We start from the raw sequence: 222,349 nt of genomic DNA, 5'->3' as shown, positions 1-222,349 counted from the left end.
GAAGCTGCGGGCGAGACGTTTGGCGGCAGTTTCAGGAGATTTCAGGAGGCGATGAAGCGCCCGGACGCGGGCGAGCAATCTGGCCGTGGAGACCAGGCCGGCACGCGCACAACCATTGCGTGCAATTTCTGGAAACGGATCTGATAGGTTGAGCTGTTGTGAGGCTGGCCGGAGGGTGAGATGATACTCCACCGCGCCGGGAAATACGACTATCTCCACGCCGTCCGGCAAATCTGGCGAGGGCGCGCGTTGTTTCGGCGGTGCAAAGACAACATGCAGGCCGAGCGCCATCATGGCGATCAATCGTCGGACAATTTGCTCGATCAGTTTCAACCGGCCATTGGCCCGGGCGCGCCGCGTGCGCGGCATGTGTACGGGCCGCAAATGCAGATTGTCCCGCGCGATCACATCGAGCAGCGCGTGCTCTACCAGCCCAAGCCCCATGGCGATGAAGGAGGAATCCTTGCACATGCCACCAAGTGTGGAAGCAGGACGTCTCAGACGGATAAGGCGCGGAACTGCGTGCTGGGATCTGCCCGGTTATGCGATGCCTGAAAGGCCTGCTTCGGCGAGTTCCAGCTGCATGAACTCCCGCCATCTGGCGCCGACCCGCAACATGTCCGCCGTCTTTGCATGGAGGATTGCGGGCGAGAGGTCGAGCGGGGTGTCGCGCTGGGCCGCTACGCGATGATCCCAGAAGGGATGGAAGATTGCCATGTCGCGGCACGTGGACCATGCCCTGATCAGGTGCGTACCATCATCCTGCGGTGCCAGGTCCGGCAGGTCTTCATGATGGGCTGGCGGTACGGCGGCGGTCGCTGTGTTTCCGGAGATTTTGCCAGCGATGGCGCCGCCGAGGCCACGGCCAGTGAAGTCGGCATGGTCGATCCCTGCAGATTTCAGGCCGAGCTGAATGTAGGTGGCGAGCGTGTCCAGGCTGATCGTTCCACCTTCAGGCAGATCGAATGAGCCGCCATGATGGGGCAGGTCAATCACCCAGACCGGGCGGTCCTTTGCCAGCCCCGCGGCCTGTCCCAGCATTTGCTCGCCGGATTGCCCCGCAGCATGCAGCAGGACCAGGGGCGGCTGACTGCCACCGCCAAGGCGGTAGGCGTGAAGCTGGCCGAAATCCGTGCACAGATAGGTTCGGCGGAGATCTGTCGACGGGTCAGGTTTGACCAGCGAACCTGCGTTTGTAGACGGAAGGGCCTGCGTCGCGATTTGTTGTTTCAGGGCGTCTGCCTGAACACCGTAGCGCGCATCGAGACCAGCGCCAGCATAATGGACGGTGATGCATTCAGGCAGGCCCATGTTTATGAGGTCGTCCGCAATGTTTTTTACCGGGCTTCCTTCCCAGCGGGTCATGATGGAGGGGACATTCAGCCCATCAAGATGCGCTCGTTTCTCGGAGTGGAGCGCAGCCTTGTAGGCTTTGGCGTAATCTTTCCCCGCGAGCAGGTATCGCAGGAATATTGCATGCGTCATGTCAGCCGGCGCAAGGTCCAGCCCCAGGCGTTCGGCCGGATCATCCGAGTTCCACGGGAAAGAGAAGAACAATTGGCGACACATGTCCCAATAGGTCAGCAGGTGGCCGCCATCCCGGCGCGGCGTAACATCCGCGAAATAGCCACTGTCGATCAGACGCGTCGCCATTTCATCGGAGATGTGGCCGTTGGAATCCAGCATCACGAATCTGGCGCGATCCGGATAGAGTTTGCCGAGTTCTGCCGCGAACTGCGCACCCGTGGCAGCGCCGTAGACAAAGTATCGGTCAAAGCCGAGTGCCGTCATCGCGTCATTGAGCACGATGGCGTAGTCGGAAACTGTGGGCGTTTCCAGCGCGACCGCATCCGACCAGCCATAGCCGGGCGTATCCATCGCGATACAGGTGCAAAGCGGGGAGAAGGCGTTGAGGGCGGCGCCCATCGCCCCGGAATGCTGCGGCGAAGGGTGCAGGACGAGCAAGGGCGGGCCGGAGCCTTCGGCGCGGAAGTGAATCTGGCGCCCATTGGGCAGGGTTACATATCCACAATTCGCCATGCACGCGTCTCCGATCTCGCTCGAATTCATATTGTTATATGAATATATCAATTGAGCAGGAATGGCGACACGGAATTTTGGCGGGCTTTATGTACGGCGATGCCCGTGATTGGGGCCCAGTGACCGGGGCCCTTATGGCACCAGCTCATAATCCTCCAGCTTCACCTCCGCGACGGCGTCGGCGTAGGCGCGGGTGTGGCCGCTCCAGTTCTGGGTGATCTTGCCGGTGCCGGTCTTGTACCAGCTGTTGCAGGCCGGGTCGGCCCAGACCGTCTTGCCGAGCTTTTCCTGAAGGTCAGCATTGTAGGCGGCCTGTGCGGCTTCGGTCGGCACAAGCGCGGCGGCGCCTTTTTCGTCGAGCGCCTGCAGCGCCTTGAGCGTGTATTCCACCTGACGCTCCAGCATGAAGGTGATGGAGTTGTGGCCGAGATTGGTGTTTGGGCCGTAGAGGACAAAGAAGTTCGGGAAGCCCGTCACGGTGATGCCGAGATAGGCTTCGGGGCCGTCTTCCCAAGCGTCGGTGATCGACTGGCCATCGCGGCCGATGACATCGACCGACCAGCGCCAGCCTGTGGTCTCGAATCCGGTGGCGAACGCCAGCACGTCGTATTCGTGGGTCTTTCCGTCCACGGTTTTGATGCCGTCCGGCACGATCTCTGCGATGTGATCCGTGATCAGGTCGACATTCGACTGCATCAGTGTGGTGAAGTAGTCGTCCGAGATCAGGATGCGGCGGCAGCCGACGGGATAATCCGGCGTCAGTTTCTTGCGCATCTCTTCATCCGGCACTTGCTCGTGCAAATGATCCGTGGCGAGGCGCGTAAAGTGCGCCCGGCCTTCCGGTGTCCATTCAAAGGCCTGCCAGAAGACATAGTCCGCATTCTCATAGATCAGCTTGCGGTTCATTTCTGCGAATTCGATCGCCTTGTCCGGTATGGTGAACATCAGCGCCATTTCCTCTGGCGAGATGAAGCGGTCATTGCGTGGGATGACCCAGTTGGGCGAGCGCTGGAAGACCCCGACATTGGCGCAGGTTTTCGCGACTTCGGGGATGATCTGCACGGCGCTGGCGGCTGAGCCGATAATGCCGATCCGCTTGTCATCAAGTTCAACCGAATGATCCCATTCGGCAGAATGCATGATGGCGCCCTTGAAATTGTCCTTGCCGGGAATATCCGGCCAGAAGGGGCGGTTCAACTGGCCCAGCGCGCCGATCACCGCGTCAGCGGTCAGCGTTTCACCCTTGGAGGTGGTGATGGTCCACATCTTCGTCGCTTCATCCCAGACAGCCTTTTCTGCGGCCTCGTTCAGGCGGAGGTTCGGGCGCAGCTGGTAGCGGTCCGTGATCTCTTCGGCATAGGCCTGGATTTCAGGCTGTTGCGGATACACGCGGGTCCAGTTCATCGACTGGGCGAATGACAGCTGGTAGGCCGCCACGGGCACATCGCAGGCGCAGCCCGGATAGGTGTTTTGCGCCCAGGTGCCGCCGACACGGCCCGCCTGTTCCAGTATTGTGAAGTCGTAGCCGGCTTCCTGCAGCTTGATGGCGGCGGTCAGCCCGCCAAGGCCAGCGCCGATAATGACAATGTGCTTGTCCGGCATGCGTGTTTCCTCCCATTATTTTTATGGGAGGAAGAGTGTCACGACGCCTGCGTTTCACAAGGGGTTCCGCAGCGGGAGGGCTTAATTCCCGAATGCGTAGGTGGCGCGCAGCCCGATATTGTCGATGCCCTGATTGCGGCCATTGCCGAGGATCTGACCGTGGCTGAGGTGCTCGTAGAGCAGCTCCGCCCCCCAGGTCTCGTTGATCTCGTAATGAAGGCCGAATGTCGTGCGGAACAAGTCTCGCGAGCCGAAGAGGACGTGTTCTTCGGTGAACGCGTCGCCGCGCGGGTCGCCTTGAGGGAAGGGGCTGGCCAGTTCGCCATCATGGATGACATAGCCGACGCTCGGCTCGAAGGCCCATTTGTCGGCAAAATCGAACGACCAGTGCAGGCCGAACCCGCCGAAGCTCGTGTCACCCTGCGTGTTCAGGCTGCCCATCACATAGGGCTTCGGGCTCCAGATCAGGTCGAGAAAGTCAGGAGAGGCGAAGAGGAGCTCGGCGCTGATGTTCTGGCCGGGCTCCTTGTTCGCATTGTCGCAATCGAGGATGCAGATATTCTCCTGCATGACGCCGAAACGCGCTTCACTGAGAATGTCGGCGCTAGCGGCACCTGAAGCAAGAATGGACGAGCAAAGCAGGAGCGAGACGGCGCGTTTCATATGTTAATCCTATGTAATTTTCCCCAATGAAGGGAGCGAACGCCGCGCCGTCAACTCCGTTCCGTCAGGCTGCGCCGCGAACCCAGCGCAGGGTGGCATTTGCGACACGCTCGCCAAACAGCTCGGCTGTCTTCAGGTCTGAGGCGTCGGGGCCTTCCTCAGCGGACAGGTCAGTCATCGCCTGGGTAGCAAGGCCATTATAGAAGCCGGCACGGTTCAGGGCGCCGGCGAAGTCGTGTCCGGAGGCGTTGAATCCTGATTTCAAACCGAAATTCACCCAGACCATGCCATGCTGGGCGGCGATGGTGGAGAATTGGTTCAGCGTGCTGGATTTGTCACCTGCGAGCGAACCGGAATTGGTGAAACCAGCAGCAATCTTGTCTTTCCAGGCGTCGGTGAACCATGCCTTGGAAGTGGCATCGAGGAATTGTTTCATCTGGGCAGAGGCCGAGCCCATATAGGTCGGCGCACCGAAAATGATGCCATCTGCGGCGTTCAGCTCATTCCAGGGGCCTGATTCGGGGGAGGCGAGATCTTCGGCTTTGTAGAGCGTGACCTCCGCACCGGTGCTGGCAGCGCCTTTCCGGACGTGTTCGGCGACCTTGGCTGTATGGCCGTAGCCTGAATGACAAACGATGGCGATCTTGGCCATTTGAGAACTCCTTTGCGTGTTGAAAGGAGCAGATAGGGCGGGCCGATCCGCCGATCAGCCCGCCCTTGAAGCATAGTATCTATGCGCTGCGCGTATGAAACGCGCCGCTCTGGCTTAGAATGTCAGCGCTTTCGCATAACGAACTTGCGGCAGCGCATCGAGCTTCTCGATCATGTCGGTTGGCGGAACAGCGTCTACTCCGACGAGCGCGATCGCTTCTTCTCCAGCAGCTGTGCGGCCGAGATGGAAAGTGGCGATGTTGATGTTGGCTTCGCCCAGCATCTGGCCCAGCGCACCGATGAAGCCCGGCGTGTCCAGATTGTTGATGTAGAGCATGACCGGCGAGAAGTCGCCTTCCAGCGCCATGCCCTTCACTTCGACGATGCGCGGCTGTCCGGCGATGATCGTGCCGGCCAGTGTCCGCCAGCCGCCTTCGGGGGCGTTCTTGGTCGCTTTGGTTTTCACCTTGATGCGGATCAGGCTGTCATAGACCGGGCTGTCCTCAGTCTTCGTTTCGGTCAGCTTGACGCCGCTATCGGCCAGTATGGCCGGGGCGGAGACCATGTTCACATCGCCGCGGGAGGCACGCAGCAGACCTGCGAGCAGGGCGGCCGTCAGCGGCTTGCGGTTCAGGTCAGCCACTTCGCCTTCATACTCGATGACGACTTCGTCATAGCCGAAGTCAGAGATCTGACCGGCGAAGCTGCCAATTTTTTCGGCCAGCGTTGCGAACGGCTTGATGCGCGGGGCTTCCTCAGCGGTGATGGACGGCATGTTCAGCGCATTCGTGACCGCGCCGGAAAGCAGATAGTCGGCCATTTGCTCCGCCACCTGAAGGGCGACGTTTTCCTGTGCTTCAGTCGTCGCCGCGCCAAGGTGCGGCGTAGCGATGAAGTTTGGCGTGCCAAACAGGGCGTGCTCTTTCGCCGGTTCCTCGGCGAATACGTCGAAGGCTGCAGCAGAGATATGGCCGCTTTCCAGCAAATCTTTCACCGCGAGCTCGTCGACCAGGCCGCCCCGAGCACAATTGACGAGGATGACGCCCATCTTGGTTTTCTCAAGCGCCTCTCGGGACAGGACATTGCGGGTTTGATCTGTAAGCGGAACGTGCAGCGTGATGACATCTGCGCGGGCGAGCAATTCTTCAAGCTCGACCTTTTCAACGCCCAGTTCAACGGCGCGCTCTTCCGTCAGGAACGGGTCATATGCGGCCACTTTCATCTTCAGGCCAATGGCGCGCTCGGCAACGCGGCTGCCGATATTGCCGCAACCGATCAGACCAAGTGTCTTGTAGGAAACTTCCGTTCCCATGAAGTCTTTCTTCGGCCATTCGCCAGCTTGTGTGCGAGCATTGGCGGCCGGGATCTGGCGGGCTGCAGCAAACATCATGGCGATGGCGTGTTCTGCCGTCGTGATGGCGTTGCCGAATGGCGTGTTCATGACCACCACGCCTTTGGCGGTGGCGGCTTTGATGTCGATATTGTCGACACCAATTCCGGCGCGGCCAATGACTTTCAGATTGTCAGCGGCGGCAATGACGTCTGCATCCGGTTTACAGGCAGAACGAACGGCAAGGCCGTCATATTGTGGAATGATCTCGATCAGCTCTTCTTTTGAAAGGCCAACCTTGATGTCGGTTTCGATTCCGCGCGCCTTGAAAATATCGACGGCGGCGGGGCTGAGTTTGTCAGCGATCAGGACTTTGGTCATGTGTCTGTCTCTTCATGAGCATTGAGGGCTGCGTCCCCCATCCTCAGCAGGGCCGAGGATGAGAGAGGGCAGGAAAAGCAAGTCTGGACGTGGCCTTACAGTGCCGCGACTTCTTGAGCGAAGGCCCAGTCGAGCCACGGTGTCAGCTTGGCGACGTCGGATGGCTCAACAGAGCCGCCACACCAGATGCGCAGTCCCGGAGGGGCCTTGGCGTAACCGGCAGCGTCATAGCATGCGTTCTCAGCTTCGAGCCGTTTCATCATCGCCTTGACGAAGGCACGCTGGCCCGCTTCGTCCAGACCGGCAACGCGCGAATCCGTGATTGTCAGTGTAACGCCTGTGTTCGAACGAAGATCCGCATCCGGACAGAGGAAATCGATCCAGTCGGTTTTCGCGACCCAGTCCGTCAGATGGGCAAGGCTCTCATCGGAGCGAGCCTTCATGCCCGTCCAGCCACCAAGGCTCTCGCACCAGTCGAGCGCCTGAAGATAGTCTTCCACGCATAGCATGGAGGGCGTGTTGATTGTTGCGCCCTGGAACAGGTCTTCGTTCAACTTTCCGCCCTTGGTCATGCGGAAGATTTTCGGCAGCGGGCGGTCTGGCGTGTAGGTTTCCAGACGGCGGACGGCGTTCGGTGACAGGATCAACATCCCGTGAGCTGCTTCACCGCCCAGGCATTTCTGCCAGGAATAGGTGATGACATCGAGCTTTTCCCATTCGATGTCCTGTGCAAAGGCAGCAGAGGTCGCGTCGCATATCACGACACGGTCCGGGTTTGGCTTGATCCAGTCGGCATTGCGCACGCGCACGCCGGACGTGGTGCCGTTCCATGTGAAGATGATGTCGGCATCGTCGCGTGCCTTTTCGAAAGGCGGCAACTCGCCGTAATCGCCGATATAGGTGTTGCAGTCAGCAAGCTTCAATTGCTTGGTCGCGTCGGTAACCCAGTCCTGGCCAAAGCTTTCCCAGGCGAACACGTCCACAGGCTTTGCGCCCAGCATGGACCACATGCACATCTCGACCGCGCCCGTATCGGACGCCGGCACGATGGCCACGCGATAATCATCCGGAATGCCCAGAATGCTTTTCGTGCGATCGATCGCGGCTTTCAGCTTCTTCTTCGCATCGGCAGAGCGGTGCGAACGGCCCAAGGCGGCGGTTTCAAGATTTTGAAGGGAAAATCCGGGGCGCTTTGCGGTCGGTCCGGAAGAAAAATGCGGGCATGCTGGCAGCACGCCGGGTTTGGCGACATCGGTCATCTGTTTTACTCCTATCCTCACAGATAGGCTGAGCGCCGTTGGGGGCGCCTGGCCCGCCGCGTCTGTCTCACATTTCCTTGGCGGGCGCAAATGACAATATTGCGTCGTGTGCAGGTCGGTGGTTCAGTAGAGCGCATGACCCTGACCATTCAGCCATTGTCGGGCACTCTCGGCGCCGAAATCTTCGGGGCAGACCTTCTCAGCGGCCTGTCGAATGCCGAGTTCGATGAGATCCATCAGGCGTTTCTCGATCACAAGGTGATCGTTTTGCGCGGCCAGAACGGGCTGACGCCGGACCAGCAGAAGGATTTCGCGCGGCGGTTCGGCACGCTGAATATACACCCGTATGTGAAGGGCATGGACGGCCATCCGGAGCTGCTGGAAATCATCAAGGAACCGGACGAGAAAACCAATTTCGGCGGCGGCTGGCATTCCGACATGAGCTTTCTGGAGGAGCCTGCCCTTGGCTCTGTGCTGCACGCCATCGAAGTGCCGCCCTATGGTGGGGACACGCTGTTTGCTGACCAACAGGCCGCCTACGACCGCCTGTCTGACGGGTTGAAGAAGACGCTGGAGGGCATGACGGCCATCCATACGGCCAGCAAGGAATACGGCGCCGATGGCTATTCGGCGGCGGTGCGCCAGTCGATGGACGCGAAATCAGCGCCCGATGCGCCGGAATTCGAACATCCTGTGATCCGCACCCATCCGCAAACTGGCCGCAAGGGGCTGTTCGTCAATCCGGCCTTCACGCTGCGTTTTGCTGGCTGGAGCCGGAAAGAGAGCCGCCCTTTGCTGACCTATCTGTTCGACCTGTCGCGCGAGGAGCGCAATACATGCCGCGTGCGCTGGCAGGCGGGCGATGTGACCATGTGGGACAATCGCTGTGTCTGGCACTACGCGCTGAATGATTATCACGGCCATCGTCGGCATATGCGCCGCGCCACGGTCAATGGCGATCGGCCCCGCTAGGCGAGGTTGCGGAGCACGCCCCAGGCGATCAGCGCCTGACCCCCATAATAGAGAAACCAGAGCGCGATGGAGGGCAGGGCGCGTTTCGGTGCATCTGCTGGTCTGACAAACAATTGAAACGACAGGATCACATCTGACGCGATGAACATGAGCGCGCCCAGAAGCACGGGAAGATAGGTGGGGTCTAGCCGGAGTGCCGCTGCGCCCATCATCAGGATGATCGCGCCGTATCCGATCACCGGAAAGCGCATGTCTTTCGTTACCCACGGCGCGAGCCAGCGGATAAAGACGACGCCGCAGGCGATGAGGCCAATCTGTGCGGCGAGGATCAAGAGCGTCCGATCTGCCTGTGGCAGGGCCCAGAACAGCACAATATAGGCGACATGCGCCGCGAAGAATGCAGCCATGCCGGGCAGCAGGAATTTGTCGTTCTCATCAGCCTCAAGGAAGAAATCGCCAAGAGAGCTCAAAGCCAGCCCAGCCACCAGCAGGACCGGGCCGCCAAGCAAATATGCCCACAGCGCGAGCAGGGCGGTAGAGCCGGTTTTCACAATCAGTTTGAGCAGGCTGTGCGGACGCCAGCAGAACGCGACGCCGTACAGGACGCCGAGAGCGATCGATGCGAGCAGGACGCCGGTTGAGAGTGTCACTGGATCAGTCTTCGCGACTGACTGGTTCGGGCATGCGCAGCAGGCGGCGCGCCATTCCGCGATGCACGTCCTTCACATGCATGCCCACAATGCCGAGCGCTGTGGCGAGCACGGTTGCGTCGTCCGTAAAGCCAAGCCCGGCCAGGAAATCCGGCATCAGATCGATTGGCATCACGAAATAGGCCGCCGCCGCAAACAGAACGCCTTTTGCCTTGAGTGGCGTGTCCGGATCGCGCGCTGCGAAATAGGCTGCCGCTAGGTCATCCGCAAACGGTATCTTTCCGGCGACTTTCAGCAATTTCGGTACGAGGCCTTTCGCGCCGCGCTCCATACGCTCCACCGATTGCGGCGTGAACCTGCCATCGGCGTCCTGCACCATGTTTATTATTTCCGCTGCGTCAGACATTGCGAACTCCTGTCAGCACTATAGACCAGTAGTGTATCAACAAAAACAAGGGAGGGCAGCAGCCCATGGAACTGAACTCTAACATCTCTGCAGTCATCACCGGCGGTGCGTCTGGTCTCGGCGCAGCGACAGCCCGCAAACTGGCCGCACAAGGCGTCAAAGTTGCCCTGTTCGACCTGAACGAAGAAAAAGGTGAAGCTCTCGCCAGCGAGCTTGGCGGCGTTTTCTGCAAAGTGAACGTCACCGATGAGGCGTCTGTTGATGCCGGCTTTGAAAAGGCTCGCGCGGCAAACGGCCAGGAGCGTATCCTTGTGAACTGCGCGGGCACCGGCAACGCGATCAAGACCGCCAGCCGCAACAAGGAAACCGGCGAGATCAAGCATTTCCCGCTCGATAAGTTTGACCTGATTATCCAGATCAATCTGGTAGGTACCTTCCGTTGCATCGCCAAATCTGCCGCTGGCATGATGACACTGGACCCGATCGAAGGTGAGCGCGGCGCGATTGTGAACACCGCATCTGTCGCGGCTGAAGACGGACAGATGGGTCAGGCTGCTTACTCTGCCTCCAAGGGCGGCGTGGTTGGCATGACTCTGCCGATTGCACGTGACCTGTCGCGTGAACTGATCCGTGTGAACACGATCCTGCCGGGCATCTTCGACACGCCGCTGATGCAGGGCGCACCGGACAATGTGAAACAGGCGCTGGCCGCTTCCGTGCCGAACCCGGCCCGTCTTGGTAATCCGGACGAGTATGCCTCGCTCGCCTGCGAAATGATCAAGAACGGCTACTTCAACGGTGAAGACGTCCGCCTCGACGGCGCGATCCGCATGTCGCCGCGCTGATCGGCCAAAGCCTTTCAGGAACGCTTCAAGGCCCGCTCCCGAAAAGGGGCGGGCCTTTTTAATGGAAGCGGGCCGCGAGGAAGACAGGGAGCCCGGCTCCCGGTCGTCCCCGTTACTGTCCCTTGCGTTGTTTCACGCCTTCCTCATCAGCAATCGCACGATCTTCTTCATCGAAGATGATTTCCGCTTCTTCTCCCTTGCCATAGGCCCGCGACTTCTTCGCGAGCGCAGACATGGACTCTCTCATTGAGCCCTGTCCGACGGCCATGGTCTTGGATGCAGATACGCCGACGGCCTCTGCATCATCGAACCGGGCGAATTCTGCGCCCAGGAAAACGACTTCCCAACCCTTGGCCTCGGCGCGATCGAGCGCAGCTTTTGCGCCATCCTTGGTCAGTTCACGGGAAGAATTCTCAAGGCCATCGGTCATGATGACGATCACGGCCTTTTCAGGATTGTCTGCCTCGGCTCGGGAGACGATGCGTCCGATGGCATCGAACAGGGGGGTCATGCCGCGTGGATTGGCTTCGTCGTTTGTGACGTTAGTCCAGTTTTCTGCCGTCACCTTGTCGCGCAGCACGTCAAACTGCATGCCATCCTGATAGTCGAATATGGCGAGCGTGACATCTGTCTTGATGTCATCGCCTTCGATCTCTCCCTCGTCGGCTTCGCCAACGCTGGCGGCGTAGGCGTTTACAGAAGTGAGCGCTTCATCCCAGATGCTGCTCATGGAGCCGGTTCGGTCCAGCAGGATGTAGGAATGCACCGCCCTCGGATCATCTTCGGGTTCCGGTGCGGGTATCTTGGCGGAAGCCTGTCCCATCAAGGAGATGGCGGCTGCGCCAGCGGCGAGCGTGGTGATGAGCTTTTTCATGCGTGCGTCCCTTCCCAGTAATCAACGATCTGGCCACCCGGCCTGATGTAGATCAATGTCTGGGCGAAATCAGGCACACATGTGGCATTAACGCGTTGTTAGGAAGGTAATCGGGTGCGAATGATGGTCCGCACCCGGTTAATATGACTGACTGTTCATTTTCAGCAGCCAGCGTCTCCCGATGTTGATAGGATTGATCAGGCGAATTGTGGCGCGATCTTCAGATTTCGCACCCAGCCGATCTTTTCCATAGCGAGCAGGATGGTGCCGTTATAATCGACAATCCGGTTCCACAGGCCGCGGCGCGGGCGGTGCAGCGCACTGACCGGCTGGTCGTGGTGATGATCGTGGAAGGCTTCCCCGCCGGTGAGCAACCCGATGACGTGATCAGCCCAGAGCGGAGTCTTCAGGTGGCCGAGCACATTGATGCCATAAACGGTGGCGTGGAACTGAATGGCGCGACCGATCACGACCGAGGCATGGATCAGCGCGGTCAGCAGGAGCGAGCCACCGGCGGCCCATACGACGAGATAGATCGCCGCCGGGATGACGAGGTGCACCACCAGGCTGATCTCATTATAGAAGCGGTCCATCCAGACGACGGCTGGCTGGTTCTTCAACCACATGGCCAGCGGGCGCTGTGTGTCCTTCTTGTCGCGCCACAGGATCCAGCCAACCCACGCCCAGCGCTTGGACTCGAAGGGGTTGTGCGGGTCGCCCGGCTTGTCGGAGAAGCGGTGATGCTGCGAGTGATAATTCACCCAATCCTTCACATTGCCCTGCATGGCGATCACGAGATTGATCATGGTGACAATCTGGCCCGGCATGGCCAGTTCGCCGGCCCGGTGCTGCAGGATGCGGTGAAGCGGCCCGATGCCAGCATTACAGACAAAGATCGACGCGCCGATTACGGCAACGGCCAATGGAATGTACCACCAATGGAAGGTCAGCTGCGTCAGGGCGAGGCCCAGCACGATCATGGTGATGAACAGGGCCAAGCCAAGCGCGGGATAACCGAAGGCCGAGAAAAAGCTCGCATAATTGAAATTTTTCCATGTCTTTGGAATGGCGAGCGAGCGGGGCAGCGTCATTGAGTTCCTCCAGTGAACCCGCCTGAGGCGGGCCGTGTTTTATAGAAGTGTCCGGCAATGCGGATTGCCAAAGACTTAAGGTCACGGGGCCACCCTCGTAAAGGTGTAACAACATCGCTGGCGCAAACGTTATCGATACGTGTGGTGTGGGGGTGACGAACCGGCCTCGGATTGGCTAGAACACGTGGGGAACATGTGCCGGGAACCTGTAGGAGGCGCTGCATGGCGGACGATCGTCGCCAATTTGACTTGCAACGGCTCCGGGAACTCGGGCTCGATCTTGATTCCAGTCAGGATGAGGCAGAGGTAAAAAGCACATGCCGCCTGACGCAGGATTGCATCGAGGCAGGAGACAACAGCCTGACCCTCAACCAGGTCAGTGAGCAATTCAGTTGCAGCAATTGTGGCGCGTCGGGTTCGTTCCGGGAATTGGTTCGCGCGCTTGAGACGGGAGAGCCCGCTTCTTCGCCCGTGGTTCGGGACATTGTTGATACAGATTATTCTGTCGCCCCTATCCGCGCCACCCGCGCAGTCGTGAAGACCGAGCCCAGAGTGGTGCATTTGGGGGAGGGGCAGCGTGTCCGATCACAGGGCGAGATACGACGAGAGGCCAAAGCGGCGCGCAAGGCAGCGCGGCAGGGGCGCCACACCGGCGAGAAGATCATCATCACTTTACTGGCGCTTGTGTTTCTTGGCGCTGGTCTGGCTGCGGCTGGGCTGTCGGGCTTTGCGAACTATCAGGCCTTTTCCAGCTCGGTCGCCGACCCATTGCAGTCTGGCGTCTGGGGCTGGACCGGTGTGATTGCCGCGGTCATCTCCTTTGGCGGATTTACCTTCTTCTATTGGCACTCTGCCAATGGCCGGATGAAGGAAGGCATTCGTGCCCTTCTGTTCGCCCTGGCGGGGGGCGGCACGTCCATCGTCGGCACGCAAATGTATATTGCTGCCAATAATCGCGCAGCCGAAGCCGAATTGGTACAGGCTGGATCAAATCGGGACGTGCTGGAAATGCAGATCACCGATTGGCGGCGACAATTGGAGGGGATTCCCCCTGAGACGCGCTCGGTTGAGGGGCTGGAGGCATATCTGGCGGAAGTTGAACGCGTGGGGCGTACGCATCAGAAACCCTATCGTGATGCGCAGAACGAACTTGGCCTTGCCCGTCGCCGCGATGACCTGCAGGCGCGGATTGATGCAGCCAATGCAGAATTGCTTGGCACAGGCAGCGGCGACATCCTTGTTGAGGCCCAAACGCGCACCTCCATTCCGGGCTGGTTCTTCGCATTGATGCTGGAGCTTTTTTCCAGTCAGGGCACGTCAATCGGGCTGGTTGCCCTGCTGATACTGTACGGGCGCAACCACGTTAACGCGGCAGCTGATAGCGTTAACTCATAATCGCAACAAAAATTCGAACGATTTTGGATCTGATGCATAGAGTCGGTGAAGCAACGCTCTGGTGCTTCTCCATCTGAACTAAGTCGGCACAGAATGTGCCGGCTTTTTTCGTGCTTCCTACAATATTTACTACAATTCTGGCCCGCGTCTTGCGGATGCTCTCCTGTCCAGCTGAATGACTGACAAGCGGCGGAGTATTCCGGAGGGATACTGTCACCGCGCGACCAGCCATCGACGCTGAAAGAGTCTGGTTACCTTATGCTCCATAATGCGGGCAGAGAGTTGTTGTATGAATCTGTTCTTCCGGTTCCTCCGCATATTCCTACCGGCGTTCTTCACGAAGAAGCGCACTGGGCTGATGGATGTGCACACGATCCGGTCTTCGGTCTGGATCGGGGACCAGGATCCGCTCGGTCACATGACCAATTCGCGCTATTCGTCTTTCACTGATCTTGGCACAATGAACTATATGGGCCGGACCGGTGCGCTGATGACGTATCGAAAGCGAGGCTGGAGCCCGATCGTCCAGCATGAATCCATCACATTCTATCGAATGATGAAGTTTCCGCAGAAATTCGAACTGACAACGCAACTCGTCGGGTGGGAGGATTGCTATATCTGCTTCCGTCACCGGTTTCACAGCAAGGGAAAGCTGATTGCGGAAAGTCGCATGGTGGCGCGCCTTGTCGGTCGGCGGCGACAAAAAGTGACAACGGATATGGCGCTGGAGGCGATGGGGCTGGACCTGACGAGCCCGCCGCTCAGCCAGCGTTATCTTGATGCGATTGCAGATTTGCAGGCCAAAGACCGCGAGCGGGACGCAGAACAAGCTTCCAAGCAGGACTAACGGTCAAATTCGAACGCATGTGGCAGAAGGTCTGCCATCTTCCATTCCTTGAGTATGGCTCCGTCGGCCGATACCGCGGATACGACACAATCAGATGTGCACAATTCAGCGATACGCTGACGACAGCCGCCGCATGGTGACAGATCACCATCTCCGCCAACGATCAGCACATGCGAACAGGTCTTTCCACCAGCTGCGATCATCGCACCCAGCGCCACCGCCTCGGCGCAGGTGCCGAGCGGATAGGCAGCATTCTCCATGTTGCATCCCGCAAAAATCCGTCCCTGATCATCCAGTACGGCTGCACCGACCTTGAACCGGGAATAAGGCGCATGCGCGTTCTCGCGTGCCGCAATAGCCGCCGATTTCATTCTGTCTTTCAGGGGGATTTGAGCGTCAGTCACGGAACAATCCTCTGGCCAAGGGCAGGCTTCATGCTTAGGCATTGTCGTCTGTTTTGTCACTCGATAGCCTGTGTTGCGGAGCCTGATGTCCACTCTTCCCCTGATAATTGACTGCGATCCCGGCGTGGATGATGCCGTCATGTTGATGATGGCGCTGGCCAGCCCTGCGCTGGATGTGCGGGCCATCACAACGGTCGCTGGTAATGTTCCGCTGCATCTGACCAGCCGGAATGCACGGATGATGTGCGATCTGATGGGACGCGAGGACGTACCTGTCTTTGCCGGATGCCCGAGGCCCATACTGCGACTGCCTGTAACGGCTGAGGATTTTCACGGCGAGAGCGGCATAGCGGGTCTCGACCCATTCGAACCGGAAACCCCTCTTGGTTCGTCTCATGCCGTCAACGCCCTGATCAGCACTCTTCGGGCGGCCGGGCCGAATGAAATTTCGATCATCATCACCGGGCCGATGACCAATGTGGCGACAGCGCTGGTCATGGCGCCTGACATCGCGCACCATATCCGGCAATTGGTGATCATGGGCGGTGCAGACAGTGAGGGCGGCAACATCACGCCCTTTGCGGAGTTCAACGTCTTTGCCGATCCGCATGCGGCGGAAATCGTACTGAGCAGCGGTGTGCCCGCGATACTGCTTCCTCTGGATGCTACCCATCAGGTGCGCGCGCATGATCAGTATGTAGATCGCCTGCGGGACATACCAGGCGAACGACCAAAGATCATGGTGCGTCTTCTGGAAGCGGCGAACGTTCTGGAAGAGAAGTGGAAGGGTAAGCGCACGCCGATGCATGATCCGTCTACAATTGGCTTTATGCTGGCCCCCGAACTTTTCAGTGGCTATCGCGCCAAGGTTTCGGTCGAGACCGAAGTGGGGGAGCAGTTTGGTCAGACACGGCCTCGGAAGATGGAGTCGGGGCCGCACACCTGGATCAGCCACGCGGATGCGGATGGCTTCTTTGACCTTCTCGTCAGTTTGATGGAGCGTGTATGATAACCGTCGTCGGATCGATCAATCTTGACATCGTTGCGACCGGCTCCGCGCTGCCTCGACCGGGAGAAACGGTGACCGGCGCAAAGCTCGCCCGCCATCCCGGCGGGAAAGGCGCAAACCAGGCTTTGGCCGCGCGCCGCCTCGGCGCGAATGTGCAGCTTGTCGGCGCAGTCGGCGCAGATGATATGGCCGATGAAGCTTTGAAACTCCTGCAGTCAGGCGGAGTAGACCTGTCCAACGTTCAGCACGTGAATGGTGAGACGACAGGTGTGGCTTTGATTGCGGTGTCTCGCGATGGCGAAAACCAGATTGTTGTTTGCCCCGGTGCAAATGATGTGCTTCGTCCGGACGATGTCGCGCAAATACCCATCGAACATATGATGGGTGTGCTGGAGGTTCGCGCGGAAACTCTGCTCGCAGCAGCTCGAAGGGCGACAGGCTTTGTTAGCCTGAACCTTGCGCCTGCCATGCACGTGCCGGACGCTTTACTCGCGGAGGCTGACCTGATCAGCGTGAACGAAACCGAAGCTGCGTTCTACGGCGATGCCTTGCACAAGCTTGATGCCTATATCGCGATCTCACTTGGCGGAGATGGCGCGGCTCTCTGGCGCGGTGGACAGGAAATCGCGCGAGTTGCTGCGCCAAAAGTGACGGTCGTCGATACGGTCGGGGCAGGCGACACGTTTACCGCTGCGTTGACGGTTGCAATGATTGAAGGAAAATCTCCTGAAGCCGCGCTTGCTTTTGCGGTGGCGGCTGGCGCGGTGGCATGTACCCGCCCCGGAGCCCAGCCAAGCCTACCAAAGCGCGCAGAGCTTCAGCCCTATCTCTGAAGAGATAGAAGGCATGGCGCGTCACGTGGTTGACGTATCTCGGCGCTAGGGCTTTCTGGTGTCCTGTTTCCGATCTGGAGGTATTCCCATGTTTCGCACAATCGCGCTCGCTTGTTCTCTCGCCGCATTGGCTCTGCCGGCGTCGGCGTGGGGAAAAACCGGTCATCGGATTGTGGGTGAAGTTGCCACGGAATACCTTAGCGAGCCGGCCGCGCAGGCTGTTGAGGATATTCTGGGACCGGAGGGGCTCGCCGAGGCTTCTGACTGGGCGGATTACATGCGCTCCCATCCAGACGCTTTCTGGCGATCTGAAGCTAATCCCTGGCACTATGTGACGATACCCGAGGGGATGCGCTATACAGAGACGACCCCGCCAGAGGCTGGGGATGCGATTACGGCGCTCACCAAATTCCGGGCGATCGCGATGGATGAGGGTGCAAGTCTGGAAGACCGTCAACTTGCGCTGCGCTTCATTGTGCACCTTGTCGGTGATTTGCAGCAGCCTCTTCATGCTGGAAATGGCAAGGACCGGGGCGGCAACTGGGTCGACGTCGTCTTCTTTGAAGAGATGTCCAATCTCCATGAAGTCTGGGATGAGAAGCTGATCCAGTATGAAGAATTGTCTTATTCGGAATGGGCGAATTGGCTGATCCAGAAGATCACACCGGCAGATCTCGGTGAATGGGGGAAAGCGACCCCTGCGCAATGGGCCGATGAAAGCGCTGCTATTCGCGACACGATTTATCCGGAGTCGGAAATCCTGTCTTATGACTACGCTTATATGGCGCGGCCGATCCTCAACGAGCAGATGAGCAAAGGCGGAGTGCGCTTGGCGGCCTATCTGAATGGGATGTTCGATCCTGCGCCGACTGACGCATCAGGCACAAACTAGGGTCAGGCGCTGGCGCGCAGGATGCGGCGGCGTTGGACACTGGATGGAATGTTGAGGCTTTCGCGATACTTTGCGACCGTCCGGCGGGCAATATCGACACCATAGCCCGTCAGGATTTCGACGATCTGATCATCCGAGAGCACATTGTCGGGTGTTTCATTATCGATCAGGGTCTTGATCCGGTGACGGACAGCCTCAGCGGAGTGCGCTTCACCTCCGCCTGTTGCCGGGATTGCTGCTGAGAAAAAGTATTTCAATTCAAACAGACCGCGCGGTGTGGACATGTATTTGTTCGTGGTCACGCGGCTGACGGTCGATTCATGCATTTCAATGGCATCAGCGACTTGCTTCAAGTTCAGCGGGCGCAAATGTGCGACACCGTGTGCAAAGAAGGCGTCCTGCTGGCGTACGATTTCGCTGGCCACTTTCAGAATGGTCCGGGCGCGCTGGTCCAGAGACTTGATCAGCCATGTGGCGGACGCGGCGCATTCGGAGATAAATTCCTTCTCCTTCTCGCGCATCGGCAGAGCCGTGACTTCGGCATAATATGCCTTGTCCATCAGGACACGGGGCAGATTCTCAGAATTCAGTTCGACCGCAAACATCCCATTCGGTAGTTCCCGGACGAAGACGTCTGGTGTCACAGCAACGGAGGCATCGCTGGCAAAGCTGGAGCCTGGCTTGGGTGACAATTGGCGCAGCTCGCTCATCATGTCGAGCAGGTCTTCCTTGTCGACACCACAGATATCGGCAAGGCCTTTCAGATCGTGCTTCGCAACCAGCTGAAGGTTTTGAACCATCGCTTCCATGGCGGGGTCGTAGCGGCCGAGCTCTTTCAGCTGCAGGCCGAGGCATTCCGGAATGGAGCGGGCCATCACACCAGTCGGGTCAAAGCCCTGGCAGACCGACAGCACAGCTTCGACATTGGCCGTGTCGGCACCAAGTGCGACAGCGACTTCCTCGATATCTGCGCGCAGGTAACCCGTGTCGTCGGTTTCGTCGATCAGGCGCGACGCAATCAGGCGGTCTGCCGCCGACAGGGGCGCGAGATTCAGCTGGGTATGAAGATGTTCGTGCAGGGAAACGTCTGAGCTCAGATTGGCTGTATAGTCGAAGTCTTCGCTGGAGCCGCCGCCACCAACGCCAGACCAGTCTGCCTTGGCAGATGGCCCGCTGGAGCCAGCGGGCGTCGCAGTGTCTGAGCCCGTGCCGGGTTCATAGACATCCTCGCCCGGCGCATCCAATTGATCTCGCGCAGCACCGAGACCAGAAGATTCATCGAGCGACAATTGCTCCCGGTTGTCTGATTGCGCGCGTTCGGAATCGCCGGACGAATCCTCCTCACCCTTGTTCAGAAGCGGGTTGCGCTCGATCTCGGCTTCAACGAACTCGGTAAGTTCCTGATTGGAAAGTTGCAGCAGCTTGATCGCCTGCTGGAGTTGCGGCGTCATTACCAGGGACTGGCCCTGGCGCATGTCGAGTGACTGTTTCATTCCTAAGCCCGCGCCTTTCCTCAAGCGGCGAACTGTTCACCCAGATAGACCCGTCTGACCTCTTCATTCGTGAGCACGTCTTGTGGCGTACCGTCGAAGAGGACTTCACCTTCATACATAACATAGGCCTTGTCGACGATCTGTAGCGTTTCGCGCACCTGGTGGTCCGTGATCAGGACCCCGAGGCCGCGTTGCTTCAGGTAGCGGACAAGTTCGGAAATGTCGGAAATGGCGAGTGGGTCGATACCGGTGAACGGTTCATCCAGTAGCATGAAGCTCGGACGAGAGGCGAGTGCACGGGCGATCTCTACGCGACGACGTTCGCCCCCGGAGAGGGAGGTTGCCGCCTGGCCACGTAGATGTTCCACATGCAATTCGCTGAGCAGGCTATCGACTTGTGCCATTCGTTTCGCGCGGTCCTTTTCGACAAGTTCCGCAACGGCCATGACGTTTTCTTCCACGGTCATGCCCCTGAAAATGGAGGCTTCCTGTGGAAGATAGCCCACGCCGAGGCGTGCGCGCTGGTACATGGGCAGGCGGGTCACGTCTTCGCCGTCAATCGAAATTGATCCGGAATCCGCGCCTATGAGGCCCATAATCATGTAAAAGCAGGTCGTTTTGCCGGCCCCATTGGGTCCAAGCAGGCCGACAATTTCACCCCGTTGAAGGCTTAGAGATACGTCCCGCACAACCTGTCGCTTGCCAAAAGACTTGGCAATATTGCTTACGACAAGGCCTTCGGCCGGATCCGCCATCTCTGTTCACTTCCCTCAATCTACTGGTGTTTGCCAACCCGGAGGATGGCTTATCCCGACATACTTAAGATCGGCTTCACGCTTGCGCTAAAATTTGTTCAGTTCGCCGTTTGATTGTCGGGCTCAAGGACCATTCGCGTGCGTCCGTCGCCGCCATCCAGTGTGGTGCGCCGATTGCCGATTTCCACACGCAGCACTGCGCCTTCGGCAACGTCACGCTCACGCATCAGGGCCACATTACCGGTCATCGTGATGACGTCACTGGCCGCATCATAGACGCCGCGGTCGCCTTTCGCTTTCATGTCTGCCGTGATGTAGAAGACGTTACCTTCCGCGATCATGGTCTGAACCTGACCAAAACCGCCGCCAACTGTTGATGACTGCGTTGCACCGGCAGGTCGCTCAGCGAAAATCATCGTAACCGTGTCAGCTCTCAGGCGGGCATCGCCCTGCTGGATATCGACATTGCCAATCAGCAATACCTTGCGTTCCAGTTCCAGGCTCTCTGTGCGCTCGGAATTGATATAGATCGGGCCGCCTTCGGACGAGATCTGCGCGAAAGCCGGCATGGCAAACGCTATCAGAGCCGTCAGCGTTACGAGAAGCTTATTCATCAGAGCCATCGGCCTCACCTTCAGTCGTCTCAGGTTCCGACGGTTCTTCGGTCGTCGGATAGAGCACCGTTTTCACATTGCCTTTACAGATGACGCGGTTGCCATCTTCCAGAACTTCATACGAGTCACAGCTGATATCGCCAAGGGGGCCTCTGCCTTGCAGGGGAGAAAGCCCTTCAATTCGCCCCTCGTTTACGAAGACGCGCGCCCCTGAAGTCATGAAGGTGAAGCCGTTCGAGTCGAGAATGCGAACGTCCTCATACAGTTCGAGAATCCCGGCATCGCGATCATACATTCCGGAGGGTGCGCGGATTTCACTGCCGGTCTCGTCATGCATTACAGGATTGACCAGATCGACGAGCATTTCCGTCGCTTGGCGACGCCTTGCTGCGTCTGCGACGATCTGGAAACTCTGCCCTACGGAGTCACGGCCGGAAAAGCGCGGGTTCACCATGGTAACGGCTTGGCCTTGGGAAACCTGAACGGGCGTCGCATCCTTCGCAATCGCGCTGCGCACAATGTAACCGAGAAACAGGCCGATCGCGACAGCTGCACACGTGGAAAAGCCGAGCCGCAACAGGCGAACGCCCTGAGATCGTTTTCGCGCCTGGGCAAGCGTCAGCTGGCGCCGGGGCGCCCATAATGATGCCGGGTCGTGATGCTTGACGGCGTCCATGAAAACTAAATGGCCTGCTGGAATGAGTGGGTAAAACGTTTAGCGGCCCAACCTTGGAAACAAAAGCGGCGAAGGCATGACGGTTTCGTTAGCTGTGTGCGAAGATGTCCACATCGTCCCAACCAGACAGGTCCAGCGTCGCGCGAATTGGCAGGAACGCAAAGCAGGCTTCCGCCAGCTCCAGTCGCCCCTCGCGCTTCAGCATCGCTTCAAGGCCGTCCTTGATCTTGTGCAGGTAGAGAACGTCAGATGCGGCGTACTGCAACTGGGCGTCTGTCAGCTCGGCTGAGCCCCAGTCAGAGCTCTGCTGTGCCTTGGACATGTCCGCCCCGGCGATTTCGCGGGCGACATCTTTCAAGCCGTGGCGATCTGTGTAGGTGCGCGCCAGCTTGGAAGCGATCTTGGTGCACCAGATCGGCGCGCAATCAATGCCCATCCAGCGCTTCATCATCGCAACGTCAAACCGGGCAAAATGGAACAGTTTCAAAACGTTCGGGTCGGTTAGAACCTGTTTCAGGTTCGGGCAGTCATAATCCCGGTCGAGTTGGACGAGATGCGCTGTGCCGTCACCGGAGGAGAGTTGCACGAGTGTGAGATTGTCGCGAAGCAGGTTGAGGCCCATCGCCTCTGTGTCGACTGCCACAACCGGGCCAAAGTCGAGACCAGCGGGCAGGTCGCCCTTGTGAAGTGTAATGCCGTTCATGGCGAGGCTGTAGCACTTCAGGCGTTAAGGGCAAGTGTCTCGCGACCCCGCCTGGTCAGTCCCGTGTTTTCTTCAGGGCCACCACGGCGGCGTCCAGCGCGTTCAGGAAGCGTGAACGGTCTGCTTTGGAGAAAGGCGCCGGGCCCCTCTGGATGCCATCCCCGAGACCAGCGCGCAAATCGGCATGAATGGCACGCACAGCGACGGCGCTACCGATTGAGGCGTCGGTAAATGCCTTGCCATTGGGCGCAAGTACGCGTGCACCGGCTTTCAGAGCCCGGTCAGCCAGCAGGATGTCTGCCGTGATGACGATAGTGCCGGGTCCTGCGGCTTCGGCGATCCAGTCGTCTGCTGCGTCGAATCCGTCCGACACGATCTTGCGGCTGATCAGGCGGTGCTCCGGAATGCGAATGTAAGAATTGGCGACGATTAGGACCGGCATTTCATGCCGAAGGGCAACCTTGTAGGTTTCTTCCTTCACGGGGCAGGCGTCGGCATCGACAAGAATTTGCAAGAGTCTCGCTCTCCGAAGTGCGATCGCTGACGCAAGGCAAGGTCTTGCGAGCCTCGCGTTTCCTGCGTCTTGTAGCGGCAAAATGGAGGAAGTCATATGGCAGCTGCACCCGTAAAAACCCGCATCACCGACATGCTGGGTATCGAGAAACCGATTATTCAGGCTGCAATGGGCTGGATCGCCCGCGCACCGCTTTCGTCGGCGTTTTCGAATGCCGGCGGCATGGGCATTATCGAGACCTCGTCTGGAGAACTGGACGTGATCCGCGACGAAATTCTCAAGATGAAAGATCTGACCGACAAGCCATTCGGCGTAAACGTCGCGCAAGCCTTTGTGCGCGACGCGAATATTGTCGATTTCATCATCGATCAGGGGATTAAGTTCGTCACAACGTCTGCGGGCGACCCGATGAAGTACACATCCATGCTGAAAGAGGCCGGTCTGACCGTGTTCCACGTGGTGCCATCGCTGCAGGGGGCTTTGCGCGCGATTGAGGCCGGCGTGGACGGCTTGATTGTTGAAGGCGGGGAAGGGGGAGGCTTCAAGAACCCCAAGGATGTTGCGTCGATGGTCCTCATTCCGCTCGTTTGCGAGCATGTGAACGTGCCTGTTGTGGCGGCTGGGGGTATTACGGATGGTCGCAGCATGGCCGCAGCTTTCGCCCTTGGCGCCGAAGGCGTGTTGATGGGCACCCGCATTCTGTCTTCCGAGGAAAGCCCGGTGCATCAGAATTGGAAGGACGCCATTTTTGCGGCTGACGCCACCGATACGGTCTTTCTGAACCGGTCTGGTCCTGGTCCAGCTCTGCGCGCCCTGCGTACGGAGCGTACGGAACGCATTCTGAATGAGGGTGTGGAGAATATATTTGGAGAGTTTGCGGGCACGCAGAAAGTCTATTTCGGAGGGGACCTCGAAGCCGGGATCGCCCTGACTGGACAGGTTGCCGGACGGATCACGGGGGCAAAGCCTGTCGCTCAAATTCTGGACGAGACGATTATGGAATATTATAACGTCGTTGCGCGGCTCCCAAAATAGTCTCAAGCCATCTGGTTTTTGCCCGAAATTATCGCTAAACGACAATTCTTCACCTGAGAGGACCAAATGACCAGAAAATCATTGCTCGTAGGCAGCGCTGCAGCGCTTGCTCTTGTCGTAACGGCCTGTGGCGAGAAGCCCGATGCTGCGAATGCGGAGGCTGCTGCCGAGGCGCCTGCTGAAGAAGCGAACTTGCCTGAGATCTCCGTGAGTGACGCGGAACTCGAGGGCAATCCGTTCCGTCAGGAGTGGGATACGCCCTATGGCGTGCCGCCTTTCGCAGAGATTGAAGATGCGCATTATATGCCGGCCACCAAGAAAGCCATTCTGGAGCTGCGCGCCGACATTGATGCCATCGTCAGCAATCCAGAGGAACCTGACTTCGAGAATACGATTGTCGCTCTTGATACGGCTGGTGCGTCCCTGAACCGCGTTCTGGGGGTCTTCTCAAACATCACAAACACAGACACGAACGACACGCTGAGCGAGCTTGAAGCTGAAATCTGGCCGATGCTGACGCGCGAAACAGATGCGATCAGTTTCAATGATGCGCTCTTCACCCGCGTGAAGGCTGTCTATGATCAGCGTGATCGTCTGGGGCTCGATGAGCAGGATGCACGCCTTCTGGAACTGACGCATCGTGAGTTCGTGCGCAACGGCGCAGCGCTTTCTCCCGAGGTGAAAGCTGAGGTTGCTGCGATCAATGAAGAACTCTCCGGCCTGACGACCAAGTTCGGCCGCAACCTGCTCCTGTCTACCAAGGCATTCAAGATCGAGATCACGGATGAGGCCGACCTTGCCGGCTTGTCTGATGACTTCAAAAGTGCCCTCAAAGTCGACGGTGAGGACAAATGGATTCTGACAGTTGACCGGTCAGTCTACGAGACCTTCATGACGCAGAGCGAGAACCGTGAACTGCGCGAAAAGATGTTCGATGGTTATCGCCTGCGCGCATCTGAAGGCGAGTACGATAATGGTCCGCTCGCCATCAAGATCGCCCAGCTTCGTGCCAAGCGTGCCGAGCTCATGGGTTATAAGTCTCACGCCCACTACCAGCTTGAGCCCCGCATGGCGAAGACGCCGAAAGGTGCAGAGGAGTTCCTGCTGAAAGTTTGGGAGCCAGGGCTGGAGCGTGCAAAGGAAGAGCGCGCAGCCATGCAGGAAATGGTTGGCGACGAGTTTCAGATCGCCGGGCATGACTGGTGGCACTATGCCGAAAAGGTCCGCCAGGATTTGTACGCGTTCGACGACAATGCGCTCAAGCCATACTTTGAACTCGGCGCGGTGCGTCAAGGTGCGTTTGATGTGGCTTCCCGCCTCTTCGATATCACGCTTGAGCCGGTGGAGGTGGACGGCTGGAACCCCGTTGTTACGGCGTATGATGTGAAGGATGCGAACACCGGCGAGCATCTTGGCCTGTTCATGATGGATATGTACGCCCGCGATTCAAAGCGTGGTGGCGCGTGGATGAGTTCATATCGCAACACATCCAACATCAATGGCGACAATATCCGTCCGATCATCACGAATAATTTGAACCTGATTACGCCTGCTGAGGGTGAGCCGACATTGATGCGGTTTGATGAGGTGGAGACTCTGTTCCATGAGTTTGGGCACGGCCTGCACGGCCTGCTGACGCAGATCCGCTATTCCACCTTCTCCGGTGTGGATGGCCCACGCGACTATACCGAGTTCCCGGCCCAGATTCTGGAGCATTGGGCGGGCGCACCGGAAGTGCTTGCCGAATACGCCAATCACTACGAAACCGGCGAGCCTATCCCGATGGAGCTCATCGACAAGATGAATGCGGCCGCAACCTTCAATCAGGGCTTCAAGACGACCGAATTTATCGCGGCATCTCTGCTGGACCTGCGCTGGCACATGCTGACCTCGGAAGAGGCGGCCGAAATTACCGACGCGCGCGAGTTCGAACGCAAGGTCCTGGAAGAATACGGCCTGCTGCCCGAGATCGAGCCACGTTATCGCAGCCAGTATTTCAGCCATATTTTCGCAGGCGGCTATTCTGCCGGCTATTATGCGTATCTCTGGTCCGAGATCCTGGATGCAGACGGCTTCACGGCGTTCCGTGAGACGGGCGACATTTATGATCCGGAACTGGCGGCTCGCCTGAAGAAGTGGGTCTATGAGGCGGGTGGCTTGCGCGAAGCGGATGAGCTTTATCGCAATTTCCGCGGGTCCGACCCGACCATTGAGCCGCTGCTCAAGCTGCGCGGGTTCGCAGAGCAGCCGAGCGAAGGCTGATCTCCTTCAATTCAACTGAAAAGCCCACCGGATACGTTCCGGCGGGCTTTTTCGTGTTGGTTGCTTGCTGAAAGGTCAGATCAGGCGGATTGTTCGGCCGCTTCACGGCATACGATCGCCTTTACCTCATCTTCGGTCTTGGCTTCTCTCAGGGCGTCGCGGATGGCGCTCTGACGGAAGGTGCGGCTGACCTGGGCCAAAGCCCGCAAATGGTCAGCGCCAGACGATTTGGGGGCCAGCAGCATGAAGACCAGATCGCACGGTCGGTCATCAATGGCTTCAAAGTCCACGCCTTGAACAAGCCGTAAATAGCCGCCGATAGGCGCTTCGATGCCATCCAGTCGCGCATGTGGAATGGCAACGCCTTCACCGACGCCGGTCGATCCGAGGCGTTCGCGCTCCATCACGGCATCCTCGATTTCACGAAGGCCAAGGCCGGTCGCAGCCGCCAGCGCTTCAGCGAGAGCGTGAATGGCTTGCTTGCGGCTCTTTGCCTCGAGCGAAGGGATAATCACCCCGTTTTCAAGCAGGGACGTCAAATCTGTCGCCATGAAGTTACTTTCCGTCTTCCGGATTAGTTCCTCGGGACGTTCGCAGGATCCACCCATCCAATGTGACCGTCTGGTCGGCGGTAGACCATATTAAGCCCGTCATGGCCAGCATTTCTGAACATGAGTGCCGGGACTTCCTGCAGTTCGAGCTGCATAACGGCCTCAGATACGCTCATTGTCCGAATTGTGTGCGACGTTTCTGCGACGGTCAGGGGCGTGTCATCTGCCTCTTCTGCGAGTTCTTCTTCATGCGCATCTTGGCCATTTGCACGGAATACGGATTCCGGGACCAATTCGCTCGGCATGGGGGCTGAATTTCCAGAATGGTGGTCTTTCAGGCGACGTTTGTAGCGGCGAACCCGCTTTTCCATCTTGTCGAGGCTGTTTTCCAGAGCCGCGTAGGGGTCTTCAGCCTTGCCCGTTGATTGAAGGATGATTCCGGATGGTAGGTGCACATTGCAGTCCACTTCAACAAATGGGCCCTGCTGCGATACGAATACGCGCGCGTCACCACTTCGGTTGAAATATTTACTGACTGCCGCCTCAAGTCCGTCTTCTATTCGGCTCCGCAGAGCTTCTCCGAGATCCATATGCTTGCCAGTAATCTGTATCTGCACGGGCGGTCTCCTTTGTTTTTTCAGGGTTCAAGTATGGCGCAGAATTGCGACCGAGGCGAATCCAATTCCTCATCTGGATGACTTGGGAGCGGCTTTGGCCTGCCTCAAGAGCCCGGGCGCGAAATTGGGGCAATGCGTTGATAGCGTCTGTTGACCTGAAGCATTGCCTGCAGTTTCGCGGGTTCGCATTCTCATCCAAAATACAGCCAAGAGAGTTTTAAGTTTCTTCGATTTGTTTGGCGGTAACTTGATCTATACTTTCAGTGACGCAGTCTAGTTAAGTTCCATTCATCGAGGACTACCCCTAGCGTATGGCGACCGACGACCCGGAAAAAATGCCTGGTTCCGACCGAACGCTCGCTGAGCGGGAAGCCATGTATAGAAGCGCCTTTGAGCAGGCGAGTGTGGGCATTGCGCATGTCGGTCCGCAAGGGGAGTGGCTCAACGTCAATCGCCGTGTTTCGGAAATCGTGGGCTATTCGCCTTCCGAGCTTTTGACGATCACCTTTCAAGACATCACGCATCCCGATGATCTCGATCTCGACGTAAATCTCCTGAATGAAGTGCTCGATGGCACAAGAGACGGGTATCGGATCGACAAACGCTACTTTCACAAGACGGGGCGCATTGTATGGGTCACGCTGTCTGTCAGTTGCGTGCGGAAAGCGTCCGGCGAAGTCGACTACTTCATCTCCGTTCTGCAGGATATTACGGAGAAGAAACGCATTGGACAGGCATTGCTGGATAGCGAAATCCGCTTCCGGGCCGTTCAGGAAACCAGCCCTGACGGGTTCATGATTTTCCATAGTCTCAGATCGACCGATGGTGAGATCGAGGATTTTGTGTGGGAGTTTATCAATCCCGCCGCAGAGCAACTCACGGGGCGCGTCAGTCAGGCCCTGATTGGCAAACGTTTGACCAAAGAGATGCCGGAAGTCAGCACTTATGGACTGTTTGAAGTGTTCTGCAATACCGTTCAGACTGGTGCGCCTTGGCGACGTGAGGTTTATTATCCGGGGCGGGATCGTCGACGATGGTTCAATTTCACGGTCGCGCGGGTGGGTGATGGCTTTGCGGTGTCATTTCAGGATGTCACGGCGCGAAAGAATGCAGAGCTTCAACTGCAGGCCAGTCAAAAGCGCCTTCGGACAATTCTCAACGGGGTGATGGCTATCATCGGGTTGGCGAAACCCGATGGCAAATTGCTCGAGGTGAATGAAACGACCCTGCGCCTGACAGGCGTACGGGAAGATGAAATGTTGGGGCACCGAATCTGGAACCATCCCGCCTGGTGTCAGACGTCGGAATCGCAAGATCAATTGGTCAAGGCATTCGAGGAAGCCAAGGTCGGAAAACGCATGCGCTTTGATACAGAGATTCGCGGATCTGGCGGGCAGTCAATTCCGGTTGACATGCAGCTCTCCCCGATCTTCGACGAGTTCGAGCAGGTAACGGAAATCGTTCTGTCCGCTGTGGATATATCCGAACGCAAACGGTCTGAAGCGCACCGTGAAATGCTTTTGAGCGAGCTCAACCACAGGGTAAAGAATTCCCTGGCCACAATTCAGGCAATCGCTGCCCATACGGTGCGCGAGGCGACTGATTTGGAGGGGTTCCGTCGCGCCTTCACCGGGCGCCTCCGTGCTATCGCGGCCAGTCACGATTTGCTGGTTTCTTCAACTCGCGAGTCTGCGGACATTTCCCGACTTATTCGAGAGCAGATAATGGGATATGCTCCCGAGGAAGCTAGCCGGCTTGAACTGTCAGGTCCGCCATTGGTGCTTGGCCCGCAAGGTGCGCATGCGTTTGGCCTGATCCTGCATGAGCTGGCAACCAACGCGTCGAAATATGGTGCGTTCTCGAACGAGCGTGGCTGCCTCAGGATTGGTTGGCGTCTGGAGGGGGAAGATGTCGTTGTGGAGTGGCTGGAAAGGGGCGGGCCAACCGTTGTGCCCCCAACGCGAAGAGGGTTCGGCAGCGCGTTGATAGAGCAAAGTTTGTCGCACTCCCTTGGGGGACGTTCAAAATTGGATTTCAATCCAGAAGGGTTGAAGGCGGAATTTCAGTTTCCGGTTCGGAAATAGGAGGATTGGGTGGGGGACAAACCAAACATACTTCTGGTCGAGGACGATTTTTTGATCGCCTACGATATGAAGTTGCAATTGGAAGAGGCGGCATTCGTTGTTGTCGGGACAGTTAGTAGTGCGGAGGACGCGCTTGCATTGCTGGAAGATACCTTGGTTTGCGCTGCTGTGCTGGACATGGACCTTGGGGGCGTATCGTCATTCCCAATTGCACATCGCCTGAACGAAATGCGGATCCCATTCCTGTTCGTGTCAGGCAATGATGGGGGTGAGTTGCCCGGTGATCTGGTGGGCAGCCCGATAATGACCAAACCTGTCAACTATCCTCGTTTGATCAGTGTGCTTAGAGAATTGCTAGGCGCGCAAAGTTCTTGACTACTGCGGGTCACATACCGCGTACTGGCCCCTTGATAGGAGTTTCACCTTCTGTTGCGGCCGGCTTACCAGCATTGCGTCCGTAGTCGTGCTTTTTAAGTAGTCCGCGAAACTGGTGATATGTTAAGCCGAGCATTTCCGAGGCTTTGCCCTGATGGCCTTGTGACAGGCTGAGGGCTTCATCTATCAGGCGCATTTCAAATGCGGAGACCTGTGCCGTGAAGTTTGCAGCGACTGTCTCTGGGGCCTGAGGGCCGGCGGCAGGAGTGACTGCTGCGCTTGCTTTCCCGGACTTTCCAGCGCCCTTCGGTCGCCAAGGGGAGGCAAATGGATCCAGCGCGGACGGGTCGAACAAGACAGGTTCGTCCGGCGCCAGCAACATCGCTCTGTGCGCAAGTCGCTGTGCGAAGTTTCGCAATTCACGCACGTTTCCCGGCCAATCATGCGCTTCGATGGCGGCAATAGTGGATGGCGCAAAGCCGGGAAAGTCCTGCGCCATCTCAATCGCCATCCTGCGAGCAAAATGATCTGCCAGCAGGCTGGCATCGCCTGGGCGCGCCCGCAGCGGCGGCAGGGTGATGACGTCGAAAGCGAGCCGGTCCAGCAAGTCTGCGCGGAACTCGCCTGCCTCGACCATCGCGGGGAGGTCGGCGTTCGTCGCTGCTACGATACGTACATCAGTGGTGAGCACTTTGGAGCCGCCAACGCGCTGGAACTCTCCATACTCTACGATGCGCAGCAGTTTTTCCTGTACCTGATTACTTGCTGTGGCGATCTCGTCCAGAAAGATCGTGCCGCCATCGGCAAGCTCAAATCGGCCACGGCGCATCTCTGTTGCGCCAGTGAAGGCTCCGCGCTCGTGCCCGAACAATTCAGAATCCAGAAGCGTTTCTGAGAGCGCGGCGCAGTTCACTTTGACGAACGGGCCGTCCCAGCGACGGGAAAGGAAATGAAGGCGCTCGCCTATCAGTTCTTTGCCCGTGCCGCGTTCGCCAATGACGAGAATGGGTCTGTCCAGCGGGGCGACGCGGGAAACGTGCTCTTGCGCACTAAGCCAAGCGGGTGCCTGACCCAGTAATTGGATATTCTGACCGATCATGGGGTTGGATTAGCTAAAAAAGAGATCTAAATCCACAAGAAATTTGGCGAATTTAACCAAATTTTGTGCGAGTCATATGGCGAGATCGAGAAAAAATCCAACAATAACAGCGATGTGTAAAATTAATTCTGAGTTGGCACGCTCCTTGAAATGAGTGAAGGGCTCAGAGCGACAGGGCGTTGCTCACACTCAAGAAGGACAAAACGAAAATGGACGATCGCTACAACACTACGGAAGCCCGCTCGGATGCTGGCCGTTTCGGTCGGTGGCTTGCGACACGCCCCGCGGAAAGCTGGATGTTTTTCGTGATCGGCGTCTTCTTCGGCGGCTTGTTCTTCTAATTCCCCTCCAGACACGAAAGGACACCAAAATGGGTTTGTTTTCCCGACTCGGTGACATCATCAATTCCAACATCAATGCGATGCTCGACAGCGCAGAAAATCCGGAAAAGATTGCCCGGCTGATCATCCAGGAAATGGAAGATACGCTGGTTGAGGTTCGCACCGCTGCGGCACGTGCGATGGCTGACAAGAAAGAAATGGAACGCGAGATCTCGCATTTCTCCGCTACCCGCGACGAGTGGGCGGCAAAGGCTGAGCTGGCCATCGACAAGGGACGTGAAGATCTGGCCCGAGGCGCTTTGGTTGCAAAGCAAAAGGCCGAAGGTGAAATTGACCGCCGCAAGGTGGCCATGGACGCCGCTGAAGAAGCTTTCGAAAAGCGTCAGGACGATCTGGCCAAACTTCAGGCCAAGCTGGACGAAGCCAAGGCAAAGCATCGTGCCCTGATGATGCGCCGTGAGGCCGCGGAACAACGCATCCGCATCCGCAGCCAGGTCTATGATGGCAAAGTGGATGATGCGCTTGCCCGCTACAACAACATCGAACGCAAGGTCGATGAGATGGAAGCCTACGCTGACACCATCAAAGGCCGCGAGCCGAGCCTCGAAGCTGAGTTTGCTGCGCTGGAGCGTGACGAAAGCGTCGAGAAGGAACTTGAGGCTCTCAAGGCCAAGCGTGCCAAGTCTTCAGCGAAGTCTTCGAGCAAGAAATCGGAGGAATAGTCGATGTTGTTTTCGCTCGCCTGCCTCGTTGGCTTCATGACGCTTGTTTGTGCACCTGGCCTGATCGCTCAGGCCCGTGCTGAGCGCCGCGCAACCACGGAAGAGGCCGCCTGATGGACGAAATTCTCATCCCCATCGTAGCGATTGTTGCGCTTTTCATCGTCTTTCCCGGTATGATTTTCCACTACATTACTCTGTGGCGGAAGCAGAAAACCCTGATGCCGGACGATGAGCGCATGATGGAGGATCTCTGGCGTTCGGCCCGCGCGATGGAGCGCCGGATCGAGACGCTGGAATCCCTCCTTGAACAGAGCGAGGCGGACAGCCCCCGCCGCCCGCCGCGCTCTTCCCGCCCCACTTTTGACGACTAAGGACCAATCCTATGACCCGCCATTCCCGCCCGTATCGCGACACTGAGCCCGGTGAAGACCGGTACGGATCTCCCAACCCAAAGCGTTATTATCGCTCGCGCCGTGACAAGGTGATCGCCGGTGTCTGCGGCGGCCTGGCTGAACGTTTCGGCTGGGAGCCAATTCTCGTTCGCCTACTCGCTATTCTGGCTTTTTTCTTCATTGCAGGGCCGATCGCGATTATCGCTTACATCGTTGTCTGGATGATCACACCACGGACACCGTTGGGTGGTCGTTCCATCTCACCGGAAGAAGACGCTTTCTGGCGCAGTGTGAATGACCGCCCAAGAGCCACGTTCGGTACGCTGAAATATACTTTCATGGATCTCGACGAACGCCTGCGGGATATCGAACGCAAAGTCACATCTGACGAGTGGCGCTTGCGGAAGGAATTCCGAGATCTGGAGCGCGGCAACTAAGACCACGCCCATAACCCCAACTCTCCGACAAGAAGGACCGGAAAAATGCGTAAGGGGACGCTACTGACAAACAACTGGCTGCTTGGAGGCATTTCTGTCCTCATCTTGATGATGACATTGTTTGTTTCCAGCCTGCATGGTGACACGGCTCTGGAGTTCGGCGGGCTTCAGATGACCTTCGCGCCGCACGAGGAGGGGGGTGTTCGCCTGAGCATCGCCCGCTCTTTCGGCCAGTCAGATTTCACCGCGCTTTAAGGCGCGCAGGATAAGGCGCGAGGGGCTGATGGCTTCCAGCGCCGAAACCTCGGCAGCAACTGGTCCGCCCAGGCACATGGCTGCGAGAATTCGTCCCGCCCAGGGACCCCAGGTAAACCCTCGCGCGCCAAAGCCATTCACCAAGAATATTCCCGGCAAAAGAGGTGCATCTGCTTCGGCGGCGCGCCCTGTTCTCAATCCGGAAAAGGCTTCAAGCATCGCTTCAAGGTTTGGTACGGCGCCGATCAGGGGCAGACGGTCGGCGGTAGTGGCGCGAATTGCTGCTCGTGATGTGACCTGATGGTCTTTCGCGTCGCGTCGCCACCACGGGGAGAGCTTTTTTAGGGCTTCAGCATTATCTTCTCGCGCCGTGTCGCTTGTTGTCGCGTCGGCATCCTGCGGAATTTTTTCGAACGTCGCGCCCCATAAGCGCTCATCGTTCAGGGCTAGGGCGTAGTGTCCGCTGGCCAGAGCATCTGCCTCAACGCGTGCTGCGCCGGTTGCAAACTCTACCTGGCCCAGCCTGCCTTCCAGTTTCAGCCAGTCGAACTGCTGAATGGCGGACATGGCATTGGCCATGATGATTCCATCAAAGGTCTCGCCATTTACGGTCCGGTTGCGGAGGTCGATGTTCACGGTCCCGATCGGTACCCGGACACCTCCGAGAAGGCTCGCGACAATTTTCTGCGGCTCAAGAATCATTGCGCGTTTGTGCAGAAGACCGCCGCCTGAAATGGCCTCGAGGTCTTCCAGCGGCAGAGGTGGGTCAGCGAGCAGTTTGGCAAAGCGGCTCAATTCTGCCGTGTCTTTCGGCATCTGACGAACACTGGTTTCATGCGCGCCATCCATACCTGAATAAGTTTGCCGAGCGGCAAGATAGGCGTCGATCAAAAGGCGCGCCTGAACCGTGTCGCCGGCATCAAGGCGCGGCATCAGCAAGGCGAGAGGGTTGCCACTTGCGCCGCTGGCGATGCCTGCTGGATCAAAGACGGTGACATTCGCTCCACGCACGGACAGCGCATGCGCCGCGCTGGCGCCAGCAATTCCAGCGCCGAGAATGGCGATTCTTTTCGCGGTCGAAGCGCTTCCACGAAGTCCGTATACATCTTGAGCCGGGGTGGGGGCATTGAGTAGCGTGGCTTCCAGCCGTTCTCTCTTTCGCCCATGCCCTTGTGCCTTGGCGACATTGAAGCCCGCATCCGCCAGTCCGCGGCGAACGGCGCCTGCCACGGTGAATGTTCCGATGACTGCGCCCGGTTTTGAGCGCGCAGCGATCAGGCCATAGAGGTCTGATGACCACATCGCTTCATTTTTGGCTGGACTGAACCCGTCGAGAAACCAGGCGTCCGCCTGAAATCGACTTTGCGGCAGCGTGTCATGAATATCGCCCAGATGCAGCGTGAGTGTTATGCCCAGATCTTGCCAGACTTCATGATGCACACGGCGGATGGGCCCGGGCCACGCCGCAAGCAGGCGATCTGCATAAGGCTTCAGTTCCGGCCATATGTTCAACGCTCTGGCAGCGTCGTCGCGGGTGAGTGGGAACCCCTCAAAGCTGACAAAATGAAGCCAGGCATCCGGATGTGGGCGGTTTGCCTGCCACAATTCGCACAGGGCCAGGAAGTTCAGTCCGGTCCCAAAGCCTGTTTCGGCTATTGTGAACTCGTCCCGGCCGGTCCAGGCCTCTGGCAGGCCGCATCCCTTCAGGAACACAGCCCGCGTTTCTGCCAGACCGTCGCCAGCCGTGAAGTAAACGTCACCTGCTTCCCGCGCGACGGGTGTGCCATCGTCTTTCCAGTCGATAGTGGGGTGGGTCAGCAGGCGGGTCATTGCACAGCAGGTAGCCGGGCAGGGGGCGTTTGAACAGACCTCGCGCGCGTCGTGCAACCTGTAGAGGATTTAATCGGATCGCTCTGCCTTCACGTGCGTTGATTGGATGACCGCACTGACGCGGCCGAACACAACCCACGAAGGAGATTGAAATGGACAAGGAGCATGTCAAAGGCGCCGCAAAGAAAGCCGAAGGCGAAATCAAGGAAACTGTCGGCGAGATGACAGATAACAAGAAAATGCAGGCCGAAGGTAAAATGGACAAAGCCGAAGGCGAAGTCCGCGACACCGCAGGCGACGTAAAGGATGCCACGACAAAATAGACTGGCATTCCCTGAACTGAGAAAGCCGCTCCGAGAGGGGCGGCTTTTCCTTGCGTACCGGCTATGTGCACGCCACATAGGGGTCAAAGCAGAAGGTGAACGGGATGACCGAGATCAAGATCACGCGAGAGGACGGAAAGTCCGGAGGACGTTATGTTGCCGTCGTGAACGGTCATGAGGCCGAAATGACCTATTCCAGAGCAGGCACAGAGCGGATCATTATTGATCATACCGGCGTCCCAAGAGAGTTGGGTGGGCTTGGTGTCGGGGTGGCATTGGTCAAACAAGCGGTTGAGGATGCCCGGCGCGATGGAATCAAGATCATTCCACTCTGCCCCTTCGCGAAGGCTCAAATTCAGAAACACCCTGAATGGCAGGACATTCTTGCATGAGTGTGATTACCCACGACGAGAACCATATGCGCTACAGCCACTACGAGGACGGGCTGGAAGCCTATCTGACCTATGAGCGTCCGCGCACAGGTCATCGACATATCACGCATACGATCGTGCCCGGCGAATTGGGTGGCAAAGGACTTGGCAAGCGTCTGGTGACGGCTGCGATGGAAGATATCATTGCGGCGGGTGAAACGGTTTCATCATCCTGCTGGTTTGCCACCGCCTTGATCGAGAAAACGCCCGAATGGGCAGCGCTCCGCGTATGACGCAGCCTTTCTGGCAGACAAAAACCCTCGCCGAAATGTCGTCGGAAGAGTGGGAGTCCCTCTGCGATGGCTGCGGAAAGTGCTGCTTATTGAAACTGGAAGACGAAGACACCGGTGAGATAGCGTATACCCGTCTGCACTGTCGCCTTTTTGATGGTGAGACTTGCCGGTGCGCGGACTATCAGAACCGGAAGAAAATCGTCGAAGACTGCGTGATCCTGACCCCGCAAAAGGTCGAGGAGATCCGCTGGATGCCGCAGACGTGCGCCTACCGGCTTATTCATGAAGGCAGGGATTTGCCGGAGTGGCACCATCTGGTCTGCGGGGATCGCGAGCGCATCCACGCTGAAGGTCATTCCATCCGGGGGCGCACGATTTCCGAAGACACGGTTTTCGAAGAAGACACTGAAGACTGGATTGTCGACTGGGAAGGCAATGAGCCCTAGACGCCCACAACTTCGCTGTTCGTCGCTTCCGCTTTGAGCCATTTGATGAAATTGCGCACATCCGGGGTCAGGTGACGCCCTTTCGGGTATACAATCCAATAGCCGAAATCGATCAGGTGCGAGCCGTCCGCAAACGGTGCAACCAGGCGCCCTGAAGCAAGGTCTGCCGCGGCGATGGCGCGTTTTGCGAGCGCGACCCCGCGCCCGGCGGCTGCGGCTTCGATCACAAGGATTGCCTGATTGAAGCGCGGCCCTCGACTTCCATCCACGTCTGTTACATTGCGCGCGCGCAGCCAACTTGCCCAATCCGGGCAGGAGGGATCATTTTCGTTGCTTTCATCATGGATCAGCGTGTGATGGCGCAAATCGGACGGCTTGCGGATGGCGTCAGGGCCGTCCAGCAGGGCGGGGGAGCAAACTGGCAGGACCGTCTCGTCCATCAGTTTTTCTGATTTCAGCCCGTCATAATTTCCGCGACCGTAGCGAATGGCAAAATCGGCATCGGCAGTGGTGAAATCAGTCAGCCCCATATCTGCGCTGATCCAGGCTTCCACGTCTTCATGGTCCCGGTGAAACCCATCAAGACGCGGGGCCAGCCATTTGGCGGCGAAGGAAGGTGCCGAGGAAACCATGACCCGGCCTTTTCGCGCAGGCGCCTGCATGATGCGGCCAGCTTCAGAAATTCTCTCAAATGCGTCGCGCACAAGGGGCAGGCTTGCCTGAGCGGCATCTGTCAGCAAAACTGAACGGCCGGTTCGTTTGAACAGTGGCGTTCCGGCGTATTCCTCCAACTGCCTTATCTGTTGTGAAATGGCGCCGGGCGTGACATTCAGTTCCTCGGCAGCCTGCGTGAAAGACAGGCGCCGCGCGGCAGCTTCAAAGGCTCTCAGCGCATTCAGGGGAGGCAGTCGGTCGGTTGGATCTGACATGGATAGTTTCTCTAAAGGATCGCTGTAGGGGTTCATGGTTGCGTCCGCCGCGTCAAGAGCCATTTTGACATTCGACTGATCAGCTAACCTAAATGAGGTCCGCCCGCATGCGCCAGTTCCCGGCTTTCTTCAACATGGATGACGCGCGCGTCGTCGTGTTTGGCGGCGGAGAAGAAGCGCGCCGCAAGGTGCGCCTGCTCGCAAAGACGCCAGCGCAAATCACTGTAATTATTGGCAAAGATATCGATCCAGGTTTCGCCGAGGAATTTGCGGGGCGTATCACGATCGCGCCTCAGAGCGAGGCTGGCCCGGCACTGGATATTGCCCGCTTTGCGATTGTCGCCTGCCGCATCGACGAAAATACAGAACGATCGATCACATGGGCGCGCCAATATGGGGTGCCTCTGAACGTCGTCGACCGCCCTGAATTGTGCGATTTTACCGTTCCGTCCATTCTGGACCGGGGTGAGATTGTCGCGGCTGTTGCTTCCGGTGGATCTGCTCCTGTGCTCGCAAAATCAGTGCGCGCCAAGCTCGAAGGCCTGCTGCCGGCACGGATCGGTGATCTGGCTGAACTGGCGGGTCGGATGCGAGACGAAGTGAAGGAGAGATTGCCCAATGCTGGCGAGCGCCGGCAGTTCTGGGAATCTGTGCTGAATGGCAAGGCCGCTGAGCTTGCCTATGCGGGAGAAATTGAGGCTGCTGAGCAGGCTATGCGAGACGCACTCAATGGTCGTCGCGCACAGGGCGTGGTGCATTTGGTCGGGGCCGGTCCGGGTGATCCGGAATTGCTGACATTGAAAGCGCTACGCCTGCTTCAGGAGGCCGATATCGTCTACTTTGACCGGCTGGTGAGTGACGAGATTCTTACTCTGATCCGCCGGGATGCGGACCGTGTGCCGGTTGGCAAGAGCAAGGGCGATCACTCCGTACCCCAAGAAGAAATTCACGAGATGCTGATCCGCTCTGCGCGTGATGGCAAGCGTGTCGTTCGCCTCAAAGGCGGTGATCCATTCATTTTCGGTCGCGGCGGCGAGGAAATGGAAGCTGTCCTGGCCGCGGGTGTTGAGGCGTTTGTCGTGCCAGGCATTTCGTCTGCGCTTGGCTGCGCAGCGCAGGCGGGCGTGCCGCTTACCCATCGCGATCATGCGCAGAGCCTGACCTTCGTGACCGGACACGCAAAGTCTGGCGGTGTGCCAGACCTCGACTGGGAATCTCTCGCCAAACCGAACCAGACCGTGACAGTCTTCATGGGCGTTGGTACAGCCGCCGCGATCACAGACAAGCTGATCGAAGCCGGGCGCGCGCCTGACACGCCTGTTGCTGTCATCGAGAATGGCACGCGACGCGATGAGATTCAGGTTTTTGGAATTCTGGCGGAATTGCCGGACCTCATCACAGATAACGGCATCAAGGGGCCGGCCCTGCTGATCATTGGCAAAGTGGCAGGTTTGCCATTCGCCAGCGGCACAATCGCTCAGGCTAATCCGGTCCAGCAGGAGACTTTCGCATGACATCCGTCCGCCCGAAACTTAAGCCAGAGACACCGAAGGCAGTAACCGCTTGGGAAACGGCCACAGGTGAAAATGTCTGGATGACCGCCGATGGGGGCTGGACCAAGGATCCAGCCCAGATCGGAGCGTTCACAGGTGAGGAGGCCGAAGCCCGCCTTGCTGATGCGCAAGGCCAGGAAGGGCAGGTTACCGACCCTTACTTCATGGAAGTCACGGAAACCGGTGGTATTACAGGCCGGGAAACGTTGCGCGAGACCATTCGTGCGACCGGGCCGACCGTTGCATACGGGGACGCTGGCTGATGCCAAATCGCGAGATTACGCGTTTGACCCTTTACGGAGACTCCATCTCCGGCAATTGCATGAAGCCGAAATGGACGGCCGACTTGCTGGGCATTGCTTATGACTGGGTTGAGGTAGACATTCTTCAAGGCGGTACGCGCACGGAAGACTTTTTGTCTGTGAACCCGGCCGGTCAGGTGCCATTGGCGCGCTGGCCGGATGGCCGCGCTTTGCCGCAGTCCAACTCCATCATGCTTTACCTCGCCGAAGACGCTGGCAGCGAGTTGGTACCTGCGGACTCATTCAAGAAAGCACAGATGATGAGCTGGCTGTTCTGGGAGCAGTATTCGCATGAGACAGCGATTGCCGTGCGACGATTCCAGAAACACTATCTCAAGACACCTGAGGACCAGATCGATCCGCAGCTCATGGCCAGAGGGCGACGCGCCCTCGGAGTGATGGAGCTGCAACTGACTTATACGGACTGGTTGGTCGGTGATGCGATGACACTCGCAGATATCGCGCTGGTCGCCTATACGCGCGTCGCGCATGAAGGCGGCTTTGACCTGAGTGAATTTCCCTCCGTCGAACGATGGGTCAGCCGCACAGAAGCGGCGCTTAATATCCCGCATGCAAAAGAGGCTGCGTAATGTATCGTTATGATGAATTTGATGCTCGGATCGTGTCCGAGCGTGTCGCGCAATTCCGGGGGCAGGTGGAACGCCGCCTGGCTGGAACGCTGCTCGAAGATGAATTCAAACCGCTGCGCTTGCAGAATGGAGTGTATCTCCAGCTACATGCCTATATGCTGCGTGTTGCCATTCCCTATGGCCAGTTGAGCGGTCGTCAGCTGCGCCAGCTCGCAGTTGTCGCGCGGGACTATGACCGTGGTTATGGCCACTTCACGACCCGTCAAAACATTCAGTTCAACTGGGTTGCCCTGAAAGATATTCCCGATGTGCTGGCGAAGCTCGCGGAAGTAGAGATGCACGCAATTCAGACCTCGGGGAATTGCATCCGCAACGTGACGTCTGACCATTTTGCGGGAGCGACAAAAGATGAGTTGATGGACCCACGTCCGTGGTGCGAGATCATCCGCCAATGGAGCACATTTCATCCGGAATTCGCTTTCCTGCCACGGAAATTCAAGATTGCGGTCACGGCCGCCGAGCATGACCGGGCCGCGATCCGCGTGCACGATATTGGCCTGCACATTCGCAAACGCGGCGACGTTGTCGGGTTTGAAGTGCATGTCGGTGGCGGGCAGGGGCGTACGCCACATCTGGCGACGCTCGTGAACGAATTCGTGCCTGAAGCCGAACTGCTCGACTATCTCGAAGCAATCATGCGCGTGTACAACCGCTTCGGTCGCCGGGACAACAAGTACAAGGCGCGCATCAAGATCCTGGTGAGTGAGCTGGGTGAAGGCGAGTTCCGCCGCCTGGTGGAAGAAGAGTATGCGGCGCAACGCCCGCAGGAGAAAATCGATCTTCCGCAGGCGGAGATTGATCGGATTCACGCCTATTTCGCGCCTCCGGCCCTGGCTGAAAAACCTGCAACGTCTGATGCATTCGAGGCGCTCAAGGCCGAAAATCCGGAGTTTGCGCGCTGGGCGCGCGTGAACTTGCATCCGCACAAAACCGATGGTTACGCGTCTGTTACGGTGAGCCTGAAGCCGGTCGGCGGTCTTGCCGGGGACGCGACGGATGCGCAGATGATGACGGTCGCGCATCTGGCTGAGACCTATGCGTATGATGATATTCGCGTTAGTCACGCCCAGAACCTCGTCCTTCCGCATGTGGCGCTGGATGACCTGCCGGATGTGTACCGCGAGCTGAAAGCGGCTGGCCTTCACACCGCCAATGAGAGCCTGATTACGGACATGATCGTCTGCCCCGGCCTCGACTATTGCAACCTTGCCAATGCCCGGTCCATTCCGGTTGGTCAGGCTGTCCAGCAAGTCTTCGCTGATCCTGATTATCAGGAGGATATTGGCCGCCTGCACATCAATATTTCCGGCTGTATCAACGCTTGTGGTCACCACCATATCGGCCATATCGGCATTCTGGGCGTCGATAAGAAAGGTGAGGAATTCTATCAGATCACCTTCGGCGGCCGCGCCGATGAGAAGGCCGCGATCGGCTCGATTGCCGGGCCGGGCCTGAAAGCCGATGATGTTCCGAACGCGCTGAAACGCGTCGTGGATACCTATCGCGACCTGCGCTCCGACAAGAGCGAATTGTTTATCGAGACGTTGGCCCGCCTCGGCCATGATCCCTTCAAGGAGGCGCTTTATGCCGCTGATTAAAAACGGCACGGAGATCGACGATATCTGGGCTTATGTGCCCGATGAGGGAGAGCTGTCCCCTGGCGGATGTATTACAGTTTCGCTGGCACGTTTTCGCAGCGAGACGGACGTGCTGCTTGCACGAAATACCGATATCGGCGTGCGTCTGGAGCCGGGCGATGATCCTCATGAGTTGGAGGAGCATCTGGAGCGTCTCCAGCTGATCGAGATCAGTTTTCCTAAATATACCGACGGGCGTGGATACTCGCAGGCGCAGCTACTACGCCGTCGCTTCGGATATACTGGAGAGCTGCGCGCCGTCGGCCACGTCCTGCGGGATCAGATATTCTATATGAACCGTTCAGGCTTTGATGCTTACGAGACCGACCGCGCTGACCTACATGAAGTGCTGAACGCATTGAATGAGTATTCCGAGGTCTACCAGCCCGCAGCGGGTGAGCGGACGCCGGTCTACCGGAAGAGACACGAAAGCTGACCCTTATGCCTTATGGCGACAGCCTGACCCGCAAGAACGAGACGTCGGACGCCCGGCTCGCGCGCTTGAATGCCGAGCTGCGGGATGCGTCCGCGCAGACGATCTTGCGCGTTGCCATGATCCGTGAATGGCGCGATGGCTTGACCTATGTGTCCAGCTTTGGCGCGGAAAGCGTGGCCATGCTGGCGCTGATCGCTGAAGTGAAGCCGGATCTGCCGATCATCTTTCTTGAGACAGGTATGCATTTCCCGCAAACGCTGGACTACAAGGACGAGCTGATCGAAAAGCTGGGCCTTACGGGCGTGCGCGAAATTCCGCCGAGCGAGACAGAGCGCAAGGTGCTCGATCCGAAAGGCATGCTCTGGAAGACTGATCCTGATGCGTGCTGCGCCCTGCGCAAGGTTCGCCCGCTGGAGCCTGCTCTGGAAGGCTTTGATGCATGGATCACCGGCCGCAAACGCTTCCACGGCGGCGCCCGGATGAGCATGCCGGTCTTCGAGTTTGCAAATGGTCGCTACAAGGTGAACCCGCTGGCAAACTGGACGCCTGAAGATGTTGAGCTGCTCATCAAGCAGCGCAACTTGCCGCGTCATCCGTTGGTGGCGCAGGGCTATCCGTCCATCGGCTGCTGGCCGTGCACGAAGCCGTCTGACAATCCTGACGATCCCCGCGCTGGACGCTGGGCTGGTCAGGAAAAGACCGAATGTGGCCTCCATGTCGACAAGACAGAGCGCCCGCGGGTTTTCTAGACGGCTGCAGTGAACACATGTGACAAAGCGATCGCTCCGGCGGTCGCCACGTTCACACTGTCAAAGCCTTCTGACATCGGGATACGCACCGCCCGGCAGGCTGCGATCACTTCGTCTGGCAGGCCGGGGCCTTCTGCGCCTAGCAGGATCGCAAGCCTTGCCGGAACGGGCAGGGAGGTGAGCGATGCCGCGTCCGTGCGGGGCGTCATCGCCCAGACTTCATAGCCCGCCGCTTTCGCCGCGTTCACCATGTCCAGGCCCGTCCCGCCTTGGGCATAGGGCAGCCAGAGTGTGCTGCCGGACGAAACGCGGATGGCCTTGCGATAGAGCGGGTCGCAGCATTGCGCGTCCATCAGCACGGCAGAAGCGCCAAAAGCAGTAGCGTTGCGAAAGCAGGCGCCAATATTGTCATGGTTTGACAGGTCCGACAGCAGCAGGAGAGTCGAGGCTGCCGACACGCCGCTCTCCAAAAACGCGGCCGGGTCCGGAATTTCCCCTTTCAGCCCACAGGCCAGCACGCCGCGATGCATCGGGAAGCCAGTCACCTTGTCCATCACACTCTGAGGCGCCGTATAAACCGGCACGTCTGCTGGAACCCGCGCCAATAGTTCCGCCAGTGGCTCGATACGGCTATCGGTAATGAAGATGCTTTCCAGCGCGAACCGGCCCCGTCGTACCGCAGTTTCGAGTGTCACTTTGCCTTCTATAATGAAGCGTGCGCCGTGACCTGAGGTCAGATCCTTTTCCCGGATTGATGTGTACGCTGCAAGTCTAGGGTCGCCTTCATGATCGATTGGGATGGGGGGCATGTTTCAGACGGGCCTTGGACAGGGAGAAGACTGGAGGGTTTTGGGGCGATGTGCGGGAGGATTGACTGCTTGTCAAAATGCTAACCGGCATGTCGCCTTCCTGCCGTAGGTGCTTCAGAGCAAGAAATTCCCCAAGCAGGAGAAAAAATTCAATCTCCGCTATTGAGAGCGCAATCATAAATAGATAGAAGACGGGCTGTTATTCGATTCTGCCGGCTGGGATGGGGGCAGGGATGAGTGTGATGATGAAGTCGTTGATCGTGCTGTGGGAGCATCGTTTTGCGCTCACATTGATTGTGCTGGCGATGGCATTCCTGACGATTACTGCGGGGCGGCAGTTGCAGCGTTACGGAGATTACAAGGAGGTGGTGCGTCGCCAGGGCGATCAGAACGCGCAATTGGTGAATTGGGCCATAAGTGGAGAGCGCCCCGTTCTCCTGGATCAATTGCCGGCATCGGATGCCGACAGGTTCGTGCGGCTGAATACGGCAGAGATGACATTTGCCGTGTCCGATCCTGTCTGCCATCCTCATAGACCGCGGTCGTTCATCGGCTCGCGGCCTCATCCAACCATGTGCCCTCATACATTGCATGCGGGAGAGGAGACGAACCCGTCGGACTATGTATGTGAGACGGCTGTAAGCTGGTCACCAAGAGACCAGAAAAAAGCGGTCCCCGAAAAGGAGACCGCCTGTTTGGTTACAATCTGGACGCCGGAAAAGCAGGGCTACAAATCAGTAAAAGCAACGATGTTCTGGCCTGCGCACCTGTCCTCCGGAACCGATGCGGCAGCCGAGTCCGCTCGTTTAGAGGGCGTAAAGTCAGCTTCCGCAGATCACTAGCAGGGCAGTTTATGCTGTGCCGGCCGCAGACGCTGATGCCAGCCCCTGTTCTTTCGCCATGCGTTTCATGGCCTTCTGCAACTTCTCAAACGCACGCACCTCGATCTGACGAATACGTTCGCGGGATACGTTGTAAACTTCCGACAATTCCTCAAGTGTTTTCGGCTCTTCCGAAAGACGACGCTCGGTTAGAATGTGGCGTTCGCGCTCATTCAGGTCTTCCATGGCGGACGTTAGCAATTCCATCCGTGCATTGAATTCCTGTTTGTCTGCGAACTCTTCAGCCTGGCCCTGATCATCGTCAGCCAGCCAATCCTGCCATTCCATATCGCCATCCGTGCCCATCGGCACGTTCAGGGACGCATCTGAACCGGACATCCGCCCGTTCATCGAGTAGACCTCATTCTCGGTCACGTTCAGCTTCTCGGCGATCAGCTTGGCCTGTTCCGGCTTCAGGTCGCCCTCGTCAAGCGCCTGCATCTCGCCTTTCAGGCGACGCAGGTTGAAGAATAGTTTCTTCTGTGCGGCAGTTGTGCCCAGTTTTACCAGACTCCAGCTACGCAAAATGTATTCCTGGATCGCGGCACGGATCCACCACATGGCGTATGTTGCAAGGCGGAACCCCTTATCAGGGTCGAATTTCTTCACGGCCTGCATCAGGCCGACATTCCCTTCGGAGATAACTTCGGCCATCGGCAGGCCATATCCGCGATAGCCCATCGCGATCTTCGCGACGAGGCGCAGGTGAGAGGTCACCATCTTTTCGGCTGCTTGCGTGTCTTCCTGCTCACGCCATTGACGCGCAAGCATGAATTCCTCGTTCTTCTCAAGCATCGGAAATTTGCGGATTTCCGTGAGGTAGCGGCTCAGGCCCTGTTCAGGGCTGAGGGTCATGCTCGTACTGGCGGCAATCTTGTTTGCCATAGTCAAATCTCCTCCTTTGCAGACCAACCCCGCGTCGCGGCGATCGTTCCGGCATTCAGGTGTATTGGGTGTTTAGCCCTGCTTTGCAGCGGCGTCGTCCCGTATTGTCCGCATGAATGTCATCGCGGATTAACATAAATAAGAAGGCCTTCCCGGAATTTGAAGGCTTTTTTGGTGGCGGGCTGTCTCTCGAATTGTTGTCTGCAATCTTCCACTCAAAATTGGGGAACCGCATCGCAATCCGAAAGGTTCTTTGAGCAATAACAACTCAGGAACACACCCATGAATACCACATTCAAGGATAGACAGGAAGCGACTGTCACGCCGACCGAGGCGTTTCGGAAATTCGTGAAGTCTGACGAGTTTCCTTGTATTGGCGCGAAGTCCGCCATGGTCCGGGATCAATTGATGATTGCGGAGTTCGGGGAGATCGACTCCGCAGCCGGTGATATCAAGTTGCGACTGGCGCTGGAGACATTCATCGACCAGCTCGATTTCGACTCCCCGGTCGTTCAGTCGTTTGTCGCGATATTCACCGGGCCAAACGATTTGCTGGAAGATGAATTCGAGCACGCGTTGTGGAACCGTCTCCAATCCCTGCATAACCTTGATGTGGTGGATGGCAGGGGATGGGCGGAGAACGCCGACAGGGACCCTCAGTCTGCGCATTTTTCCATGGGGTTGCTTGGAGAGGCCTTCTTTGTGATAGGCCTGCACCCGAATGCTTCGCGGCCCGCGCGACGATTTCGGTATCCAACCCTCGTCTTCAACTCGCATGAGCAGTTTGAGCGGCTTCGCCAGGACGGCCGGTTCGAGAAAATGAAACAGATCATTCGGGCGCGTGACGAAGCTCTTGCCGGGTCCGTCAATCCGATGCTGGCCGACTTCGGCAGTGGATCGGAAGCCGCGCAATATTCCGGTCGCGAAGTCGGACCAGACTGGAAATGCCCATTCACGCCCCAGGAGCCCATCAAATGATCCAGCGCATTCCCCCGAAATCCGGCGTAGCCTTCATCCTCCGCAAAGGCCAGCGCCTGACCGTGACAGATCCGGAAGGCGAGCAGGTCAGTGATCTGGTCGCCTACAATCTCGATGACCGAAAGGAAGTCATCTCTTCCGGGCGTTCGCTGGACTATGCCGGGCGCATGTTCCTTACCACTGGTGACGTGCTGTACTCAAACCGTAGTCGTGACATGCTGAAGATCGTAAAGGACGAGGTCGGGCGACATGACTTCACGCTTACGCCATGTTCGAAGGACACATTTCGCAAGCTCTACAATGAGGCAGATCCGCAAGGCGGATGTCAGGAAAACCTGGAAGCTGCTCTGTCTGAATACGGTATTGGGCCAGACGATATCCCCATTGCGTTCAATATCTTCATGCATGTGGCGATGGACCCCGACACCGGAAAGATCAGTGTGCTGCCACCCTTGAGCAAGGCGGGGCAATCGATCGTTCTCGAAGCCTGCATGGATTTGATAATCGGCATGACCAGCTGTTCTGCCGGCGAGTCCAACAATTTTGTTTACAAGCCCATAGACTATCAAATCGGTTCGGGTGTGGTCTGATGGATATTTCGGCAATCTTCTATGATGGTTGGAAAGACCTGGTAAGGATCGTTCTGGCGGCGCCCGCCATCTATTTCACCATTATTGTGTTTATTCGATTGGCGGGGAAACGGTCCACGTCCCAGATGAATAATTTCGATTGGGTCGTCACCGTGGCGCTCGGGTCTATTGCTGGTGCGGGTATCACCAGTAACTCGGTGACAGTATTTGAAGCATTGCTGGCCATCGCGACTTTGCTCACCATACAATGGGCGTTAACTTTCATGATCGCGCGCTCAATCGGTGTCGAAAAGCTGGTCAAATCCAGCCCACGGCTTCTGGTGTATCGGGGCAATTATCTGGACGACAATATTCTCGACGAGCGACTTACCCGATCCGAGATACTCTCTGCCCTGAGAGAACATGGATTAACGCAAGTGGAGCAAGCCGAAACGGTTGTGCTTGAAACCGACGCATCATTCAGCGTTATTGCTCGTGACGCCGGGAAGGTCTCTGCAGATGTCCTGCGCAGATCGGTTGTCGGGGTGCCAACGTCGGACACGCGCTGAGTGCGGTGTCTGTCACAATAAATTCACATAAAACAATGCGTTGTAACCTGCTGTAAACATTGTTGGTTACCAAGTTTTCAGAATGTCCTGTTAGTACGATACCCAGAGTGCCTTGGGTGGGGCAAATGGGTTTGTTATGAAGTTTCGCTCCACGTCCTGGAAGCATTTTCCGCCTTTGTCGGTGGATGACAGCTTTGGTGCGCTGTCAGCTTTTTTCGTTAGTAATCCTGAGGCCACGCTGTGTCCGGTTGTTGACCGGCGCGGTCGACCGAACGGGTTTGTTTCCCTTCAGGCGTTTCAGCGCATCATATCCAATCCCTACGGGTACGCACTGAATCAGAAGAGGGGGTTGGCCGCGATTCTGGACCGAAACCCGCTTGTCCTGGAACTCAACGATGACACGGCATCGGTTTTCAGCAGTATTCGAGACAAGTCAGATCTCCTGACGAACGGGTTGATCCTCGTGCATGATGACGGTGTATATGCAGGGTGCCTGAATGCGTTGGGCGTCTTTCATGCGCTCACCGAAATACATGCCAACATGCTCTCTGATCTCAAGGCAGAGATAGTAGAGCGCGAACGCGCCGAGCAAACGGTTCGCCAACTGGCCGATACGGATCCTCTGACCCGCATCCTGAACCGTCGTGCCTTCATTCGTGAAGTCGAGGCACTGATCCATGCACAACAGCCTTTCACCTGCGCGTTGGTCGATCTGGACCGTTTCAAGCCACTGAACGACCGGTATGGCCACGCAGTTGGCGATCATGTGCTGAAAGAGCTGGCGCGGAGGCTGTCCGAGGCTGAGGGGTGCCGACTGGCCTGCCGCCTGGGCGGAGACGAGTTTGCATTTGTTATATGTGATGCCGATGCCTCCGAGATTGCAGCGCGAGCGCAGAGTGCAATTGTTTCTCCTATCGAGACCGATCTGGGGCTGGTCTCGGTCGGTGCCTCAATTGGCCTTGCGTCCTATCCCGATGACGCTGTTGATGAAGTCAATCTGATGTATGCCGCCGACAAGGCAATGATCCGTATAAAGTCTGAAGGGGGTGGGATCGCTGTCTTCGACAGGCGTATGGATTTGTCAGACATGGACGCGCAGGAGTTTGACAAAACAATCATCAGCGCCGTGAAGGACAACCGCTTCCAGCCGGCGGTCCAGCCCATCCTTGATCTCCGGTCCCATTCCGTGGCCGGATACGAAGTCCTGGCACGCTGGCCAAATAGTGGCTTGAAGCGGCAACCGTCACCGAAGCAGTTCATGCCTCCGGTGGAGCGTCTCGGGCTGATTGACAGCTTCTTCTGGTCGATGCTGAATCAGGCTTTACGGTGGCTGCCCGATGGCCGGAGCTTCCTGTCCTTCAACGTGTCGCCCTCGCAGCTCACCTCACTGGAGTTCTCGGACCTCTTCCTCAACGCGCTACGACGTCACAAGGTCGAGCCGTCCCGCATTGAACTTGAAATTACCGAGAACGTCCTTTTCCGGAATATCGATACCAGCAAGCAGGTGCTCGGAAAGATTGTCGATGCCGGTGTGTCATTGGCTCTGGATGATTTTGGCACGGGATACTCGTCTCTTTCCTTGCTGGAAGAATTGCCGTTCAAGAAAGTGAAGCTCGACAAGAGCCTGCTAGGCAAGAAGAGTGATTCCGGTGTCCTGCCGAAGGTCCTGACAGGCAGCCTGAAGATGTGCCGGGAAATGAATCTGATCAGCTGCGCCGAAGGCGTCGAGACAAGTTGGCAGCTTGAGCAGTTGGCCGCACGCAAATGCGATCTGGTTCAGGGGTTTCTGATTGGTCGTGCCGTATTGTGCAAGGAATTGACGTCGCCATCGGTGATTACACAGGCGTCCTGACAGGCTTCAGCCATCCGTTTCAACGGGCATCATATATGGGGCGTTGAAAGGCGAGGTATCCAGCTCTCCGCTGGTTCTATTCCGCCTCGATCTCAATTCGTTCTTCGGCCAGGTAATCCGTTGATCGCATTTCATGAAGTCGGCTGACGGTGCGTTCGAATTCAAAGCTGCCGTCGCCTTCGGGGTAGAGTTCTTCCGGTTCAGCGGCGGCGCTGGCCACGAGTTTGACCTTCGCCTCGTAAAACGCATCAATGAGCGACACGAACCGGGCTGCCTCATTGCGGTTTTCTGGTCCGAGCGTCGGAATGCCGGATAGAATGACGGTGTTGAAATTTGCAGCAATGGCAAGATAGTCCCGCGACCCAAGCGGACGGGCGCAAAGCTCCTCGAACGTGAACCGCGCAACGCCGGCAGCTTCGCGGTGGACCTCCAATTTGCGGCCCTTGACCGTCAGCACACAATGCTGCGGCTCAGCGCCCAGGGTCAGCCGGTCCCAGGCCTGATCCAGAGCCCTCTCGGATTCTCCGCCCAGAGGCGCGTACCAGACCGGCGCCTCAATCAGGCGGTCCAGTCGATAGTCTCGTTCGGAGGCCAGTTCCATCACGTCGCAATTGGCCTTCAGGTGCTCAATGAAGGGCAGGAAGAGGGGACGGTTGATGCCATCCTTGTAGAGATCGTTGGGGTGACGGTTTGATGTTGCAACGACGGTGACATGGCGCTCGAAGAGGGCCTCGAACAACCGGGCAAGCACCATGGCGTCAGCAATCTGGGTTACCTGGAACTCATCGAAACAGAGCAGGTTCGCCTCGGAGGCGATCTGTTTCGCCACTGGCGCGATCGGGTCGTCGCCAGCTCCCTTCACACGCCACTCGGACCGCTTGCGTTCATCTTCGGAAAGCTTGCGCCATGCATCCAGCCGGTCATGAACTTCGGCCATGAACTCATGGAAGTGAACCCGGCGGCGGGCTTCGACCGGTGCATGCTCGAAGAACAGATCCATCAGCATGGATTTGCCGCGCCCTACGCCGCCCCACATGTACAGGCCCGTTACGGTCTCCGCCTTTGAAAACCACCCACCGGTCTTCCGGTTCGCCAGTCGATGGGCAAGATCATCCAGCACAGCGGCGGCTTCGGCCTGCACCGGGTCCGGCATCAATTGTCCGTCACTGATCCGCGCCTCGTAGCGCTCAATCACATAGCCCATTCAGAGACGCCCATGCAGGAGTGGAAACTTGCCCGGCACCGTCCAGACGGCTTCAGGCTGCTGGTGAAACTTATACAGTCAACTCGATTATTGGAAATGCGTTCCGCTGAGAGAGTATGGCAGTGCGTCACCGTGCTGGCCGCTGGGTGGTTAGCCCAGTCTTTCTGCCACTTGTGTGATCAGGCGAGACCAGGATCCCGGAACCAGCAGGAAAGTCAGTGCAGCCCCGGCCAGCGCGCCGCCCAAATGCGCGCCGTGCGCAATCATCGTGTTCGGACGGCGGGACAGGAAGAAACTGACGGAGATGAACAAGGCGGCGGCCACGATTGCCCACATCGGAATGATGAAGAACAGGCCGAGCAATGCGAAAGGGGCGAGCACGCTGAACGACAGGATGACGCCAGACGTCGCGCCCGACGCTCCAACGGCGCGATAGTCCGGCTGGTCCTTCTTGTCGAAATACTCCCACAAGTTTCCGCCAAGCAGCGAGCCCCCATAGATGATCAGGAATGTCGTCGCGCCGAGGCTGCGCTCCAGCACGCGGCCAAATTCCCACAGAACGTACATGTTGATCAGCAGGTGAGTCAGGTTCACGTGCAGAAAGGCTGACGTCACGAACCGCCACCATTGCCGCCCGTCCCGGATCGGGGCGATCCAGAAGCTGTTGTCAGTGAAGAAGTCGCGATTTGAGAGGCCGATCAGGCTGACCAGCACATTTGCCACGATCAGGCTAATCGTTACCGGGAATTCCATCATCGTCTGGCTGCTCTCCTGTTATGCCGCCAGCAAAAAGCCGCCCGGACGTGTCCAAGCGGCTTAGCAAGGGGAAGGGGCGCTTCGCAAGCGCCCGACAGATTTAGGCGGCGCGGACGGCGGCGGTCTCGGCGGCTGGCATCAGGTCCATCAGGAAGTCTTCGAAGGCATCCGGGCGCTGGATGAAACGGTTGAAGGGCAGGTTGGCCTTGAAGATCGCCTCGGGATGGATGTTTGCGCCGCAGCGAAGCGCGGACTCGACGGCCTGGTCACGCACATCCATGGAGGACACGACAGCGATCCGGTATTTGCCCATATTGGCCACACGAGCGATCGTCATGTCAGGGTCGAAGGAGTCTGGCAGGCCAAGGTCAAGCACGACAAGATCAAAGCGTTCAAGGCGAAGGCGGGACTCTGCGAGCATCAGGGTTGGCGCCATGACGAGGTCGATCTGGACACGAGAACGAGCTGCCTTGTCCGCAGCAATTGCCAGCATGTCTCGAACTGGCTCGTGATCTTCAACCCAAAGAACTTTCATCTACTCGTATCCCGATTAATTTGCCCGCGAAGGAAAGGCTTAAGCCAACCCCCCTGTTGCGTTCACAATGGCACGTGGCTCTTACGTCTTGGTAAAGCGAAACTTTCCGAAGTGTTTATTTTTCAACAGAGTGCGGTAGTTGAGCGGTAAGCTTCCCGCCTCCGTCTCATGCGTTTCACGCTTTCAGGGAATCGCCCGAACCCCTATGTATCTAAAGGGAGATTGGAGTGGCCGTGACACCATGAGTGACGAGAGCCTGACAGCGAAAACACCCGCCTTGCGGGCGTCTGCGTTTCTGGACGCAGAAAAAAATAATGACCAGCATATCGTTGATACGTTGATCGAGGAGCGCTGCCCGCAACTCCGCTCAAGCTGGAGCTGGCCGCTTGTCCGCCCCGTGCTTTACAAGATGCTGGGGTACAGTCGCGCGCGCGAGATGGCGGATACGATCATGCAGCTCAATGGTCGGGACTCATTCGATCATCTGTCAGCGCAGCTCGATTTCTCGCTCGACATTGAGGGGCTGGAGCGTCTGCCTGAATCCGGGCGTGTCATTATCGCGGCCAATCATCCAACCGGTCTGGCCGATGGGGTGGCCGTGTGGGATTTGCTCAAACAGATCCGTCAGGACATCATCTTCTTCGCAAATGCAGATGCCATCCGGGTCAATCCGCGCTTCCAGGATGTCATCATCCCGGTGGAGTGGGTCGCGGAAAAGCGCACCCCGGCCAAGACACGCGAGACCCTGAAGCGGGCGGGGCAAGCATTCTCCGAGGAGAAGTGTGTGGTGATCTTTCCGTCAGGCCGTCTGGCGAAGAAGGAGGATGGCCGACTCGTCGAGAAGGAGTGGTTTTCCACCGTGGTCGGGCTCGCCCGCAAGCAGAACGCACCGATCCTGCCGCTCAATCTCGATGCGTGGAATTCCTGGCTGTTCTACTTATTCAGCGAGCTGAATGGCGAATTGCGTGACATAACCCTGTTCCACGAATTGCTGAACAAGCGCGGCGCCAATGTACGGATGACATTCGGCCAGATGATTCAGCCGGATCAATTACAGGGCGACGTGAACGAGTTGACCGAGAAACTGAAACACCATGTTGCCTACGATCTCGGGCGCGACAACACTGCTGTGTTCCGGCCTTAGCCGTGTGTGGTCGCTTTTTCCGTCATGGGGTTTCGTGGGAGGAATACCACAACGCGCTGAACCTGATCCATCCAAATGGCATTCAGCCGCCAGAGCCGGCCTACAATATCGCGCCCACACAATATGCCCCCATCATACGCATGGCCCCGGAAGGGGAGGATGTTCCCCGCCATGCGATCCAGATGGCACCAGCCATGTGGGGGCTTGTACCCAGCTGGTGGAAGAAACCACTCAGTGAAAAGAAATTTTCCACCTTCAATGCGCGCAGCGAAGGGTTGGAAGCTTCCAACACATTTCGTGGCCCGTTCCGGCATCATCGCTGCCTGATTCCGGCGAGCGGCTTTTACGAATGGACGGGGCCAAAAGGTAAGAAACAACCTTATGCAATCGGGCTGCGCAATCGTCGCTGGTTCTGTTTTGCCGGATTGTGGGACCGGGCCATGATCGACGGATCGGAGATCGATACATTCACAATCCTGACGACAAAGCCAAATGACCTCATGGCAGGGCTGCACACGCGAATGCCGGTGATCCTGCATCCGTCAGACTATCGGACATGGCTGGACGCGGACAATCGCAAGGTCGAGCATCTCTACGAACCATTCCCGACGGCGGACATGCACGCATGGCCGGTCAATCCGGCAGTCGGCAATGTCCGCAATCAGGGGCCGCAACTGATCGAAGAGGCCTAGTTCTTCTTCCAGGCCACCTGATACAGGTCGAGTCGTCGATCCTTCAAATTCTGCACCGCACCCGACTGGCGCGCGGTCAGCAGGTCGGAAATCGACAGATCTGCCAACGCAATCGTTTCGGTGTTTGGCGCAGTGTCTGCCGCCACGCCGTCGCGCGAGAACGGGAAGTCAGATGGTGTCAGGATGCAGCTCTCCGCATAATGAATATCCATGTTCTCGACGTTTGGCAGATTGCCGACGACGCCCGACATGGTGACATAGCACTGGTTCTCGACGGCCCGCGCCTGACAGCAATACCGTACACGCATATAGCCGCGGCGTTCGTCCGTGCAGAAAGGCACGAACAACATCAGCGCGCCCTGGTCGACCAGGTGACGCGCAATTTCGGGAAACTCGCTGTCATAGCAGATCATCACGCCGATTGGGCCGCAGTCTGTCTGGATGACGGAATTGCCGCGTCCGCCCTGGATGTTCCACCAATGGCGTTCCGACGGGGTGGGGTGCAACTTCTGTTGAGTGTGAACGGATCCATCGCGCAGGAAGACATGCGCCACATTCAGGATCTCGCCGTTCTCCATCTGGCTCGGATGGGTGCCGCCGATAATGTTGATATTGTAGGAGACAGCCAGCTTTTCCATGAATTCAACAAAGCGCGGCGTGTATTCCGATATCTGAGCGATGGCGTCGATGGGCCCCAGCGGGCGTTCAGCAAGCGACAGCAATTGCAACGTCACCATTTCCGGGAACACGACGAAATCGCTCTTGTAGTCGGACGCGATGTCCACCCAGTATTCCAATTGGCTTTCGAACTCGTCGATGGAGGTGATGCGGCGCATCTGCCATTGCACGGTCGCGATACGGACGCTTTCGGGCAGCGATGTGTCGCCAAAACTCGTATTGGTCTGGATCTTCTCCTGCGCCAGCGGGTTCTCCCAGAACATGTGCGTGGCATGTCCCATGGAATCCGTGTCTTCCGGCAAATAGTGGCGCAACACGCCGAGCGGCTCGTATCCCTGGTTCAGCTGGAAGGTGATGACCGGATCGCGCAGTTTGGACTCCCGCACGGCCTTCACATAGTCTTCCGGTCTGGGATACTGCTTCGCCTTGCGCGCATAGCCGGGCATGCGGCCAGCGAAGACAATACCTTTCAGCTCCAGCCACTGACACAATTCGCGGCGTGCCTTGTAGAAGCGCTGGCCAATGCGCAGGCGGCGATAGTTAGGGTCGACCGCCACATCCATGCCGTAGAGCACATCCCCTTCAGGATCATGCCGCGCAGCATAGCCGCCGCCGGTGATCTGCATCCAGGTGTGTGGCCCGAAGGCGTGCTCGGAGGCGATCATGAAGGTCGCGCAATGGCCGACAATCGTGCCTTCATACTCGGCTACGAACTGGCCGTCGGGAAAACGGTTGATTTGCGCCATGAGGTGGTCGCGGGAATACTCCTCGCCCTCCCCATAGACTTTTGCGGAAAGGGCCTGCAGGCCCGGAATGTCATCCGGCGTCGCATTGCGGATGATCAGCTTGGCTTTGCTATTGCTCATGGCGAAGAAATGCCTCTGGAGGGATATGGTTCAATGCGGCAGGCGCAGGCTGGCCCTGAGGCCGCCAAGGGGGCTGTCGCTGAGGCGGAGGTCACCGCCATGTGCGCGCGCCGTATCCCGGGCGAGTGTCAGGCCGAGCCCTGTGCCCGGCGTGTTCTGGGTTCGGGCCTCGTCCAGCCGCATGAACGGCCTGAAAGCGTCCTCCCGGCGCTCTGGCGGTATGCCCGGTCCATTGTCGTCGACATGTATATCAGCCGCATGCGGACCGTCCACAAGTGTGATCTGCACATCGGTGGCAAATTTCATGGCGTTCGAGATCAGATTGCTGACCGCCCGCTTGATGGCGAGCGGGCGTCCATTGACTGCAATCTCTTCCGGACCCTTCACAATGATATGCGGTCCAAAGCCAGCGGCGGCCTCCCGCACCAGCTCGGACAAGTCGAGATCGCTTGCCTCGTCGCCTTCCTCGCCGCGCGCGAAGGTCAGGTATTCGTCCAGCATCATCGACATGTCATCGAGGTCCGAGCGCGCCGCCCTGATGTCGTCAGTCTCCTCCATCATGGCGAGGGCCAGTTTCAACCGGGTGAGGGGGGTGCGCAAATCATGACTGACGCCCGCCAGCATCGCCGTGCGTTGTTCGGTAAAAGCGGTCAGACGGTTCTTCATGTCGATTACGGCGCGCGCCGCTTCGCGCACTTCATTGGCCCCCGAAGGCCGGAAGTCGGGAGCGTCGCGCCCCCGGCCAAACGCGCGCGCGGCTTTCGACAGGCGCAGGATGGACCGGACCTGCTGGTTCAGGAACGCAATCGCCAGCGCGATCATGAACAGGGAGAACAGGATCACCCAGACAATGAAGATGTGTGCATTGGCGACGAATACGCGCTTTCGCTCGACAATGATCTCCACAGTGCGCGGCCCGGACGCGAAACGCAGGTGCAGCATGGAGTCTCGTGGATTGAGCGCCGTCTCCACCGGCACGCCCAGCCGCGTCTCCAGTTCATTGTCCAGCGTGCTGCTATAGGCAAACCGGTCCAGATAGCTGGATGATGCCAGCGCTTGTTCCGGACTTCTGCAGGTAAAGGTCAGGTCCAGCCGTTCATCAATGGTGCGATGAACCGAAGGCGAGTCTTCGCGGCGATCACAATAGGCCTGGATCAGGCTGGCATCCCGCGCGATAGACTGGGCCAGCTTGCGGTTCACCTCGGCAATGTGGCTATCGTAATAATACCAGGTCATCAGTGACAGGATCAGCACGACAGGCGTAATGACCATCAGCATGCTGCGGGCATACAAACCGCGCGGTGTGATATCCCTCAGGCGAAACATCATCTCAGTCCGGCATCAGGCGATACCCGATACCGCGCACAGTCTGCAAATGTATCGGTTCGCGGGGATTGGGTTCGATCTTCCGGCGCAGGCGCGTGACCTGAACATCGACAGAGCGTTCCATGCCGGCGGAGGTCAGCGAGGCCAATTGTTCGCGGCTGACGGGTTCGCCGGGGCTGCCGGCCAGCACCGTCAACAATTGCAGTTCGGCTTCCGTCAGCCGGATACGCTTGTCGCCTTCCTTCAGTTCGCCGCGCTCTGCATTGAAGATCAGGCCTGACATTTCGACCTCGGCAGGGGGCTCTGCCTTGTGGGAGCGGCGCAGGATGGCTGCACAGCGCAGGGATAGTTCCTCGGGTTCAAAGGGTTTGGCCAGATAATCATCGGCGCCATGCTTCAGTCCTTCGATCCGGCTGGAGGCCTCGCCCTTCGCGGTCAGCAGCATGACCGGAGTCTCGCGATTGCGACCTTCGCGCATGGATTTCAACAGGGAGAGGCCATCTTCGCCCGGCATCATGATGTCCAGCACCGCAAGATCGAATTCCATCGCGTCCATCATCTTGCGCGCGCCGGCAGCGTCAGGCGCAGATGTCACGCGGTAGCCTTCACGCGTCAGGTAGCGCTTCAACAGATCGCGAATCCGGTCGTCATCATCGACAACGAGAATATGGGCGACATCTTGAGTCATCGTGTGAGCGAATCCAGAACCTTGCGAGCACCTTCAACCGCATCCGGACCTGCGGCGCGATAGGCCAGTCGCAGTCGTTCGCGCAACACAATGGTGATCTGCGTGGTCAGCGTGGTGCCGACGTCCGACAGGGTGAGCGTCCGGCGGCGCTTGTCGCTGGCTTGTTCTCGCTCGCGTTCGATCAGTCCGCGCTTGTCGAGTTCGCCAATGATACGGGCGAAAGTCGGCACCGTCATGCTCAGGGAGTCCCGCAAATCGCCCACCGTCTGGCCGGGCGTGTAGCGTATAGCCATGAGAATTTGCAGCTCTGGCTTGCTCAGCCCAGCCTTGTGTCGCGCCTCTTCTGCGGCTCTCATCAATTCCGCACTGCCGGCCAGCAAGAGTCCCACGCCGCGGTCAAGCTCCTGATCCATAAGGAAAAGGCGCGGATCGAACGGTCTATTCAGGTTGACGTCAGGGGCCATGTTCTGAAATGAACGCAAAAAATGCTATAAGTGCAAGCGAGGAGCGCTGAACTATTATGTCTGCATATGACGATCGCGACGGTTATATCTGGATGGATGGCGAATTCGTGCCGTGGCGGGACACGAAAGTTCATGTGCTGACCCACGCCCTGCACTACGCCTCTTCGGTATTTGAAGGCGAGCGCGCCTATGGCGGCAAGATCTTCCGCTCCCTCGACCATTCCAAACGTCTTCACAATTCCGCTGAGATCATGGGGTTCGAAATCCCGTTCTCGGTTGAACAGCTGGAGCAGGCCAAAACCGAAGCGCTGGCGAAATCCGGTCTGGAAAGCGCCTATGTCCGCGCTGTTGCCTGGCGCGGGTCTGAAATGATGGGCGTTTCGGCTCAGAACAACACGATTCATCTGGCGGTCGCCGTCTGGCATTGGGGCGATTACTTTGCGGACAAGATGAAAGGTATTCGTCTGACGCACGCCAAATGGCGTCGCCCGGCGCCGGAAACCGCGCCATGCCACGCAAAGGCTGCGGGCCTCTACATGATCTGCACCCTGTCCAAGCACGCCGCTGAGCGTGATGGCTACGCCGACGCCCTCATGCTGGACTATCGCGGGCAGATTGCCGAAGCGACCGGCGCGAACATCTTCTTCGTCCGCGACGGCGCCCTGCATACACCGACACCCGATTGCTTCCTGAACGGCCTGACCCGTCAGACGACGATCAAGCTGGCGAAGGAACGCGGTATTGAAGTGATCGAACGGGCCATCTTCCCGGACGAGCTATCGACCTTCAGCGAATGCTTCATCACGGGCAGCGCAGCGGAAATCACGCCTGTCGCAGAGATCGGCGAGCATGTGTTCAAACCCGGCCAGATCTCCGAGACTCTGGTCAATGATTATACAGCCCTGGTGAACGGCAAGCTGGAGCTGGCGCTATAAGGGCGCCAGCGCAAGCTGTACGAAAAGTAACTGAGGCCCTGAAGGCCTGGCTGGTAGGGCTTTCCCCCATGGGGGGAGCCTGGAAACAATTCGCACGGGAACGACTGCCCTATGTGGCGGGATCATTGGGTCTCAATGGCCTGATGCTGTTCCTGTTCGCGCTTGCCTTCGGACATAAACTGCCACCCGCGCCGCCGCCTGAAGTTTTTGAGGTGGACATCGTCGAGTTGCCGATAATACTCCCGCCAGAGCCAGAGCCAGAGCCAGAGCCAGAGCCAGAGCCAGAGCCAGAGCCAGAGCCAGAGCCAGAGCCAGAGCCCGAATTACCGCCGACTCCGGAACCTGAACCCGTCATCGAGCCGGTTGAGATTCCCGAACCTGAACCGGAGCCGATTCCGCTGCCGGATCCGGAACCATTGCCGCAAATCGAGCAGGTTTCCGATGAGCCGTTGCCGCCTGTCGAAACGCCAACGGAAATCGTGATTGAGGATCCAGTCCCGGAGCCCGAACCTCTCCCCATCGCGGTGGAGGAGGAGCCTTTGCCGGAGCCAAGCCCCGGACTTCCGGTAGAAGAGGCGCCGGAAGAGCCTGCCTTGCCAGAAATCGAGGAGTTGCCAGAAGACCTTCCCGACACGCTCGAAACGCCGGTCGATGATGCGGAACCGGACCTGGAGACCGAGCCCCTTCCGGATGAGCTGCCCGAACTGCCGCCGGAAATGCCGGTGGAGGATCTGCCGGAGACGCTTCCCGAGGAGGAGCCCGAAGATCTCTCAGAAGAACAGCCGATCCCCGTCGAGCCGGAGTCCGACCCGCCTGAAGAAGACCTGCCCATCGCACCGGAGCCGGAGATGGAACCGGCCCCAGAACCGGAGCCTGATCCCGAACCTCCTGTGGCGCCAGTTGAGGAGCCTGTCGAGGATGCGCCGCCGGAAGAACTGGAACCTGAAATTGAACCAGAGCCGGCCCCCGCCGAGGAGGCTCCGCCCGAGGTCGACCTGCCGGATGTTGAGTCGCCTGAGCCGGACCCCGAGGAGGCGATCATCCTGCCGGAGCCTGCGCCGGAGGCAGCCCCGACGCCTGCACCAGCCGACGACATATTGCAGACAATCGCGCCACCCGTGCGACAACCGGCGACAAGTGCGCGACCTTTCGCGACACCGCGCGACACGGGGCGACGGCCTGCGCCAAGCATTCCCGGCATAGAATTCGCCCTGCCACCCCCGGCAACGGGGGGCGGAGGCGGGGCCCTCAGCGCCCTGATGTGTCATAAACTGACGGAAGAACAACGCATTAAGGCGAAGTGCGACCTTGAGGCGACCCGCGAGGCTTATCAGGATGCCGCCAATGCCGGGCTAGACCGCGACGAGCAGAACCGCCTCGACGGCGCCTACGACACCCAGCTCCGCTCAACCCTCCCCAACGACACCGCCTTTGAAAGCTTCCTGAAGCGCAATGACGGCGTTCAGAAGTACATGCTGGACGGGATAGACAACACAATCTTCATGGATCGCAAGCCCGAGTCTGAACGCCAGCATGACCAATTGATGCGCGGCGACAAGATGGATTGGGAAGACGAGGTCTTTGACGCCCACAATGACAAGGAATAGGGCCTGAAGGTCTATCGGCTTGACTCAGATGTGCGACTCCGCCAACGGCTGAATTCATGAAGAAAGTTACCGTCTCTGTCCGCCCGCTGGCTCATTTTGAAGGGCTGGAATTGCCCACTTATGAAACGGTCGGATCGGCCGGAATGGATGTGCGCGCAGCCGTGCCGGAAGATGACCCGATCCTGTTGCAGGCGGGTGAGCGGGCCATGATCCCGACCGGCCTGTCAGTCGCCATTCCGCAGGGCTACGAGATCCAGGTGCGCCCCCGTTCAGGGCTAGCCGCCAAGCATGGCCTGACCTGCCTGAACACGCCTGGTACGATCGACAGCGACTATCGCGGCGAGATCAAGGTGATCCTCATAAACCTCGGCCAGTCTGCCTTCACCATCAATCGCGGGGAACGGATTGCCCAATTGGTGCTTGCCCCTGTAACGCAGTTGGCGTGGGAAGAGGTGGACGCGCTTGACGAAACCGAGCGCGGCGAAGGCGGCTTTGGGTCAACTGGCAAATAAATCCGGTTTCTTCTTGAACAAGCATTCATCGCTCCTTACATATTGAATATCGATAAGTTCAGGAGAGCGGTGCATCCGGCGAATTGCGGATCCATCCAATAAACGGGGGAGCTCCAAACGACTGGCTTTCGACAAGATTGCTGAGTCAGAAAAGGAGCCCAAACCGTGTCATTCTTCGCTTTTATCCTGTTTGTCCTCGTGATCATCATGGTCGCCCGGTCGGGGCGCTCGAACGCGCCACAGGCACGTGCGGAAGATGATCGCATTGGTGAACTGGCCGAACGGGTCAGGACGCTGGAGGCCATCATTCTTGACCGCGACCGTCGCCTGCGCCGTGAGATTGACGGTTTGAGGTAAAGGAGGGGCACCAGCGGGAGAAGATATCTCCTGTACGGCCTGCCCAATGCTTAGTATTCAAAAGACATTTAGAGGAGTGCCCCAATGGACCCGATCTTGATGGTCGTTCTTATTGTGCTGATTTCGGTCGGTGCCGGTGTGGTGAACAATTACCTGAAACTGAAGGCAAATTCGGCGTCAGACACTGCGTCAGATGCTGATTTTCAGAAGGTTCTGGGCGAGGTCGACCGCCTGAAAGAGCGTGTGCGCGTCCTGGAAAAGATCGTGACCGATCAGGAGCGTCAGTTGTCAGAGGAAATCCGGAAACTGGCCTAGTTTCCGCCGCCGCCAGGAATGCGCATCTTGCGGCGTTGGGCTGCAATCTGAGCTTGCGTCTTCTTGGTGGGCGAGCTGCCGAGATCGGAGCGGAGCAAGACCCTGCGCTGACGGCGTTCGTTGATGGCTTGCATGGTGCTCGCCCTTTCGATTCGTTTCTGAATGCTCATCACACGGAAACAATGCGTCAGCTTTATGATCGTTTCGTTAACGCCGCATTAGGGGATTGGATTACGATCAGGCCTTCATGCAGACGGTCAAAGCAACTGGTCTTCAGCTGTCGCGAACTTGGCCAGCAGGTAAGCGTCCGTATCCTCAATCGTGTCGAGTTTTCCGAACGCGAAGGCGTCGCGATCAAGGACCAGGTCCCGAGGGCGCAGTTCCCGGCTGATAGATAATCCATCCAGTGAGCGTGCGCGGGAAAACGCGACATAGGCCTGCCCATGCGCAAACATGCCGGAGTCGAAATCAATGAACACCTTGTCCAGTGTCAGGCCCTGCGCCTTGTGGATGGTAACGGCATAGGCGAGCCGAAGCGGCATTTGTTTGAAGGTGCCGACAACTTCACGTTTCACCTTCTTGGTTTCGGGGTCCAGTTCGTAGCGGTATTTCTCCCACGCGGTGGGCTCGATCTCATAGACATGATCATCGATTTCCACGATGACGCGGCTGCCGGAAAAGCCCGCGACCGTTGCCAGCGTACCGTTTACCCAGCGCCCTTCGGGATCATTCTTGATCAGCATGACCCGCGCGCCTTCCTTTAGTTCCAGGTCGGCTTCGGTCGGGAAGGCCTTTTCTTCGAATTGTCCCTGCACATCGGCTTCAAAGATTTGAGAGCGTGTGTTCAGACCCTCCAACCTCGCTTGGTTGATGCGGTAGGCATTGGCGTTGTTCGGCGTCAGCACGACATGGGTTTCGGATGCCTCGACAGCAGATTTCGAACTGACGAGACCGCGCAGAACCGCCGCATCATTCGGGGTGACGCGGCCCGTGCGCAACGCGCCGAGGAGAGCCAGGAAGCGGGGTTCGGCCTGCCGGAAGACATGTTTCAACGCCAGTAGCGAAAATTCGGCGTCCTTGAAGGCCGGGGCGTTGAAGAAATAGCTACCGCCATAGCGCTCCCGCAGAATTGGTGTTTCTTGGCCGGAAACAACCGGAGGCAATTGGTGAAGATCGCCCGACAGGATCATGCGCACGCCACCAAACGGGCGCTTAGAGGCGCGGTTCAGCTTCAGGCTCTTGTCTATGGCGTCCAGCATGTCCGAGCGAACCATCGAGATCTCGTCAATGATCATCGTGTCGATCGCTTTCACTAGCCGGGTTGAGCGCAGGCGTTTGATGTCAGTCGGTTCGATCAGGCGTGGCGGGAACTTGAAAAACGAATGGATGGTCTGCCCGCCAGCGTTCATCGCAGCCACACCGGTCGGGGCCAGAACGATGGCCTTTTCGCCAGCGCCAGCCAGAAACTTGCGAAGCATTGTGGTCTTGCCCGTTCCGGCCCGGCCAGTGAGGAACAGGTTGCCTTGGGCGCCCGTGCCGGAGGCGACCCATTTGGCGGGCGCAGCATAAATGGAGTCAGGAGTGTTCTCGGTGGTCACGTTTCTGGCTTAACGGCGTTTTACAGGGAAGGCGAGGGCAAGCGCTGCCGGGAAAGGAAAAGCCCCCGAAGAATGACTTCGGGGGCTTCCTGTCAGCCATAAAGGTGCGTGCCGGGCTTAGCCAGCGATACGGCGGACATAATCATACGCGCCCTTGCGGCTCTCACGCTTGCGCGCGGGCTGGAACGCCACTTTCGCATGCTCAGAGCAGTATGGGCCGCAGTCCGCCTTGCGGCCGCAGAAGGCGAATTTCGGATCCGCAGGATCACCGATGGGCCATTTGCACATGGAATCCCGCAGCGTGAGGATGGAGGCTGGCTCGCCATCGGCCTGTTGCAGCGGCGGCAGGGGAGCCATGACTTCGGTGCGTTCAGCAGCGGGACGCACTTCCGGCGTCTCCGGTGCGGCCGGCGCTGCCACCTTGACGCTGCCGTCTGGCAACACGCGTGGTTTTGGACGGGCCAGGCGCGGCGGACGTTTGACGGGGCGCGACGGTGTTGCGCGACCCGACAGGCCCAGACGGTGGACTTTGCCGATCACCGCATTTCGGGTGACGCCCCCCAATTGTTTGGCAATCTGAGAGGCTGAATGGCCCTCTGCCCAGAGTTTCTTCAGCACGCTTACCCGTTCTTCGGTCCAGGACATGGTTGGTCTCTCCCAGCTCGGATCAGGATCGTTAACACTTTCGATCCATCAGCCCCAATATATTGAGATGGCTTAGTACGCGCCATCCGCTCAGCACCTAGATATCGTATCAGGAGCGTAACGAAACACAACATGCTGAGAAGGCTTTCCACAGGCTTTCTACATCTTGTGGTTAACTGCGTCAGCCTGTGGACAAAGTTTGTGCATCGAAATTTGCGTGCTTTTTCCGAGTCTTGCCCCTCGCAGACTCAGGCAAAGACGCCTAAATACCGCGCATGACAGATACTGCGACCGAACAGACTTCCGCCCGCCGCCAGGTTCGCCAATATGGCCAGTTCAACGGTTTGGGCCTGTGGACCCTGTTCAAGCGTGAGATTGGCCGCTTTCTGAAAGTGTGGATGCAAACCGTGTTTGCGCCTGTCGTGACCACGCTTTTGTTCATGACCGTGTTCAAGCTGGCGTTCGGTGACCGCGGTCGACTGATGGGTGACTTTGAAGGGCTCAACTACATTGAGTTCCTCGCGCCGGGCCTGATCGTCATGGCGATCCTTCAGAATGCCTTTCAGAATACGAGTTCCAGTCTGGTGCAGGCGAAGTTCAATTCCACCTATGTCGACTTCCTGATGCCGCCATTGTCGCCGATGGAACTGACCATCGGATTCATCGGTGGCTCGGTTGTGCGCGGCCTTCTGGTGGCCCTGATCTCGGCCATCGGCATCCAGTTGAGCGGACTGGCCGACCTAACCGTCGTTCATGTCTGGCCGATCCTCTGGTTCAGCATCACATCCGCGATTGCCCTCGGCGCGCTGGGCGCCATTGGAGGCATCTGGGCCGACAAATTCGATCATCTGTCCGCCGTGACGAATTTCGTGATCGTCCCGCTCACCTTTCTGTCGGGCACCTTTTACGACATCAAGGTGATGTCCGAGCCATTCTACACGATGGCGCTGCTGGACCCCTTCTTCTACATGATTGACGGGTTCCGTTATGGTTTCCTCGGGGTTGCCAACAGCTCTGTCATTGTGGGGGTCTGGGTAACCGGATTGTTGGCGCTCGCTGGCATCCTCGCTGTCTGGCTCATGTTCCGGTCGGGGTACAAGCTCAAGGCATAGCGACTCCCCTCAGGCGGGAGCGGCATTGACGCTCCACTTCTGCCCCCCTTGAATAAAGCCAAAATTGGCTGGGGCCAGAAATGGAGACCATAATGGGTAATGGAAAAATCCTCGCAGGGGCCGCCTTGTCGGCCATGATGCTGGCAGGTTGCCAGATGATACCGGCGGAGCAGACCGTCGCGCAGTATTGCGCGGATCCTGACAAGGCCACTGAGGCCGTCTGCAAGCTGAAGCTGGAAATCGACGGAAACACGACCGCGCTTGCCGATACGGACATGCGCCTCTCACAGGCCCGTTCAATGGCCGATAATGCGACCGAGGCCGCTGCGCGTGCGCAGGCCAGCGCTGATGCCGCACAGGCGCAGGCTGATGCAGCACTCGCAATGGCAGAGGAAGCCAACAGCAAGGAAGTGCAGTGCGAGACGCGCACCATCCAGAATTCTGACACGGGTTCATGCCGGCCGGGCTATGCGCTGACCAGCTGTACGCAGACGCGCTACACCTACCGGGCAGGGGGCATGTCCATCCTGCGTGAGATCAATGACGAGCAGTGCCGGTTCAATAGCCGTGTGCTCGAGATGCAGGTGCGTTGCTGTGCTGTGTCCGGCTCAGCCCCTGAGCCGGAAGATACGCTGGTCGAGAACGAAATTCCGCCGCAGCCACCTCAGCCAGAAGCGCCAAAAGAGCCTGTGCCGGTTAGCCCATAGTCGGCGCGACAGCCTGAAAATGATGACGCCGCCAAGACCTGTCTCGGCGGCGTCGCTGTTTGGCGCGCTATGTCGCGCATTGTCACTGATCGTCACATAGTGTCGCCGGATGTCGCTATTCGTCGTCCTGCAGGAAGTAGAAGTCGCCACCCGTGGTGCCATCGGTATAGACCGGTCGCTGTTTCTGACCCGTGCGGGCAGCCACCGCATCCTGGACCCGTTTGAAGACGACGTTTGCCGGGTCATCGAGCGTGCTGATCAAATTGGCAAGTTCTTCGGAATAGATGCCGTCATCGGCCGCCGTTTTGCCGGGTTCCGTGGCGAATGCCTGGAAGACGCCGGATGCCCAGCCGACCGGACTGTAGGCGCGCATCAGGCCGCGGCTCTGATCATCCATGACTGTCCGGCAGGCATCGAAGACGATGAAGGAAGTCGGCGCAACAGTTGTCGATACGCGGTTGAAGATCTGTTCGAAGCTGACGCCGAAGTCACGAATATCCTCCGGCGAGGCGCCCGGAATGTCGGTGGGCAGGATGAAGTTCGTGCCCTCAACATTCACGCCATGGCCGGAATAGTAGAAGAAGGTGACCGGGTAGGCACCGGCATCCTTGCGGGCTTTCGCCATGCGCCCGAGAAGGCTGAGCGCGCGCACCGTTTGTCGCTGGCCAAGGTCTTCGCATTGCAGGACCGAGAAGCCGACATCCGTCAGCGCGGCGGTGATGCGGTCGCCATCCTGATGCGTCACGCTGAGGCGACTGACGGGAGGCGAATAGGCGAGATTGCTGAGCACCATGGCCTGCCGGTCGGGGTTCGGCCCGTTGATCCATGTGCAGCCAGCGATTTCCGTATCCGGCAGCAAGCCGCTCGCAGCGTTTGCGATTTCTGCCGCGCTCATCGCGGACGCATCGCTTGCCCCCGTCGGCGGGGCAGACAATGTGCTGGTCAGGGGCGCAACCGGATCGTTGTCGCTTTCAACGGATCTGTGCGCGCTGATGCTCGCATCCGGATCGGGGCCAGGGTCGGCGAGAAGCGTATCCAGCGAGACGACCTTGATTGACAGCGGAATGGTCTTCACGGCCTTGGCCATCTTCTGGCCATTCACCTCAACCTGCTGGGACACTGTGAAAGTGAGGTCTGGCGAGCCTTCCTGAGTGGGAACGACTTTCCATTGCCAGAGTGTTGGCTCGCCCGGAATGAGCGGCTGTTCCTCCGGCGTTGTCGCTGTCAGGTCATATCCGTCGCCGACGATGGATGCCATCATCACGCCACTGGCGCGCACCGTATCGAATTCCAGCGACAGTGCGTCCTGTGCGCTGTCCGGCGCGAGACCTGTGCCCATGATGGAGCGCAGGGATTCATCAATCTCTGCCTCGCTCGTGTCGCGCTGGATCGGCTGAATGGCCACTTCGAGGAAATAGGGCTGGCCCAGCACCATCTGCTCTGGTGCGTGATGGGCGATCCGGCCACTGTCAAACGCATTCGCGGACTCGGCGGCCAGTTCCGAATAGCGATAGTCCCATTCCGGGCAATTCATGACGAATGCAGAATCGTCGATTTGGATGGTCTCGCTCCAGAAACAGAGCTGCTTGTCCATCAGTCCGGCTTCGAAGCCTTCGCCGGCAAGGTCCTTGGCCAATGCGTCCAGCGTCTCCGTTAAATCGCCCTGGATGCGATGGGTTGCCTGTTCGAACTCGCCGGAGCCGCCCTTGTCACATGTGATCAACAGGGTGCGCGGCGCAGAGATTTCCGCCTGGCATATTTCGACATTCTCAGCACCGGCGGCCGTCTCGAGGTCGCTCAGATCGCCGCCTTCGGCCAGTGCGTCGAGCCATTCCAGCATGTCCGGGTCGTCGGCATGCAGCTCGCGCAGTTCGTCGATATCTGTCTCGCTGCCAAACTCCAGCGCGAGGCCTGGCTCTTCTTCAACCGAAGTCTCGCTGCGAACCGGATCAGGTTGATCCCGGCCGGGTCGGACAGGGGTGCCGAGATTTGGGCTGGAGCCGGGGGCGGTCGCGCGGGGAGGTTCGGGCTGCACCGGGACGGGCGCAGGGGCGGGCGGAGGCAAGGGCGCAGGCTCCTGATCGATCGGGGCGGGCTCAGGCGCTTCCACCGCTGGTTCGGGTGGCGCGCCGGCCGGCTCGTCCATTGCATCATATTCGGCGCTACAGGCGGCGAGGAGCGCGGCCAGCACCATTGTGCCAAGGCCTGTCATGAATGAGTTGATCCGCATCACCATCCCCTTGGTTCCTGTGGTTAACAGGAAGTTACACGGGATTGGATTGCCTGCCAATTGAATGCGGGTTCAACCGGGCGGCGCAGAGGTCGGGCGGGGCGATCAGGCGGGCGTCAGCTGGAACCGGTACAGCATGGGATAATGATCTGATCCGCAGGGGCGCAGGCGGTGTATGCCCAGCAATCTGAAATCATCCGTGACAAAGGCATGGTCCAGCGGCCAGGCCAGAAACGGGTTCTGCGCGCCATAGGAATTGTAGAGCCCGCGTCCGCGTTTCGGATCGCATAGGCCGGCATGTTGCTTGAACTCCTTTACCATCCAGGACCAGCCGACCTCGTTGAAGTCCCCGATCACCATGGCGGGGCGGTGTTGCTCGCGCAGTTCATCGGCGACGATCATCAGCTCGTCATCAAGGTGTTGCGTATCGTCGCGCGGGCGGGGCGGGCGCGGGTGGATGCAATAGAGGCGCACTTCGCGGCCGTCCAAATCCATGTCCACGGTCAGGGAGGGGACATGATCCTGACAGAAATACCGTTCCTGCACTTCGCTGACGGGATAGCGCGAATAGAAGAGGAGGCCGTTATGGGCTTCCTTGTCGAGAAGGTATGTATGGGGATAATCAGCCTCCAGCGGGGAGAGGGCCTCTCGCCAGCGGGCATTGGTTTCCGACAGGAAGAGAACATCGGCCTCACTGTCACGAATGCGGGCCAGCACGGCGGTATGGTCTTCATTCTCCTGCAGCACATTGATCAGCAGCACCGAGAGCGGCGTGCCCGGCATGCCCGGCCTGGCGCGGCGCAGTTCGCGTTTGCGACCGGGCAGGTATGGCCAGATATCCAGTGCACAGATGACCAGCGCAACCGCATAGGTCATCAACAGGGTGGCATTGCCGATTTCGCCTGCCGGATAGAGCGCCAGATAGAGCAACAGTGCGGCGAGCAGGATGAGGCAGGTTTGCAGGCGGCCATAAATCCAGACGCGCATCCACCAGATTTCGGTGCGCAGCTTTGGCGCGATGGCGGCAAACAGGCCCCACACGCCGATCAACACAAAGACAGGTTCGATCAGGGCGAGCATGGGTGGGGGCCTTTCCGGGCGGCGTGTGACGGGGTGTGTTGCCCTATCTACGCGTGAGACCGGAAGTGAGTTGCGTGCCCGCCGCACGATCCGGGGGCAGATCACGCAGGTGTGATCTGTATTCCCGCCAGCACAAATATCCGGACTGGCTCTCACCATCCGGGCATCTCGTGTTTTCGGCCCCTCACGGAACCGACAGCGCGGCGGGCGCCGTGGCGCTCCGCCTGATGATTTGTAGATGGCTACGGAGTGGAGCGTTACCGCCCGCCGCGCCGGACAGGCTGCGGAGGAATAGAAATCGCACAGCGATTGCCCGGAGCAGGCCCAAGCGCAAGCGCCGGGCTGGACGAGGCCTGTCTCGGGAAATCGTGCGACTGGCACGATTCCTGATCCTCGACAGCCCAACTTGCCTTCGCAAGCTCACCCTGGCCTGACCTGCCTAGGGCCGTGCAGGACCGTACACCTCCCACAAGACCCATCCTGTCCCTGACCCCATAACCAGAACGGCACCTGATCCGGCTTCTGTGAGGGCAGGAGGTGAATATGGGGTGGGAGGCTATCAGACGGATTCCCTCGTTCCGAACATACCTGCGGAGGCAGGTATCCATCTCCAATTGTGGCCTCATGCGCGTGGGGACAGGTTCCGTGATAGGCCCCTGCCTGCGCAGGGGCCTGCGGGAGGAGAGGGCAAACCCTTATTCCCAAACACCGCCTCCCCGGCGCATGCCGGGGTCTCCCGTCGTTAGGGCGCAGAGCCCGCGCCCGTGCTTCGACCCCGGCCTTCACCGGGGCAGGCCCCGCTCAGCATGAGCGCTCCGGACATGCAGCAAAGCACAGACTCATCCTGAGCGAAGTCGAAGGATGAAGCGGGAGAGCGCGCCCCCCCCACAGGGTGGACCCACGCTTCGCGGTACCCACCAACAGGCCCCGTCGCGCGCCCGACCGGTGGGTATCGGCTCGGCCTCAACCCATTCTACGCTTGCTTGTTTGTCAGTCCGAAATTTGAATTTTCTCGTTCAGAAGTGGTCCCATCCGTAAGCGGTAAATCGCTTGTTCCAAGTGTACTCTATTGATTGAACGAACAATAAGCTTCTTTTCGGCGACAGGGCGTCCAAAAAGGCAAACATTCGGTATGGTCTGTGATCGTATACGAGACTGCATTTGCGGAAACGACCGCGTGGGCAAACCCCATAATGTTTCAAAAACTGGGGCACCGGCTCGCAGAGAGCTAAAGTATGAGGGAAAAAGTATCCCATCATAACCCGCATTCAATGCTGATCGGGCAAGAGTGCGTGTGATCTCATACGAATAGTTCCCAGCTCTGAAAATATAGTGCAGCGCTATATCCAGACTCTCGAATGGGTTTACGTCATTTTCTGGAATGTGCGTGAGATCTAAAAGCTTGAGAGGCTGAACTGGATCGAGTGTGGCGACATATATAAGGTCATCGACAGCTGTTCTGCTCTCGTGGATACATGTTTCCAAGTCTGGTGAACCGTATAAAACGGCTAGTCCCTTCGATTCAAATCGTCCATTAGTGATGATGTGAGAGGGGGGGCTGTCAAACTGTTCCGGCTTTGTAAGCTCACTTGGATTGGTTCGTACACGAAAGAAAATGTCACCCGGCTGAGATACATGTGTTGGATAGCTTTGTAAAATGTCATGAATTACAGCAGGGCGCTCCCTCTTTTTTCTCAAGCACTGCAAAGGGGTGGTTTCTCCCAACATCCATAGATTTGGACCATATTCAAAAAAACCAACTCCCAGGATATCCTCAAATACCCGAGCGTCTTCGCCAATGACGCCGCTAAGAGTCGACGTCGTCTTTTGGTGCTCGTTAAAAACGACTATCGGAGCAGCACCATAGTCTACTCTTTGTACGGATCCCAAGATATAAAATCGATATGCAAGAATCTTGCAGTCTTTGATGGTCAGGCGGTGACCGTCTTGGGCTTTGCAATTCGGACAAGGTTGGGAAAGCTGACTGGAAAATTTTTCGGCTTCAATTCGGAGCCCTACATCTGAAAAGCAAGCTGAACATATTCCAGAGTCTTGTTCTTCAGTTTCTTCCTTGCTGAAAAATGGGTACATGGGTTCAAAAACTTGAACCATTCTGGCCATTCTATCAGCATCGAATTTGCCAGTGCTCTTTGAATCTTTATTTTTCAAATTTTTGGCTCTCGCTCACAGCCCCAGCTCCTCTTCCCGCAACCGCTTCACTTCATCCCTCAGACGCGCGGCCTCCTCGAATTCCAGGTTCGCGGCGGCTTCGCGCATTTGTTTTTCGAGGTCCGCGAGGACGGCTTTGAGGTTGTGGCCGGATTCACCCGCAAGTGGCAAGGCTTTTGTTTCCGCGACGCCGCGCGTCTTGCCCTTCGTCTTGTCCTTGCCGCGGCCGCGCGCGCGGGGCGTGTCGGATTTTTCGCCGAGTTCGCCGAGAATGTCGGCGACAGCGCGTTTGATCGTGGTCGGCGTGATGCCGTGTTCCTCATTATAGGCGACCTGTTTGGCGCGGCGGCGTTCGGTCTCGTCCATCGCGCGCTGCATGCTGCCCGTCACCTTGTCGGCATAGAGCACGACGCGCGCATCGGCATTCCGCGCGGCGCGGCCAATGGTCTGCACCAGGCTCGTCTCTGAGCGGAGGAAGCCCTCCTTGTCCGCATCGAGAATGCCGACAAAGCCACATTCGGGAATGTCGAGCCCCTCGCGCAGGAGGTTGATGCCGACCAGAACATCAAACTCGCCAAGACGCAGATCCCGGATGATCTCGATCCGCTCGATCGTGTCGATGTCGGAATGCATGTAGCGCACTTTCACGCCATGCTCGTTGAGGAAGTCGGTCAGGTCTTCCGCCATCTTTTTCGTCAGGGTCGTGATCAGGCTGCGATAGCCCTTGGCGGCGACATCCTTGACCTCTGCCATGACATCATCGACCTGGTTGGCGCCATCCTTCGAGACGGGGCGCACCTCGACCGGCGGGTCGATCAGGCCGGTCGGGCGGATCACCTGTTCCGTGAACACACCGCCTGTGCGGTCTAGCTCCCACGGGCCGGGCGTGGCCGAGACATGCACCGTCTGCGGGCGCATCGCGTCCCATTCCTCGAATTTCAGGGGGCGGTTGTCCATGCAGGAGGGGAGGCGGAAGCCATATTCGGCCAGTGTGGATTTGCGGCTGAAGTCGCCTTTGTACATGGCGCCGATCTGCGGCACGGTCTGGTGGCTCTCATCAGTGAAGACGAGGGCATTGTCCGGCAGGTATTCGAACATGGTGGGCGGCGGGTCGCCCGGCTTGCGCCCGGTGAGGTAGCGGGAATAATTCTCGATGCCGTTGCAGCTGCCCGTGGCGGCGAGCATTTCGAGATCATATTGCGTGCGCTGCTGGATGCGCTGGGCCTCCAGTAATTTGCCATGCTTTTCGAAATGGTCGATCGTCTGCTTCAGCTCTGCCTTGATCTTCTCGATCGCCTGGTTGAGCGTCGGGCGCGGCGTAACATAGTGGCTGTTCGCATAGATCTTGATTGCGGGCAGCTTCTGCATGGTGCGGCCGGTGAGGGGGTCGAACTCGGTGATGCTCTCCAACTCGTCGCCGAAGAAGGAGAGCTTCCAGGCGCGGTCCTCGAAGTGGGCCGGGTAGATGTCGACCACGTCGCCCTTCACGCGGAATGTGCCGCGTACGAAGTTCATGTCGTTGCGCGTATACTGGTTGGCGACGAGCTGTTCGGCCACGGTGCGCGGGTCAATGCGCTGGCCTTCTTCCAGTTTGAACGTCATCGAGGTGTAGGTCTCGACCGAGCCGATGCCGTAGATGCACGAGACGGACGCCACGATGATCACGTCGTCGCGCTCCAGGATGGCGCGGGTGGCGGAGTGGCGCATCCGGTCGATGGCCTCGTTGATGGAGGATTCCTTCTCGATATAGAGGTCAGAGCGCGGCACATAGGCCTCGGGCTGGTAATAGTCGTAATAGGAGACGAAATACTCGACCGAGTTTTCGGGAAAGAAGGATTTGAACTCGCCATAGAGCTGGGCGGCGAGAGTCTTGTTCGGCGCGAGGATCAGCGCCGGGCGCTGGGTCGCCTCGATGATCTTGGCCATGGTGAAGGTCTTGCCCGTGCCCGTCGCGCCGAGCAGCACCTGGTCGCGCTCGCCTGCGCCGATGCCCTCGACGAGTTCGGGGATCGCGGTGCGCTGGTCGCCCGCCGGCTCGTAATCGGAATGCACCTTGAAGCGCTTGCCGCCCTCCAGCTTGACCCAGTCCCGGTCAGGCCGGTGCGGGGTCCAGTTGTCAGACGGCAGGGCGCCCGCGGCATCGCGCGCGAACCCATCAAGCGAAAACACGCTGGGCGCGTCAGACACGCCTTTCGGGGGAGGGGGAGGAGCCATGCCGCCAGATATGGGGCGAGCGAGGGGAGGTGTCTAGGGTGTTCTTGCTTTGTTTGACATGGTGTTGGAATCAGTGCGAATTAATTTTAAATCAAAGATTTACGGGGAAAAGTGATGCCGGATAAAAAAACGATATTTGTTGCTTTTGCAATCGAAGACGAAAGAAGCCGCGATTTGTTGAAGGGTCAGGCTTTGAACACGGAATCGCCTTTTGAATACATCGATATGTCAGTAAAGAAGGCGTACGATGCGAATTGGAAAAGCAAAGTTAGAACACGTATTAAGAGGTCAGACGGGGTTATCGCACTAGTTAGCAAAAATTCGCTGACCTCCAGCGGGCAAAAATGGGAAATTCAATGCGCTAAGGAGGAAAGGGTGCCGATCCGTGGTGTCTGGATCTACAAGGACGACAGAACAAATTTGGTCGGTGTGAATACAGTGGTGTGGACTTGGGAGAATATCCGAGCGTTCATTGACTCACTATAGTCTGTGGGAGGCATGAGATGCGCAGAGCCCTTGTTGTTGGTATTGACTACTACAAAGCAGTAGACCCCCTGTATGGTTGTGTGAATGATGCGTATGCTGTGAAATCGGTATTAGAGAGAAATGGCGACTCTACGAAAAACTTCGACGTCCGATTGATCACCGCGACAGGGGCAAATGCTGGAATTTCTAGAACTGGCCTTCGAACAGCCATCGAATCCTTATTTGCCGACGATTCCGAAATCGCATTGCTCTATTTTTCCGGTCACGGTCATATAGAATAAACCGGCGGGTATTTGTGCGCTAGCGACGTTCAGTCTGGCGATGATGGTGTCGCGGTCAGCGATATTCTAGCATTTGCAAATGCCTCTTCAGCGCGAAACAAACTAATAGTACTAGATTGTTGTCACGCAGGTGTTGCTGGTCAAAGACAAGGAGCGGCGCATATTTCCGAACTTTCCGAAGGGATGACGATCCTCACGGCGTCCACAGCCGATCAATATGCAATGGAAGAAAATGGTTCTGGAGTTTTCACAACCCTGTTAGTGGATGCGTTGGAAGGAGCTGCAGCAAATCTGCTTGGCGATATTACCCCTGGTAGTATCTATGCCCACATTGATCAGTCACTAGGTGCTTGGGCCCAACGACCGGTTTTTAAGACAAATGTTAGAAGTTTTGTTTCTTTGAGGACTGTACAGCCCCCCATTTCATTAGAAGAGCTGCAAAAGCTTCCTGCATTATTCGAAGATGTCGGGAGTGAGTTTCCGCTTGATCCTAGTTTTGAGCCGGAGGGAGAGTGCCCAAATCCCGAAAACACCGCTGTTTTTGCGACATTGCAGAAGTACAATCGCGTAAATTTGGTGGTGCCAGTTGACGCTCCGCATATGTGGCATGCGGCGATGCAGTCGAAGTCGTGCAAGTTGACAGTTCTTGGTGAGCATTATTGGAAGCTGGCGAAAAGTGGCCGACTGTGAATTTCGTTGTTTCCACTCTGAGAGTGTAGGATAGCCACCATGCCCGCCCTCACCCAATCCCGTATCGAGACTGTCCGTCGTCATATGGCGTTGGAGGTCACGCATGATTGGGATGCGGTGATCGCGACGTTTGAGCATCCGCGATATGAGATGCATGGGGGCGGGCAGGTGTTTGACGGGGCGGATGCCGTGCGTCGCTATTTCGAGCTGTCGCGCACGCCCTTCCCGGACCAGGACAATGAAATCATCTCGATTGCCGCCGATGAGGCGGCCGACACGGTGTTGGTCGAATTCTGGTTAACCGGCACGCATACCGGCCCATTGAGGGTGGGGGACCGGGTGATCCCGCCAACCGGGCACAACTTCAGGGTGCGGATGGCGGCCTCGTTCGAGTTCGCCCCTGGCAGCGACAAGATAATTTGCGAAAGACCCTATTTTGATCAGGGCGCAGTTCTACGTGGGCTAAAGCTTGCATAAGTAACTATGCCCTGTACACATTCGTTAAGGGCTGGAAACCACTATAACGTCAAGCGTTGGACTCTGATGACCGACTTCGCAAATTTCGACCCTGACTTCGGTCGGGGCCTTCCTGAATTGCCACACAACGATGTTGTGCAGGAAAACGTATCCGCCTGGATCGTTCTGGACGACTACACACAGGCCCGCAGCGTGCAGGTGCGCGATATCTGCGCAAAGGGCGCGTGGCTGCAAGTCGGGGGGTGGGGCAACCTTCCCGACACGTTTTACCTGCTCGTGAAAACCACGCCGGGCGATGCAAGCTTCCGCGTGGAGTGCGATCAGCACTGGCGTCAGGATGAGGTGGTGGGCGTGAAGTTTCGCCGCCCCCTGTCGCCGGCATTGCTGGCCGGAGTGGTGCGGCAACAGCCGGAAGACCTGTAGCAGGACAGGCGAGGGCTGCACCCTGCGAGGCGGCGCTTATGCGCCGTCTTTCTTGGCCTTTTCCTTCTTGCGCAATTCCCGCATGAGATCTTCCAAACGCTGTGATGGCGGGGCTTTCAGGCTGTCTTCAAAGGATTTTCTCAGCGCTTCGCGCAGAATATCGTCCGAGCGCGAACGGCCCGTGCCATCACTATCGAAGTGGCGATTTCTCTTCGTCAGGATGAGTCTCTTCCCCGAGTTTCTTGCGCTCCCCCAAAGGGATACCCTACGCCAGATGAAGCTCAGCTGACTAGAAAGTTTTCAAAGCTTTGTCGATGCGGGTTTGCGGATTTTTTTTCCAGCTCTCGCAATTGTTATGCTCGACGGCTGAAGGCGGTCTCTCGTTGCAAGCGCACTGGCGCGCATGCGGTCGCGCGAGGGGCCTCGAGGTTCAGATTCGGTAAGCTTTGTGTTCTGTTTTGGTTACTACAGAACACGTACTTTCCAGAATTGCGATTCAACTGTCAGGGGACGGTTAAAGTAGAGGTTCCCCTAACACGCGAGTTGAAACGTTCGGACACAAAGCGTGAATGATGTTCCATATGCCCGGGGCTGGAAAATTTTGCATCAAATTTGACCGATCCATTCAACGGGATTTCCACCTCAGTGTGTCAGAACGGGGCGTAACGATACGGGACGAACCTGTTCCGCTTTGTGTCAGACAGTGAATTTCACGGACCGACGAGCAGGTCGGGACGGGGGCATGGAAGGGTAGTATTTGCTATGGCAAAGACGGTTTTGGTAATTGATGACGATCCAACCCAGCGGCGGCTTTTACAAGCAGCAGTTGAAAAGGCCGGCTTCGCGTGTCGCACGGCTCCGGACGGTGAGGCGGGGCTTGCGCTCGCGTCGGATCCGAAGGACGGCATTGATGTGGTCCTGCTGGACCTGACCATGCCGGGCCTGTCGGGCATGGACACGCTGGAGCGTCTTTCGGCCAAACGGTCGGACCTGCCGGTGATCATGCTGACCGCCACGAGCGGGATCGACACGATTGTCCAATCCATGCGTCGCGGTGCGGTCGATTTCATCGTGAAGCCCGCCAACCCCGAACGCGTCGTTGTCTCGATCCAGAATGCGCTGAAGCTGCAAACCTTGTCGGGGGAGGTCAAGCGCCTGTCCCGCAAGGCAGAAGGCGGCATGAGCTTTGACGACATGATCGCCAGCGCGGCGCCGATGCGTCAGGTGGTTCGCCTGGCTGAACGCGCGGCGAGCTCTGAGATTCCGGTCCTGATCCTGGGGGAAAGCGGTGTGGGTAAGGAAGTCGTTGCCCGCTGTATCCAGGGCGCGTCCGGCCGGGCCGGAAAGCCCTTCGTGACGGTGAACTGCGGCGCCATTCCGGAAAACCTGGTTGAGTCGATCCTGTTCGGCCACGAGAAGGGGGCCTTTACCGGGGCTGTGTCAAAGTCGCTCGGCAAGTTTGTCGAGGCCGATGGCGGCACGCTGTTCCTGGACGAAGTCGGGGAGCTGCCGCTGGATGCGCAGGTCAAACTGCTCCGTGCCCTGCAGGAAGGGGAGGTGGACGCTGTTGGCTCGCGCCGCCCGACCAAGGTGGACGTGCGGATCATCTCGGCCACGAACCGAGATCTGTCGCAGCAAGTGTCCGAAGGCACGTTCCGCGAAGACCTGTTCTATCGCCTCAATGTGTACCCGATCGACATGCCGGCGCTGCGCGAACGCCGCGATGACATTCCGGCGCTGGTCGATCATTTCGTCAGCCGCTTCAATGCCAGCGAAGGCGCAAAGGTGTCCGGCGTTGCCGACGACACGATGAAGATGCTTTATGCCTATGACTGGCCGGGTAACGTCCGCCAGCTGGAAAATGCAGTCTTCCGTGCAGTGGTGCTGTGTGATGGCGATCAGCTGCGCCCGCAGGATTTCCCGCAGATCTCCGGCCAGATGCCGGATGTGTCCATGTTGCCGCAAACGCCTGCCGGCGTCATGCCAGCGGCTGCCGATACGGTGCCCCAGACCGGCGGTAATGGTCCGGTTGCCATTCAGGATGAGGTCGGAGAGATTCGTGCGTTGAATGATATCGAGCGCGATATCCTTCAGTATGCGATTGATTTCTATGAGGGGCATATGAGCGAGGTGTCACGTCGCCTGGGCATCGGGCGCTCAACGCTCTACCGCAAGGTGCGTGAGTATGATCTCGACGTGCGGGACGAGCGCAAGGCAAGCTAGGCCAAGGTGCAAAGGGAGTTTCCGGCCAAGACCGGACGGAAAGCCTCGCCACATCGGCGGGGCTTTTTAGTTGGGGGTTGGCATCGCATAGGACATGGTCACATCGCAGCGTTCATAGCGGTGGCCAAAGCGGAGCATGATTTCCGCGTCATGCCGAAAGCCGTACTTCTCATACAGGCGGATGGCCGCCTCGCATTTTGAATTGGTCAGCAGGAACAGGTCCTGCACCTTCATTTCGCGGGCGCGTTTCAGGATCTGGCGCATCAGGAAGTCTCCGGCGCGACGACCCCGCGCGGAACTCAGGACGCCCATCTTGGTCAGTTCCACGCCGCCATCTTCCATAGGCATCAAGGCGCAGGTGCCAATGATGCCCAACTCGGGGTCGCGGACGAAGAGAATCGTACCGCCCTTGTCGATCACTTTCGCGCGCGGATTTTCGATCATGGCGATGTCTTCGGCCTCCAGCCGGAACATCTCTTCCACCCATTCGCGCGAGATCCGGTCGAAATGCGGGGCGAGGTCATCCGTGAACTCCAGGATTTCCAGCCCAGCGGGGTTGGCGACATGCTCGATCCGGGCAGAGAGCGGATGCTCGGCAAGGCGCGATTCCACGAGGCTGATTTCGGCAAGCAGGTCATGGTCCGGAAACGCGCAGAGCTGCTGCGCGGCGTCGCGTACAGCGGGCCAGAAGCTGGCGCGCATTTCGGCGACGAGCGCCTGACCAGCGGGTGTAAGGAATATTTCCTTCTGGCGATTGTCGCCCTCAACGGCTCGCGTATCGGTCAGGCCCATGCCCTGCAGGGCATTGTGAATGCGCGTGATGGCGGGCTGGCTGACGCCGGTGGCCTCCACTGCGGCGGACACGCTGAGCGGCCCGCTCGCCTCCAGTGCGGCGATCAGGGGAAAATGCGTAGTCTGGATCGGATAGGCGCGATTGCCGAACACGCTGACCGCTTCGGCCTGTAGCCGGTCGGCGAGGCGTTTCAATCGGCTGGCCAGACCCAGATAGCCAACCTGTTCCAGAATATCTTGCGACATCGAGTTAATCCATAATCGGTTATATAACGCGTTATCTAATAGCCCCCGTGCCAGGAGGCGTCAATCCTTACGCCGTGACGAAAACTGGGGCAGGGGACTAATGGTGCGTGGCGGCTTTCACGATTTCGCCGATCTTCCGGGCGTCGGCCTCTCGGGGACTGCCGGTGCGCCAGGCGATGCCGATCTGTCGCCCAACAACAGGGTTCACGAATTCCCTGAGCGCCACGTCTGGCCCGATATTCAGGCCATTGTTGGTCGCCAGCTTTGGCAGCAATGATACGCCGAGGCCGCCCGCAATCATGTTGACGAGGGTGCCGAGCGATGTTGCCGCAACCTGTTCGGTCGAGTTGCCCGTCTTCATGCGGCAGATGGACAGCGCATGGTCGCGCAGACAGTGCCCGTCTTCCAGCAGCAGCATGTTCTCGCCAGACAGGTCTTCAGGCGACAGTGCGTTCTTGTGTGCCAAAGGGTGAGAGGCGGGCGCGGCAAACAGGAACTCATCGTCGAATAGCGGCAGCATTTCGATTCCCGGCACGTCCCAAGGCAGGGCGATCAGGGCCGCATCCAGCGTGCGGGTCCGTAATTGGTCGATCAGGCGCGGGGTCTTCTCTTCGTGCAGGTACAGTTTCAGGGCGGGGAATTGCTCGCTGAGGGCCCGCACCGCTGCGGGCAGCACGAAAGGCGCAATCGTCGGGATGGCGCCGAGATGGAAGGGGCCTGTCAGCAAGGCGCCAGCGCTCTGAACGGATTGCACGAGGGAATGCGCGTCATTGATCAGAGCATTGGCGCGTGAAACGGCGAGTTCACCTGCATGGGTCAGCTTCGCGCCGCGAGGTTCGCGTTCGGCCAGTTTCACGCCGAGCAGGTCTTCCAATTCCTTGATGCCAGCCGACAGGGTAGGCTGCGTCACATGGCACGCTTCAGCGGCTCTGGAGAAGGATCCGGTCTCTCCAAGGGCCACTAGATACTGCAGTTGGCGGAGTGTGGGTATAATCATAGATTCCATCTATACCGGGAATGGAAATTATCAATTTTTCTTTTTGCCGCATCTGCGTAAAGGCAGCCCAACCGGGCCCACCGTCCCGGCAGCAAAAAATCTTACCCAGGAGAATCACTATGCTTGGCATTGGCGAAAAGCTTCCCGAGTTCACTGTCACCGGCGTAAAGCCGAAATTCATGCAGCATGAGCAGAACGGCGAGAGCGCGTTCGAGCCGATCACGCAGGATTCCTTTGAAGGCAAGTGGAAGGTCATCTTCTTCTACCCGAAAGACTTCACTTTCGTTTGCCCGACTGAAATTGCTGAATTTGCCCGTCTGGCTGGCGACTTCGAAGACCGCGACGCGGTTGTGCTCGGCGGTTCGACTGACAACGAGTTCGTGAAGCTGGCATGGCGCCGCGACCACGCAGACCTCGCAGAACTGCCAATCTGGCAATTCGCTGATACGCGCGGCGAGCTGGTTGACGGTCTGGGCGTGCGCGAGCCGTCTGAAGGCGTTGCCTATCGTGCGACCTTCGTTGTCGACCCACACAACGTCATCCAGCACGTTTACGTCACCAATCTGAACGTCGGCCGCAGCCCGGCAGACACGCTTCGCGTGCTTGACGCCCTGCAAACTGACGAGCTGTGCCCATGTAACCGCCCGGTCGGCGGAGAAACTTTGGAACCAGCTGCCTAGTTCGCGCATATAATGAGCGCACGCTGATACTCCCGGGAAGATGCTCCTCTCCCTCCCCCACCCCTAGGAGCGTCTTCCCATCAGCGTGACGCATGGCCCGGCAGGCCCATCGTCCACCCAGTTCCACGGACGTTGGCACTCCCCTCCCACCCAGCCTTACAGGCTTGTCGGGCCACTTCGCTCCCGTCACATCGAAATCTAATTACTGATCCCGGAAGGATGAGGATTCATGTCTATCGAGTCCCTGAAATCTTCGCTGCCTGACTATGCGAAGGACCTTAAGCTCAATCTCGGTTCGTTGATGAACGAGCAATTGCTGAGCGACCAACAGAAATATGGCTGCTTCCTGGCCTGCGCCCATGCCGTGGGCGAGCCGCAGACGCTGACCGCGCTGCGGGCCGAAGCGGAAGAGAAGCTGAGCCCCGAGGCGATCAAGGCAGCCAAGGCGGCCAGCGCCATCATGGGCATGAACAATGTCTATTACCGCTCGATCCACCTGATCAGCGCACCGACCTACAAAACCCTGCCAGCCAAGCTGCGGATGAATGTGATCGGCGCGCCGGGCATCGAGAAGGCAGACTTCGAGCTCTATTCGCTGGGCGTGTCGGCCGTGAATGGCTGTGGCATGTGTCTCGACGCGCACGAGGCCGAGTTGCGCAAGCATGGCTTGTCGGCGGAACAGGTGCAGGCAGGCATCCGTATCGGCGCGGTGGTAAATGCCGTGGCGCGCGTTCTGGCTGCAGAAGCTGTTACAGCGACCGCGCCAGCCTGATCTCAGTCAGGACGCTTTTGCTGATTACTTGAAGGCCTCGAAGCATTGCTTCGGGGCTTTTTCAATGAGGGCAAGCATTGCGTGAGTGAAAAGAGGTCGGTCTGCCCGATATCAGGTCGCTTGCGAAACGAACTGTGGAATTCATCAAAAAATGACATATCCGGCGTGATCAGGCCTGGCGGACCGGGCAGGGGGCTTCAGGAACCTGATTCACAACGGAAATTTTCGCAAAGCCCATACTGGCCCATCCGCAGGTTCTGATTTGTTCTGCTAATATTTGTTATTTGTTCCTGCGTTTAAGGCGTGTGGATACTTCGATTCATCCACAGCGCCCATTGAGGCCCATACTGTCCCATGATACTCCACGTTAATACATGGTTTACCCATGTGGGGTTGAGGCATTTCAAGACAGGGTTAGCGGGTGTTTGTTTCCACCTATGAAAGCGCAATTGATGCTAAAGGACGGGTGTCCATACCCGCACCCTTTCGCGCGGCGTTGGGTGGCGGAAATCGTATCTTCCTGTGGTCGGCACTGGATGGTTCAGGCTGTCTCGAAGGCGGCGGTGAAGCCCTGATGGCGATGTATCGCGCCACGCTGACGCGCCTTGCGCCCCACTCCCCTGCACGCAAGGCCCTGGTTACCCGCATCATCGCCGGATCGGCTGACCTCAAGATGGATGACACCGGCCGGATCAAGCTAACAGATGAACTGATCAAGGCGGCTGGCCTCGACGGCCGCGTGAAGTTCGCCGGCAATATGGACAGTTTCCAGATCTGGAATCCGGATCGCCATGCCGAGCACTTCGATGCGATGGCTGCCGAGGCCGCCAAGGAAGACACGCTTGAGGCGTTGGGCCAGGCCTATTCCGAAGTGCTGATGCAGCAAGCAAATGGCGGCGCAGCATTGAAGCTTGTTGATGGGGGAGAGGGCTGATGGCGTCAGATTCCCCAGCACTCCCTGCAGCGGACACTGGCCACAAGCCGGTCATGCTGGATGAAGTGGTCGAATGGCTCGCGCCGCGCGATGGTGACGTGATCATTGATGGCACATTCGGTGGCGGCGGTTACAGCCGCGCCATCCTGACCGCCGCGAATTGCACCCTGCTGGCGATTGATCGGGATGAAGACGCCATTGCCCGCGCCAAGGCGCTTCAGGTGGAAACGGAACGACTCGTTCCGCTACCCGGATGCTTCGGTGACATGGATGAACTGGCCGAGGCGGCAGGTCATGAGGCTGTCGACGGCGTGGTGCTGGACATTGGCGTGTCCAGTTTCCAGATCGACCAGGCTGAGCGCGGATTTTCCTTCATGAAACATGGTCCGCTGGATATGCGCATGGGGGCAATCGGCCCAAGCGCCGCGGACGTGGTCAATCAGATGGCTGAGCGGGATCTCGCCAACATCATTTTCCGTCTGGGCGAGGAAAAGCAGTCCCGCCGCATTGCGCGGGCCATTGTTGCGCGCCGCGCCGACGCGCCATTCGAGACAACAACGGAACTGGCTGAAACGGTCGAGATCGCTGTGGGCGGGCGCAAGGGCGCGCGCATCCACCCGGCGACGCTGACCTTCCAGGCGATCCGCATGTATGTGAATGACGAGCTGGGCGAGCTGGCCCGCGCGCTGCACGCTGCAGAGCGGATTCTGCGCCCCGGTGGGCGGCTGGTGATTGTCACCTTCCATTCGCTGGAAGACCGCCTCGTCAAGCAATGGCTGAAGAACCGTGCCGGCAAGGCGGGCGGCGGGTCGCGTCACATGCCGGTCGCTGAGCAGGGGCCGGGGGCGACCTTCGATCTCCCGGTTTCAAAGGCGATCCTGCCCGGTGCTAACGAAGTTGAAGGCAATCCGCGCGCACGGTCTGCCAAGTTGCGGGCCGCGATCCGGACCAGCGCGCCTGCCATTGAGGATGAAGCCAGCGACGGCATGAATTTGCCGCCCATCTCGGATCTGGAGGACGCCCTATGAGTCGCCGCGCATTCCTGTTTGGACTGGTCGTGATCGGCCTGCTGATTGTCAGCCTCTATCGGGCAAAATACGGCGCGAAGGATACCGCCGCTGAATTGATGGCCATTGAAGCCCAGATCGAAGCCGCAGAATCCGAAAAGGCGCTGCTTGAGACGGAGCTGTCTCATATGAGCCGTCGCGAATGGATTGAAGAATACGCCCGCACCGAGCTGGGCATGGCTCCGCCGAAGCCGGAGCAGATGGCCTCCGAGGGCGATCTCGACGCGCTGGTGGGCGAGCCGAACAGCCTGGCTGTGAAGACCCCTGAACCCGATCTGGACGGGGAGGCGCCCGAGTGAGCGAAGCCTCCCGGAACCGGACACGGCTGGCTGGTCTTGCGATCGGCGCGCTGTTTGTCGTTCTGGCTGGAAAGGCCGGCTATCTCTCGCTTGCGGGCGAGAAGACCCCTGCGCGCGGCGAAGGCCTGAAATCCGAGCGTGTGGTGCGCGCAGATATAGTGGACCGAAATGGTGAGCTGCTGGCGACATCTGTTAGCGCCTATTCGCTGGTCGCCAATCCGAAACTGATCTGGGACGGGGCTGAAGTCGCTGAGGCCCTGGCGACTGTGTTGCCGGACCTGGACGTCGAGGACATGACGCGCCGCCTATCCGATCAGAGCCGGGAGTTTGTCTGGGTAGAGCGCGGCCTGACCCCGCGCCGCCGACAGGCCGTATTCGATCTGGGCCTTGAGGGCCTGCGCTTCGAAGAAGAGAGCCGTCGGGCCTATCCGCGCGGTACGCTGGCTGGTCAGGTGCTCGGGTATACGAACATCGATGGCGTTGGTGCAGGCGGCATCGAGTACAGCCAGGACGAGCGCCTCGCCGCTGGAGGTGAGCCGATCCGTCTGACCATCGACAATGGTGTGCAGGCCGCGGTGGAAGCAGAACTGGCAATATCTGCCGTTGAGCACGAGGCCGAAGGCGGTGCGGCGATCCTGATGGATGCGCAGACTGGCGAAATCCGCGCGATGGCCAGCTGGCCACCCTTTGATCCAAACCGGTCCATCGACATTTCCATGACTGACCCTTCCCGCCTGAACCGGGCAACGGGCGCCGTCTATGAGCTGGGCTCGATATTCAAGCCGTTCACCGTCGCCGCCGCGCTCGAAGCGGGCGTGATCCATCCCAAGGAGATGTTTGACGTACGCAAGCCGCTCGAAATCCGGGGGTACACGATCGAGGATGATCACCCGCTCTATGGCGATGCGGATGTCACGCACATCATTTCCAAAAGCTCGAACATTGGCACGGTGCGGATCAATGAGAAGCTCGGTCCGCGCCGCCAGCAGGATTTCCTGCGCCGTGCTGGCCTGATGGAACGGGCAGCCATCGAACTATCCGGCAGCTCCGCGCCCATCCTGCCGGAACGGTTTGATGATCTCTATTCCGCAACCGTGTCCTATGGGCACGGCATTGCCGTATCGCCCATGGCGTTCCTTGCGGCCTTCTCGTCCTTTGCAAATGGTGGAGAGCGGGTTCAGCCGACCCTGCTCATGGATCCTGCGCGTGAGCGGCCTGAACCGGTAAGGGTCATGTCAGCCCTCACGGCAGACATGGTGAACGTGATGATGCGCGAAGCGGTGGTCACCGGCACTGGCAAGAATGCCGAAGTCGCGGGCTATCGCGTCGCCGGAAAGACTGGCACCGCCGAGAAGCCGATCGATGGCGGATATGATGATGACCGCAATGTCACGAGCTTTGCGGCAGTCTTTCCCTATGATCGCCCCCAATATGCCCTGATCGTCACCCTGGATGATCCGAAGGCCGGATCGGAGATCGGCGCGACGGCGGCGTTCAATGCGGCTCCGGCAGCGGGACGGATGATCGAGCGTGTAGCCCCGCTTCTCGGGTTGGCCCCACGCTTCGAGGACATCCGCCCGGCTGGCGCAGCCCTCCGCTCCGGCGAGGAGAAGAGGAGTTCCTTGTGACCAGTTTGAAAGACCTGTTCCCGCTCATCGAGCAGGGCGATATCGAGATCAAAGGCATGACGGCAGACAGCCGCCGTGTCGCGCCGGGCTATCTGTTTGCTGCGCTGAAGGGCACTGTGTCGGATGGGCGGGACTACATTCCGCAAGCAGTCGAAAAAGGCGCGGTGGCAGTCCTGTCCGAGGGCGGTGTGGATGTCACGGGCGCAGCGCACGTCATTGCAGACGAACCACGCCGGGCCCTGGCGCTGGCGGCGAAGCGGTTTCATGCCGCGCAGCCAAAGACGATTGCCGCCGTGACGGGAACGAATGGAAAGTCGTCCACGGTCGATTTTTGTCGCCAGATCTGGGCCAATGCAGGGCTGTCTGCTGCCTCGATGGGCACGCTCGGGGCCATCGGCCCGAAGGGCAAGATTGATGTTGGCCACACAACACCAGACCCGGTGACCATTCACGAGACCTTGCACGAACTGGTCGGGCAGGGGGTGAGCCATTGCGCGATGGAGGCCTCCAGTCACGGCCTGGAACAGCACCGCCTGGATGGCGTGGACTTGTCGGCAGTGGCGTTCCTGAACTTCACGCAGGACCACCTCGATTATCATGCGACGATGGAGGAATATCTCGACGCGAAGCTGCGCCTGTTCCGTGATTTTGGCGGTCAGGGTATGCCGGCCATTGTCAATGCTGACAGTGACCATCGTGACGTGTTCGAAAAGGCCGCGACAGATCATGGCCTTCAGGTCGTGTCGTTTGGCTGGCGCGGGGAAGACCTCTGGATTGACGAGATCATGCCGCGCGCAACCGGACAGGTGTTGAACCTGTTCTGGCGCGATGTGGAATGGAAGCCATTTGAGCTGCCCCTTATTGGAGAATTCCAGGCGCTCAACGCGCTCGCGGCGGCGGCAATCTGCCTCTCGCTCGGCATGGAGCCGGAGCAAGTGGTCGACGGGCTGATGAAACTTAAGCCCGTAAAAGGCCGGTTGGAACTCGTCGGCAAGACCGAGGCAGGCGCGGGCGTGTTCGTGGATTATGCTCACACGCCGGATGGGCTTGACGTATTGCTGCGGGCTGTTCGTCCGCACACGGCCGGGCGCCTGAAAGTGATTTTCGGCTGCGGCGGGGACCGGGATGCGAAGAAACGTCCGCTCATGGGCGAGATCGCCGCGCGCCAGGCCGATGATGTGATCGTCACGGATGACAATCCCCGCTCCGAAGACCCGGACCAGATCCGGCATGCCATTCTCGAAGCCGCGCCGGACGCGCGCGAGATGGGGGATCGCGGCGAAGCGATCCGCACAGTGATCGCAGAACTGCAAAAGGGCGACACGCTTGTCATCGCTGGCAAGGGGCACGAAACCGGCCAGATCATTGGCGCGGACGTGATCCCGTTCTCTGATCAGGAAACGGCGCTCGACGCCCTGAAGGGAGTTGCCGGATGACTGCGCCGCTCTGGACCTCCTCAGATATTGCGCTCGTGACGGGTGGCGCTGCCACAGATCCCTTCGCGGTGACCGGCTCTGTGTCGATCGACACGCGCAGCCTGCAGCCGGGCGATTTGTTCGTTGCCCTGACGGACCAGCGCGATGGCCATGATTTTGTCGAAGCGGCGTTTGCCGCCGGGGCGGCGGGCGCACTTGTTTCGCGCCGGGTCGGTTTGGGGCCGCAAGTCGTGGTCGAGGATGTGCTTGCCGCGTTGGAGCAGATGGGTGTGGCCGCGCGGGTACGCTGCGGCGCACACCGCACAGCGGTAACGGGCTCGGCAGGCAAGACCAGCGTCAAGGAAATGCTGGCGCAGATCTATCGCGCCTTCGGCCCGGCGCACTGGAATGTCAAAAGTTTCAACAATCACTGGGGTGTGCCGCTGACGCTGGCGCGCATGCCGGAAGAAACCACCCGCGCTGTCTTCGAGATCGGCATGTCGACGCCGGGCGAGATTGCGCCGCGTAGTCAGATGGTTCGTCCGCAAACCGGCATTGTCACCTGCATTGCCGGGGCGCATCTTGAGGGGCTTGGATCGCTCAGCGCCGTGGCGCATGAGAAGGCCGACATCTTCAGCGGGCTTGAAGCTGGCGGTACGTTTATCCTGCCCGCAGATGATGAATTCTTCGAATACCTGGCCGGGCGCGCGCGGCGCTTTTGCCCGACCGGAAATCTCGAAAGCTTTGGCCGAAGCGCCGAGGCCACGGCCCGCGTCGTTGGCTATGAGACCGATGGCAATGAAAGCCGCATCCAGTTGGACATCGTCGGCAAGCCGGTTCTGGTCACCATCAATGCTGTTGGCGAGCATTGGGCGATGAACGCTGCCGCAGCCGTGTTGGCGGCCAGCCAGTCCGGGCTGGCGGTCGAGGATTGCGCAGAGGCGCTGACAGGGTACACGCCGCCTCCGGGACGGGGCACGGCGGAACAGATTGCCCTGCCACAAGGCGGCGCGATCACGCTGATCGACGATGCCTATAATGCCAATCCGGCCAGCATGCGCGCATCGCTGTCTGCCCTCTTGCGGCGCAGTGGCGGACGACGCCTCATTGCGCTCGGCGAGATGCTGGAAATCGGTGATACATCGGATGCGGAGCATGCAGGCCTGGCGGATCCGGTGGCAGATACCGGGCCAGCTGCCATATTCCTGTCAGGCGACAAAATGACTCATCTGGCGGACTCACTTCCGCCCCAGTTCGAGCCGATCTGGGCACGCAATTGGGAAGAGCTGTGGAATCCTCTGCAAAATACACTCCGAGATGGAGATGTGCTCTTGATCAAGGGCTCGAATGCGTCCGGGATGGCGAAACTAGCTGACCGACTTCGCCAATGGAGCGAGTCGGCAACGGGTAAGATGGAAGGCGGGGCAGAAAGCACCGCGAAGGTTGGGTGATGCTGTATGAGTGGCTGGCCGCAGACAGCGGTATATTCAATGTTCTGAACTATATCACCTTCCGCTCGGGAGCCGCTGTGGTGACGGCTTTCCTGGTGACGGTGATGTTCGGCGATGCGATGATCAACTTCCTCCGTGCCCGGCAGGGTAAGGGGCAGCCGATCCGCGACTTGTCACTGGAAGCCCAGCTCTCGAAGCAGGGCACGCCAACCATGGGCGGCTTCCTGATCTGGTTCGGCCTGGTCATTGGTGTATTGCTCTGGGGCAATCTGAAAAATCCGTACATCTGGGTCACCCTGTTCGTGACCCTGTCTTATGCCTTCCTCGGCTTCCTCGACGATTTCGCCAAGGTTTCCAAACAGACCGATGCGGGCGTCTCGGCCAAGCTGCGCCTGCTGGTCGGCTTCGGAATTGCGGCGCTGGCCTGTGCCTTCATCATGGGCCTGCACGGCGCACACACACCGGCAGGCCATGCCGAATGGGGGCCGCTGAACGATCTGGCAAAGACCATCGCCAACCTCGCGCCGAAAACGAGCGTTGAGCCCGCTGACCCGGCCTTTGCAGGCGGCGTGGCCGTGCCCTTTGTGAATGACTATTTCTTCCCGCTTGGCGCCTTCTTCATTCTTTTCGGAATGATCGTTGTGGTCGGCAGCGCGAACGCGGTGAACTTCACCGATGGGCTCGACGGCCTCGCCATCGTGCCGATGAGCTTTGCCGCCGCGTCCTATGCGCTGATCGCCTACCTGACGGGTAACTTCGTGTTCGCCGATTATCTCGGCATCCAGTTCACGCCCGGCACGGGAGAGCTGGCCGTTCTGCTTGGCGCCATGATTGGCGCGGGCATGGGCTTTCTCTGGTACAATGCCTACCCGGCCAAGGTCTTCATGGGCGATACCGGCTCGCTGGGCCTCGGCGGCATGCTGGGCGTCGTGGCGGTTGCAGCCAAGCATGAGTTTGCGCTGGTCATCATCGGTGGCCTGTTCGTGCTCGAAGCCTTGTCGGTGATGATGCAGGTCGGCTGGTTCAAGATCACGCGGAAACTGACCGGCGAAGGCAAGCGCATCTTCCTGATGGCGCCGCTGCACCACCATTTTCAGAAAAAGAACTGGCCAGAGACGCGCGTCGTCGCCCGGTTCTGGATCCTGTCCGTCCTGTTCGCCCTCGCGGGCCTCGCAACCCTGAAGCTGAGGTAAGTGGAGACTTATGATTCCGATTACTGAATATGCGGGGAGAGATGTTGCAGTGTTCGGCCTTGGCCGGACAGGCCTCTCGGCTGCCAAGGCTCTGAAGGCTGGCGGCGCGCGTGTTCATGCCTGGGATGATAATGAAGAGACCCGCGCCAAGGCAGAGGCCGCCGGCCTGACCTTGTCGGACATCAACAAACGCGACTGGCAGACCTTCGCGGCGCTCGTGCTGTCGCCGGGCGTGCCCTACAAATTTCCTCAACCACACCGCATCGTGCGCATGGCGGAAATGACCAATGTGCCAATTGTCGGTGACATGGAGTTGTTCGCCCGCGCCGTGCAGGCATTGCCGGAACGCGGCCGCCCGAAGATTGTCGGCATCACCGGCACGAATGGCAAATCGACCACGACGGCGCTGATCGGACATATCCTGAAGCAGGCAGGCCGGGATGTGCGCATCGGCGGAAACATCGGCACCGGCGTCCTGGACCTGGCGCCCCTGCATGCCAATGCGGTCTATGTGCTGGAGCTGTCGTCTTACCAGCTGGATCTGGTGAAGAGCCTGCATTGCGACGTGGCCGTCCTGATGAACATCACACCGGACCATCTGGATCGTCATGGCGGCATGGAAGGCTACCAGGCCGCGAAGATGCGCATTTTCCAGAACCAGACAGAACGCGATGTCGCTGTTATCGGGTTTGACGATGTGATTACCCAGTCCATCGCCATCGGTCTGTCGGCAAATGGCCCGGCGCGGGTCCTGCAGGCCTCGTCCACCTATGCGCTTGGCCGAGGCGTCAGCGCCGTGGACGGACGGCTTTACGATAGTTGCAACGGGCAGGCCCAGTACATTGGCAATCTGCGCGACTGCATGGCCCTGCCCGGACGCCACAACCATCAGAACGCTGCGGCGGCCTATGCGGCTTGCCGGTCGCTTGGCCTGGACCAGCAGGCGATCATGGACGGCCTGCGCACCTTCCCTGGTCTTGCGCATCGTCTGGAAATGGTCGGCGAGATCGATGGCGTGAAATTCGTCAACGACTCCAAGGCAACCAATGCCGAGGCAGCCGAGCAGGCGTTGAAGGCCTACAAGAATGCCTACTGGATCGCTGGCGGCGTGCCCAAGGCCGAAGGCATCAAGCCGCTCGCGCCCTTGTTCCCGAACATTACGAAAGCCTATCTGATCGGTGAGGCCGAGGAGCCATTCTCTGCCACGCTGAGAGGGCAGGTCGCTGTTCAGTCCTGTGGCTCGCTCGAAAAAGCAGTCGCGGCTGCATTTAAGGATGCAAAAGCGGTCGGAGACGAAAATCCGGTCATTCTTCTTTCACCTGCCTGTGCGAGTTTCGACCAGTTCCGCGATTTTGAACATCGCGGAGATGTGTTCCGGAGCATCGTTCAGTCCATGATGCCGCAGGAGATAAAGGAGTTGGCTTGACCTACGTATCGTCCACCCCACTGCTCGCACGCTCGGATATGTCCTGGCTGACCGAGTGGCGGCGGACGCTCGATTGGGGCCTGCTCGGCGGCGCATTTTTTCTCATGGCAATTGGATTGCTCCTGTCGCTCGCGGCCGGGCCATCGGCGGCGACGCGCATTGGCTATGACGATCCCTATTTCTTTGTTCTGAGGCAGGTCTGTTTTGTCGGGCTGGGCGCGATCATCATGGTTGCGGTCAGTATGCTGGACCGCGCCTGGGCCCGGCGGTTTGCCACATTCGTATTCGTCGCCAGTCTCGCCTTGATGTTCTTCATCCTGCTCTACGGCCATGAAGCCAAAGGCGCGCAGCGCTGGCTGCGCATTGCCGGCTTTTCGCTCCAGCCGAGCGAGATGGTGAAGCCGGCCCTGATCGTTCTGGGTGGCTGGCTATTGGCGCAACGTGAACAGTATCCGGATGGTCCCTGGGCTGTAACGGCTTTCCTGTTCTATGCGGTCACGCTCGGGCTCTTGCTGTTGCAGCCGGATGTCGGCCAGTCGGCTCTTTTGACGGCGGCCTTCGTGGTGACTTTCTTCGTCAGCGGGCTTCCGTGGAAATGGGCGGCCGGGTTCGCCATCGGTGGCTTGGGGCTTGCGACGTCCCTTTACGCCTTGCTGCCGCATGTGCGGTATCGGGTGAACAGTTTCATCGATCCCAGCTCCGCAGACACCTACCAGATCGACCGGGCTGCAGAGGCGATTGGCCGGGGGGGCCTGTTTGGCGTCGGTCCGGGGGAAGGCCAGGTGAAGATCCATCTGCCGGACGCGCACACGGATTTTATCTTCGCGGTCATGGCCGAGGAATTCGGTCTTGTGGCTGCACTCGTGCTGATGGCCATTTTCGTGCTGCTGATCCTGAGAGGCTTCCGCGCCAGCTCTCGTCTGCACGATGGGTATGCACGGGCGGCAAGTGCCGGACTCTTCACGCTATTTGGCCTTCAGGCTGCCATAAACATCGCGGTAAATCTGGCTCTGATACCGCCAAAGGGCATGACACTGCCTTTTGTGTCCTATGGCGGCTCGTCCATGATCGGGACGGGATTGACACTGGGCCTTGCGCTGGCACTTGTGCGCGGACAAGGTACGCGCACAAGGGGCCGGTATGGCTGACACGAAAGACAAGCTCGTCATCATCGCAGCAGGGGGAACCGGGGGGCACATGTTCCCCGCACGCGCCTTTGCGGACGAGATGCGCGCGCGCGGCTGGCGGATCGGCCTGATCTCTGACAAGCGCGGCGCGAAATATGCCAAGGACTTCCCGGCAGACTGGTTGGAGCAGGTGCAGGCCGCCTCTCCGAACTTCCGCAAGCCCTGGACGCTGCCGAAGGCGGCCATGAAGATCAATGCAGGCATTAATCGCGCCAAGAAACTGATGTTCGAGTCGCGTCCGATGCTGGTGGCAGGGTTTGGCGGGTATCCGGCCTTTCCAGCACTTGCAGCGGCGCGGCGGATGAATGTGCCGATCATTATTCACGAACAGAACGCTGTTCTGGGCCGGGTGAACCGGCGCTTTGCGCGGCAGGCCAAACTGGTGGCAAGCGGGTTCGAGCGGCTGGACAAGCTGCCATCCTGGAGTGCGCATCTGGCGGTCGGTAATCCGGTACGAGAAGCCATTCTCGCGCGGCGCGATGATCCGTTCCCGTCTACGGACGACAAGCTGACCATTTTGATCACTGGCGGCAGTCAGGGATCAAAGATCATTGGCGAGACAATTCCGGCGGCGATTGTTGATCATATCCCGCCACCGTTGCAATCGCGCCTGCGCGTGATCCAGCAGGTTCGCAAGGAGCAGTACGCGTTTGTCGACAATATGTATCGCCGCGCGAAGATCGAGGCGGAATTGTCGCCATTCTTTTCCGATATGCCGGAGAAGCTGTCGCAAGCGCATCTCGTCATTGCACGGTCCGGCGCGGGGACGGTGTCGGAGATCGCGGCGGTAGGTCGGCCCAGTATCCTGATCCCGCTGGCCATTGCCATGGATGACCACCAGGCCGCCAATGCCGAGGCGCTGACAGAGATTGGCGCGGCAGACATGGTGCTGGAAACCAATCTCTATCCGCAATTGCTGGGCGGGCTGATCACAGCGCGTTTGCAGGATACGGACGAACTGAAACAACGTGCAGCCAAGGCGAAAGCGTCTGCAAAGATAAATGCGGCCAAGGAACTTGCCGACATGGCAGAGCGGGTGGCGGAGCTTTAGGCCACCCGAGGGGCGCAGGCGTGCGTCCTGTGCATCTTAGCGTCGCGCAGCCATTCCCAACCGAAAGCGGTGTCGGAATCGCCATGCTCGCGGCGATGCGCAAGGCGCTCCATCGCTTCTTCCAAGGTTGGCTGGTGGCCTTCCGGCACCCACCACATCACGAAATGCATATCCCGCATCATCTCGAACCATTCAGTCCGGCGCTCATAGAATTTGCGGTGAATGGTGCCCCAGACGAAGGTTTCGAGGCTTTTGACGTCTTCCCAGACGGTCAGGTTGGCGACGAACTGCGGGTCGTCGCCGATTTTCGCCTCGGTGTTGCCCTGGCCGGGCTCGCCTGAACCTTCCATCATCCAGACGAAACCCGGCATGGATTTGCCGATCCCGTTGACGAGGTCGAGATTGTCCATGAACTCCTTGACGCGTGGATCATCAGTCGGGGCGGCGAGGCGGCCGACATTCAGCTGGGCCAGATGCATGTTCATGGTTGAGGCTCCCAAACCGTTGAAGCACCCGAATCGCGCCTCATTCCAGTCATGTTGGGACTGCATCTTCAGGGTTCAAGAATATCGCCGGCAGGTTTCATGAATGCGTCGTGCAGAAGCAGCGCTTGCTTCCCGCTCCCGCGTCACGGTATCGCTAGGCGTTCCCGCTTTCTTATCTGGACGATCACGCATGACCTCTCCCACTCCTTTTGACCTTGGCCCGGCGCATATTGTTGGCATCGGCGGCATTGGCATGTCCGGCATTGCGGATGTGATGATCACGATGGGCTATGAGGTTCAGGGTTCGGATATTCGTGAATCCGACAATATCCAGCGTCTGAGAGAGCGCGGCGCAAAGATCTTCATTGGCCACAAGGCCGAAAATGTGAAGGGTGCCGGAACCGTCATCATCTCCACGGCGATCAAATCCGGAAATCCCGAAGTGGACGCCGCCCGCGCTGCCGGCATTCCGGTTGTGCGCCGTGCCAATATGCTGGCAGAGATCACGCGCCTGAAATACACGGTCTGCATCGCCGGAACGCATGGCAAGACGACGACGACCAGCATGGTCGCGGCGCTGCTGGATGGTGCGAACATCGACCCGACCGTCATCAATGGCGGCATCATCCATGCCTATGGCTCGAACTACAAGGCGGGCGAGAGCGACTGGATGGTGGTCGAAAGCGACGAAAGCGATGGAACCTTCGCCAAGCTGCACCCGACCTGCGCCGTGGTCACGAATATCGACCCGGAACATATGGACCATTACGGCAGCATGGAAAAATTGCGCGAGGCGTTTGATACCTTCGTCGAGAACTTGCCTTTCTACGGATTTGCCGTCCTGTGTACGGACCACCCGGAAGTGCAGGGGCTGGCCGCGCGGGTGACAGACCGCCGGCGCATCACTTATGGCTTCAACCGCCAGGCGGATGTACGGGCCATCAATTTGAACACCGACCTGTCCGGCGCGCATTTCGATGTCGCCCTGCGTCGTCCGGGCTCGGCACAGCCACGCATGATTGAAGGGCTGACCCTGCCGATGGCGGGCGAGCACAATGTGCAGAACGCCCTGGCAGCTGTGGCCGTGGCACTGGAGCTGGGTGCGACTGATGAACAGATCCGCACTTCGATGGGCCAGTTCGGCGGGGTAAAGCGCCGCTTCACCCAGGTCGGCGAATGGACGCCCGTCGAGGGCCAGCCACCTGTGCGCATCATCGACGATTACGGGCACCACCCGGTCGAGATCTCAGCCGTGCTGAAGGCCGCGCGCGCGATGCAAGGGCAGGGCCAGCTGATCGCCGTGTGCCAGCCGCACCGCTATACGCGCCTGCGCGACCTGTTCGAGGATTTCTCGCGCTGCTTTGACCAGGCCGACCATGTTCTGGTCGCGCCGGTCTATGAGGCGGGTGAAAGCCCGATCGAAGGCTTTGACCATGAAACGCTGGTCACCAGCATTGCACGCAATGGGCATCGCGGCGCTGCGACGATCGAATCTCTCGACGCGCTGCCGGCAGTGCTGAAGGGTGTGGCAGAGCCCGGCGCAATGGTGGTTTGTCTCGGCGCAGGCGACATCACCAAGTATGCTGCAGACCTCGCAGAAAAGCTGTCAGGCTGACGCAGCGACAGCCGCAAAACCGCTTTCCCTTCCCGCTCGAATGTGCACGCTAGGCGACAGATGCCGGGAAACGGCACTTGGGAGGACAATTCATGACCGAGACATCCATTTCGCCGGGGCAGGATGAGGAAGCTGCAATTGTGGCAGCACAAGGCACCCACACGGCAGGGGAAGGTGGAGCGCTCGGAAAGACCGGATTTGCCTGGGCCTGGTTCGAATGGGCGCGCAACCCGTACTACATCCTGATCATCATCTATGTGTTCGCGCCATATTTTGCGCGAGACATTATCGGCGCGGACATTATGGCCAGTGGCGAGCTGGACGGCATGGACCCTGAGACCGCGCGGCAAGTGGCCGGAGCGAAGGGGCAGGCGGTCGTCGCGTCCCTGTCAAAATGGGCTGGCGCCATTGCAGCGCTGACGGCGCCCTTCCTCGGCGCGGCATTTGACCGGGGATTGCGGCGAAAGCCCTTGCTGGTCCTGTTCCTGGGCACGTTGTCTGTGCTCAGCTTCCTGCTTTGGTGGGCGGTGCCCGGCGAGGCGGGCTTCTCCACGGGCACGGTCATCGCCATCCTGATTGCCGCTTATGTGACCTATACGTTCAGTGAAGTGACCCACAATTCCATGTTGCCGGATGCGGCGCGGCCCTCTGCGTTGCCAGCGGTGTCAGGGTTGGGCCTGGCGCTGGGCAATGCAGCGGCGGCGCTGTTGTTCGTGGCGGTCATCGGCATGTTCGCCCTGCCTGACATGTTAGGCTGGCCGTTCGCTGAACCGCTGTTCGGGATCGACACATCAAAGTATGAGCATTTCCGCATCGCCGGTCCGATCTGCGCCGTGTGGCTGGCCGTGATGATCATTCCTTTCTTCCTGTATTCCAAGGATACGGGCGTGAAGGGGACACCTTTCTTCCCATCGGTGAAGCAGGGGGCCTTGGGCGTCATCCGAACTGTGCGAAAGGCCGCGCAGTATCGTGAAGCGTTCAAATTCCTGATTGCGCGCACGATCTATGCTGACGGCATGTTTGCATTGCTGGCATTGGCGGCCGTGTATGTCAGCCTGTTCCTCGGTTGGGGGATTGTCGAGCTCACCGTCTACGCCATCTGGGCGTCTATATGGGCGGCAGTTGGCGGGGTGGCCGGCGGATGGTTCGACTCGAAGCTCGGCCCGAAGAATGCGCTTCTGATGGAGTTGATGGCCATCGTGATCATCTTGCTTTTCGGCCTGTCCGTGACGCGCGACTCCATCCTGTTCGGCCTGATTGAAAACCGCGAGCTGTGGAACGCTCCAGTCTTTTCCAGCCTGTCGGACGTGACGTATCTCCTGAATGGCGCCCTGATCGGTGTGTTTGCCACGGCGAACATCTCGTCCAGCCGCTCCATGCTGGTGCACATTGCGCCAACGCATATGCGGGGGGAGTTCTTCGGTCTCTACGCGATTGCCGGAACGGTCACAGTCTGGATCGGACCCTTGCTGATCGAACTGTTTACGACCTGGTCAAACAGCCAGCGTGTTGGCATGTCCGCCATTGGCTTGCTGTTCTTCCTGGGCTTTGCCGTGCTGACGACAGTGCGCGTGGGCAAGGCACCCGCGGATTGATGAACCCGGGGGCTAGCTGGTCGGCCCGAACGAGTCGCCACCGCCATCCGTGACGCGCGCGATCTCGTTCACACGACGCGGGCGCAGATAGAATTTGTCATCAATCGTCACATCAGATTTGAGGATGCCGCCAATCTGGCTTTTGTAAGTGTAGACCACTTCCGCCATGATGACTGACCCAGGAGAGGATACGATACCGTCCGGTACCGTCACCCGATCACCCTTTGCATAGGCGGGCATCAGATAGGAATCCGACCAGTCTACGCGCGTCCGGCCATCGCCATTGTCAACGATACTGGTGATGCGCATCGTGGCTTTTTCCGCGTCGTAGGGTTGCATCATCACGACGGCTGCTGCGAACATCTCTTCCATATCGTCATCGGTCACCGTGGCGAGACGTGCCGTTAGATCTCCCAGTCCAGCCGTGGTGGATGTAACGCGGCGGTCCACACGCATCAGCAGGCTGAGCTCGACCGCGCCGAGATAGATCAGCAGCAAAAGTGGCGCGATCAGCGCGAATTCGACAGCGGACACGCCTTCTTGATTGTAGCGGATACCGCGTACGCCGCGCCATTTGAGACGGGGGTTAAGCCGGGAGAGAAGTGTTTTTCTCGACATCGTGATCAATCTCCAAAGGGCTCGTTGCGGAAGACCGCATTGGCCTGAAGCAGGTGGCGGTTGTTTGGAAGCGTGGACAGCGGCGCAGATACCCACGGCGTCATCAATTTCCATTCGTACATCACACGCACGGCGACTACGTCATTGGCCGCACCCGGATCGTATTTGAAGTCGCTGTCATCGATCTCACCATCCCCATCGAGTGGGGAGGTAAGGTCTGCCGCGCTGAAATTGTCCAGCGACCTGACGTCAATGTAGAGTCGTTCGTCGCACTCCAGCATGTTGTAGAAGTTCGAACAGACCTCATTGCGGAATTCGATTATTGTGAACCGGTTGTCTTGCGCCTGACCCGTACGGATCTTCCGGGCCGCTTCGCCCAGCGCGTGTTCCAAAACGGTGGACAGGATGAAAACCATGCAGACTTCCATCAAACCGAAGATGAGAAAGAAGAAGGGAGCGGCCACAATGGCAAACTCCACTGCCGTGGCGCCGCGCCGATCCTGACACCAGCGTTCAAGCTTCGCGCGCAGGCGCGGTGCGATTATTCCGTGTTGCAAAGCCATATTCATCACCCGGACAGGCCCCCTTGTCAGAGGGTACCTATACAGGAGTTCGGTTTGCACGCTGTTGATCAGAAAGATCGAATTTTATCGATTTCGTCGAGGGGCGCGAGTTCGGACTATCAATCGTCAGTGATTTGCTTGACGCCTATGCGCTGCTGGATCTGCTCGTCGAAGTGTCCAGAATCGTCACCGACGCTGATTGTCGGGCGACAATTGGGCACGCAGTCATATGTGAAATTTGATCCGGACCGATTGACCGTAACGAGGTTGGCCTCATCAGCAACCACGACAATGTCAGATGAATATATCTGGCGACCGGCCTTATCAAAGACGAGCAGGTTGGTCGTGCCAAACGATTTACCTGTCACGAAAAGCAGGTTCTCGTCATGGACGGCGACATCGGCAATAGAGGGACTGCCCAGCACAACGCTTGCGGCGGTTCCGCGGAGATGGACCGGAATGGTTTTGTTGAGTTCAACCGACAATGGGCCGGCAATCGCCGCCTGGCCGAGGCCGACGGCGACCACGGACAAAGTGCACATTTTCGAAAACATTCTCATTCGCCGACTCCACGGTTTTCAGCATGGGCACATTAGTATGAAGAAGGTTGCACGTTTCCTAACTAGGTTACCGTCGTGTTTGCATTCTATATATATAGTGGTTACGCGCGACCCGAACAAACGGAGCGCGAATCAGAAAAAGACCAATATTTGCAGGTCTTCAGAAGGTTAATAGTTCCCTCATTCGCCTTCACGGATTTTCTCTTTTCTTTCATGTGATGTTGAGAATGGTCGGGTAGGGTTGATCATGTTCCGGGTAGAGGATTTTGCCGGGGCAAAAACAATTGCATGATGGGAGTTTCCAAATGTTTGCACGTTTTCTGAAAGACGAGTCTGGTGCTACGGCTATTGAATACGGCCTGATCGCTGCTCTGATCGCAGTCGCTATCATCGGTGGCGCTACTGCTCTTGGTACGTCGGTCAACGACAAGTTCACCAACGTTTCCGGCAGCATCGACGGTGCTGGTGCAGAAGCTTCAGAATAATAATTTTCTGCGCTTTCTCTAATTAAACGAAGCCGCTGGGACGTCCCGGCGGCTTCTTTTATTCTTGAGGCGGATTGTCTCAAAACTTCCTTCAGCCTTTTGTGTCACAAGGCCTGCATATTGAATTGAAGGAAGCCCTCCATGATCCTGGCCATTCTTTCCAGCGCATTCCTGGCCCTCTGCGTCTTTGCGGCGATGCACGACGTCAACCGGCTGACCATTCCCAATTGGCTCAATTTGACGCTTGCCGGCCTGTTTGTTCCGGCCGCAGCGGTGTCCGGCGTCCCGATGGAGATCATTGGCGGACATGCTATGGCAGCGGGCTGCGCGTTCCTGATCGCCTTTGGGCTCTTTGCCTTCAATATCTTTGGGGGAGGGGATGCCAAGATGATTCCCGCCGTGATTCTCTGGCTTGGGCCAAATGCAACGATTCCGTTCGTATTCATGATGGCTGTGGCGGGTGGTGGCTGTGCACTTCTCATCCTTGCGGTAAGAAAATATATGCCGGCCGAGGCGCTTCCGGGGGCCATTCGCGCGCCGTTCGAAGAGAAGGCGGGTGTGCCTTACGCAGTGGCCATTACAGCGGGCGTGTTTGCAGCGGGAGGCAGTTCTCCATTCCTTTCGGAAATCTTAAACCGGATCGGTCTTTTCAGTTAACGATGCTTTAGTGGCCTTGTGAAAATGTCCGCTCTGACCGGGTGAATCTGAATGCGTCAGATCATCCGAGGTGTCTTGAATTCCGGAGGAGTGGGGCCTCATGTCACCAGTTCGGCTGATTATCCTGATCGGCGCTGCCATCGCCGCCATCGCAGCGGCGTTTCTTGTCAGAAACCTCGTCGATGCAACGCCATCGCAGCCAGTCCAGTCGACTGTGGTCGAGACGGTGGAAGTATCCGAAACGAAGGTTCTTGTGGCAGCGCGAGACCTGATGATCGGTGATGTAGTGACCGTAGACGATCTTGAATGGGCTGACTGGCCTGAGGACAATGTCGTTGAAGGGTACCTGACCGAAGAGTCTTCTCCTGAGGCGATCGAAGAGTGGGCCGGTACGGTAGTGCGTATCCCAATGTTCGAGTTGGAACCCATCCTGACGAAAAAACTGGTAGCCAAAGGCGACACCGGAACGATGGCCGCGCTCGTCACGCCGGGCATGCGGGCGATATCTGTCGAGATTTCTACCGAATCCGCTTCGGGCGGATTCATCCTGCCAAATGATTATGTTGATGTGATCATGACTTACCAGATGACCTTTGTGGGCCCGGATGGCGCGCCTGCCGAGCAGACGACCAGTGAGACGATACTCCAGAATGTACGGGTGCTGGCTATTGACCAGATCCACACCAAGGACAGCGAGACAGAAGGGCCCTATCAGGTCGGGAACACTGCAACGCTGGAAGTGAACAACAAGGAAGCCGAACTGATAGCCCTGGCCGAACGGAAGGGGCGTCTGACCCTGTCGTTGCGCCCATGGTCTGATGTTGGCGACACATTCGAGCGGGATGCGCGGGTTGACCTGCTCGAAACGGGGGGAAGCAGCAATGGCGGTATCAAGATATATCGTAGTGGCAAGGCGACCAGCGCCGGGCCAGGGGGTAGCTGATCGTGGGTAAGCGGAGTTTCATTTCAGGTATTGCTGCGCTGACTCTGGCGTTCGCACCTTCAGCAGTTGCTGCGCCAGAATCAATCGGGGCGAACATTACCTATCCCGGTGAGTCAAACTATAGTGAGCGCGTCACACTGGGCCTGAACAAGTCCATGATAGTCGAGCTGGACAAGCCAGCCGCAGACGTTGTGATTACCAATCCCGAAATTGCAGATGCTGTTGTGCAGACTGCCAAGCGCATCATCTTTCGCGGGGTCAATTTCGGCCAGACGAATGCATTCGTCTTTGACCGGGCAGGAAACCAGATCCTGAACCTGGAAATCGGTGTCGAGATGGATATGGCCAGTCTGGAGCAGCTTGTCGCGCGCCACGTTCCGGATGCGAGAGTGCGGATCGAAGGTGTGAATGGCAGCGTCGTGCTGACCGGCACGGCCGACAGTCTGTCTGCATCGAATGCGGTAGAGCGGCTGGTCTCTGCCTATGTTCGGGCGGGTGACGAAACGCAGGTCATCAACATGATCAATATTTCCGCGAAGGACCAGGTCATGCTGGAAGTTCGCATCGTGGAGATGCAGCGCAATGCGGTCAAACAGCTCGGCATCAATCTGACCGGCTCGCCTGGTTTTGGCGATCTGTCGCGTCTTGTGGAGCGCCAATTATTTACGGACAATGGCAGCGGGACCGTAGTGGATTCGGGCACAACGACGCTGGCGCCCGGCCTGCCATATTCTCTGAATGCTGACATTGGCAGCTCGCTCAGCTTTCCGGTGCAGGGCCAGAGCCTTGGTGGTTTTGGCGGCACCATAGGTTACCAGAATTACGTTGGATCGGATCTGCAATCGAGTATCGGCGCAGAGATCAATGCGCTGGAGCGCGTCGGAATCGTTCGGACACTGGCAGAGCCAAACATCGTTGCCATGTCGGGTGAAAGCGCCAAATTCCTCGCGGGCGGTGAGTTCCCTGTCCCGGTCGGGCAAGACAACAATGGTCGCATCACGGTTGAGTTCAAACCCTATGGTGTCGGCCTTGGCTTTACGCCGGTTGTCCTCTCCGAAGGGCGGATTTCACTGAAAGTGTCGACCGAAGTTTCCGAACTGACATCTGAAGGCGCGTTTCAGGGCACCAGTTCCACCACGACGGATGCGGATGGCAATGTCTACACGGTAGAAGGCGCAACCCTGCCCGCTCTGTCTGTGCGGCGTGCGGAATCAACCATCGAGCTGCCGTCCGGCGGATCCATGATGATGGCCGGCCTGATCCAGACCCGGTCGCGCCAGACGCTGGACCAGGTGCCTGGTCTCAAGAAGCTGCCCATTCTGGGTGCGTTGTTCCAGTCACGGGACTTCATTCAGTCGGAAACGGAACTGGTTGTGATTGTCACGCCATATCTGGTGGATCCGACATCGAAGAATCAGTTGCGGACGCCTGCGGATGGCTTTGCAAACAGCTCTGACGCCAAGACGATCTTCTTCGGCAAGCTGAACGAACAGTATGGCAAGAACGGCGCGAAAGTGGATGCAGAATCCTATCGTGCGCCTGTTGGCTTCATTGAGGAATAGGGGACCGGGAATGACCAGATTGAAGACATCTTCTTTTGCATTTGCCGCCATTGTCGGCGTGGCAACTGTCACAGCCTGCGCGAGCCAGGCCCCGACCGCAGTGCCAGCGTCCTATCTTCAGGGGACGCCGTTGGACCGAAACCAGATCGGTGTGGCAAAGCGAACCGAGTTTCTTGAAATCGATATTCATCCGGCAGCCAGTGAGCTGAGCTTGAGCGACAAGGCGCGGATCCAGAATTTCGTTGCGGCCTATCGGTCAGCAGGACACGGACCGCTGATCATGTCATTGCCGGAATCCTCACAGAATCCTCAGCTGGCCGTTACGGCCGTTGTTGAGGCTCGCGAGATCGCTTGGGAAAACGGGGTCACTTATGAGGAAATGTCCGGCAGCAGCCATGGCGCTGACTCAGAGATTTCCGAGCCGCTGATCCTGGCGTTCCAGGCCTATGAAGCCATTGCACCGGATTGTCCGTCGCTGGCCAGCCTGGATATGGCAGACATTTCTTCGAACAATGAACTGCCGACGTTGGGCTGTGCGATCCGCACGAATATGGCGGCAATGATTGCGGACCCTGCTGACCTGCTCGGCCAGAGGCCGCTTGAACAAGGTGATGCGCTGCGTCGCAACACGATCCTGACGAAGTTCCGGGCCGGGGAAGCCACCGGAGCAGAGCGCAGTGAGGATGAGTCCGGCCAAGTGTCGTCTGCGGTTGGCAACTAGGGCTGAGGGAAGAAGGTTTGGTAGAGCATGTCTAACGAAAAAGCACTGTTTGACGAAGACTTTGAAGACGTCTTTTCTGACGATCCGCTGGCTGATCTTGTAAGGCCGTCTGCGGCAAATGACGCAACGGATGAGCAGGATGCAGTCGCTGAAGATGCTGCGTCCGGGGCTGCGCTTCACAATCCGGTCGAGCAGGACCTTAGCGCGTTCGGCCACGGCGAGCCTTCGGGTGGCGACGTGATGCTGCCGGCCATCTCCATCAAGCTGTTCTATGAGCGTGAAGAGACACGCGGCATGCTTGAAGTGTGTTCCCACGATCGGCGCATGGGGCGCGCAACGGTCGAGTGCATCCCCGGCGGCATTCCGGCAGCGATCGCCTATATGAGCGAAAACCCGACGCCAAACCTGCTTCTGATCGAATCTTCGGATTCGGCAGCTCAGGTCTTGCGCGAAATTGATGCGCTGGCGGAGCATTGCGACGAGAACGTCAAAGTGATGGTAATCGGTGCCGTAAACGACATCACGCTGTATCGTCAGCTGATCGCGCGGGGCGTTAGCGAATATCTTGTTCCACCCTTCCAGCCACTTCAGATCATCCGGTCCATCGGCGAGTTGTTCGTCAATCCGGAGTCGCCGTTCATCGGCAAGCAGATCTCCGTGGTTGGTGCTAAGGGCGGGGTAGGGGCCTCAACCATTGCGCACAATCTGGCCTGGGCATTGGCCGAGAATGTGAAGGTCAATACGACACTGGTAGATCTGGATCTGTCATTCGGGACCACGGCGCTGGATTTCAATCAGGAGACGCCTCAAACGGTAGCCGACGCCTTGTTGGCCCCGGAGCGCGCAGATGAATCCGTCATCGAGCGCTTGCTTGCCAAGCCGACAGACCGGTTGTCCCTCTTCACGGCGCCGGCCACGATCAATCAGATCATGGACATTCCGGATGAAGCTTATTCCACGGTAATTGAAGGCGTGCGCCGCAATGTTCCGTATCTCGTTCTGGACCTGCCGCACATGTGGTCGAGCTGGATGATGAGCACGCTGATCGCATCAGATGAAGTTATCATTGTTTGCCAGCCGGATCTCGCATCCCTGCGCAATGGCAAGAACATGATCGACCAGATGAAGGCCAAGCGTCCGAACGACCATCCGCCACGCCTTGTATTGAACATGAGCGGTGTGCCGAAGCGCCCGGAGATTCCCGCCAAGGACTTCTCCGCAGCGATCGGCGTAGAGCCGGACGTAATTTTGCCATTCGACCCTGAACTGTTCGGCACAGCCGCGAACAATGGCCAGATGATTTCCGAGACAGCGCCTGAATCCAAGTCATCTCAGGCCATCGATCATCTCGCCTCTACGCTCAGTGGACGCGCTGTCGTGCCTCAGGAAAAGTCATTCCTTAAGAAGTTGCTGGGAAAGTGATCCTGGGGAGATCTCTCGTATGGCCTTTGGAAAACGACCTGCCAGCAGTCAGACGCTGACGCCAGCCTCAACACCTGCGCCCAAGCCGACACCGAAACCGGTGCCAGTGGCTGAGGCGAAACCCAAGCCTGCGCCGAAGAAGCCTCCGGTTCCGGAGCCTGTGCCGGTAAAAGGCGCACCCAAGCCGATTGCGAAGTCGAAGCCGGCAAGCCCACCGCCCGAGCCCAAGCCGGAACCCGTGCGCAAGGTCAACCAGCAGACGGATCAGTACTATGCGACGAAGATGACCATCTTCAACGCGCTGATCGACACGATTGACCTGTCACAGCTCGCCCAACTTGACGCCGAAAGCGCGCGTGAGGAAATCCGCGACATCGTTGTCGAAATCATCAGCATCAAGAATGTTGTAATGTCGATCTCAGAGCAGGAACAGCTGCTCGACGATATCTGTAACGATGTGCTCGGCTATGGTCCGCTGGAGCCATTGCTGGCGCGGGACGACATTGCCGACATCATGGTCAACGGCGCCGACACCACATATATCGAGGTAAACGGCAAGATCGAGCGGACGAATATTCGCTTCCGCGACAATGCCCAGCTGATGAATATCTGTCAGCGTATCGTGAGCCAGGTGGGTCGCCGCGTGGACGATTCCTCACCCATCTGTGACGCGCGCTTGCTGGACGGCTCACGTGTGAACGTCATCGCGCCGCCATTGGCAATTGACGGTCCGACCCTTACCATTCGTAAGTTCAAGAAGGACAAGCTCCGCCTGGACGATCTCGTTAATTTCGGGTCGATCTCCGAAGCTGGCGCTGAAATTCTGCGCATTATCGGTCATTCGCGCTGCAACGTCCTGATCTCTGGCGGTACGGGTTCAGGAAAGACAACGCTGTTGAACTGCCTGACCGGCTTCATTGACCCGACCGAGCGCGTCATCACGTGCGAAGACTCTGCGGAACTTCAGCTCCAGCAGCCGCATGTCGTGCGCCTCGAAACGCGCCCGCCGAACATTGAAGGTTCTGGCGAAATCACGATGCGGGATCTGGTCAAGAACTGTCTGCGTATGCGTCCTGAGCGGATCATTGTGGGCGAGGTGCGTGGACCGGAGGCATTCGACTTGCTGCAGGCCATGAACACGGGCCATGACGGCTCGATGGGAACGCTGCACGCCAACAGCCCGCGCGAAGCCCTGAGCCGGGTTGAATCCATGATCACGATGGGCGGCTTCTCGCTGCCTGCGAAGACGATCCGTGAAATGATCGTCGGGTCTATCGATGTGGTTGTGCAGGCCTCTCGCCTTCGGGATGGCTCCCGCCGGATCATGAACATCACCGAGGTGATGGGGCTGGAAGGGGAGACCATCGTGCTGCAGGATGTACTGAAGTACGAAATCGAGGGCGAAGACGAAGACGGAAAAGTCGCAGGCACGCACCGCGGCACGGGCGTGGGTCGTCCGCGCTTCTGGGAGCGGGCGTCCTATTACAATCTTGAGCGCGACCTGGCTGTGGCTCTCGACGAGCTGGGGTCCTGATAGATGGATAATTCACTCATCATCTATGCAATCGCCGGGCTTGCCTTCCTGACCATTGTCGGCGTGGGCCTCGCCTTGACAGGCGATAGCGCCGACGCGGCTGCGAAGAAGCGCGCCAAGGCGATCGGCACCGGCGGGTCCGGGGCTGGCAAGCGCGGGAAGGCTATGGACGAAACCGCCAAGCGCCGCCAGAAAACCCAGGAAATGCTGGACAATATGCGCAAGCAGGACAAGGAGCGGCGCAAGGCGATCCGACCGCAGAACTTGAAGTCCCGCTTGACGCAAGCCGGGCTGGATATTCCCGTCGCGGCGTTCTGGATGCTCTCTCTCGTGCTGGGCCTCCTGATTGGAGGTCTGGTTTATACGCTTGGTTTCGATGGCCTCGTGATTGGCGGCGTGTCCCTGAAGAGCCGTCCGATCCTGGTTGGCTCGGCATTCTTTGTTGGCGCCGTTGGCTTGCCGCGCATGATCCTGAATTTCATGACCAATGGCCGAAACAAAAAAATGATCAACCAGTTCGCTGATGCGCTGGATATTATCGTTCGGGGTGTGAAGTCCGGTTTGCCGTTGAATGAAAGTGTCCGGATCATCTCTCGGGAATCCCCTGAGCCACTGCGGACTGAATTTGCTATGCTGTCAGACAATCTGGCCATGGGGGCAGGGCTCGAGCGCTCGCTGAACACATTCTACAAGCGTGTGCCGCTTCAGGAAGTGAACTTCTTCATGATCGTGCTCATGATCCAGTCCAAGGCGGGTGGTAACCTGTCTGAGGCATTGGGTAATCTGTCGAGCGTCATTCGTGCCCGGAAGATGATGCGCGAAAAGGTAAAGGCCATGTCGTCCGAGGCCAAGGCGTCGGCCATGATCATCGGCGCGTTGCCCTTTGTGGTCGGCTTTCTCGTCTACATGACCACGCCCGCCTATGTGATGCAGCTGTTCACGACGGATACGGGCCATCTCTTTCTGACCATCGGTGTGGTCATGATGATGATGGGCGTTGCCGTTATGCGCAAAATGATCAACTTCGACATGTAGGGGCGACAGATGGGAGATATTCTTACATCACTCGCCAAGCCTGATGCGATTGCAGCTCTTCTGGTCGCACTCGCCGTGTTCGCGACCGTGATTTCTGTCCTACTGCCATATCTGCAGACGGACAAACTGGAAACGCGCCTGAAGGCGGTCACGGAACAGCGCGAGAAACTTCGTAAGCAGAGCCGCGCCGCACTGGACAATCCGAAAGGCCTTCGCCGGACGGACGATTCCATGGTGGGCAACATTTCGTCGAAGCTGAATCTGGCCAAGGCGCTGGAAGATCCGAACATTGTCGACAATCTGTCCAAGGCCGGTCTGCGGGGGCCGGGGCCATTGTCAGCCTTCTACTTTGCGCGAATGACGCTGCCTTTCGCTGGCGCCCTGCTGATGTTTTTCTACATCTTCTTCGTCAATGATCACGGCTTCTCGCCGATGCTGAAATATGGCTCGCTGCTATTTGGTGCCGCAGCAGGTTTCTATGCACCGAACCTCTATGTTTCGAACATGGCCCAGAAGCGCCAGCAATCGATCATGCGTGCCTTTCCGGATGCGCTGGACATGCTGCTGATCTGCGTTGAGGCGGGTATGTCGATCGAGCTTGGCTTCTCAAAAGTGAGTCAGGAAATCGGATCTGCATCACCGGAACTGGCGGAAGAGTTCGGCCTGACCGTGGCGGAGCTGTCTTACCTGCCAGAGCGTCGTCAGGCGTATGAGAACCTCGCAAAGCGTACCGGGAATGACGGTATCAAGGCGGTCTGTATGGCGCTGGGACAGGCGGAGCGCTACGGTACGCCGCTCGGCGACGCCCTGCGCATCATGGCCAAGGAAAACCGCGACATGCGCATGGCGGCTGCTGAGAAAAAGGCGGCCGCACTGCCTGCGCAGCTGACGGTTCCAATGATCCTGTTCTTCCTGCCGGTCCTGTTCCTCGTCGTGCTGGGGCCAGCCTATATCGGGTTCAAGGCATCTCAGGAAAAGAACCAGGCATCGTCGCCGCCGGCAATTGAGACAACGCATTCAGACTGGGGCTGAGGTCCGGGTGACTTCAGAAGGGGCGCTCATCGGCTTTGGCTGATGGGCGCTTTTCTGTGTGCGGCAGAAGTATCAGCCCGGTGTCCGGCGAAGTCTCAGGCCAGCCTGTGCAGGGGCAGGGGTGTCTTCCTCCGCTTTGGAGGGGCCAGCAAGGCCGACAGCGGACTGATCGACAGGCTGCGTTGGGGCAGCTTTCGGCGGCTCTGCCAATTCAGCGGGCGGTTGAGCTGGCACGGAGGAGTCCTCCTCGAGCGCTTCCCATGACCGCACGGGCTGTATCATCTGTTGCAGCAGCGCCGTGTTCTTCTTCACGATGCTCTCTGGCGCAAAGCGGCTGGAAACGGCGGCCATCTCATCATAGCGGCCCTGGAGCCCCAGGATCAGCGCGAGGTTCTCAGTCACCCGCAGGTCCGCATTCGGTTGCTCGGCTGCAAGGCGCAGTTTGGCCTCGGCGGCGGGCAGATCACCCTGCAAGGCCAAAGACAGACCGTAATTCGCCAGCGTTGACGTGCGTGTCGGCTCCAGCGCCAAGGCCTTGTCATAGGCCGCTTGCGCCATGTCATGGCGTTCCATCTTGTCCAGAGTGATGCCGAATGCAGACCAGGCTTCGGCCCGGTCAGGCGCGACAATGGCCGTCTTCTCAAACGCGCGTGCCGCGCCCATCAGATTGTTCTCGGCGGAAAAGACCCGTCCCAGCGTCATCAGCACGTCCGGATTGTCCGGATGTACGATCAGGGATTGCGACAGCACTTCGATGGCGCGTTCATTCGAGCCGATGCCTCTGAGCGCAGCGACGAAGGTCAATGCAACGTCCAGGTCTTCGGGGCGTTTGGTGTATTCATTCGCCCAGAAATTGGCCTTGGTCAGCGGATCTGAATTGTTGGCCGCTTCAATTTCTTCTGCCGTGGCAGGTGTCATCGCGTCTTCGATGGCGCGTGCCAGTTCGGCCTGAGCCTCCGCCTCCGGGTCCGGCGTCGTCGCGCAGGCTCCCAGTACGAGGCACAGTGCAGTCAAAGACGTTTTGGCTCTGGACATGAGCGGGCTCCGGGTCAGTATCTGGCCTAATCCTGCGTGAGTCTTGCCGACAGGGCGTCAAGGATCGGTTAACGCCCCGGCAGATTTCATTAACTCTTCGCCTCGAAAGGCCAGAATTCCATGCATAAGAGCTTCACCGCCGACCCAAAGGGCGCCGTTGACGTCTTCCTCTACACAATTGCTGCCTTCAAAAAGCTGGAGAACGATCCGTTCCCATCTGCGCGAGCGCTGGCCAAGGCACAGGAATTCACAGGAGCGGCCGGTCAGATCGTGCTGGTGCCGGGGGAGACGGGAGAGCTGTCACGCGTACTCTTTGGTTTGGGCAAGGGCACGGATGCGCTGGCTGTTGCCGGCCTGTCGGCGAAGCTGCCCAAGGGGTCGTATTCTGTCGCCGAAAGTGGCGGCATGCCGTTCAAGAACATCGCTGCTGGCTGGGCTGACGGCGCGTACCGGTTTGATCGCTACCTCAAGGACAAGGCGACCCCACCAAAGCTCGTCATTCCGGAAAGCGAGGATGCCGACGCGCTGAGCCGTGAGGCGGATGCCTGCGCGTTGCTGCGCGATCTGGTCAACACGCCTGCGGCCGATATGGGCCCACAGGATATTCAGGCGACAATTTCCGACACGGCAGAACGCTTCGGCGCGAAACTGACGACGATTATTGGCGACGATTTGCTGGCCCACAATTATCCAATGGTCCACGCTGTGGGCCGCGCCGCTGTGTACGAACCGCGCTTCATGGAACTGGAATGGGGCGACCCGTCTCATCCGAGCGTGGCGCTGGTCGGCAAGGGGGTCACCTTCGATTCCGGCGGTCTCGACATCAAACCCGGTTCCGGCATGCGCATCATGAAGAAGGATATGGGCGGTTCCGCGCATGTGATCGCGCTGTCGCACCTGATCATGAGCGCGAACCTGCCGGTGCATCTGAAGCTGTATGTGCCATCGGTCGAGAACGCCGTTGCTGGCGACGCTTTCCGTCCGGGAGATATTCTGTCCAGCCGCAAGGGGCTGACCGTCGAGATCGACAATACGGATGCGGAAGGCCGCCTGATCCTGGCGGACGCACTGACACGCGCCTGCGAGGAAAAGCCGGATCTGCTGATCGATTTCGCCACTCTGACCGGCGCAGCCCGCGTGGCGCTGGGGCCGGAACTCGCGCCTTTCTATACTGATGACGAAAGCCTGGCCGAAGGCATCGAGGCGGGCGCAAAGGCAACGGGCGACCCGGTCTGGCGCATGCCGCTCTGGGACCCATACCTCGCCGATCTCAAGAGCCCGATTGCAGACCTTGTGAACTCCGGCGGCCGGTTTGCCGGGTCCATCACGGCGGGCTTGTTCCTGAAACAGTTCGTCGACGCGCCGAGCTGGATGCATTTCGATGTCTGGGCCTGGCGGCTCGGAAAATATGGACGGCCAGAAGGCGGCGCACCTTGCGGCCTGCGGGCGGCCTGGGCCATGCTGCAATCGCGTTATGGCTGATCTCTGAAAGGGGCCCCTCATGATCCGGACCTGCTTATTCGCACTCACGCTGTGTGTTGCCGCGATCCCGGCTACTGCCCACGGGCAGGGCATGACCCGTGTTCCTGCGCAAGTGGACGAGGGGGCGATCCCGCTCATTGATCCGGAGGCGGTCGGTGCGAATACGGAGATATGGACGAGCATCGGCACAGAGCGCTGGGTGCGCAACGTCAATCATCCCACATTGCTGCCTGTCCTGCCGGACCCGGAGAAAGCGAATGGCGCGGCGGTGATTGTGGTGCCCGGCGGTGCATTCCAGTTCGTGTCCATCGACAATGAGGGCTACCCCATAGCGGAATGGCTGGCAGAGCAGGGGGTTGCGGCCTTCGTTCTGAAATACCGCACAATGCAAACGCCGGAACCTGAGGAGGAGCTCTCGGAACATATCCAGCGTATCTTTGCGCCGACGCCGGATATGGAGCCGATTGATGCCATGCAGGGCATTCCGGCGGCCGTTGAGGATGCGCAAGCGGCGTTGCGATTGGTTGAAGCCCGGAGCGAAGACTGGGGCGTTGATACAGACCGTATCGGTATGCTCGGCTTCTCAGCTGGGGCGATCACGACGATGGCGGTCACTCTTGATGAAAGTGACGCGCCCAAGCCAGACTTCATCGGGCACATTTATGGACCGATGACTTCGGTCGATGTGCCGGCAGACGCGCCGCCGCTGTTCACAGCTCTGGCGGCGGATGATTCCCTGTTCGGGCGGCAGGGCTTTGGTCTCGTCGATTCATGGATCGCCGCAGGCAAGCCGGTCGAGCTGCATTTCTATGACAATGGGGGACACGGTTTCGGGTCGTACAAGCGCGGCGCAACGGCGGACGCCTGGTTTGACCAGTTCGTGGGATGGATGACCGCCCGGGGCCTGATGGCTCTACCCGAGCCGGAATAGGGCTGAAACTCAGTCCACAATATCCGGGCTGAGTACACGCACTTCGGACAGGCGAATGGCCTCGCGCACACGCCCACGCAGGACCAGCGTGTCGATGTTTTCCGGATCGGCAGCCATGGCGGCGTCTATATCCGTCATGGCGAGGTCCAGCTGGTCGAGATTGAGATGGGCTTCGGCGCGAAGCTGGCGCGCAATGGCCATGCTTGGCGCGCGTGACAGGGCACTGTCGAGATCAGATTTGGCATCTTCCCAATTGCCGAGCATCAAATGCGCGCTGGCGCGGTCGACCAGAAGATCCGGCACGCCGGGCTTCAGTTTCAGTGCGTTGGTGAACGTCACGATGGCCGCTTCCGGTGCGCCGGCCTGAAGCCAGGCATTGCCCGATTGGGTCAGGTATTCGGCGCGTTGCTCTATCGTTCCGCCATCCACGGAGTTGGCGAGTTGTTCAAGGCGCGCCGCCCCTTCATCCTCACGGCCCAGCGCGATCAGGGCGAGGGCGGTGCACTGGCGCGCGCCGGGGCGGTTGCCCTGATAGGTCCAGGCGAGCCCATCCTCATAGGCTTCTTCAGCGTCCACCTCGATTTTGGCGACACACGCCTTCAGCCGTTCTGCCTCGCGCGTGTCGACTGTGGCGCTGGCTGCAGATTGCGACAAGGCGAAGGAAGCAACGGCCAGGGCAAGGATGGACATGGATCAAAGGCTCCGGAAACTGTAGTACGGGGTCTTAGACCCGACAGGAGCGGCCAGCGCAAATGACAGATACGACATCTCTGCTTTTTGTTTTCGGGCTGGGCTATAGCGCCCTGAAGCTGGCAGGGCGGCTGAAATCCCGTGGAATTGGCGTTGCGGGCACCGTTCGCGGCGCGGAAAAGGCGGCGGCCTTGAAAGCAGATGGCATCGCCGCGCAGGTCTGGGACGGGCAGGGCCTGCCGGACCTTCCCGAAGGCGCGCACTGGCTGGTCACCTTGCCGCCGGATGCAGACGGCTGCCCCGCCGCGCGCGCGGCGACCTGCGCTGAGCCTGGCGCGGCCAGCGTTACCTATCTCTCCACAACGGGTGTCTATGGAGACCTCAATGGTGGCTGGGCGATGGAGTGGAGTCCGGTCAATCCGGGATCTGACCGCGCCCGCGCGCGCGTTCTGGCAGAACGGCAATGGATGGACTCGACGGACGGCGCGGCGCGGATTGTCCGCCTGCCGGGCATTTACGGGCCGGGGCGGTCTCCCTTCCAGAAATTGCGGGACGGCAAGGCGCACCGTGCGGTGAAGCCGGGACAGGTGTTCTCTCGCGTGCATGTCGACGATATTGCGAGCGGACTGGACGCGCTGTTTGAACGGCCGAATCTGCACGGCATCTTCCATCTGTGTGATGATTTGCCCACGCCGCCGCAGGATGTGACTGCCTATGCGGCCGAATTGATGGGCATTGCGCCGCCCCCGGAAGTGCCATTCGAAGAGGCCGGGCTGAGCCCGATGGCGCGGAGTTTCTATGCGGAATGCAAGCGCGTTTCGAATGCTCGGGCGAAGTCTGCGCTTGGCTGGCAACCGGCATTCCCGACCTATCGGGAGGGGTTGGCGGCCGTCTGGAAATCAGAGGACGGAGCATAGAAAAGCCCCCTCATTGAGAGGGGGCAGGTCAAGGGGATTCGTTTCTGTTATGCGGTGACCGAGTCGCGCTGGCGCTCGTGCTTGCCTTCACAGATTTCTTCAACGATCTTCGCGTTGAAATCTCCCAGATCGTCCGGGGAGCGGGAGGTGACCAGTCCGCCATCGACCACGACGGATTCGTCTCTGACGATACCGCCTGCGTTCTTCAGATCCTGCTGGATCGCCGGGAATCCGGTGACCTCGCGGCCATTGACCAAATTCGCTGAGATCAGGACTTGTGGGCCGTGGCAGATGGAGAAGACAGGTTTCTTCTGATTGAAGAAGTCCGATACAAATTGCTTCGCCGTCTCGTTCGTGCGCAGAGCGTCCGGGCTGAACAGGCCGCCGGGGATAAGCAGCGCGTCGAAGTCTTCCGCCTTGGCCTCGTCCAGCGAGAGGTCAACTTTGTATTTGTCGCCGTGCTCGCGGTGCTGGTTGGCGTGGATGAAGCCTTTTTCCATCGATACGATTCTGGTTTCACCGCCTGCGGATTCAATGGCTTCCTTCGGGCTGGTCAGCTCGATTTCCTCAAAACCGTCTGCGGCGAGGATTGCCATTTTTCGACCTTGTGCGCGTTGGTTTGACATGAAGCATGTCTCCTTGATCTTGTGTTGCAACCACGCTGCGACCCGTGGTGAGGGAGCGCGGGCGGACGGATCATCCCGTCCTGCACAAAATCAATGTTTGGCCGCGGCCATTGTTCCGATTAACTCGGGGAAAGGTCAGTCGATGAGGGCCGCCGCAATATCGCCGCATGTCGCTTTCAGTCGCGCAATGTCCTGAGCGCGTGACAGGCGGTGGTCGCCATCCTTGATCAGGGTAAAGACGAGGTCGTCGCTCTTAATCGCGGTGACCAGCCGTTCGGCATGTTTCCACGGAACATCCACATCCTGCATGCTCTGGAGAATGCGTACCGGCACATTCAGTTCGATCGGTGCGTCCAGGATTTGCCAGGTGCGGCCATCCTCGATCAGGGCGCGGGTGATGGTGTAGGGCTCGTCATAATCGGACGGGCGCAGCGTGAAACCTTTTTCCATGATCTCGGCCTGCGCCTCGGCGGAGAATTCCGGCCACATCAGTTTTTCGGTAAAGTCCGGCGCGGGCGCGATCAGGACGAGTCCCGCCACGCGATCCTTGCGGGCGAGGGCAGAGAGCAGCGCCATCCACCCGCCCATGCTGGAGCCGACCAGAACGACCGGCCCGGCGCTGTGCGCGTCGATTGCGGCGAGCGCATCGGCGCGCCAGTCAGAGATGGTGCCGTCCTCGAATGCGCCATCGGACTCGCCATGACCGGAATAGTCAAAGCCGAGAAAGCCGTGCCCGGCTTCAATGGCCCAGCTTTCCAACTCGGTGGCCTTGGTGCCGCTCATGTCGGATTTGAAGCCAGACAGCCAGACAAAGGTGAGACCGGATCGGGAAGGGGCCGTGGCGCGATAGGCAAGGCGTCGGCCTTCGGGTGAGGTGAAATAGGACGTTGTCATTCCTCTCCCGTTCCTCCATCTGTTTCGCCTGTCAAGCGAGTGGAGGGAATTCGCCTTGCCCGATTTTCCGGACCTGACCGGCAAGACCATCCTGCAAGTGGCCCCGGAACTCTCTGCCGGTGGGGTAGAGCGGACTGTGCTGGAAGTCACCGAAGCCATCATTCAAGCGGGCGGGCGCGCGTTGCTGGCCAGCCGGGGCGGACGGCAGGAAGCGGCGTTCGAGGCGCTGGGCGGGGAACTGATCCGGATGGACGCGAAATCCAAGAACCCGATCACGTTGAAACTGAATGAAGGCAAGTTGAAGCGCCTGATCGCACAGGAGCATGTGGATCTGGTCCATGCCCGTTCGCGCGCGCCAGCCTGGAGCGCCTATTGGGCTGCGCAGGCGATGGGCGTGCGCTTTGTCACCACCTATCACGGCGCCTATTCCGGCAAGACCAAGCTGAAGAAGCGGTACAATTCCGTGATGGCGAAGGGGGATCTGGTGATCGCGAATTCGCAATGGATTGCCGAGCATGTGAAGACAGAGCATGGCGTGCCGTTTGAGAAGGTTGTCACCATTCCGCGCGGCGTGGACCTTGAGGCATTCGACCCGACCGCCGTGCCGGTGGCGCGGGTGAAGGCTATCCGCGAAGGGCTCGGCCTGGTGGACGATCCACGCATGATCCTGTTGCTGCCAGGACGGCTGACGGAATGGAAAGGCCAATTGGTCGCCATTGAGGCGTTGGCGATGCTGGCGCCAGACGAGCGGGAAAAGCTGGTACTTGTGCTGGCGGGTGATGCACAGGGGCGCAAGGGGTATGTCGAGCGGCTGGAACAGGCTGTGGTCGCGCATGGGCTCGACCGCGGTGTGATCATGTCGGAGCATATTTCGGACATGCCGGCGGCCTATCTGGCGAGCGATATTGTGCTGGCCCCCTCCGTGCGGCCCGAAGCCTTCGGGCGTGTGGCGGCGGAGGCGTCTGCGATGGCAAAGCCGGTGATCGTCTCCGATCATGGCGGCGGGCGCGAAACAGTGATCGAAGGGGAGACCGGCGCGCGGGTCGAGCCGGGCAATGCGCAGTCGCTGGCGGGGGCAATCCGGGCGCTATTGTCGGTCGGTCCGCTGGCCCGGGATGGCATGGGACGGGCCGGTCAGCAGCATATTCGGCAACATTACTCAAAACGGGGGCTTCAGGCCGCGACCCTCGGGGTCTATAAGACCTTGCTGGAATAGGGGAAATCGAGGCCCGAATGGCGAAATCGGTCAAATCGGCCAGTCCGGTCAATCCGGGCGAGGCTGCCGAGAATGTTCTTGTGATCAAGCTCAGCGCGCTGGGCGATTTCGTGCTGGCCCTCGGCGCGATGAAAGCTGTGCGTGAGCATCACCCGAAAGCGCGCATCACGCTGCTGACCACGCCGCCCTACAAGGGATTTGCCGAGCTTTGCCCCTATGTCGATGCCGTGGAGACGGATGGTCGCCCGGAAACGATGAAGGCCACGGCGGCTCTGATCTCGCGCATTCGCAAGGCAAGGTACGATATCATTTATGATTTCCAGACCAGCGGCCGGACGAAGAATTATTTCACTGCCCTGAACAAGACCGGCAAGGCACCGCTCTGGTCCGGCCATCATGAGAAGGCGGCCTTCTTTCATGACAATGCCGAGCGCAAGACGATGCACTCAATTGACCGTCTGGCCGAGCAGCTGGAAGTGGCGGGCGTTGCACCGGATGGCCGCTGGCTGGGCAATAGCGCGCCCAAGCCGGACCTGTCCTGGGTGCGCCCGAAGCTGAGAGATGCGCCGCGCCTTCAGCCGGCCTATTTCAGCCTGGAAGAACCCTACATGCTGCTGATTCCCGGCGCTTCCGCCCATCGGGAGGCAAAGCGCTGGCCGGTCGAGAACTATGCTGAACTGGCGAAACGGGTTGCAGATGCGGGCATCACGCCGGTCATCATTGGCGGCAAGGCCGAGGGCCAATTGGCCCATGAGATCGTGCGCAAGGAACCGCGCACCAAAAGCCTGACCACGCGCACGGACCTGTTCCAGATCGTGACCCTTGCGGAGAAGGCGCTGTTTGTCGTGGGCAATGATACCGGCCCGATGCACATGGCCGCGATTGCCGGGGCGCCCGGCGTCGCCCTGTTCGCCCTGACAGAGAGCAATCCCGACCATGCCGCCCCGCGCGGCGCGAAGACGATCATCATCAATTCCGCGCCGACGCTGGCCGAACTGAGCGTGGATGATGTGTGGCAGTCGGTCCGCGCGCTGGGTGTGCTGCCATCTTGACGTGGCGGCTGAAGTGTAGAATGGCCGTCCGCCTTGAAGATCCCAACAATAATGGGCATATTCAGCATAACTGAAACAGCGATAAAGGAGATTCGCCATAGCTCGCAGACCAGACACCGGGGGACCACAGAAGTCCGCCGGCCCACGTATCAATGATGACATTCGCGCCGCCAAGGTTCTCTTGATTGATGAGAACGGTGAAAAGCAGGGCGTGATGCCCCTGACGGCTGCGCTGGACGCAGCCCGGGAAGCCGCAATGGATCTCGTGGAGGTATCTCCCAACCAGGAAGTGCCCGTCGTCAAGATTCTCGACTATGGCAAGCTTCGGTTCGAAGAGCGCAAGAAGAAGGCCGCTGCGAAGAAAAAGCAGAAGTCTTCCGAACTCAAAGAGATCAAGATGCGCCCGAATATCGACACGCATGATTATGGCGTGAAGGCTAAAGCGATGGCGCGCTTCTTCGAGGCCGGCGACAAGGTGAAAGTCACCCTGCGTTTTCGCGGACGGGAAATGGCGCACCAGCATCTCGGCATGGAATTGCTGAACCGGGTGAAGACCGATTTCGAGGAAACGGCGAAAGTGGAACTGGAGCCGAAACTCGAAGGCCGTCAGATGACCATGGTGCTCGCACCACGCTGATTGCCGCTGACACAAGCCAGCACGAAAAGCCGGACGGGCCACCAGCCCTCCGGTTTTTTTGTGTGTTGCGAGCGGAGAGACGAGGCCGCGAAACAGGAGGTAGTCAGGAAGTATACAGGTAGCGACCCTGCCTCTTCCGCTCACCGGGATTCGTCAAATCCCCATTCCGATGACGCCAGGCACCGGAATGACGGGGACAGAATGCACGACGCGAATGGCTGTCGGATTGGGAAGGCGGAATCGCCGGTGACGCTTGCGTTCAGGCCGGGGAGAGGCGGGCAGCCCATCCCCGATCTGACGCGAGTTTCCTGCCTGGACTACTGACCGGCGCGGATGAAGTCCCGCACGTCATCGGACAGTTTCTTGCCGTCGCTTTCGGCGAGATACATCATGTGGCCGGAATCATAATAGTCGAACTCGACCCGATCGAGCACGACGCCATTCTTGCGCAGGGACATTTCTGCTCCGAAGAATGGCGTGGCCAGATCATACCAGCCGGAGGCCAGCAGGACGCGCAGATCGGTGTTCTCCCGCATACCCTTGCCGAGCCAGGGAGCCACATTGACATAGGATGGCCAGCCCTGCTGGTTGACGCTCCAGTTCCACTGGGAGCCTGGCTCGCCTGTCAGCACCTTGTACGGACGGGTGAAGTCCACTTTCAATTCACGGGTCAGATAGTCATTGATCGCGGCGACATAGGCGACATCCATGCCGTAGCCGGACGGATCATTCTCTGGCGTCTCGCCCGTGCCTTCGCTATCCACGCCTTTGTAGCGGCTGTCGAAGCGGCCAACCGTATAGCCTTCGCGGCGCAGGAGTTCCTTGCGGAAACGGTGCGGATCGACGCGCAGATTGGCGAGGCGAATCCATTCCGGTGACAGGCCGATGAAATCGCTCATTTCCTGCGCGATGCGAATCTCGTCGGCTTCGCTCAGCGTTGAGCCACGGATCAGGGCAGGGGCCAGCGTATCGGTGGCATAATTGCGCGCGTCTTCGATGAAGGTGTCGAAATCATTGTTCCACTTGGCCTTGTTGGCCTTGCCATGATGCCAGGCGGTGGCAGCTTCTGTAGGGAAGAAGGCGAGGTGGGCGGTGTCATTGCCCGGCGCAAAACGGGCGGTCTGGAAATCCAGGATTGCGGATATCAGGATTACGCCGTTCAGGCCGATGCCGTTCCAGCCGCCTTGCAGCTTTTCGGTCAGTGCGGCGGCGCGCGTGGTGCCATAGCTTTCGCCGGCGAGGTATTTCGGGCTATTCCAGCGGCCATTCTCGGTCAGCCAGATGCGGATGAATTCAGCGATGCTTTCGGCATCCTCATTCACGCCGTAGAATTCCTTGCCCTCCGTCTCACCCAGCGGGCGGGAATAGCCCGTGCCGACCGGATCAATGAAAACGAGATCGGTGACATCCAGCAGGGAGTTTGGATTGTCCCGCATCGTGTAGGGCGGCGCGCCCACATCAGAGGCGTCTGACGGGGTGAGGACCTGTTTCGGCCCGAAGGCGCCCATGTGCAGCCAGAGCGAGGCAGAGCCCGGCCCCCCATTGAACACGAAGGTCACCGGGCGCTGCGCGGCACTGGTCGTGCTGGTGTCGACATAGGCGACGGAGAAAATGGCGGCGGTCGGCTCGTCCTTGTCGTCGCGCAAATAGGTCTCGCTGGCGACCGTCTTGTATTTAACCGTCTTCGAGCCAAGGCGCAGCGAGTGATCAGACGTGAACACCTGCGCGTCCGGGATGTCGGCGGCGTCTATCTTGCCATTGGCGGTGTCGTCGGCAAGGACCGGCAAGGTGAGGACGGCCATACAGGCGGCGAGGAGGAGTGTGCGCATGAAATCTGCCCCTGAAACTATATAACAAGGCCGGACCTTATTTGCGGAGAGAAGTCAGGGCAATAGCGCCAATGTTCAGGTTGATGGATATGCAATCTGGGGTTATTGTCCGCCATGGACATCGCGCTTCTGATTGCCTTGCTGGCCCTGCCTTTCCTGTTCTGGAGGGCTTGGGTGGGCCTGAAAATGCCCAAGCGCCGGGCCGAACGTGAGGCACGTGCACGAAAGCTGCGAAATCCCCCGCAGTAACAGCATATTGGCCTCTTGATTCTCCGGTCCTGATCCGTCATAAGCCGCCTCTTCCGAGCGGTTTGGGCGAACGGCATGCCCTCCAGCTCATGAACCTTGGGCCGCCTTTACGGTGAGAGCTCGCATACAGGAGACATGAAATGCCGAAGATGAAGACCAAAAAGGCCGCTGCAAAGCGGTTCAAGATCACGGCAACCGGAAAGCTGAAGCACGGCGTCGCAGGTAAGCGTCACCGCCTGATCAGCCACAATTCCAAGTACATCCGCCAGAACCGCGGCACGAAAGTCGCTGCGAAAGCTGATGTGGCTCGCGTTGTGAAGAAATTCCTGCCCTACGGCCTCTAGGCCCGTTTCCGTTCAGATCTTGATTTAGGAGGCCTAGATGCCCCGTTCACGTAACAAAGTTCCCGCCCACGCCCGCCACAAGAAAATCCTGAAGCAGGCAAAGGGTTTCCGTAACCGCCGCAAGAATACGTTCCGCATCGCGCACCAGTCCGTCTGGGAAGCCGGTCAGTACGCCTATGTCGGCCGCAAGGTGAAGAAGCGGAAGTTCCGCTCGCTCTGGATCCAGCGCATCAACGCCGCTGTGCGCATCCATGATGACGAGATGAACTACTCCCAGTTCATCAACGGCCTGACGAAAGCCGGCATCGAGGTCGACCGCAAGGTCATGGCCGACATTGCCGTGCGCGAGCCGGAAGCATTTGGCGCCCTGGTCAAACAGGCCAAGGCTGCCCTCGCTTAACCTGCCTGAAAGGCACAAGTGACAAAGCCCGGCCGTCAAAGCCGGGCTTTTTCTTTAAGGGCGTTTGCATGCGCCGCCGAAGCGCCTAAAAAGCCCGCTCGAACAGTAAAGGGAAGCGACCCCAGTGTCCGATATCACGACGATCGAGAAAGAGGCGCTCGCCTCAGTTGAGGCAGCTGCCGATCTTGCCGCGCTGGAACAGGTGCGTGTGGCCGAGCTTGGCAAGAAGGGCAGGGTGTCTGGCCTGATGAGTTCCCTGGGCAAGATGAGCCCCGAGGAGCGCAAGGAGAATGGCCCGAAGCTGAACGCGCTGAAGACTCGCGTTGATGCCGCGATCCGCGCCCGCAAGGAGACGCTGGAGGCCGCGGCGCTTGAGGCCCAGCTGGCGAGCGAGACGGTTGATCTGTCCCTGCCACCGAAGGCTGGCCCGGTTGCTGGCGCACTGCACCCGGTGATGCAGGTGTTCGAGGAAATCGCCGCCGTGTTTGGCGATATGGGCTTCACCGTCGCCGAAGGGCCGGACATTGAAGACGACTGGCACAATTTCACCGCGCTGAATTTTCCGGAAGGCCACCCGGCGCGCGAGACGCACGACACCTTCTTCATGCATGCACTGGAAGGCGATGAGGCGAAGGTTCTGCGCACGCACACGTCTCCGGTTCAGATCCGCACGATGATGAGCCAGAAGCCGCCGATCCGCATTCTGGTGCCCGGCCGGGTCTATCGGAATGACTGGGACGCGACCCACACGCCGATGTTCCATCAGGTCGAAGGTCTCGTGATCGAGAAGAACATCCATATGGGCCATCTGAAGGGCTGCCTGATCGACTTCGTGAAGGCCTTCTTCGAAGTGGATAATGTCGAGGCGCGCTTCCGTCCGCACTTCTTCCCCTTCACCGAGCCATCGGCAGAGATGGACGTGAAATATACCCGCAAGGGCGAGACGATCGAGATTGGTGCCGGCGATAGCTGGATGGAGATCCTCGGCAGCGGCATGGTGCATCCGAACGTACTGCGCAATTGCGGCATCGACCCGAACGAATATCAGGGTTTTGCCTTCGGCATGGGTGTCGACCGCCTGGCCATGTTGAAGTACGGCATGCCGGATCTGCGCCCATACTTCGAGGCTGACCCGCAATGGACGCGCCACTATGGTTTTGCGCCGTGGAGTACGCCGAGCGTCAGTGGCGGCTTGAGCTGAGGACACGTCCATGGGCAATGGCAACAAGGTTGAGATGCTGATTGCGATTTGCGCGGTGCTGACCAGCGCGATTGCCGTCTTCATCGCCTGGGACCAGGGCCGCGTGATGCGCGCGCAGCAGCATGGCGCCGTCTATCCTGTCGTACAGATCGAGGGTTTTGTGTCATCTTCCCCCGAGATGGTCTCAATGGGGCTACGCATATCGAACAGCGGGGTAGGCCCGGCTTTGATCGAGCGTGTCGATGTGTCGAAGGGCGGGGTGCCCGTCAAAAGTCTGACCCCGTATGCAGACAAGTTTCCATCTGGATACCAACAATCCTGGTCAAGCCTGATCGGCAGGGCCATAGCGCCGGGTAAAGAAGTGATCCCTCTGCGGGTGGACTGGTCTCGCGAACGCGTATCTGTCGCCGACCGCGATGCGGCCGCGTTGGCCTGGAGCGCGCTGGATGTGGAGATTTGTTATTGTTCGGTGTTCAACAAATGCTGGACCGCGACCGGCCTGAACATGGGGACGACCATGTCGCGCGCCGAGCCTGTCAAACGCTGCGAACGCAGCGACGAAGATGTCTTTGAGGCGTTGGCGAATTACGTGCCCAAGCCCGAAACCGATATGACCGCTGAAGTGGAATAGACGATGAAATTCACCCTTTCCTGGCTGAACGACCACCTCGCCACCAAGGCGACGCTGGACGATATTCTGGGCCTGATGCTGAAAGCCGGTCTCGAAGTGGAAGAGGTCGAAGACCCCCGCGAGAAGCTTGCCGCCTTCACGGTCTGCAAGGTCAAGGCTGCTGAGCCTCATCCGGATGCGGACAAGCTGCGCGTGTGTACGGTCGACACGGTCGATGGTGAAAAGCAGATCGTCTGCGGCGCGCCGAATGCCCGCGCTGGCATGACGGCAATCTATGCACCGCTGGGCACCTTCATTCCGGGGCTCGATTTCGCGCTGGACAAGAAGCCGCGCAAGATCCGCGGCATCGAAAGCTACGGCATGATGTGTTCCACCAAGGAGCTCGAAGCCGGGGAAGACCATGACGGCATCGCCGATCTGGACGAGTCCATCGCGCTGGGCACGCCTGCCGCAGATGCGCTGGGCCTGAATGATCCGGTGATTGATTTTGAGGTGACGCCGAACCGTCCCGACTGGCTGGGTGTACAGGGCATCGCACGCGATCTGGCCGCGGCCGGGGCAGGGCGCTTCCTGCGCACGGAGCTCAAGAAAGTTGTTGGCACCAAGCCATGCCCGGTCGAGATCCAGCTGGACGCGCCGGAGGCTTGTCCGGTCTTCGCGGGCGCCGTGATCGTGGGCGTCAAGAATGGTCCGTCACCGGACTGGATGCAGCAGCGTCTCAAGGCCGTTGGTATTCAGCCGAAATCCCTGCTGGTCGACGTGACGAATTACATCTCGCTTGATCGGGCTCGTCCGCTGCATGCCTATGACGCCGCGAAGCTGTCAGGCCCGGTCGTGGCGCGTCTTGGCCGCAAGGGCGAAAAGCTCGCCGCGCTGGATGGCAAGACGTATGACATCTCCGAAGAAATGTGTGTCATCGCAGATGATAGCGGTGCCATCGGTCTGGGCGGCGTGATGGGGGGCGAGTCCACCGCCGTGTCGGATGAGACGGTCGACGTTTTCATTGAGAGCGCATGGTTCGATCCGCTGCGCACAGCCCGCACGGGCCGCGCAACCGGCATTCATTCCGATGCGCGCTATCGTTTCGAGCGCGGCGTAGATCCGCATAGCTGTATGGACGGGCTGAACCTCGCCATTGCGCTGATCGTGGAGTATGGCGGCGGCGTTGTGTCGAAGCCGAACCTGGCTGGCGAAGCGCCGGTGAACACGAAGAAAGTCACCTTCTATCCAGCAGATGTGGAACGCCTGACGGGCCTCAGCGTGAAGCCAGCCGATATGCGGCGGATGCTGAAAGATCTGGAGTTTGGCATCGAGGATGCGGGAGACGCCTGGTATCTGACGCCGCCAACGTTCCGCTTCGACATGGAGCAGTCTGCGGACATTGTGGAAGAAGTGGCTCGGCTGGTCGGGTTTGACCAGTTGCCGACAACATCGCTGCCAGCGCCTGAAGGCGGCGTGAAGGCGATCACCACACCGATGCAGGCCCGCGTGCGTGCGGCCCGGCGGGTGATGGCATCCCGAGGCTTCCTTGAGGCGGTCAGCTGGAGCTTCATGGCGAGGGATGATGCGGCGCTGTTTGGCAAGACAAGCGATGCGCTGGTCGTGGCCAATCCTGTCGCCAGCGATCTCGACTATATGCGCCCCTCCGTGCTCGGAAATCTGGCCAAGGCGGCGCAGCGCGCGGCCAATCATGGTGAGCGCGGCGTGCGCCTGTTCGAGGCCGGACCGATCTATCTGGGCGACGGCCCGAAAGACCAGCGCACCGCTGTGGCTGCGCTGGTGCGTCCGTTCAATGAGCGCCACTGGCAGGGCACGCCGGCGGCCTATGATTCCTATGCCGCGAAGGCGGATTTGTTCGCGGTGCTGGATGCGCTGGGCCAGCCGGGTGACCGGTTCCAGGTTGCTGCGCCCGCCCAGCCGCACTGGCATCCGGGGCAGGCGGCGAGCCTGAAGCTCGGCCCGAAAGTGACGGTGGCGCATTTCGGTCAGTTGCATCCCGGCGTGCTGAAGGCGCTGGACGTGGATGGGCCGGTCTATGGTTTTGAGCTGAATTTGAACGCGCTGCCGCAGATGAAGGCGAAGAACACGAAAACCAAGCCGGTATTCGAGCGGGCCGAGCTGACGCCGATCCGCCGGGACCTTGCCTTTGTGGTTGACCGTGCCGTGCCAGCCTCAGACCTGGTGCGCCATGCGCAGGGCGCGGACAAGAAGCTGATCACCCGCGTTGACGTGTTTGATGTCTATGAGGGCACAGGCGTGCCGGAAGGGCAGAAATCGGTCGCGTTCGAAATGACGCTGCAGCCGCAGGAAAAGCTGAAGGATGAAGACATCCAGGCCCTGATGGACAAGGTCGTTGCCTCGGTCGCCAAGGGCACAGGCGGCGTTCTGAGAGGGTAGAGGGGCAAGGCGCTGCTTCCCGCAAGGGCGCAGCGCCTCGGCCTGACTAATCCTGCGCCTTCGAGCCGTTGGCTTCGGACTGGAGCATTGTGTAGCGCTCGATGCCGATGCGCTCGATCAGGTCGAACTGGGTTTCCAGATAATCGACATGTTCTTCCTCATTGTTGAGGATTTTGCCGAACAGGTCGCGGCTGCCATAGTCGCGGACGCTTTCGGAATATTCCATGGCGTCTTTCAGCAGCGGGATGGCGTCGTTTTCGAGTTTCAGGTCGCATTCGAGGATTTCGTGGACCGATTCCCCGATGCGCAGCTTGCCGAGATCCTGCAGATTCGGCAGGCCGCCGAGGAACAGGATGCGTTCGATCAGCCAGTCGGCATGCTCCATTTCTTCAATGGATTCCTTGTACTCATAGTCGCCCAGCTTGCTGACGCCCCAATCATGCAGCATGCGCGAGTGCAGGAAATACTGGTTGATCGCCGTCAGTTCGTTCTTCAGGCACTTGTTTAGGAAGTCGATGACCTTTGGGTCGCCTTTCATGGGGGAGCTCTCCTGCGTGGATTATGTTTATGGGCCAGCACCTAGGGTGATTGTGCCACCGGATCAAGAAAAAATCCAATAAAAACAATTGCATGTGAAAGTGCGACACAATTGCAGCGCCCTGTCATGCGCTGTCGCGGGGCGTGTCTGCAGGCGTCGCCGTATGTCGCATCGTGTCGCGATCTGTCGCGCGATGTCTAAAAGCGTAGCGATTTCAAAGGCAGGTGTCGGTCTATTCCGCGGCGATCAGGGCCGGGGCGACCGGGCGGCGGTCCATCTCTTCGGAGATGATTTCACCGATCGAGCAGCTGCATTTTCCGCACTGGAATTTGCACCCGTGATGCGCCTGCACAGCCTTTGGGCTGCGCGCACCCGCGTCCACGGCGCTGCGGACGCTTTTGCAGTTGATACGGTTGCAGACGCAAATGATCATGCGAACCATTTGCACGAAGATGCGAATGAATGTCAATCAGGTTTTTGCGCTTTGTTGCACATGCGGAATGGCCCGTGCGCCATGCCGCGAACTGACTCAGGCTGCGCTGTCCAGAATGACCCGGTTGCGGCCAGAATTCTTGGCGCGATAGAGCGATTTGTCGGCGCGCAGGATGACATCCTCGATCGGGCTGCGCGGCAGGGCAATGGCGACCCCGATACTGGCGGTAATCGCGTGCAGTTTGCCCGGCTCGGGTTCAAAGCGAATGGCGTGAATGCCCTGGCGTATGTCTTCGGCGCGTTCCTGCGCGGTTGCCTCATCCATGCAGCCCGTCAGGAAGACGGCAAACTCTTCGCCCCCGAGCCGCCCGACAAGGTCTGTTGGTCGCGCCTTGCTGGCCAGAGCCTTTGATATTGCGCGCAGGGCATCATCGCCGGCGCCGTGGCCGAAGGTGTCATTGATCGTCTTGAAGTGGTCGACATCAATCATCAGGATTGCGCCGTGCCTTTCCAGACGGTCTTCGACTTCAGCCAGGAATGCGCCGCGATTGAGCAGGCCGGTGAGCGCGTCCACGCGGGAGCGATGGGCAAGTTCGGCATGGGCGGCCGCCAATTCGTCCAAGGCATCCTGCAACTTGATGCGCTCGCGTTGCAGCAGGATGGCAATTGGAAAAGACACAACGACCGGAATGACCGTGGAGGAGAATGCCGTCCAGAACCAGAACTCGTCCAGAATCGCCTGGTCGATATGATCGTAGGTTGTGCCGAACGGGTTCGCCAGGATCGAGAACCCGGTCACCGCCCATGTCGCGAGCAGCGAAATGAGCGCGACCATGGCCGCATTCGCATAGGAAACCCGGTTTCCTGCTGGCTTGTTGATCCCGAGAAAGCTCATGCCTGAACGCTACCGCATCTTGGTTTCGGCGCGTCTAAATGGATCGGTGAAATTTGATCTTTGTGTCCCGAGGGGCGGTCAGCTTTCGGCGGTTTCGTCCCATTGGAACACGTCATCGAGGCTGACGCCGAAGACCCGGGCGATGCGAAAGGCGCTTTCGAGGGAGGGGGAGTAGCGGCCCTGTTCGATGGCGATCACGGTTTGCCGCGTCACGCCGATCTCTTTGGCCAGGGCCGCCTGGCTCATCCCGTCATGGGCCTCTCGCAGGGCCTTCACACGGTTCAGGATAGGGGGGCGTTTGGCCATGCTTACACGCCCCGGCGATAGAAAAGGATGGTGAGGGCATATTCGGCCACTTGCGACGCGATCAGGCTGGCCACCGCAATGTGGAACAGCATGTTGCCATCGGCGAGGAAGTAATAGTGCCAGAGGCCCGCAAAGATGCCGAAGCCCAGCACATAGCCGGAGATATTGCCCGCGCGGCGCAGCACCTGCTGGTCGCGTTCATCCTCTGCGTCATTGGCCTCTTCCGGGCTGCTGGCCGCGATGATGATGTGGCTGATGATGGCGCCGAAGACCAGCATGCCGGTCGCCACCGCGATCAACACGATGTTCGGGCCAATGGTCTCGCCCAGCGCCTCTGACCGGCTCCACACCTGATTGATATACCAGAGCCCGGTGAGCGAGAGCAGCAGGCCCATGATCCAGGCCGATTTTTCGTGAAAGGACATTTGATGTCTCCATGTCAAAAATTTCTTACATGACCTATATGGTCAAAGATTTTTGACATGTCAAATATTTTTTACTCATAGCGCGCCTTTTGTTTTGCCTAAGATAGAAACTCATCTAAACTTTTAGGGTTTTGTGTGCGCGGCGGATCCAAAGAATCGGAATGCAGATGGTCAAAGTTCTAAGAGTTTATGGAATAATGGAGATCGCAAAAATTATAGCGAGCGCAGAGGAGGCTTATTGTGAAGAGGATTGCCTTGAAGAAGATGAATACGGAGAAGTTCGGTTGAACCGAGTGGGCTGGGACCGTGTTCAGATCGCTTTCAGAAATGGGAAAAGACTCTGAGTATGAGTCTTACGAGGCGCCGCATTTTGCGAATCCTCAATGCTGCAGCTTCCATAAACACTCAGAGGCTGATCCTCCTAACTTTCATTCCGCCAAGAAGCGTCGCGGTGCCTTTGGCTACGTCATTTATCAATGCAGCGTAGCATTCGAGGCTGATGGAGAGGTGGAAACTTTCCAGCAAGGACCCGCCAGAAGTCTGGTCTCTGCCTTTGGGACATATGTGAGCAAGTACTAAAGGGAATGACGCCTTTGGAGGGCGCGGAAAGGCAGTTTATGTTTTCAGCGGTATGCAACTCGTCGGTGGCTGTGCGAGTGCTCATCTTGACGATGGCAGCTTGTTTGTTAAAGGCGTGTGCGCCGCCCGGATCAGACATGGACAAGTTTGAGCGAGGGTACTGTTTCAAGCAGAAGCGATACCTGTCTGACAGAGAACTGGAAGACATCGCCTATGCGCACATTATTGGCCAGCTAAATACAAAGCCTCCGTCATGGTACGATAAAAACGACCCCAATACAGTTGACTATTCAACTGACGACCTTGAGCGGTTCAGGCGGCTCAACCCGGATGATTCCGGTCGAAATTTTCGTGAGGAGTTCGACGAGAATAAAGTGCCGCCCAAAATAGGTGCCAAAAACTACGATTACGATTTGGACTCTCACCGGTTTCCTGGATTTGTTTCTGTTTATGTTTTGAGGAACTCAGAAGAAACTGAAGGAGGTGCGAGATTTGATATTTCAGCTTGTGGCGAAATTCATAATTTTCGATGGTCACAAAATTTACACTCGGCTCCCGCATGGGTTAAGGGTGTGCACAAAAAATCTGTAGAGTGATAATACAGGTTGAGAATAGCTATGGCAACGATGTGTGATCTATTCGAAAAACACGATCTATCCGCTCAGTTCTGGGAGATCAGCAAGCAGAGTGATCGGCTTTCTCAGCAGTCGTTTTATTTGGCTCTCAAATTCTTCAATTAAGCAGTTGAAGAAAGCAGTGTCCTTTTGCTGGAAAATGAGGCGTCGAAACACTACGATCAGATGGAATGCTTCGGGGAAGAAGTTTTTAACGCCTTTCCTTCTGTAATTCCTGAAATAACGGCTTGCGGAACTTGCTTCGTTGTACGTCAGTATACGGCGTCCGTATTTCATGCGCTTCGTTCAATTGAGTTGCCGCTGACTCGAATGGTTCAGAGCTTCGGAGTGGAAGGCTTCAAGAATTGGAATTCACCATTGAATGAATTGGAGACACTTGTCCGAGATAGGGAGAACTCAAGAAAAATACCGAATTGGGAAGCACAAAAAGACTTTTATACCGATGCCATAAACCACTTGTTTGCTATTAAGAATGCTTGGCGAAACTACACTATGCACTTGCAACTCAGGTTTGACAGGGAAGAGTGTGAGGAAGTTCTTCTAAGCGCTAAGGCCTTCATGAGAAAGGCAGCGAAGATAGTTCCGGAAGAGATCTAGACGAAGGCTTAATCTGGAAGTTGTAGTTCCCCAGCTTGACCGCAACCCCTGCGGCCTCTAGGTCCGGCGGACCTGTTTTCACTCAAGCATGACTGACATTCCCGATGACCGATCTTTCCGCGCTCGCCCAATCCGCAAAGGCCTGGCCGTTCGAGCTTGCCCGCAAGCTGGAACAGCGTGTGGAGCAGCAGATCAAGGCCGGCCAGCGCACGGCGGATGACCCGGTCACGTTCGAGACCGGCTATGGCCCATCCGGCCTGCCGCATATCGGCACGTTTGGCGAAGTCGTGCGCACGACGATGGTGCGCCATGCGTTTGAGGCGCTGACCGGCGGCAAGTACACGACACGCCTGATCTGTGTGTCGGATGACATGGACGGGATGCGCAAAGTGCCCCCGACCGTGCCGAACCCGGAAAGCCTGGAAGCCTATTTGCAACAGCCGCTGACGGCTGTGCCGGACCCGTTTGGCACGCACGCCTCCTATGGCGCGCACATGAATGCGCGGCTGTGTGCCTTCCTTGATCAGTTCGGCTTTGAGTATGAATTCCTGTCGGCCACGGAATGCTACAAATCCGGCCGGTTTGACGACATGCTGCGCGAGGCCGCGCGCAAGTATCAGGACATCATGGATGTGATGTTGCCGACGCTGGGCGAGGAGCGGCAGGCAACCTATAGCCCGTTCCTGCCGATCCATCCGGAAACGGGGGAGGTGCTCTATGTGCCGATGAAATCCGTTGACGGAGAGAATGGCACGATCACGTTTGACGATGAGAGCGGCAAGGAATTCACGCTGCCGGTAACCGGTGGCCATGTGAAGATGCAGTGGAAGCCCGATTTCGGCATGCGCTGGGCCGCGCTTGGCGTCGACTTTGAAATGTTCGGCAAGGACCATCAGGCGAATGCGCCAATCTATTCCAAGATCACGCGCATCCTGGGCAAGCGCCCGCCGGAACAGTATGTTTATGAGATGTTCCTGGACGAGAAGGGCGAGAAAATCTCCAAGACCAAGGGCAATGGTATCTCGGTCGAGGACTGGCTGAAATATGCCCCGGATGAGAGCCTCAGCCTGTTCCAGTTCCAGAAACCGCGCGTGGCGAAGAAGCTCTACTTCGATGTCATCCCGAAGGCCGTGGATGAATATCTCACCTTCCTTGAGAAGTATCCGGCCGAAGCGCCCGAGCGTCAGATCGAGAACCCGGTCTGGCACATCCATTCCGGCAAGCCGCCGGCAGAGACGACGCCGGTCAGCTTTGCGCTGCTGCTGAACCTCGTCGCCGTGGCGAACCCGGAAGACCGGAGCCAGCTCTGGGGCTTCATCTCGCAATATGCGCCGGAAGCCTCACCGGAGACGCACCCGCTGCTGGATGATCTGGCGGGCTATGCGATGAGCTATTATCGCGATTTCGTCCTGCCACAGAAGACCTATCGCGCGCCCACCGATGCCGAACGCGCCGCGATGGAAGACCTCTCCGCGCGGCTCAAGGCCTTTGACGGAGAGCGCACGTCTGAAAACCTCCAGACGCTGACCTTCTCTGTCGGGAAGGATCATGAGTTCGAGAATCTGCGCGAATGGTTCAAGGCGCTGTATGAAGTGCTGCTGGGCCAGAGCCAGGGCCCGCGCTTCGGCAGCTTCGCCGCGCTCTATGGCGTGGAGAACACCGCGCGGCTGATCGACGAGTCTCTCGCGCGGGGGTAGCGGACAAACGCGGCATTATGGAGCAGACTCACCATAAATGGTGACTTGATTTCCCTCACCTTTTATGGTGATAGTCCGTCATGGAACAAGAAATCAAATACGACCGCCCTAACACCGTGTCTGGCCTCACGGCCAAGCACAAAGAGCTTACCCAGCTTCGCGACTGGCACAAAGCCGAGATCAAGCGGCTAAATGCTGGAATAGATCAGATTGCGGCGGTCATCACGTTGTTTGACCCGTCCGCTGAAACGGAGGCCGCTAAGGAATTTGCGGAAAAGAGGAAACCAGCACGCCGAACCGGTATAAAGCGCTTTCTTCTAGCTAAATTGCGCGAAGCTTCCGAGCCGATGACCTCTCGCCAGCTTGCCGAACTATGGGCGCGGGAGTGTGACATGGGCGACGACCGCCAAACCATCAACAAAGTTCGAAGTAGCATCACCTACGCGATAAAGGACTCTATAAAGCAGGGGCTCGTTGAGTGCGCGGGCCAGACGACTGACCACGGGGCATACGGGCCTTACAAGCTGTGGAAAATCTCAAACCCCGAATGACAAAAGGCCCAGCCGAAGCTGGGCCTATAGAACTCAGGAAACTTGTTATCGTTGCCCAAGGTGCCTCCGAAGAGGACTTACGCCCGATACCGAAGCAGAGCGGGGACCACCCATATATGAGCGCTCTGAATCTTAAGATCAAGCTAAATCCCCAGACCAGCACGAACGCATTCCTTCACAATTTCGAGATCTTCGTCCGAGAGTTTGGGATATACGTACCTTCGCCTTCCGGATTGATCACGACCATTGTGCAGTGGGCTCAAGCGGTGGAATCCTACCGTATTGACCATGTCGCCCTTTACCCAATGTTCGGCAGCCTCATAGGGAATTGGAAGGAGGGGATCGAAACTTATTTTGTGGTGGTAGGGCATCTTCCGGTCAGGCGCAGTGGTGCTAAGCGGCACCACTGCGCACAAGCCATCGCGCTTCCGGAGCCTTGGCGAAATAACGATAACGGCCCGCTTCTTCAGCATCTCGGGCGCTTTGAAACCTGGCTCAAATCTGCATTGCAGAATGGTGCCAACTTTTGGGTGTGTTGTGAGTGCCAATTGCCCGGCCTGCTTGTATTTATTGGACTTAGAACTGCCTTCGCGATAGTGTGAGGTTTCGATAGAGCCGGGGGCTTTCGCCCCCGACCCCTGACACCCTCACGGTGCCTGCCGACCCGGACGAGACGCGACCTCAACCGAGCCGGGATTATATAGGGGAGGTCATTCGTCGGCCTCCCCGTCAATTTTGTCATCATCCGCCAAAATTGCTTTATCGATTTCAAGCTTGCGAATGAGTGTGTCGATCTCTTTCGGCCCGATCTGGCCGGTTACGATAATCTCAAAAGTCGCGCCTTTTGAGAGCATCCCTTGCGTAAGCATTCGTTGCATACCTGTTGCCTCCGTACTGCGATACGGGGCGCGCGATGCGGGCCGAGATCTAGCCTCATCTGAGCCTACACTCGGCTGGGCAGCGGCCCCCGGTGCAGGAGATTCTTCTACTATTTCTTCGGAAGGAACAGTAAATTCGTTCGCCCCTTCCTGTTTCAGAAATTGGCAAGTTGCATCGTAAGACGAGTAAATCCGTTCAATCGCATGAGGCAGAAAATTTTCGCGGATTAGGTATGCAGTTGCCGCATCCTCGGACGGCACCACACCGGCACCAAATCGGGATCGCAACAATTGGAAAGCAGAAGGCATATAAGCGGCACGCTGGAGCGCTTCGCGCTTTTTGCTTTCATCGAGCGGATGCAAAATATCCAACGCGAGCCGAGAAACGCGAACTTCGCCTTTCCCTACGGGCTCGAACAGCCCGTATTGAGTGATCGATCCAATTGTCTTGTCGGACGTTCCGCTTCGCCCGCTATATCCAATGTGCTTAGCGGCAACCTCCCGATCAAGGGGCGCGTCCCGATCTAACTCGTAGGCGCGACCCGCCCGGCTGATTGCCTCAGGCAACGAAATGTTGGGGTAGTTTGGACTGCGTTGACGCGACATATCGAATCTCCTTGCCATACTTCATAGCACAAGAAATCATTCTGGCAACAGTAATGGCTAGCACCTAGCCCGCTAGCCTTTTCTTAGCTAGCCTTTTTGCCAGTACCCGCGCCATGCTACTGACTTTGGAGCTGAAGTGGACGCGGCCACTATCATAGTGAATTGATTGCCGTTCGACGTACGGCGAGCGTCTTCACGCCACGCCATTTCGCTAGCGTATGCAGCGAGGTATTTGCCTGCGATGTGGTGGTGAATGCCAATCTCAGCGCGGCGAACGCGACTGAAGAAACTCTCAGCCTGATTGGTGCAAGCGCCGTCAGCAGAGTAAGCCTGCTGGTGATTGATCCGCTTTATCGGGAAGTGAGCGGCGAGCTTGTCCCAATGCGAAGCCTCGTCAGCGTGGACAGTCGCGCCAGCTGCAACGTTTGCTTTGGCGGCAGCGACGCCTTCCGCTTCAGATACGCCCACATGCGTCAGGGTACGTCCGCCACGCTCACGCATGACAACAACAACCTGGCGCTTGCCGGACCGGTGGATCTTCTTGCGGCGATCCTTGCGATCCTCGCGCTTGTTTGCGGGCTTCACATAGCCACCGAAGTAAGCGCCATCGACCTCAACGTCACCGCTGAGAGCGCCAGCATCGCGGGCAAGCCCTATCGCTTCGCGGCATTTGTGGAGCAGCACGAAGGCCGTCTTGTAATCAATATCCAGATCACGGGAAAGTTGGAGGGCGGAGTACCCTTTCGCGCCATTCGTGAAGATGGCGATTGCGCCAAGAATGTCGCGGATGCTCAGCTTGCGGCTGTGAAAGATGGTGCCGCTTGTCAGGCTGAACTGCTTTGAGCAGCCCTTGCACTTCCAGACGGGGCGGCTCTTGAGGTTGTAGTGTTCAAGGCAGCCGCATTCAGGGCAGACCGGCTCACCGTCCGTATCCGCCCAACGGATCATGCGGAAGGCTTTCTCGGCATCCTGATCCGACATGCGGAGGATTTTCGCCAGTGAAAGCGTCTTTGCTGCGGGAGAGAGAAGGAAGTGCTGAGCCATTTTGTAATCACCATATTTGGTGAGTTTAATATGGCCATTTACGGAATCGCCGTCAAGTGGTATTTTCACCGAAAATGGTGATTTGTTTGGAGCCGTTATGACTGCCACGAAATCTAGACCGCCTAAGCGAAAGAGCACTTCCGAGAAGGCCGCATTGGTCAACGCCGAGTATGAAAACAACGCGAAGGAGTTGCTACGTGCTGCTATGGTCAGATCTAAGGTTAGCTATGAAGAGCTAGCAGAGCGAATAAACTCTATGGGAATAGAGATAACGGCTCGCGGGCTTGAGAATAAGATCAGCCGAGGGAGCTTTTCGGCAGCGTTTTTCCTCCAATGCGCTGACGCCTTGGAATTTAAAGTCAACCTCGATTCTTAGATTTGGGAGCGGTCGAGCTATCTTGCTTGATGAGTAGATTAGGGGCCTTCTTCCTCAGTAGACCTGCGGGAGCTGGCGCGGTCAGCGGACGCTTGGTCTGTAGTAGCGCTGCGGCCATCTTCTTCGTTTCGTCTGGCAAGTTCATCGACATAGTTCTGGATTCCCGCGTGCGCTTTAGCTAGCGCCTTTTTCTCATCCCGGACAAGCTTATCGTACTCTTTGTTTAGCGTTTCCAATATCTCGTTATTTAGATATTGGAATGAGCCTGGCTCAGATCCAATCATGAAGAAATCTGTTCGCTCTCCAACCCCAGGGGCCAACTCTGCACGGCGTTTCGCGGCATACGTTCTAAACAAGGTGTCGGACATAGAGTCGAAGCGTGAATGCGCAGCCAGCATGAAATCCGATTCAGCGTGCCTAGAGCCACTTCCTATCGCTGCAAAACCTATTTGGTCGCTACATATTACATCTCCGTCCAACACCTTGTAGAGGTGTGCTCCGAAATCATCGACGCCGCAAATAATTGTCGTGCAATACGGCACCTGAAACGCAAGCATCTCTTTAGCGATATCGTTGACCAGATTCGGCGCCAGAGATGACTGATTTGCTAGGTACGCCGGATAATCAAGCCCCAATGGAACAAGAATTTGTTCCTCTATTCGCTTGTTGCGCAACAAGCTCCTGTGCCGAGAATAAGCATAGGCAATTTCTCGTACCTCCAGCCATCCAACATTCTCGTCTTGAAGCCGCAAACTAATTTCTTTGCTAAGCTCGGCGAGGACCTCTGCTTGAAACGCGGCATCACCAGAGGTCATCGCAACGATAGACGTGGTGAGGCGATTGATCTTAGGCCGCGACGGCTGAAACTGGATATCTCCGGCCGTCAGCATTTGATCCGCAGCACCAAAAATCATGTTTCCGCATAGGGCGGCTACGCAGACAGTCACGGGCTCCTCCAAAGTATCACTAACACCACTTTTAAACTGAAGCGTTAAAGGAAGCCAACCTGTAAGTGGTTTTAGGCGCCTATTCAAAGCCGCCCCCAGTCTTCACCATAAATGGTGAGTCTGCTCCATAATGCCGGACAAACGGCGAGCCCGTTGGATCCCCCTCTGTCTCCCCCTTTTCAAGGGGGAGAACGCCAATCGCACCTCTGATCAAATTCACTGTCTGGGTTCCTCCCCCTGAAAGGGGGAGGGCAGGTGGGGGTCCGGCGCGCAATGAGCTGACCAAACCGTAACCTCGCTTCAACAATCCTCTGGTTTAACATGGCGCAAGCCTTGAGGAGATTTCGCCATGCCTGTCCTTCGTTTTGCGCTTGTTGCGGGCATGATTGCCACCCTGCCAGCTTGTCTTGCCACCAAGATCGTCACCGTGCCTGTCGGCGTGGCGGGCGATGTGGTCGAGGGCACGGCCAAGGGCGCCTACAAGGTCGGCTCCGGCGTGGTGAGCGCCACCGGCGACGCGCTGGACGGGCCGGAACGCGACGTGAAGCTGACCGTCAAGGTGAAGAAATTCAGTGGCGGCACAAAGACCTATACGCGCACGGTCGAGTCCGATGACATCGAGAAGACGCTCGAAAAGCTCGGCAAGAAAGGCACGATCATTGATGTGCGGGTGGACGAAGTAGACTAGGGTCTACTCCGCCGCCGCGATCAGCGTGGTCTTTGCCTTGGGCATTGTGCCGTCCGGCCAGCCTTTCCAGAGGTCTGCCTCTTTCGCCTTGGCAAGTTCAACGGCCGCTTCCTTGACGTGGCCATAGCCGCGGATCTCGTCCGGGATTTCGGCGAGCGCGATGGCCAGGGCATGGTTTTGTGCGGAGAGTTCCTGCGCCATGCGGGCAAGCCCGGCGAGATAATCATCGCGTAGCTGGCGCTCCATCCGGCGTTCTTCGGTGTAGCCGAACAGATCAAACCGCGTGCCGCGCAGGCCCTTGAATTTCGCCATCAGCTTGAAGACGCGGAACATCCACGGGCCGAAATGCTTCTTCTTCAGATGGCCTTCGGCATCCTTCTTGGCGAGGATCGGCGGGGCCAGCATGAGGCGCATCTTGCCGCCCTTGAACTGGCTGGCGACATAGTCGGCGAACTTGCCATCCGTGTAGAGACGGGCGACTTCGTATTCATCCTTGTAGGCCATCAGCTTGTAGGCATAGGTGGCGGCGGCTCGGGTCAGTTTCTCACCCAATCCTGCGGCATGCTCCGCAGCGCGGACCTGCGCCACGATGCTGCGGTATTTTTCCGCATAGGCGGCGTCCTGATAGGCGGTCAGGCGGCTGGCCCGATCCTCGATCAGCTCGTCGAGGGTTTTCTCCTCGATATGGCCGCGCGGGTCCGTCTGGGGCAGAAGACGGTCCGGGTCAGCGGCGGCGATGCGGCCAATGTTGAAGGCGGACATGTTGTCTTCCACCTTCGTGCCGTTCAGGCGGATCGCGCGATAGAGCGCCCGCAGGCTGATCGGGACCTGGCCTTTCTGCCAGGCGTATCCGACCATGATCATGTTCGTATAGATCGCATCGTGGAGGTAGCCGACAGCCAGCGCCTCGGCATCAAATGCGCCGAAGTCACGGGCCTGACGCTTCACGCGCGCGGCCAGGAGGTCGCTCTCGAAACGCTTTGACCGGTCCCGGATGAACTCGCTGGTCGGGGTGACGTCAGAATTCGCATAGGCGGCGGTGCGGCCGACATCCATCAAATTCAGCGCGTCCCCGCCCGCCGCCACGACAAGGTCGCAGGCAATGATCAGGTCTGCGCTGGCCGGCGGAACCTTGCCGGTGGAGATCATCTCCGGCTCTTTCGCGAAGCGGATATGGCTGAGCACCGGGCCGCCCTTCTGGGCAAGGCCGGTCATGTCCAGGCTGGAGGCGGCGTTGCCATCCACATGCGCGGCCATTGCCAGCACGGCGGCGACGGTGGTGACGCCCGTACCGCCAACGCCAGTGAACAGCACGTTCCACGGCTCCGACAGTCCCGGCGTTTCTGGCAGGGGCAAGCCCGCATCGTCAAACTCCGGACGAGGTTGGTCCTGCCAGGCCGGCTCGCCATCCTGAATGGTCACGAAGCTCGGGCAGAAGCCCCGCAGGCAGGACAGGTCCGTGTTACAGGTTGACTGGTTGATCCGGCGCTTGCGGCCAAGTTCGGTCTCGACCGGCTCAACCGACAGGCAGTTCGATTTGATCGAACAATCACCACAGCCTTCGCAGACTTCGGTATTGATCACGACGCGCGTGCGGTCCGGTGCGCGCAGGCCGCGCTTGGAGCGGCGACGTTTTTCCGTGGCGCAGATTTGGTCGTAGATCATGACGGAGACGCCCGGCGTTTCGCGCAACATCTTCTGGACCTCGTCCAGCTCCTCGCGGTCGTAGATCTTCACGCGGCGCGGAATGTGTTTGACGTTGGCGTAACGGGTCGGATCTTCGGTGACGATGACAATGGTTTCGACACCTTCGGCTTCGACCTGCTGGGCAATCTGGGCCGGGGTCTGGCCGGATTCCACATGCTGGCCGCCGGTCATGGCGACGGCGTCGTTATACAGAATCTTGTAGGTCATGTTCGCGCCGGAGGTGACCGCGGCGCGGATGGCAAGGCTGCCGGAATGGGAGTAGGTGCCGTCGCCGAGATTGACGAAGACGTGCGGCTCGTCCGTCGCCCAGTGCTGGCCGACCCAGGCGATGCCTTCGCCGCCCATCTGGCTGGTCATGTCGGTTTTCCGGTCTGGCATGAAATTCGCCATATAGTGACAGCCAATACCTGCCAGCGCGCGCGAGCCTTCCGGCACGACGGTGGAGGAATTGTGCGGGCAGCCGGAACAATAGTGCGGTGTGCGGAGGGTTGCCGTCGCATTGGTGCGTGCGGCTTCCCCGGCGCGGCCGATGCGGTCGAAATAGGCCTTGGCCCGTGAGGTATCCCAGCCTTCCGGCAGAATCTTCATCAGTGTTTCGGCCATTTCCGGGATGGAGATGGAGGCAATGTCGGAGAGGAGGGGGCGGCCTTCGCGGTCGCGCTTGCCTTCCACCGCCGGGCGCTGGCCATCTGGCAGGTCATACAGCACAGAGCGCAACTGGTCTTCGATCAGCGGGCGCTTGTGTTCGATCACGACCACGCGTTCCAGACCTTTGCAGAACGCCCGGATCCCTTCCGGTTCCAGCGGCCACGGCATGGCCACCTTGTACACGGAGAGACCCAGGCGTCCTGCATCCTGCGGTGACAGGCCGAGCGCCGCGAGTGCCTCGAACACATCGCGGGCAGCTTGTCCCGTCACGACAACACCGACACGGGGTTTCGGCGAAGGCAGGATGACCTGGTCCAGCTTGTTGGCGCGCACATAGGCTTGCGCAGCGGGCAGCTTCACCTGACGCAGGCGGCGTTCCTTGTCGAGCGGGCTGTCGCCGCGCCGCAAATGCACGCCGTCTTCCGGCAATTGGAAGTCGGGCTGGATGAAATTGAAGCGGTCGAGATCGACGCTGACGACCGAACCGGAATCCATCGTGTCAGCGAGGGCTACGAGGCCGGTCCATGCGCCGGAAAAGCGGCTCATCGCCCAGCCATGAATGCCGTAATCCAGCACATCCTGGATCGAGGCCGGGTTGAGGACGGGGATTTCGGCGTCCGCCATGGCGTATTCTGACTGCGAGGGAAGAGTCGAAGACTTGCAATTATGGTCGTCGCCGATGATCGCCAGCACACCGCCATGATCGGAGGCGCCGGCAGCGTTGGCATGTTTGAACACGTCACCTGTGCGGTCGACACCCGGGGCCTTGCCGTACCAGATGCCGAACAGGCCATCATATTTTGCGCCGGGGAACAGGCCGAGCTGCTGGCTGCCCCAGACGGCAGTTGCGCCAAGGTCTTCGTTCAGGCCTTCCCAGAACTTGATATCGTGCGCGTCGAGCCATTTTTGCGCGGCACGCAATTGCTGGTCGTAGCCGCCCAGCGGCGAGCCGCGATACCCGGAAATGAAGCCGGCCGTGTTCAGATTCTGACGCAGATCGAGACGTTTGCGATCAAGTGGTAGGCGGACCAGCGCCTGAATGCCGGTCATGAACGCTTTTCCCTCGACAAGCTTGTATTTGTCGTCCAGCGTAACTTCACGATGTTGCATGATATGCCTATGAAATGAGGGTTTAGGCATATTATTGGGTAAATTAAGTGAAATTGCTTGCCTATCTTGCGCGATATTTGCTATTGCGGGGTTAAATTTACCAAGATACGCAAGAAAGTGAGCAAAGATTGCCCCAAGAACTAGATGCCGTCGACGCGCGAATCCTGGACATTGTTCAGCATGACGCCGGCCTGTCCGTTGCCGAGATCGCCGACCGCGTAGGCCTGTCTTCATCACCCTGCTGGCGCCGCATCAAGCGCATGGAAGAGGCTGGCTTCATCACGGGCCGGGTGACCCTTCTGGACAATTCCTCGCTCGGGCTCAACTTTGAAGTGATGGCCAGCGTCAAACTGGCGCTGCCGAGCCGGGAAAACCTTGATGCGTTCGAGCAAATGGTTCAGGCGTGGCCCGAAGTGATCGAGTGCATGACCGTGACGGGCGCGGTGGACTACATGATCCACATCATCACGACAGACATGCACGCCTATGACAATTTCCTGCGGGACAATCTGCTCGGCTCGGCGCTGGTGTCAGATGTTCAGTCCCGCATCGTAATTCGCGTTGCAAAACGCACAACGGCGCTGCCGCTGGACCTGGTTGAGGATATCAAGAAACCGACCTCAGCCTGATTGGCGGTGCGCGCATGCGGAGGTGCGCGACATGCTGAAATGCCTGGTCACATTCTTGTTTGCGCTGGCATTGGCGATGCCTGCCTGGAGCGAATCGATGTCGCCCGAAGACCTGACTGCGAAGCTCGAAACGGTGCGCGACAAGGCGGGTCTGGTCGCGCTTGGCGCAGTGGTTGCGGATGTGGATGGGCAGATCCTTGCGCTCGCCGTGACGGGCGATCGCGTCCGGGGCAAGGGGGACGCAGCGCGGCCGGATGATGCTTGGCATATCGGCTCCAATACCAAGATGCTGACCGGTTTGCTTTATGGGCGTCTCGTTGAGCGAGGGGAGGCGAGATGGGGCGCGACGCTGCCGGAATTGCTGCCGGACCTGACCGATGAAATGGATGCGGCGTGGTCGGACATCACAATTGAAGACCTGTTGGCGCATCGCAGCGGGATGGCCGCCAATCCGGGCGTGACCTGGTTCCTGACCAGCCGGGCGTCTTCAAACACGGTGGAGGCGCAACGGACCAGCTTGGCAAGGGCTGCACTCGCCAAACCGCCCAAGACCGAGCCGGGCAGCTTCACCTATTCCAATTACGGATACATGGTGGCCGGCGCGGCGCTGGACCGTATCGCTGAGCGCATGGGGCATGAGAATTACGAATCCCTGTTCCTGGCAGAGCTGGTTCCGTCTGGCGAGGGATGGGGCTTTGGTCCGCCGCCAGAGGGCATTGAAGGCCACCGGAAAGGCCTGTTCGGCGGGCTGAAGGGGCAGGGCGCTGGTCTGGATGCGGACAATCCGCCTGCGCTGGCCCCGGCGGGCACGTTGCATGTACCATTGGAGGCGCATGCACGGTTGCTCAGCAGTTTCCTGACGCCGGATGAAACAGAAGCGAAGCTGCTCATGCCCTATCCGGACGAGGCGTCAGACTATGCACTGGGCTGGGGCGTGGTTCCCGACAGTCCATCTGGCGCTGCGCTTGGGCACAGCGGGTCAAACACGATGTGGTTGTCTACGGTGAGGCTCTACCCGGATGCAGGAGTGGTCGTGATCGTCAACACGAACAGTTTCAGCGAAAAGGGCGTGCAGGCCCTGAATGGTCTGGCAGAGGATCTCGCAGCGGCCTATGGCGCAGCCCCGCAGGACTAGTCGCCCACAACGTCAATATAGGTGACGTGACCATCTGATTCGTTCAGTGTACGTGCGCTGCCATCCGGCCAACTCTGAAGCCGTGTCTGCATGCGCGGGGACGTGCGATCGCCTCCGAACAGGGATTCTGGTTCGAAACATAGCCAGGCGAGCGGCGCGTCTGCCGTGGCCGCCGCGCCTGCCTCCTCGATCAGCCGCATGATGCGGGCGATGTCTTCCTTGGGCGGATAGACGAGGAAAACGGAGTGATAAACGACGGTCAGCCCTTCCGCCGGGCGGTTTGCCAGGCGGTCTGCCAGCCAGTCGATTGCGTCGGCCTGTTCGATGCGCACGCCTCTCTGGCGGGCAAGTTCGGCAGCGGCATCGAGCCGCGCGAGACGCCCAGCCTGGTCCGGCCAGGTATAGGATTTCAGGCGCAGATAGGCGGCTTCATCAGACACATCTATCGGGTTCAGATCGCATCCAGCGCGGGATTGGATCAGGGGCGCAGCTTCAAGGTGGGCAGGCACGGGGCCATTCCAGACGGTGGAAATGGTAACATCGCTGGGGCCGGGCTTTTGCCATGTGCCGCCATCATAGGTGAACCGATCCCAATTCTGGTTCAGGCCCGCGCTGGCGCCCAGTTCCAGCAGGTGCATGGGCATGCGAAATTTGGTGGCCAGCTCCAGAAAGCCGGGCAGAAGCGCGATGGACCGGCGCGTTTCATTCGTCTGCGGAGGGCTCTTCAGATAGGTGCGCGCATCCTCCGGATAGTTCTCCAGCCACGTTCTCGCCTCTCGCCAGACCGTATCCATGTTCCAGTCAGGTGACGCGGCGGGATAGGCGGCAGCGAGCGCCTTCGCCGTACCTGTCAGGACGGCGTGATGCAGGTACCCGGTCAGGCGCAGGCCGAGCGCATCCTTGCGGGGATTGCCGCTCCAGTCGCCGCAAATGTCTGCAACGGGGCCGCCTGCGTCGAAATCGTCTGCAAACCGCCGGAGCAGCGCAGCGGTAAACGGTGACCCCAGATCCTCGCACCAGCGCGCCTGCTCGGCGAAATGGTCGAGGATCCGGGTTTCATCCAGCATATTGCCGCCCTAGTAGCGTTCCAGCGCCATGGCGATGCCTTCGCCGCCGCCGATACAGAGGCTGGCCATACCCTTCTTCAGGCCGCGATCTTCCATCGCGGCCAGCAGGGTGACGATCAGGCGTGCGCCAGAAGCGCCGATTGGGTGGCCCATGGCACAGGCGCCGCCATTCACGTTCAGCTTCTCGTGGGGAATGCCCAGCTCTTTCATCGCGATCATCGGAACCACGGCGAAAGCTTCGTTCACTTCCCAGAGTTCAACTTCGTCGATGCTCCAGCCAGCCTTTTCGAGCGCCTTTTTCATGGCGGGCACGGGCGCGGTGGTGAAGTATTCTGGCTCATGCGCATGGCTGGACGAGGAGACGATCTTGGCGAGCGGCTCGAGGCCGCGCTTCTTCGCTTCGGATTCGCGCATCAGCACCAGCGCTGCCGCACCATCGGAAATGGCGGAGGCGTTGGCCGCGGTCACTGTGCCGTCTTTCGAGAACGCCGGACGCAGGCTCGGGATCTTGTCCGGGCGGGCTGTGCGGGGCAGTTCGTCAGTGTCGACAACCGTCTCGCCCTTGCGGGACTTGATCGTGACCGGGGCAATCTCGCGCTTGAACTTGCCGTTTGCTGTCGCTTCCTGGGCCCGCTTCAGCGTTTCCAGCGCGTAGGCGTCCTGTTGCTCGCGGGTAAACTGGTACTCTCCGGCAATCATGTCGGCGAACTCGCCCATGGGGCCGCCCTTGTAAGCATCAGACAAGCCGTCCAGCGCCATATGATCCTGAGCGGCCATGGTGCCGTATTTGTGGCCCTTGCGGACCTGCATCAGGTGCGGGGCGTTGGTCATGGATTCCATGCCGCCAGCGATCACGATGCTCGCATCGCCTGCGAGAATGGCATTGCGCGCCATGACAGCGGCCTGCATGCCGGAACCGCACATCTTGTTGATTGTGGTGGCTTCAAGGCCCTTGTCCTGACCGGCTTTGAACCCGGCCTGACGGGCAGGGGCCTGTCCCTGGCCGGCAGGAAGGCAGTTGCCCATGATAATTTCATTGGCTTCGCCGGGGGCGAGCTTGGCTTCGCTGACGGCCTTCTCGATCGCGATGGCGCCCAGTTCGCTGGCTGTCAGGCCAGCAAGGTCGCCGAGCAAACCACCCATGGGCGTGCGGCCCATACCGACGATAACGACGGGATCTTGATCAGACATGGAGTTTCCTTCCGGTTCGGTTTTTTGCAGTTGCGAACACAAAGCGCTTCCGGGCCGGACTCGTCAAGAGGATCGCGAAGACGTGGTGTTCGACGGATATCAATTTTGCGAGATGGCGTTCCGGTCAGCGCACGCGTTGCGGGTTGGTTGCGTCCAGCCGGATTGCTTCGGCAACGATCTGCTTCACTGTTTCATCAACGTCTTCGACCGACCGGACCTTTACATGCCGCAGGGCCTTGCCAGTGCCTTCGATGCGATCTGGCGATGTGTTGGTGAGCTGCGCGCCATAGAAAAGCTGCAGATTGCACCGGTCCTTGTACGCGGCGATCGAGAAGATTCGCTCATTCCCGCTCCAGCATGGAAAACCCCATGCCAGCTGGCAGGACAGGGCAGGGCCTGTCTGTTCGATCAGGGCCTTGAGCGCGTTTGCGATTTCGCGCTGTTGAGGCTCAAGGCCCTCGAACCAGGATTCAACGGTTTTTGCCAAATGGGCTGCGTTACTTCTTCTTGCGCTTGGCCTTGTCGTCAGCCTTCGGCGGCATGACTTCGAACGTCATCTGAAGATTGACGCGGTATTTGTCGATCTTGCCGTTCTTGATGGTGGTGTACATCTCGTTGACATAGGCCGAGGCCAGACCTTTGACCGTGGCGTCAAATCGCGTGACGGCAGTCTGAATCGCATCCTCGAAGGATTTGGTCGATTCCGACATGATCTGTTCTGATTTCATGATAGCCATTTTGCGTCCCTTTCCTTTGCGGAAAGGGCATTGAAGACCCTGAAATCAGGTTTGCCAAGGGATTCCGCCAAATTGGCGCGAAAGAGCTTGGGCGATCAGACCAGCTGAAAACCGGCCTCAGAGCCCTTTTGCCATACGACCCGGGCGGGGCCGACAATTCCAACGCCAATGGCGTTGAGTGTTACAAATTCGGGCATGCCCTCATTCGTGGGAAAGCGAAGGCGCACGCCTGTATCAGAATGATCCAGTACGATGCCGCGGCGCTTGTAGCCTGTGTCATAGACGACATTGGCCTCGCGATAGACCGATGCGCGCGCTGGTCGGGGCCGTTCGCGGGATGGGGCAACCATTCGCTCAACGCGCTCAGCCGCAGGGGCAGAGGCAGCAGATTTCTTCGATTTGAACAAATTGTTGAACATGTTTTTCCCAGACAGGATTTCTTCAAGAACACCGATGCAACCCATGTGCCAGTTTCGGCGCTAACACGGGTGTACCGGAAAAATCCTTCAGAACACGTAAATGGCGGCGCCCGCAGGCGCCGCCAACTGTAATAAAACCTACGGTTTACGAGATTTACCAGATCCGGATGCGTTGTTCCGGAGGCAGGTACATTTCGTTATCCTCGGTAACGTTGAAAGCGTCATACCATTCGGCGAGGTTACGAACCACGCCATTCACGCGGTAGACCGGCGGAGAGTGTGGGTCGGTCAGCAATTGGCGACGCGTGGCTTCCTCACGGTATTTGGAGCGCCAGACCTGTGCCCAGGACAGGAAGAAGCGTTGATCGCCGGTCAGGCCGTCGATCACGGGCGCTTCCTCTTCTGCGCTGATTGTGCCGTCGCCATCGGTGTCCAGGCTCAGCTTGTAGGCCTTGTAGGCCATGGAGAGGCCGCCCAGGTCGCCGATGTTTTCGCCGAGGGTCAGGGAGCCGTTGACGCAGGTTTCGCCCTCGTCCAGCGGGCAGAGCGCGTTGTACTGTTCAACCAGCGCACCGGTCTTGGCCTTGAAATTGGCCTCGTCTTCGGCGGTCCACCAGTTCCGCAGCGTGCCATTTCCATCAGATTTGGCGCCCTGATCATCAAACCCGTGACCGATTTCATGACCGATCACGCCGCCAATGGCACCATAATTCACGGCAGGATCTGCCGTCAGGTTGAAGAAGGGAGGCTGAAGGATTGCGGCCGGGAACACGATCTCGTTGCGGTTCGGCGAATAATACGCGTTGACCGTTTGCGGCAGCATGAACCATTCGGTGCGGTCAATCGGCTGGCCGAGCTGGGAGATCATGTCCTTCCAGGCCCAGTCATTGACGGCCATATTGTTCGCAAACGCGTCCGGGCCGACATTCAACTGTTCATAGGTCTCGAAATTCTCGGGATAGCCGATCTTCGGTGTGAACTTCGCGAGCTTGTCACGTGCCTCGACCTTGGTTTCCTCGCCCATCCATTCGATCTCGTCGAGATTGCTGTTCATGGCCAGGCGCAGATTGGCGACGAGTTCGTCCATGGCCGCCTTGTTCTCGGCAGGGAAGAAGCGGTCCGCATATACTTTGCCAACAGCTTCACCGACGGAGCCTTCGACGGTGGACACGGCACGCTTCCAGCGCTCACGCTGTTCTTCCGCGCCGCCAAGGGTCTTGCCGTAGAATTCGAAGGTCGCCTCATCGAGGCGCTTGGGCAGCACATCGGCATGGTCGATCAGGAAGTGCGCGGCAAGGTAAGCCTGCCAGTCTTCGAGAGGTGCCGTCTGCATGATCTCGAACAGGCCGGCAATGCCGCCGCCCGAAACCTTCTCGACCTGTTCCGGCGTCAGGCCGTTCTCCTCGATTTCTTCCGCTGTTGGCGTAACCTGACGTACGACGAACTCGTCTTCGCCGTTCAGGCCGAGATCCATCAGCATGGTTGCAAGCGGGAAGTCTCCGGCCAGGGCTTCAAGCTCGGCGCGGGTCATCTTGTTGTAGGTGAGGTTGCGATTGCGGCCAGCTGCGCGGTCCCAATGCGCCTCGGCCATGCGGGTCTCGAGCGCGATGACGCGATCGGCGGCCGCCTCGGGATCGTCGTAACCAGCCTCAGTCAGAAGCGTGGCCAGCATGGTCTTGTAAGCTGCGCGGATCTCGAGATTCTTCTCGCTATCTGTCAGATAATAATCGCGGTCTCCGATGCCGAGTCCGGATTGCGTGACATAGAAGATGTACTGGTCGGTCTGTTTGGAATCGACATCGACCCAGCCCGCAATCGGGGAGGAGTACCCAGTGGCGGCAAACAGCTTGGCGAGGTCTTCGCGGCTGGACAGGCCTTCAATCTTGCTGAGGTATGGCGTGGCAGGCGCCAGACCGGCGGCCTCAATCCCGCTTGTGTCCATATAGGCGTTGTATACGGACGCAACCTTGCCTTCGAGCGTGGATGGATCAGGCTCGGCTTCAGCAAGTTCCTGGATAATATTCAGGACGCGCTGCTCGGACTTTTCTGCCAGCAAGGTGAAGGCACCGTACCGTGTGCGGTCGCTCGGGATGACAAAGCTGTCGAGCCATTTGCCGTTTGCGTATGTGTAGAAATCATCGCCCGGATCAACTGTCTCGTCGCGAAGGGTCAGGTCGACCCCCCAATCGCCCCAATAATCAGCGGCAGACAGTTCCAGCCCTTCGGGCGTCACATATTTTCCGTCTGCGTTGGGTGTTGTTGCAGATGTGGATGTCGCCTCCGTTGCCTCGGCGGGAGTGGCGGTTTCTTCCTGAGCGGCCGGGCCGCATGCTGCGAGCAGGGCAATCGATGCGGCCCCGAGCATGAGTTTCTTCATCAAGGTCTCTCCAATAAAAGGATGCGGCCCAGCGCGCATGCGGCCAGGCCCGTATCCAAGATTGATCCCAGTCTATTCGGCTGGGGCCGCGTGGCCAAGGGTGCTATCGCGGCTGGTTCCGATCAGTTCATCTTCGTCAATGGTGACCTGACCACTATAGGTTTCGCCAATTTGGCGGAAAGGCTTGCCGCCCCATGTCCACCGGAACACGCGCCCAATCTCCACGCCTACGGCATACAGGGTCGGAACCATGAGCAGGGAGACAAACAGGGCAAAGGCAACGGCAGAGCCAAGCGACACGACCATCGGTTTCAGGAATTGTGCCTGAACAGACTTTTCCGCAATCAGGGGCAGGATGCCGACGAATGTCGTGACTGATGTCAGCAGGATCGGACGGAACCGCGAGACGCCGCCATCGACCAGGGCCTGCACCGCGCCTGCGCCTTCGTCGCGTCGGCGGTTCACATAATCGATCAGCACGAGGTTGTCGTTGATCACGACGCCTGCCGCCGCAGCGATGCCAAAGAAGGAGAACATCGCCATAGGCGTATTAAAGGCCCACAACCCAAAGACCGCACCAGCATATGCGAAGGGCAGGGCCATCATCAGCAGGAGCGGCTGGGCATAGGAACGGAACGCGACGGCCAGCAGGATATACATCGTGCCAATGGCGATCAGGATAAGGCGACCGATTTCGCTGAAGAATTTCTGTTCTTCCTCAAAGCCGCCCGCTTCGCCGCGTTGCACATCCGGGAACTGGCGTGCGAAATCAGGCCAGAATTCCTCTTCCATGGCGGACATGATCTGACCGCGCCCGCCTTCGCCCATCACTTCGGAATAGACGGATACGGAACGTGTGCGGTTGCGCCGGACAATGCGGTTGATGCCGGGGGCATAATTGAACTCTGCGACCTGGGTGATGGGGATTTCGCGGCCGTCAGATGTCCGGATGCGAAGTGTGTCGATGCTGTCGAGATCTTCCCGAGCCGATTCCGGCAGGCGCACCATGACGCGCACGTCTTCCCCGTCTCGTGGCAGGCGCTGAACCTCTTCACCATAATAAGCCTGTCGGAGCTGGTCTGACACATCGGCTAGCGTGATGCCCAGTGTTTCGGCGCCGGGCTTCAGCGAGATACGGATCTCTTCTGCTGCGGACGAGAGATTGTCCCCGATGTCGTAGGTGTTGGAATAGGTCGCAAGCTGCGCCTTCACGGCTGCGGCGGCTTCCCTCAGGCGGTCAAGATCATTGTGGTTCAAGGCAAAGCGAACGCCGCTCTGTTCATCATTGAACGTGAAGTCGAAGCTGATTTCCTCGGCATCCTGAATTTCGCCGACATAGTTGCGCATCTGCTCGGAAATGTCCTTTGAGCGCACGCCCTGCGGACGTTCTTCCGGTGGCAGCAGGCCGACCCATGCCTGCACCCGACCATCCGCGGCAACAACAGAGGCGTCGGTGACAAGCCCGCCTTCAATGTCCGGATACTTCGCATCCGTGACTTCCTTGGTCTTCTTGATACCGGCCTGTAGCTGGTCCCGAATCTGGATGAGGCGGGAATAGGGGGTGCCGTCCGGCATATCGATGTCGACCTGAATGAGGTCAGCCTCGATTTCCGGCATGAATTTGAACGGCACGATGCCCTTTCCGGAGACCTGTGTCGCAAGGAAGAACAGGCAGAAGAAAAAGACCACGGTCGCATATCGGAACCGGATCGCCAGTTCGAGCACGGGTTTGTAGATGTTGTTCGCAAACCAGAGCAAACTGTCCGCAATGCGACGCTGGATTTTCAGAAAGCGCCCCGACGGCCCGTCAAACTTCTGCTGCTTCATGTGCGCCAGATGGCTCGGCAGGATCAGCATGCATTCGATAATCGAGAAGATCAGCGCTGCGACAACCACGAAGGTGATCTGCTGCGTGAACATGCGGGTCGGGCCTGTAATGAATGCCCAGGGCAGGAAGGCGATGATGGTGGTGAGAACACCGAAGATTACTGGTTTCAGGACCAGTTGGGTGCCAACAATGGCCGCATCGAGCCCTTCGCGTCGCCCGCTTTCGATCTCTCGGTGAATGTTTTCACCCACAATGATCGCGTCATCCACGATCACCCCGATCACCAGCAGCACGGCGAAGGTGGACAGGATGTTCCATGAGACGCCGAAATAGGGGAGGAGAAGAATGCCGCCGGCAAAGGCCGTCATGATTCCGATGGTCACCCACAGGGCAACAGTCGGCCGCAGGAAGAGGACCAGCACCAGCATCACGAGCACGGCGCCCATCATGGCGGATTCCGTGATCAAATCCATCCGCGCCTTGAATGCCTCGGAATCGTCCCAGAGAATGTCGATCTTCACGGCTTGCGGCAGGATACCGTTGGACGGGTCGTTGGCCTGCTCGATGTATTTCTTGAAATTGTCCGTATAGTCGACGATGTGCATCGTATCCGGCGAATGGATCATGACGAACGCTGTTGGGTCGCCATTGAACTGTGCGCTGAATTTGTCGGTAACGAATCCATCATCGATCTGAGCGACATCATCGACGCGGATCGTGCCGTCCTCGGTGGTCTGCCGGATGATGATGTTGCCGAACTGGTCAGCTGTATCGGCGAGCTGCCGCGCCGTGATCGACACATCACCTGTCGATGATTCAATGCGCCCACCCGATGAGTTCAGGGATGACCGGCGAATGGCATTCGCCACATCACTGAAGCTAAGACCATAGCGACGCAGGGCGTCTTCCGACACTTCAATATTGACCTGTTCTGAGATAACACCCTGCAATTGCGCCAACTCGCCGCCGGGAATATTCGCGATGTCGTCGCGCACATTGTCTGCGAGACGTTTCAGCGTGCGGGGGTCAACGTCGCCGTGAATGGCGATCCCCATGAAGGCATTGCGCTGCTCCCAGCGCTGAACCTGAGGTTCGAAGGCGGCTTGCGGAAGGTTGTTGATCTGGTCGACGCGGAGTTTCACCTCGTCGAGGAATTCCTGCATGTCGATATCGTCGCGGCCTTTGATATTGACCACGCCCATGCCTTCATTGGCGATGGATGTGATCCGGTCGAGGCCGTTGATGTCTGCAACGGCTTCTTCGATCCGCGTGACAATCTGTTCTTCAACGTCTTGAGGTGAGGCACCATTCCAGGAAACGGAAACCGATGCACCGGTGATGTTCACCACCGGGAACATTTCCTGTTCCATCTTGGTGTAACCGAACACTCCGCCGACGAAGGCGACGATCATCAGGAGGTTTGCGGCAACCGCGTTACGAGCAAACCAGGCGACAATGCTGCTCATTGCGCTGCTCCCTCACCGGTCGATGCCAGAGTTGGGGAATCGCCGGACATTGTCTCATCTGCCCGCTTGGGCTCGTAAACCTTGATCGTGCCATCTTCCATGCGCTGCATGACCGTAATGTTCATGCCGTCGAAGGGGGCCTGGATGGGACTGACAATGGCCAACTCGCCTGGCTCGGCACCGGAGGCGATATAGGCACCATCGGCATCTGAATAGATCAGGTCCACATTGCGGATGGACAGCTGGCCTTCATCCGGAAGGCCGATGAACAGGCGGTCCTGTCCGCGCAGGGCACCGCGTGGCGCGACCAGCACATCGTTCAGGGTTTCGCCCTGCACCGTGGCACTGACGAACAGGCCGGGGGCCATTGGCGCATCACCATCCGCACCCGCACCATAGGGATCCTGAAGTTCGGCAATCACATTGATCTGACGGGTCTGGGAGTTCACCGCCGCAGCCGTCCGGACAACCTGACCGTGCCATTCACGTTCCACACCGCCAACAGTTGCGCGGAAGGTGACATCCGGGCCCGGCTTCTCCTTCGTTGAGCTGAAGGCAAGTGGCAGGCCAAGGCGGCCCATTTCGGCGTCCTTCAGAGGCAGGGCAACTTCGACAACGTCATTGGCAAAGATCTGGCCCAGGGACTGACCGACTGACACAACTTGTCCGATGTCCACATTGCGTTCCCGCACGCGGCCAGCAAACGGCGCATAGACGGCGGTCCGGTCAAGCGCGAGCTGGGCATCTTTCAGTTGTGCCTTGGCAGATTCGAGTGACGCGCGGGCTTCGGCCAGCTGCGGCTCGCGCCGGGCCAGGGGAGAGGCGTCCGCGATGCCGAGATCCAGAATGTCCTGACGGGCGAGTTCGGCCTCCGCTTCTTCGCGGGCAAGTGCCTGCTCGGCGCTGGCGACAGAAGACTGCGCGCGGACAACTGCAAGCTCATAATCCGCCGCTTCGACACGTACCAGAAGCTGGCCCTTGTTGATGAAGCCGCCATCGATGAAGTCTGGCGAGACATATGAAATGCGACCGGATATCTGCGGTGCGACAATGATTTCGCGGCGCGGCTTCACTTCGCCTTGGGATTCCACGACCAGCGTCAGATCCGTCCGGCGAACGGGTTCGGCAAAAACGTTGAGCCCGCCGCGCGCCTCTTCAGCCTTTTCCGGCTCCGGCTGGATGGCGGACAAGGCGATCATGCCGCCGACACCGACCACGGCGAGGATGCCGATTGGCAGCAGAACTGAAATGACGCGTCCCATAGTTTATTCTCCTGCCGCTATTCTGCGGCGTTATCTTGAGGGGCTTGTGTTGGAGTTGCGGCGGTTTGCACGGGGAGACCGCCGCCGAGGGCGAGGTGATAGGAAATCCGGTTCGAGGCACGTGACGCGCGGGCGGCCACGAGCTGGCTTTCAGACGTCAGCCTGCGGGTTTGGGCATCGATCAGGTTGAAGATGGTGATCGTGCCGCTTGTATATTGGCGCTCGGCCAGCTCTTCGGCCAGACGCGCTTCTTCCAGCGCGCGAAGCAGGGCATCTTCCTGCTGGGCGATATACGTATCCGCCGCGATGGCATCTTCCACTTCACCCCATGCCGTCAGCGCCGCATTTGCGTAATTGGCGATGGCAGATTCGGCTTGGGCGATGGCGGTGTCGCGCTGCGCATCCAGGCGACCACCGGTGAACAAAGGCTGGATCAGGCTAGCGACTACGCGCGCGGCGATGCGTTCAGGGTCTACCATGTCAGCGAATTCGGATTCGCTGGTCGAGAACGTCCCCGTCAGGCGAAGGGAAGGGCGCAGCGCAAGCCGCGCCTGTTCAGCCCGCAGGCCGGCGGCGACGACGCTGGCTTCGGCGCTGGCGACGTCCGGACGACGGGCCAGAAGGCGCATCGGATTGCTCTCAACGATCAGCGGGTCAAGCGCTGGCAATTCGGCAGTGGCCTCGATTTCAGTGGCCGGGTAGCGACCCAGCAGGATTTCAAGCCGGCGAGCGGCTTCTCCCGCCGCCTGGCGACGCTGGGCAATATCGGCCTCGGCGCCGGCGACGGTGCTGCGCGCGGTGCGGACATCCAACGCTTCGGCGAGGCCGCGCTGGAAGCGGCGCTCGGTCAGAATGCGAACGCGGTCCCGCGCTTCATAGGTCAGAACGGCGACGCGTTCCTGCGCGAGAGCAGCATTCAGATTGATCCAGGCGATAGCGGTTTGCGCGCTGATGGACAGTTCTGCGGCGGCGAGGTCGGCTTCGCTCGCGGCAAGGTCTGCTTCAGCGGCGGCGATGCCACGCCCGAGACGATTCCACAGATCGGCTTCCCAGCTGGCATCAAGGCCAAGCCCGTAAATGCCGTCGGTCGACCGCTCAAGATCGTTGCCGATCTCGAACGCGTTCGAGGTGACGCCGGTGCTGATCGAGCCGTCTACGCTGGGCAGGCGTTGTGAACGCGCCGTACGGATGGATGCTTCTGCGGCGCGCACAAGAGCGGCGCGGGATTCCAGGGTAGGACTGTTGGCGAGCGCCTCGCGGACAAGGCTTTCCATGATGGGGTCATCGAATTGCGACAGCCAATCACCTGTTGGCGCTGTGCCCACGACGCCGGTGCATCTGGCGCAACGGCAAAAATTTCCTCACGATTGCCGTCAGTTCCGGGCAAATTTGCCTGTGAAGATGCGCAAGCCGTCAGAATTGCCGAGCTGATAAGAAGAATTGATCGTGTCATGCCGTCGGCATCGCTCCCTGTTCTGGTTGTCGGATACGCCTGCCCTAGTCGACTGTCAATGATAAATTATCGTTTTTCAATAATCTACTGTAGTTGTATAATGATCGCACTTCTTATCGATACGCGGCGAGGGGCTTGGCAGATCTCTGCGCGCGTATTAGCGGCTTCCGAACAATGTGTCTTTGGGCAGTTTGTTAACAGGAGCATGAATGAGCGACGGCCTGTCAGCGGAGGAAAAGCGGTCCACCCGTACGGCTCTTTCGCGTCGGGCACGGGACTTTGTCACTCTGGTTGGGTGCTTCTCCTTCATCCTGTTGCTGATGTGGATAACCGGGGCGGTCGGCCTCATTGAGGTGATCGCGGCGATCCTTGTGGTCGTGTCGGTTGCCACCGCCATTTTTGTGGGGACTGCGAGCGTACTTCCGCTCAGCCCACGACTGGCGGTTGAGCCACTGTCCACAACACCGAAAACGCCGGAATCAGCCATTTTGCTGGATGCTTTGCCCCTGCCGGCATTTGAGGTGGATGACGATCAACGCATCGTCACCATGAATGAGGAAGCCGAATTCATCTTGCGCCTGGATGGACGGGTAAATCCCCGCGCGAGCACTGTGATCCGTTCGCCGGGCCTTCTCTCTGCCATCGAGAACGCCATCGAAACCGGTACGGTGGAACCCATGACGGTCGAGGTTGAAAGTGGGCCGGATGAAACCTGGCGCGCGCATGTTTCACGTCCCGGCCGGGCCAAGCGGACGCTTGTGGTGCTTGAGGATCTGACACCTGTTCGCCGTGCCGCGCGGGCGCGATCTGACTTCCTTGCCAATGCCAGCCACGAATTGCGCACGCCGTTGACGGCTCTGTCGGGCTTCATCGAAACCATGCGTGGGCCCGCCAAGGACGACAAGGATTCCTGGGATCGTTTTCTGGCCATCATGGCGGGTGAAACGGAACGCATGTCGCGATTGATCGCCGATTTGTTGTCCTTGTCGCGTATTGAGTCCTCTGAACATGTGTCTCCGCGCGAGCGGGAAGAGTTTCGACATATCGTGTCGGATGCAACGCATGCCTTCAGCGCCATTGCGGCGGAGAAGGGGGTCAATCTGGTCGTTAAATCCGATGAGGGGCCGTTGCCCGTGATCGCCCACCGGGACGAGATGATCCAAGTGGTGGAAAACCTCGTTTCGAACGCGTTGAAGTATTCGAAGGCGGGCGGGCAGGTCACGCTCAGCTTCGGCATGGCGCCGGGCATGGCGGACGCGCGGATCAAGGCGGCTCAGAGCTGGGCCAGCAGCGAACGCATGACGCTGCTCCCTGCGGCGGGACGGCCGGGCACGCAAGAGCGGGCGATCTGGATGCGGGTCGAGGATCAGGGGCCCGGCATCGAGCGCGAACACCTGCCGCGCCTCGGCGAGCGCTTCTATCGCGCAGATCAGAGTCGCGGCGGCAAGATCACCGGCACGGGGCTCGGTCTCGCCATCGTGAAGCACATCATGGCGCACCATCGCGGCGGGTTTTCAGTTGAGACCCGGATCGGGGAGGGGTCTGCGTTCGGAGTCTGGCTTCCGGCCGCACGAGAAGACGAGCCGTCAGACTAGGGTTTGCCCGTGCCCCGGCGTGCGGCGTCGAACCAGTCTGTCACCATGTTGCCCGGCATGGCGTGCAGTTCATGCATCCAGTTTGGCAGGCGTTGCAGTGCGCCAGCCGTATCCTCCCAGCGGCGCAAGTTCACATCCGCAGCGATCTGGAACGCATCCCGCAGAGTGTCTTCAGTCACGGGGGTGGCCACGCCTTTTGGGGCCAGAATGGACGCGCTTTTCTGCGCAGCTATCATGGTTTCCAGCGTTGCGGCCGTCATGGATAGCCCGGCGCGCCAGGGAGTTAGCCAAAAATCAAGCATGATGTTTCCTTATGGTCCTGAACCAGACATACCCTTTCATGCTGCGCTGCACAACAAGACTCGTGCCAGAGCGGCTCCAACGCCCCGATTCCGCCACACCAACATGCCAACACCGAATACCTAATGGCCATTGATGCTCTCCCCCCGAACTTCGTTCCGTCTCCCGCGCGTGGGCGGGTGTTGGTGTTCGATTCCGGCATGGGGGGATTGACCGTTGTCGAGGAAATCCGGGCGCTTGGGCCAGCATTGGGCATCCATTACTCGGCAGACTCCGCCTTTTTCCCCTATGGCGACAAGTCGGACGATGCCCTGCGTGAGCGTTTGCCGAAGGTTGCCAAGGCATTGTGCGACCAGGTCCAGCCAGACGTTTTCGTCATTGCCTGCAATACAGCCTCAACGCTCGCATTGGCCGACGTGCGGGCGGTGTTGGATATTCCGGTTGTCGGAACGGTGCCGGCCATCAAGCCAGCGGCGCAATTGACCCAATCCCGCACCATCGGCCTGCTTGCAACGCCCGGCACGGTGCGGCGAGCCTATACGGCGGAGCTGATCTCTCAGTTCGCCCGGGATGTTGACGTTGTGATGCATGGCAGCATCGAACTGGTAAAGCTGGCCGAGGCACATGCGCGGGGCGAAGATCTGCCGATTGATGCCTTCGCAGCTGCGCAGGCGCCCCTGTTTGATGCAGAGGGCGGAGACCGGATTGACACGGTGGTGCTGGCTTGCACGCATTTCCCGCTCGTCCGAGCGCAACTTGTGGCGAGCGCGCCGCGACCCGTCAGCTACATTGATTCAGGCGCGGCGATCGCACGGCAGACGATCCGTGTTCTGCCTCCGGAGACCGAAGCGCGCGGGATTGGTGGACATGCCTGGCTGACCTCTTCGCCTGAAGACGTGCCGGATCTGGCGCTTGTCCTCAGGCGATACGGGTTTCCAAACGTTCAGCGTGTGCCGGACGCGCCGATCGAGATCACTTCTGCGCCAACCGCATTGTAGAGGCTCGGCCAAGGAGCATCATGGACGCGGGCAACTTCGGTTGCGCCGAAGCCATTGAAGCGGCTGGACATGGCGCGGCCATAAGCGCCGAGGTTTCCGAATTCGACATAGTCACCTTCCACGAGGCCGGCGGGCAGCCAGACCTTTGCCGGGAACTTGTCAGTCGAATCGCATGTCGGTCCGTAAACGGTGTACTCCACCAAGCGGCCAAGATTGCGTCCGTCACCGGGCAGGGCCCGCATCGGGAATGACCAACGTTCGTGCACAGCATCGTAGAGGGCACCATAGGAGCCATCATTGATGTAGATCGCGTCGTCACGAACCTGCTCGATACGGGTCAGCAGGCTTTCGGATTCTGCGACCAGCGCACGGCCGGGCTCACACCACAATTCAGCGTTTTCAAGAACGTACATGTTCTCGAAGGCCTGCTCCACCATGGCGGCATAGTCTTCCAGCGACGGGGGCGGATTGTCCGCATAGATCGATGGGAAGCCGCCGCCAACATCCACGATGTCGACCGTGACGGATGCCGCGATGATGATGCGGGAGACGTCCGCCATCGCGGTCCACCAGGCGGTGGGTTTCATGGCCTGGCTGCCGACATGGAAGGACACGCCCAGCTCATCCGCATAGCGGCGGGCTTCGCGCAGGATTTCTGTCGCATCTTCCGCGCTCGCCCCGAATTTTCCAGCCAGCGGCAGAGCTGCGCCATCGCAGGATACAGCAATCCGTACAATGATCGTGAGGTCTTTGGCGTAGCCGGTTTCCTCAAGAATCTTGTAGAGTTCCTGCATCGTGTCGGTGACGAAGATGCGTACGCCGAATTCATGATAGGCGCGCTGAATGGCGCGGCGATTCTTCACCGGGTGAAGGAACGCCATGCGGGCGCCCGGGAATTTGCGGTGGATCAGTTCGATCTCCGGCAGCGAGGCCGTGTCGAAACTGCGTACACCAGCTTCCCAAAGGGCTTCGAGCACATGCTCGCCCGGATTGGCTTTCACCGCATAGAACGGCTCGCCCGGGAATTTCTCCCGGAACCATTTCGCAGCAGCCGTTACACGCTCTGGGCGGAAGCACCACACAGGCAGGTCAGGCTGCTCATCGGCAACAATATTATAGGGAGTAGCATAGGAGTGCATGACACCTAACCTCCAAAGGGCTTTTAACCAGCTTTGGGCGTTAGTACAGGGGGCCCCCAGTTTAAGGGTTGGCCCAGATGTCCGCCACATCGATTTCGAAACGGGCATGTAGGGGACTCTTTTTCGGGACGCAAGAAAAAATTTTGTGTCGGCTGAAATTTCTGTCACCGACACATGCCATTGAACGAATTAGGGCCTTGATTTAAGGCCAGTACAGCCCCTCCTACGCGTTGTGGGGTCCTGCTTTTGCTACCGGAGTTTGTTCCCGAATGATTGCCAGATACGGCCACTGTCTTGTCGCGCTTTTGCTGGTCGTTGTGGCGGGCTGTGGGCGAACCGATCTCTCCGAGCTTGAGACCGGAGACGTTATCCCGCCGCCGCCGATTGCTGCGGACGGGACGCACAAGATCCGTATTGTGGGGTCGTCCACTGTTGCGCCGTTTGCGACGACTGTTGCCGAACGCTTTGGCGCCACGACCCGGTTCCCAACGCCTATTGTCGAAACAACGGGGACAGGGGGCGGCTTCAAGACATTCTGCCAGAAGATAGGGCCGGACCGGCCATCCATTTCGGATGCTTCCCGCTCGATCACGGAGAGTGAGCAGGCGCTGTGTGCGAGTAACGGGATCACGGATGTGACGGCTTTGTCCGTCGGATTTGATGGCATTGTGCTGGCGAATGCGCGGTCTGCGCCTCCGCTGGAGCTTTCCAAGAAGGATGTCTTCCTGGCGCTGGCGGCGGAGGTGCCGAATGGACAGGGTGGATTTCAGGCAAACCCCTATGAGAAATGGTCTGCGATCAATCCCGACCTGCCGAATGAACCGATCATGGTGCTGGGACCGCCGCCAACGTCAGGCACTCGGGATGCCTTCGTTGAACTGGGCATGGAGCAGGGGGCGTTGGCCTTTCCTGATCTTGTCGCGCTGAAGCAGTCAGATCCTGATGCCTTCAAGCTGCGCAGCCATACGATCCGTACTGATGGCGCGTGGATTGATCTTGGCGAAAACGATACGGCGATCATCCAGTCTCTCATCAAGACGCCAACGGCCGTAGGCGTGCTGGGCTATTCATTCCTGGAACAGAATGGCGACCGCGTTCAGGCGGCCCGGCTGGATGGCGTGGAGGCTTCGTTCGAAGCGATTGCCTCGGGCGAGTATGGCTTGTCGCGCAGCATGTATATTTACGTGAAGGACCAGAATTTGCCGCTAGTTCCCGGCCTGGCGGAATTCGTGCGTGAGTTTGTGTCAGATCAGGCCATGGGCCCGGAGGGGTATCTACTTGAAAAAGGCCTGATTCCGCTCCCGGACGATGTACGTATCGCGCAACAGGAGATTGCCGAACAACTGGCTCGCAAAAGCAAGCGCGAGACACGTTAGTCCCTTTTAGATCGTCGGCAGGACCGGCTTCTTCTTCCGTCGCAGCCGCAATTTCTGCCAGAATCGTTTGCGGGCTGGCGCGGGCAGTGGCTGCAGGTTCTCGATGAAGGCTTCTGCGCAGGCTCGCCAACTATATGTCTCGGCATAGGTGCGGCAGGTTTCGCGGCTAAGCGCCAGGCACGCGACAGCGCCCTCGGAGAGATTTCCCCCAACGGCGGTAATCGTTCCGGCATTTGAGCCGGGGATCACATCGCGAGGACCAGTCGCATCATAGGCTGCGACGGGTGTGCCCGATGCCATGGCTTCCAACACTACCAGACCGAACGTGTCTGTCAGGCTTGGGAAAACGAACACGTCTGCGCTTGCATAGCATGCGGCGAGTTCCTCGTTGAATTTCGCCCCCAGGAAAACAACGTCCTTGTAGCGTTTCTGAAGCTCTTCGCGCTGCGGGCCGTCTCCGATGATGACTTTTGTGCCGGGCAAATCCAGTTCGGCAAACGCTTCGATATTCTTCTCTACCGCCACGCGGCCGACATTCAGGAAGATCGGACGTTGCAGCCCTTCAAAAGGATCTCCAGGCTGGCCTTCCTCGATACGGCGAGACGGGTTGAACATCTCGGTATCGACGCCGCGGCTCCAGGCGACGAGATTTATGAAGCGTTGCGCTTCCAACTCTTTCACCATGGACGGCGTCGGCACCATGACCTTGCCCGAATACTTGTGGAACCAACGCACAAACGAATAGCCAGCCTGTGTCGGAATCGGCAGACGCGCTGAGACATACTCAGGAAAGCGTGTGTGGTAGGCGGTCGAGAAGGGGTGTTTCACGGTCAGGCACATGGCCCGCCCTGCCATACCGAGTGTGCCTTCTGTCGCGATATGTATCGCGTCGGGTTCAAACTCGTGGAACCGATCCTCAATCCGGCGGCGGGCGAACAGGGCCAGCTTGATCTCCGGATAGGTAGGCAATGGCATCGTCCGAAACCCCTGGCCGGGATGCACGATCTCCCAGACATGGCCCATCGCCTCGGTTTCCTGGATCACGCGCTTCATGGTGCGCACGACACCATTAACCTGCGGATCCCAGGCGTCGGTTACGAGCATGATGCGCATGAGCGCTCCTTCAACAGCCCCAGCAGTCGGGCGCCAATGTGACCGCGTTGGCCGACTGCGTAAAGAGGCGCCTCTGCGTTGAACTTCTCTCGCATTGGGACATTTGAAAAGATATACAAATTTCTGAGTAGGCTCGGATCGGGGCAGAACTTGCCCGGTTTGTGTCGATTCAGGCTGAAAATTGATCTCTCGCCCCAAGGCTCACACGAACTGAACCGGATTCTTTATGGCTGACACGCTCGCGCTGGACAAAATCGACTGGCACTCCCTCGACCGTATCAAGTTTGCTGACGAGGAGGCCCTGCTGGAGGACCTGCTCAAACAGGTGCCACTCTCAGACGATTTGCGACAGGCGACGATGCGTCGGGCGCTCGAACTGGTTGAGACAGCGCGCGCCCGCGGCCGTGACAAAGGCATGATGGAAAGCTTCCTGGAGGAGTTCGGCCTGTCCAATGCGGAAGGCCTCGCGCTGATGTGTCTGGCCGAAGCCTTGCTGCGTGTGCCGGACGCCGAGACGCGCGACGAACTGATTGCCGAGAAGATCCGTTCCGGCGACTGGAGCGCCCATCAGGGGCAGTCGGAATCCTGGCTGGTGAATGCCTCGACATGGGGTCTGATGTTGACCGGGCAGGTGATTGGTGTGCCCGCCAGCCTGAAAAAGGGACCAGCAAAATTCATTCAGGGACTGATCCGCGAAAGCGGTGAACCGGTTATCCGCGCCGCCATGATGCAGGCAATGCGCATCATGGGCGAGCAATTTGTACTCGGTCGCACGGTGAAAGACGCTCAGAAGCGCGGGCGCCGGATGGTGAAGGCCGGGGATGCTGCGCATTTCAGCTTTGACATGCTGGGGGAGGGTGCGCGCACGGAAGACGATGCGATCCGGTATCTGAAAGCCTATCAGAATGCGATTGACGGCGTGGCCGCTGACAAGGACCCGTCAACGCCGCCCGAACAAGCGAATGGCGTTTCCGTTAAAATGTCCGCGCTTCACCCAAGGTACGAAGCAGTGAACCGGGCCCAGATCATGGATGAAATGTATCCATCCGTGCTCGAATTGTGTGAACGTGCTGCGAAGGCGAATATCAATCTCTGTCTCGATGCAGAGGAGGCAGACCGTCTGGTTCTCAGCCTGCAAATCCTTGACCGACTGGCGCGGGAGCCATCACTGAAGGATTGGAATGGTCTTGGTCTGGCCGTTCAGGCCTATCAGAAGCGTGCGGGCGATGTAATCGAACGTGTGAAGGATCTGGCCGCCCAGACAGGGCATCGCTTCATGGTGCGCCTGGTCAAAGGGGCGTATTGGGACAGCGAAATCAAGCATGCGCATATCGAGGGGTATGCGAACTTTCCGGTCTTCACAACGAAGGCGGGCACGGACTTTCATTTCCTGGCCTGTGCGCGAAAGATGCTGGAAGCGAAGGATGCGATTTATCCTCAGTTCGCGACACACAATGCACACTCGGTTGCAGCAATTGAGATGCTGTCGGAAGAGATTGGCAATTCGGCGTTCGAATTCCAGCGCCTGCATGGGATGGGCGAAGCGCTCTACGGCGCGGCCGGACTTGGTCGCCGTGTACGCGTCTATGCGCCGGTCGGAGCCCACAAGGATCTGTTGCCCTACCTGGTACGGCGCCTGCTGGAGAATGGTGCCAACACCAGCTTCGTTCATTCCTTCCTCGATCCGGACGTGCCACCGGAACAGGTTGTCGCCGACCCGATTGTGAAGGTTGAAGTCGGGCCCCGGCGCCATCCTCGCATTCCAACTCCGCCACGCCTCTATGGTGCCGAACGCCGCAACTCCTCTGGCCTGGATCTCAGCCAGCGCAGCGTGCGTGACGACATGGCCGCAGCGATCAAAAGCTTCCGCGACAGCCCCGCCATTGCCGCTGGCCCGATCGTTTCCGGAAAAGCCGTGACCGGCGGCGGTGATATGGTCCGTGTGCCGTTTGATACCGAAACGGTTCTAGGCAGCTGCCGAGAGGCGCAGGAAGACGATATCGACAAGGCACTGGACACTGCGGTGAAATTCCAACCGGCTTGGGACGCGCTTGGAGGCGCCGAACGAGCAAAGCATCTGCGCGCGATGGGGGATATTCTTGAAGAGAATGCCGAGCGCCTTATCGCGCTCATGGCACGCGAAGCAGGCAAAACGCTCGCTGATGGAATTGCCGAAGTGCGGGAGGCCGTCGATTTCTGCCGATACTACGCCATGCAGGCTGAGGCCGAGTTTACCACTGCCCAGAAACTGCCGGGACCAACAGGAGAGACGAACCATATCTCCCTTCACGGCAGGGGCGTCTTCTGCTGCATCAGCCCCTGGAATTTTCCTCTCGCCATTTTCACAGGGCAGATAGCGGCGGCGCTCGCGGCAGGAAATTCGGTCGTTGCGAAACCAGCAGAGCAGACCCCACTGATCGCGTTTGAAGCGGTGAAGTTGTTTCAGAAGGCTGGCTTGCCTGTTGAAGCGCTGCACCTGTTGCCGGGCGGCGGTGAGAGTGTGGGTGCAAAGCTGATCAGTGATCTTCGCGTGGCGGGCGTTTGCTTTACGGGCGGAACCACGACGGCGCGCATCATCAACAAGACATTGGCAGACCGTGACGGCCCGATCATTCCGTTGATTGCAGAGACGGGCGGTCTCAACGGCATGTTTGTGGACACCACCGCGCTTCGCGAGCAGGTCATCGATGATGTGATCCAGTCAGCTTTCGGTTCAGCTGGCCAGCGTTGCTCGGCACTCCGCATCGTGTTCCTGCCGGACGATACCGCTGATGAGCTGATCAAGGGACTGATCGGTGCGATGAATGAGCTGATCGTGGATGATCCCGGGTTGCCCCGCACGGATCTTGGGCCAGTCATCGATGCCGAGTCACGTGCATCGCTGCAGGCCTATGTCCAGACGATGAAGGAAGAGGCGACCGTTTTACACCAGATTCCGGCCGGAAAGATCGGCGAAACGGGATATGGCTTCGGCCCGGCCTTGATCGAGCTGAAATCTATCGACCAGATTTCCGAGGAGAAGTTCGGACCGATCCTTCACGTGCTGCGCTACGACCCGGACGATATTGCTGAGGTTGGCGCTGCTCTGAAAGGGAAGGGCTATGGCCTGACACTTGGTGTCCACTCGCGTCTCGAAAGCTTCCAGCGTGAAGTGCGCGAAGCGTGTCCGGTCGGCAATACATATGTGAACCGCACGATGACAGGCGCAGTTGTGGGTGTTCAGCCATTCGGCGGCGAGGGGCTCTCTGGCACAGGCCCGAAAGCGGGCGGCCCTCACTACTTGCATCGGTTTGCAACTGAGCGCACTCTGACGGTAAACATCACCGCGCAGGGCGGAGATGCCGAACTGCTCAGCCTTTAACGGAGGTCCCGAATGAAGAAGCTTGTTCTGGCAGCACTGGCAGGGGCTGTCCTGCTGACGACGGGATGCCAGAAGAAGGTTCGGGATCTTTCGGATGTGTCCGAAACTCAAGATGGCCCAGGTGAGGCTGGCGGAGATGATGCGTCGCTCGACGTGGCGACTATTGCATCGGTCGATGATCTGCCGCGTGAGATTATCGTCGAGGAAGATTTTCTGCTGGCGGAAGTCGAGATTGATGAGGCGGCCTTTGCGAAGGCGCCTGCAATCGGAATGGATCTGGTCGAAAGTGCCCAGATCAGGATCGAGGCCATGTCCGAAGACGCCAAGGCTTATCGTGAAGCCGATCCGGACTATTTCCGGGCCTATGGGCTCCGCATAAAATGGGATGTTGTTGCCGAAGCTGGAAACATCATGAGCCTTGAAGGGTTTCACTACACATTTACCGGCGGCGCCCATGGCAACTATTTTACCGCTGGTCGACTGTATGATGCCACGACGGGGGAGCCGATGCGCCTCAGCCGATTCTTCCAGAAACCGCAGGCTGCCATTGAGGCTCATATGCCTGTCGTCTGGCAGGAGATCGCCAAGCAGAAGGCCGCCAAGAGTGGCAGCGCGTCACAGCTGGAGCGTTTTGAGGCCGAAGCGCGGGAATTGGTCAGTGCAGATATGGTTCTGGCCGGTGAGACAAGCTTTGTCCCTTCCGACAAGCCCGGAAAATTTGGTGGGTATGCCGTTCACTTTGCGCCCTATGATATAGGGTCGTATGCGGAGGGCGCTTATCATGTCACCATTCCGCAAAATCTGTTCCGGGATACGTTGAAGCAGCAATACATGGCCCTGTTCGATGGTGAGCCGGTGAAGGTGGAGCGTCTCGGCGACTAGGAGCCTGACCCGCCGGAATTTTCGTCAATCCATACAGGACTGATAGGCAAAATCGCGACGGTTGGTGCCATCCTCCAGCGCGATGTGGGCGTGCAGTTCGTCCCCCAGGCGCTGGTAATGAATCAATTGGGGATAATCGTGCGCAGCGTTGATGAACGTGATGGATTGGTCGCCTTGCAGGCTTTCGACGAATTTCGAGGGACCGATCCCCTTGGGATAAACATTCAGCACATAGAGCGGACCGGGCTGGATGCGCATCTGTTCGAAGAAACTGACGCCTCCCTCTTTAAGCGTAACCGCATAGCCGAACAGATACCCCGCTTCGGCCTCTGACCAAACCTCTTTGGCCGCGCCGCTTTCGCTGATCCAGCAGCCGGTTATCCACTGAAGCGGGTGGTCTGGAGGAGCGGCCGGCGAGGCAGCCTGCAACTGAGTGGATGTGCATCCAGCACAAAAGGCGAGCGCTGTTAGCGCATGTTTCATAACCAGTTCGCCCTTCGCTTCTGATGCGCCCTAATCTCCTGATACCATGAAATGCGCCATCAGGGTGGTGACGGGTTTCGAGCGCTCATCCTGCCATGCTTCGGCACGGACAGAACACATGCGGCGGCCCATCTTGGTGATCTCTGCACGGGCATAGAGATCCTTGGCGTGGCCCTGGCGCAGGTAATCAATTGTGAGGTTGATGGGGCGAGGCGGGCGCAGCAGATGTTCTGTTACGAGGAAAACCTGGGCCTGAGACGTGATCTCAAGGAACGCTCCGATAGCGCCGCCATGAATGGCCTTGATCATGAAGTTGCCGATCAGTTTTTCCTGATACGGCATGATCATCGTCATCTCATCGCCCATCACTTCGCAGCGCAGGCCCATTTCCTGCGCCAGCGGTGTGCGGTCCACGAAAGCGCGGACTTCGTCTGCCCGGCTGGCTTCGGTCAGCTTCATATCTTCCGCCATCACATGGCCCTCATACTGTCGAGCGAACGCGGCTTGTTGATTGCAAACGCGCCTGCGGCTGTGGCGATCACCCGGTCGCGGCTCTCATGATAGGCCCAGGCGCGTGTGAAGCAGATATTGCGGGTCTGGTGGTAGCACTCGGCCTCGCCGATGATGTCCCGACCCTGTTCGGCAGGGCGCATATAGTCGATCCGCAAATCGAGCGTGGCGACAAAGCGCGGTTTGGACAGCGCCGAGCTGGCGGCGGTGCCGCACAGATTATCAAGGAATGCCGTAAGGACACCGCCATGAATAACGCCCGTATCCGGATCGCCTACCAACCGCTCTTTCCAGGGCTGAATCCCCCATGAGTGCCCTTTTTCGATCTTGGTGAAACGGAAGCCCATGCGCCGTCCCCACGGGATACCGCCGCTCAGCATTTCGATGTTCTCTTGCATCAGTTCCCAAGGTTCGGGAGGTGACGTGGCGTCATCGCTCATATTGGCCCTCATTCATTTGACGAGTCGTTCTGCCCGGATAACATCATCAGGAAAAGAGCGAAAACAAAAGGCTCACCTGGAGGAAAATGAGATGCCATTCGACGGAGCTACAAAGCCAAAGACCTGTATCATCGGAGCGGGATGTTCCGGGTTTACGATGGCCAAGCGCCTCAAGGATTATGGCATCCCATATGACTGCTTTGAGATGTCGGACGATATTGGCGGGAATTGGTACTACAAAAACCCCAACGGCGCGTCGTCCTGCTATCAATCTCTGCATATCGACACGTCCAAGTGGCGACTGGCCTTTGAGGACTATCCGGTGCCGGAGGATTGGCCGGATTTTCCGCATCATGCGCAGCTGCTTCAGTACTTTCATGGCTATGTCGATCATTTCGGTCTGCGGGAGACGATCACGTTCAACACGGCCGTAACCGAAGTGGAGGATTTGCCGGGCGGACGCTGGAAGGTGACGCTGTCGACCGGCGAAAGCCGGGAGTATGATGCGGTAATCGTGGCGAATGGCCATCACTGGGATCCGCGCATGCCGGAATATCCCGGAAGCTTTGACGGGTATCAGGTCCATTCCCACAATTACACGGATCCATTCGAGCCTTTCGACTTCCGCGGCAAGCGGGCCATGGTGGTTGGCGGTGGAAATTCCGCTATGGATATATCCTCGGAACTTTCCCAGAAGCCACTCGCGGAGAAGCTGTTCATTTCAATGCGCCGCGGCGTATGGGTGATGCCGAAATACATGGATGGCCAGCCAGCGGACAAGGCTGTGCTTCCGGCATGGTTGCCATCGAAAATCGGGCGGGCGCTTGCCCGCAAGAAGATCAAGAAGACGATTGGCATGATGGAAGATTACGGACTTCCGAAGCCGGATCATGAACCGCTGGATGGTCACCCCTCCGTATCCGGTGAATTCCTGACGCGGGTCGGCTGTGGAGACATTTCTCCGAAACCGGGTATTGAGCGCCTTGACGGCGATGGTGTTGTGTTCACGGATGGTACAAGAGAGAAGATAGACGCGATTGTCTGGGCAACTGGCTACAATGTGACCTTCCCGTTCCTGAAGCAGGATGACCTGACGCCTAAGGAAAACGTCTTCCCCCTGTTCAAGCGGATGGTGAAGCCGGGACGGGAAACCATCTTCTTCCTGGGTCTCGCACAGCCGCTGCCGACACTCGTGAACTTCGCTGAGCAACAATCCAAGCTCGTCGCGGCGGCGCTGAATGGGGATTACGCATTTCCGTCAGAAGCGGAGATGGACCGGATTACCGAAGAGGACGAGAAGCAGCATCTTGGTCATTTCTACGACAGCCCGCGTCACCGGATGCAGGTCGATTTCAATCTTTATTGTCGTGACCTGATGAAGGAAATCGAACGGGGCGCGAAGCGAGCCCGCGTCGTTGCCTGATGTTAACCGGTTTCAGGGCATAAATGGTGTCCATGACCCGTTTGCCCCTGATTTCTGCGACGCTTTTCCTGGCCGCCTGCGCATCTCCGGCACCGGTAAAGGTACATTACCCTTCTGAATCCACGGTTTCGCGCCCGCAGCCTGCGCCGGCCCCTGCGGCCGGAGCAGCCGCACAAGGGCCGTTTGAGCCGAACGCGTATCTGCGGGCCTGCTATGGCATTCGTGTCTCCAATTCACCGCTCGTGGATGAGGATGGCTGGGTGATAAACTACAAGCCTATTGTGGTGGTGAACGGTGTACCGCTGGCTGCGGCGCCCGCGAATGATGTTTGCCTGACATCGGGTTTCGGCCAGCGGTTCGGGCGTCGTCATGACGGGATTGATCTGCAGTCGCGTCCGGCGAGCACAATCTACGCGGCTGCACCGGGGCGGGTCATCGAAGCGCGGGTCTCAACCGGTTATGGCAATATGGTGCTGATTGATCATGGCAAGGGCGTCTACACGCGCTACGCCCATCTCGCTTACATTCAGCCCGGCGTTCAGAAGGGTGGAGAGATCGGCTTTGGTCAGCCCGTAGGTTTCATGGGATCCAGCGGCAACGCGACAGCCATCCATATCCATTACGAAATCCTGACGGGCAATTACAACAATCCCAGGGGCTCCAAGGGTTTGTCACCGCGCGACCCTTTCACATTTCCTCCCTATGAGTATGCTCAAGCCTATTAGGGACGGGGAGACGAGACATGAGGGGACTGTGGATAGCCGGAGCGGCATCTGTGATGATGCTGGGTGCATGCGCGACGGCCGAAAACCCTGCAGCGGCGCCGGTTTCAACAAGCGCTCCGATCATTGAAGACAGTGCGATCGCCAGCGAGTTCGGCATGCTGGCCAGCCTGGTTGGCACGCGCTGGTATGGTGAGCCGGGTGACGCCGACAAGGCGCAGGGACAGCCTGCTGATTATTCTGAATGGAATTGGGATCTGGGCCGCTCTGTTCTGGTGAATCGTCATGTGCTGGCCGATGGGTCCTATGGTGGGGTCACCTATGTTCAGAAGAATCGCGCTTCGGGCGAACTGGATTATGTCTACATTACCAGTGCCGGCTTCAGGACGTCCGGCAGTTTCACGCTGAACGACGATGGTAGCTGGACGGCATACGAGACGGTCACCGGCCTGAACGACATCATCGGCGTACGCTCGACAGGGCGTCTGACGGAGGATGGGGCGCTCGTCTCGGTCTCGGAGTTCGAGACACGTGATGGCTGGAAGCCGGGGCATGAGTTCCGCTACGAGCCGACGATCGAGCCGATGCCTGAACTTGTTCCGAGCCTTGAAATCGAGTGAAATTTTTCTTCGATCCAGACCTGATCGCACGGACCTATCGCGACCCTCTGGCGGTGGCGTCACTGGTCGTTGACCTGGCGCCGATTGTCGCCGTTCTGGTCTTTGGCTGGGGCGCGACGCCGCTTGTCGCACTCTATTGGCTGGAGAATCTGGTGATCGGATTGTTCACCGTGTTGCGAATTGTCGCCACCGGCTTTGCGAATGTCGCGAATGTATTCGGCGCAATCTTCATGGTGCCGTTCTTCACCGTTCACTATGGCATGTTCTGTTATGGCCACGGCGTGTTCCTGCGCGCCTTTGCAATGGATGGCGGTGTGGGAAGTCCTGGCGTCGGTGACTTGATTTCCTGGGCCCTCGGGTCCGGGCAGGGGATGGCATACTTCGTGCTCGCAATCCTGATCATGAATGGCGTGTTCTATGTCAGCGATTTCCTGATACGCGGCGAGTTTCGCAAGGCCAATCTGGCGACGGAAATGTTCTCTCCGTATGGGCGTATCGTAACGCTGCACGTCGCCATTATTCTCGGCGCGGTGTTGGCCTTTGGCACGAATGAGCCACTTTTGGGGGTGCTTCTGCTGATCCTGATGCGGGTCGTGTTCGGCATCGTCTTGTCTGCCTATCGCCAGCACAGGCGAGACCGCGATATGGGCGAGGGGATGGATGAGCTCGGCTCAACTGTCTAAAAAGTTGACGCATGATGACGCCTTGGCCATGATGCGGGGCTTCCTCAAGGAAAAGCGTGTATGACATCGATTGCAAAAACCCTGTCCGGCGTGTCGGGAAAACGTGCCCGGTCCAAGGCCGCCAACCGCCGTGCCATTCTGGAGGCAGGGCGCCGTGTGTTTGCGCGGATCGGGTTCGAGGCGACGACGGTGCGCGACATTATTCGTGAAACCGAGCTCGCGGCGGGCACCTTCTACAATTACTTTAAATCCAAGGAAGAAGTATTCCAGGCGATTGCCGAGGATTCCACGCATCGGTTTCGGTCCCGGCTGCAGGATGTGCGGGCCTATGCGACGGATTTCGAGACCTATGTCCATGACGCCTACCGGGCCTATTTTGGGTTTATCGCGACAGAAAATGAAGAGCCGATCCGCAATGGCGCGCCACATCTGGCGCTGATCGGTGTTCGGGTGGACACGCCGGAGATGCTGGCGGTCGCAGATGAGATCCGGGCCGATCTGGAGCATGTCCTGTCTGGCGAGGACGGCCCGAAGATCGACACTGCGTATCTTACGGCGGCTGCTATCGGGATCGCGCGCGAAATGGGCGAGCATATGCTCATGCGACGCCCTGTGGACGTTGATGGTGCAACACAGTTCGCTACCGCCATGCTGCTGGCGGGGGTACGGGAGATTGCCGCAAAGTAAGGTCAAACGCCTCTTGGCGTGAACACACTGACAGGTCTAAGCTCCCGCCGACAAGACAGGACGGGAGGCGACCATGAGCCTGCAGCAATTGATCACCAAATTCATCTTCAAGCTTCCGGACGGATTGCTGGTACGCATGGCGGGCGGCAAGCCAGTCGAAGTGCGCGGCCGCGTATTGGAGCCGCAATTGCAATTGGTTGCCTGGAATGGGCGCAATGCACCGCCCATGTCGTCTCTGGATGCAGAAACCGTGCAGGCCGCCGTGCGAGACCAATTGGCCATGATGGCTGCGCCGCTGGAGCCTGGCGTTTCGACTGAGGACTTCACCATTCCTGGGCCGGACCGGAACGAGATTCCCGTTCGCCTGTATAAACCCGCCGGACAGGACGCGACGGTCCCTCTGCTCGTCTACTATCATATGGGCGGCGGTGTCGTCGGCGATCTGGAAACCTGTCATGCCTGGTGTTCCATCCTGGCATCGGTCACGCGTGGGCCTGTCCTGTCGGTTGATTATCGCCTGGCACCACAGCACAAGTTTCCGGCCGGGATCGACGATGCCATCGCGGCCTATGAATGGGGCGTTCGCCACGCCGGCGACTATGGTGCGCCGGAAGGTATGGCTGCCGTGGGCGGGGATAGTATGGGTGGCAATTTCTCAGCCATCATCTCGCAGGAAATGCAGCGAGAGCACAAGCCGCTGCCGGTCTACCAATTGCTGATCTATCCAGCGGTCGACATGGTCGAGGAGCTGCCGTCAAAAACCGAGTTTGGCGAAACCTTTTCCCTCAGTACCGACACGATGAACTGGTTCATGGAGCAATACCTGCCGGATGATTTCGATATGGCAGATCCGTTGCTCTCTCCGGGCCAGACGGCGGAGCTTGACGGTCTGCCGCCCGCTATCCTGATCACTGCGGGGCATGATCCGCTGTGTGATGAGGGTGATGAATATGCCAAGCGTCTTGGAAAGGCCGGGGTTCCGGTCGTGCACAAACGCTATGATACGTTGCCGCATGCGTTCACCGCTTTCACGGGTTTCTCTCCCGGTTCGCGCAAGGCCTGCCTTGAGATTGCAAGCATGGTGAAAGACCTCGTCTCCAAACTATGAGAGCGCTCGTCTGTGATACGCTGACGGACGACTTTTCAGGCCTGTCACTGAAAGACATTCCTGTTCCGGAGGCCGGAAAGGGGGAGGTGCTCGTTCGCGTCTCTGCGGCAAGTGTGAACTTTCCCGACCTCTTGATGAGCCACGGCAAGTACCAGATGAAGCCCGAACTGCCTTTCACGCAGGGCATGGAATGCGCAGGAATAGTGGAGGCGGTTGGCGAAGGCGTCACTGAGTTTGCGCCCGGCGATCGCGTCGTGGGCGGCAACAAGACAGGTGCTTTCGCTGAGAACGCTGTGCTGCCGGTGGGGGGACTGTCCCGTGTTCCAGAGACAATGGAACTTGCAGAGGCAGCGGCCTATCCCGCGGCATACCTGACAGCCTATGTGGCCCTGGTGCGCCGGGCGAATTTGCAGGCAGGCGAAACATTGCTCGTGCACGGGGCAAGCGGCGGTGTAGGCATGGCGGCGGTGGATGTGGGCAAACTGTTGGGCGCAACGGTGATCGCCACATCAGCTTCGGACAAGAAGCTTGATACCGTACTAGCACACGGCGCTGACTATGTGATCAATGTCAGCCAGGGGTTTCGCGACAAGGTGAAGACATTGACTGCCGGGCGGGGGGCAGATGTTATCTTTGATCCCGTCGGGGGCGATGTGTTTGATGAGAGTGTACGCTGCATTGCATTTGACGGGCGGCTTTTGGTGGTTGGTTTCACATCCGGACGTATTCCGGAGGTGAAAGTGAACATGCCGTTGATCAAGGGGTTCTCAGTGGTCGGTGTAAGGGCGGGTGAGTATGGCCGTCGCTTCCCGCAGCGCGGTAAGGAGAATATGGAAGCGATCTGGAAATGGGCGGCAGAGGGCAAGACCCGGCCACGCATTCACGCTGAATTGCCATTGGAGGAGTGGCGCGAAGCCTACCGATTGCTCACGGACCGTGAGGTCGTGGGCAAAGTCGTTTTGCGTCCCTGATAAACTTAGAAGGAAGGAAACTGGATATGTCGACATTGCCTGAAAAAGGGCTGCAAATTCGCACGCTGATCAAGCCGGAGGGCGAGTTGGAGCTGTCACTGGCGGAAGTGGAGATTCCTACGCCGGGCCCGACAGATATCATCATCAAGGTCGAAGCCACCCCGATCAACCCGTCGGACCTTGGCCTATTGGTTGGGGCGGGTGATATCAGCACGGCTGTGCAAAGCGGCACTGCGGACCGTCCGGTCATCACCGCGAAAGTGCCGGAAGCTGGCATGCGCGCCATGAAAGCCCGTATCGGTGAGTCTCTACCGGTTGGAAACGAAGGCGCGGGCACCGTGGTCGCGGCAGGAGAGTCCGAAGCGGCTCAGGCCCTGTTGGGCAAGCGCGTTACCGGGCTCGGCGGGGAGTTCTATGCTGAATACCGCATGCTGAATGTTGCGCAGGTGATGGAGCTGCCAGACGGCATTTCAGCTGAGCAGGGCGCCTCTTGCTATGTGAACCCGCTGACAGCGCTGTCCTTTGTCGAGACGATGCGGAATATGGGGCATGAATCTCTGGTCCACACGGCGGCGGCGTCCAATCTGGGACAGATGCTCAACAAGATCTGCCTCAAGGATGGCGTCCCGCTGGTCAATATCGTCCGCAAGGAAGAGCAGGCCGAAATCCTGCGGGGCATTGGCGCGAAGCATATCGTCAATTCGACCTCACCGACGTTCATGGAAGACCTGATTGCGGCATTGATGGAAACGGGCGCGACGCTCGGCTTTGATGCCATCGGTGGCGGGCCACTGGCCGGTCAATTGCTGATCGCCATGGAAGCGGCCGCAAGCCGCAAGATGAAAGAGTATTCGCGCTATGGCTCCGGTCAGGAAACGCAGGTTTTCATCTATGGTCGCCTGGACATGTCGCCGACGCTCGTGCCGCCGGGCGTGGGCTTTGCGTGGAATCTCAGCGGATACTTGCTGACACCATTCCTGCAGAAGGCTGGCAAGGAAGTTCGTGCGCGCATGTACAAGCGCGTGATTGACGAACTGACCACGACCTTTGCCAGCCACTACACCAAACGCATTTCTCTGGCCGAGGCCCTGAATCTCGATACGCTGAAAGCCTACGATGCCAAGGCCACCGGCGAGAAATACCTCATCACGCCGAACGCATAGAAAGCCCTAGCCGATCCTGTCATGCGTGATGCGTATGGCATGATCGGCATCTTTCAACACGATGATATCGGCAGTCTCTTTCAAGGGGGCGATATGATCGCGCAGGTTTGGCAGATTGATCCGATCCCAGACCGATGTTGCAAACTCTACCAGCTCTGTCTCTGACATGTGCAGGAAGTTTGCGTAGAATGAAGTCGGGTCATCTTTTGCGGCGTGCCAGAGGCGCTGAAAGCGCTCCAGGTACCAGTCGAGCAGGTTTTCCTCACTGGCATCCAGATAAACAAGGTAATCCGGCTCGCGCGCTGAACGGGGGGGTGCTGAGAGGGGCTGAAAGCCGAGGCCTTCGAGAATAAGAATGTCCGGCTGGGTAATCGTCTGCGTCAATGCAGGGTCTATGTCATAGGTAACATGGCTGTAGCCGGGAAAGTCTGCTGCGCCATTGGAGAGGGCCTCGATCGCATCTCCCAGCGCAGCGACATTGTACGTCTCCGGAAATCCCTTGCGTAGCGTCAGTCCGCGCGCCTCCAACACATCATTCGGAAACAGGAACCCGTCCGTCGAGACGGTTTCCACGGCGTGCGCGTTCGCCAGAAACGACGCGACCTTGTTGGCCAGCGTCGTCTTGCCTGATGCGACGGACCCAGTCAGTGCAACAACTGCGCCCTCATGTTGGCGACTGAGCTCGGAAAGTCGTGCGCCGAGCGCCGTAATTCCAGGCGCATGAGGGACAGTGGGGGAGTCGGGCATGATCGGCTGGCTCCGTGAAGGAAAGAGACTGCCCGGAGCCTAGCCAAGTCACCATGCCTGTCCAGTTGAAACGAGTCAGACCGTGCGCTTTGCCTTGTCTTTCGCGTTGGTGGCCTCAATCGCATCGCGTGCGGCCTGCCACTCGGCATCGCCCCAAGCGGTCAGCTGCGCAAAATTGCCACCGGACGCATTGTACATCGCGCCGTCGATGGCGATGGTCTGGCCGTTCACATATTCCGCGCCCGGCGCGATCAGGAAGACGGCGAGATTGACCAGTTCGTGCATTTCTCCGACACGGCCCATCGGGTTTGCAGCGCCGGAATCCGTACGCTTTGCCCCCTCAGCATCCGGAGCGAGCCGTTTTGACATGCCTTCGGTTGGGAAGGGGCCGGGGGCGATGGCGTTGAAGCGCAGGCCGTAGCGTCCCCATTCAACCGCGAGCGATTGCGTCATTGTGTTCACAGCGGCCTTGGACATTGCAGACGGCACGACAAACGGCCCCCCATTCCAGACCCAGGTTGTCAGGATCGAGCAGACGTTTCCGCGATGGCCTTCCTTGATCCAGCGTTTGCCGATGTCGTGCGTCATGTAGAACGTGCCACGGAAGACGATATTGGAGATTGCATCGAAGCCGCGGATCGAAAGGTCTTCGGTCCGGCTGATGAAATTGCCTGCAGCATTGTTGATCAGGCCGGTAAGCGGCCCGTGCTTTGCCCAGATGTGATCATTCATGTCAGTGATCGCTTCGGCCACGCGGATGTCACAGGCATGCGGTACGACCTTGCCGCCATGTTTCTCCATCAATTCACTGGCGGTATCTTCGCAGACTTGTCCGCGTCGCCCGCAGATGTGGACCTCTGCGCCCAGCTTCAGGAAGCCTTCCGCCATTTCCTTGCCGAGGCCCGTACCGCCGCCGGTTACCAGAACGCGCTCGCCCGCCATCAGGCCGTCGCGGTACATCAGTTTCGTCGTGTCCATGTGATTCCTCCCACTATGATTTTATGGTAAGAGTATAGGGCGCTGGAGGAGGGAGGCACCCATGAATCGTTTGCTTTTGTCGATTGCCGTCGCGGCATTCTGCACGGGAGGGGCTCAGGCGGGTCCATTGGACGTGTTCGGCACATTCGTGACGCAGAAGGAGGGCTCGCACATCCGCATCTCTGACTGCGGTGACGGGACGCCTTGCGGTGTGATTGTCTGGATCGATCCTGATAGCGTTTCCGAGGGCATGACGCCGGAGACGGCCACCGATGCGAAGGGTGACAAGATCCTTGGCCTGACCATGCTTGAGGGCTTCAAGCAAAAGGCCAGTGGCTGGACCGGCGGAACCATCTACAATCCGAAAGAAGGCAAGACCTATGGGTCGAAGATCCGCTTGCTGGAGGATGGAGTGCTGGAGGTGAAGGGCTGTATTGGTCCGATCTGTCAGACCCAGCTCTGGCCACCTGCCGACGCTACTTCCTGAATGGCAGGCTGACGAGCCGCCACAGAATCCAGATCGGCATCACGACGGCCGCGCCGGCCAGTGCTGGTTTCCAGAAGTTCTGCATTGCCCATCCAAGAGCCGCCAGGGCGGTGCTGGCGACATTCGCAATTGCTGCGCCCATGTCCACGTCCGGATTGGCGGGATTGAATTGCGACGCCAGCACGAAAAAACCTACGAGAATGCAAAGCGCGAGCAGTTTCAGCGAGCCCCATATCGAGATGCCAAACAGGCGCACCAGAAGCGGTCGGGGCGGCACTTTCACCGGCGCCCGAGGCGGAGGGGCCTCGGGTATCGGCTCAACCTTGACTTCTGGCAGCTCTGAATTGGGATCTGTCGACATGGTGATTGGCTGGGCGAACTAGTCGTTGGCAGCTTGCTTCTGGATTTCGACCTGGTGCGGATACGGAATGGAAATTCCCTCGCGATCGAAAGCTTCCTTCACGGCTTTGGTGAGATGGAACTTCACGTCCCAATAGTCGGCGGCCTGCACCCAGCTACGGCTTGCGATGTCGACGGAGCTGTCGCCCAGATTGACAACTTTGACGAATGGCTCGGGATCGCGAAGAATGCGGCTGTCGGAATCGATAACCTGGCGGATGATGGCGATGGCCTTGTCCATGTCGTCATCATAGTCGATGCCGAAGGTGACATCTGCACGCCGCGTGGGGTAGCCGGAGTAGTTTTCGATCACGCCATCGATCGCCTGGCTGTTCGGGACCAGAACTTTGACGTTGTCCGGTGTGGCCAGAACCGTCTGGAAGAGATTGATGTCCTTCACCGTGCCGCCAACGCCGGCGGCCTCAACATAGTCGCCCAGCTTGTAGGGGCGAAACAACATGATCATGACGCCGGACGCGATGTTTCCGAGCGCGCCCTGCATCGAGAGACCAATGGCCAGCGTCAGGGCACCGAGTACAGCCACGAAGCTGGTCGCCTGCACGCCAAACACTTGCAGAACGGCGATGAGAACTGCCGCCGTAATGGCCCACCGAACAATCGAGGCGAAGAAATTGCCCAGCGTATCATCAATGCCTTCGCGCTTCAGCGCTTGGGTGCGTACCAGGCCCGCAAGCCACCCTGCGATGCGAAGACCGATGATCAGGACCAGCAGGGCGCCGAGCACTTTCACGCCGAATGAGATGATGAAGGGGCTGTATTCGCTCCAGATGGTTTCGAGCGTCAGGTCTTCGGGCATGTAGTGACTCCTTTTGTGTGGAGGGATTAGTCTTCAGTATCTGTAATGTCTGATTGTTACGCCTGTTCCGAGGTGTGCTGCGCTGGAGGGCGGTAGGCCATGTTGACCTGATGCGGAAAGGGAATGCTGATACCTTCGCGATCAAAGGCCTCTTTAACGCCTTTTGTGATGTCCGCACGGACCTGAACGAACTCTGGTGTGGCGACAAACGCCCTTAGGCGAAGACGCACGCTCCAGTCCGCCAATGCGTGTACCCCGACCCAGGTTTCGTCCTTGGCCAGTACACGCGGATGACCATTCGCGACGCCCAGCAGGGTTTCCAGCGCGTGGTCCATATTGTCGTCATAGGAAATGTCGAAATAAAGATCGAGACGCCGCCTTGTCTGGCGTGTGTGGTTGACCAGAGGATCGCCCCACACCTTGTCATTCGTCACAGACACGACCTTGTTGTCGATTTGTTTGAACGTGGTGCGGAAGGGCGTGATGTCGGTGATCTCACCTTCCATACCTGAGAGCGTTACGTAGTCTCCGATACGAAACGGTCGGAAAATCGCCAGCATTACACCGGCTGCCACAGCCTTCAGCGTGTCCTGAAGCGCCAGACCAATGGCCAGCGCCGCGCCGCCCAGCAAGGCCGCGAGCGACGCCGTGGGAAAGCCGAGCTGCGTCAGTGCCAGTACAATTGCAATTGCGAAGATGACGTATTTCAAGAGGGAGGCAGAGAAGGCGAAAAGCGTATCGTCCGCACCGTGCCTCATATGTGCCTGATTGCCCATCTTGCGCATGGATCGTGCGACCCAATTCGCGAACAAGACCGCGATAACAAGGATGGCTATTGCCGCGAAAGCGCCCGGCCCACGCCGATTGATTATGGCTTCCCAGTCATAGCCGGCAAGGCCCAAGGGCAGGGGCGACAAAAAGATCAGCGCAAAGACGCGCGCGACCGAGCTTGCAATATCCCAGCTTGAGCCTTCGAAAGACTTGTCCTTTGCTGTGACGCGCTTTCCGAATGCGACGACCAGTTTCTTGACCAAGCCCGATACGAACCAGACCAGCATGCAGGCGAGGAGGACCAAGCCCCATTTTTCGATGAGGGGCCAGGACGCGGCAAGCCAGACGGGCCAGTTTGATGTATCAACATCCGGCAGGGTAATGTCGTTGAAGTCCATGTCGAACCGCTCATCCACTATTGTGCAAACAGAGCGTCAATTTGCACACCCTGTCCAGCTGTTCAGACCGGTATGACCGATCCGTCTGCCCCGCGAAAGAGGCGGAGGCAGATTGTAATTGCCAGAACAATTGCGCTCATGATCGCCAGCCAGTGCATTCCGGTGACAAGCCAATTGTTGAGAACGATACCCATCACACCCCAGGCCAGAGCGATAAAATACCACCAGCTGCGGCTGATATAACGGGCAAACATCCATGCCGCGAGGCACGCGGTGACAAGCGTGATCCAGAGCATCTGCCACGGGAAATCCGTTGCGCCGATATCGGTAAAAGTTCGCAGGGTCAGGGGAATGGAAATCGCGACGGCGACAGTGATCCATCCCGACAGCATGGCTGAAGCAAAATCCGCAAGCGCTTTCTTGGGGCTCCACCCCATTTCGCGCAAGCTATCCGCCCGCCACGCGGCTATCCAGGCTGCGATTGCAATTGGAAACAATAGCAGGAAATCCAGGGGCTGAAATGCGATCAGCTGCGCACTGAGCATCCAGACAATGTTGAAAAGACCAGCCCAGGCAAGCGGAATAGCGATTCGGTCCATCCAGGGTTCGCCAGCCCGCCAATAGGCGAGTCCAAACAGAAAATAGCCCAGAAAAATCACGCTCCAGATGGAAAAGAATACAGGAAGCGGCTGTTCCGGCAGGGTCATGTCCCGGGTGGCATTTCCAATTGGAGTGCCAATACCCAGTGCAGGCGCAAGCGCTCCGGATAGTGGCTGAAGGATTCCGAACAGAAGAATGATCAGGGGCAGATGCTTTTTCATGCGTCTCATATGAGGCCTTTTTCAAATGGGGCAAATTGGCGGCGTATGAAAAAAGTGGGATGCAGCCTGCATTTTTCGCGTTATAGGGCGCGGTCTCTGCGGAGACTCACAAGAGGAATTTGCTCATGGCAAAAGCACCTGCGGCCAAGAAGGCCGCTGCAAAACCGGCCGCCAAGAAGGCGACCACCACGGCCCGTAAAACCACTGCAGCAGCGAAAAAGCCTGCTGCAAAGACCGCTGCCGCGAAAAAGCCAGCCGCCCGCAAGGCAGCTGCGCCGAAAACCGCTACGCGTTCTACGGCTGCCCGCGCGACCGCTGCAAAGACACCAACCACGGTGACGATGCGCCAGCTGTCCGCTGAAATGGCAGAGGCTCACGGCCTGACCAAGAAGCAGTCGGAAGAGATCTTCTCCGATCTGGCTGACCGGATCACGAAGCGCCTGAAGAAGGGCGAACGTTTCCGTCTCAACGGTCTCGGCACGCTGGAAGTGCGCAAGCGCCCGGCACGCATGGGCCGCAACCCGGCAACGGGTGAATCCATCAAGATCAAGGCGTCGAAGAAAGTTGCTTTCCGCGTCTCCAAGGAACTGAAAGAGTCCGTCTAAGGATTTCCTGTTCCAGTGAATTTTGAAGAGGCCGGGTGCATGTCATCCGGCCTTTTTTGTTTTTGCTCGAGGCTGTTCTCGGCTTTCGCCGCGGCCTCTGCGCCTGCGCCTTGCTTGTGGAAGCGCTCTATTCCTGCAACATGGCCTCAAGTGTCTTCAGGCGGTCCGCCTCGTCTGCGGGCTTGTCCCATCGGATACGGTTGATCCGGGGAAAGCGCATCGCGATGCCGGATTTGTGACGCGCAGACCGTTGAAGCCCTTCGAACGCAACTTCCAGCACGAGAGACGGTGTCACCGACCGAACCGGCCCGAAGCGCTCAATCGTGTTTTCACGGACGAATTTGTCAAGTTGCTTCAGTTCGTCATCGGTGAATCCGAAATAGGCCTTTCCGACCGGGGTTAGCCGGTCTTCGCCGTCTTCATCGCGCCAAACCGCAAAGGTGAAATCGGAATAGAAGCTGGAACGACGGCCGTGTCCGCGCTGGGCGTACAGCAATACGGCGTCGACGAGATAGGGATCGCGCTTCCATTTGTACCAATGCCCCTTCACCCGGCCGGGCAGATAGGGGCTGTCCCAGCGTTTCAGCATCAGGCCTTCGATCTCCGGCGCAGGGGGAGTCATGCGCTGGGCGTCGAGGTCCTCCAGCGTTGTGACCGGGACAAGGGGAGAGAGATCAAAGCGCGGGCTGGCAGTGGCGGCGATAAACGCCTCAAGCCGTTCGCGCCTTTTCCGAAAGCTCAGCTGGCGGACATCCTCATCTCCATCCTGCAGCAGGTCGTAGGCACGGATAAAGGCCGGGCGCGCATCCATCTGTTTCTTCGAGACGGTCTTGCGGTTCAATCTCTGTTGCAGCGCATTGAACGGTGCCACGCTTTCCCCGTCGTCCGCGCGTACGAGCAGTTCGCCATCCAGCGTGCCTTCAAAATCCATCCCCGCCAGTACGTCCGGGAAGGTGTGGGAGATATCGTCTCCCGTCCGCGTATAGATGCGCCGGACGCCGCCCTCGCTGCTGGCCTGCACGCGGATGCCGTCATATTTCCATTCGGCGGCAAAGGCGTCTGACGTGATCAGCGACGGGTCCACCGCATCGGGATTGTCCCGCTCCGCCTTGGCGACCAGCGGATGCGCCAGCATGACCGGCCGGAAGGGCGCGCGAATATCCGGTTCTGGCCTGCCGGTCTTGCCCTCCAGCCAGGCAAACAGGCTGTCAAAGGGCGGGGCGAGGCCGTGCCAGATCTCCTCGATCTCTGTCACATCCACATCGCCGAAATCCGCTAGCGCCAGCTTGGCGAGGCGCGCCGAGACGCCGATCCGCATGCCGCCCGTGATCAGCTTCAGCAGGGCCCAGCGTCCGGTCGGGTCCAGCCCATCCAGCCAGTTCGCCACCAGTCTCTGCGCCTCTGGCCGGGTTGCGCCGTCCAGCGCCTCGACAATCTCCGACAGGGGCGGGGGGTGGTTCGCGCGCCGCTCGCCCGGCCAGACGAGGCTGACGGTTTCGGCCATGTCGCCAACATAGTCATAGGACAGGCGGAAGAGTTCCGAATCCATCCGGTCTGTCACCAGTTCCCGTATGGCGGCGGGCTTGATGCTTTTCAGGTCCAGATCCCCGGTCAGCGCGCCGAGGGCATAGCCGCGGTCGGGGTCTGGCGCGCTGCGGAAATAGGAGACAATCAGGCGTAGCTTGCCGTTACGCGAAGGCGTTAGGACAAGACGGTCAAGAAGCTCTGCGAAGGCCTGCATGCGCCTAAGATAGAGTCGCCACGCGAAGAATCCATCAAGGGAGCCCCACCATGAGCCTGAAACTGCACCACCTCAACGCCTCGCGCTCGCAGCGCATTGTCTGGCTGCTGGCCGAGCTGGGCGTGCCGCATGAGATTGTCCACCACAGCCGCGACCCGGAAACCCGGCTGGCCCCGGCGGCGCTGCTGGAGATTCACCCGATGGGCAAGTCGCCCCTGCTGGAGGATGGCGACACGGTGATCGCCGAGACAGGCGCGATTGCCGAATATTTGCTGGCCAGGCACGACCCGGACCATGCGCTTCACCCGCGCGCGGATTCGGCTGATTTCCCGCGCTATCTGGAGTGGGTCCACGCGGCGGAGGGGGCGATCTTCCTGCCGGGCCTGTTCCGCTTCTACCTGATGAATGCCGGCCTGCTGGACACGCCGCTGGCCGCCGCGATGGAGGGCGAACAGGCCAAGGCGATGAAGACGATCGAGGCCCATCTGGCGAAGCACGCCTATTTCGCGGGCGAGACCTTCACCGCCGCCGATTGCCTGATGGCCTTCCAGATCCAGTCCCCCGCCGCCGCGGGCGCGCTGGAGGCCATGCCCGCCACAAAGGCCTGGCTCGAAAAAGTGCAGGCCCGCCCGGCCTACAAGGCGATGCTGGAGGTGGGGGTCTAGGGGGGCAATTCTCCCCCGGCCCGAGCTGGGGTGGGGCGATGGCCATGCCATCGCGATCCCCCTCTAGCTCCCCCTTTGCAAGGGGGAGAACGACCCTCAAGCAAGGCGGTTGCTGTCTGCGTTCCTCCCCCTGCAAGGGGGAGGACAGGTGGGGGCCTGCGATGTTCCCTCCAGCACAAACATCCGGACTGGCCGAAACCATCCGGGTATCTCTTTTTGGCTCAAAGAGCCTGGCGCAGCGGGCGCCGTGGCGCTCCGCCTGATGATTTGTAGATGGCTACGGAGTGGAGCGTTACCGCCCGCCGCGCCGGACAGGGTCTTCAGCGGACACCTCGAAAGGGCCCAAGGTCCCGGGTCTTCGTTACCGGCGCCGCGCGAACACTGCCTCCGTGCTTTTCACACGAAAGGCGCATCCGGGGAGGCCTGACTCCCGTGCGTCCGGACGAGGCGGATTCCCAACTTGCCTTCGCAAGCTCACCCTGGCCTGACCTGCCTAGGGCCGTGCGGGACCGTACACCTCCCACAAAGCCCATCCTGTCCCTGACCCCACAACCAGAACGGCACCTGATCCGGCTCCTGTGAGGGCAGGAGATGAGTATGGCGCGCGCGGGTATCAGACGGATTGGGGGAGGCATTACTCAATGTTGTTCTCCATCCAATCCTCCATAGCGCTCACGTCACAGTTCGCTACTTCCTGTAGGGATTCCAACCCACCGTTTGTATTGTCCAGACGAGGTAGCTTGAAACTGAAGTCGTTCGATTTCCCGTTCATGGTCAGAAATATCCAAAACCCGTTTGGCATCTCAATCTGATAGTTCTCGAGAGTTTCCATGGATTCCAGCATTGTAAAGATTATGAGTCTCGAATGATCTTCACCTGCTTCTTGGAGTAGATCGAATGTGTTGAATTTCACTCCACTAAATTGTGCCTCGATTAATGGCACCTGTTCAAGCTGATCGCCGTTAGGCCGAACCGCGAGCACCTTCATCAATACACCGGGGTGCTGCCCTGAGTAATACATTGAGTTCCACGACCCTTGAACTCCAAACACATCATCAGTTCCCTGCACAACCGCAGAGTAATGTATTCCACATGATACAAACTGCCCGTTAGAGCGTTCGATGATTGGCGTATATTCAGTATTCACAACAACTCCTGTTTCGGCATGTGCTACAAAACCCAATGTAGCCGAAAGCAAAAACGCGAGTGTCGGCAAACGCTTACTAAGCATCGCTGATCTTCCTATTCATTTCTAAACGATTGGCGCACGTATGGATGAATCGAAATACCAACCTGACAGATTTCTCCTTCAGGGTGCAAGAGGGCTTTTGATTTTGATCGCTTTCGACTAGGATATGCTAAGAAACGGACGTTGATGACCACACAGCAGCGGGCTCTCCATATTCACCCCATCTCTTCCTCGTACCCTACCAGCCGCAGCGGTTTGGCGCGGCGGCCTTCGAGTTCGGCCCAGCGGACGAGGGCGTCTTCGCGGCCATAGGTGATCCAGAGGTCCTGCGGGTCGACCTCGCGGATCGTGTCGGTCAGTTCGTCCCAGTCGGCATGGTCGGAGATGACGAGTGGCAGTTCGACGCCGCGCTGCTTGGCGCGCTGTTTCACGCTCATCCAGCCAGAGGCAAAGCCGATCACCGGATCGGGGAAGCGCTGGGCCCATTTGCCTTCAAAGGCGCCGGGCGGAGCAATGACGATCTCTCCACGGAAGGCTTCGCGCGCGGCCTTTGACCGGTCTTCCAGCGTGGCGGGGCGCAGCTCTCCCAGCGTGACGCCGGCCGCCTCATACACCTCGCACAGCTTTTCCAGGCTGCCATGAATGTAGATGGGCCGGTCATGCCCGGCGAGGCGCAGATGCTTGATGACGCGCTGGGCCTTTCCCAGGGAGTAGGCGCCGATGCAATGGGTGCGGTCCGGATTGTCCGCGACTGAGCGCATCAGGCGGTCAATTTCCTGGTCCGTAGGCGGATGGCGGAAGACGGGCAGGCCAAACGTCGCCTCGGAGATGAAGACATGCGTGTTCTCCACCGGCTCGAAGCCGGGGCAGGTGGGGTCTGCGCGGCGCTTGTAATCGCCGGTGAACACCATGCGCAGGCCCTTGTGTTCCACCACGATCTGTGACGAGCCGAGAATGTGCCCCGCCGGGGAGAGCCAGACGGTGACGCCATTGATCTCGATCGCCTCGCCATATTCGACGGCCTGGGTCTGTTTGGCGAAACTGTCGCCATAGCGCGCGGCCATGATGGCCAGCGTGTGCGGATGGGCCAGCACCTTGCCGTGGCCGCCGCGCGCATGATCCGAATGGCCGTGGCTGATCACCGCCCGGTCCACCGCGCCACGCACGGGATCAAGATAGAAATCCCCCGGCGGGCAATAAAGCCCCTTGGGGGTGGGGTGAAGCAGGAGGTCTGGCCGCAGCATGCCCTCAATGTAGGCGATGCACGCGGACGGGGAAGGGGCGCACCCCGTAGCCTTATGCAATCCTTAACTGCCTCGCCACACTTGCGACATGGTCTCGTGTGCATAAAGATCGGGCCGATCCAGAGGAGAATCACGCATGCGCGCAGTCCGGAAGTGTCTTGTATCCCTGTCCGCCCTGGCCGTGGTGGCCATGCCCGCCATCGCAGAAGAAGGCGGCACGACGCGAGCGCTGGAGGATGCGCTGGCTGCGGGCTACAAGGCGAGCTTCACCTGTTCGGCCCTGTTCACCGCCGGCCAGACGCCCGCAGAGATCCGCCAGAATGAACTGTCCGGCATTTATCCTGATTACCAGCGCAGTTTCGACAAGCTGCCGGATGCGGTGATTGATGCCGCGCGCAAGACGGTGTCGGTAACCTATTCGACCAGCATGCCGCCGCGCATTGCGGCCTGGCGCCCCGGCTTTGGCTGCACGCAGCTGCCCGTCGGCGCGGAAGAGGGCGCGCTGAACTTCCTGCCGCGCTTTGCCGCCTGGCCGGAATTTTCTGGCGAGGACCGGGGCAGCGCCATCGGCTCGAACGTGAAAGTGCAGCTGCGCATCGAAGAGGCCGAACGGCTGGAAGCGCCGGTCTCGTTCGCCTTTGACGAACGCTCCTACGGCAATGGCACGCGCACGAGCGCTGTGGTCGTGGTGAAGGATGGGCAGGTTGTGGCCGAACGCTATGCCCGCGGCATCGACCATGAAACGCCGCAGCGGACATGGTCGGTCGCGAAATCCATCACGGCGACCATTCTGGGCGCGGCGCGTCGCAACGGGCATATTGATCTGGATTATCCGGCGGTGATCGCTGACTGGAACAATGGCGCAGACCCGCGCCGTGAAATCACGCTGCGTGACCTGTTGCAGATGGCAAGCGGCCTCGACAGTGGCGAGACGGGATCGCGCACGGACCGCATCTATTTCGGCGGCGGGCGCGTCGTGGACCAGGCGGCGTCCAAGGTGATGGAAGTGAAGCCGGGCACGCGGTTCAAATATTCCAACAATGACACGCTGATCGCCATGCGGTCCTTCCGCGAGTCTCTTGGCACGGATGATTCCTATCATCGTTTCCCGTATGAGAAATTGCTGCACAAGATCGGCGCGGTGCACACGACGCTGGAAGTGGACTGGAACGGCGATTTCATCTCGTCCAGCCAGGTCTGGTCGACAGCGCGCGATCTTGCGCGGATCGGCCAGCTCTATCTGCAGGATGGCATGTGGGGCAATGAGCGCCTGCTGCCGGAAGGCTGGGTGGAATTTGTTTCGTCCCCCGGACCGGCCCAGCCGCTGAGCGGCGCAGGCTATGGTGCGCAATTCTGGCTGATGAATGATGCCGAGGGCATCCCGGCCGGCACTTATTACATGGCGGGCAATCGCGGCCAGTATGTCGTGATCGTGCCGAGCATGAATGCCGTGATCGTACGGCGCGGCTATGATGTGATCGGCGGTGCGCGGTTTGATATCAATGCGTTTACGCGGGACGTGCTGCTCAGCCTTCAGGCGGCGGACGATGCCCGGGCGGAAGAGGCAGCCCAGCGCGAGCAGATCGAGTTGGAAATCCAGGCGACGATCGATGCGCGTCGGGCCCGCTCTGATCGCGCGAAGGATGCCATCCGGGCAGAGATCCTCGAAAAGTATGGCCTCGAGGAATAGCGCCTATCTGGAGCCGGTTCCGGAGTTCGGGATCGGTGTCAGGTTCGAGATGATCTGACGGTCGGACTGGCTGAAGCTTTTCATCATGGCAGAGCCTTCGACGGTGACATCAAGGCTGGAGACATGGGTGCGGCCATCGGGGGCCCGGTCACACGCGACTTTCATCTCGAACTGCTTGATCTTTGCGACCGGCATCGGCTTGAACGGCTTCTCTGCCATCATCTCGTAATTGAGGATGCCGGGCGCGGTCTTGTCCACGACGACTTTTCCGATGAGGTGCTTGTAGATCTTGTCCATGTCATCTGGCTCTGCGCCGGGCTGCGGTCTGAAGCTGTAGGTTGCGGTGGTGTCTGTTTCACTGACAAGCGTCGCATCCGCGACGGGAATGTTCTCGGCAAAATCCTGGCACCAGATTTCGCCATCTGTATTGGCCTTCATGTTCTCGACCCGCTTGGCGAAGTCCTCGCTCCAGTCTTCAGGTTCAGGTGAAATCACGCTGAGACGCTCGCCTTCCGGCTGGCTTGGGTCGACCCGCATGAGCGCGTCGACCTCTCCGGCGGAAAGCGTCAGGTCAAACGCATAGAGCGGGCCCTCCGCAGACGCAGCGAGCGCTTGTTCCAGAGGGGATTGGGCAAGGGCAGGAGCCGCCAGCGCGATCAGACTGGCGGACACAGCAAGGGAGCGGAACATGGCGGGCCTCATATCGGTTCTCTGAAAAATAGGTTTGGCCTGAGCCAAGCTGAACGCATAGTGAAAGAAAGCCAAATACTGCAATTCTTGCGAGATTTTAATTTCAATCATGGCTGATGCCGCCGTTTCTCCATTCTTCTTGCCAGAACCGTTCGAGGCCTGGTTCGCCGGACGCGGCTGGAAAGCGCGGCCGCACCAGCTGGCACTGGCGGAGCAATCCCTGAAAGGCGAGAGCGCGCTGCTGATTGCGCCAACCGGCGGCGGCAAGACGCTGGCGGGCTTTCTGGGCAGCCTGATGGAACTGAGTGAACGCAAGCGGGCGGCAAACTCTGACCGGCCCGCCTTGCACACGCTCTACATCTCTCCGCTGAAGGCGCTGGCAGCCGATGTTCAACGCAACCTTATGGGACCCGTCGAAGAGATGGGGCTAAACATCAAGATCGAGAGCCGGACCGGAGACACGCCCAGCCATGTGCGCCAGCGGCAAAGGCGGACTCCGCCGGACGTTCTGCTGACCACACCGGAACAATTGGCGCTTTTCATCGCCTCCGATCATGCCAGGGAATTTTTCGCGGATCTGAAATGCGTGATCGTGGACGAGATTCACGCAATGGCTGCGTCAAAGCGGGGCGACCTTTTGGCGCTGGGCCTTGCCACGTTGGCGAGTTGGGCACCGGCCTGCCGGTTTCTCGGCCTGTCCGCGACGGTGCGCGAGCCGCAGGCATTGGCGGACTGGCTGGATGTTCGCCCGCCTGGGCATGATGTTCGTATCCTGACGGCGGAAGGCGGCGTGTCTGCAGATGTCGACATTCTGATCTCCCAGCAGCGAATTCCGTGGTCCGGCCATTCGGGACGGTTCGCCGTACCCGACGTATACGACGCGATCAAGCGCGCGACGATGACGCTGGTCTTCGTGAATACGCGCAGCCAGGCCGAACTGATGTTTCAAGAGCTATGGCGCGCAAATGAAGATGGCCTGCCCATTGCACTGCATCACGGCTCTCTGGCGCGGGAACAGCGCACGAAGGTCGAGGCTGCGATGGCGGCGGGCTTGCTGAAGGCGGTGGTGTGTACATCCACATTGGATCTTGGCATTGACTGGGGCGAGGTGGATCTGGTGATCCAGATGGGCGCACCGAAAGGGGCTGCGCGCCTTATCCAGCGCATCGGCCGCGCCAATCACCGGATGGATGAGGCGAGCCGGGCTGTCCTTGTGCCAACGAACCGGTTTGAGGTGTTGGAATGCAGCGCGGCAGAGGCAGCCGTCGAAGCGGGCGAGATCGACGGGGAGGGAATCCGCGAGGGCGCGCTCGACATACTGGCCCAGCACGTCATGGGACGTGCCTGTGGCGACGGGTTTCAGCTGGAGGAATTGTATGACGAGATAATCCGTGCGGCGCCCTATCAGAGTCTGGACTGGGAAACCTATGAGCGGATTGTCGATTTCGTGGCGAACGGTGGCTATGCGCTGAAAACCTATGATCGCTTCCACAGGATCGTGCGGCGGCCGGACGGCGTATGGGTGGCGCGGACGGCGCGAGACGCGCAGGCGCACCGGATGAATGTCGGGGCGATTGTGGAATCTCCCATGCTGTCGGTGCGGTTGGCGAACTTCATCGGCAAGGAAAAGCCGGGAGAGAAACGGGCCGTACGCGCCGGCCTGAAGCTGGGCGAGATGGAGGAATACTTCCTCTCCACCCTCACGCCGGGAGACACGTTCCTGTTTGCGGGCGAAGTGCTGCGGCTGGTCGGCGTGGAGGGTATGGACGCGCTGGTCGTGCGGGCGGTGAGTGAACAGCCAGCCATCCCGTCCTATAATGGCGGCAAGTTCCCGCTGACCACCTTTCTGGCAGATCGCGTGCGGCACATGATTCACGATCCCTCACAATGGCAGGGGCTGCCAGACCCCGTGCGGGAATGGTTCGAGATCCAGAAGCTGAAATCCGAAATTCCGCCACCGGACCATCTGCTTGTCGAGACCTTCCCACGCGGCGGGCGTTTCTATCTGGTCTGCTATCCGTTTGAAGGGCGGCTGGCACACCAGACGCTGGGCATGTTGCTGAGCCGGCGGCTGGAACGTATGGGCGCCAAGCCGACCGGATTTGTGGCCAGCGAATACGCCATGGCGGTCTGGGGGATGGAGGATATGTCCGGTATCGACATGGAGGCCCTCTTCCATCCGGACATGATGGGGGATGATCTGGAAAGCTGGCTGGACGAGAGCGCGCTGATGAAACGGACCTTCGGCCAGTGCGCACAGATTTCCGGCCTCATCCACCGAAACCTTCCGGGTAAGGAAAAGAATTCCCGGCAGGTGAGTTTTTCCTCTGATCTCATCTATGACGTGCTGCGCAGCCACGAGCCGGATCACATTCTGCTGCAGGCCGCCCGCCAGGATGCGGCCACGGGCCTGCTGGATGTGCGCCGCCTGTCAGATGCGCTGGTGCGCATTCGTGGCAAGATCGACCATCAGGCCCTGAAGAAGATCAGCCCGTTCGCGGTGCCCGTCATGCTGGAGATCGGCAAGGAGCCTGTGTCTGGTGCCTCCGTACAAGACGCGATTCTGGGCGAGGCCGAGGCCGACCTGGTGCGCGATGCGATGGGGTGACTAGATCGGAGATGTCCGAAGTTTGAGGGAGGCTATTCGCTCAAAGATGTTTCGGGTTATCCGCTTCCAGTGCCCAAGGCGTCGTTCGGAAATCTCCGCGAGCAGGAAACATGCGACAAGCGTGACGATTGCCATAACGATGACGTGTACTGTGTTCGCCCCGTCATAGCCCGGCAGGCCGTGCAGGAAGGTCAGAATCGGATAATGAAACAAGTATAATGAGAAGGTTGCGCCTGAACACCATCTCACAATGGCTTCCATACGGGCGCCGATCCAGTTCGCCTCACTGGCAAGTCGGTAGACGCCCAAGAAATGTAGGGACATCAAGACTGCGAGAAGGGTGTTCCAGAGAAATTCGTCGGAAAAGCCCAACACATCATAGGGCCGTGAGTCTTGTCCGAGCAGCACGAAGGTTGCACTCAACAGACGGTCAGGTAGGTCAAGTGCCAACGCGCCCGCATATGGAATCCAAGGCGTGATTGCGAGAAGCCAACCCATTGGCGTTGACAGTTTCGTGGCATGTCCGCGCTGAACGAATTGTTGCAAAACGACGCCCAGAACCCAGCAAGGCGCCAGCAGCAGCACAGACGGGCCGACGATGAGTGCCATCAGGCTGAGGAGCAGAATACGCGTACGACCACGGCAGAACACGGCGACGCCGAAGCCGGCATAGTACCAGGCTTCATAAGCAACCGACCAGAAAGGTCCGTTTGTGCCGACGCGAATATTGTCAAACCAGGCATGGGTTGTGAAAGTAAGGGCCCGGAACACTTGCCCAGCCGGGTTCTCGGCATTGTACCACCACCCTTCGTAGGCATGTGGCATCAATTGTGCGCCCAGCGTGTCGATCACGAAAGTGAAGACGAGTGCTGGAATGATGACTGAGTACAGACGGGCAAGGCGGGCTTCTGCGTACACCGCAGCGCCGCGATTGCGGGCGAAAGTCGTATAGGCGATCACGAAACCGGACAGGACAAAGAACAGGACCACGGCGTCACTGCCCAAATTCAGGTCCCGGATCCACTGCATGTTGCCTTGTGTGAACCGATAGTAGCCGATGTGGGAAGCCAACACGACCAGCGCGGCAAGGAAGCGGATTAGATCCAGGTAAATGGAGAAGCCGCGAGTCATTCGGTCAGGACTCCTGCGACTGGGCGGGCGGGGGAACGAGCGGCCTGAGCGGCTTCGACAAACGGAACCGCGTAGGCCGTGACCAGTGAAGTGTGGGTCTGGGGTTCCGGACGGCCGGCCCGGTCGGCAACACCAAACTGCAGTGTCTCGCGCCCCTTGGGAACGTACAGTGTACCAAACATCCAGTCCCAGACAGCGAAGACAAGTCCGTAATTCTTGTCGTGATGGCGTGGGGCCATGGAGTGGTGGATCTGATGCTGGGCCGGGCTGATGAAAATGTGATCCAGAACCGGTCCGAAATCGAGCCAGATGTGTGAGTGGCGCAAGGCCCCGCCTGCAAAGTTGAAGGCGATGAAGACGACGCTCAGACCGAACAGGGTGGCAACGTCATACATGCCAAAGAGACCATATATGACTCCAATCACGGGCCCGATACAAATGGAGTTGAAAAATGCGAGCAGGAAATCGAATACCGGATGATTGCGCTTGGCCGTCAGCAGTGTGAGGTGTTCTGCACTGTGATGCAGCTTGTGAAAGGGCCACAGGATACGGTTCTCGTGATGAAAGCGGTGATTGACATAATAGGCGAAGTCGCTCGCCAGAGCTGCCAGGAGTGCAGCCAACAACAGCATTGGGAAAGACAGCGTGCCGTCTGCAGAATTGCCGTGTACGCCTGAACTGACAAAGTGCGCAACATTCACGACGATCAGCAGCCGCAGACCGCGCGACAGTATCAGGCGGAGCGGATCAAACAGGTGATTTGCCAGGAAGACCTTGGCATCGACAAGCGATGATCGGGAAAAATAGATATGGGAAGGGACCAGATAGTTGACGAGGCCGCTGAAACCTTCCTCACGAAGTGATTTGCGATTGATGGCCCAGAGAGATGTGCCGATGAGCAGGAAGGCGACAAGGCCTGTCCAGTGCGTGCGGTCGCCAGGGCCAAAAGGCAGCAGGCCGAATATCCAGCCACTCAGTCGCTGCGCGCTGCCGAGGGCATCGGTCCAGGGGGCTGCAATTTCTGTCATGTCGAATGACCCACCACGCTTGTTTTGTTGTTTTGCGTGAGGAACAGCCTAGGGAAATATGTTTAAATGCATGTAAAGAAAGGTGATTTTCCCGGCGCTGCAGCGGCTGGCACCGATCATGGTTTCCTCAGATTGACGGGCCCGGTCGACGCGTCCAATTCTATTGTCATGACAGCCGCTGCGAAGAAGCCCTCTGAAACACATCTGCATCTGGCCGGGGAGTTGCTGACGCCGCTGCCGGAAGGGGCGTTGTGGTGGGCGGCGGAGCGGGTGCTGGTCGTGTCGGACCTGCACTTCGAGAAAGGCAGCGCGTTTGCGGCGCGGGGCCAGTTGTTGCCGCCCTATGACACGGCGGCAACGCTCTCGCTGGTCGAGCGGCTTTGCGCGCTGCTGAAGCCGAAGACCGTGATCTCCCTTGGCGACAGTTTCCATGACCGCGCGGCGGAGTTGCGGCTGCCGGAAGACTATGCGCGCCGCATTCAGGCGCTGACCTCGGCGCATGACTGGGTCTGGGTGGAGGGCAACCACGATCCGGACCCGCCAGCGCATCTGGGCGGCCGCGCCAGCAAGGTGCTGCGCATTGGCCCGCTCGTCTTCCGCCATGAGCCGACAGGCGAGCTGGGTGAGATTGCCGGGCATTTGCACCCTGCAGCGAAGATTATCGGGCGGGGACGTTCGGTGCGTCGGCGCTGCTTCGCCAGTGATGGCGCGCGACTGGTGATGCCGGCCATGGGCGCGTTTACCGGCGGGTTGAATGTGCTGGACAAGGCCTTTGCGCCGATCTTTCCGGAAGGGGCGATGGCGTTCGCCCTAGGACAGGAGCGTGTGTTCATGGTGGCGGCGAAGAGCCTTGTTGCCGATATACCACGCGGAGCACGCTGGACACTCTGATACAGACAATAAAGTTTGGAGATGCGGCCAATGCATGCCATATGCCGCCTCAGCAGGGCGAAACGCTGCTGCTCTCGCATTGATCGTTACCTTTTCCGGTGCCGCGTCGAGTGCGCAACACACCGGGATGCCGATCAAAAGCAGGCTTCCTAAAACTTAGAGCCTAACTGGGCGCGCGGACTGTTGAGTCCGCTCGGCGCCCGCATATGAAAGTATTGATTTGACACAGTTTACCGAACTCGGCCTGGCCGAGCCGATCCTCAAGGCAATTGCCGCTGAGGGATACACCAAGCCGACCCCAATTCAGGCGCAATCCATTCCAACCCTGCTGGAAGGGCGCGACCTTGTAGGTATCGCGCAGACCGGCACGGGAAAGACGGCGGCCTTCGTGCTGCCGCTGCTGAGCCGCCTCGCTGCCAATCCGGGACGCCCGCAAGCGAAATCCGCCCGCATCCTGATCCTTGCGCCAACGCGTGAACTTGCCGCGCAGATTGCGGAAAGTGTTCGCATCTATGGCAAGGAAATGAAACTGAGCACCACGATTGTCGTCGGCGGCGTGAAGCCCGGCGGCCAGGTGCGCGCGCTGGCGCGCGGCGTGGACGTGCTGGTAGCAACGCCGGGACGCCTGCTGGATCATATGGAAACCGGCGCCGTGAAGCTGAGCGGCACCGAAGCCGTTGTGCTGGATGAAGCCGACCAGATGATGGACATGGGCTTCCTGCCGGCGATCCGCAAAGTGATGAAGGCCATTCCGGTGCGCCGTCAGACATTGCTGTTTTCCGCCACGATGCCGAAGGAAATTCGCGCGCTGGCGAACGACTTCCTGCGCGATCCGGCCGAAGTGACGGTAGCGACCGTCTCCAAGCCTGCCGAGAAGATCGATCAGGCCGTTTACATGGTGCAGGGCACGGCCAAGCCGCGCCTTCTGGCGGAAGTCCTGTCTGTCGACGATATGGACCGCGCCATCGTGTTCACGCGCACAAAGCATGGCGCTGACAAGGTCGTGCGCTTCCTTGCCAATGAGGGCCTCTATGCCGAGGCAATTCACGGCAACAAGAGTCAGAACCAGCGCATTCGCGCCCTGAACGCGTTCAAGAGCGGCAAGGCCCCGATCCTGGTGGCTACAGACATCGCCGCGCGGGGCATCGACATTGATGGCGTCAGCCATGTTGTGAACATGGACATGCCGAACCTGCCGGAATCCTATGTCCACCGCATTGGTCGCACGGCCCGCGCCGGGCGCAGTGGCATCGCGCTGTCCTTCGTTGGCAATGATGAGCGCGGCTATCTGCGTGACATTGAAAAGCTGATCGGCCGCAAGATCGACCGGATCGAACTGGCGGAAGACATGGCGCTGGACCTGTCGCTTCCTGAGGAGCCGGGCCCGCATACCAAGCAGAGCCGGGGCAGGGGTGGCCAGGGCCGCGGCGGTCAAGGCGGCGGGCGCCGTCAGGGTGGTCAGTCGCAAAATCGCGCGCGGTCTGGCGGTGGCAAAGCCCCTCGCAAGAGTGGTGGCAAGCCCGGTGGTGACCGCAATGGCGGCAGTCGTCCGGCCGCGCGCGCCGAGTCTGGCCAGTCCGGACCCCGCCAAGGTGGCGGACAGAAGCGCCGGTCGCGTCCGAAGAAGTCCTGGTCGCCTGTCAGCTAGCCGCTCTTTCCCCAATGTCAGCCTTGTTTCCGAGACCTCATTCCGCCAAGGATAGGCCGGAAACAAGGAGGATATGCTATGAAGACTGCCATCACCGAAATGTTCGGAATCGAGCATCCGATCATCCAGGGCGGCATGCATTATGTCGGGTTTGCCGAAATGGCAGCCGCCGTGTCGAACGCTGGCGGTCTCGGTGTGATTACCGCACTCACGCAGAAAACACCTGCCGACCTTGCCAATGAGATCGCGCGGTGCCGGGATATGACGGACAAGCCGATTGGCGTGAACGTCACTTTCCTGCCAACCGTGAACACGCCGGACTATCCGGGTTATATCAAGGCCATCATCGAAGGCGGCGTGAAAGTCGTCGAAACGGCGGGGAACAATCCGGCGCAGGTTTTGCCCGTCCTGAAGGATGCGGGCGTGAAGGTGATTCACAAATGTACCGCCGTGCGCCACGCGCTGAAGGCCCAGTCGATTGGCTGTGATGCCGTGTCGGTAGATGGCTTCGAGTGTGGCGGGCATCCTGGCGAAGACGACATTCCGAACATGATCCTGTTGCCACGTGCGGCTGATGAGCTGGAAATTCCGTTCGTCTCATCCGGTGGCCAGGCCGATGGCCGCAGCCTTGTTGCGTCGCTTGCGATGGGCGCATCCGGCATGAATATGGGCACGCGCTTCATTGCGACGAAGGAAGCGCCCGTGCACCAGAATGTGAAAGACGCGATTGTCGCGGCTTCCGAACTGGATACGCGCCTCGTGATGCGTCCGCTGCGCAACACGGAACGCGTGCTGACCAATGCGGCGGTCGAGCGCCTGCTGGAGAAGGAACGTGCCCTTGGCGCCGACCTGAAATTCGAGGACATCATCGAGGAAGTTGCCGGCGTTTACCCGCGTATCATGAAGGAAGGCGAAATGGACGCCGGTGCATGGTCATGCGGCATGGTTGCCGGTCTGATTCACGATGTTCCGACCTGTAAGGAACTCATCGATCGAATCATGAAAGAAGCCGATGACATCATCTCCAATCGTCTGGCAGGTATGCTGTCAGGCAAGGTTCCGGCCTGATCCAAGCTGAAGGAAATCCACATGATCCGACTCCCGATGTTCGCCAGCGCCTGCCTCGCCCTCGCCGCATGCAGTGTGGGAAGCTCCGCTGACAATGATGCTGCCAAGGTTTGCAACACCATGCTGGCCGGGGATCCGGAGATTGTGGAGGACCTTGCAGAAGATGGCGACACGATTGACGTCTATTGCGGTTGCTACGCAACGCTGCTCGCCGACAAGCCTGAAGAGGCTCAGGTGACGATCCTGAAAGTGTCCCAAATCGTGTCCGACATTCGCGCGGAAAACGACCTTCATCTGGAAGAGGCTGCGGGCCGCCTGATGGCTGATTTCATCGAAGACGGCAGCAGCCCGACCTATGGCGTCACGCGCGATGGCTTCGAGACCACGGGCAAATACATCGATACGGTACGCCGTGCACTGAACAAGGAAACGGGTGCCTGTGCAGCGTCCTGATCGTCAGGACAGCGCAGCCTCAATGGCGGCGGAGATCTCTACTTCCGTCATGGATTGCGACACTGTCCCGACGACAGTTCCTGAAGACCGGTCAATCAGGTAGAGTTGGCCGGTCTTTACCCTGTCGGGGAAGACCATGTGCATTGTTTCTGCAATGCCGAGCGTTTTGGCGTCGTCGAAATATGCCTCGCGATTCCGCGCGGAATAGTCGAGTGCAAAGAATTCGACGCCGGGATATGCCTGCGAGGCACGCACGGCCTCTACCTTCGGATCGAGCGCCTTGCAGGCGCCGCACCAGCTGGCATAGCTGAGCACGGCGAGCAGCTGTGTGTCTTCCGCGGGCACCGTGATCTCCTTCACATCGGCCAGACTGCCAGGGGCGGCAATAGAGGGGCCGCATGCCGTCAGGGCGGCGAGCGAAAGAGCGGCAAGGACGATACGCATGGGGACAGCTCCGGATCATGTGGTCCGCCGCTTCTAGCATGGCCTGTACACCGGTGGGGTCACACTTGCGTTAGCGGATGTGAGGGCCGGAGGAACCAGTTGGGGTGCTGCCCGTGCGCATCATTCGGGGTATCATGCTGTGCAGCGCCGTGAGAAGTGACCGATCGGAGGTGCAGAAACCGTACTCGGTGACGCCTTCAGCATAAGTCGGGATGGACACAATGGCTTCGCGGCCGTCAATCATCCAGAAATAAAGCGGAATCTTGTGGTCGATTCGAACAACATCGCATTCGGCAAAGTCCCGCGAGATGATTGATTCATGCAACGCGACGCTGGCTTCGAGCGCCTGCTCCGGCGTGAACGTTTCCGTCTGGATACCGACTCGTTTCCGAAACCGTTCTTCGTCCAGATCTTCAAACCCCTGTTCGCGAAGCATGTCGCGTATATGAGCATCATTGTAAGCGTGGATTTTCACGGAGATGCCTTTCGACAGCGCCCACTGGATGCTCTCGACAATTCGCGACCAAGCCAATGGGTCGGAAATGACTCCATAGCCGGGCACATCGCACAAGATCACGACTTCCGATTTCGCGCGTTTTATGATCTCGGCTATGTCATTGTTATAATTTGGGAAATGTCCGAGGAACCGCGTTGTCAGGGAATCCTTGATTCGGCTCAGCTCTGTCGTGCTTTTGCGCGATTCCCATAATTGCCAGCCAGCGGCCAACAATGCGGCAATCGTTGCGGCCTGCACGATGAGTTCAACCATATCTGCGTTCCCACTTGATATCCGCAACGCCTGAACGATGGCATAGGGACCGTTAGCGGACAAGCGGGCTTGAGGAACGGGTTGGCCGAAGGAAGGCACTTCGCTTGTCACAGCCCCCAGAAAAGCTCGGGCTATTCGGTCCGGATTTCCCGCGCGCCGTCATCCACGCCGCTGCCTGGAACTTGCCGTACCGGGACTGCCTAGTGCCCGCGAGCTTCCTCTGTGCCGCGCCGGGCCAGTTCGTCAGCCTTTTCATTACCGGGGTCACCGGCATGGCCCTTCACCCATTTCCAGGTGATGTCATGGCGCTGGCAGGCTTCATCCATTGCCATCCAGAGGTCCTGATTCTTTACTGGCTTCTTGGCGGCGGTTATCCATCCATTGCGCTTCCAGCCATGAATCCATTTGGTCAGCCCGTCTTTCACATAGGTGGAATCAACGTGCAGGGTGACCTTTGACGGCTTCTTGAGCGCATTGAGCGCCTCGATCACGGCCAGCATTTCCATACGGTTGTTCGTGGTGGCCTTGTCGCCGCCCCAGAGTTCCTTGCGGTTCTCGCCCGCGACAAGCAGCGCGCCCCAACCGCCAGGGCCGGGATTGCCGCTGCACGCGCCATCAGTCCAGATTTCGATCAGATCAGTCATGGGTTTGAGGTGAGGGGCTTTGGCGAAACCGTCAAGCGTCAGAAGACGCTGATATCTGCCGCGTGGAGCTGTTCAGCCGGGCGCACAATGGCGAGAAACAACAGGCCACAGAGAAGGCCCGCCAGCGCGCCGATACATCCGCCGGTCAGGACCGCGCCAAGCCCGGTGAGCGGGGAGGATGAGATGCCGAAGCCCCCTGTCGTGCCGCCCACGAGCAACGCGCCCCAGATGCTGGCCCAGCGCAGATAGGGCGCGCGGCGCTTGATGCCCCGATGCGGGAACCGACCAATGGACAGGCCCATGGCCAGCCACGCCGCCGGAACGGTGACGAAGAACAGAATGAAATTGAACAGGGACATCAGGCTTGCCATCTGGATGCCCATCACAAAGCCGGAAGGCGACGAATTGTATCCGGATATGAGGCCTATGTCTTCGAGCAGGCTGAAAACGGCCACGACGGCAAGACCAATCAGCGTAACGCTGAAACAGGCGGCGAGGGACGCCAGGAACAGGCCCAACTTTACCCGGCGGATCTTTTCGGGGCCATATCCTGTCGCATAGGCGATGGTTCCTGGCGTTTGGGTGTCAGCTTCACTCATGGATGCAGTATCCGATCTGGACGGCGGATCAGCCAGAATATGCTTGCTGACAGGATTCCGGTGATCGGCCCCGATAAAAGGGCCGGGCCCATCTGCAGTATGGTCACTGGGGTTCGCCAGCCACCTGTGACCATGAAGTAGGCGAGCATGACCAATGTACCGGCCACAAGCCCGGCCAATCCGTATGTCATGACGCTGGTCATTTGCCTGCGGAGGAAAAAAGTGTGCAGCATTAGTCCACCAATGAGCATCGCAGGCCAGCCAAGCATGATGCCGAGGAACAGGCCGACGAAGCTGAACCCGACAAGGCTGGTAGCCATCTCTCGAAGGGTCGCCTGACGATAAATGCCAGAGGTGACTTCCGTCTGGAAGATCAGTTCAGGAAACATGACGAAGGCGAGGACAGTCGCGGTGAGGGTTGCGGCAAAAATGGGAGCGACCAGCGTGGCGCTGATCAGCGTGACCCATTTCTTCCGCTCGCCTGTCATGCACCATAGCCTTCCGCATTCGTCACCTTCCGATGGAAGGCGAGACGACCGGCATATTCGAGGGGATTTTTGGGCTTTACGAGGGCACCTTCGGGCGTCGACGTCCAGTCCACCATCCGGGTCAAGAAAAAGCGCAAGGCCGCGCCACGCGCCAGCAGGGGCAGGGCGTCTCGCTCAGCAGGCTCCAGCGGGCGCACGCTTTCATAGCCCGCAATCAGATTTGCGCCTTTGGAATAATTGAAGTCGATCGCACCACGCCCCGGATTGTCGTCAAAGGCCCAGGCGTTCAGGCAGATGGCGAGATCATAAGCCAGCGCATCCGTGCAGGCGAAATAGAAATCAATGATACCGGAGAAATCCTCGCCGAGGAAAAATGCGTTGTCCGGGAAGAGGTCTGCATGGATGGTGCCACGTGGCAGGGTGAGGCTCTGCGGTTTCGCCTCTGCGATATCGGCAAGGGCCTCATCGATCAGGTCCGGCAGGCTGGCTTGCAGTTTGGCGGCTTCTTCGGACTGGCCCTGCCAGAGACGTGGCCATGCGGCCGGTCCTAGACTGTTGGCGCGCGTCATCGGAAAATCCGACAGCGCCACATGCATCCGTGCGAGACCTTCGCCGAGCCCGCGACACTGGGCCGGGCTGGGGCGTTTCGGGCTGAGCCCCTCGAGGAAGGAAACGATCACCGCCGGGCGACCTTCCAGCGTGCGCAGGGCCTTGCCATCGCGCGCCATGATTGGCTGCGGGCAGGGGAAGCCCTTGGCGGACAAGTGCTGTTTCAGGCCGATGAAATAGGGCAGATCATCGGCGTTCACGCGCTTTTCAAACAGGGTCAGGATGAATCGCCCTGATGTCGTTTCGAGATAATAGTTCGAATTCTCGACGCCCTCGGCAATGCCCTTGAAAGAGAGGGCCTTGCCGAGGTCATATTCATCGAGGAACGCGGCCAGCGCGTCATCGGATACTTGGGTGTAGACTGCCATGCGGACCGATTAGGCCGTCTTGGCCACCATGTCACGCTGCAGCGTCTTGCCAGCCAGCAGATAATGGATGGCTGCCCATGCATAGATCGTTGCGAAGATGATGATCGACCATTGCAGGCCGCGAGCATCCGCGCTGGTGCAGGCGGAGGCCTGATCGGCGCTGAGGCTTGCAGTTTCCTTGCAGAGGTCCAGGGTCAGACCAAGATCTGCGCCAGACAGCATCATCGTTTTCAGCACGGTCGATAGCAGGCCAATCAATGTGGGTCCGAGACCGAGACCGATGAGGTTCACGACGAACAGCGTGATGGCCACGGCGGTTGCCCGGGTGCGAGCATCCACGACGCCGGCTGAGACGGCATACATTGGCCCAAGGTAGAAATAGTGTAGCATCGCAGCGGCCATCAGCGGCGGCAGCATCAGCGCGACTGAGGGGCTGAGATACCCCATCCAGTAGAGCGGGACTGACAAGCCCATGCCGAGCGCTGGCATCCACGAAAGCGCCGTAGGATAGCGCTTGGCCAGACGGTCTGCGAGGAAGCCGGACAGGAACACGCCAATCGCCGCCATCAGGCCGAGCACCAGCGAGAAGATCAGCGCGGCTTCTGTCAGCGACAATTCATGCGTGCGCAGCAGGAAGGAGGTGGAGAAGGCCGCGATGCCATATCCGGCAAAGGAAGCGAGCGCTGCGCCGAAGACGACATGAACATAGGTCGGCTTCTTGCTGAGCTTTTTCAGGGCGGCGCCGAATGTTTCGCGCTCGGGCTTTGAGGCGTTTGGCGGGTCAGTGTAGCCGCGTGGTGGCTCCTTCACAGTAAGCCCGATGATCAGAGCGAAGAGCAGGCCCGGCAGGCCAACGGCGATAAAGGCAATGCGCCAGCCTTCGAGGCTTTTCCAGTCGAGCAGGCCGGTTGCCCAGGACCAGCCCCAACCTTCCAGCAGGGTGTGGACGTTTTCTCCGGTGACGTAATCATTGATCGGACCTGCCGCGAGGCCCGCGCACATGCCGCCGAGCGGTACGCCAAGCGCGTAGATAGACGCGGCGGTGGCGCGGCTGCCGGGCTTGAAATAGTCCGCGATGACGGACTGGGCCGGCGGGGTGCATCCTGCTTCCCCGACGCCGACAAGCAGGCGGCAGACAAACATGCTGGCGAAACCGACGGCCAAGCCGCACATCACGGTCATCAAACTCCAGACCGCCAGCGACAGGATAATGATCATCATCCGGCTGGTTTTTTCCGAAACGCGAGCAATCGGAATGCCCAGCGTGGTGTAGAAGGTTGCGAAGGCGAGGCCGCCCAGAAGACCCATTTGCCAATCTTCGAGATTGAGCGAGTTGCGGATCGGGTCCGTCAGGATGCCGAAGATCGACCGGTCAATGAAGTTGAAGATGTAGACGACCAGCAGAGAGCCGAGCACATAGGCGCGATAGCCTTTGGTTCTGTATCCGGTTTCGTATCCGGGCTTTTCATCGGAGGGAGCAGAGGCGGCGGTCGTGTCTGTCATTCTACGTGTCTCTTTCCGTCACTGGGATTCAGGTGCCCATACCTGCAGTCGGGGCATCGGGATTATACTTGTCGTTCATGAACGAACGGGCCGCCATGAAATAGCAGCCGGCGGCGGCAAGGAAGAACAGCACCGTCGCAGCCATGGAATGGCGCAGCCCATTTGCATAGGCGCGGCAGAGTTCCGGTCCCTCTGCGCCCAGCGCGGCCGGGTCTGTGCCGCAGAGGCGCGGATTGAAGGCTTCTGCGAAAGCCGAAAGCCCAGCCTTGGTGATTTCCTGACCCATGAAGAAGTCACTCATCGCACCGACAAAGAGCGGGCCAATGCCATTGCCGATCAGGCTGACGATCAGTAGCAGGACGGCGATTGTGGTGGCGCGCGATTGCGGGCTGACAATGGCGGTGCCGACCATGTACTGGCTGGACAGATAGGCGTAGTGCATCGTGCCTGCGATGATCCAGAGCCCGAAGGCGAGCTCGATTGAGGGAGCAAAAAAGGCTCCGACATAGGCGGGCACAGCAATCAGCAGACCCACGCCGGGCAGCCAGGCCGAGATCGATCTGAATCGGCCTTCGAGCTTCTCGGAAATGTAGCCGCCGAGGAAAGTTCCGAATGCGGCAACCGCCGCCAATGGTGCACCGTACAGCACGGCCGCATCGCGGACGTCGATGCCATGCACGCGTTGCAGGAATGGTGCCTGGAAGCTGATCAGGCCATAGCCAACAAAAGCGACCAGCGCAGCGCCCAGTGATAGCCACCAAAAGGTTGGCTTTGGTGAGAACTCCCTGAACGCGTCAAAGAATGGCGCCTTCTCCGCACTTTTGGCCGAAGGTGGGTCGGAATAGCCCCGCGGCGGTTCCTTGATCGTGAACATGACGATCAAGGCGATCAGCACACCGGGCGCCCCCACCAGAACAAAGGCAATGCGCCAGCCTTCCACCGTGGCCCAGTCGAGCCCGGTAAACAGGCCACCAAGACCGATAGACTGGACCCAGGCACCGAAATCGGCCCCCTTGATGCCGGCAATTGTACCGCCGAACAGTTGGGCCAGCACGCCGCCAAGTGTCACGCCCATGGAATAGATACCAAGCGCGCCGGCACGGCTCTTGGGTGGATAATAGTCGGTGATGAGCGAATTGGCGGGAGGGGTGCAGCCGGCCTCGCCTACGGCCACGCCAACCCGGAATATGAGCAGCCAGATGAAGCCTGATGCCACACCGCACAGGGCCGTCATGACGGACCAGATGATGATGCACAACCCGATGATCAGGACGCGATTGGCCCGGTCGGCCCACATGGCAATCGGAATGCCCATCGCGGCGTAGAACAACGCAAAGGGCGGACCGGACAACAGGCCCCATTGTGTATCGTTCAGTTGGAAAGAGTTGATGATCGGCTGGGCGACAACCGAAATCAACGTGCGATCAATGAAGTTGAGCGTGTAGACCAGCATGAGGGCTACGAGCACATAAGTGCGATAGCCCTTGGAGCCGAAACCGGTGATATGGCCGTCTGTAGCCGTCTGGCCAGCTGTCGTGTCGGTCATCCGCCGAACTCCTCCCGAAAATACCGGGCGCGTCTTGGCGGCGCCTCTCTACAAGTCGCCCTACGGTAATGTGATGCGCGGGGCGCGCAAGGCCTTCCTTTACGACAGATCGTATCGAAGGCCCTGCGCAGGTAAAATTGCCGTTACTGGCTCAGTTCCAACTGGACTTCGGACGCAGCCACCGCCAACGCCGATGCATCAGAATCGAGCGAATCGGGGCGCAGCGCCGTTGGGTAGGCATCCGCCAACAGGGCCAACGCAGACCGGATCGCCGAAGCGGCGTTGGCATTCTCTGCTTCGATTGCCGCTTCATTCTCGCTAAAGGTCAGCTCAGCTGCCTTGTAGAAGCCATAGCCGTCCAGATAGGTTTCATAGAAATCGGAATCGATCGACAATGTGTACATGTCGGACGCGCGCTCAATTTGGTCTGATGCGACGCTGGCGCTGACCATGGCGTCGGACATGTCGGTTTCCGGTGCGCTTTCAGCGGCCTTGTCCAGCGCTGCGAGGATCTCATCGGTCCGCGCATTGATTTGTTCCTGACTTTCGCCCGCGAAAACGGCGGCTGATGTGTCGGAGAAGAGGCCGGTAAAGTCTTCAACGCCTTGGGAGGCGAAGACTGGTTCCATGTCAAACAGCACTTCAGAGACTGGGTGAGCAAACATCTCCGCAGCGGCTTCAGTTTTGCCTTCGGCATAGGCATCACGCGCAGCCAGAACGTGGGCGGCAGCAATTGCGATGGCTGATTTGTAGACCACCGGATCGGTATAGGCAGCCTCGATGGTCACACCACCTTCACCTTCGCCGGCTTCTGTAGCTGGAGCAGCAGCATCGGCTTCAGCGCCGTGATGGTCGTCGCCTGCATGGCTGTTGGCTTCAGTCTCGGAAACTTCAGCCGCTGCCGGTGTGTCTGCAGGCTTGGTTGCTTCGCCGCAGCCAGCCAGTGCGCCGGTCATCAGGACCGTGCCCAGACCCAGACTGGTCCACTGCTTCAATTTGGTGTCAAAAGCCATGATAGAGTTCCTTATTGTGTCGATCTGCTATAGCGGGGAATGACGCAAATGCAAACTATTCGCAAGTAGGCCTGCCCATGCTTTTGACCCTTTCTGATGTACTCGACCGTGAAGAACTGGATGAGACGCTGAAGCTGATCGGTGGATTGGGGTGGCGGGATGGTGCCGAAACGGCGGGCGGGACCGCCCGGGCGGTGAAACACAACCAGCAGGCAGACCTGACCTCGCGTCTCGGCACGCAGGTTCAGCACAAGCTGAAAGCCAGGGTCGAGTGTCATCCCGTGCTGCGCGCTGCGGCCCAGCCCCGTCAGTTTTCCAAGTTGATCGTCAGCCGGACCGAGGCGGGTGGGGGATATGGCCACCATGTCGACAACCCATTCATGCCGATCGGCACGTCGCGCCTGCGGACGGATTTCTCCTTCACGCTGTTCCTGTCAGAGCCGGACACCTATGAAGGGGGTGAATTGGAAATTGAGCTGGCAGGCATGACTCAGTCCGTCAAATTGCCGGCGGGCAGCCTGGTCCTGTATCCGTCAACGACACTGCATCGCGTTGCGCCTGTCACATCCGGCACGCGTCTGGCCTGTGTTGGATGGATCGAGAGCGCAATTCCGGACGTGGCAGTACGAGAGATTTTGTTCGATCTGGAGAATTTGCGGTCCAGTCTGGCCGGCAAGCTGGACCTGCAATCTCCGGAAATTCTAGTCCTGTCGAAAAGCATCTCCAATCTCACCCGTCGTTTCGGGCAGAGCTAGGACAAGGCCATCGCTGCCAGCAAATAACAGATCGCGGAAGCGACCGATCCAAGAGTGCGGACGTGGTTCCAGCGGGTCCAGACGACGCCATAGGTCTTCCAGTATTTGGCGGCGTCCTGATCGAGATGGGGCAGGCGATCCAGTCGCTCATTCATCGGGACGTTCCCAAACATGGTAACGCCCAGCACGGTAACGATATAGATGGCCGACCCGGTAAAGATCATGGTCTTGGCTGCGCCATCCTGTGTCTGCCAGGCGAGCAGGGACATGACGAGCATGATCGGGACAAGTCCCAGCAGGGTCGCCAGGAACACCGAGCGGAACACGGTGCGGTTGATCTGCTGCATGGAGTCTATGCCACCTGACGGCGCTGCGCGGACAAGCCCTGCCATCACGAAGTCAGAGAATGACTGGAATACTCCGCCGACCAGCGCGCTGGCCAGTCCAACAGCGAGACAGATGTATGCGAACAATTCGGCGCTCATTTTTCTTCTCCGCTGATCTTTCCATGCTGCAGCAAGGCGAACAGGCTGAGCGCGCCAATCACGAGTTCGATGAGGGCGGCGAGCTGAAGACTGGGTGAGGGTATTCCGTCCAACACGATGCTGACCAGGCGGGACAAACCGTATGTGCTGTAAATCAGCGCGGAGAAGACCAGACCGGCCTGCATCAGGTTGTGTCGGATGGCACCGCTCAGCGTGACCAGTGAGCCCAAGAGCAATAGTCCGCCGGGCGCGCGGATTTCCGATAACAGGCTGGCGTCCGATCCGAGACTTATGCCGCTTGAGGCGAGGAAGGCGTGCGGCCGGAACAGGATCGCCAATCCGATGGTAAGTCCGGTCGTTCCAGACACGGCCAGCAATATGCGGGTCAGTGGCTGAGTCATGCCGCATTCCTCCACAGGCCGGTTGCTGCCATTTCGCGGGCAAACTCCGAAAAGTCTTTTGACGGACGGCCTAGCGCGCGTTGGACGCCATCCGTCAAGTGCGCGTTGCGTCCATCAAGGACATTCGTGAACAGATAATCCAGCAGCCAGATCTGGTCATCAGGGGCGCCCGCCTGGCGTAAGCCCTGAAGAAAGTCTTCGGAGGGAATGCGGACGAATTTCACTGGGCGCCCCGAAGCGTTGGCTATGTCTTGTGCCACATCTTCAAACGTCATCAGGCGCGGACCGGTGACTTCGTAGACTTCACCAGCATGCCCGGTTTCCGTGAGCGCGGCGACGGCAACGTCAGCAATGTCGTCGGCGTCAATAAAAGGCTCCCTTACGTGCCCGACGGGCAGGGTGATGTTTCCCGAAAGAACAAGCTGCAGGAATTCGCCCTCGGAGAAATTCTGGTTGAACCAGCTTGCGCGGACGATGGTCCAGTCAATCCCGCTTTCCTGAACGAACCGCTCACAAGCTTGCGCGTCCGGCTCTCCGCGCCCGGACAGCAAGACAAGATGCTTTACGCCATGCGCTTTCGCCCGATGAACCAGTTCCAGAATGGCCTCCTTGGCCGCCGGAACCGCGAGGTCAGGTGTGTAGCTGATGTAAACGGAATACGCGCCTTTGAGCGTTGCGTCCCACCCGTCTGGATCTTGCCAGTCAAACGCGGGACTCGCGGACCGGGAGCCGATACGTGTCTCAATCCCCCTGCGTTTCAGTCGACTGACAATGCGTCGACCGGTCTTTCCGGTTCCGCCCAGCACCAAAACCGGGCCGGTATGTTCAATGGGTTGGCGAACTGTCTGTGTCATCGTCAATCTCCTTTGCTTGACACCGTGTAAAGTTGACATGGTGTCAAATGCGCTTAGCTTGACACTATGTCAAGTCAGAATCCCGAAACCCGAGAAAAAATCATGCGCGCAACCTGGAAGCTGCTGGAAAAATCCGGCGGGGCAGGGGTGCGGATGAGCGACATCGCCAAGGCCGCCGGCATCAGCCGTCAGGCGGTCTATCTTCATTTTCCGACCCGCGCCGAATTGCTGACCAGCACCGCGCGCTACATGGACGACGTTCACGATATTGATGGCAGTCTCGCGGCCAGCCGCGCGGCCTCAGGTGTTGAGCGGCTGGATTTGTGGGTCGAAGCGTGGGGCAACTACATTCCGAAGATCCATGGCGTAGGTCGCGCGTTGATCGCCATGCGGGACACGGATGAGGCAGCTGCCGCAGCGTGGGGCGATCGCATGCAGGCCGTCCGGCATGGTTGCGCGGCGGCAATCGGCGCGTTGGAGAAGGTTGATCGCCTGAAGGCGGAGTTTTCTTCGGAAACCGCTACAGATCTTCTCTGGTCGATCCTGTCAGTCGAAATGTGGGAGAAGCTGCGCTTTGAATGCGGGTGGTCACAGGAAGATTACGTCCTCCGCATGCAACGCCTCGCGCGCAACAGTCTCGTCGGCTGATCAGATCAGGCCAGCCGCTTTCAAACTCGTTACGCCGCCCGTGCCAGCGATGAGGTGATCGTGCACGGTGATGTCGAAGGGATCGAGCGCGTCGATGATCTCGCGGGTGACATCTATATCTGCGCGAGAAGGCGTGGTGTCGCCGGACGGGTGGTTGTGCACCAGAATGAGCGCCGACGCGTGCAGCTCCAGCGCACGCCGCGCTACTTCGCGGGTGTAGACTGGTGCGTGATCGACAGTGCCATGCCCCATGACTTCGTCTGCGATCAGCTGGTTCTTGCGATCCAGGAACAGGATACGAAACTGCTCGCGTTTCTCGTGTTGCAGTTCGGTGCGGACATACTCGACCAGCGCCGACCAGGATGAAATCGCCGTTTTCTTTTGAATGTTTTCCCGAGACGCGCGAGCGTTGAGTTCGGCAATCGCCTTGAGATACGCCGCCACGGTTTCACCTATGCCGGGCACTTGGACCAGATCGCGACTCGGGGCGGCGAGAATTGCCGAGAGGCTCCCGAATCTTGCCTGAAGCGCCTTGGCAATAGGTTTCACATCCCGGCGCGGAATAAAGGCCATCAGCAGAACTTCGAGCACTTCGTAGTCATCCAGAGATGAAGCGCCGCGTGCCAGCAGCTTGCTACGCAAGCGCTCGCGATGCCCTTTCCAGTGGGGGATTTCAGGTGCCGTGCTCATTCCGGTTGAAAGACCACGAAAAACGTTCGCGATAAAGGTTCTTCAGCGCAAACTTTTCTTGAAGCGGCTTTCAATGATCAATCCTTCATCATAACATTTTTGTCTGGGAAATCCGTGGGAGGACGACTGAATGTTGAAATATGTATTGGGACTATCGGGCGCGACGATTGCGCTGGCCGCTTGCGCGTCGGTTGAGCCGGGCCATCATCACAATCCGGATGGCACGCATGCCGAAGGGGTGCATGCCCATCCCGACAAGCTGGTTGTGGCCGGCGCCGGAAAGACGGTTGAAAACCCGTTTCATCCCGTCCGCCTGCTATTGTCTTCAGAGGAGTCTGCAGGCGATGTGACGGTATACGAGTTTGAGTTGCCGCCTCGCAGTCCCGGTTCTCCGCCGCACACTCATACGCTTGAAGACGAATATTTCTACGTGACCGAAGGCGTCCTGAGTGTCATGTCGGGCGACCAGATTCTTTCTCTTTATCCGGGAGACTTCGCTGCGCTCAATCGGGGCAATACGCATATGTTCTGGAATGCCAGCGATGAGACCACCAAGTTGATCATGACAACGACGGGCGGCTCCTTTGAAGAGTTCATGGCGAGCGCCGCCCCTCGGATAGCGGATGCGCAGCCGGACTCAGCCGAAGGCGCAGGAGCAGTCATAGGACAGCTGGCGGCGGAGCACGGCATCATGATTTCGATGGAGAAGATGCCAGAGGCCGCGGCGCCTTTCTATGCGCCACCCTCATCGGCCGAATAAGCCTAGAGCTCGACCTTATGGGGCTGGTGCCAGCCTTTCGGCGAAGACGTGAAGATCTCCACGCCGCCTTCGGTGACGCCAACGGAGTGCTCGTACTGTGCCGACAGCTGCCGATCACGCGTTACAGCGGTCCATCCATCGGGCAGGATCGCGGCGTCCTTGCGACCGAGGTTGAGCATTGGCTCTACGGTAAAGAACATGCCTGGCTTCAGTTCGGGGCCGGTATTGTAGGCGGACGAGTGAACCACATTCGGCTCATCATGGAACAGGCGGCCGAGGCCGTGGCCACAGAAGTCTTCGACGACTGACATCCGGTTCAACCGGGCAACTTCGGAAATCGCGCCACCGATGTCGCCAAAGCGTTTGCCGGGGCGAATCTGGGCCAGTCCTGCCATCAGCGCATCATAGGTAACGTCCATGAGGCGCTCTGCCTTGCGCTTGACCTTTCCAACGCCATACATGCGGGAATGGTCGCCGTGCCAGCCATTCAGGATCAGCGTTACATCGATGTTTGCGATGTCGCCTTCCTTGAGCGGTTTGGCGTTCGGGATGCCGTGACAGATCACGTGATTCAGCGAGATACAGCTGGCATGGCGGTACCCACGATAGCCAATCGTCGCTGAGGTCGCGCCATGATCCATCACGAACTCGCGCACCAGATTGTCGAGATGTTCGGTTGTGACACCCGGCTTTACCTCTGGCACCAGCATGTCGAGACATTCGGCGACCAGACGGCCGGCCTTGCGCATGCCGTCGAAGCCTTCAGCATCATGGATGCGAATTTCGCCCGTGCGCATCGGCAGCAGGAGGTTGGTGTCGGTCATCAAAGCGAGCCTTTCGGGGGCGTTTGTGCGGTCTATTTGCCCCTAAATAGCAATTTGGCTCCGACAATTCTACCGCCGTGCCTGCAATCATGTACCCGAGGTGTCTTCGCGCTTTTCGGCTGAGGCTTCGGCTGATTCCGCCGCCCGTTTGAGCTGGTCGCGTCGCGTTTCGTCGAAGCGCTCCGGTTCCTGGTAGATTTCCCGGGTACTTTCCTCACTGATCGACTCGGCTGTGCGCGATTTCAGTCGACCACGGCTGACACCCCAGACAAGGGCTATCAGTAGAAGCAGGGCACCAATTCCATAAAGAATTTCCGGTTCCATTGGGCGACTCCCTTTCAAACTTACTGAAGCTGCGTGCCGAGGGTGATCTCGATGGCGCCCAGTGCCACAGACATCGGACAGCCAGTCTTGGCCTTGTTGGCCAGGGCATCGAAGGTCTCGGGCTCAATGTCGTCGACGACAGCGTTTAATGTGAGGGCGCTGCGTGTGATCTGAAAGCCGCCGCCTTCCTTGGGTTCTACGGTGACGATGCATTTCGTGTCGAGATCTGTCGCCGGCGTGCCATTTTCTGCGAGCAAATGTGACAACTGCATCGTGAAGCAGCCTGCGTGAGCGGCAGCGAGCAATTCTTCCGGATTGGTCCCGGACTCGCCGGACTCATCCTCGAAGCGGGCTTCGAAAGAGTAAGCCGTATCAGAGAGCGTGCCGCTCTGCGTGGTGAGAGAGCCTGTGCCTTCTTTCAGGTTTCCGGACCAATGGGCGGTAGCGTGGCGTTTCATGATCTGTCCTCGTGAACAATTGGGTGTCGCCAATTGCAATGCGCACCTTGGCGTTACGTTCCGACTTGGCGGGCAGCTCGGATGGTGCCATCTTTTTCGGTATGACCGATACATCACCCACGGCCGCTGTTCTCTTGATTGGGGACGAACTGCTCTCAGGCCGCACACGCGACATCAATCTTCAACAGATCGCCGGATATCTCGCACCTCTTGGAATTCCTGTCCGGGAAACCCGCATCGTCCCCGATGTAGAGGAAGAGATCGTCGAGGCAGTGAACGCCTTGCGCAATAAATACACCTACGTGTTCACAACCGGCGGTATCGGGCCGACCCATGACGACATTACGGCAGATGCGATTGCCAAGGCTTTCAATGTCGAGATCTCGGAGCATCCGGAAGTAACCGCCATGCTGGCCGAGCGCTACGCCCAGATGGGCACCGAGTACACACCGGCGCGCCGCCGCATGGCGCGGGTTCCGCATGGCGCATCCATTGTTGCCAATCCTGTCTCTGGTGCGCCGGGCTTCCAGACAGGTAATGTGTTCACGCTTGCGGGTGTGCCATCTGTTGCGCGTGCCATGCTGGAGGATATCGGCCCGCGCCTGAAAACGGGGGCCGTAATCCACAAGGTCACGATCCGGGGCAGGGGGTTGCGCGAAGGCGACATCGCAGAACCGCTTGGCGTGATGGCGCAGGAGATGGGTGATGTCGCGCTAGGCTCCTACCCCTGGTTTCGGGGCATTGGGGATAATGGCGTTCATCTGGTTGCCAGCACCACGAATGAGGCGCTGATTCCCTTGATTACGGAAAAGCTTGAGGCAATCATCTCCGCAACCGGTGTTCAGCCGGAACGCGTGGAGGACGCGAACGCATGAGTTTTCTGGCCCGTACTTCGAGTATCTGGATAAGCTTTGTTCTCATGCTGGTGATTGGTGTGGGCTTTGGTCTTTGCCGGCCGGTGGTGGGCGGTGCGTTCCTGGATATGACCTCTGACCCGGAAATGGCCCGGACGATCATTGCCACGATGAATGATGCGCAGCGGACAGCTCATGCGTGGGTGACGGTGCTGCTCGATACGGCGTATCCGCTGGCCTATGGGGGATTTCTTGGCGGGTTGGCGCTTCGGTTCTTCGGGTCATTTGGCAAATATGCGGCTTTGCCTGCGGTGGGCGTTGTCGTCGTCGATTTGACAGAAAACATGGTTCAGGTGTTGGCGTTGGCCAACTGGGTCGATGCGTTGGACGCCAAGGCCTGGCTGACACCCCTGAAATTCGGCCTGTTCTTTCTGGCGGCCGGGATTGCCGCACTTGCTCTGGTGATCGGCGTTATCAATCTGTTCCGGAAACGCGGCGCCTGAGGTTGCGCCCCGCCGCCGCTACGTCAGGCATGGTCCTCCGTCTCTGTCCTCGCTAAGAGAAGCGCAGAGGAAATTGGAGGATCCCATGGCGGAAGACATCGTAAAGGTCGAGTTGGACGGCCCTGTGGCGCTCGTGACGCTGAACCGGCCAGACGCACTCAATGCGCTGAACCGCGCCTTGCGCGCCGAGATCGTCAGCGTGTTTAATGAGCTGAAAGAAAACCAGGACGTTCGCGCGGTGGTGCTGACCGGGGCTGGGCGTGCCTTTACCGCCGGGATCGATCTGAAGGAAGCCGGGCAGACCGGGTTTGCCCTTGGCGCAGATGAAGACTCCAAATCCATCGACATGGCGCGCGCACTGGCCGACTATCCTTGGCCAATCATTGGCGCGATCAATGGCTTCGCGATCACGGGCGGGTTTGAGCTCGCCTTAATGTGTGATGTGTTGCTGGCGTCAGAGCACGCGAAATTCGCCGATACGCATGCGCGCGTGGGCATCGTGCCGGGATGGGGGCTGTCGCAGAAGCTGTCCCGCCTGATTGGTATCAGCCGTGCCAAGGAATTGTCATTCACCGGTAATTTCCTTGATGCGCATACGGCGGAGCGCTGGGGTCTTGTCAATCGCGTCTACGAAGCAGACGAACTCGTGCCGGCGGCGATGAAGCTGGCGCACGATATGTGCGGTTCGCAGCCAGACCTGCTGAAACAGTACAAGGCGCTGATTGATGACGGCTATGGCATGAACTTCGCCGCCGCGCTGAAGGAAGAGGTCAAGCGTTCCATCGCCCATTCGGAATCCGTCACGGCAGACGCCGTGGAAGAGGCCCGCAAACAGGTTACCGCGCGCGGCCGCGACCAGCAGGGATAAATATCATGAGAGATGTTGTAATCTGTGAACCAGTTCGCACGGCCGTTGGCGGTTTTGGAGGGGCATTCAAAACGGTTCACGCGCACGAGATGGCGGCTCATATTGTCAGTGAGCTGATGGCGAGGACCAAGCTACCGGCTGAAGCCGTGGAAGATTGCATCTTTGCGCAATGCTACCCGACGATGGAAGCTCCGGCCTTTGGGCGCATGATTGCGCTGGATGCCGGGCTGACGACATCCACCGGTGGCTATCAGATTGACCGTCGGTGTGGATCTGGCCTGCAGGCGGTCATCAATGCGGTCATGCAGGTGGCGACGGGCGCAAATGATGTGATCATCGCGGGCGGCGCAGAGAGTATGTCGAACGCGCCCTTCTTCTCGATCGATATGCGCTGGAACATCAAGGGCGATGGCTTGATGCTGCATGATGGCCTGTCACGCGGGCGATATACGGCGGGCGGCAAGCATCACCCGGTGCCGGGCGGCATGATCGAGACGGCGGAAAACCTGCGCCGCGACTATCAGATCAGCCGCGAGGCACAGGACCAGTTCGCCTACAATTCCCACATGAAGGCGGCAGTGGCCCAGAAGGCCGGAAAGTTCTCAGAAGAAATCATTCCGTACACCGTGAAAGGTCGCAAGGCGGACACGGTGGTGGACAGTGACGAACATATCCGTGCGGACTCCTCGTTGGAGAAGCTCTCCACATTACGCGCGATCCGGGGCAGGGTGGATGATCAGTCTACGGTGACGGCAGGCAACGCATCGGGCCAGAATGATGGCGCGGCTGCGTGCATCGTTTGTACGCGAGAAGCCGCCGAGAAGTACGGCCTGAAACCGCTCGGGCGCCTCGTTTCATGGTCAGTGGCAGGTGTAGGCCCCGACGTCATGGGCATTGGTCCTGTTCCGTCGACCCAGAAGGCGTTGAAAACGGCAGGTCTTGAGCTGAAGGACATTGACGTTATCGAGCTGAACGAGGCCTTCGCGGCGCAGGTGCTGGCCTGTACCAAGGCGCTGGAATTCTCCGATGATGACATGGACCGGCTCAATGTGAACGGTTCGGGCATCTCGCTCGGCCATCCGGTTGGCGCGACGGGCGTACGCATCCTGACCACGATGCTGCGGGAAATGGAGCGCCGCGAGGCTCGATACGGCCTGGAGACCATGTGCATTGGAGGTGGGCAGGGGCTCGCCGCCGTGTTTGAACGGGTGGATTAGAACGCTTCTTCGATCGGTGATCTGGTTCTGAGCGCGATGGACACCGCGATGATGAAGAAGGCGAGGCTGACCACAAAGAGTGCCGCAGCGGACATATGGACCAACGCCATCGTTTGAGCGGTGCTGTCCACTTCACGCGTTTCCATAATCATCTGTTGTCGAAGCACATGCGTGACAGTCCGCGTAGCTTGTTCCATGAGCGCTGTGCCAAGGTGCAGAAAGCCGAGTACGCTGGCCGCTGTTGAGGGGCGGACTTGCAGAATGAGCATATGCACGAGGCCATAGGCTACAAAAACCAATCCCGACAGGAGGCCTTGTGGCAAGGTCGAAGCGAGAGTGGCAGTTCTGGCGAAGTCGTCCATGTTGAGTGAGATGAGGAACGGTAAGACCGCGCCGGAAAGTGCAACGACGCCTGCAGATATGAACCAGGATGTAGGAAGGCTGTGTCTCAATTTTTCCAGTCCAATTTTCCGCACCTTTCAGACATGAATAGTAGCATCCACCGTAAAATGCCGTTATGTCCAGCATCGGCCACGCGGGCGTGGCGAAATTGGTATACGCAAGGGACTTAAAATCCCTCGGCCGCAAGGCCTTGCCGGTTCGAGCCCGGCCGCCCGCACCACAGTACTTGCTCCCTTCAATTATTGAGGCCGCGATAGCGCCGGTGTTTCCCGTTTCTGGTACACGATTTGCATGTTTCTCCCCTGAGAGGAGAATATCATGTACCCTGCCACACTGTCCTGCCGACGCCCGAATCTTCAGCTTTTACGGCTGTCCGGCACCTGCCTGACGCCGCTGAAATCGGCCGGTTCATGCCAAAAGCGCATAGAGCCTATCTCGGGTTTCGGGGAACAAAAGGTCAATCCCAATCATATCTAGAGGGCAACACGACGAGATTTCACAAGGAATTGCCCCATGTTTCGCGCCTTTATCGCTTCCACCGCCCTTGGCCTGATGGCCTTGCCTGCCCTTGCTGGCCCTGAGGCCGAAGCCGTCATCGAGGGCGCTGCGCAGAGCATCGCCGACCCCCACAAGGGCCGGGAGACGCTCCGCCAGTCAATGGATTTGAATACAGTTGCGAACTTTACGCTCGGCAAGTACGCGCGCCGCGTCTCGGATGAGGATCGTGCCCGCTTTGCCGAAGCGTTCGAGACCTATTTGCTGGAGAGCTTTGAAGACCAGCGTGAGAAATTTGAAGACGCCAAGATCACCGTGATCGGTTCAAAAGACCGCTCGCCGACAGATTCTGTCGTGGAAACGCGCGTTGAGCGTTCCGGTGAAGAAGCTCAGACCGTGCGCTGGCGCGTTATTGAGAAGAATGGTGAATGGCGCGTGGTCGACGTTGAGGTGCTTGGCCTCTGGCTCGCCATTGAGCAGCGTGCGCAGATTGCGGCGATCATGGACAAGCCTCGCGCAACCATCGATGACGCGATCAAGGCCCTCGATTCCTGATCAGGCGGCTTCGTCCACGGTTTCTTCTTCCAACTCGTCGGTACGATCCTGGCGATCTGATGCGTCGCCAATCGTGAACAGGTCCGCCTCGCGGCTCAGCCAGTCGGCAAGTTCATCATCCGGCACGCCCAGAATGCGCAGCATGTCCGCAACCATCTCTATGCCTTTCGGTTCACTGGCAACGAGGTGGGCGCGGACATTGAGTTCCAGATAATTGTCCAGATCCTGTAGTGTCTCTACCGCGACAAGGCGGATGAGATCCGGGAACCTGCGTTGAATGCCGGGCGTCACTTCTTTCGAAACTTCAAATCGGGCTTTCCCGAGCACAACTGCGCGGGCATTGCTGCCACCAATAGCGTCCATCAGTTTCATGTTGGACGCGTCTCCGAACGAAACATTGTAGCCGTCCGCAACGGCGGACAGGAACCGGTCCGGGTCGCCATCTGTCGCGATATAAGGAATCTTGAAGTCCGCGAGCGCGTCTACGGCGAGGCGGCCCGCTGCTGTCATGCCAATGACGATCACCGGGCGCTCCCCAGCGGGTTCGCTGGACGTTTCCATTGTAACCTGTTTGCGCCGGGCGAGTTCGCGAGACAGCTTGCCACCCAGAATGGCCCAGCTTGGGGCCAGTGCCAGCGACAGGGCAATGGCTGCGATGAGGCTGCCCATCAGGGCAGGGGGCATATTGGTGGTAACGGCCGAAATCGACAGGATAACCAGCGTGAACTCCGAGCCCTGTGCCAGCAGTGTTCCGAGCTGGGTGGCGCCCGGAACGCTCCACCCATTGACGCGCGCCGCAATATAGCCGAGCGCCGACTTCACGATCAGGATACCGAACGCGCCAACCACCACCAATGGCAAGTTTCTCAACAGGCCCGGCAGGTCAATCGACAAGCCGACGCTGATGAAGAAGAAGGACAGGAGCAGTCCCCGAAACGGCCCCATCTCGGTTTGAACCTGATGCCGGAATGGCGTGCCAGAGACCGCGAGACCAGCCAGGAATGCGCCAAGCGTCAAAGACAGACCAATGACCGCTGTCGCGCAGGCAGCTGCCAGAACCAGCAACAGCGTGAAGGCCGTAAAGGCTTCTTCATTGCGTGTTGCTGCCAGCGTACGGAACACCGGATTGAGCAGGTTTCTGGAGAACAGCATGGCCGCTCCAAAGGCGATCAAGGCCTGAATGAAGGCAAGACCGAGCGATGCGAAGAGCGGTACGGCACCCCCATTCAGCACATAATCAGACACAACTCCGGCAAGACCGGCTGCACCTGCTTCCCCCTCACCGAGGGATGTGGCGAAGATCATCAGGAAGATCGCGACAATATCCTGGAAAATCAGGACATGCGTGGCCGTTCGTCCGATAGGACAGGAGTTTTGTTCCCGCTCTGTCAGAATGCGCGCGACGACGGCGGTGGAAGACAGGCCGAGGCTGAGGCCAACGGCGATGGCAATGGGCCATGAGATACCAAGCATGTAAAGCGCGCCGGAACTGATCAGGCCGGTCAGCAATAGATGCGCGGGAGCGAGCCCCAGAAGGTCGCCGCGGCTTTCCTTCAGTTCCCTGAGCGAGACGTGCATGCCGATATCGAACAACAGGAACACCACGCCAAGTTCGGCCAGAAGGTGAGTGCCGCCACTTTCATGGATAAGATCGAGCATGCCCGGCCCAATCAGGATGCCAGCAAGCAGGTATCCCACAATGGGGCTGAGATTGAGTGCGCGGGAAACGAGCGCTGCCGCTGCCCCGAAGCCCAGCAAGGTGATCGCGGGGACGAGAGCGCCGACGGCGTCTGCAGAACTCAATTCAGCGGCCATTGGCAAGCTCTTCCAATATGTTGTGAAATTCGATGATACCCCCAACGTAAGGGAAGTCGCCCAAAAATAAAGGCCGCCAGTTCCCTGGGGAACCAGCGGCCTTCACCAGGCCCAGCACGAAGGAGGGCAAGTCTCGCGCAGGGCTTGAGAAGAAAGTTACTGAACCTCTAGAGGCTTTTCGCGAGGGTCAGGACCACGCGCTCGTCGGCGATGCCCGTGTCATCGATGTCAGTATCCCAGTAGCGCACATCAATATCGATGCCGACTGGCGTCGAGTAGGTGCCGCCCAGCGACCAGTTGGTGTAGTCGCCGCCACCATCGAAAGAGTAGTTACCCACCGAGACGTCCGCCGAGAAAACGTCTGTGAAGGCATACCCTGCGGAACCTTCGATGTAGATGTTTTCATTGTCCGGGTCCCAATAGACCGCGCCGCCGACTTCCACGCCACCTTCAAATGCATACCCCAATGCAGCTTGAAGTTCGACGAAGTCCAAGTCTTCATCTTCCGAGTCCGGATAGGAGTAGTAGATGACGCCCAGATCCCAGGACACGCCATTGGAAAACTCGCTGGCCACGCCCGCATAGAAATCCAGTTCGACGTTGGTGTCGGAGCCGTCTTCAAAATCGACGTTCGACGCCCAAGTGCCCGCGTAGAAAATGCCGTTCGCGTAATCGAAGCCACCAGAGATGGCCATGTCCTCATTGGACTGAGAGACGCCACGCCAGACATAATCCGTGCTAAGAGCGACGTTGCCGGACCATTCTCCCTCCGCCGCTGCAGTGCCAGCTACTGCCAACATTGCCGCAACGGCGACCCCTGCGCGTAAAAGCTGTTGTTTCATGTTATTTATTCCCCGTTCTTGAATCGCGCTGTGACCAGCGCCGAAGACAGGATGACGCGCCTTGAACGGGGATCGGAAACAAAAATATGGAGGTTGCGGACCGGGAAACGGATCGCCAGCTTTTTAGGCACGCAGGCACAGGAATGCCTCAGAAACGTGCTGGTGCGCCTTCGAATTAACGCGCCGTCAATGGCGCGTAACCGAGATGGGTTCCCGCATCCACAAGCAAGGTTTCCCCGGTGACGTGGCGTGAAGCATCGGACAGGAAGAACAGCGCAGAATCGGCAATATCGTCGGGTCCGCTGGCGGCATTCAGGGGTGTCGCTGCGGCAACAGAGGCTTCCATTCGCTGGTATTGTTGCTCATCCATCTTGTCCTTGAACCAACGAGTGCCGATGAAACCCGGACAGATGGCATTAACCCGAATCTGCGGGGCGAGCGCGCGCGCCAGTGACAATGTCATCGTGTTCAGCGCCCCTTTTGTGGCCGCATACGCAACCGACGACCCGATGCCCGTGACGCCTGCAATGGAGGATGTGTTCAGCACTGTGGCGGCTCTGCCAGTCTGGCGATGGCTTTCAACAAGCAGTGGTTTGCAGGCTTGCATCATAAGGAATGGCCCGGCCACGTTGACCGCATAGAGGTGCAGAAAGTCATCCTTTGTCAGCGCATCAAGATCGGCATGGTCGCGCGCATGTTTTGTTGTACCGGCATTGTTGACGAGAATGTCGAGACGGCCCGCTTGCGTGGCTGCGTCGGCCAGCTTGCGACAGCCCTCCTCAGTTGAAACGTCTGCCTGGACCAGTCTCGACTGGGAGCCGAGTGCCTGACAGTCTGCTGCGGTCGCTTCACCATCTTCGACCGACCTGGCGCAATTGATGATGACGTCTGCGCCGCGTTCCGCCAGCTTCAGGGCGATGGATCGCCCAAGTCCAGTTGCCGAACCCGTGACAATGGCTTTGCGTCCTGCGAGGTCCTTTTGAGCTGTCATTGCGATATCTCCCTTGAGTTTGTCGTGTCTATCCACAGAAACTAAGGGCCCACCTATAATAGTGGCAACAGGTTTCACGGATTTGGGCAAGAAAGCGGAAACCCATTCCCGCTAGGGGTTCAGACGGGAACGGAGTCTTCACATAATGTCGCTTTCCGCGAGCCGGATTATTCAGCGCTTTCAGGGGAACGCTCAGCGCGCCCGGGCCGATGCACGCCAGATCGCGATGGAGATGTGCTCCCGCGCCCCAAAGAACGACATCGAGGCTGCGTCACTCCTGGATTTCAATGCGCGTATGGTGGGGGCCGACCCGGATTGGGATTTGCGGTTTAGCCGTATCATGGCCGATTACGTGCTGACACGAAATGCGGCTGACGGGGCGCTGACACAGGCCAATCTGGACTGGTTATCCGGCCGGGCGATTCCGAGAGGCATATTCCAGCATCGAAATCTGCTGGGTCTGTGGACGCGCCTGCTCGCCAAGGCGACGATCGTGCCGCCGGGCTTCGCATACACACTGTGCGAGAGCGTTTGTACGCATATGGTGAGGGAAGGCGGCGCGCGCGCAGATACGGTAAAATGGCTGCGCCAGGTTTTGGCGCTTCGCGCAACAGAGGCTGAGCCCTGGGTTTCGCGCGAAGAAGCGATGCTGCTCATGCGCACCGCCGAGGAATTGTCCACTTGCGACAATGATGCGTCGTGGAGCGATCTCTATGCGCGCGCCTTCGGGAACTATCTTGTCGTTCAGGCACATCCCAACCCGGCAAATGAACCCAATTCGCTAAGTCGGAAATTCTGGCTGAATCCAGAAGAGCCGCATCCCGGCAAATATGTCGGATGCATTGCAGCCGGTCTCGACAAGGGCCAATGGTTTGCCCGAATGAGCAAGCGGCCTGAAGCAGCACGCAAGGCTCGTGAAGTGGCTGGGCAGGCTGCAGACAAGCTGGCGGCCAAATCCGACAAATCATCCCTGTGGAGCCGAATTTCGTCCGGCCCTCAATCAAGCAGCGCTGCAGAGGCACTGGTTGACTTCCTCAACCGGGAAGCGCCAGGCTTGATGGAAGGATTGGTTATCGCGGCCCGCTGACGGGAGGCCATCGACATGCTCTTGTTGAATCTGATTGTCGCAGGTGTGCTCGTATCGATCTGCTTTGCGGTTCACTTCGCAGGTCTTGTCGGTCTTTCTGCGCTTATCCGCAAAAGGGGTGATACGCATGTAAACCTGTCGACAGTGGCAGGGCAGGGCGTCGCCATCTTCTTTATCCTCATCAGCCTGTTCGCGCTGCACTCAATAGAAATCTGGATTTTCACCTTCGCCTATCTGGCCCTCGACATTTTCCCCGATGTCGAAACTGCGGTCTATTATTCGACCACCACATTCACCACGGTGGGCTATGGTGATGTCGTGGTCGACAAAGGCTGGAGGATGTTGGGGGCAGCAGAATCTGTCATCGGCTTTCTGCTTCTGGGCTGGTCCACGGCGTTCCTTGTTTCAGTGTCGGCGCGCGTGCGCAGCTTTGAGGCGCGGATCGAACAGCTGGATGACGACTAGTCGGACTGTGTTTCCGGTCGCATCAGGAACCGCGCTCCGGCCACTGCCAGCCCAACCAGAACCAGTCCGCCCAGAACCAGAGTTTCTGGTTGCGCGCCGAGATACTCGAAATATTGCGTATAGCCATGGATCGTCAGGAAGACGATCGATGTGATGGACAGGAAGCTGTTGCGGCGGGTCTTGAAGATGACAATCGCCAGTGCAGCGACCCAACCAAGCGTAAAGACGTAGTCCGGGATCGACATGGCCGCTTCGCGCCATTCAGAACGCTCGGACCAACGGTCAGGTGCGAACCAGTGTTCACCCACCCGGTCGCCCCAGAGTGAGCCGACCCAGAATGCAAAGTTTACCATGAACATCGCTGTCCGTGCGGCGATGGTCGTCATATTGCGCCAGGCGTCTCCCAGCCGTTCACGCGCGTGATAGAGCCCCGCCGACAGGAGGCTGAAGACAATGATAGTGATCGTCGGTTCTTCGACAAACAATGCATAGCTCGCGTGCCAATAGCCCGTGCCCGAACCGAGGATTGCGCCGAGCGACAGCACTGCGAACGCGGCCAGCAGGGCGGATTGAAACCATATGGCTGACGCCGTCATCACGACGGCAATAAGGACCGTCGGCATCGTTCCATCATCGACTTCCCGGAATTCCCAACCGATCCAGCCTGCAACGCCCAGCGTCCCCATCAGGGTGAGAGCGCTGCCAAGTGTTTTCAGGGAGTTACCAGTGGCGCTACGGCGCAGGAATTCCGCTCCGCCCAGCGCAAGCAGGGCCAGAAACAGGCCGGTCCCAGCGTTCGGAACGAGTGCAATCGTGCCACCGGCAACAGAGATGGCCCCGAAAATAAGGAGAATGTTGACCAGCAAGCCTGTTTTCGGCTCCGGCAGCGCGAAGCCCTTCAGCCGTGCGGCTTCGGCGTCGTCGATCTGGCCGTTTTTCATCAAGGCGTCGAGGTCCAGTGTAATCCGGGACATGGGTTTTATCTCCACAAAGTGAGCGCTTACTAACATATCTGCGTCAACCTGACAACCGACTTCACCTATGGGAATTGTGGACATCACCGTGCGAGCGGCTTAGTGCAGTCGCTGAAAGACTTTGCAATGGATCGAGGCAGCATGTTCAAAAAGATTCTGATCGCCAACCGTGGGGAAATTGCAGTTCGGGTCATCAAGACCTGCAGACGGCTCGGCGTGCAGACGGTTGTCGTCTATTCTGATGCCGACGCTGACTCCATGGCCGTCGAAATGGCAGACGAGGCGATCCATATCGGTCCGTCACCTGCCGCAGAATCCTACCTCGTTGCCGACAAGATCATCGACGCCGTGCGCCAGACCGGCGCCGAAGCCATCCATCCGGGCTTTGGCTTCCTGTCCGAGAACCCGGCCTTCGCCAAACGCCTGGAAGAAGAGAAGATCGGCTGGATCGGCCCGAATGCCTACGCAATCGAGGCAATGGGCGACAAGATCAGCTCGAAGAAACTTGCTGCTGACGCTGGCGTGTCGACCGTTCCGGGACATATGGGCCTGATCGAGGATACCGCCGAGGCCGTCAAAATTTCCAAGGAAATTGGCTACCCGGTGATGATCAAGGCGTCCGCCGGTGGTGGTGGCAAAGGCATTCGTGTGGCTGCCAACGACAAGGAAGTCGAAGAAGGGTTCCCGGCTGTTAAGGCCGAAGCGAAGTCTTCATTTGGCGATGACCGCGTCTTCATCGAGAAGTTCATCCTAGAGCCGCGCCACATCGAAATTCAGGTGCTCGGCGACAAGCACGGCAACTGCATCTACTTGAATGAGCGTGAATGCTCGATCCAGCGCCGTAACCAGAAGGTTATCGAAGAGGCGCCTTCGCCGCTGCTGGACCCTGAAACCCGCAAGAAAATGGGTGAGCAAGCCGTCGCGCTGGCGAAGGCTGTGAACTATGACAGCGCCGGTACGGTGGAGTTCGTCGCATCTGGCGCGGACAAGGGGTTCTATTTCCTCGAAATGAACACCCGTCTTCAGGTGGAGCACCCGGTTACCGAGCTGATCACGGGCGTTGACCTTGTCGAACAGATGCTGCGCGTGGCCTATGGTGAGACGCTGAAGCTCAAACAGTCCGATATCAAGATCAATGGCTGGGCCGTGGAAAGCCGCGTCTATGCCGAAGACCCTTATCGCAACTTCCTGCCATCCATTGGCCGTCTGAAGCGCTTCCATGCGCCGGAAGAGGGTGAATTGGCTGGCGGGATAGTCCGCATGGATTCCGGTGTCCGCGAAGGCGACGAAATCTCCATGTTCTACGACCCGATGATCGCCAAGCTGATCACGCACGGCAAGGATCGCGATCAGGCGCTGGACGTGCACGGCGAGGCGCTCGACCGGTTCCACATTGAAGGCATTCAGGACAACATGCCCTTTATTGCGGCCGTGATCGACGAAAAGCGGTTCCGTTCCGGCAAGATCACGACGGCCTACATCAAGGACGAGTTCCCGGAAGGCTTTGACGGCGTTGAGCCAACTGAAACGCAGGTGACCCAGCTGATCTGCGCGGCGGCGTACGTGCATGGTTTCATGACGCGCCGGGCCTCTGATACAAGTGGCCGCATCGCGCCTCAAGCGGAAGCGCGCCGAGAATGGGTCGTTATCCTGGGTGACAAGCATTATCCGGTGACGCTGGATCTTGGCGATGTGGGCGAAGCGGAGATCACCATTGATGGCGGCAAAACGCACACGCTGGTGACGCCTTGGCATCCAGGTCAGCACCTTGTTGAGGGTCTGTTGGATGGTGAGCCGTTTGCGGTGAAGTTTGCAGACCGCACTGAGGGCTATCTCTTCCGTCATCGCGGCGTGGCGCTTCGCGCGTTGGTCTGCACACCAAAAGTCGCTGATTTGCATTCCCGCCTGCCGGAGAAGGAAAAGCCGGACACATCCAAGCTGATCATGTCTCCGATGCCGGGCCTCGTCGTGTCGATCGATGTCGAGATCGGCCAGGAGGTCCAGGAAGGCGAGGCGGTTTGCGTGGTCGAAGCGATGAAGATGCAGAATATCATCCGCGCCGAAGCCAATGGTACCGTGAAAGCCATCAATGTCGGCGCTGGCGACAGCGTTGCAGCCGACGAGATCATGGTCGAATTCGACTAGGTTGAAAACGCCCATCTGGCGAACTTATTAACCCTGCCCTAACCAAATTGGCGCGGATATCTCGCCAGTGGGGCAGGGGAAACGTTTACGAGTCTTTCCTTGACCTGACCGCTGGCGCGAAGAAAATGCGCCAGTCTTTCGCAGTGGAAGCAAATCAAGGGGGCCGAAATGGTCAGTTTTCCAGACGCAGTAAAAATGTTCTTCAGTCGCTATGTGGATTTTCAGGGTCGTTCACAGCGCTCTGAATACTGGTGGGTTGCTCTGTTCAATGTGATCGTGTTCGGCGTTCTTGCCGTGCTCGCGTTCGGGCTTGGCGGCAATTTCGAAACCGGTGAGATGAATCCGTTGGGCATGATCTTCTTTGCAGTTATGGGGCTTTATGCGCTCGCAATCATCATTCCGAGCATTGCTCTGTTCATTCGTCGCCTGCACGACATCAATCAGACGGGCTGGATTTATCTCGGCCTCGTGATTGCCGGCTTTATTCCGTTCATCAACTTCCTGGCCTCGATCGCCCAGATCGTGATCGCCTGCATCCCAGGCACGGTTGGCCCGAACAAGTACGGGCCGGACCCGAAAAATCCGACGGCTGGCGCGGCTGACACATTCGTCTAGTCGACCGGAACAATCCAATTTCCAGAAGAGCCGGGCAGTTGTCCGGCTCTTTTTTGTTGCATGTATTTATCGTTTATTGATAAGGACGCGAGACGCTGAACGCTGCCAGTGTGCGTGTTTCGCCCGATAAAGGAGACTGAACCCATATGGACATGAGATATGTCCTCTTGTCGTCAAAAGGCCGAATTGGCTCGCGCACCTTCCTGCGCGGCTTGTCGGTCATCACGGCTGCCTTCATTCTGGTGCAGATCGCCAACACGTTCATATCGCCAATGTTCGGCATTCTCTTCTATCCGATGGTCTATGTATATGTGTGCCTGTTTTCGAAGCGCCTGCATGATGCCGGGCATTCGGGCTGGTTCTATCTGTTGTTCCTGATTGGATATGCGGTTGTCACCAGCATTGTCAGCGCCTTGTTGATGCCCGTCCTGT

Annotated in this window: 230 protein-coding genes, 1 tRNA gene and 1 pseudogene (2 of these 232 running past the window's edge); 123 read left to right on the top strand and 109 right to left on the bottom strand. The window is 58.9% G+C overall.

All coding sequences use genetic code 11. The features are described from left to right. The 7 genes from HF931_RS02210 to HF931_RS02180 all read right to left on the bottom strand — a co-directional run. A protein-coding gene (locus tag HF931_RS02210; RefSeq protein ID WP_273241696.1) for a hypothetical protein crosses the window boundary here: on the bottom strand, positions 1–471 show its 5' portion. 150 nt of this gene lie to the left of the window's left edge; the window shows 471 of its 621 coding nt (coding positions 1–471); it begins with the start codon at positions 469–471; its stop codon lies beyond the left edge, outside the window. A gap of 69 nt (positions 472–540) precedes the next feature. After that, the gene (locus tag HF931_RS02205) at positions 541–2,040 is read right to left on the bottom strand and encodes an alpha/beta hydrolase (protein WP_273241695.1); all 1,500 of its coding nucleotides are present in this window, start codon (positions 2,038–2,040) and stop codon (positions 541–543) included. A 132-nt stretch (positions 2,041–2,172) separates the two neighbouring features. After that, complete coding sequence (locus HF931_RS02200) at positions 2,173–3,642, bottom strand: flavin-containing monooxygenase (RefSeq protein ID WP_273241693.1); 1,470 nt, start codon at positions 3,640–3,642, stop codon at positions 2,173–2,175. Positions 3,643–3,723: 81 nt separating this feature from the next. Then, complete coding sequence (locus tag HF931_RS02195) at positions 3,724–4,305, bottom strand: acyloxyacyl hydrolase (protein ID WP_273241692.1); 582 nt, start codon at positions 4,303–4,305, stop codon at positions 3,724–3,726. Positions 4,306–4,369: 64 nt separating this feature from the next. Then, complete coding sequence (locus HF931_RS02190) at positions 4,370–4,957, bottom strand: flavodoxin family protein (protein ID WP_273241691.1); 588 nt, start codon at positions 4,955–4,957, stop codon at positions 4,370–4,372. Positions 4,958–5,071: 114 nt separating this feature from the next. Beyond that, entirely contained in the window at positions 5,072–6,667 is a 1,596-nt protein-coding gene (gene serA, locus HF931_RS02185) for a phosphoglycerate dehydrogenase (RefSeq protein ID WP_273241690.1), read from the bottom strand. Positions 6,668–6,762: 95 nt separating this feature from the next. Further along, positions 6,763–7,926, bottom strand: a complete 1,164-nt coding sequence (locus tag HF931_RS02180; protein ID WP_273014019.1) for a phosphoserine transaminase — start codon at positions 7,924–7,926, stop codon at positions 6,763–6,765. 90 nt (positions 7,927–8,016) lie between these two features. Between HF931_RS02180 and HF931_RS02175 the strand changes: the two genes are divergently transcribed. Next, positions 8,017–8,898 (top strand): TauD/TfdA dioxygenase family protein, encoded by an 882-nt coding sequence (locus HF931_RS02175; RefSeq protein ID WP_273241689.1) that lies wholly within the window; start codon positions 8,017–8,019, stop codon positions 8,896–8,898. Here HF931_RS02175 and HF931_RS02170 read toward each other — a convergent pair. Then, on the bottom strand, positions 8,895–9,548 hold the full coding sequence (locus HF931_RS02170; RefSeq protein ID WP_273241688.1) for a lysoplasmalogenase: 654 nt from the start codon (positions 9,546–9,548) through the stop codon (positions 8,895–8,897). The genes HF931_RS02175 and HF931_RS02170 overlap by 4 nt on opposite strands. A gap of 4 nt (positions 9,549–9,552) precedes the next feature. After that, on the bottom strand, positions 9,553–9,954 hold the full coding sequence (locus tag HF931_RS02165; protein WP_273241686.1) for a YkvA family protein: 402 nt from the start codon (positions 9,952–9,954) through the stop codon (positions 9,553–9,555). 65 nt (positions 9,955–10,019) lie between these two features. Here HF931_RS02165 and HF931_RS02160 point away from each other — a divergent pair, with 65 nt between their 5' ends. Then, entirely contained in the window at positions 10,020–10,799 is a 780-nt protein-coding gene (locus tag HF931_RS02160) for an SDR family NAD(P)-dependent oxidoreductase (protein WP_273241685.1), read from the top strand. A gap of 112 nt (positions 10,800–10,911) precedes the next feature. Here the strand turns inward: HF931_RS02160 and HF931_RS02155 are convergent, their stop codons facing one another. Both HF931_RS02155 and HF931_RS02150 read right to left on the bottom strand, forming a co-directional pair. Next, a complete protein-coding gene (locus HF931_RS02155; RefSeq protein WP_273241684.1) occupies positions 10,912–11,673 on the bottom strand; it encodes a vWA domain-containing protein in 762 nt (253 codons plus the stop codon). A gap of 197 nt (positions 11,674–11,870) precedes the next feature. Then, positions 11,871–12,764 (bottom strand): stearoyl-CoA 9-desaturase, encoded by an 894-nt coding sequence (locus HF931_RS02150; RefSeq protein WP_035554272.1) that lies wholly within the window; start codon positions 12,762–12,764, stop codon positions 11,871–11,873. Between the two features lie 222 nt (positions 12,765–12,986). Here HF931_RS02150 and HF931_RS02145 point away from each other — a divergent pair, with 222 nt between their 5' ends. Together HF931_RS02145 and HF931_RS02140 are read left to right on the top strand one after the other, a co-directional pair. Next, complete coding sequence (locus tag HF931_RS02145) at positions 12,987–14,159, top strand: hypothetical protein (protein ID WP_273241683.1); 1,173 nt, start codon at positions 12,987–12,989, stop codon at positions 14,157–14,159. Between the two features lie 289 nt (positions 14,160–14,448). Beyond that, the gene (locus tag HF931_RS02140) at positions 14,449–15,006 is read left to right on the top strand and encodes an acyl-CoA thioesterase (RefSeq protein ID WP_051602827.1); all 558 of its coding nucleotides are present in this window, start codon (positions 14,449–14,451) and stop codon (positions 15,004–15,006) included. Here the strand turns inward: HF931_RS02140 and cdd are convergent. Further along, complete coding sequence (cdd, locus tag HF931_RS02135; RefSeq protein ID WP_272983660.1) at positions 15,003–15,410, bottom strand: cytidine deaminase; 408 nt, start codon at positions 15,408–15,410, stop codon at positions 15,003–15,005. The two genes, HF931_RS02140 and cdd, sit on opposite strands and share 4 nt — an antisense overlap. An 85-nt stretch (positions 15,411–15,495) precedes the next feature. Between cdd and HF931_RS02130 the strand changes: the two genes are divergently transcribed. From HF931_RS02130 to HF931_RS02120, 3 genes are all read left to right on the top strand, one after another. Further along, complete coding sequence (locus tag HF931_RS02130) at positions 15,496–16,419, top strand: nucleoside hydrolase (protein ID WP_273241682.1); 924 nt, start codon at positions 15,496–15,498, stop codon at positions 16,417–16,419. Continuing rightward, on the top strand, positions 16,416–17,252 hold the full coding sequence (locus HF931_RS02125) for a ribokinase (RefSeq protein ID WP_273014011.1): 837 nt from the start codon (positions 16,416–16,418) through the stop codon (positions 17,250–17,252). Before HF931_RS02130 ends, HF931_RS02125 begins: the two co-directional genes overlap by 4 nt. Positions 17,253–17,340: 88 nt before the next feature. Continuing rightward, positions 17,341–18,144: a S1/P1 nuclease gene (locus HF931_RS02120; RefSeq protein ID WP_273241681.1), complete on the top strand. Its 804-nt coding sequence runs from the start codon at positions 17,341–17,343 to the stop codon at positions 18,142–18,144. 2 nt (positions 18,145–18,146) lie between these two features. Here HF931_RS02120 and rpoN read toward each other — a convergent pair whose 3' ends face one another. The 6 genes from rpoN to HF931_RS02090 form a co-directional block, all read right to left on the bottom strand. Beyond that, complete coding sequence (gene rpoN / locus HF931_RS02115; protein WP_081806212.1) at positions 18,147–19,637, bottom strand: RNA polymerase factor sigma-54; 1,491 nt, start codon at positions 19,635–19,637, stop codon at positions 18,147–18,149. Positions 19,638–19,657: 20 nt separating this feature from the next. Further along, complete coding sequence (gene lptB / locus HF931_RS02110) at positions 19,658–20,392, bottom strand: LPS export ABC transporter ATP-binding protein (protein ID WP_035554283.1); 735 nt, start codon at positions 20,390–20,392, stop codon at positions 19,658–19,660. Positions 20,393–20,490: 98 nt separating this feature from the next. After that, positions 20,491–21,015: an LptA/OstA family protein gene (locus HF931_RS02105; protein ID WP_035554285.1), complete on the bottom strand. Its 525-nt coding sequence runs from the start codon at positions 21,013–21,015 to the stop codon at positions 20,491–20,493. Continuing rightward, the gene (locus HF931_RS02100) at positions 20,999–21,682 is read right to left on the bottom strand and encodes a hypothetical protein (protein WP_273014007.1); all 684 of its coding nucleotides are present in this window, start codon (positions 21,680–21,682) and stop codon (positions 20,999–21,001) included. Before HF931_RS02100 ends, HF931_RS02105 begins: the two co-directional genes overlap by 17 nt. Before the next feature lie 88 nt (positions 21,683–21,770). Continuing rightward, positions 21,771–22,385 (bottom strand): ribonuclease D, encoded by a 615-nt coding sequence (locus tag HF931_RS02095; RefSeq protein ID WP_273014006.1) that lies wholly within the window; start codon positions 22,383–22,385, stop codon positions 21,771–21,773. A gap of 55 nt (positions 22,386–22,440) precedes the next feature. Further along, positions 22,441–22,899, bottom strand: coding sequence for a YaiI/YqxD family protein (locus HF931_RS02090; RefSeq protein WP_273241679.1), 459 nt, complete (start codon positions 22,897–22,899; stop codon positions 22,441–22,443). A 96-nt stretch (positions 22,900–22,995) separates the two neighbouring features. Here HF931_RS02090 and HF931_RS02085 point away from each other — a divergent pair, with 96 nt between their 5' ends. After that, on the top strand, positions 22,996–23,934 hold the full coding sequence (locus HF931_RS02085; protein WP_273241678.1) for an NAD(P)H-dependent flavin oxidoreductase: 939 nt from the start codon (positions 22,996–22,998) through the stop codon (positions 23,932–23,934). Between the two features lie 66 nt (positions 23,935–24,000). After that, complete coding sequence (locus tag HF931_RS02080) at positions 24,001–26,196, top strand: M3 family metallopeptidase (protein ID WP_273241677.1); 2,196 nt, start codon at positions 24,001–24,003, stop codon at positions 26,194–26,196. A gap of 80 nt (positions 26,197–26,276) precedes the next feature. Here HF931_RS02080 and HF931_RS02075 read toward each other — a convergent pair whose 3' ends face one another. Both HF931_RS02075 and hpf read right to left on the bottom strand, forming a co-directional pair. Beyond that, on the bottom strand, positions 26,277–26,747 hold the full coding sequence (locus tag HF931_RS02075; protein ID WP_035554302.1) for a PTS sugar transporter subunit IIA: 471 nt from the start codon (positions 26,745–26,747) through the stop codon (positions 26,277–26,279). Positions 26,748–26,770: 23 nt separating this feature from the next. Then, complete coding sequence (gene hpf, locus HF931_RS02070; protein WP_035554304.1) at positions 26,771–27,364, bottom strand: ribosome hibernation-promoting factor, HPF/YfiA family; 594 nt, start codon at positions 27,362–27,364, stop codon at positions 26,771–26,773. Between the two features lie 311 nt (positions 27,365–27,675). Between hpf and HF931_RS02065 the strand changes: the two genes are divergently transcribed. Continuing rightward, complete coding sequence (locus HF931_RS02065; protein ID WP_273241676.1) at positions 27,676–29,448, top strand: PAS domain-containing sensor histidine kinase; 1,773 nt, start codon at positions 27,676–27,678, stop codon at positions 29,446–29,448. A gap of 9 nt (positions 29,449–29,457) precedes the next feature. Further along, on the top strand, positions 29,458–29,823 hold the full coding sequence (locus tag HF931_RS02060; protein WP_273241675.1) for a response regulator: 366 nt from the start codon (positions 29,458–29,460) through the stop codon (positions 29,821–29,823). A gap of 10 nt (positions 29,824–29,833) precedes the next feature. On the opposite strand, the gene pspF is transcribed toward HF931_RS02060, so the two are convergent. Continuing rightward, a complete protein-coding gene (gene pspF, locus HF931_RS02055) occupies positions 29,834–30,922 on the bottom strand; it encodes a phage shock protein operon transcriptional activator (RefSeq protein WP_273241673.1) in 1,089 nt (362 codons plus the stop codon). A 209-nt stretch (positions 30,923–31,131) separates the two neighbouring features. Between pspF and HF931_RS02050 the strand changes: the two genes are divergently transcribed. The 5 genes from HF931_RS02050 (at position 31,132) to HF931_RS02030 (ending at position 33,069) form a co-directional block, all read left to right on the top strand. Next, positions 31,132–31,263, top strand: a complete 132-nt coding sequence (locus HF931_RS02050) for a hypothetical protein (RefSeq protein WP_273241672.1) — start codon at positions 31,132–31,134, stop codon at positions 31,261–31,263. Between the two features lie 29 nt (positions 31,264–31,292). Beyond that, positions 31,293–31,985 (top strand): phage shock protein PspA, encoded by a 693-nt coding sequence (gene pspA, locus HF931_RS02045; protein WP_273241671.1) that lies wholly within the window; start codon positions 31,293–31,295, stop codon positions 31,983–31,985. Positions 31,986–32,098: 113 nt separating this feature from the next. Then, positions 32,099–32,356, top strand: coding sequence for an envelope stress response membrane protein PspB (gene pspB / locus HF931_RS02040; RefSeq protein ID WP_035554314.1), 258 nt, complete (start codon positions 32,099–32,101; stop codon positions 32,354–32,356). Between the two features lie 11 nt (positions 32,357–32,367). Next, positions 32,368–32,814: an envelope stress response membrane protein PspC gene (gene pspC, locus HF931_RS02035; protein ID WP_273013138.1), complete on the top strand. Its 447-nt coding sequence runs from the start codon at positions 32,368–32,370 to the stop codon at positions 32,812–32,814. 45 nt (positions 32,815–32,859) lie between these two features. After that, positions 32,860–33,069 (top strand): hypothetical protein, encoded by a 210-nt coding sequence (locus HF931_RS02030; RefSeq protein ID WP_035554317.1) that lies wholly within the window; start codon positions 32,860–32,862, stop codon positions 33,067–33,069. On the opposite strand, the gene mnmC is transcribed toward HF931_RS02030, so the two are convergent. Continuing rightward, a complete protein-coding gene (mnmC, locus tag HF931_RS02025; RefSeq protein WP_273241670.1) occupies positions 33,049–34,899 on the bottom strand; it encodes an FAD-dependent 5-carboxymethylaminomethyl-2-thiouridine(34) oxidoreductase MnmC in 1,851 nt (616 codons plus the stop codon). The genes HF931_RS02030 and mnmC overlap by 21 nt on opposite strands. Positions 34,900–35,051: 152 nt before the next feature. Between mnmC and HF931_RS02020 the strand changes: the two genes are divergently transcribed. The 4 genes from HF931_RS02020 (at position 35,052) to HF931_RS02005 (ending at position 36,332) form a co-directional block, all read left to right on the top strand. Then, positions 35,052–35,222 carry a CsbD family protein gene (locus tag HF931_RS02020; RefSeq protein ID WP_273241669.1) on the top strand — a complete coding sequence of 57 codons (171 nt, stop codon included), beginning with the start codon at positions 35,052–35,054 and terminating at the stop codon, positions 35,220–35,222. A 104-nt stretch (positions 35,223–35,326) separates the two neighbouring features. Then, complete coding sequence (locus HF931_RS02015) at positions 35,327–35,614, top strand: GNAT family N-acetyltransferase (protein ID WP_035554324.1); 288 nt, start codon at positions 35,327–35,329, stop codon at positions 35,612–35,614. After that, on the top strand, positions 35,611–35,886 hold the full coding sequence (locus tag HF931_RS02010) for a GNAT family N-acetyltransferase (RefSeq protein ID WP_273241668.1): 276 nt from the start codon (positions 35,611–35,613) through the stop codon (positions 35,884–35,886). The genes HF931_RS02015 and HF931_RS02010 overlap by 4 nt, the downstream gene beginning before the upstream one ends. Continuing rightward, positions 35,883–36,332 (top strand): YcgN family cysteine cluster protein, encoded by a 450-nt coding sequence (locus tag HF931_RS02005; RefSeq protein WP_273241666.1) that lies wholly within the window; start codon positions 35,883–35,885, stop codon positions 36,330–36,332. Before HF931_RS02010 ends, HF931_RS02005 begins: the two co-directional genes overlap by 4 nt. On the opposite strand, the gene gcvA is transcribed toward HF931_RS02005, so the two are convergent. Then, positions 36,329–37,261, bottom strand: coding sequence for a transcriptional regulator GcvA (gcvA, locus tag HF931_RS02000; protein ID WP_273241665.1), 933 nt, complete (start codon positions 37,259–37,261; stop codon positions 36,329–36,331). The genes HF931_RS02005 and gcvA overlap by 4 nt on opposite strands. Before the next feature lie 107 nt (positions 37,262–37,368). Between gcvA and cysG the strand changes: the two genes are divergently transcribed. From cysG to HF931_RS01970, 6 genes are read left to right on the top strand one after another with little or no spacing between them, the layout of a single operon-like run. After that, complete coding sequence (cysG, locus tag HF931_RS01995) at positions 37,369–38,775, top strand: siroheme synthase CysG (protein WP_035554562.1); 1,407 nt, start codon at positions 37,369–37,371, stop codon at positions 38,773–38,775. Next, positions 38,772–39,077, top strand: coding sequence for a DUF2849 domain-containing protein (locus HF931_RS01990; RefSeq protein ID WP_273013150.1), 306 nt, complete (start codon positions 38,772–38,774; stop codon positions 39,075–39,077). The genes cysG and HF931_RS01990 overlap by 4 nt, the downstream gene beginning before the upstream one ends. After that, positions 39,077–39,706: a glutathione S-transferase family protein gene (locus tag HF931_RS01985; RefSeq protein ID WP_155841950.1), complete on the top strand. Its 630-nt coding sequence runs from the start codon at positions 39,077–39,079 to the stop codon at positions 39,704–39,706. The genes HF931_RS01990 and HF931_RS01985 overlap by 1 nt, the downstream gene beginning before the upstream one ends. Next, on the top strand, positions 39,706–41,364 hold the full coding sequence (locus tag HF931_RS01980) for a nitrite/sulfite reductase (RefSeq protein ID WP_273241664.1): 1,659 nt from the start codon (positions 39,706–39,708) through the stop codon (positions 41,362–41,364). Before HF931_RS01985 ends, HF931_RS01980 begins: the two co-directional genes overlap by 1 nt. Next, positions 41,351–41,839, top strand: a complete 489-nt coding sequence (locus tag HF931_RS01975) for a DUF934 domain-containing protein (RefSeq protein ID WP_273013155.1) — start codon at positions 41,351–41,353, stop codon at positions 41,837–41,839. Before HF931_RS01980 ends, HF931_RS01975 begins: the two co-directional genes overlap by 14 nt. Positions 41,840–41,844: 5 nt before the next feature. Continuing rightward, positions 41,845–42,588, top strand: coding sequence for a phosphoadenylyl-sulfate reductase (locus HF931_RS01970; RefSeq protein ID WP_273241663.1), 744 nt, complete (start codon positions 41,845–41,847; stop codon positions 42,586–42,588). On the opposite strand, the gene HF931_RS01965 is transcribed toward HF931_RS01970, so the two are convergent. Further along, a complete protein-coding gene (locus HF931_RS01965) occupies positions 42,585–43,397 on the bottom strand; it encodes a TrmH family RNA methyltransferase (protein WP_273241662.1) in 813 nt (270 codons plus the stop codon). The genes HF931_RS01970 and HF931_RS01965 overlap by 4 nt on opposite strands. A gap of 242 nt (positions 43,398–43,639) precedes the next feature. Here HF931_RS01965 and HF931_RS01960 point away from each other — a divergent pair, with 242 nt between their 5' ends. Further along, positions 43,640–44,239 carry a hypothetical protein gene (locus HF931_RS01960; protein WP_273241660.1) on the top strand — a complete coding sequence of 200 codons (600 nt, stop codon included), beginning with the start codon at positions 43,640–43,642 and terminating at the stop codon, positions 44,237–44,239. Between the two features lie 9 nt (positions 44,240–44,248). On the opposite strand, the gene rpoH is transcribed toward HF931_RS01960, so the two are convergent. Further along, complete coding sequence (gene rpoH / locus HF931_RS01955; protein WP_035554343.1) at positions 44,249–45,163, bottom strand: RNA polymerase sigma factor RpoH; 915 nt, start codon at positions 45,161–45,163, stop codon at positions 44,249–44,251. Positions 45,164–45,445: 282 nt separating this feature from the next. Here rpoH and gntA point away from each other — a divergent pair, with 282 nt between their 5' ends. The 4 genes from gntA to HF931_RS01935 all read left to right on the top strand — a co-directional run bounded on the left by gntA (position 45,446) and on the right by HF931_RS01935 (position 49,131). Next, positions 45,446–46,141 carry a guanitoxin biosynthesis heme-dependent pre-guanitoxin N-hydroxylase GntA gene (gene gntA, locus HF931_RS01950; RefSeq protein ID WP_273241659.1) on the top strand — a complete coding sequence of 232 codons (696 nt, stop codon included), beginning with the start codon at positions 45,446–45,448 and terminating at the stop codon, positions 46,139–46,141. Next, the gene (locus HF931_RS01945) at positions 46,138–46,731 is read left to right on the top strand and encodes an urea carboxylase-associated family protein (protein WP_273241658.1); all 594 of its coding nucleotides are present in this window, start codon (positions 46,138–46,140) and stop codon (positions 46,729–46,731) included. Before gntA ends, HF931_RS01945 begins: the two co-directional genes overlap by 4 nt. Beyond that, a complete protein-coding gene (locus tag HF931_RS01940) occupies positions 46,731–47,279 on the top strand; it encodes a DUF421 domain-containing protein (protein ID WP_206741210.1) in 549 nt (182 codons plus the stop codon). Before HF931_RS01945 ends, HF931_RS01940 begins: the two co-directional genes overlap by 1 nt. Positions 47,280–47,415: 136 nt before the next feature. Beyond that, on the top strand, positions 47,416–49,131 hold the full coding sequence (locus HF931_RS01935; RefSeq protein WP_273241657.1) for a putative bifunctional diguanylate cyclase/phosphodiesterase: 1,716 nt from the start codon (positions 47,416–47,418) through the stop codon (positions 49,129–49,131). Between the two features lie 76 nt (positions 49,132–49,207). On the opposite strand, the gene zapE is transcribed toward HF931_RS01935, so the two are convergent. From zapE to HF931_RS01920, 3 genes are all read right to left on the bottom strand, one after another. Next, positions 49,208–50,335, bottom strand: coding sequence for a cell division protein ZapE (zapE, locus tag HF931_RS01930; protein WP_273241656.1), 1,128 nt, complete (start codon positions 50,333–50,335; stop codon positions 49,208–49,210). A gap of 150 nt (positions 50,336–50,485) precedes the next feature. Next, a complete protein-coding gene (locus tag HF931_RS01925; protein ID WP_035554352.1) occupies positions 50,486–51,091 on the bottom strand; it encodes a rhomboid family intramembrane serine protease in 606 nt (201 codons plus the stop codon). 100 nt (positions 51,092–51,191) lie between these two features. Then, positions 51,192–51,626, bottom strand: a complete 435-nt coding sequence (locus HF931_RS01920; protein ID WP_035554354.1) for a response regulator — start codon at positions 51,624–51,626, stop codon at positions 51,192–51,194. Positions 51,627–51,867: 241 nt separating this feature from the next. Here HF931_RS01920 and HF931_RS01915 point away from each other — a divergent pair, with 241 nt between their 5' ends. After that, positions 51,868–52,770 carry a GNAT family N-acetyltransferase gene (locus HF931_RS01915; RefSeq protein WP_273013170.1) on the top strand — a complete coding sequence of 301 codons (903 nt, stop codon included), beginning with the start codon at positions 51,868–51,870 and terminating at the stop codon, positions 52,768–52,770. Between the two features lie 2 nt (positions 52,771–52,772). Then, positions 52,773–53,462, top strand: a complete 690-nt coding sequence (locus tag HF931_RS01910) for an SOS response-associated peptidase (RefSeq protein ID WP_035554355.1) — start codon at positions 52,773–52,775, stop codon at positions 53,460–53,462. Here HF931_RS01910 and HF931_RS01905 read toward each other — a convergent pair. From HF931_RS01905 to HF931_RS01890, 4 genes are read right to left on the bottom strand one after another with little or no spacing between them, the layout of a single operon-like run. Continuing rightward, positions 53,459–55,006 carry a GNAT family N-acetyltransferase gene (locus HF931_RS01905; protein WP_035554358.1) on the bottom strand — a complete coding sequence of 516 codons (1,548 nt, stop codon included), beginning with the start codon at positions 55,004–55,006 and terminating at the stop codon, positions 53,459–53,461. The genes HF931_RS01910 and HF931_RS01905 overlap by 4 nt on opposite strands. A 30-nt stretch (positions 55,007–55,036) precedes the next feature. Then, a complete protein-coding gene (locus HF931_RS01900) occupies positions 55,037–56,278 on the bottom strand; it encodes an ATP-binding protein (protein ID WP_273241654.1) in 1,242 nt (413 codons plus the stop codon). A gap of 58 nt (positions 56,279–56,336) precedes the next feature. Further along, a complete protein-coding gene (locus HF931_RS01895; RefSeq protein ID WP_273013173.1) occupies positions 56,337–57,020 on the bottom strand; it encodes a response regulator in 684 nt (227 codons plus the stop codon). Next, positions 57,017–57,409: a MarR family winged helix-turn-helix transcriptional regulator gene (locus HF931_RS01890; RefSeq protein ID WP_273241653.1), complete on the bottom strand. Its 393-nt coding sequence runs from the start codon at positions 57,407–57,409 to the stop codon at positions 57,017–57,019. The genes HF931_RS01895 and HF931_RS01890 overlap by 4 nt, the downstream gene beginning before the upstream one ends. 131 nt (positions 57,410–57,540) lie before the next feature. Between HF931_RS01890 and HF931_RS01885 the strand changes: the two genes are divergently transcribed. The 5 genes from HF931_RS01885 (at position 57,541) to HF931_RS01865 (ending at position 61,210) form a co-directional block, all read left to right on the top strand. Then, the gene (locus tag HF931_RS01885; RefSeq protein WP_035554365.1) at positions 57,541–58,419 is read left to right on the top strand and encodes a branched-chain amino acid aminotransferase; all 879 of its coding nucleotides are present in this window, start codon (positions 57,541–57,543) and stop codon (positions 58,417–58,419) included. 68 nt (positions 58,420–58,487) lie between these two features. Then, on the top strand, positions 58,488–60,026 hold the full coding sequence (locus HF931_RS01880) for a hypothetical protein (protein WP_273241652.1): 1,539 nt from the start codon (positions 58,488–58,490) through the stop codon (positions 60,024–60,026). Positions 60,027–60,082: 56 nt separating this feature from the next. Beyond that, positions 60,083–60,538, top strand: a complete 456-nt coding sequence (gene dut / locus HF931_RS01875) for a dUTP diphosphatase (protein WP_035554366.1) — start codon at positions 60,083–60,085, stop codon at positions 60,536–60,538. A gap of 165 nt (positions 60,539–60,703) precedes the next feature. Beyond that, positions 60,704–60,895 (top strand): hypothetical protein, encoded by a 192-nt coding sequence (locus tag HF931_RS01870; RefSeq protein WP_035554368.1) that lies wholly within the window; start codon positions 60,704–60,706, stop codon positions 60,893–60,895. 84 nt (positions 60,896–60,979) lie between these two features. After that, positions 60,980–61,210, top strand: a complete 231-nt coding sequence (locus HF931_RS01865; RefSeq protein WP_273012649.1) for a hypothetical protein — start codon at positions 60,980–60,982, stop codon at positions 61,208–61,210. On the opposite strand, the gene HF931_RS01860 is transcribed toward HF931_RS01865, so the two are convergent. From HF931_RS01860 to HF931_RS01850, 3 genes are all read right to left on the bottom strand, one after another. Beyond that, complete coding sequence (locus HF931_RS01860) at positions 61,207–61,344, bottom strand: hypothetical protein (RefSeq protein WP_273241651.1); 138 nt, start codon at positions 61,342–61,344, stop codon at positions 61,207–61,209. The genes HF931_RS01865 and HF931_RS01860 overlap by 4 nt on opposite strands. 123 nt (positions 61,345–61,467) lie before the next feature. After that, a complete protein-coding gene (locus HF931_RS01855) occupies positions 61,468–62,808 on the bottom strand; it encodes an ATP-dependent DNA helicase (RefSeq protein ID WP_273241650.1) in 1,341 nt (446 codons plus the stop codon). 117 nt (positions 62,809–62,925) lie between these two features. After that, positions 62,926–63,453 (bottom strand): GcrA family cell cycle regulator, encoded by a 528-nt coding sequence (locus HF931_RS01850; protein ID WP_051602832.1) that lies wholly within the window; start codon positions 63,451–63,453, stop codon positions 62,926–62,928. Positions 63,454–63,728: 275 nt separating this feature from the next. On the opposite strand from HF931_RS01850, the gene HF931_RS01845 reads away from it, so the two are divergent. Beyond that, positions 63,729–64,565, top strand: a complete 837-nt coding sequence (locus tag HF931_RS01845) for an ABC transporter permease (RefSeq protein ID WP_035554374.1) — start codon at positions 63,729–63,731, stop codon at positions 64,563–64,565. Between the two features lie 92 nt (positions 64,566–64,657). Further along, positions 64,658–65,272, top strand: a complete 615-nt coding sequence (locus tag HF931_RS01840; RefSeq protein WP_199285772.1) for a hypothetical protein — start codon at positions 64,658–64,660, stop codon at positions 65,270–65,272. A 115-nt stretch (positions 65,273–65,387) separates the two neighbouring features. On the opposite strand, the gene HF931_RS01835 is transcribed toward HF931_RS01840, so the two are convergent. From HF931_RS01835 to uvrB, 4 genes are all read right to left on the bottom strand, one after another. Beyond that, positions 65,388–67,502 (bottom strand): caspase family protein, encoded by a 2,115-nt coding sequence (locus HF931_RS01835; RefSeq protein ID WP_273241648.1) that lies wholly within the window; start codon positions 67,500–67,502, stop codon positions 65,388–65,390. Between the two features lie 105 nt (positions 67,503–67,607). Next, positions 67,608–68,582, bottom strand: coding sequence for an endonuclease/exonuclease/phosphatase family protein (locus HF931_RS01830; protein ID WP_273241647.1), 975 nt, complete (start codon positions 68,580–68,582; stop codon positions 67,608–67,610). Positions 68,583–69,572: 990 nt separating this feature from the next. Further along, positions 69,573–70,751 carry an RES family NAD+ phosphorylase gene (locus HF931_RS01825; RefSeq protein ID WP_273241646.1) on the bottom strand — a complete coding sequence of 393 codons (1,179 nt, stop codon included), beginning with the start codon at positions 70,749–70,751 and terminating at the stop codon, positions 69,573–69,575. Positions 70,752–70,766: 15 nt separating this feature from the next. Further along, positions 70,767–72,965, bottom strand: coding sequence for an excinuclease ABC subunit UvrB (gene uvrB / locus HF931_RS01820; RefSeq protein WP_273241645.1), 2,199 nt, complete (start codon positions 72,963–72,965; stop codon positions 70,767–70,769). Between the two features lie 114 nt (positions 72,966–73,079). Between uvrB and HF931_RS01815 the strand changes: the two genes are divergently transcribed. From HF931_RS01815 to HF931_RS01795, 5 genes and pseudogenes are all read left to right on the top strand, one after another. Then, a complete protein-coding gene (locus HF931_RS01815) occupies positions 73,080–73,451 on the top strand; it encodes a TIR domain-containing protein (RefSeq protein WP_273241644.1) in 372 nt (123 codons plus the stop codon). A gap of 17 nt (positions 73,452–73,468) precedes the next feature. Beyond that, positions 73,469–74,422 (top strand): annotated as a pseudogene (locus HF931_RS01810) (caspase family protein). Between the two features lie 39 nt (positions 74,423–74,461). Beyond that, positions 74,462–74,899: an ester cyclase gene (locus HF931_RS01805; RefSeq protein ID WP_273241643.1), complete on the top strand. Its 438-nt coding sequence runs from the start codon at positions 74,462–74,464 to the stop codon at positions 74,897–74,899. 66 nt (positions 74,900–74,965) lie between these two features. Then, positions 74,966–75,322: a hypothetical protein gene (locus tag HF931_RS01800; protein WP_273241642.1), complete on the top strand. Its 357-nt coding sequence runs from the start codon at positions 74,966–74,968 to the stop codon at positions 75,320–75,322. Between the two features lie 762 nt (positions 75,323–76,084). Further along, positions 76,085–77,545 (top strand): sigma-54-dependent transcriptional regulator, encoded by a 1,461-nt coding sequence (locus tag HF931_RS01795; RefSeq protein ID WP_035554391.1) that lies wholly within the window; start codon positions 76,085–76,087, stop codon positions 77,543–77,545. Between the two features lie 66 nt (positions 77,546–77,611). Here HF931_RS01795 and HF931_RS01790 read toward each other — a convergent pair whose 3' ends face one another. Further along, complete coding sequence (locus tag HF931_RS01790) at positions 77,612–78,583, bottom strand: bifunctional helix-turn-helix transcriptional regulator/GNAT family N-acetyltransferase (protein ID WP_273241640.1); 972 nt, start codon at positions 78,581–78,583, stop codon at positions 77,612–77,614. Between the two features lie 97 nt (positions 78,584–78,680). Further along, the gene (locus tag HF931_RS01785) at positions 78,681–79,580 is read right to left on the bottom strand and encodes a hydrogen peroxide-inducible genes activator (protein WP_035554579.1); all 900 of its coding nucleotides are present in this window, start codon (positions 79,578–79,580) and stop codon (positions 78,681–78,683) included. 119 nt (positions 79,581–79,699) lie between these two features. Between HF931_RS01785 and HF931_RS01780 the strand changes: the two genes are divergently transcribed. The 12 genes from HF931_RS01780 (at position 79,700) to murG (ending at position 92,683) form a co-directional block, all read left to right on the top strand. Then, positions 79,700–80,260: a peroxiredoxin gene (locus HF931_RS01780; protein ID WP_035554395.1), complete on the top strand. Its 561-nt coding sequence runs from the start codon at positions 79,700–79,702 to the stop codon at positions 80,258–80,260. A 229-nt stretch (positions 80,261–80,489) separates the two neighbouring features. Continuing rightward, positions 80,490–81,032 (top strand): carboxymuconolactone decarboxylase family protein, encoded by a 543-nt coding sequence (locus HF931_RS01775; RefSeq protein WP_273241639.1) that lies wholly within the window; start codon positions 80,490–80,492, stop codon positions 81,030–81,032. A gap of 421 nt (positions 81,033–81,453) precedes the next feature. Next, complete coding sequence (locus HF931_RS01770) at positions 81,454–81,966, top strand: division/cell wall cluster transcriptional repressor MraZ (RefSeq protein ID WP_273011712.1); 513 nt, start codon at positions 81,454–81,456, stop codon at positions 81,964–81,966. After that, complete coding sequence (rsmH, locus tag HF931_RS01765) at positions 81,966–82,994, top strand: 16S rRNA (cytosine(1402)-N(4))-methyltransferase RsmH (protein ID WP_273241638.1); 1,029 nt, start codon at positions 81,966–81,968, stop codon at positions 82,992–82,994. Before HF931_RS01770 ends, rsmH begins: the two co-directional genes overlap by 1 nt. Continuing rightward, entirely contained in the window at positions 82,991–83,332 is a 342-nt protein-coding gene (gene ftsL, locus HF931_RS01760) for a cell division protein FtsL (RefSeq protein WP_273241637.1), read from the top strand. Before rsmH ends, ftsL begins: the two co-directional genes overlap by 4 nt. Then, positions 83,329–84,960 (top strand): peptidoglycan D,D-transpeptidase FtsI family protein, encoded by a 1,632-nt coding sequence (locus tag HF931_RS01755; protein ID WP_273241636.1) that lies wholly within the window; start codon positions 83,329–83,331, stop codon positions 84,958–84,960. Before ftsL ends, HF931_RS01755 begins: the two co-directional genes overlap by 4 nt. Continuing rightward, complete coding sequence (locus HF931_RS01750) at positions 84,957–86,396, top strand: UDP-N-acetylmuramoyl-L-alanyl-D-glutamate--2,6-diaminopimelate ligase (protein WP_273241634.1); 1,440 nt, start codon at positions 84,957–84,959, stop codon at positions 86,394–86,396. Before HF931_RS01755 ends, HF931_RS01750 begins: the two co-directional genes overlap by 4 nt. Next, positions 86,393–87,826 (top strand): UDP-N-acetylmuramoyl-tripeptide--D-alanyl-D-alanine ligase, encoded by a 1,434-nt coding sequence (locus tag HF931_RS01745; RefSeq protein ID WP_273241633.1) that lies wholly within the window; start codon positions 86,393–86,395, stop codon positions 87,824–87,826. The genes HF931_RS01750 and HF931_RS01745 overlap by 4 nt, the downstream gene beginning before the upstream one ends. After that, a complete protein-coding gene (gene mraY / locus HF931_RS01740) occupies positions 87,826–89,019 on the top strand; it encodes a phospho-N-acetylmuramoyl-pentapeptide-transferase (RefSeq protein ID WP_273241632.1) in 1,194 nt (397 codons plus the stop codon). Before HF931_RS01745 ends, mraY begins: the two co-directional genes overlap by 1 nt. 10 nt (positions 89,020–89,029) lie before the next feature. Then, positions 89,030–90,445, top strand: coding sequence for a UDP-N-acetylmuramoyl-L-alanine--D-glutamate ligase (gene murD / locus HF931_RS01735; protein WP_035554407.1), 1,416 nt, complete (start codon positions 89,030–89,032; stop codon positions 90,443–90,445). Positions 90,446–90,483: 38 nt separating this feature from the next. Further along, entirely contained in the window at positions 90,484–91,593 is a 1,110-nt protein-coding gene (locus HF931_RS01730; RefSeq protein WP_420537726.1) for an FtsW/RodA/SpoVE family cell cycle protein, read from the top strand. After that, positions 91,586–92,683 (top strand): undecaprenyldiphospho-muramoylpentapeptide beta-N-acetylglucosaminyltransferase, encoded by a 1,098-nt coding sequence (murG, locus tag HF931_RS01725; RefSeq protein ID WP_273241630.1) that lies wholly within the window; start codon positions 91,586–91,588, stop codon positions 92,681–92,683. Before HF931_RS01730 ends, murG begins: the two co-directional genes overlap by 8 nt. Here murG and HF931_RS01720 read toward each other — a convergent pair. Further along, complete coding sequence (locus HF931_RS01720; protein ID WP_273241629.1) at positions 92,680–93,168, bottom strand: DUF3291 domain-containing protein; 489 nt, start codon at positions 93,166–93,168, stop codon at positions 92,680–92,682. The two genes, murG and HF931_RS01720, sit on opposite strands and share 4 nt — an antisense overlap. A gap of 190 nt (positions 93,169–93,358) precedes the next feature. Here HF931_RS01720 and murC point away from each other — a divergent pair, with 190 nt between their 5' ends. Next, entirely contained in the window at positions 93,359–94,783 is a 1,425-nt protein-coding gene (gene murC / locus HF931_RS01715) for a UDP-N-acetylmuramate--L-alanine ligase (protein WP_035554412.1), read from the top strand. A gap of 92 nt (positions 94,784–94,875) precedes the next feature. Beyond that, complete coding sequence (locus tag HF931_RS01710) at positions 94,876–96,378, top strand: MFS transporter (RefSeq protein ID WP_273241628.1); 1,503 nt, start codon at positions 94,876–94,878, stop codon at positions 96,376–96,378. Positions 96,379–96,390: 12 nt separating this feature from the next. Here HF931_RS01710 and HF931_RS01705 read toward each other — a convergent pair whose 3' ends face one another. From HF931_RS01705 to HF931_RS01695, 3 genes are all read right to left on the bottom strand, one after another. After that, on the bottom strand, positions 96,391–96,996 hold the full coding sequence (locus HF931_RS01705) for a TadE/TadG family type IV pilus assembly protein (RefSeq protein ID WP_035554413.1): 606 nt from the start codon (positions 96,994–96,996) through the stop codon (positions 96,391–96,393). Between the two features lie 5 nt (positions 96,997–97,001). Then, positions 97,002–97,559, bottom strand: coding sequence for a TadE/TadG family type IV pilus assembly protein (locus HF931_RS01700; protein ID WP_273011744.1), 558 nt, complete (start codon positions 97,557–97,559; stop codon positions 97,002–97,004). A 119-nt stretch (positions 97,560–97,678) separates the two neighbouring features. Next, the gene (locus HF931_RS01695) at positions 97,679–98,119 is read right to left on the bottom strand and encodes a pilus assembly protein N-terminal domain-containing protein (protein ID WP_273241627.1); all 441 of its coding nucleotides are present in this window, start codon (positions 98,117–98,119) and stop codon (positions 97,679–97,681) included. Between the two features lie 305 nt (positions 98,120–98,424). Between HF931_RS01695 and HF931_RS01690 the strand changes: the two genes are divergently transcribed. The 9 genes from HF931_RS01690 to HF931_RS01650 all read left to right on the top strand — a co-directional run bounded on the left by HF931_RS01690 (position 98,425) and on the right by HF931_RS01650 (position 107,510). Beyond that, complete coding sequence (locus HF931_RS01690) at positions 98,425–98,604, top strand: Flp family type IVb pilin (protein WP_035554415.1); 180 nt, start codon at positions 98,425–98,427, stop codon at positions 98,602–98,604. Between the two features lie 141 nt (positions 98,605–98,745). Beyond that, positions 98,746–99,261, top strand: coding sequence for an A24 family peptidase (locus tag HF931_RS01685; RefSeq protein WP_273241626.1), 516 nt, complete (start codon positions 98,746–98,748; stop codon positions 99,259–99,261). Positions 99,262–99,361: 100 nt separating this feature from the next. Next, a complete protein-coding gene (gene cpaB / locus HF931_RS01680; RefSeq protein WP_273241625.1) occupies positions 99,362–100,204 on the top strand; it encodes a Flp pilus assembly protein CpaB in 843 nt (280 codons plus the stop codon). 2 nt (positions 100,205–100,206) lie between these two features. Further along, complete coding sequence (locus HF931_RS01675) at positions 100,207–101,766, top strand: type II and III secretion system protein family protein (RefSeq protein ID WP_273241624.1); 1,560 nt, start codon at positions 100,207–100,209, stop codon at positions 101,764–101,766. A 10-nt stretch (positions 101,767–101,776) separates the two neighbouring features. After that, entirely contained in the window at positions 101,777–102,487 is a 711-nt protein-coding gene (locus tag HF931_RS01670; RefSeq protein ID WP_273011754.1) for a CpaD family pilus assembly protein, read from the top strand. A gap of 27 nt (positions 102,488–102,514) precedes the next feature. Then, entirely contained in the window at positions 102,515–103,909 is a 1,395-nt protein-coding gene (locus HF931_RS01665; protein ID WP_035554430.1) for an AAA family ATPase, read from the top strand. Between the two features lie 19 nt (positions 103,910–103,928). Further along, a complete protein-coding gene (locus HF931_RS01660) occupies positions 103,929–105,443 on the top strand; it encodes a CpaF family protein (protein WP_273241623.1) in 1,515 nt (504 codons plus the stop codon). A 3-nt stretch (positions 105,444–105,446) separates the two neighbouring features. Continuing rightward, a complete protein-coding gene (locus HF931_RS01655) occupies positions 105,447–106,478 on the top strand; it encodes a type II secretion system F family protein (protein ID WP_273011760.1) in 1,032 nt (343 codons plus the stop codon). A 9-nt stretch (positions 106,479–106,487) separates the two neighbouring features. After that, on the top strand, positions 106,488–107,510 hold the full coding sequence (locus tag HF931_RS01650) for a type II secretion system F family protein (RefSeq protein WP_273241622.1): 1,023 nt from the start codon (positions 106,488–106,490) through the stop codon (positions 107,508–107,510). A 72-nt stretch (positions 107,511–107,582) separates the two neighbouring features. On the opposite strand, the gene HF931_RS01645 is transcribed toward HF931_RS01650, so the two are convergent. Then, positions 107,583–108,545: a tetratricopeptide repeat protein gene (locus HF931_RS01645; RefSeq protein ID WP_273241621.1), complete on the bottom strand. Its 963-nt coding sequence runs from the start codon at positions 108,543–108,545 to the stop codon at positions 107,583–107,585. Between the two features lie 120 nt (positions 108,546–108,665). Between HF931_RS01645 and HF931_RS01640 the strand changes: the two genes are divergently transcribed. Beyond that, complete coding sequence (locus HF931_RS01640; protein WP_273241620.1) at positions 108,666–110,027, top strand: leucyl aminopeptidase family protein; 1,362 nt, start codon at positions 108,666–108,668, stop codon at positions 110,025–110,027. A 19-nt stretch (positions 110,028–110,046) separates the two neighbouring features. Further along, positions 110,047–110,958 carry an alpha/beta hydrolase gene (locus tag HF931_RS01635; protein WP_273241619.1) on the top strand — a complete coding sequence of 304 codons (912 nt, stop codon included), beginning with the start codon at positions 110,047–110,049 and terminating at the stop codon, positions 110,956–110,958. A gap of 9 nt (positions 110,959–110,967) precedes the next feature. Here the strand turns inward: HF931_RS01635 and HF931_RS01630 are convergent, their stop codons facing one another. Further along, complete coding sequence (locus tag HF931_RS01630; protein WP_051602843.1) at positions 110,968–111,648, bottom strand: tetratricopeptide repeat protein; 681 nt, start codon at positions 111,646–111,648, stop codon at positions 110,968–110,970. Positions 111,649–111,710: 62 nt separating this feature from the next. Between HF931_RS01630 and HF931_RS01625 the strand changes: the two genes are divergently transcribed. After that, positions 111,711–112,565, top strand: coding sequence for an SDR family oxidoreductase (locus HF931_RS01625; RefSeq protein ID WP_273241617.1), 855 nt, complete (start codon positions 111,711–111,713; stop codon positions 112,563–112,565). Between the two features lie 47 nt (positions 112,566–112,612). Here HF931_RS01625 and HF931_RS01620 read toward each other — a convergent pair whose 3' ends face one another. Both HF931_RS01620 and HF931_RS01615 read right to left on the bottom strand, forming a co-directional pair. Next, positions 112,613–113,191 carry a type 1 glutamine amidotransferase domain-containing protein gene (locus tag HF931_RS01620; protein ID WP_273241616.1) on the bottom strand — a complete coding sequence of 193 codons (579 nt, stop codon included), beginning with the start codon at positions 113,189–113,191 and terminating at the stop codon, positions 112,613–112,615. A 135-nt stretch (positions 113,192–113,326) separates the two neighbouring features. After that, positions 113,327–114,085: an alpha/beta hydrolase gene (locus tag HF931_RS01615; RefSeq protein ID WP_273241615.1), complete on the bottom strand. Its 759-nt coding sequence runs from the start codon at positions 114,083–114,085 to the stop codon at positions 113,327–113,329. Positions 114,086–114,140: 55 nt separating this feature from the next. Here HF931_RS01615 and HF931_RS01610 point away from each other — a divergent pair, with 55 nt between their 5' ends. The 3 genes from HF931_RS01610 to infC all read left to right on the top strand — a co-directional run bounded on the left by HF931_RS01610 (position 114,141) and on the right by infC (position 116,990). After that, positions 114,141–115,301 (top strand): glycosyltransferase family 4 protein, encoded by a 1,161-nt coding sequence (locus HF931_RS01610; RefSeq protein WP_273241614.1) that lies wholly within the window; start codon positions 114,141–114,143, stop codon positions 115,299–115,301. 17 nt (positions 115,302–115,318) lie between these two features. Then, positions 115,319–116,353, top strand: coding sequence for a glycosyltransferase family 9 protein (locus HF931_RS01605; protein ID WP_051602844.1), 1,035 nt, complete (start codon positions 115,319–115,321; stop codon positions 116,351–116,353). A gap of 97 nt (positions 116,354–116,450) precedes the next feature. Then, on the top strand, positions 116,451–116,990 hold the full coding sequence (gene infC, locus HF931_RS01600; RefSeq protein ID WP_081806217.1) for a translation initiation factor IF-3: 540 nt from the start codon (positions 116,451–116,453) through the stop codon (positions 116,988–116,990). Between the two features lie 317 nt (positions 116,991–117,307). Here infC and HF931_RS01595 read toward each other — a convergent pair whose 3' ends face one another. After that, positions 117,308–118,819 (bottom strand): S10 family peptidase, encoded by a 1,512-nt coding sequence (locus HF931_RS01595; RefSeq protein WP_273241613.1) that lies wholly within the window; start codon positions 118,817–118,819, stop codon positions 117,308–117,310. A 114-nt stretch (positions 118,820–118,933) separates the two neighbouring features. On the opposite strand from HF931_RS01595, the gene HF931_RS01590 reads away from it, so the two are divergent. The 6 genes from HF931_RS01590 to pheT all read left to right on the top strand — a co-directional run bounded on the left by HF931_RS01590 (position 118,934) and on the right by pheT (position 124,041). After that, the gene (locus tag HF931_RS01590) at positions 118,934–119,068 is read left to right on the top strand and encodes a hypothetical protein (protein WP_273241612.1); all 135 of its coding nucleotides are present in this window, start codon (positions 118,934–118,936) and stop codon (positions 119,066–119,068) included. A gap of 140 nt (positions 119,069–119,208) precedes the next feature. Beyond that, on the top strand, positions 119,209–119,412 hold the full coding sequence (gene rpmI / locus HF931_RS01585) for a 50S ribosomal protein L35 (protein WP_035554449.1): 204 nt from the start codon (positions 119,209–119,211) through the stop codon (positions 119,410–119,412). Between the two features lie 37 nt (positions 119,413–119,449). After that, positions 119,450–119,812, top strand: a complete 363-nt coding sequence (rplT, locus tag HF931_RS01580; protein ID WP_027839517.1) for a 50S ribosomal protein L20 — start codon at positions 119,450–119,452, stop codon at positions 119,810–119,812. Between the two features lie 124 nt (positions 119,813–119,936). Next, on the top strand, positions 119,937–121,013 hold the full coding sequence (gene pheS / locus HF931_RS01575) for a phenylalanine--tRNA ligase subunit alpha (RefSeq protein ID WP_035554451.1): 1,077 nt from the start codon (positions 119,937–119,939) through the stop codon (positions 121,011–121,013). 10 nt (positions 121,014–121,023) lie between these two features. Next, entirely contained in the window at positions 121,024–121,644 is a 621-nt protein-coding gene (locus HF931_RS01570; RefSeq protein ID WP_051602845.1) for a hypothetical protein, read from the top strand. 3 nt (positions 121,645–121,647) lie between these two features. Continuing rightward, entirely contained in the window at positions 121,648–124,041 is a 2,394-nt protein-coding gene (gene pheT, locus HF931_RS01565; protein ID WP_273241610.1) for a phenylalanine--tRNA ligase subunit beta, read from the top strand. 46 nt (positions 124,042–124,087) lie between these two features. On the opposite strand, the gene bfr is transcribed toward pheT, so the two are convergent. The 5 genes from bfr to HF931_RS01540 all read right to left on the bottom strand — a co-directional run bounded on the left by bfr (position 124,088) and on the right by HF931_RS01540 (position 126,637). After that, a complete protein-coding gene (gene bfr, locus HF931_RS01560; protein WP_273241609.1) occupies positions 124,088–124,579 on the bottom strand; it encodes a bacterioferritin in 492 nt (163 codons plus the stop codon). 232 nt (positions 124,580–124,811) lie between these two features. Then, positions 124,812–125,048, bottom strand: a complete 237-nt coding sequence (locus HF931_RS01555) for a (2Fe-2S)-binding protein (RefSeq protein WP_273241608.1) — start codon at positions 125,046–125,048, stop codon at positions 124,812–124,814. Positions 125,049–125,108: 60 nt separating this feature from the next. Further along, positions 125,109–125,906 (bottom strand): GGDEF domain-containing protein, encoded by a 798-nt coding sequence (locus HF931_RS01550; protein WP_273241607.1) that lies wholly within the window; start codon positions 125,904–125,906, stop codon positions 125,109–125,111. Positions 125,907–125,984: 78 nt separating this feature from the next. Beyond that, a complete protein-coding gene (locus tag HF931_RS01545) occupies positions 125,985–126,212 on the bottom strand; it encodes a helix-turn-helix transcriptional regulator (protein ID WP_035554457.1) in 228 nt (75 codons plus the stop codon). Between the two features lie 2 nt (positions 126,213–126,214). Beyond that, the gene (locus HF931_RS01540; protein WP_273241606.1) at positions 126,215–126,637 is read right to left on the bottom strand and encodes a hypothetical protein; all 423 of its coding nucleotides are present in this window, start codon (positions 126,635–126,637) and stop codon (positions 126,215–126,217) included. A gap of 716 nt (positions 126,638–127,353) precedes the next feature. Here HF931_RS01540 and HF931_RS01535 point away from each other — a divergent pair. Next, positions 127,354–127,812: a hypothetical protein gene (locus tag HF931_RS01535; protein WP_273241605.1), complete on the top strand. Its 459-nt coding sequence runs from the start codon at positions 127,354–127,356 to the stop codon at positions 127,810–127,812. 57 nt (positions 127,813–127,869) lie between these two features. On the opposite strand, the gene HF931_RS01530 is transcribed toward HF931_RS01535, so the two are convergent. Then, positions 127,870–128,127 carry a hypothetical protein gene (locus HF931_RS01530; RefSeq protein ID WP_273241603.1) on the bottom strand — a complete coding sequence of 86 codons (258 nt, stop codon included), beginning with the start codon at positions 128,125–128,127 and terminating at the stop codon, positions 127,870–127,872. Between the two features lie 425 nt (positions 128,128–128,552). On the opposite strand from HF931_RS01530, the gene HF931_RS01525 reads away from it, so the two are divergent. Further along, positions 128,553–130,145 (top strand): lysine--tRNA ligase, encoded by a 1,593-nt coding sequence (locus tag HF931_RS01525; RefSeq protein ID WP_273241602.1) that lies wholly within the window; start codon positions 128,553–128,555, stop codon positions 130,143–130,145. Between the two features lie 80 nt (positions 130,146–130,225). Next, complete coding sequence (locus HF931_RS01520; protein WP_273241601.1) at positions 130,226–130,696, top strand: hypothetical protein; 471 nt, start codon at positions 130,226–130,228, stop codon at positions 130,694–130,696. 143 nt (positions 130,697–130,839) lie between these two features. Here HF931_RS01520 and HF931_RS17130 read toward each other — a convergent pair whose 3' ends face one another. From HF931_RS17130 to HF931_RS01505, 3 genes are all read right to left on the bottom strand, one after another. Continuing rightward, positions 130,840–131,169, bottom strand: coding sequence for a type II toxin-antitoxin system PemK/MazF family toxin (locus HF931_RS17130; protein ID WP_420537725.1), 330 nt, complete (start codon positions 131,167–131,169; stop codon positions 130,840–130,842). Positions 131,170–131,406: 237 nt separating this feature from the next. Next, on the bottom strand, positions 131,407–132,180 hold the full coding sequence (locus tag HF931_RS01510; protein ID WP_273241599.1) for a hypothetical protein: 774 nt from the start codon (positions 132,178–132,180) through the stop codon (positions 131,407–131,409). An 87-nt stretch (positions 132,181–132,267) separates the two neighbouring features. Beyond that, positions 132,268–133,224, bottom strand: coding sequence for an IS1595 family transposase (locus HF931_RS01505; RefSeq protein ID WP_273241598.1), 957 nt, complete (start codon positions 133,222–133,224; stop codon positions 132,268–132,270). 97 nt (positions 133,225–133,321) lie between these two features. Between HF931_RS01505 and HF931_RS17125 the strand changes: the two genes are divergently transcribed. After that, the gene (locus HF931_RS17125) at positions 133,322–133,600 is read left to right on the top strand and encodes a DUF6471 domain-containing protein (RefSeq protein ID WP_420537718.1); all 279 of its coding nucleotides are present in this window, start codon (positions 133,322–133,324) and stop codon (positions 133,598–133,600) included. A gap of 38 nt (positions 133,601–133,638) precedes the next feature. Here the strand turns inward: HF931_RS17125 and HF931_RS01500 are convergent, their stop codons facing one another. Then, on the bottom strand, positions 133,639–134,514 hold the full coding sequence (locus HF931_RS01500) for an Ntn hydrolase family protein (protein ID WP_273241597.1): 876 nt from the start codon (positions 134,512–134,514) through the stop codon (positions 133,639–133,641). A gap of 382 nt (positions 134,515–134,896) precedes the next feature. On the opposite strand from HF931_RS01500, the gene HF931_RS01495 reads away from it, so the two are divergent. Beyond that, positions 134,897–135,235, top strand: a complete 339-nt coding sequence (locus HF931_RS01495) for a hypothetical protein (protein ID WP_273241595.1) — start codon at positions 134,897–134,899, stop codon at positions 135,233–135,235. 3 nt (positions 135,236–135,238) lie between these two features. On the opposite strand, the gene HF931_RS01490 is transcribed toward HF931_RS01495, so the two are convergent. Then, complete coding sequence (locus HF931_RS01490; RefSeq protein WP_420537717.1) at positions 135,239–138,700, bottom strand: indolepyruvate ferredoxin oxidoreductase family protein; 3,462 nt, start codon at positions 138,698–138,700, stop codon at positions 135,239–135,241. Between the two features lie 128 nt (positions 138,701–138,828). Here HF931_RS01490 and HF931_RS01485 point away from each other — a divergent pair, with 128 nt between their 5' ends. Further along, entirely contained in the window at positions 138,829–139,329 is a 501-nt protein-coding gene (locus HF931_RS01485; RefSeq protein WP_035554470.1) for an Lrp/AsnC family transcriptional regulator, read from the top strand. A gap of 31 nt (positions 139,330–139,360) precedes the next feature. Further along, positions 139,361–140,464: a serine hydrolase domain-containing protein gene (locus HF931_RS01480; RefSeq protein WP_273241593.1), complete on the top strand. Its 1,104-nt coding sequence runs from the start codon at positions 139,361–139,363 to the stop codon at positions 140,462–140,464. On the opposite strand, the gene HF931_RS01475 is transcribed toward HF931_RS01480, so the two are convergent. From HF931_RS01475 to HF931_RS01435, 9 genes are all read right to left on the bottom strand, one after another. After that, positions 140,461–141,531 carry a DUF2332 domain-containing protein gene (locus HF931_RS01475; RefSeq protein ID WP_273241592.1) on the bottom strand — a complete coding sequence of 357 codons (1,071 nt, stop codon included), beginning with the start codon at positions 141,529–141,531 and terminating at the stop codon, positions 140,461–140,463. The genes HF931_RS01480 and HF931_RS01475 overlap by 4 nt on opposite strands. A 9-nt stretch (positions 141,532–141,540) precedes the next feature. Next, positions 141,541–142,722 (bottom strand): thiolase family protein, encoded by a 1,182-nt coding sequence (locus HF931_RS01470; protein WP_273241591.1) that lies wholly within the window; start codon positions 142,720–142,722, stop codon positions 141,541–141,543. A 124-nt stretch (positions 142,723–142,846) separates the two neighbouring features. Then, the gene (locus tag HF931_RS01465; protein WP_035554476.1) at positions 142,847–143,209 is read right to left on the bottom strand and encodes a DUF1801 domain-containing protein; all 363 of its coding nucleotides are present in this window, start codon (positions 143,207–143,209) and stop codon (positions 142,847–142,849) included. Positions 143,210–143,219: 10 nt separating this feature from the next. Next, a complete protein-coding gene (locus tag HF931_RS01460; RefSeq protein ID WP_051602847.1) occupies positions 143,220–143,459 on the bottom strand; it encodes a dodecin family protein in 240 nt (79 codons plus the stop codon). Between the two features lie 95 nt (positions 143,460–143,554). Then, positions 143,555–143,923, bottom strand: coding sequence for a PilZ domain-containing protein (locus HF931_RS01455; RefSeq protein ID WP_035554478.1), 369 nt, complete (start codon positions 143,921–143,923; stop codon positions 143,555–143,557). Between the two features lie 109 nt (positions 143,924–144,032). Then, the gene (locus HF931_RS01450) at positions 144,033–146,255 is read right to left on the bottom strand and encodes a M13 family metallopeptidase (protein ID WP_273241590.1); all 2,223 of its coding nucleotides are present in this window, start codon (positions 146,253–146,255) and stop codon (positions 144,033–144,035) included. Positions 146,256–146,327: 72 nt separating this feature from the next. Further along, positions 146,328–149,549 carry an efflux RND transporter permease subunit gene (locus tag HF931_RS01445; RefSeq protein ID WP_273241589.1) on the bottom strand — a complete coding sequence of 1,074 codons (3,222 nt, stop codon included), beginning with the start codon at positions 149,547–149,549 and terminating at the stop codon, positions 146,328–146,330. Beyond that, complete coding sequence (locus tag HF931_RS01440) at positions 149,546–150,811, bottom strand: efflux RND transporter periplasmic adaptor subunit (protein WP_273241587.1); 1,266 nt, start codon at positions 150,809–150,811, stop codon at positions 149,546–149,548. Before HF931_RS01440 ends, HF931_RS01445 begins: the two co-directional genes overlap by 4 nt. A gap of 17 nt (positions 150,812–150,828) precedes the next feature. After that, positions 150,829–152,136, bottom strand: a complete 1,308-nt coding sequence (locus HF931_RS01435; RefSeq protein ID WP_273241586.1) for an efflux transporter outer membrane subunit — start codon at positions 152,134–152,136, stop codon at positions 150,829–150,831. 337 nt (positions 152,137–152,473) lie between these two features. On the opposite strand from HF931_RS01435, the gene HF931_RS01430 reads away from it, so the two are divergent. Then, positions 152,474–153,859 (top strand): sensor histidine kinase, encoded by a 1,386-nt coding sequence (locus tag HF931_RS01430; protein WP_051602849.1) that lies wholly within the window; start codon positions 152,474–152,476, stop codon positions 153,857–153,859. Here the strand turns inward: HF931_RS01430 and HF931_RS01425 are convergent. After that, a complete protein-coding gene (locus HF931_RS01425; RefSeq protein ID WP_035554486.1) occupies positions 153,856–154,161 on the bottom strand; it encodes a hypothetical protein in 306 nt (101 codons plus the stop codon). The two genes, HF931_RS01430 and HF931_RS01425, sit on opposite strands and share 4 nt — an antisense overlap. 123 nt (positions 154,162–154,284) lie before the next feature. Here HF931_RS01425 and murI point away from each other — a divergent pair, with 123 nt between their 5' ends. Further along, positions 154,285–155,157, top strand: coding sequence for a glutamate racemase (gene murI / locus HF931_RS01420; protein ID WP_035554488.1), 873 nt, complete (start codon positions 154,285–154,287; stop codon positions 155,155–155,157). Here murI and HF931_RS01415 read toward each other — a convergent pair. Beyond that, entirely contained in the window at positions 155,103–156,296 is a 1,194-nt protein-coding gene (locus tag HF931_RS01415) for a type III PLP-dependent enzyme (RefSeq protein WP_035554490.1), read from the bottom strand. The genes murI and HF931_RS01415 overlap by 55 nt on opposite strands. Positions 156,297–156,565: 269 nt before the next feature. On the opposite strand from HF931_RS01415, the gene HF931_RS01410 reads away from it, so the two are divergent. Beyond that, positions 156,566–157,672, top strand: a complete 1,107-nt coding sequence (locus tag HF931_RS01410; protein ID WP_273241585.1) for a substrate-binding domain-containing protein — start codon at positions 156,566–156,568, stop codon at positions 157,670–157,672. Positions 157,673–157,678: 6 nt separating this feature from the next. Here HF931_RS01410 and HF931_RS01405 read toward each other — a convergent pair whose 3' ends face one another. Then, entirely contained in the window at positions 157,679–158,785 is a 1,107-nt protein-coding gene (locus HF931_RS01405; protein ID WP_035554493.1) for a glycosyltransferase family 4 protein, read from the bottom strand. Between the two features lie 226 nt (positions 158,786–159,011). Between HF931_RS01405 and putA the strand changes: the two genes are divergently transcribed. Next, positions 159,012–162,146 carry a bifunctional proline dehydrogenase/L-glutamate gamma-semialdehyde dehydrogenase PutA gene (putA, locus tag HF931_RS01400; protein WP_273241584.1) on the top strand — a complete coding sequence of 1,045 codons (3,135 nt, stop codon included), beginning with the start codon at positions 159,012–159,014 and terminating at the stop codon, positions 162,144–162,146. Between the two features lie 12 nt (positions 162,147–162,158). Then, positions 162,159–163,028 (top strand): DUF3298 and DUF4163 domain-containing protein, encoded by an 870-nt coding sequence (locus tag HF931_RS01395; protein ID WP_273241583.1) that lies wholly within the window; start codon positions 162,159–162,161, stop codon positions 163,026–163,028. Positions 163,029–163,052: 24 nt separating this feature from the next. Here the strand turns inward: HF931_RS01395 and HF931_RS01390 are convergent, their stop codons facing one another. From HF931_RS01390 to HF931_RS01380, 3 genes are read right to left on the bottom strand one after another with little or no spacing between them, the layout of a single operon-like run. Further along, a complete protein-coding gene (locus tag HF931_RS01390; RefSeq protein WP_273241581.1) occupies positions 163,053–163,511 on the bottom strand; it encodes a DUF6265 family protein in 459 nt (152 codons plus the stop codon). A 30-nt stretch (positions 163,512–163,541) separates the two neighbouring features. After that, positions 163,542–163,982 carry a PaaI family thioesterase gene (locus HF931_RS01385; RefSeq protein ID WP_273241580.1) on the bottom strand — a complete coding sequence of 147 codons (441 nt, stop codon included), beginning with the start codon at positions 163,980–163,982 and terminating at the stop codon, positions 163,542–163,544. After that, positions 163,982–164,461, bottom strand: coding sequence for a PaaI family thioesterase (locus tag HF931_RS01380; protein WP_051602851.1), 480 nt, complete (start codon positions 164,459–164,461; stop codon positions 163,982–163,984). The genes HF931_RS01385 and HF931_RS01380 overlap by 1 nt, the downstream gene beginning before the upstream one ends. 91 nt (positions 164,462–164,552) lie before the next feature. Between HF931_RS01380 and HF931_RS01375 the strand changes: the two genes are divergently transcribed. The 8 genes from HF931_RS01375 to HF931_RS01340 all read left to right on the top strand — a co-directional run bounded on the left by HF931_RS01375 (position 164,553) and on the right by HF931_RS01340 (position 171,838). Continuing rightward, complete coding sequence (locus HF931_RS01375; RefSeq protein ID WP_273241579.1) at positions 164,553–165,884, top strand: flavin-containing monooxygenase; 1,332 nt, start codon at positions 164,553–164,555, stop codon at positions 165,882–165,884. Positions 165,885–165,916: 32 nt separating this feature from the next. Beyond that, on the top strand, positions 165,917–166,609 hold the full coding sequence (locus tag HF931_RS01370) for a M23 family metallopeptidase (protein ID WP_162176008.1): 693 nt from the start codon (positions 165,917–165,919) through the stop codon (positions 166,607–166,609). Positions 166,610–166,626: 17 nt separating this feature from the next. Beyond that, positions 166,627–167,226, top strand: coding sequence for a hypothetical protein (locus tag HF931_RS01365; protein WP_273241578.1), 600 nt, complete (start codon positions 166,627–166,629; stop codon positions 167,224–167,226). Further along, positions 167,223–167,909, top strand: a complete 687-nt coding sequence (locus HF931_RS01360) for a DUF6498-containing protein (RefSeq protein ID WP_273241577.1) — start codon at positions 167,223–167,225, stop codon at positions 167,907–167,909. Before HF931_RS01365 ends, HF931_RS01360 begins: the two co-directional genes overlap by 4 nt. Positions 167,910–167,969: 60 nt before the next feature. Continuing rightward, positions 167,970–168,596 carry a TetR/AcrR family transcriptional regulator gene (locus HF931_RS01355; RefSeq protein WP_273241576.1) on the top strand — a complete coding sequence of 209 codons (627 nt, stop codon included), beginning with the start codon at positions 167,970–167,972 and terminating at the stop codon, positions 168,594–168,596. A gap of 73 nt (positions 168,597–168,669) precedes the next feature. Beyond that, positions 168,670–169,704 (top strand): alpha/beta hydrolase, encoded by a 1,035-nt coding sequence (locus tag HF931_RS01350; RefSeq protein ID WP_273012450.1) that lies wholly within the window; start codon positions 168,670–168,672, stop codon positions 169,702–169,704. After that, complete coding sequence (locus HF931_RS01345; protein WP_273241575.1) at positions 169,701–170,675, top strand: NADPH:quinone oxidoreductase family protein; 975 nt, start codon at positions 169,701–169,703, stop codon at positions 170,673–170,675. Before HF931_RS01350 ends, HF931_RS01345 begins: the two co-directional genes overlap by 4 nt. A gap of 26 nt (positions 170,676–170,701) precedes the next feature. Further along, the gene (locus HF931_RS01340) at positions 170,702–171,838 is read left to right on the top strand and encodes a zinc-binding dehydrogenase (protein WP_035554517.1); all 1,137 of its coding nucleotides are present in this window, start codon (positions 170,702–170,704) and stop codon (positions 171,836–171,838) included. A 6-nt stretch (positions 171,839–171,844) separates the two neighbouring features. Here the strand turns inward: HF931_RS01340 and HF931_RS01335 are convergent, their stop codons facing one another. Then, positions 171,845–172,585 carry a type I pantothenate kinase gene (locus tag HF931_RS01335; RefSeq protein WP_051602854.1) on the bottom strand — a complete coding sequence of 247 codons (741 nt, stop codon included), beginning with the start codon at positions 172,583–172,585 and terminating at the stop codon, positions 171,845–171,847. 75 nt (positions 172,586–172,660) lie between these two features. Next, a complete protein-coding gene (locus HF931_RS01330; protein ID WP_273241573.1) occupies positions 172,661–173,563 on the bottom strand; it encodes an SDR family oxidoreductase in 903 nt (300 codons plus the stop codon). A gap of 61 nt (positions 173,564–173,624) precedes the next feature. On the opposite strand from HF931_RS01330, the gene HF931_RS01325 reads away from it, so the two are divergent. Beyond that, the gene (locus HF931_RS01325) at positions 173,625–174,050 is read left to right on the top strand and encodes a DUF2147 domain-containing protein (protein ID WP_051602855.1); all 426 of its coding nucleotides are present in this window, start codon (positions 173,625–173,627) and stop codon (positions 174,048–174,050) included. On the opposite strand, the gene HF931_RS01320 is transcribed toward HF931_RS01325, so the two are convergent. The 4 genes from HF931_RS01320 to HF931_RS01305 all read right to left on the bottom strand — a co-directional run bounded on the left by HF931_RS01320 (position 174,040) and on the right by HF931_RS01305 (position 177,265). Beyond that, positions 174,040–174,411: a DUF6460 domain-containing protein gene (locus HF931_RS01320; RefSeq protein WP_162176009.1), complete on the bottom strand. Its 372-nt coding sequence runs from the start codon at positions 174,409–174,411 to the stop codon at positions 174,040–174,042. The two genes, HF931_RS01325 and HF931_RS01320, sit on opposite strands and share 11 nt — an antisense overlap. Before the next feature lie 18 nt (positions 174,412–174,429). Continuing rightward, positions 174,430–175,266 carry a mechanosensitive ion channel family protein gene (locus HF931_RS01315; RefSeq protein WP_035554519.1) on the bottom strand — a complete coding sequence of 279 codons (837 nt, stop codon included), beginning with the start codon at positions 175,264–175,266 and terminating at the stop codon, positions 174,430–174,432. A gap of 56 nt (positions 175,267–175,322) precedes the next feature. After that, the gene (locus HF931_RS01310; RefSeq protein WP_273241572.1) at positions 175,323–176,435 is read right to left on the bottom strand and encodes a mechanosensitive ion channel family protein; all 1,113 of its coding nucleotides are present in this window, start codon (positions 176,433–176,435) and stop codon (positions 175,323–175,325) included. A 62-nt stretch (positions 176,436–176,497) separates the two neighbouring features. Continuing rightward, a complete protein-coding gene (locus HF931_RS01305) occupies positions 176,498–177,265 on the bottom strand; it encodes a hypothetical protein (RefSeq protein WP_273241571.1) in 768 nt (255 codons plus the stop codon). A gap of 116 nt (positions 177,266–177,381) precedes the next feature. Between HF931_RS01305 and HF931_RS01300 the strand changes: the two genes are divergently transcribed. Continuing rightward, the gene (locus HF931_RS01300) at positions 177,382–177,861 is read left to right on the top strand and encodes an HU family DNA-binding protein (RefSeq protein WP_081806221.1); all 480 of its coding nucleotides are present in this window, start codon (positions 177,382–177,384) and stop codon (positions 177,859–177,861) included. A 127-nt stretch (positions 177,862–177,988) separates the two neighbouring features. Here HF931_RS01300 and HF931_RS01295 read toward each other — a convergent pair whose 3' ends face one another. Further along, positions 177,989–179,602, bottom strand: a complete 1,614-nt coding sequence (locus HF931_RS01295) for a cisplatin damage response ATP-dependent DNA ligase (RefSeq protein ID WP_273241570.1) — start codon at positions 179,600–179,602, stop codon at positions 177,989–177,991. 50 nt (positions 179,603–179,652) lie between these two features. On the opposite strand from HF931_RS01295, the gene HF931_RS01290 reads away from it, so the two are divergent. Beyond that, the gene (locus HF931_RS01290; protein ID WP_273241568.1) at positions 179,653–180,267 is read left to right on the top strand and encodes a glutathione S-transferase family protein; all 615 of its coding nucleotides are present in this window, start codon (positions 179,653–179,655) and stop codon (positions 180,265–180,267) included. Positions 180,268–180,901: 634 nt separating this feature from the next. Here the strand turns inward: HF931_RS01290 and HF931_RS01285 are convergent. Together HF931_RS01285 and HF931_RS01280 are read right to left on the bottom strand one after the other, a co-directional pair. Further along, the gene (locus HF931_RS01285; RefSeq protein WP_273241567.1) at positions 180,902–181,498 is read right to left on the bottom strand and encodes a hypothetical protein; all 597 of its coding nucleotides are present in this window, start codon (positions 181,496–181,498) and stop codon (positions 180,902–180,904) included. Between the two features lie 173 nt (positions 181,499–181,671). Further along, positions 181,672–182,700, bottom strand: coding sequence for a ligase-associated DNA damage response exonuclease (locus HF931_RS01280; RefSeq protein ID WP_273241566.1), 1,029 nt, complete (start codon positions 182,698–182,700; stop codon positions 181,672–181,674). A gap of 136 nt (positions 182,701–182,836) precedes the next feature. Between HF931_RS01280 and HF931_RS01275 the strand changes: the two genes are divergently transcribed. After that, on the top strand, positions 182,837–184,390 hold the full coding sequence (locus HF931_RS01275) for a serine hydrolase domain-containing protein (RefSeq protein ID WP_273241565.1): 1,554 nt from the start codon (positions 182,837–182,839) through the stop codon (positions 184,388–184,390). A gap of 3 nt (positions 184,391–184,393) precedes the next feature. Here the strand turns inward: HF931_RS01275 and HF931_RS01270 are convergent, their stop codons facing one another. Continuing rightward, entirely contained in the window at positions 184,394–185,080 is a 687-nt protein-coding gene (locus tag HF931_RS01270; RefSeq protein WP_273241564.1) for a hypothetical protein, read from the bottom strand. A gap of 109 nt (positions 185,081–185,189) precedes the next feature. On the opposite strand from HF931_RS01270, the gene HF931_RS01265 reads away from it, so the two are divergent. Then, positions 185,190–187,688, top strand: a complete 2,499-nt coding sequence (locus HF931_RS01265; protein WP_273241563.1) for a ligase-associated DNA damage response DEXH box helicase — start codon at positions 185,190–185,192, stop codon at positions 187,686–187,688. Here the strand turns inward: HF931_RS01265 and HF931_RS01260 are convergent, their stop codons facing one another. Both HF931_RS01260 and HF931_RS01255 read right to left on the bottom strand, forming a co-directional pair. Further along, on the bottom strand, positions 187,689–188,819 hold the full coding sequence (locus tag HF931_RS01260; RefSeq protein WP_273241561.1) for an acyltransferase family protein: 1,131 nt from the start codon (positions 188,817–188,819) through the stop codon (positions 187,689–187,691). It abuts the gene before it with no gap. Next, entirely contained in the window at positions 188,816–189,847 is a 1,032-nt protein-coding gene (locus tag HF931_RS01255; RefSeq protein WP_273241560.1) for a sterol desaturase family protein, read from the bottom strand. The genes HF931_RS01260 and HF931_RS01255 overlap by 4 nt, the downstream gene beginning before the upstream one ends. 168 nt (positions 189,848–190,015) lie before the next feature. On the opposite strand from HF931_RS01255, the gene pdeM reads away from it, so the two are divergent. From pdeM to HF931_RS01235, 4 genes are all read left to right on the top strand, one after another. Further along, a complete protein-coding gene (gene pdeM, locus HF931_RS01250) occupies positions 190,016–190,738 on the top strand; it encodes a ligase-associated DNA damage response endonuclease PdeM (protein WP_035551255.1) in 723 nt (240 codons plus the stop codon). Positions 190,739–190,958: 220 nt separating this feature from the next. Then, positions 190,959–192,386: a DEAD/DEAH box helicase gene (locus HF931_RS01245; RefSeq protein ID WP_273241559.1), complete on the top strand. Its 1,428-nt coding sequence runs from the start codon at positions 190,959–190,961 to the stop codon at positions 192,384–192,386. Between the two features lie 78 nt (positions 192,387–192,464). Then, positions 192,465–193,454 carry an NAD(P)H-dependent flavin oxidoreductase gene (locus HF931_RS01240; protein WP_273241558.1) on the top strand — a complete coding sequence of 330 codons (990 nt, stop codon included), beginning with the start codon at positions 192,465–192,467 and terminating at the stop codon, positions 193,452–193,454. A 21-nt stretch (positions 193,455–193,475) separates the two neighbouring features. Next, complete coding sequence (locus tag HF931_RS01235) at positions 193,476–193,907, top strand: hypothetical protein (protein ID WP_273241557.1); 432 nt, start codon at positions 193,476–193,478, stop codon at positions 193,905–193,907. A gap of 3 nt (positions 193,908–193,910) precedes the next feature. Here the strand turns inward: HF931_RS01235 and HF931_RS01230 are convergent, their stop codons facing one another. From HF931_RS01230 to HF931_RS01190, 9 genes are all read right to left on the bottom strand, one after another. Next, on the bottom strand, positions 193,911–194,351 hold the full coding sequence (locus HF931_RS01230; protein WP_273241555.1) for a thioredoxin family protein: 441 nt from the start codon (positions 194,349–194,351) through the stop codon (positions 193,911–193,913). Positions 194,352–194,421: 70 nt separating this feature from the next. Next, entirely contained in the window at positions 194,422–195,120 is a 699-nt protein-coding gene (locus HF931_RS01225) for a hypothetical protein (RefSeq protein ID WP_273241554.1), read from the bottom strand. Between the two features lie 200 nt (positions 195,121–195,320). Continuing rightward, positions 195,321–195,764, bottom strand: coding sequence for a ribonuclease HI (gene rnhA, locus HF931_RS01220; protein WP_273241553.1), 444 nt, complete (start codon positions 195,762–195,764; stop codon positions 195,321–195,323). Between the two features lie 38 nt (positions 195,765–195,802). Then, positions 195,803–196,363 (bottom strand): hypothetical protein, encoded by a 561-nt coding sequence (locus HF931_RS01215; RefSeq protein WP_273241552.1) that lies wholly within the window; start codon positions 196,361–196,363, stop codon positions 195,803–195,805. Then, on the bottom strand, positions 196,360–196,851 hold the full coding sequence (locus HF931_RS01210) for a hypothetical protein (RefSeq protein ID WP_273241551.1): 492 nt from the start codon (positions 196,849–196,851) through the stop codon (positions 196,360–196,362). The genes HF931_RS01215 and HF931_RS01210 overlap by 4 nt, the downstream gene beginning before the upstream one ends. Then, positions 196,848–197,828 carry a homoserine kinase gene (locus tag HF931_RS01205; RefSeq protein ID WP_273012115.1) on the bottom strand — a complete coding sequence of 327 codons (981 nt, stop codon included), beginning with the start codon at positions 197,826–197,828 and terminating at the stop codon, positions 196,848–196,850. The genes HF931_RS01210 and HF931_RS01205 overlap by 4 nt, the downstream gene beginning before the upstream one ends. Before the next feature lie 9 nt (positions 197,829–197,837). After that, entirely contained in the window at positions 197,838–199,331 is a 1,494-nt protein-coding gene (locus tag HF931_RS01200; RefSeq protein WP_273241550.1) for a spinster family MFS transporter, read from the bottom strand. Positions 199,332–199,359: 28 nt separating this feature from the next. Continuing rightward, positions 199,360–200,877 (bottom strand): spinster family MFS transporter, encoded by a 1,518-nt coding sequence (locus HF931_RS01195; protein ID WP_273241549.1) that lies wholly within the window; start codon positions 200,875–200,877, stop codon positions 199,360–199,362. 143 nt (positions 200,878–201,020) lie between these two features. Next, positions 201,021–201,890, bottom strand: coding sequence for a hypothetical protein (locus tag HF931_RS01190; RefSeq protein ID WP_273012823.1), 870 nt, complete (start codon positions 201,888–201,890; stop codon positions 201,021–201,023). Positions 201,891–201,967: 77 nt separating this feature from the next. On the opposite strand from HF931_RS01190, the gene HF931_RS01185 reads away from it, so the two are divergent. After that, entirely contained in the window at positions 201,968–202,645 is a 678-nt protein-coding gene (locus HF931_RS01185) for a Fe2+-dependent dioxygenase (protein ID WP_273241547.1), read from the top strand. Here the strand turns inward: HF931_RS01185 and HF931_RS01180 are convergent. From HF931_RS01180 to HF931_RS01170, 3 genes are read right to left on the bottom strand one after another with little or no spacing between them, the layout of a single operon-like run. Then, the gene (locus HF931_RS01180; RefSeq protein WP_273012827.1) at positions 202,642–203,130 is read right to left on the bottom strand and encodes an anthrone oxygenase family protein; all 489 of its coding nucleotides are present in this window, start codon (positions 203,128–203,130) and stop codon (positions 202,642–202,644) included. The two genes, HF931_RS01185 and HF931_RS01180, sit on opposite strands and share 4 nt — an antisense overlap. Beyond that, the gene (locus tag HF931_RS01175; RefSeq protein WP_273241546.1) at positions 203,127–203,531 is read right to left on the bottom strand and encodes a DUF4345 domain-containing protein; all 405 of its coding nucleotides are present in this window, start codon (positions 203,529–203,531) and stop codon (positions 203,127–203,129) included. Before HF931_RS01175 ends, HF931_RS01180 begins: the two co-directional genes overlap by 4 nt. Beyond that, positions 203,528–204,385 carry an NAD(P)H-binding protein gene (locus HF931_RS01170; RefSeq protein WP_273241545.1) on the bottom strand — a complete coding sequence of 286 codons (858 nt, stop codon included), beginning with the start codon at positions 204,383–204,385 and terminating at the stop codon, positions 203,528–203,530. The genes HF931_RS01175 and HF931_RS01170 overlap by 4 nt, the downstream gene beginning before the upstream one ends. 102 nt (positions 204,386–204,487) lie before the next feature. On the opposite strand from HF931_RS01170, the gene HF931_RS01165 reads away from it, so the two are divergent. Continuing rightward, positions 204,488–205,033 carry a TetR/AcrR family transcriptional regulator gene (locus tag HF931_RS01165; RefSeq protein WP_273241544.1) on the top strand — a complete coding sequence of 182 codons (546 nt, stop codon included), beginning with the start codon at positions 204,488–204,490 and terminating at the stop codon, positions 205,031–205,033. On the opposite strand, the gene radC is transcribed toward HF931_RS01165, so the two are convergent. Beyond that, complete coding sequence (radC, locus tag HF931_RS01160) at positions 205,034–205,723, bottom strand: RadC family protein (protein WP_035550696.1); 690 nt, start codon at positions 205,721–205,723, stop codon at positions 205,034–205,036. A gap of 130 nt (positions 205,724–205,853) precedes the next feature. Between radC and HF931_RS01155 the strand changes: the two genes are divergently transcribed. Further along, positions 205,854–206,483, top strand: coding sequence for a cupin domain-containing protein (locus HF931_RS01155; protein ID WP_273241543.1), 630 nt, complete (start codon positions 205,854–205,856; stop codon positions 206,481–206,483). A gap of 2 nt (positions 206,484–206,485) precedes the next feature. Here HF931_RS01155 and map read toward each other — a convergent pair whose 3' ends face one another. From map to HF931_RS01140, 3 genes are all read right to left on the bottom strand, one after another. Continuing rightward, a complete protein-coding gene (gene map, locus HF931_RS01150; RefSeq protein ID WP_273241542.1) occupies positions 206,486–207,307 on the bottom strand; it encodes a type I methionyl aminopeptidase in 822 nt (273 codons plus the stop codon). Positions 207,308–207,394: 87 nt separating this feature from the next. Beyond that, complete coding sequence (locus HF931_RS01145; protein ID WP_035550702.1) at positions 207,395–207,631, bottom strand: hypothetical protein; 237 nt, start codon at positions 207,629–207,631, stop codon at positions 207,395–207,397. Between the two features lie 20 nt (positions 207,632–207,651). After that, a complete protein-coding gene (locus tag HF931_RS01140) occupies positions 207,652–208,089 on the bottom strand; it encodes an OsmC family protein (protein WP_035550704.1) in 438 nt (145 codons plus the stop codon). Positions 208,090–208,190: 101 nt separating this feature from the next. On the opposite strand from HF931_RS01140, the gene HF931_RS01135 reads away from it, so the two are divergent. From HF931_RS01135 to HF931_RS01120, 4 genes are all read left to right on the top strand, one after another. Next, on the top strand, positions 208,191–208,964 hold the full coding sequence (locus tag HF931_RS01135) for a competence/damage-inducible protein A (RefSeq protein WP_273241541.1): 774 nt from the start codon (positions 208,191–208,193) through the stop codon (positions 208,962–208,964). Next, positions 208,961–209,446 (top strand): hypothetical protein, encoded by a 486-nt coding sequence (locus HF931_RS01130; protein WP_273241540.1) that lies wholly within the window; start codon positions 208,961–208,963, stop codon positions 209,444–209,446. Before HF931_RS01135 ends, HF931_RS01130 begins: the two co-directional genes overlap by 4 nt. Before the next feature lie 85 nt (positions 209,447–209,531). Next, positions 209,532–210,314, top strand: coding sequence for an enoyl-CoA hydratase (locus HF931_RS01125; protein WP_273241539.1), 783 nt, complete (start codon positions 209,532–209,534; stop codon positions 210,312–210,314). 5 nt (positions 210,315–210,319) lie between these two features. Next, entirely contained in the window at positions 210,320–211,531 is a 1,212-nt protein-coding gene (locus HF931_RS01120; protein WP_273241538.1) for an acetyl-CoA C-acetyltransferase, read from the top strand. Here HF931_RS01120 and HF931_RS01115 read toward each other — a convergent pair. Then, complete coding sequence (locus HF931_RS01115; protein ID WP_273241537.1) at positions 211,528–211,983, bottom strand: hypothetical protein; 456 nt, start codon at positions 211,981–211,983, stop codon at positions 211,528–211,530. The genes HF931_RS01120 and HF931_RS01115 overlap by 4 nt on opposite strands. 83 nt (positions 211,984–212,066) lie before the next feature. Here HF931_RS01115 and HF931_RS01110 point away from each other — a divergent pair. Together HF931_RS01110 and HF931_RS01105 are read left to right on the top strand one after the other, a co-directional pair. Next, positions 212,067–212,153 (top strand) — tRNA-Leu (locus tag HF931_RS01110). A gap of 293 nt (positions 212,154–212,446) precedes the next feature. Next, positions 212,447–212,983 carry an MlaC/ttg2D family ABC transporter substrate-binding protein gene (locus HF931_RS01105; RefSeq protein ID WP_273241536.1) on the top strand — a complete coding sequence of 179 codons (537 nt, stop codon included), beginning with the start codon at positions 212,447–212,449 and terminating at the stop codon, positions 212,981–212,983. Here HF931_RS01105 and HF931_RS01100 read toward each other — a convergent pair whose 3' ends face one another. From HF931_RS01100 to HF931_RS01090, 3 genes are all read right to left on the bottom strand, one after another. After that, positions 212,984–214,798: a cation:proton antiporter domain-containing protein gene (locus HF931_RS01100; RefSeq protein ID WP_273241535.1), complete on the bottom strand. Its 1,815-nt coding sequence runs from the start codon at positions 214,796–214,798 to the stop codon at positions 212,984–212,986. Between the two features lie 167 nt (positions 214,799–214,965). Then, positions 214,966–215,640 carry a TorF family putative porin gene (locus tag HF931_RS01095; protein ID WP_035550715.1) on the bottom strand — a complete coding sequence of 225 codons (675 nt, stop codon included), beginning with the start codon at positions 215,638–215,640 and terminating at the stop codon, positions 214,966–214,968. A 175-nt stretch (positions 215,641–215,815) separates the two neighbouring features. Continuing rightward, positions 215,816–216,631: an SDR family NAD(P)-dependent oxidoreductase gene (locus HF931_RS01090; RefSeq protein WP_273241534.1), complete on the bottom strand. Its 816-nt coding sequence runs from the start codon at positions 216,629–216,631 to the stop codon at positions 215,816–215,818. 145 nt (positions 216,632–216,776) lie between these two features. Here HF931_RS01090 and HF931_RS01085 point away from each other — a divergent pair, with 145 nt between their 5' ends. Continuing rightward, positions 216,777–217,718, top strand: a complete 942-nt coding sequence (locus tag HF931_RS01085; RefSeq protein ID WP_273014717.1) for a hypothetical protein — start codon at positions 216,777–216,779, stop codon at positions 217,716–217,718. Positions 217,719–217,733: 15 nt separating this feature from the next. Beyond that, complete coding sequence (locus HF931_RS01080) at positions 217,734–218,183, top strand: ion channel (RefSeq protein WP_035550724.1); 450 nt, start codon at positions 217,734–217,736, stop codon at positions 218,181–218,183. Here the strand turns inward: HF931_RS01080 and HF931_RS01075 are convergent. Then, on the bottom strand, positions 218,180–219,157 hold the full coding sequence (locus tag HF931_RS01075; RefSeq protein ID WP_273241532.1) for a hypothetical protein: 978 nt from the start codon (positions 219,155–219,157) through the stop codon (positions 218,180–218,182). The genes HF931_RS01080 and HF931_RS01075 overlap by 4 nt on opposite strands. 141 nt (positions 219,158–219,298) lie before the next feature. Here HF931_RS01075 and HF931_RS01070 point away from each other — a divergent pair, with 141 nt between their 5' ends. From HF931_RS01070 to HF931_RS01060, 3 genes are all read left to right on the top strand, one after another. Beyond that, positions 219,299–221,302 (top strand): acetyl-CoA carboxylase biotin carboxylase subunit, encoded by a 2,004-nt coding sequence (locus tag HF931_RS01070; protein WP_273241531.1) that lies wholly within the window; start codon positions 219,299–219,301, stop codon positions 221,300–221,302. Positions 221,303–221,470: 168 nt separating this feature from the next. After that, a complete protein-coding gene (locus tag HF931_RS01065; RefSeq protein ID WP_035550727.1) occupies positions 221,471–221,917 on the top strand; it encodes a DUF805 domain-containing protein in 447 nt (148 codons plus the stop codon). Between the two features lie 146 nt (positions 221,918–222,063). Beyond that, positions 222,064–222,349, top strand: partial view of a DUF805 domain-containing protein gene (locus tag HF931_RS01060; protein ID WP_273241530.1) — the 5' portion only. It continues 236 nt past the right edge of the window; only the first 286 of its 522 coding nucleotides appear in the window; its start codon is at positions 222,064–222,066; its stop codon lies beyond the right edge, outside the window.

The organism is Hyphomonas atlantica corrig. (assembly GCF_017795365.1).
Taxonomy (GTDB): Bacteria; Pseudomonadota; Alphaproteobacteria; order Caulobacterales; family Hyphomonadaceae; genus Hyphomonas; species Hyphomonas atlantica.
This window is presented reverse-complemented; position numbering and strand designations above follow the sequence as displayed.

What these genes read in the sequence shown, in the direction of transcription:
- HF931_RS01795 (WP_035554391.1), top strand. Translation starts at nt 76,085, where the DNA reads ATGGCAAAGACGGTTTTGGTAATTGATGACGATCCAACCCAGCGGCGG.
- HF931_RS01205 (WP_273012115.1), bottom strand. Translation starts at nt 197,828, where the DNA reads ATGGCAGTCTACACCCAAGTATCCGATGACGCGCTGGCCGCGTTCCTC.
- HF931_RS01445 (WP_273241589.1), bottom strand. Translation starts at nt 149,549, where the DNA reads ATGAGCAGCATTGTCGCCTGGTTTGCTCGTAACGCGGTTGCCGCAAAC.
- HF931_RS01175 (WP_273241546.1), bottom strand. Translation starts at nt 203,531, where the DNA reads ATGACTCAGCCACTGACCCGCATATTGCTGGCCGTGTCTGGAACGACC.
- pspF (WP_273241673.1), bottom strand. Translation starts at nt 30,922, where the DNA reads ATGATCGGTCAGAATATCCAATTACTGGGTCAGGCACCCGCTTGGCTT.
- HF931_RS01635 (WP_273241619.1), top strand. Translation starts at nt 110,047, where the DNA reads ATGATCCGGACCTGCTTATTCGCACTCACGCTGTGTGTTGCCGCGATC.
- HF931_RS01925 (WP_035554352.1), bottom strand. Translation starts at nt 51,091, where the DNA reads ATGATGGAATTCCCGGTAACGATTAGCCTGATCGTGGCAAATGTGCTG.
- HF931_RS01830 (WP_273241647.1), bottom strand. Translation starts at nt 68,582, where the DNA reads ATGCTCGCCCTGATCGAACCTGTCTTTGTGTTGATCGGCGTGTGGGGC.
- HF931_RS01100 (WP_273241535.1), bottom strand. Translation starts at nt 214,798, where the DNA reads ATGGCCGCTGAATTGAGTTCTGCAGACGCCGTCGGCGCTCTCGTCCCC.
- HF931_RS01685 (WP_273241626.1), top strand. Translation starts at nt 98,746, where the DNA reads ATGATCCTGGCCATTCTTTCCAGCGCATTCCTGGCCCTCTGCGTCTTT.
- HF931_RS02085 (WP_273241678.1), top strand. Translation starts at nt 22,996, where the DNA reads ATGGCAGCTGCACCCGTAAAAACCCGCATCACCGACATGCTGGGTATC.
- HF931_RS01865 (WP_273012649.1), top strand. Translation starts at nt 60,980, where the DNA reads ATGGACCCGATCTTGATGGTCGTTCTTATTGTGCTGATTTCGGTCGGT.
- HF931_RS01490 (WP_420537717.1), bottom strand. Translation starts at nt 138,700, where the DNA reads ATGCAACATCGTGAAGTTACGCTGGACGACAAATACAAGCTTGTCGAG.
- HF931_RS01615 (WP_273241615.1), bottom strand. Translation starts at nt 114,085, where the DNA reads ATGACAACGTCCTATTTCACCTCACCCGAAGGCCGACGCCTTGCCTAT.
- HF931_RS01500 (WP_273241597.1), bottom strand. Translation starts at nt 134,514, where the DNA reads ATGATTTTTGGTGCTGCGGATCAAATGCTGACGGCCGGAGATATCCAG.
- HF931_RS01655 (WP_273011760.1), top strand. Translation starts at nt 105,447, where the DNA reads ATGGATAATTCACTCATCATCTATGCAATCGCCGGGCTTGCCTTCCTG.
- HF931_RS01440 (WP_273241587.1), bottom strand. Translation starts at nt 150,811, where the DNA reads ATGGGACGCGTCATTTCAGTTCTGCTGCCAATCGGCATCCTCGCCGTG.
- HF931_RS01295 (WP_273241570.1), bottom strand. Translation starts at nt 179,602, where the DNA reads ATGCAGGCCTTCGCAGAGCTTCTTGACCGTCTTGTCCTAACGCCTTCG.
- HF931_RS01285 (WP_273241567.1), bottom strand. Translation starts at nt 181,498, where the DNA reads ATGCTTAGTAAGCGTTTGCCGACACTCGCGTTTTTGCTTTCGGCTACA.
- HF931_RS01190 (WP_273012823.1), bottom strand. Translation starts at nt 201,890, where the DNA reads ATGGCTTTTGACACCAAATTGAAGCAGTGGACCAGTCTGGGTCTGGGC.
- HF931_RS01265 (WP_273241563.1), top strand. Translation starts at nt 185,190, where the DNA reads ATGGCTGATGCCGCCGTTTCTCCATTCTTCTTGCCAGAACCGTTCGAG.
- HF931_RS02095 (WP_273014006.1), bottom strand. Translation starts at nt 22,385, where the DNA reads ATGAACGGCATTACACTTCACAAGGGCGACCTGCCCGCTGGTCTCGAC.
- HF931_RS02100 (WP_273014007.1), bottom strand. Translation starts at nt 21,682, where the DNA reads ATGGACGCCGTCAAGCATCACGACCCGGCATCATTATGGGCGCCCCGG.
- HF931_RS01460 (WP_051602847.1), bottom strand. Translation starts at nt 143,459, where the DNA reads ATGGCTATCATGAAATCAGAACAGATCATGTCGGAATCGACCAAATCC.
- HF931_RS02010 (WP_273241668.1), top strand. Translation starts at nt 35,611, where the DNA reads ATGAGTGTGATTACCCACGACGAGAACCATATGCGCTACAGCCACTAC.
- HF931_RS01985 (WP_155841950.1), top strand. Translation starts at nt 39,077, where the DNA reads ATGCCAAATCGCGAGATTACGCGTTTGACCCTTTACGGAGACTCCATC.
- HF931_RS01975 (WP_273013155.1), top strand. Translation starts at nt 41,351, where the DNA reads ATGCCGCTGATTAAAAACGGCACGGAGATCGACGATATCTGGGCTTAT.
- HF931_RS01650 (WP_273241622.1), top strand. Translation starts at nt 106,488, where the DNA reads ATGGGAGATATTCTTACATCACTCGCCAAGCCTGATGCGATTGCAGCT.
- HF931_RS01090 (WP_273241534.1), bottom strand. Translation starts at nt 216,631, where the DNA reads ATGACAGCTCAAAAGGACCTCGCAGGACGCAAAGCCATTGTCACGGGT.
- HF931_RS17125 (WP_420537718.1), top strand. Translation starts at nt 133,322, where the DNA reads ATGACTGCCACGAAATCTAGACCGCCTAAGCGAAAGAGCACTTCCGAG.
- HF931_RS02190 (WP_273241691.1), bottom strand. Translation starts at nt 4,957, where the DNA reads ATGGCCAAGATCGCCATCGTTTGTCATTCAGGCTACGGCCATACAGCC.
- cysG (WP_035554562.1), top strand. Translation starts at nt 37,369, where the DNA reads ATGCGCCAGTTCCCGGCTTTCTTCAACATGGATGACGCGCGCGTCGTC.
- HF931_RS01310 (WP_273241572.1), bottom strand. Translation starts at nt 176,435, where the DNA reads ATGGACTTCAACGACATTACCCTGCCGGATGTTGATACATCAAACTGG.
- pheT (WP_273241610.1), top strand. Translation starts at nt 121,648, where the DNA reads ATGAAATTCACCCTTTCCTGGCTGAACGACCACCTCGCCACCAAGGCG.
- HF931_RS01170 (WP_273241545.1), bottom strand. Translation starts at nt 204,385, where the DNA reads ATGACACAGACAGTTCGCCAACCCATTGAACATACCGGCCCGGTTTTG.
- HF931_RS01905 (WP_035554358.1), bottom strand. Translation starts at nt 55,006, where the DNA reads ATGAGCAATAGCAAAGCCAAGCTGATCATCCGCAATGCGACGCCGGAT.
- HF931_RS01320 (WP_162176009.1), bottom strand. Translation starts at nt 174,411, where the DNA reads ATGTCGACAGATCCCAATTCAGAGCTGCCAGAAGTCAAGGTTGAGCCG.
- HF931_RS01945 (WP_273241658.1), top strand. Translation starts at nt 46,138, where the DNA reads ATGATCCAGCGCATTCCCCCGAAATCCGGCGTAGCCTTCATCCTCCGC.
- HF931_RS01410 (WP_273241585.1), top strand. Translation starts at nt 156,566, where the DNA reads ATGATTGCCAGATACGGCCACTGTCTTGTCGCGCTTTTGCTGGTCGTT.
- pspC (WP_273013138.1), top strand. Translation starts at nt 32,368, where the DNA reads ATGACCCGCCATTCCCGCCCGTATCGCGACACTGAGCCCGGTGAAGAC.
- HF931_RS01475 (WP_273241592.1), bottom strand. Translation starts at nt 141,531, where the DNA reads ATGCTGGATGAAACCCGGATCCTCGACCATTTCGCCGAGCAGGCGCGC.
- HF931_RS01300 (WP_081806221.1), top strand. Translation starts at nt 177,382, where the DNA reads ATGGCAAAAGCACCTGCGGCCAAGAAGGCCGCTGCAAAACCGGCCGCC.
- HF931_RS02155 (WP_273241684.1), bottom strand. Translation starts at nt 11,673, where the DNA reads ATGAAAAAGCTCATCACCACGCTCGCCGCTGGCGCAGCCGCCATCTCC.
- HF931_RS01180 (WP_273012827.1), bottom strand. Translation starts at nt 203,130, where the DNA reads ATGAGCGCCGAATTGTTCGCATACATCTGTCTCGCTGTTGGACTGGCC.
- HF931_RS02130 (WP_273241682.1), top strand. Translation starts at nt 15,496, where the DNA reads ATGTCCACTCTTCCCCTGATAATTGACTGCGATCCCGGCGTGGATGAT.
- rsmH (WP_273241638.1), top strand. Translation starts at nt 81,966, where the DNA reads ATGGCGTCAGATTCCCCAGCACTCCCTGCAGCGGACACTGGCCACAAG.
- HF931_RS01835 (WP_273241648.1), bottom strand. Translation starts at nt 67,502, where the DNA reads ATGCGGATCAACTCATTCATGACAGGCCTTGGCACAATGGTGCTGGCC.
- HF931_RS02195 (WP_273241692.1), bottom strand. Translation starts at nt 4,305, where the DNA reads ATGAAACGCGCCGTCTCGCTCCTGCTTTGCTCGTCCATTCTTGCTTCA.
- HF931_RS01965 (WP_273241662.1), bottom strand. Translation starts at nt 43,397, where the DNA reads ATGCCCCCCATCCCAATCGATCATGAAGGCGACCCTAGACTTGCAGCG.
- map (WP_273241542.1), bottom strand. Translation starts at nt 207,307, where the DNA reads ATGACCGACACCAACCTCCTGCTGCCGATGCGCACGGGCGAAATTCGC.
- HF931_RS02015 (WP_035554324.1), top strand. Translation starts at nt 35,327, where the DNA reads ATGACCGAGATCAAGATCACGCGAGAGGACGGAAAGTCCGGAGGACGT.
- HF931_RS02145 (WP_273241683.1), top strand. Translation starts at nt 12,987, where the DNA reads ATGGCGGACGATCGTCGCCAATTTGACTTGCAACGGCTCCGGGAACTC.
- HF931_RS01720 (WP_273241629.1), bottom strand. Translation starts at nt 93,168, where the DNA reads ATGAACATGCATCTGGCCCAGCTGAATGTCGGCCGCCTCGCCGCCCCG.
- HF931_RS01455 (WP_035554478.1), bottom strand. Translation starts at nt 143,923, where the DNA reads ATGGGTTGCATCGGTGTTCTTGAAGAAATCCTGTCTGGGAAAAACATG.
- HF931_RS01380 (WP_051602851.1), bottom strand. Translation starts at nt 164,461, where the DNA reads ATGAGCGATGACGCCACGTCACCTCCCGAACCTTGGGAACTGATGCAA.
- HF931_RS01365 (WP_273241578.1), top strand. Translation starts at nt 166,627, where the DNA reads ATGAGGGGACTGTGGATAGCCGGAGCGGCATCTGTGATGATGCTGGGT.
- rpmI (WP_035554449.1), top strand. Translation starts at nt 119,209, where the DNA reads ATGCCGAAGATGAAGACCAAAAAGGCCGCTGCAAAGCGGTTCAAGATC.
- HF931_RS01550 (WP_273241607.1), bottom strand. Translation starts at nt 125,906, where the DNA reads ATGAGCTTTCTCGGGATCAACAAGCCAGCAGGAAACCGGGTTTCCTAT.
- HF931_RS01545 (WP_035554457.1), bottom strand. Translation starts at nt 126,212, where the DNA reads ATGGCCAAACGCCCCCCTATCCTGAACCGTGTGAAGGCCCTGCGAGAG.
- HF931_RS02140 (WP_051602827.1), top strand. Translation starts at nt 14,449, where the DNA reads ATGAATCTGTTCTTCCGGTTCCTCCGCATATTCCTACCGGCGTTCTTC.
- HF931_RS01065 (WP_035550727.1), top strand. Translation starts at nt 221,471, where the DNA reads ATGGTCAGTTTTCCAGACGCAGTAAAAATGTTCTTCAGTCGCTATGTG.
- HF931_RS01230 (WP_273241555.1), bottom strand. Translation starts at nt 194,351, where the DNA reads ATGCGTATCGTCCTTGCCGCTCTTTCGCTCGCCGCCCTGACGGCATGC.
- putA (WP_273241584.1), top strand. Translation starts at nt 159,012, where the DNA reads ATGGCTGACACGCTCGCGCTGGACAAAATCGACTGGCACTCCCTCGAC.
- HF931_RS01785 (WP_035554579.1), bottom strand. Translation starts at nt 79,580, where the DNA reads ATGATTATACCCACACTCCGCCAACTGCAGTATCTAGTGGCCCTTGGA.
- HF931_RS01625 (WP_273241617.1), top strand. Translation starts at nt 111,711, where the DNA reads ATGACAGATACGACATCTCTGCTTTTTGTTTTCGGGCTGGGCTATAGC.
- serA (WP_273241690.1), bottom strand. Translation starts at nt 6,667, where the DNA reads ATGACCAAAGTCCTGATCGCTGACAAACTCAGCCCCGCCGCCGTCGAT.
- HF931_RS01665 (WP_035554430.1), top strand. Translation starts at nt 102,515, where the DNA reads ATGTCTAACGAAAAAGCACTGTTTGACGAAGACTTTGAAGACGTCTTT.
- HF931_RS02180 (WP_273014019.1), bottom strand. Translation starts at nt 7,926, where the DNA reads ATGACCGATGTCGCCAAACCCGGCGTGCTGCCAGCATGCCCGCATTTT.
- HF931_RS01860 (WP_273241651.1), bottom strand. Translation starts at nt 61,344, where the DNA reads ATGCAAGCCATCAACGAACGCCGTCAGCGCAGGGTCTTGCTCCGCTCC.
- HF931_RS02205 (WP_273241695.1), bottom strand. Translation starts at nt 2,040, where the DNA reads ATGGCGAATTGTGGATATGTAACCCTGCCCAATGGGCGCCAGATTCAC.
- HF931_RS02175 (WP_273241689.1), top strand. Translation starts at nt 8,017, where the DNA reads ATGACAATATTGCGTCGTGTGCAGGTCGGTGGTTCAGTAGAGCGCATG.
- HF931_RS01130 (WP_273241540.1), top strand. Translation starts at nt 208,961, where the DNA reads ATGAGTTTTCTGGCCCGTACTTCGAGTATCTGGATAAGCTTTGTTCTC.
- HF931_RS02080 (WP_273241677.1), top strand. Translation starts at nt 24,001, where the DNA reads ATGACCAGAAAATCATTGCTCGTAGGCAGCGCTGCAGCGCTTGCTCTT.
- HF931_RS01935 (WP_273241657.1), top strand. Translation starts at nt 47,416, where the DNA reads ATGAAGTTTCGCTCCACGTCCTGGAAGCATTTTCCGCCTTTGTCGGTG.
- HF931_RS01390 (WP_273241581.1), bottom strand. Translation starts at nt 163,511, where the DNA reads ATGAAACATGCGCTAACAGCGCTCGCCTTTTGTGCTGGATGCACATCC.
- HF931_RS01780 (WP_035554395.1), top strand. Translation starts at nt 79,700, where the DNA reads ATGCTTGGCATTGGCGAAAAGCTTCCCGAGTTCACTGTCACCGGCGTA.
- HF931_RS17130 (WP_420537725.1), bottom strand. Translation starts at nt 131,169, where the DNA reads ATGCTGAAGAAGCGGGCCGTTATCGTTATTTCGCCAAGGCTCCGGAAG.
- HF931_RS01640 (WP_273241620.1), top strand. Translation starts at nt 108,666, where the DNA reads ATGCATAAGAGCTTCACCGCCGACCCAAAGGGCGCCGTTGACGTCTTC.
- HF931_RS01790 (WP_273241640.1), bottom strand. Translation starts at nt 78,583, where the DNA reads ATGTCGCAAGATATTCTGGAACAGGTTGGCTATCTGGGTCTGGCCAGC.
- HF931_RS02160 (WP_273241685.1), top strand. Translation starts at nt 10,020, where the DNA reads ATGGAACTGAACTCTAACATCTCTGCAGTCATCACCGGCGGTGCGTCT.
- HF931_RS02075 (WP_035554302.1), bottom strand. Translation starts at nt 26,747, where the DNA reads ATGGCGACAGATTTGACGTCCCTGCTTGAAAACGGGGTGATTATCCCT.
- HF931_RS01480 (WP_273241593.1), top strand. Translation starts at nt 139,361, where the DNA reads ATGCTGAAATGCCTGGTCACATTCTTGTTTGCGCTGGCATTGGCGATG.
- HF931_RS01885 (WP_035554365.1), top strand. Translation starts at nt 57,541, where the DNA reads ATGTCTGCATATGACGATCGCGACGGTTATATCTGGATGGATGGCGAA.
- HF931_RS01340 (WP_035554517.1), top strand. Translation starts at nt 170,702, where the DNA reads ATGTCGACATTGCCTGAAAAAGGGCTGCAAATTCGCACGCTGATCAAG.
- HF931_RS01260 (WP_273241561.1), bottom strand. Translation starts at nt 188,819, where the DNA reads ATGACTCGCGGCTTCTCCATTTACCTGGATCTAATCCGCTTCCTTGCC.
- HF931_RS01305 (WP_273241571.1), bottom strand. Translation starts at nt 177,265, where the DNA reads ATGAGACGCATGAAAAAGCATCTGCCCCTGATCATTCTTCTGTTCGGA.
- HF931_RS01470 (WP_273241591.1), bottom strand. Translation starts at nt 142,722, where the DNA reads ATGTCTGATCAAGATCCCGTCGTTATCGTCGGTATGGGCCGCACGCCC.
- HF931_RS01505 (WP_273241598.1), bottom strand. Translation starts at nt 133,224, where the DNA reads ATGGCTCAGCACTTCCTTCTCTCTCCCGCAGCAAAGACGCTTTCACTG.
- HF931_RS01270 (WP_273241564.1), bottom strand. Translation starts at nt 185,080, where the DNA reads ATGTTCCGCTCCCTTGCTGTGTCCGCCAGTCTGATCGCGCTGGCGGCT.
- HF931_RS01915 (WP_273013170.1), top strand. Translation starts at nt 51,868, where the DNA reads ATGAGTGACGAGAGCCTGACAGCGAAAACACCCGCCTTGCGGGCGTCT.
- pspB (WP_035554314.1), top strand. Translation starts at nt 32,099, where the DNA reads ATGGACGAAATTCTCATCCCCATCGTAGCGATTGTTGCGCTTTTCATC.
- HF931_RS01215 (WP_273241552.1), bottom strand. Translation starts at nt 196,363, where the DNA reads ATGAGTGAAGCTGACACCCAAACGCCAGGAACCATCGCCTATGCGACA.
- HF931_RS01815 (WP_273241644.1), top strand. Translation starts at nt 73,080, where the DNA reads ATGCCGGATAAAAAAACGATATTTGTTGCTTTTGCAATCGAAGACGAA.
- HF931_RS01325 (WP_051602855.1), top strand. Translation starts at nt 173,625, where the DNA reads ATGAATCGTTTGCTTTTGTCGATTGCCGTCGCGGCATTCTGCACGGGA.
- mnmC (WP_273241670.1), bottom strand. Translation starts at nt 34,899, where the DNA reads ATGACCCGCCTGCTGACCCACCCCACTATCGACTGGAAAGACGATGGC.
- HF931_RS01370 (WP_162176008.1), top strand. Translation starts at nt 165,917, where the DNA reads ATGACCCGTTTGCCCCTGATTTCTGCGACGCTTTTCCTGGCCGCCTGC.
- pdeM (WP_035551255.1), top strand. Translation starts at nt 190,016, where the DNA reads ATGACAGCCGCTGCGAAGAAGCCCTCTGAAACACATCTGCATCTGGCC.
- HF931_RS01330 (WP_273241573.1), bottom strand. Translation starts at nt 173,563, where the DNA reads ATGGACACGACGAAACTGATGTACCGCGACGGCCTGATGGCGGGCGAG.
- HF931_RS01705 (WP_035554413.1), bottom strand. Translation starts at nt 96,996, where the DNA reads ATGTCGAGAAAAACACTTCTCTCCCGGCTTAACCCCCGTCTCAAATGG.
- HF931_RS01350 (WP_273012450.1), top strand. Translation starts at nt 168,670, where the DNA reads ATGAGCCTGCAGCAATTGATCACCAAATTCATCTTCAAGCTTCCGGAC.
- HF931_RS01355 (WP_273241576.1), top strand. Translation starts at nt 167,970, where the DNA reads ATGACATCGATTGCAAAAACCCTGTCCGGCGTGTCGGGAAAACGTGCC.
- HF931_RS01620 (WP_273241616.1), bottom strand. Translation starts at nt 113,191, where the DNA reads ATGTCAAACCAACGCGCACAAGGTCGAAAAATGGCAATCCTCGCCGCA.
- HF931_RS01385 (WP_273241580.1), bottom strand. Translation starts at nt 163,982, where the DNA reads ATGGCGGAAGATATGAAGCTGACCGAAGCCAGCCGGGCAGACGAAGTC.
- HF931_RS01700 (WP_273011744.1), bottom strand. Translation starts at nt 97,559, where the DNA reads ATGGCTTTGCAACACGGAATAATCGCACCGCGCCTGCGCGCGAAGCTT.
- HF931_RS01510 (WP_273241599.1), bottom strand. Translation starts at nt 132,180, where the DNA reads ATGTCGCGTCAACGCAGTCCAAACTACCCCAACATTTCGTTGCCTGAG.
- HF931_RS01145 (WP_035550702.1), bottom strand. Translation starts at nt 207,631, where the DNA reads ATGGAACCGGAAATTCTTTATGGAATTGGTGCCCTGCTTCTACTGATA.
- HF931_RS02030 (WP_035554317.1), top strand. Translation starts at nt 32,860, where the DNA reads ATGCGTAAGGGGACGCTACTGACAAACAACTGGCTGCTTGGAGGCATT.
- HF931_RS01775 (WP_273241639.1), top strand. Translation starts at nt 80,490, where the DNA reads ATGTCTATCGAGTCCCTGAAATCTTCGCTGCCTGACTATGCGAAGGAC.
- HF931_RS01135 (WP_273241541.1), top strand. Translation starts at nt 208,191, where the DNA reads ATGACCGATACATCACCCACGGCCGCTGTTCTCTTGATTGGGGACGAA.
- HF931_RS01880 (WP_273241652.1), top strand. Translation starts at nt 58,488, where the DNA reads ATGGGGGGAGCCTGGAAACAATTCGCACGGGAACGACTGCCCTATGTG.
- HF931_RS01695 (WP_273241627.1), bottom strand. Translation starts at nt 98,119, where the DNA reads ATGAGAATGTTTTCGAAAATGTGCACTTTGTCCGTGGTCGCCGTCGGC.
- HF931_RS01185 (WP_273241547.1), top strand. Translation starts at nt 201,968, where the DNA reads ATGCTTTTGACCCTTTCTGATGTACTCGACCGTGAAGAACTGGATGAG.
- HF931_RS01405 (WP_035554493.1), bottom strand. Translation starts at nt 158,785, where the DNA reads ATGCGCATCATGCTCGTAACCGACGCCTGGGATCCGCAGGTTAATGGT.
- murD (WP_035554407.1), top strand. Translation starts at nt 89,030, where the DNA reads ATGATTCCGATTACTGAATATGCGGGGAGAGATGTTGCAGTGTTCGGC.
- HF931_RS01125 (WP_273241539.1), top strand. Translation starts at nt 209,532, where the DNA reads ATGGCGGAAGACATCGTAAAGGTCGAGTTGGACGGCCCTGTGGCGCTC.
- gntA (WP_273241659.1), top strand. Translation starts at nt 45,446, where the DNA reads ATGAATACCACATTCAAGGATAGACAGGAAGCGACTGTCACGCCGACC.
- murC (WP_035554412.1), top strand. Translation starts at nt 93,359, where the DNA reads ATGACCTCTCCCACTCCTTTTGACCTTGGCCCGGCGCATATTGTTGGC.
- HF931_RS01210 (WP_273241551.1), bottom strand. Translation starts at nt 196,851, where the DNA reads ATGACAGGCGAGCGGAAGAAATGGGTCACGCTGATCAGCGCCACGCTG.
- HF931_RS01850 (WP_051602832.1), bottom strand. Translation starts at nt 63,453, where the DNA reads ATGTCCTGGACCGAAGAACGGGTAAGCGTGCTGAAGAAACTCTGGGCA.
- HF931_RS01690 (WP_035554415.1), top strand. Translation starts at nt 98,425, where the DNA reads ATGTTTGCACGTTTTCTGAAAGACGAGTCTGGTGCTACGGCTATTGAA.
- HF931_RS02150 (WP_035554272.1), bottom strand. Translation starts at nt 12,764, where the DNA reads ATGACGCTGCCCCGCTCGCTCGCCATTCCAAAGACATGGAAAAATTTC.
- gcvA (WP_273241665.1), bottom strand. Translation starts at nt 37,261, where the DNA reads ATGTCAGATCCAACCGACCGACTGCCTCCCCTGAATGCGCTGAGAGCC.
- HF931_RS01280 (WP_273241566.1), bottom strand. Translation starts at nt 182,700, where the DNA reads ATGCTGCGGCCAGACCTCCTGCTTCACCCCACCCCCAAGGGGCTTTAT.
- HF931_RS02020 (WP_273241669.1), top strand. Translation starts at nt 35,052, where the DNA reads ATGGACAAGGAGCATGTCAAAGGCGCCGCAAAGAAAGCCGAAGGCGAA.
- HF931_RS01530 (WP_273241603.1), bottom strand. Translation starts at nt 128,127, where the DNA reads ATGAAATACGGACGCCGTATACTGACGTACAACGAAGCAAGTTCCGCA.
- HF931_RS01970 (WP_273241663.1), top strand. Translation starts at nt 41,845, where the DNA reads ATGCCTTATGGCGACAGCCTGACCCGCAAGAACGAGACGTCGGACGCC.
- HF931_RS01395 (WP_273241583.1), top strand. Translation starts at nt 162,159, where the DNA reads ATGAAGAAGCTTGTTCTGGCAGCACTGGCAGGGGCTGTCCTGCTGACG.
- HF931_RS01525 (WP_273241602.1), top strand. Translation starts at nt 128,553, where the DNA reads ATGACCGATCTTTCCGCGCTCGCCCAATCCGCAAAGGCCTGGCCGTTC.
- HF931_RS01155 (WP_273241543.1), top strand. Translation starts at nt 205,854, where the DNA reads ATGTTGAAATATGTATTGGGACTATCGGGCGCGACGATTGCGCTGGCC.
- HF931_RS02200 (WP_273241693.1), bottom strand. Translation starts at nt 3,642, where the DNA reads ATGCCGGACAAGCACATTGTCATTATCGGCGCTGGCCTTGGCGGGCTG.
- HF931_RS01730 (WP_420537726.1), top strand. Translation starts at nt 90,484, where the DNA reads ATGTCCTGGCTGACCGAGTGGCGGCGGACGCTCGATTGGGGCCTGCTC.
- murG (WP_273241630.1), top strand. Translation starts at nt 91,586, where the DNA reads ATGGCTGACACGAAAGACAAGCTCGTCATCATCGCAGCAGGGGGAACC.
- HF931_RS01660 (WP_273241623.1), top strand. Translation starts at nt 103,929, where the DNA reads ATGGCCTTTGGAAAACGACCTGCCAGCAGTCAGACGCTGACGCCAGCC.
- uvrB (WP_273241645.1), bottom strand. Translation starts at nt 72,965, where the DNA reads ATGGCTCCTCCCCCTCCCCCGAAAGGCGTGTCTGACGCGCCCAGCGTG.
- HF931_RS01165 (WP_273241544.1), top strand. Translation starts at nt 204,488, where the DNA reads ATGCGCGCAACCTGGAAGCTGCTGGAAAAATCCGGCGGGGCAGGGGTG.
- HF931_RS02165 (WP_273241686.1), bottom strand. Translation starts at nt 9,954, where the DNA reads ATGTCTGACGCAGCGGAAATAATAAACATGGTGCAGGACGCCGATGGC.
- HF931_RS01450 (WP_273241590.1), bottom strand. Translation starts at nt 146,255, where the DNA reads ATGAAGAAACTCATGCTCGGGGCCGCATCGATTGCCCTGCTCGCAGCA.
- HF931_RS01940 (WP_206741210.1), top strand. Translation starts at nt 46,731, where the DNA reads ATGGATATTTCGGCAATCTTCTATGATGGTTGGAAAGACCTGGTAAGG.
- mraY (WP_273241632.1), top strand. Translation starts at nt 87,826, where the DNA reads ATGCTGTATGAGTGGCTGGCCGCAGACAGCGGTATATTCAATGTTCTG.
- murI (WP_035554488.1), top strand. Translation starts at nt 154,285, where the DNA reads ATGGCCATTGATGCTCTCCCCCCGAACTTCGTTCCGTCTCCCGCGCGT.
- HF931_RS01415 (WP_035554490.1), bottom strand. Translation starts at nt 156,296, where the DNA reads ATGCACTCCTATGCTACTCCCTATAATATTGTTGCCGATGAGCAGCCT.
- HF931_RS02050 (WP_273241672.1), top strand. Translation starts at nt 31,132, where the DNA reads ATGGACGATCGCTACAACACTACGGAAGCCCGCTCGGATGCTGGCCGT.
- cpaB (WP_273241625.1), top strand. Translation starts at nt 99,362, where the DNA reads ATGTCACCAGTTCGGCTGATTATCCTGATCGGCGCTGCCATCGCCGCC.
- zapE (WP_273241656.1), bottom strand. Translation starts at nt 50,335, where the DNA reads ATGGGCTATGTGATTGAGCGCTACGAGGCGCGGATCAGTGACGGACAA.
- HF931_RS01290 (WP_273241568.1), top strand. Translation starts at nt 179,653, where the DNA reads ATGAGCCTGAAACTGCACCACCTCAACGCCTCGCGCTCGCAGCGCATT.
- HF931_RS01120 (WP_273241538.1), top strand. Translation starts at nt 210,320, where the DNA reads ATGAGAGATGTTGTAATCTGTGAACCAGTTCGCACGGCCGTTGGCGGT.
- HF931_RS01645 (WP_273241621.1), bottom strand. Translation starts at nt 108,545, where the DNA reads ATGTCCAGAGCCAAAACGTCTTTGACTGCACTGTGCCTCGTACTGGGA.
- HF931_RS01980 (WP_273241664.1), top strand. Translation starts at nt 39,706, where the DNA reads ATGTATCGTTATGATGAATTTGATGCTCGGATCGTGTCCGAGCGTGTC.
- HF931_RS01670 (WP_273011754.1), top strand. Translation starts at nt 101,777, where the DNA reads ATGACCAGATTGAAGACATCTTCTTTTGCATTTGCCGCCATTGTCGGC.
- HF931_RS01630 (WP_051602843.1), bottom strand. Translation starts at nt 111,648, where the DNA reads ATGTCCATCCTTGCCCTGGCCGTTGCTTCCTTCGCCTTGTCGCAATCT.
- radC (WP_035550696.1), bottom strand. Translation starts at nt 205,723, where the DNA reads ATGAGCACGGCACCTGAAATCCCCCACTGGAAAGGGCATCGCGAGCGC.
- HF931_RS01920 (WP_035554354.1), bottom strand. Translation starts at nt 51,626, where the DNA reads ATGAAAGTTCTTTGGGTTGAAGATCACGAGCCAGTTCGAGACATGCTG.
- HF931_RS01845 (WP_035554374.1), top strand. Translation starts at nt 63,729, where the DNA reads ATGACAGATACTGCGACCGAACAGACTTCCGCCCGCCGCCAGGTTCGC.
- rplT (WP_027839517.1), top strand. Translation starts at nt 119,450, where the DNA reads ATGCCCCGTTCACGTAACAAAGTTCCCGCCCACGCCCGCCACAAGAAA.
- HF931_RS02065 (WP_273241676.1), top strand. Translation starts at nt 27,676, where the DNA reads ATGGCGACCGACGACCCGGAAAAAATGCCTGGTTCCGACCGAACGCTC.
- HF931_RS01840 (WP_199285772.1), top strand. Translation starts at nt 64,658, where the DNA reads ATGGGTAATGGAAAAATCCTCGCAGGGGCCGCCTTGTCGGCCATGATG.
- HF931_RS02105 (WP_035554285.1), bottom strand. Translation starts at nt 21,015, where the DNA reads ATGGCTCTGATGAATAAGCTTCTCGTAACGCTGACGGCTCTGATAGCG.
- HF931_RS01375 (WP_273241579.1), top strand. Translation starts at nt 164,553, where the DNA reads ATGCCATTCGACGGAGCTACAAAGCCAAAGACCTGTATCATCGGAGCG.
- HF931_RS01140 (WP_035550704.1), bottom strand. Translation starts at nt 208,089, where the DNA reads ATGAAACGCCACGCTACCGCCCATTGGTCCGGAAACCTGAAAGAAGGC.
- HF931_RS01960 (WP_273241660.1), top strand. Translation starts at nt 43,640, where the DNA reads ATGATGAAGTCGTTGATCGTGCTGTGGGAGCATCGTTTTGCGCTCACA.
- HF931_RS01990 (WP_273013150.1), top strand. Translation starts at nt 38,772, where the DNA reads ATGACATCCGTCCGCCCGAAACTTAAGCCAGAGACACCGAAGGCAGTA.
- rnhA (WP_273241553.1), bottom strand. Translation starts at nt 195,764, where the DNA reads ATGACTGATCTGATCGAAATCTGGACTGATGGCGCGTGCAGCGGCAAT.
- bfr (WP_273241609.1), bottom strand. Translation starts at nt 124,579, where the DNA reads ATGAAAGGCGACCCAAAGGTCATCGACTTCCTAAACAAGTGCCTGAAG.
- HF931_RS01805 (WP_273241643.1), top strand. Translation starts at nt 74,462, where the DNA reads ATGCCCGCCCTCACCCAATCCCGTATCGAGACTGTCCGTCGTCATATG.
- HF931_RS01105 (WP_273241536.1), top strand. Translation starts at nt 212,447, where the DNA reads ATGTTTCGCGCCTTTATCGCTTCCACCGCCCTTGGCCTGATGGCCTTG.
- HF931_RS01080 (WP_035550724.1), top strand. Translation starts at nt 217,734, where the DNA reads ATGCTCTTGTTGAATCTGATTGTCGCAGGTGTGCTCGTATCGATCTGC.
- HF931_RS01605 (WP_051602844.1), top strand. Translation starts at nt 115,319, where the DNA reads ATGGCGAAATCGGTCAAATCGGCCAGTCCGGTCAATCCGGGCGAGGCT.
- HF931_RS01195 (WP_273241549.1), bottom strand. Translation starts at nt 200,877, where the DNA reads ATGACCGACACGACAGCTGGCCAGACGGCTACAGACGGCCATATCACC.
- ftsL (WP_273241637.1), top strand. Translation starts at nt 82,991, where the DNA reads ATGAGTCGCCGCGCATTCCTGTTTGGACTGGTCGTGATCGGCCTGCTG.
- dut (WP_035554366.1), top strand. Translation starts at nt 60,083, where the DNA reads ATGAAGAAAGTTACCGTCTCTGTCCGCCCGCTGGCTCATTTTGAAGGG.
- HF931_RS01900 (WP_273241654.1), bottom strand. Translation starts at nt 56,278, where the DNA reads ATGGTCATTACGCCTGTCGTGCTGATCCTGTCACTGATGACCTGGTAT.
- HF931_RS01095 (WP_035550715.1), bottom strand. Translation starts at nt 215,640, where the DNA reads ATGAAACAACAGCTTTTACGCGCAGGGGTCGCCGTTGCGGCAATGTTG.
- HF931_RS01335 (WP_051602854.1), bottom strand. Translation starts at nt 172,585, where the DNA reads ATGCCCGACTCCCCCACTGTCCCTCATGCGCCTGGAATTACGGCGCTC.
- HF931_RS01075 (WP_273241532.1), bottom strand. Translation starts at nt 219,157, where the DNA reads ATGTCCCGGATTACACTGGACCTCGACGCCTTGATGAAAAACGGCCAG.
- HF931_RS01590 (WP_273241612.1), top strand. Translation starts at nt 118,934, where the DNA reads ATGGACATCGCGCTTCTGATTGCCTTGCTGGCCCTGCCTTTCCTGTTC.
- HF931_RS01225 (WP_273241554.1), bottom strand. Translation starts at nt 195,120, where the DNA reads ATGGTTGAACTCATCGTGCAGGCCGCAACGATTGCCGCATTGTTGGCC.
- pspA (WP_273241671.1), top strand. Translation starts at nt 31,293, where the DNA reads ATGGGTTTGTTTTCCCGACTCGGTGACATCATCAATTCCAACATCAAT.
- HF931_RS02005 (WP_273241666.1), top strand. Translation starts at nt 35,883, where the DNA reads ATGACGCAGCCTTTCTGGCAGACAAAAACCCTCGCCGAAATGTCGTCG.
- HF931_RS01520 (WP_273241601.1), top strand. Translation starts at nt 130,226, where the DNA reads ATGGAACAAGAAATCAAATACGACCGCCCTAACACCGTGTCTGGCCTC.
- HF931_RS02125 (WP_273014011.1), top strand. Translation starts at nt 16,416, where the DNA reads ATGATAACCGTCGTCGGATCGATCAATCTTGACATCGTTGCGACCGGC.
- rpoH (WP_035554343.1), bottom strand. Translation starts at nt 45,163, where the DNA reads ATGGCAAACAAGATTGCCGCCAGTACGAGCATGACCCTCAGCCCTGAA.
- HF931_RS01595 (WP_273241613.1), bottom strand. Translation starts at nt 118,819, where the DNA reads ATGCGCACACTCCTCCTCGCCGCCTGTATGGCCGTCCTCACCTTGCCG.
- HF931_RS01895 (WP_273013173.1), bottom strand. Translation starts at nt 57,020, where the DNA reads ATGACTCAAGATGTCGCCCATATTCTCGTTGTCGATGATGACGACCGG.
- HF931_RS01535 (WP_273241605.1), top strand. Translation starts at nt 127,354, where the DNA reads ATGGACAAGTTTGAGCGAGGGTACTGTTTCAAGCAGAAGCGATACCTG.
- HF931_RS01200 (WP_273241550.1), bottom strand. Translation starts at nt 199,331, where the DNA reads ATGACAGACACGACCGCCGCCTCTGCTCCCTCCGATGAAAAGCCCGGA.
- HF931_RS02120 (WP_273241681.1), top strand. Translation starts at nt 17,341, where the DNA reads ATGTTTCGCACAATCGCGCTCGCTTGTTCTCTCGCCGCATTGGCTCTG.
- HF931_RS01570 (WP_051602845.1), top strand. Translation starts at nt 121,024, where the DNA reads ATGGGCAATGGCAACAAGGTTGAGATGCTGATTGCGATTTGCGCGGTG.
- HF931_RS01540 (WP_273241606.1), bottom strand. Translation starts at nt 126,637, where the DNA reads ATGTCCTTTCACGAAAAATCGGCCTGGATCATGGGCCTGCTGCTCTCG.
- HF931_RS01070 (WP_273241531.1), top strand. Translation starts at nt 219,299, where the DNA reads ATGTTCAAAAAGATTCTGATCGCCAACCGTGGGGAAATTGCAGTTCGG.
- HF931_RS01315 (WP_035554519.1), bottom strand. Translation starts at nt 175,266, where the DNA reads ATGCCCGAAGACCTGACGCTCGAAACCATCTGGAGCGAATACAGCCCC.
- HF931_RS01255 (WP_273241560.1), bottom strand. Translation starts at nt 189,847, where the DNA reads ATGACAGAAATTGCAGCCCCCTGGACCGATGCCCTCGGCAGCGCGCAG.
- lptB (WP_035554283.1), bottom strand. Translation starts at nt 20,392, where the DNA reads ATGGCGGATCCGGCCGAAGGCCTTGTCGTAAGCAATATTGCCAAGTCT.
- HF931_RS01240 (WP_273241558.1), top strand. Translation starts at nt 192,465, where the DNA reads ATGAAGACTGCCATCACCGAAATGTTCGGAATCGAGCATCCGATCATC.
- HF931_RS01425 (WP_035554486.1), bottom strand. Translation starts at nt 154,161, where the DNA reads ATGCTTGATTTTTGGCTAACTCCCTGGCGCGCCGGGCTATCCATGACG.
- HF931_RS01235 (WP_273241557.1), top strand. Translation starts at nt 193,476, where the DNA reads ATGATCCGACTCCCGATGTTCGCCAGCGCCTGCCTCGCCCTCGCCGCA.
- HF931_RS01495 (WP_273241595.1), top strand. Translation starts at nt 134,897, where the DNA reads ATGCCTGTCCTTCGTTTTGCGCTTGTTGCGGGCATGATTGCCACCCTG.
- HF931_RS01345 (WP_273241575.1), top strand. Translation starts at nt 169,701, where the DNA reads ATGAGAGCGCTCGTCTGTGATACGCTGACGGACGACTTTTCAGGCCTG.
- rpoN (WP_081806212.1), bottom strand. Translation starts at nt 19,637, where the DNA reads ATGAAACAGTCACTCGACATGCGCCAGGGCCAGTCCCTGGTAATGACG.
- HF931_RS01745 (WP_273241633.1), top strand. Translation starts at nt 86,393, where the DNA reads ATGACTGCGCCGCTCTGGACCTCCTCAGATATTGCGCTCGTGACGGGT.
- HF931_RS01800 (WP_273241642.1), top strand. Translation starts at nt 74,966, where the DNA reads ATGACCGACTTCGCAAATTTCGACCCTGACTTCGGTCGGGGCCTTCCT.
- HF931_RS01085 (WP_273014717.1), top strand. Translation starts at nt 216,777, where the DNA reads ATGTCGCTTTCCGCGAGCCGGATTATTCAGCGCTTTCAGGGGAACGCT.
- HF931_RS01275 (WP_273241565.1), top strand. Translation starts at nt 182,837, where the DNA reads ATGCGCGCAGTCCGGAAGTGTCTTGTATCCCTGTCCGCCCTGGCCGTG.
- HF931_RS01430 (WP_051602849.1), top strand. Translation starts at nt 152,474, where the DNA reads ATGAGCGACGGCCTGTCAGCGGAGGAAAAGCGGTCCACCCGTACGGCT.
- HF931_RS01710 (WP_273241628.1), top strand. Translation starts at nt 94,876, where the DNA reads ATGACCGAGACATCCATTTCGCCGGGGCAGGATGAGGAAGCTGCAATT.